General features: G+C 38.5%; 221 protein-coding genes, 2 tRNA genes and 1 riboswitch (2 of these 224 cut by a window edge). Of the genes, 70 read left to right on the top strand and 153 right to left on the bottom strand.

From position 1 onward, the window contains the following. The 3 genes in view from AC5SLP_RS03470 to AC5SLP_RS03460 are tightly spaced (each overlapping or abutting the next) and all read right to left on the bottom strand, a layout consistent with a single transcriptional unit that may run on beyond the window. Positions 1-48, bottom strand: partial view of a (Fe-S)-binding protein gene (locus tag AC5SLP_RS03470; protein WP_495253732.1) — the 5' end (the start) only. Its footprint begins 1,068 nt before the window's first position; the window shows 48 of its 1,116 coding nt (coding positions 1-48); the start codon lies at positions 46-48; its stop codon lies beyond the left edge, outside the window. Further along, on the bottom strand, positions 38-709 hold the full coding sequence (locus tag AC5SLP_RS03465; protein WP_495253731.1) for a TVP38/TMEM64 family protein: 672 nt from the start codon (positions 707-709) through the stop codon (positions 38-40). The genes AC5SLP_RS03470 and AC5SLP_RS03465 overlap by 11 nt, the downstream gene beginning before the upstream one ends. Then, entirely contained in the window at positions 709-1,155 is a 447-nt protein-coding gene (locus AC5SLP_RS03460; protein ID WP_495253730.1) for a rhodanese-like domain-containing protein, read from the bottom strand. The genes AC5SLP_RS03465 and AC5SLP_RS03460 overlap by 1 nt, the downstream gene beginning before the upstream one ends. Before the next feature lie 213 nt (positions 1,156-1,368). Here AC5SLP_RS03460 and AC5SLP_RS03455 point away from each other — a divergent pair, with 213 nt between their 5' ends. The 5 genes from AC5SLP_RS03455 to AC5SLP_RS03435 are packed head-to-tail and all read left to right on the top strand — an operon-like array spanning position 1,369 to position 5,468. Further along, positions 1,369-2,457 carry a phosphotransferase gene (locus tag AC5SLP_RS03455; RefSeq protein ID WP_495253729.1) on the top strand — a complete coding sequence of 363 codons (1,089 nt, stop codon included), beginning with the start codon at positions 1,369-1,371 and terminating at the stop codon, positions 2,455-2,457. Continuing rightward, positions 2,439-3,728, top strand: coding sequence for a TIGR04283 family arsenosugar biosynthesis glycosyltransferase (locus AC5SLP_RS03450; protein WP_495253728.1), 1,290 nt, complete (start codon positions 2,439-2,441; stop codon positions 3,726-3,728). The genes AC5SLP_RS03455 and AC5SLP_RS03450 overlap by 19 nt, the downstream gene beginning before the upstream one ends. 43 nt (positions 3,729-3,771) lie before the next feature. Further along, positions 3,772-4,119 (top strand): CidA/LrgA family protein, encoded by a 348-nt coding sequence (locus tag AC5SLP_RS03445; RefSeq protein WP_495253727.1) that lies wholly within the window; start codon positions 3,772-3,774, stop codon positions 4,117-4,119. Then, positions 4,116-4,826, top strand: coding sequence for an LrgB family protein (locus AC5SLP_RS03440; protein ID WP_495253726.1), 711 nt, complete (start codon positions 4,116-4,118; stop codon positions 4,824-4,826). Before AC5SLP_RS03445 ends, AC5SLP_RS03440 begins: the two co-directional genes overlap by 4 nt. A 12-nt stretch (positions 4,827-4,838) precedes the next feature. Beyond that, complete coding sequence (locus tag AC5SLP_RS03435) at positions 4,839-5,468, top strand: LysE family translocator (RefSeq protein ID WP_495253725.1); 630 nt, start codon at positions 4,839-4,841, stop codon at positions 5,466-5,468. Positions 5,469-5,475: 7 nt separating this feature from the next. Here the strand turns inward: AC5SLP_RS03435 and AC5SLP_RS03430 are convergent, their stop codons facing one another. The 9 genes from AC5SLP_RS03430 to AC5SLP_RS03390 all read right to left on the bottom strand — a co-directional run bounded on the left by AC5SLP_RS03430 (position 5,476) and on the right by AC5SLP_RS03390 (position 14,863). After that, positions 5,476-6,042, bottom strand: coding sequence for an RBBP9/YdeN family alpha/beta hydrolase (locus tag AC5SLP_RS03430; RefSeq protein WP_495253724.1), 567 nt, complete (start codon positions 6,040-6,042; stop codon positions 5,476-5,478). A 53-nt stretch (positions 6,043-6,095) separates the two neighbouring features. Beyond that, on the bottom strand, positions 6,096-7,472 hold the full coding sequence (locus tag AC5SLP_RS03425) for a type IV pili methyl-accepting chemotaxis transducer N-terminal domain-containing protein (protein WP_495253723.1): 1,377 nt from the start codon (positions 7,470-7,472) through the stop codon (positions 6,096-6,098). 6 nt (positions 7,473-7,478) lie between these two features. After that, positions 7,479-8,144, bottom strand: coding sequence for a Crp/Fnr family transcriptional regulator (locus AC5SLP_RS03420; protein WP_495253722.1), 666 nt, complete (start codon positions 8,142-8,144; stop codon positions 7,479-7,481). Between the two features lie 16 nt (positions 8,145-8,160). After that, positions 8,161-8,811 carry a hypothetical protein gene (locus AC5SLP_RS03415; RefSeq protein WP_495253721.1) on the bottom strand — a complete coding sequence of 217 codons (651 nt, stop codon included), beginning with the start codon at positions 8,809-8,811 and terminating at the stop codon, positions 8,161-8,163. Then, positions 8,808-11,189 carry a cytochrome c biogenesis protein gene (locus tag AC5SLP_RS03410; protein ID WP_495253720.1) on the bottom strand — a complete coding sequence of 794 codons (2,382 nt, stop codon included), beginning with the start codon at positions 11,187-11,189 and terminating at the stop codon, positions 8,808-8,810. The genes AC5SLP_RS03415 and AC5SLP_RS03410 overlap by 4 nt, the downstream gene beginning before the upstream one ends. A 109-nt stretch (positions 11,190-11,298) precedes the next feature. Beyond that, positions 11,299-12,822, bottom strand: a complete 1,524-nt coding sequence (gene nrfA / locus AC5SLP_RS03405; protein ID WP_495253719.1) for an ammonia-forming cytochrome c nitrite reductase — start codon at positions 12,820-12,822, stop codon at positions 11,299-11,301. A gap of 94 nt (positions 12,823-12,916) precedes the next feature. Next, positions 12,917-13,450: a cytochrome c nitrite reductase small subunit gene (nrfH, locus tag AC5SLP_RS03400; protein ID WP_495253718.1), complete on the bottom strand. Its 534-nt coding sequence runs from the start codon at positions 13,448-13,450 to the stop codon at positions 12,917-12,919. A 261-nt stretch (positions 13,451-13,711) separates the two neighbouring features. Next, positions 13,712-14,350, bottom strand: coding sequence for a Crp/Fnr family transcriptional regulator (locus AC5SLP_RS03395; protein ID WP_495253717.1), 639 nt, complete (start codon positions 14,348-14,350; stop codon positions 13,712-13,714). A 93-nt stretch (positions 14,351-14,443) separates the two neighbouring features. Then, on the bottom strand, positions 14,444-14,863 hold the full coding sequence (locus tag AC5SLP_RS03390) for a tetratricopeptide repeat protein (protein WP_495253716.1): 420 nt from the start codon (positions 14,861-14,863) through the stop codon (positions 14,444-14,446). Between the two features lie 257 nt (positions 14,864-15,120). Between AC5SLP_RS03390 and AC5SLP_RS03385 the strand changes: the two genes are divergently transcribed. The 6 genes from AC5SLP_RS03385 to AC5SLP_RS03360 all read left to right on the top strand — a co-directional run bounded on the left by AC5SLP_RS03385 (position 15,121) and on the right by AC5SLP_RS03360 (position 22,503). Continuing rightward, on the top strand, positions 15,121-16,278 hold the full coding sequence (locus AC5SLP_RS03385; protein ID WP_495253715.1) for a sensor histidine kinase: 1,158 nt from the start codon (positions 15,121-15,123) through the stop codon (positions 16,276-16,278). Then, entirely contained in the window at positions 16,271-16,954 is a 684-nt protein-coding gene (locus AC5SLP_RS03380) for a response regulator (RefSeq protein WP_495253714.1), read from the top strand. The genes AC5SLP_RS03385 and AC5SLP_RS03380 overlap by 8 nt, the downstream gene beginning before the upstream one ends. Before the next feature lie 165 nt (positions 16,955-17,119). Beyond that, a complete protein-coding gene (locus AC5SLP_RS03375) occupies positions 17,120-19,366 on the top strand; it encodes a glutamine--tRNA ligase/YqeY domain fusion protein (RefSeq protein WP_495253713.1) in 2,247 nt (748 codons plus the stop codon). Beyond that, positions 19,366-20,577 (top strand): glutamate--tRNA ligase, encoded by a 1,212-nt coding sequence (locus AC5SLP_RS03370; RefSeq protein ID WP_495253712.1) that lies wholly within the window; start codon positions 19,366-19,368, stop codon positions 20,575-20,577. The genes AC5SLP_RS03375 and AC5SLP_RS03370 overlap by 1 nt, the downstream gene beginning before the upstream one ends. Beyond that, complete coding sequence (locus AC5SLP_RS03365; protein WP_495253711.1) at positions 20,574-20,870, top strand: YggT family protein; 297 nt, start codon at positions 20,574-20,576, stop codon at positions 20,868-20,870. Before AC5SLP_RS03370 ends, AC5SLP_RS03365 begins: the two co-directional genes overlap by 4 nt. Positions 20,871-20,886: 16 nt before the next feature. Then, positions 20,887-22,503, top strand: a complete 1,617-nt coding sequence (locus AC5SLP_RS03360; protein ID WP_495253710.1) for a lytic transglycosylase domain-containing protein — start codon at positions 20,887-20,889, stop codon at positions 22,501-22,503. Here the strand turns inward: AC5SLP_RS03360 and AC5SLP_RS03355 are convergent. Continuing rightward, positions 22,445-22,939 carry a hypothetical protein gene (locus AC5SLP_RS03355; RefSeq protein WP_495253709.1) on the bottom strand — a complete coding sequence of 165 codons (495 nt, stop codon included), beginning with the start codon at positions 22,937-22,939 and terminating at the stop codon, positions 22,445-22,447. The two genes, AC5SLP_RS03360 and AC5SLP_RS03355, sit on opposite strands and share 59 nt — an antisense overlap. Before the next feature lie 101 nt (positions 22,940-23,040). Between AC5SLP_RS03355 and mobB the strand changes: the two genes are divergently transcribed. The 7 genes from mobB to AC5SLP_RS03320 all read left to right on the top strand — a co-directional run bounded on the left by mobB (position 23,041) and on the right by AC5SLP_RS03320 (position 28,654). Continuing rightward, on the top strand, positions 23,041-23,538 hold the full coding sequence (mobB, locus tag AC5SLP_RS03350) for a molybdopterin-guanine dinucleotide biosynthesis protein B (protein ID WP_495253708.1): 498 nt from the start codon (positions 23,041-23,043) through the stop codon (positions 23,536-23,538). A gap of 1 nt (position 23,539) precedes the next feature. After that, the gene (locus AC5SLP_RS03345) at positions 23,540-24,376 is read left to right on the top strand and encodes a class 1 fructose-bisphosphatase (RefSeq protein WP_495253707.1); all 837 of its coding nucleotides are present in this window, start codon (positions 23,540-23,542) and stop codon (positions 24,374-24,376) included. Further along, positions 24,369-24,566: a hypothetical protein gene (locus AC5SLP_RS03340; protein WP_495253706.1), complete on the top strand. Its 198-nt coding sequence runs from the start codon at positions 24,369-24,371 to the stop codon at positions 24,564-24,566. The genes AC5SLP_RS03345 and AC5SLP_RS03340 overlap by 8 nt, the downstream gene beginning before the upstream one ends. 136 nt (positions 24,567-24,702) lie before the next feature. Further along, a complete protein-coding gene (metG, locus tag AC5SLP_RS03335) occupies positions 24,703-26,637 on the top strand; it encodes a methionine--tRNA ligase (protein ID WP_495253705.1) in 1,935 nt (644 codons plus the stop codon). After that, positions 26,634-27,641, top strand: a complete 1,008-nt coding sequence (locus tag AC5SLP_RS03330) for a hypothetical protein (protein ID WP_495253704.1) — start codon at positions 26,634-26,636, stop codon at positions 27,639-27,641. Before metG ends, AC5SLP_RS03330 begins: the two co-directional genes overlap by 4 nt. A gap of 10 nt (positions 27,642-27,651) precedes the next feature. Continuing rightward, positions 27,652-28,074, top strand: coding sequence for an rRNA maturation RNase YbeY (ybeY, locus tag AC5SLP_RS03325; protein WP_495253703.1), 423 nt, complete (start codon positions 27,652-27,654; stop codon positions 28,072-28,074). 1 nt (position 28,075) lies between these two features. Beyond that, positions 28,076-28,654 carry a DJ-1/PfpI family protein gene (locus AC5SLP_RS03320; protein ID WP_495253702.1) on the top strand — a complete coding sequence of 193 codons (579 nt, stop codon included), beginning with the start codon at positions 28,076-28,078 and terminating at the stop codon, positions 28,652-28,654. Here the strand turns inward: AC5SLP_RS03320 and AC5SLP_RS03315 are convergent. The 16 genes from AC5SLP_RS03315 to AC5SLP_RS03240 all read right to left on the bottom strand — a co-directional run bounded on the left by AC5SLP_RS03315 (position 28,651) and on the right by AC5SLP_RS03240 (position 42,732). After that, positions 28,651-28,989: a cupin domain-containing protein gene (locus tag AC5SLP_RS03315; protein WP_495253701.1), complete on the bottom strand. Its 339-nt coding sequence runs from the start codon at positions 28,987-28,989 to the stop codon at positions 28,651-28,653. The two genes, AC5SLP_RS03320 and AC5SLP_RS03315, sit on opposite strands and share 4 nt — an antisense overlap. After that, entirely contained in the window at positions 28,989-30,803 is a 1,815-nt protein-coding gene (gene mrdA, locus AC5SLP_RS03310; protein ID WP_495253700.1) for a penicillin-binding protein 2, read from the bottom strand. The genes AC5SLP_RS03315 and mrdA overlap by 1 nt, the downstream gene beginning before the upstream one ends. Further along, complete coding sequence (locus tag AC5SLP_RS03305) at positions 30,800-31,198, bottom strand: hypothetical protein (RefSeq protein WP_495253699.1); 399 nt, start codon at positions 31,196-31,198, stop codon at positions 30,800-30,802. The genes mrdA and AC5SLP_RS03305 overlap by 4 nt, the downstream gene beginning before the upstream one ends. A gap of 41 nt (positions 31,199-31,239) precedes the next feature. Beyond that, positions 31,240-31,698, bottom strand: a complete 459-nt coding sequence (locus AC5SLP_RS03300; RefSeq protein ID WP_495253698.1) for an N-acetyltransferase — start codon at positions 31,696-31,698, stop codon at positions 31,240-31,242. After that, positions 31,695-32,297: a ribosome biogenesis GTP-binding protein YihA/YsxC gene (yihA, locus tag AC5SLP_RS03295; protein WP_495253697.1), complete on the bottom strand. Its 603-nt coding sequence runs from the start codon at positions 32,295-32,297 to the stop codon at positions 31,695-31,697. The genes AC5SLP_RS03300 and yihA overlap by 4 nt, the downstream gene beginning before the upstream one ends. Further along, positions 32,294-32,758, bottom strand: a complete 465-nt coding sequence (gene lptA / locus AC5SLP_RS03290) for a lipopolysaccharide transport periplasmic protein LptA (protein ID WP_495253696.1) — start codon at positions 32,756-32,758, stop codon at positions 32,294-32,296. Before lptA ends, yihA begins: the two co-directional genes overlap by 4 nt. Next, complete coding sequence (gene lptC / locus AC5SLP_RS03285; RefSeq protein ID WP_495253695.1) at positions 32,759-33,292, bottom strand: LPS export ABC transporter periplasmic protein LptC; 534 nt, start codon at positions 33,290-33,292, stop codon at positions 32,759-32,761. Continuing rightward, positions 33,283-33,780: a KdsC family phosphatase gene (locus AC5SLP_RS03280; RefSeq protein WP_495253694.1), complete on the bottom strand. Its 498-nt coding sequence runs from the start codon at positions 33,778-33,780 to the stop codon at positions 33,283-33,285. Before AC5SLP_RS03280 ends, lptC begins: the two co-directional genes overlap by 10 nt. Then, positions 33,780-34,352 (bottom strand): imidazoleglycerol-phosphate dehydratase HisB, encoded by a 573-nt coding sequence (gene hisB, locus AC5SLP_RS03275; RefSeq protein ID WP_495253693.1) that lies wholly within the window; start codon positions 34,350-34,352, stop codon positions 33,780-33,782. The genes AC5SLP_RS03280 and hisB overlap by 1 nt, the downstream gene beginning before the upstream one ends. A gap of 1 nt (position 34,353) precedes the next feature. After that, positions 34,354-35,142: a septal ring lytic transglycosylase RlpA family protein gene (locus AC5SLP_RS03270; RefSeq protein WP_495253692.1), complete on the bottom strand. Its 789-nt coding sequence runs from the start codon at positions 35,140-35,142 to the stop codon at positions 34,354-34,356. Then, positions 35,123-36,361 (bottom strand): lytic transglycosylase domain-containing protein, encoded by a 1,239-nt coding sequence (locus AC5SLP_RS03265; RefSeq protein ID WP_495253691.1) that lies wholly within the window; start codon positions 36,359-36,361, stop codon positions 35,123-35,125. The genes AC5SLP_RS03270 and AC5SLP_RS03265 overlap by 20 nt, the downstream gene beginning before the upstream one ends. A 27-nt stretch (positions 36,362-36,388) precedes the next feature. Then, entirely contained in the window at positions 36,389-37,189 is an 801-nt protein-coding gene (locus AC5SLP_RS03260) for a TatD family hydrolase (protein ID WP_495253875.1), read from the bottom strand. After that, positions 37,189-38,442 (bottom strand): diguanylate cyclase, encoded by a 1,254-nt coding sequence (locus AC5SLP_RS03255; RefSeq protein ID WP_495253690.1) that lies wholly within the window; start codon positions 38,440-38,442, stop codon positions 37,189-37,191. Before AC5SLP_RS03255 ends, AC5SLP_RS03260 begins: the two co-directional genes overlap by 1 nt. A gap of 125 nt (positions 38,443-38,567) precedes the next feature. Then, positions 38,568-40,217: a lactate permease LctP family transporter gene (locus AC5SLP_RS03250; RefSeq protein WP_495253689.1), complete on the bottom strand. Its 1,650-nt coding sequence runs from the start codon at positions 40,215-40,217 to the stop codon at positions 38,568-38,570. Between the two features lie 101 nt (positions 40,218-40,318). Further along, the gene (locus tag AC5SLP_RS03245) at positions 40,319-41,860 is read right to left on the bottom strand and encodes an AAA family ATPase (protein WP_495253688.1); all 1,542 of its coding nucleotides are present in this window, start codon (positions 41,858-41,860) and stop codon (positions 40,319-40,321) included. Beyond that, positions 41,857-42,732, bottom strand: coding sequence for an NAD(+) kinase (locus tag AC5SLP_RS03240; protein WP_495253687.1), 876 nt, complete (start codon positions 42,730-42,732; stop codon positions 41,857-41,859). Before AC5SLP_RS03240 ends, AC5SLP_RS03245 begins: the two co-directional genes overlap by 4 nt. Positions 42,733-42,808: 76 nt before the next feature. Between AC5SLP_RS03240 and AC5SLP_RS03235 the strand changes: the two genes are divergently transcribed. Then, positions 42,809-43,375 carry a YajG family lipoprotein gene (locus AC5SLP_RS03235; RefSeq protein WP_495253686.1) on the top strand — a complete coding sequence of 189 codons (567 nt, stop codon included), beginning with the start codon at positions 42,809-42,811 and terminating at the stop codon, positions 43,373-43,375. A 26-nt stretch (positions 43,376-43,401) separates the two neighbouring features. On the opposite strand, the gene AC5SLP_RS03230 is transcribed toward AC5SLP_RS03235, so the two are convergent. Then, positions 43,402-44,241 (bottom strand): GGDEF domain-containing protein, encoded by an 840-nt coding sequence (locus AC5SLP_RS03230; RefSeq protein WP_495253685.1) that lies wholly within the window; start codon positions 44,239-44,241, stop codon positions 43,402-43,404. A 147-nt stretch (positions 44,242-44,388) separates the two neighbouring features. On the opposite strand from AC5SLP_RS03230, the gene aspS reads away from it, so the two are divergent. The 3 genes from aspS to AC5SLP_RS03215 are packed head-to-tail and all read left to right on the top strand — an operon-like array spanning position 44,389 to position 47,461. Continuing rightward, a complete protein-coding gene (gene aspS / locus AC5SLP_RS03225; protein WP_495253684.1) occupies positions 44,389-46,137 on the top strand; it encodes an aspartate--tRNA ligase in 1,749 nt (582 codons plus the stop codon). 13 nt (positions 46,138-46,150) lie between these two features. Further along, positions 46,151-46,723 (top strand): adenylate kinase, encoded by a 573-nt coding sequence (locus AC5SLP_RS03220; RefSeq protein WP_495253683.1) that lies wholly within the window; start codon positions 46,151-46,153, stop codon positions 46,721-46,723. Beyond that, the gene (locus AC5SLP_RS03215; RefSeq protein ID WP_495253682.1) at positions 46,724-47,461 is read left to right on the top strand and encodes a competence/damage-inducible protein A; all 738 of its coding nucleotides are present in this window, start codon (positions 46,724-46,726) and stop codon (positions 47,459-47,461) included. On the opposite strand, the gene AC5SLP_RS03210 is transcribed toward AC5SLP_RS03215, so the two are convergent. From AC5SLP_RS03210 to AC5SLP_RS03155, 12 genes are all read right to left on the bottom strand, one after another. After that, on the bottom strand, positions 47,445-49,100 hold the full coding sequence (locus AC5SLP_RS03210; RefSeq protein ID WP_495253681.1) for an N-acetylmuramoyl-L-alanine amidase: 1,656 nt from the start codon (positions 49,098-49,100) through the stop codon (positions 47,445-47,447). The genes AC5SLP_RS03215 and AC5SLP_RS03210 overlap by 17 nt on opposite strands. Continuing rightward, entirely contained in the window at positions 49,084-50,181 is a 1,098-nt protein-coding gene (locus AC5SLP_RS03205; protein ID WP_495253680.1) for a nitronate monooxygenase, read from the bottom strand. Before AC5SLP_RS03205 ends, AC5SLP_RS03210 begins: the two co-directional genes overlap by 17 nt. Further along, complete coding sequence (tyrS, locus tag AC5SLP_RS03200) at positions 50,181-51,392, bottom strand: tyrosine--tRNA ligase (protein ID WP_495253679.1); 1,212 nt, start codon at positions 51,390-51,392, stop codon at positions 50,181-50,183. The genes AC5SLP_RS03205 and tyrS overlap by 1 nt, the downstream gene beginning before the upstream one ends. A gap of 20 nt (positions 51,393-51,412) precedes the next feature. Further along, the gene (locus AC5SLP_RS03195) at positions 51,413-53,569 is read right to left on the bottom strand and encodes a RelA/SpoT family protein (protein ID WP_495253678.1); all 2,157 of its coding nucleotides are present in this window, start codon (positions 53,567-53,569) and stop codon (positions 51,413-51,415) included. Between the two features lie 13 nt (positions 53,570-53,582). After that, complete coding sequence (locus AC5SLP_RS03190; protein WP_495253677.1) at positions 53,583-53,795, bottom strand: DNA-directed RNA polymerase subunit omega; 213 nt, start codon at positions 53,793-53,795, stop codon at positions 53,583-53,585. A 21-nt stretch (positions 53,796-53,816) separates the two neighbouring features. Further along, positions 53,817-54,533, bottom strand: a complete 717-nt coding sequence (gene pyrH / locus AC5SLP_RS03185; RefSeq protein ID WP_495253676.1) for a UMP kinase — start codon at positions 54,531-54,533, stop codon at positions 53,817-53,819. A 66-nt stretch (positions 54,534-54,599) separates the two neighbouring features. Further along, positions 54,600-55,820: a murein hydrolase activator EnvC family protein gene (locus tag AC5SLP_RS03180; protein ID WP_495253675.1), complete on the bottom strand. Its 1,221-nt coding sequence runs from the start codon at positions 55,818-55,820 to the stop codon at positions 54,600-54,602. Beyond that, positions 55,817-56,626 carry a cell division protein FtsX gene (locus AC5SLP_RS03175; protein ID WP_495253674.1) on the bottom strand — a complete coding sequence of 270 codons (810 nt, stop codon included), beginning with the start codon at positions 56,624-56,626 and terminating at the stop codon, positions 55,817-55,819. The genes AC5SLP_RS03180 and AC5SLP_RS03175 overlap by 4 nt, the downstream gene beginning before the upstream one ends. Continuing rightward, positions 56,613-57,284 (bottom strand): cell division ATP-binding protein FtsE, encoded by a 672-nt coding sequence (locus tag AC5SLP_RS03170; RefSeq protein WP_495253673.1) that lies wholly within the window; start codon positions 57,282-57,284, stop codon positions 56,613-56,615. The genes AC5SLP_RS03175 and AC5SLP_RS03170 overlap by 14 nt, the downstream gene beginning before the upstream one ends. Further along, a complete protein-coding gene (gene trmB / locus AC5SLP_RS03165) occupies positions 57,268-58,446 on the bottom strand; it encodes a tRNA (guanosine(46)-N7)-methyltransferase TrmB (protein WP_495253672.1) in 1,179 nt (392 codons plus the stop codon). The genes AC5SLP_RS03170 and trmB overlap by 17 nt, the downstream gene beginning before the upstream one ends. Positions 58,447-58,455: 9 nt before the next feature. After that, positions 58,456-59,688: a fibronectin type III domain-containing protein gene (locus tag AC5SLP_RS03160; RefSeq protein ID WP_495253671.1), complete on the bottom strand. Its 1,233-nt coding sequence runs from the start codon at positions 59,686-59,688 to the stop codon at positions 58,456-58,458. Continuing rightward, the gene (locus tag AC5SLP_RS03155; RefSeq protein WP_495253670.1) at positions 59,615-60,595 is read right to left on the bottom strand and encodes an RluA family pseudouridine synthase; all 981 of its coding nucleotides are present in this window, start codon (positions 60,593-60,595) and stop codon (positions 59,615-59,617) included. Before AC5SLP_RS03155 ends, AC5SLP_RS03160 begins: the two co-directional genes overlap by 74 nt. 57 nt (positions 60,596-60,652) lie before the next feature. Here AC5SLP_RS03155 and AC5SLP_RS03150 point away from each other — a divergent pair, with 57 nt between their 5' ends. From AC5SLP_RS03150 to AC5SLP_RS03130, 5 genes are all read left to right on the top strand, one after another. After that, a complete protein-coding gene (locus AC5SLP_RS03150) occupies positions 60,653-61,759 on the top strand; it encodes an FtsW/RodA/SpoVE family cell cycle protein (RefSeq protein ID WP_495253669.1) in 1,107 nt (368 codons plus the stop codon). Between the two features lie 80 nt (positions 61,760-61,839). After that, positions 61,840-61,916, top strand: a tRNA-Ile gene (locus tag AC5SLP_RS03145). A 50-nt stretch (positions 61,917-61,966) separates the two neighbouring features. After that, positions 61,967-62,437: a hypothetical protein gene (locus AC5SLP_RS03140; RefSeq protein ID WP_495253668.1), complete on the top strand. Its 471-nt coding sequence runs from the start codon at positions 61,967-61,969 to the stop codon at positions 62,435-62,437. Positions 62,438-62,583: 146 nt separating this feature from the next. Continuing rightward, positions 62,584-63,921 carry an NAD-binding protein gene (locus AC5SLP_RS03135; RefSeq protein WP_495253667.1) on the top strand — a complete coding sequence of 446 codons (1,338 nt, stop codon included), beginning with the start codon at positions 62,584-62,586 and terminating at the stop codon, positions 63,919-63,921. A gap of 12 nt (positions 63,922-63,933) precedes the next feature. After that, positions 63,934-65,373 (top strand): TrkH family potassium uptake protein, encoded by a 1,440-nt coding sequence (locus AC5SLP_RS03130; protein WP_495253666.1) that lies wholly within the window; start codon positions 63,934-63,936, stop codon positions 65,371-65,373. Between the two features lie 30 nt (positions 65,374-65,403). Here AC5SLP_RS03130 and AC5SLP_RS03125 read toward each other — a convergent pair whose 3' ends face one another. Then, a complete protein-coding gene (locus tag AC5SLP_RS03125) occupies positions 65,404-66,669 on the bottom strand; it encodes an aminotransferase class V-fold PLP-dependent enzyme (RefSeq protein WP_495253665.1) in 1,266 nt (421 codons plus the stop codon). A 69-nt stretch (positions 66,670-66,738) separates the two neighbouring features. On the opposite strand from AC5SLP_RS03125, the gene AC5SLP_RS03120 reads away from it, so the two are divergent. Beyond that, positions 66,739-67,758, top strand: coding sequence for a sensor histidine kinase (locus AC5SLP_RS03120; RefSeq protein WP_495253664.1), 1,020 nt, complete (start codon positions 66,739-66,741; stop codon positions 67,756-67,758). Between the two features lie 15 nt (positions 67,759-67,773). On the opposite strand, the gene dnaE is transcribed toward AC5SLP_RS03120, so the two are convergent. From dnaE to AC5SLP_RS03100, 4 genes are all read right to left on the bottom strand, one after another. After that, on the bottom strand, positions 67,774-71,319 hold the full coding sequence (gene dnaE, locus AC5SLP_RS03115) for a DNA polymerase III subunit alpha (protein ID WP_495253663.1): 3,546 nt from the start codon (positions 71,317-71,319) through the stop codon (positions 67,774-67,776). A 130-nt stretch (positions 71,320-71,449) separates the two neighbouring features. Beyond that, a complete protein-coding gene (locus tag AC5SLP_RS03110; protein ID WP_495253662.1) occupies positions 71,450-71,953 on the bottom strand; it encodes a hypothetical protein in 504 nt (167 codons plus the stop codon). Between the two features lie 113 nt (positions 71,954-72,066). Next, entirely contained in the window at positions 72,067-73,770 is a 1,704-nt protein-coding gene (locus tag AC5SLP_RS03105) for a cache domain-containing protein (protein ID WP_495253661.1), read from the bottom strand. Further along, positions 73,767-74,165 (bottom strand): PAS domain-containing protein, encoded by a 399-nt coding sequence (locus AC5SLP_RS03100; protein WP_495253660.1) that lies wholly within the window; start codon positions 74,163-74,165, stop codon positions 73,767-73,769. The genes AC5SLP_RS03105 and AC5SLP_RS03100 overlap by 4 nt, the downstream gene beginning before the upstream one ends. Positions 74,166-74,314: 149 nt before the next feature. On the opposite strand from AC5SLP_RS03100, the gene AC5SLP_RS03095 reads away from it, so the two are divergent. From AC5SLP_RS03095 to hemJ, 7 genes are all read left to right on the top strand, one after another. Further along, on the top strand, positions 74,315-75,469 hold the full coding sequence (locus AC5SLP_RS03095; RefSeq protein ID WP_495253659.1) for an efflux RND transporter periplasmic adaptor subunit: 1,155 nt from the start codon (positions 74,315-74,317) through the stop codon (positions 75,467-75,469). Continuing rightward, the gene (locus AC5SLP_RS03090; RefSeq protein ID WP_495253658.1) at positions 75,469-78,594 is read left to right on the top strand and encodes an efflux RND transporter permease subunit; all 3,126 of its coding nucleotides are present in this window, start codon (positions 75,469-75,471) and stop codon (positions 78,592-78,594) included. Before AC5SLP_RS03095 ends, AC5SLP_RS03090 begins: the two co-directional genes overlap by 1 nt. Next, on the top strand, positions 78,584-79,978 hold the full coding sequence (locus tag AC5SLP_RS03085; protein ID WP_495253657.1) for an efflux transporter outer membrane subunit: 1,395 nt from the start codon (positions 78,584-78,586) through the stop codon (positions 79,976-79,978). The genes AC5SLP_RS03090 and AC5SLP_RS03085 overlap by 11 nt, the downstream gene beginning before the upstream one ends. A gap of 10 nt (positions 79,979-79,988) precedes the next feature. Further along, on the top strand, positions 79,989-81,017 hold the full coding sequence (locus AC5SLP_RS03080) for an NADH:flavin oxidoreductase/NADH oxidase (protein ID WP_495253656.1): 1,029 nt from the start codon (positions 79,989-79,991) through the stop codon (positions 81,015-81,017). A gap of 77 nt (positions 81,018-81,094) precedes the next feature. Next, positions 81,095-81,991, top strand: coding sequence for an alpha/beta hydrolase (locus AC5SLP_RS03075; RefSeq protein WP_495253655.1), 897 nt, complete (start codon positions 81,095-81,097; stop codon positions 81,989-81,991). 128 nt (positions 81,992-82,119) lie between these two features. Continuing rightward, positions 82,120-82,422, top strand: a complete 303-nt coding sequence (gene cowN / locus AC5SLP_RS03070) for a N(2)-fixation sustaining protein CowN (RefSeq protein WP_495253654.1) — start codon at positions 82,120-82,122, stop codon at positions 82,420-82,422. A 60-nt stretch (positions 82,423-82,482) separates the two neighbouring features. Continuing rightward, positions 82,483-82,998, top strand: coding sequence for a protoporphyrinogen oxidase HemJ (hemJ, locus tag AC5SLP_RS03065; protein ID WP_495253653.1), 516 nt, complete (start codon positions 82,483-82,485; stop codon positions 82,996-82,998). A gap of 72 nt (positions 82,999-83,070) precedes the next feature. On the opposite strand, the gene AC5SLP_RS03060 is transcribed toward hemJ, so the two are convergent. The 4 genes from AC5SLP_RS03060 to AC5SLP_RS03045 form a co-directional block, all read right to left on the bottom strand. Further along, the gene (locus AC5SLP_RS03060; protein ID WP_495253652.1) at positions 83,071-84,684 is read right to left on the bottom strand and encodes a cache domain-containing protein; all 1,614 of its coding nucleotides are present in this window, start codon (positions 84,682-84,684) and stop codon (positions 83,071-83,073) included. A 174-nt stretch (positions 84,685-84,858) separates the two neighbouring features. Next, positions 84,859-86,073: a BaiN/RdsA family NAD(P)/FAD-dependent oxidoreductase gene (locus AC5SLP_RS03055; RefSeq protein WP_495253651.1), complete on the bottom strand. Its 1,215-nt coding sequence runs from the start codon at positions 86,071-86,073 to the stop codon at positions 84,859-84,861. Further along, positions 86,070-86,909, bottom strand: a complete 840-nt coding sequence (locus AC5SLP_RS03050; protein ID WP_495253650.1) for a CvfB family protein — start codon at positions 86,907-86,909, stop codon at positions 86,070-86,072. The genes AC5SLP_RS03055 and AC5SLP_RS03050 overlap by 4 nt, the downstream gene beginning before the upstream one ends. After that, positions 86,902-87,318 (bottom strand): DUF2721 domain-containing protein, encoded by a 417-nt coding sequence (locus AC5SLP_RS03045; protein ID WP_495253649.1) that lies wholly within the window; start codon positions 87,316-87,318, stop codon positions 86,902-86,904. Before AC5SLP_RS03045 ends, AC5SLP_RS03050 begins: the two co-directional genes overlap by 8 nt. Positions 87,319-87,418: 100 nt before the next feature. On the opposite strand from AC5SLP_RS03045, the gene AC5SLP_RS03040 reads away from it, so the two are divergent. Beyond that, positions 87,419-90,367: a MutS-related protein gene (locus AC5SLP_RS03040; RefSeq protein ID WP_495253648.1), complete on the top strand. Its 2,949-nt coding sequence runs from the start codon at positions 87,419-87,421 to the stop codon at positions 90,365-90,367. A 43-nt stretch (positions 90,368-90,410) separates the two neighbouring features. On the opposite strand, the gene AC5SLP_RS03035 is transcribed toward AC5SLP_RS03040, so the two are convergent. From AC5SLP_RS03035 to efp, 5 genes are all read right to left on the bottom strand, one after another. Next, the gene (locus tag AC5SLP_RS03035) at positions 90,411-92,024 is read right to left on the bottom strand and encodes a methyl-accepting chemotaxis protein (protein ID WP_495253647.1); all 1,614 of its coding nucleotides are present in this window, start codon (positions 92,022-92,024) and stop codon (positions 90,411-90,413) included. 142 nt (positions 92,025-92,166) lie between these two features. Next, complete coding sequence (locus AC5SLP_RS03030; protein WP_495253646.1) at positions 92,167-93,738, bottom strand: methyl-accepting chemotaxis protein; 1,572 nt, start codon at positions 93,736-93,738, stop codon at positions 92,167-92,169. Between the two features lie 39 nt (positions 93,739-93,777). Beyond that, entirely contained in the window at positions 93,778-94,326 is a 549-nt protein-coding gene (locus tag AC5SLP_RS03025; RefSeq protein ID WP_495253645.1) for a DJ-1 family glyoxalase III, read from the bottom strand. Between the two features lie 8 nt (positions 94,327-94,334). Then, positions 94,335-96,191 (bottom strand): methyl-accepting chemotaxis protein, encoded by a 1,857-nt coding sequence (locus AC5SLP_RS03020; protein ID WP_495253644.1) that lies wholly within the window; start codon positions 96,189-96,191, stop codon positions 94,335-94,337. Positions 96,192-96,287: 96 nt separating this feature from the next. Next, on the bottom strand, positions 96,288-96,851 hold the full coding sequence (efp, locus tag AC5SLP_RS03015) for an elongation factor P (RefSeq protein WP_495253643.1): 564 nt from the start codon (positions 96,849-96,851) through the stop codon (positions 96,288-96,290). A 219-nt stretch (positions 96,852-97,070) separates the two neighbouring features. Between efp and AC5SLP_RS03010 the strand changes: the two genes are divergently transcribed. Both AC5SLP_RS03010 and AC5SLP_RS03005 read left to right on the top strand, forming a co-directional pair. Then, positions 97,071-97,319, top strand: a complete 249-nt coding sequence (locus tag AC5SLP_RS03010; RefSeq protein WP_495253642.1) for an XRE family transcriptional regulator — start codon at positions 97,071-97,073, stop codon at positions 97,317-97,319. After that, the gene (locus AC5SLP_RS03005) at positions 97,316-97,483 is read left to right on the top strand and encodes a hypothetical protein (protein ID WP_495253641.1); all 168 of its coding nucleotides are present in this window, start codon (positions 97,316-97,318) and stop codon (positions 97,481-97,483) included. The genes AC5SLP_RS03010 and AC5SLP_RS03005 overlap by 4 nt, the downstream gene beginning before the upstream one ends. 35 nt (positions 97,484-97,518) lie before the next feature. Here the strand turns inward: AC5SLP_RS03005 and AC5SLP_RS03000 are convergent, their stop codons facing one another. The 11 genes from AC5SLP_RS03000 to pheS all read right to left on the bottom strand — a co-directional run bounded on the left by AC5SLP_RS03000 (position 97,519) and on the right by pheS (position 112,399). Beyond that, positions 97,519-99,177 carry an efflux RND transporter permease subunit gene (locus AC5SLP_RS03000; protein WP_495253640.1) on the bottom strand — a complete coding sequence of 553 codons (1,659 nt, stop codon included), beginning with the start codon at positions 99,175-99,177 and terminating at the stop codon, positions 97,519-97,521. Next, positions 99,161-100,759 carry an efflux RND transporter permease subunit gene (locus tag AC5SLP_RS02995; protein ID WP_495253639.1) on the bottom strand — a complete coding sequence of 533 codons (1,599 nt, stop codon included), beginning with the start codon at positions 100,757-100,759 and terminating at the stop codon, positions 99,161-99,163. Before AC5SLP_RS02995 ends, AC5SLP_RS03000 begins: the two co-directional genes overlap by 17 nt. Beyond that, complete coding sequence (locus AC5SLP_RS02990) at positions 100,759-101,568, bottom strand: efflux RND transporter periplasmic adaptor subunit (protein ID WP_495253638.1); 810 nt, start codon at positions 101,566-101,568, stop codon at positions 100,759-100,761. Before AC5SLP_RS02990 ends, AC5SLP_RS02995 begins: the two co-directional genes overlap by 1 nt. After that, positions 101,565-102,908 (bottom strand): TolC family protein, encoded by a 1,344-nt coding sequence (locus AC5SLP_RS02985; RefSeq protein WP_495253637.1) that lies wholly within the window; start codon positions 102,906-102,908, stop codon positions 101,565-101,567. The genes AC5SLP_RS02990 and AC5SLP_RS02985 overlap by 4 nt, the downstream gene beginning before the upstream one ends. Positions 102,909-103,149: 241 nt before the next feature. Next, on the bottom strand, positions 103,150-104,736 hold the full coding sequence (serA, locus tag AC5SLP_RS02980; protein WP_495253636.1) for a phosphoglycerate dehydrogenase: 1,587 nt from the start codon (positions 104,734-104,736) through the stop codon (positions 103,150-103,152). Continuing rightward, positions 104,733-105,221, bottom strand: a complete 489-nt coding sequence (locus tag AC5SLP_RS02975; RefSeq protein WP_495253635.1) for a hypothetical protein — start codon at positions 105,219-105,221, stop codon at positions 104,733-104,735. The genes serA and AC5SLP_RS02975 overlap by 4 nt, the downstream gene beginning before the upstream one ends. Positions 105,222-105,224: 3 nt before the next feature. Continuing rightward, positions 105,225-106,901, bottom strand: coding sequence for a 30S ribosomal protein S1 (locus AC5SLP_RS02970; protein WP_495253634.1), 1,677 nt, complete (start codon positions 106,899-106,901; stop codon positions 105,225-105,227). 63 nt (positions 106,902-106,964) lie between these two features. Continuing rightward, positions 106,965-107,798, bottom strand: a complete 834-nt coding sequence (locus AC5SLP_RS02965; RefSeq protein WP_495253633.1) for a 4-hydroxy-3-methylbut-2-enyl diphosphate reductase — start codon at positions 107,796-107,798, stop codon at positions 106,965-106,967. Further along, the gene (aroA, locus tag AC5SLP_RS02960; RefSeq protein ID WP_495253632.1) at positions 107,788-109,077 is read right to left on the bottom strand and encodes a 3-phosphoshikimate 1-carboxyvinyltransferase; all 1,290 of its coding nucleotides are present in this window, start codon (positions 109,075-109,077) and stop codon (positions 107,788-107,790) included. The genes AC5SLP_RS02965 and aroA overlap by 11 nt, the downstream gene beginning before the upstream one ends. Then, complete coding sequence (gene pheT, locus AC5SLP_RS02955; RefSeq protein ID WP_495253631.1) at positions 109,074-111,410, bottom strand: phenylalanine--tRNA ligase subunit beta; 2,337 nt, start codon at positions 111,408-111,410, stop codon at positions 109,074-109,076. Before pheT ends, aroA begins: the two co-directional genes overlap by 4 nt. Further along, on the bottom strand, positions 111,407-112,399 hold the full coding sequence (pheS, locus tag AC5SLP_RS02950) for a phenylalanine--tRNA ligase subunit alpha (protein ID WP_495253630.1): 993 nt from the start codon (positions 112,397-112,399) through the stop codon (positions 111,407-111,409). Before pheS ends, pheT begins: the two co-directional genes overlap by 4 nt. Positions 112,400-112,492: 93 nt before the next feature. On the opposite strand from pheS, the gene AC5SLP_RS02945 reads away from it, so the two are divergent. Continuing rightward, on the top strand, positions 112,493-112,849 hold the full coding sequence (locus AC5SLP_RS02945) for a histidine triad nucleotide-binding protein (RefSeq protein WP_495253629.1): 357 nt from the start codon (positions 112,493-112,495) through the stop codon (positions 112,847-112,849). A gap of 37 nt (positions 112,850-112,886) precedes the next feature. Here the strand turns inward: AC5SLP_RS02945 and argH are convergent, their stop codons facing one another. From argH to nadB, 22 genes are all read right to left on the bottom strand, one after another. Then, entirely contained in the window at positions 112,887-114,272 is a 1,386-nt protein-coding gene (argH, locus tag AC5SLP_RS02940; protein ID WP_495253628.1) for an argininosuccinate lyase, read from the bottom strand. A 62-nt stretch (positions 114,273-114,334) separates the two neighbouring features. Then, on the bottom strand, positions 114,335-115,903 hold the full coding sequence (gene pckA / locus AC5SLP_RS02935) for a phosphoenolpyruvate carboxykinase (ATP) (RefSeq protein WP_495253874.1): 1,569 nt from the start codon (positions 115,901-115,903) through the stop codon (positions 114,335-114,337). Between the two features lie 31 nt (positions 115,904-115,934). Next, positions 115,935-117,245 carry a sodium ion-translocating decarboxylase subunit beta gene (locus tag AC5SLP_RS02930; RefSeq protein ID WP_495253627.1) on the bottom strand — a complete coding sequence of 437 codons (1,311 nt, stop codon included), beginning with the start codon at positions 117,243-117,245 and terminating at the stop codon, positions 115,935-115,937. Positions 117,246-117,256: 11 nt separating this feature from the next. Next, entirely contained in the window at positions 117,257-119,077 is a 1,821-nt protein-coding gene (locus AC5SLP_RS02925; RefSeq protein WP_495253626.1) for a biotin/lipoyl-containing protein, read from the bottom strand. 18 nt (positions 119,078-119,095) lie between these two features. Next, the gene (locus AC5SLP_RS02920; protein ID WP_495253625.1) at positions 119,096-119,344 is read right to left on the bottom strand and encodes an OadG family protein; all 249 of its coding nucleotides are present in this window, start codon (positions 119,342-119,344) and stop codon (positions 119,096-119,098) included. Positions 119,345-119,522: 178 nt separating this feature from the next. Then, positions 119,523-122,348: an FAD-binding and (Fe-S)-binding domain-containing protein gene (locus AC5SLP_RS02915; RefSeq protein ID WP_495253624.1), complete on the bottom strand. Its 2,826-nt coding sequence runs from the start codon at positions 122,346-122,348 to the stop codon at positions 119,523-119,525. 142 nt (positions 122,349-122,490) lie between these two features. Then, complete coding sequence (locus tag AC5SLP_RS02910; RefSeq protein ID WP_495253623.1) at positions 122,491-123,843, bottom strand: TRAP transporter large permease; 1,353 nt, start codon at positions 123,841-123,843, stop codon at positions 122,491-122,493. Then, positions 123,840-124,373, bottom strand: coding sequence for a TRAP transporter small permease subunit (locus AC5SLP_RS02905; RefSeq protein ID WP_495253622.1), 534 nt, complete (start codon positions 124,371-124,373; stop codon positions 123,840-123,842). Before AC5SLP_RS02905 ends, AC5SLP_RS02910 begins: the two co-directional genes overlap by 4 nt. A gap of 114 nt (positions 124,374-124,487) precedes the next feature. Further along, positions 124,488-125,555: a TRAP transporter substrate-binding protein gene (locus AC5SLP_RS02900; RefSeq protein ID WP_495253621.1), complete on the bottom strand. Its 1,068-nt coding sequence runs from the start codon at positions 125,553-125,555 to the stop codon at positions 124,488-124,490. Positions 125,556-125,693: 138 nt separating this feature from the next. Further along, positions 125,694-126,335, bottom strand: a complete 642-nt coding sequence (locus tag AC5SLP_RS02895) for a response regulator transcription factor (protein WP_495253620.1) — start codon at positions 126,333-126,335, stop codon at positions 125,694-125,696. Positions 126,336-126,345: 10 nt separating this feature from the next. Then, positions 126,346-128,496: a sensor histidine kinase gene (locus AC5SLP_RS02890; RefSeq protein ID WP_495253619.1), complete on the bottom strand. Its 2,151-nt coding sequence runs from the start codon at positions 128,494-128,496 to the stop codon at positions 126,346-126,348. Positions 128,497-128,551: 55 nt separating this feature from the next. Continuing rightward, positions 128,552-128,812, bottom strand: a complete 261-nt coding sequence (locus AC5SLP_RS02885; RefSeq protein WP_495253618.1) for a hypothetical protein — start codon at positions 128,810-128,812, stop codon at positions 128,552-128,554. Between the two features lie 103 nt (positions 128,813-128,915). Continuing rightward, positions 128,916-129,000, bottom strand: a tRNA-Leu gene (locus tag AC5SLP_RS02880). Between the two features lie 52 nt (positions 129,001-129,052). Next, positions 129,053-129,355 carry a F0F1 ATP synthase subunit C gene (locus AC5SLP_RS02875; RefSeq protein ID WP_041956852.1) on the bottom strand — a complete coding sequence of 101 codons (303 nt, stop codon included), beginning with the start codon at positions 129,353-129,355 and terminating at the stop codon, positions 129,053-129,055. Positions 129,356-129,457: 102 nt separating this feature from the next. Then, entirely contained in the window at positions 129,458-131,701 is a 2,244-nt protein-coding gene (locus AC5SLP_RS02870; RefSeq protein WP_495253617.1) for a polyribonucleotide nucleotidyltransferase, read from the bottom strand. A gap of 47 nt (positions 131,702-131,748) precedes the next feature. Further along, on the bottom strand, positions 131,749-133,851 hold the full coding sequence (locus tag AC5SLP_RS02865; RefSeq protein ID WP_495253616.1) for an LPS-assembly protein LptD: 2,103 nt from the start codon (positions 133,849-133,851) through the stop codon (positions 131,749-131,751). Further along, positions 133,841-134,296, bottom strand: coding sequence for an RDD family protein (locus tag AC5SLP_RS02860; RefSeq protein ID WP_495253615.1), 456 nt, complete (start codon positions 134,294-134,296; stop codon positions 133,841-133,843). The genes AC5SLP_RS02865 and AC5SLP_RS02860 overlap by 11 nt, the downstream gene beginning before the upstream one ends. Then, the gene (purD, locus tag AC5SLP_RS02855) at positions 134,293-135,561 is read right to left on the bottom strand and encodes a phosphoribosylamine--glycine ligase (RefSeq protein ID WP_495253614.1); all 1,269 of its coding nucleotides are present in this window, start codon (positions 135,559-135,561) and stop codon (positions 134,293-134,295) included. Before purD ends, AC5SLP_RS02860 begins: the two co-directional genes overlap by 4 nt. A 255-nt stretch (positions 135,562-135,816) precedes the next feature. Beyond that, on the bottom strand, positions 135,817-136,443 hold the full coding sequence (locus AC5SLP_RS02850) for a uroporphyrinogen-III synthase (protein WP_495253613.1): 627 nt from the start codon (positions 136,441-136,443) through the stop codon (positions 135,817-135,819). 6 nt (positions 136,444-136,449) lie between these two features. Beyond that, positions 136,450-137,985 carry a glutamine-hydrolyzing GMP synthase gene (guaA, locus tag AC5SLP_RS02845; RefSeq protein WP_495253612.1) on the bottom strand — a complete coding sequence of 512 codons (1,536 nt, stop codon included), beginning with the start codon at positions 137,983-137,985 and terminating at the stop codon, positions 136,450-136,452. Positions 137,986-137,997: 12 nt separating this feature from the next. Continuing rightward, positions 137,998-139,347 carry a sodium:proton antiporter NhaD gene (gene nhaD / locus AC5SLP_RS02840; RefSeq protein WP_495253611.1) on the bottom strand — a complete coding sequence of 450 codons (1,350 nt, stop codon included), beginning with the start codon at positions 139,345-139,347 and terminating at the stop codon, positions 137,998-138,000. Continuing rightward, complete coding sequence (gene nadB / locus AC5SLP_RS02835; protein ID WP_495253610.1) at positions 139,344-140,804, bottom strand: L-aspartate oxidase; 1,461 nt, start codon at positions 140,802-140,804, stop codon at positions 139,344-139,346. Before nadB ends, nhaD begins: the two co-directional genes overlap by 4 nt. A 242-nt stretch (positions 140,805-141,046) precedes the next feature. Between nadB and AC5SLP_RS02830 the strand changes: the two genes are divergently transcribed. The 6 genes from AC5SLP_RS02830 (at position 141,047) to AC5SLP_RS02805 (ending at position 148,448) form a co-directional block, all read left to right on the top strand. Further along, positions 141,047-141,388, top strand: coding sequence for a hypothetical protein (locus AC5SLP_RS02830; RefSeq protein ID WP_495253609.1), 342 nt, complete (start codon positions 141,047-141,049; stop codon positions 141,386-141,388). After that, the gene (uvrC, locus tag AC5SLP_RS02825; RefSeq protein ID WP_495253608.1) at positions 141,382-143,181 is read left to right on the top strand and encodes an excinuclease ABC subunit UvrC; all 1,800 of its coding nucleotides are present in this window, start codon (positions 141,382-141,384) and stop codon (positions 143,179-143,181) included. The genes AC5SLP_RS02830 and uvrC overlap by 7 nt, the downstream gene beginning before the upstream one ends. Positions 143,182-143,242: 61 nt before the next feature. Further along, positions 143,243-144,418, top strand: coding sequence for a hypothetical protein (locus AC5SLP_RS02820; protein ID WP_495253607.1), 1,176 nt, complete (start codon positions 143,243-143,245; stop codon positions 144,416-144,418). Next, positions 144,415-144,813, top strand: a complete 399-nt coding sequence (locus AC5SLP_RS02815; protein WP_495253606.1) for a tetratricopeptide repeat protein — start codon at positions 144,415-144,417, stop codon at positions 144,811-144,813. The genes AC5SLP_RS02820 and AC5SLP_RS02815 overlap by 4 nt, the downstream gene beginning before the upstream one ends. A 16-nt stretch (positions 144,814-144,829) precedes the next feature. Then, positions 144,830-148,057, top strand: coding sequence for an ATP-binding protein (locus AC5SLP_RS02810; protein ID WP_495253605.1), 3,228 nt, complete (start codon positions 144,830-144,832; stop codon positions 148,055-148,057). Between the two features lie 10 nt (positions 148,058-148,067). Further along, positions 148,068-148,448 carry a response regulator gene (locus AC5SLP_RS02805; protein ID WP_495253604.1) on the top strand — a complete coding sequence of 127 codons (381 nt, stop codon included), beginning with the start codon at positions 148,068-148,070 and terminating at the stop codon, positions 148,446-148,448. 14 nt (positions 148,449-148,462) lie between these two features. Here AC5SLP_RS02805 and hisG read toward each other — a convergent pair whose 3' ends face one another. Genes hisG through AC5SLP_RS02780 form a run of 5 tightly spaced genes read right to left on the bottom strand, consistent with a single transcriptional unit; the run spans position 148,463 to position 151,650 of the window. Beyond that, positions 148,463-149,077: an ATP phosphoribosyltransferase gene (hisG, locus tag AC5SLP_RS02800; protein WP_495253603.1), complete on the bottom strand. Its 615-nt coding sequence runs from the start codon at positions 149,075-149,077 to the stop codon at positions 148,463-148,465. 12 nt (positions 149,078-149,089) lie between these two features. Further along, positions 149,090-149,713, bottom strand: coding sequence for a type III pantothenate kinase (locus AC5SLP_RS02795; protein ID WP_495253602.1), 624 nt, complete (start codon positions 149,711-149,713; stop codon positions 149,090-149,092). After that, the gene (locus tag AC5SLP_RS02790) at positions 149,700-150,032 is read right to left on the bottom strand and encodes a hypothetical protein (RefSeq protein WP_495253601.1); all 333 of its coding nucleotides are present in this window, start codon (positions 150,030-150,032) and stop codon (positions 149,700-149,702) included. Before AC5SLP_RS02790 ends, AC5SLP_RS02795 begins: the two co-directional genes overlap by 14 nt. A 23-nt stretch (positions 150,033-150,055) precedes the next feature. Beyond that, positions 150,056-151,066: an outer membrane protein assembly factor BamB family protein gene (locus AC5SLP_RS02785; protein WP_495253600.1), complete on the bottom strand. Its 1,011-nt coding sequence runs from the start codon at positions 151,064-151,066 to the stop codon at positions 150,056-150,058. Further along, positions 151,066-151,650 carry a YfgM family protein gene (locus tag AC5SLP_RS02780; RefSeq protein WP_495253599.1) on the bottom strand — a complete coding sequence of 195 codons (585 nt, stop codon included), beginning with the start codon at positions 151,648-151,650 and terminating at the stop codon, positions 151,066-151,068. The genes AC5SLP_RS02785 and AC5SLP_RS02780 overlap by 1 nt, the downstream gene beginning before the upstream one ends. Positions 151,651-151,794: 144 nt before the next feature. Here AC5SLP_RS02780 and gatC point away from each other — a divergent pair, with 144 nt between their 5' ends. From gatC to AC5SLP_RS02720, 12 genes are all read left to right on the top strand, one after another. Continuing rightward, entirely contained in the window at positions 151,795-152,085 is a 291-nt protein-coding gene (gene gatC / locus AC5SLP_RS02775) for an Asp-tRNA(Asn)/Glu-tRNA(Gln) amidotransferase subunit GatC (protein WP_495253598.1), read from the top strand. A gap of 24 nt (positions 152,086-152,109) precedes the next feature. Then, positions 152,110-153,177: a type IV pilus twitching motility protein PilT gene (locus AC5SLP_RS02770; protein ID WP_495253597.1), complete on the top strand. Its 1,068-nt coding sequence runs from the start codon at positions 152,110-152,112 to the stop codon at positions 153,175-153,177. 94 nt (positions 153,178-153,271) lie between these two features. Continuing rightward, complete coding sequence (locus AC5SLP_RS02765) at positions 153,272-154,219, top strand: GGDEF domain-containing protein (RefSeq protein ID WP_495253596.1); 948 nt, start codon at positions 153,272-153,274, stop codon at positions 154,217-154,219. Beyond that, complete coding sequence (locus AC5SLP_RS02760; RefSeq protein WP_495253595.1) at positions 154,219-154,752, top strand: CvpA family protein; 534 nt, start codon at positions 154,219-154,221, stop codon at positions 154,750-154,752. The genes AC5SLP_RS02765 and AC5SLP_RS02760 overlap by 1 nt, the downstream gene beginning before the upstream one ends. Before the next feature lie 13 nt (positions 154,753-154,765). Continuing rightward, positions 154,766-155,227, top strand: a complete 462-nt coding sequence (locus AC5SLP_RS02755) for a Fur family transcriptional regulator (RefSeq protein WP_495253594.1) — start codon at positions 154,766-154,768, stop codon at positions 155,225-155,227. Positions 155,228-155,251: 24 nt separating this feature from the next. Continuing rightward, positions 155,252-156,775, top strand: a complete 1,524-nt coding sequence (gene lysS / locus AC5SLP_RS02750; protein ID WP_495253873.1) for a lysine--tRNA ligase — start codon at positions 155,252-155,254, stop codon at positions 156,773-156,775. Between the two features lie 2 nt (positions 156,776-156,777). Further along, a complete protein-coding gene (locus AC5SLP_RS02745; RefSeq protein WP_495253593.1) occupies positions 156,778-158,025 on the top strand; it encodes a serine hydroxymethyltransferase in 1,248 nt (415 codons plus the stop codon). 8 nt (positions 158,026-158,033) lie between these two features. After that, the gene (locus tag AC5SLP_RS02740) at positions 158,034-158,576 is read left to right on the top strand and encodes a DUF1882 domain-containing protein (RefSeq protein WP_495253592.1); all 543 of its coding nucleotides are present in this window, start codon (positions 158,034-158,036) and stop codon (positions 158,574-158,576) included. A 77-nt stretch (positions 158,577-158,653) separates the two neighbouring features. Next, positions 158,654-159,403: an SPOR domain-containing protein gene (locus AC5SLP_RS02735; protein ID WP_495253591.1), complete on the top strand. Its 750-nt coding sequence runs from the start codon at positions 158,654-158,656 to the stop codon at positions 159,401-159,403. Between the two features lies 1 nt (position 159,404). Continuing rightward, on the top strand, positions 159,405-160,817 hold the full coding sequence (locus tag AC5SLP_RS02730; protein WP_495253590.1) for an anthranilate synthase component I family protein: 1,413 nt from the start codon (positions 159,405-159,407) through the stop codon (positions 160,815-160,817). A gap of 3 nt (positions 160,818-160,820) precedes the next feature. Continuing rightward, a complete protein-coding gene (locus tag AC5SLP_RS02725; RefSeq protein ID WP_495253589.1) occupies positions 160,821-161,612 on the top strand; it encodes a shikimate dehydrogenase in 792 nt (263 codons plus the stop codon). Between the two features lie 17 nt (positions 161,613-161,629). Next, complete coding sequence (locus AC5SLP_RS02720) at positions 161,630-163,267, top strand: fatty acid--CoA ligase (RefSeq protein WP_495253588.1); 1,638 nt, start codon at positions 161,630-161,632, stop codon at positions 163,265-163,267. A 10-nt stretch (positions 163,268-163,277) separates the two neighbouring features. Here AC5SLP_RS02720 and AC5SLP_RS02715 read toward each other — a convergent pair whose 3' ends face one another. The 6 genes from AC5SLP_RS02715 to AC5SLP_RS02690 form a co-directional block, all read right to left on the bottom strand. Continuing rightward, positions 163,278-165,050 (bottom strand): putative bifunctional diguanylate cyclase/phosphodiesterase, encoded by a 1,773-nt coding sequence (locus AC5SLP_RS02715; protein ID WP_495253587.1) that lies wholly within the window; start codon positions 165,048-165,050, stop codon positions 163,278-163,280. Then, positions 165,040-166,194, bottom strand: a complete 1,155-nt coding sequence (ercA, locus tag AC5SLP_RS02710) for an alcohol dehydrogenase-like regulatory protein ErcA (RefSeq protein WP_495253586.1) — start codon at positions 166,192-166,194, stop codon at positions 165,040-165,042. Before ercA ends, AC5SLP_RS02715 begins: the two co-directional genes overlap by 11 nt. Positions 166,195-166,315: 121 nt before the next feature. Then, positions 166,316-166,885 carry a recombination mediator RecR gene (gene recR / locus AC5SLP_RS02705; protein WP_495253585.1) on the bottom strand — a complete coding sequence of 190 codons (570 nt, stop codon included), beginning with the start codon at positions 166,883-166,885 and terminating at the stop codon, positions 166,316-166,318. Continuing rightward, the gene (locus tag AC5SLP_RS02700) at positions 166,882-168,129 is read right to left on the bottom strand and encodes an ArsS family sensor histidine kinase (protein WP_495253584.1); all 1,248 of its coding nucleotides are present in this window, start codon (positions 168,127-168,129) and stop codon (positions 166,882-166,884) included. Before AC5SLP_RS02700 ends, recR begins: the two co-directional genes overlap by 4 nt. Continuing rightward, complete coding sequence (locus AC5SLP_RS02695) at positions 168,126-168,797, bottom strand: response regulator transcription factor (RefSeq protein ID WP_495253583.1); 672 nt, start codon at positions 168,795-168,797, stop codon at positions 168,126-168,128. The genes AC5SLP_RS02700 and AC5SLP_RS02695 overlap by 4 nt, the downstream gene beginning before the upstream one ends. A gap of 105 nt (positions 168,798-168,902) precedes the next feature. Further along, complete coding sequence (locus AC5SLP_RS02690) at positions 168,903-169,409, bottom strand: Spy/CpxP family protein refolding chaperone (RefSeq protein WP_495253582.1); 507 nt, start codon at positions 169,407-169,409, stop codon at positions 168,903-168,905. Positions 169,410-169,560: 151 nt separating this feature from the next. Here AC5SLP_RS02690 and dnaJ point away from each other — a divergent pair, with 151 nt between their 5' ends. The 3 genes from dnaJ (at position 169,561) to AC5SLP_RS02675 (ending at position 172,036) form a co-directional block, all read left to right on the top strand. Next, on the top strand, positions 169,561-170,694 hold the full coding sequence (dnaJ, locus tag AC5SLP_RS02685; protein WP_495253581.1) for a molecular chaperone DnaJ: 1,134 nt from the start codon (positions 169,561-169,563) through the stop codon (positions 170,692-170,694). 3 nt (positions 170,695-170,697) lie between these two features. Continuing rightward, complete coding sequence (locus AC5SLP_RS02680; protein WP_495253580.1) at positions 170,698-171,312, top strand: M48 family metallopeptidase; 615 nt, start codon at positions 170,698-170,700, stop codon at positions 171,310-171,312. 118 nt (positions 171,313-171,430) lie between these two features. Continuing rightward, a complete protein-coding gene (locus AC5SLP_RS02675; protein WP_495253579.1) occupies positions 171,431-172,036 on the top strand; it encodes an opacity family porin in 606 nt (201 codons plus the stop codon). A 26-nt stretch (positions 172,037-172,062) separates the two neighbouring features. On the opposite strand, the gene AC5SLP_RS02670 is transcribed toward AC5SLP_RS02675, so the two are convergent. The 6 genes from AC5SLP_RS02670 to AC5SLP_RS02645 form a co-directional block, all read right to left on the bottom strand. Then, the gene (locus AC5SLP_RS02670) at positions 172,063-172,602 is read right to left on the bottom strand and encodes a manganese efflux pump MntP (RefSeq protein ID WP_495253578.1); all 540 of its coding nucleotides are present in this window, start codon (positions 172,600-172,602) and stop codon (positions 172,063-172,065) included. Further along, positions 172,599-175,256 (bottom strand): DNA polymerase I, encoded by a 2,658-nt coding sequence (gene polA, locus AC5SLP_RS02665; protein WP_495253577.1) that lies wholly within the window; start codon positions 175,254-175,256, stop codon positions 172,599-172,601. The genes AC5SLP_RS02670 and polA overlap by 4 nt, the downstream gene beginning before the upstream one ends. A gap of 26 nt (positions 175,257-175,282) precedes the next feature. Beyond that, positions 175,283-176,092, bottom strand: a complete 810-nt coding sequence (locus tag AC5SLP_RS02660; RefSeq protein WP_495253576.1) for an HDOD domain-containing protein — start codon at positions 176,090-176,092, stop codon at positions 175,283-175,285. 88 nt (positions 176,093-176,180) lie between these two features. Then, a complete protein-coding gene (locus tag AC5SLP_RS02655; RefSeq protein WP_495253872.1) occupies positions 176,181-177,485 on the bottom strand; it encodes a cation:dicarboxylate symporter family transporter in 1,305 nt (434 codons plus the stop codon). Positions 177,486-177,648: 163 nt separating this feature from the next. Next, the gene (gene uvrA / locus AC5SLP_RS02650; RefSeq protein ID WP_495253575.1) at positions 177,649-180,474 is read right to left on the bottom strand and encodes an excinuclease ABC subunit UvrA; all 2,826 of its coding nucleotides are present in this window, start codon (positions 180,472-180,474) and stop codon (positions 177,649-177,651) included. 6 nt (positions 180,475-180,480) lie between these two features. After that, positions 180,481-181,218: a sulfite exporter TauE/SafE family protein gene (locus AC5SLP_RS02645; protein WP_495253574.1), complete on the bottom strand. Its 738-nt coding sequence runs from the start codon at positions 181,216-181,218 to the stop codon at positions 180,481-180,483. 221 nt (positions 181,219-181,439) lie between these two features. Beyond that, a riboswitch (TPP riboswitch) is annotated at positions 181,440-181,553 on the top strand. Here AC5SLP_RS02645 and thiC point away from each other — a divergent pair. Further along, complete coding sequence (gene thiC / locus AC5SLP_RS02640) at positions 181,553-183,421, top strand: phosphomethylpyrimidine synthase ThiC (protein ID WP_495253573.1); 1,869 nt, start codon at positions 181,553-181,555, stop codon at positions 183,419-183,421. It overlaps the preceding riboswitch by 1 nt. Positions 183,422-183,458: 37 nt before the next feature. Here thiC and AC5SLP_RS02635 read toward each other — a convergent pair whose 3' ends face one another. After that, positions 183,459-183,842 (bottom strand): hypothetical protein, encoded by a 384-nt coding sequence (locus AC5SLP_RS02635; protein ID WP_495253572.1) that lies wholly within the window; start codon positions 183,840-183,842, stop codon positions 183,459-183,461. Positions 183,843-184,054: 212 nt separating this feature from the next. Further along, positions 184,055-184,537: a HugZ family pyridoxamine 5'-phosphate oxidase gene (locus AC5SLP_RS02630; protein WP_495253571.1), complete on the bottom strand. Its 483-nt coding sequence runs from the start codon at positions 184,535-184,537 to the stop codon at positions 184,055-184,057. A gap of 196 nt (positions 184,538-184,733) precedes the next feature. On the opposite strand from AC5SLP_RS02630, the gene AC5SLP_RS02625 reads away from it, so the two are divergent. Beyond that, positions 184,734-185,660 carry an AEC family transporter gene (locus AC5SLP_RS02625; RefSeq protein WP_495253570.1) on the top strand — a complete coding sequence of 309 codons (927 nt, stop codon included), beginning with the start codon at positions 184,734-184,736 and terminating at the stop codon, positions 185,658-185,660. On the opposite strand, the gene AC5SLP_RS02620 is transcribed toward AC5SLP_RS02625, so the two are convergent. Then, entirely contained in the window at positions 185,657-185,950 is a 294-nt protein-coding gene (locus AC5SLP_RS02620; RefSeq protein ID WP_495253569.1) for a hypothetical protein, read from the bottom strand. The genes AC5SLP_RS02625 and AC5SLP_RS02620 overlap by 4 nt on opposite strands. After that, positions 185,935-186,360, bottom strand: coding sequence for an ArsC/Spx/MgsR family protein (locus tag AC5SLP_RS02615; protein WP_495253568.1), 426 nt, complete (start codon positions 186,358-186,360; stop codon positions 185,935-185,937). Before AC5SLP_RS02615 ends, AC5SLP_RS02620 begins: the two co-directional genes overlap by 16 nt. A gap of 142 nt (positions 186,361-186,502) precedes the next feature. Here AC5SLP_RS02615 and AC5SLP_RS02610 point away from each other — a divergent pair, with 142 nt between their 5' ends. From AC5SLP_RS02610 to AC5SLP_RS02590, 5 genes are all read left to right on the top strand, one after another. Next, positions 186,503-187,096: an NAD(P)H-dependent oxidoreductase gene (locus tag AC5SLP_RS02610; RefSeq protein WP_495253567.1), complete on the top strand. Its 594-nt coding sequence runs from the start codon at positions 186,503-186,505 to the stop codon at positions 187,094-187,096. 257 nt (positions 187,097-187,353) lie between these two features. Further along, positions 187,354-187,665, top strand: a complete 312-nt coding sequence (gene fliN / locus AC5SLP_RS02605; RefSeq protein WP_495253566.1) for a flagellar motor switch protein FliN — start codon at positions 187,354-187,356, stop codon at positions 187,663-187,665. Beyond that, positions 187,662-188,531: a hypothetical protein gene (locus AC5SLP_RS02600; RefSeq protein WP_495253565.1), complete on the top strand. Its 870-nt coding sequence runs from the start codon at positions 187,662-187,664 to the stop codon at positions 188,529-188,531. The genes fliN and AC5SLP_RS02600 overlap by 4 nt, the downstream gene beginning before the upstream one ends. Continuing rightward, positions 188,532-189,458 (top strand): AEC family transporter, encoded by a 927-nt coding sequence (locus AC5SLP_RS02595; protein ID WP_495253564.1) that lies wholly within the window; start codon positions 188,532-188,534, stop codon positions 189,456-189,458. It begins immediately after the preceding gene. Next, a complete protein-coding gene (locus AC5SLP_RS02590) occupies positions 189,455-189,814 on the top strand; it encodes a hypothetical protein (protein ID WP_495253563.1) in 360 nt (119 codons plus the stop codon). Before AC5SLP_RS02595 ends, AC5SLP_RS02590 begins: the two co-directional genes overlap by 4 nt. Here the strand turns inward: AC5SLP_RS02590 and AC5SLP_RS02585 are convergent. The 8 genes from AC5SLP_RS02585 to gltB are packed head-to-tail and all read right to left on the bottom strand — an operon-like array spanning position 189,811 to position 200,070. Then, positions 189,811-190,746 carry a tRNA dihydrouridine synthase gene (locus tag AC5SLP_RS02585; protein WP_495253562.1) on the bottom strand — a complete coding sequence of 312 codons (936 nt, stop codon included), beginning with the start codon at positions 190,744-190,746 and terminating at the stop codon, positions 189,811-189,813. The genes AC5SLP_RS02590 and AC5SLP_RS02585 overlap by 4 nt on opposite strands. After that, positions 190,743-191,753 (bottom strand): fatty-acid--CoA ligase, encoded by a 1,011-nt coding sequence (locus tag AC5SLP_RS02580; protein WP_495253561.1) that lies wholly within the window; start codon positions 191,751-191,753, stop codon positions 190,743-190,745. The genes AC5SLP_RS02585 and AC5SLP_RS02580 overlap by 4 nt, the downstream gene beginning before the upstream one ends. 17 nt (positions 191,754-191,770) lie before the next feature. Beyond that, positions 191,771-192,130: an RNA polymerase-binding protein DksA gene (gene dksA / locus AC5SLP_RS02575; protein ID WP_495253560.1), complete on the bottom strand. Its 360-nt coding sequence runs from the start codon at positions 192,128-192,130 to the stop codon at positions 191,771-191,773. A gap of 42 nt (positions 192,131-192,172) precedes the next feature. Continuing rightward, positions 192,173-192,628 carry a 23S rRNA (pseudouridine(1915)-N(3))-methyltransferase RlmH gene (locus tag AC5SLP_RS02570; RefSeq protein ID WP_495253559.1) on the bottom strand — a complete coding sequence of 152 codons (456 nt, stop codon included), beginning with the start codon at positions 192,626-192,628 and terminating at the stop codon, positions 192,173-192,175. Next, positions 192,625-193,503, bottom strand: a complete 879-nt coding sequence (gene accD / locus AC5SLP_RS02565; RefSeq protein ID WP_495253558.1) for an acetyl-CoA carboxylase, carboxyltransferase subunit beta — start codon at positions 193,501-193,503, stop codon at positions 192,625-192,627. Before accD ends, AC5SLP_RS02570 begins: the two co-directional genes overlap by 4 nt. A 22-nt stretch (positions 193,504-193,525) precedes the next feature. Beyond that, entirely contained in the window at positions 193,526-194,251 is a 726-nt protein-coding gene (locus AC5SLP_RS02560; RefSeq protein ID WP_495253557.1) for an inositol monophosphatase family protein, read from the bottom strand. 10 nt (positions 194,252-194,261) lie between these two features. Further along, positions 194,262-195,644, bottom strand: coding sequence for a glutamate synthase subunit beta (locus AC5SLP_RS02555; RefSeq protein WP_495253556.1), 1,383 nt, complete (start codon positions 195,642-195,644; stop codon positions 194,262-194,264). A 1-nt stretch (position 195,645) separates the two neighbouring features. Then, positions 195,646-200,070 (bottom strand): glutamate synthase large subunit, encoded by a 4,425-nt coding sequence (gltB, locus tag AC5SLP_RS02550; RefSeq protein WP_495253555.1) that lies wholly within the window; start codon positions 200,068-200,070, stop codon positions 195,646-195,648. Between the two features lie 228 nt (positions 200,071-200,298). Between gltB and recO the strand changes: the two genes are divergently transcribed. Continuing rightward, the gene (recO, locus tag AC5SLP_RS02545) at positions 200,299-200,916 is read left to right on the top strand and encodes a recombination protein RecO (RefSeq protein WP_495253871.1); all 618 of its coding nucleotides are present in this window, start codon (positions 200,299-200,301) and stop codon (positions 200,914-200,916) included. 70 nt (positions 200,917-200,986) lie between these two features. Here the strand turns inward: recO and AC5SLP_RS02540 are convergent, their stop codons facing one another. From AC5SLP_RS02540 to AC5SLP_RS02405, 28 genes are all read right to left on the bottom strand, one after another. Further along, entirely contained in the window at positions 200,987-201,742 is a 756-nt protein-coding gene (locus tag AC5SLP_RS02540; RefSeq protein WP_495253554.1) for a PP-loop family protein, read from the bottom strand. Continuing rightward, the gene (locus AC5SLP_RS02535; RefSeq protein WP_495253553.1) at positions 201,735-202,430 is read right to left on the bottom strand and encodes a 5'-methylthioadenosine/adenosylhomocysteine nucleosidase; all 696 of its coding nucleotides are present in this window, start codon (positions 202,428-202,430) and stop codon (positions 201,735-201,737) included. Before AC5SLP_RS02535 ends, AC5SLP_RS02540 begins: the two co-directional genes overlap by 8 nt. Positions 202,431-202,439: 9 nt before the next feature. Beyond that, positions 202,440-203,363 (bottom strand): ACP S-malonyltransferase, encoded by a 924-nt coding sequence (gene fabD / locus AC5SLP_RS02530; RefSeq protein WP_495253552.1) that lies wholly within the window; start codon positions 203,361-203,363, stop codon positions 202,440-202,442. Positions 203,364-203,419: 56 nt separating this feature from the next. After that, positions 203,420-204,289 carry a sigma 54-interacting transcriptional regulator gene (locus AC5SLP_RS02525; RefSeq protein ID WP_495253551.1) on the bottom strand — a complete coding sequence of 290 codons (870 nt, stop codon included), beginning with the start codon at positions 204,287-204,289 and terminating at the stop codon, positions 203,420-203,422. Next, on the bottom strand, positions 204,171-204,797 hold the full coding sequence (locus AC5SLP_RS02520; RefSeq protein ID WP_495253550.1) for an FKBP-type peptidyl-prolyl cis-trans isomerase: 627 nt from the start codon (positions 204,795-204,797) through the stop codon (positions 204,171-204,173). The genes AC5SLP_RS02525 and AC5SLP_RS02520 overlap by 119 nt, the downstream gene beginning before the upstream one ends. A gap of 109 nt (positions 204,798-204,906) precedes the next feature. After that, the gene (locus AC5SLP_RS02515) at positions 204,907-205,806 is read right to left on the bottom strand and encodes a tetratricopeptide repeat protein (RefSeq protein ID WP_495253549.1); all 900 of its coding nucleotides are present in this window, start codon (positions 205,804-205,806) and stop codon (positions 204,907-204,909) included. 11 nt (positions 205,807-205,817) lie between these two features. Beyond that, the gene (gene pal / locus AC5SLP_RS02510) at positions 205,818-206,324 is read right to left on the bottom strand and encodes a peptidoglycan-associated lipoprotein Pal (RefSeq protein WP_495253548.1); all 507 of its coding nucleotides are present in this window, start codon (positions 206,322-206,324) and stop codon (positions 205,818-205,820) included. Positions 206,325-206,390: 66 nt separating this feature from the next. Then, positions 206,391-207,659, bottom strand: coding sequence for a Tol-Pal system protein TolB (gene tolB / locus AC5SLP_RS02505; protein WP_495253547.1), 1,269 nt, complete (start codon positions 207,657-207,659; stop codon positions 206,391-206,393). Between the two features lie 3 nt (positions 207,660-207,662). Further along, entirely contained in the window at positions 207,663-208,304 is a 642-nt protein-coding gene (locus AC5SLP_RS02500; protein ID WP_495253546.1) for a TonB C-terminal domain-containing protein, read from the bottom strand. Between the two features lie 142 nt (positions 208,305-208,446). Then, the gene (locus AC5SLP_RS02495; protein WP_428733795.1) at positions 208,447-208,839 is read right to left on the bottom strand and encodes an ExbD/TolR family protein; all 393 of its coding nucleotides are present in this window, start codon (positions 208,837-208,839) and stop codon (positions 208,447-208,449) included. Then, positions 208,839-209,426: a MotA/TolQ/ExbB proton channel family protein gene (locus AC5SLP_RS02490; protein ID WP_495253545.1), complete on the bottom strand. Its 588-nt coding sequence runs from the start codon at positions 209,424-209,426 to the stop codon at positions 208,839-208,841. Before AC5SLP_RS02490 ends, AC5SLP_RS02495 begins: the two co-directional genes overlap by 1 nt. A 5-nt stretch (positions 209,427-209,431) precedes the next feature. Next, positions 209,432-209,827, bottom strand: a complete 396-nt coding sequence (gene atpC, locus AC5SLP_RS02485) for an ATP synthase F1 subunit epsilon (RefSeq protein ID WP_495253544.1) — start codon at positions 209,825-209,827, stop codon at positions 209,432-209,434. A gap of 19 nt (positions 209,828-209,846) precedes the next feature. Next, a complete protein-coding gene (gene atpD / locus AC5SLP_RS02480; RefSeq protein WP_495253543.1) occupies positions 209,847-211,244 on the bottom strand; it encodes a F0F1 ATP synthase subunit beta in 1,398 nt (465 codons plus the stop codon). Positions 211,245-211,277: 33 nt separating this feature from the next. After that, complete coding sequence (atpG, locus tag AC5SLP_RS02475) at positions 211,278-212,162, bottom strand: ATP synthase F1 subunit gamma (protein WP_495253542.1); 885 nt, start codon at positions 212,160-212,162, stop codon at positions 211,278-211,280. A gap of 9 nt (positions 212,163-212,171) precedes the next feature. Next, positions 212,172-213,677, bottom strand: a complete 1,506-nt coding sequence (atpA, locus tag AC5SLP_RS02470; protein ID WP_495253870.1) for a F0F1 ATP synthase subunit alpha — start codon at positions 213,675-213,677, stop codon at positions 212,172-212,174. Positions 213,678-213,722: 45 nt separating this feature from the next. Continuing rightward, positions 213,723-214,253 (bottom strand): F0F1 ATP synthase subunit delta, encoded by a 531-nt coding sequence (locus tag AC5SLP_RS02465; protein WP_495253541.1) that lies wholly within the window; start codon positions 214,251-214,253, stop codon positions 213,723-213,725. Next, the gene (locus AC5SLP_RS02460; protein ID WP_495253540.1) at positions 214,253-214,768 is read right to left on the bottom strand and encodes a F0F1 ATP synthase subunit B; all 516 of its coding nucleotides are present in this window, start codon (positions 214,766-214,768) and stop codon (positions 214,253-214,255) included. Before AC5SLP_RS02460 ends, AC5SLP_RS02465 begins: the two co-directional genes overlap by 1 nt. A 9-nt stretch (positions 214,769-214,777) precedes the next feature. Beyond that, positions 214,778-215,200, bottom strand: coding sequence for a FoF1 ATP synthase subunit B' (locus AC5SLP_RS02455; protein ID WP_495253539.1), 423 nt, complete (start codon positions 215,198-215,200; stop codon positions 214,778-214,780). A gap of 143 nt (positions 215,201-215,343) precedes the next feature. Next, on the bottom strand, positions 215,344-216,198 hold the full coding sequence (locus AC5SLP_RS02450) for a ParB/RepB/Spo0J family partition protein (protein ID WP_495253538.1): 855 nt from the start codon (positions 216,196-216,198) through the stop codon (positions 215,344-215,346). Between the two features lie 3 nt (positions 216,199-216,201). Beyond that, entirely contained in the window at positions 216,202-216,987 is a 786-nt protein-coding gene (locus AC5SLP_RS02445; protein WP_495253537.1) for a ParA family protein, read from the bottom strand. Continuing rightward, complete coding sequence (locus AC5SLP_RS02440; RefSeq protein WP_495253536.1) at positions 216,984-217,637, bottom strand: biotin--[acetyl-CoA-carboxylase] ligase; 654 nt, start codon at positions 217,635-217,637, stop codon at positions 216,984-216,986. The genes AC5SLP_RS02445 and AC5SLP_RS02440 overlap by 4 nt, the downstream gene beginning before the upstream one ends. Further along, positions 217,600-218,520 (bottom strand): methionyl-tRNA formyltransferase, encoded by a 921-nt coding sequence (fmt, locus tag AC5SLP_RS02435; RefSeq protein WP_495253535.1) that lies wholly within the window; start codon positions 218,518-218,520, stop codon positions 217,600-217,602. Before fmt ends, AC5SLP_RS02440 begins: the two co-directional genes overlap by 38 nt. 1 nt (position 218,521) lies before the next feature. Next, positions 218,522-219,286 carry a glutamate 5-kinase gene (gene proB, locus AC5SLP_RS02430; protein ID WP_495253534.1) on the bottom strand — a complete coding sequence of 255 codons (765 nt, stop codon included), beginning with the start codon at positions 219,284-219,286 and terminating at the stop codon, positions 218,522-218,524. After that, the gene (gene obgE, locus AC5SLP_RS02425) at positions 219,267-220,373 is read right to left on the bottom strand and encodes a GTPase ObgE (RefSeq protein ID WP_495253533.1); all 1,107 of its coding nucleotides are present in this window, start codon (positions 220,371-220,373) and stop codon (positions 219,267-219,269) included. Before obgE ends, proB begins: the two co-directional genes overlap by 20 nt. A gap of 144 nt (positions 220,374-220,517) precedes the next feature. Continuing rightward, positions 220,518-220,778, bottom strand: coding sequence for a 50S ribosomal protein L27 (gene rpmA / locus AC5SLP_RS02420; protein WP_495253532.1), 261 nt, complete (start codon positions 220,776-220,778; stop codon positions 220,518-220,520). A 144-nt stretch (positions 220,779-220,922) separates the two neighbouring features. Continuing rightward, positions 220,923-221,231 carry a 50S ribosomal protein L21 gene (gene rplU, locus AC5SLP_RS02415; RefSeq protein WP_495253531.1) on the bottom strand — a complete coding sequence of 103 codons (309 nt, stop codon included), beginning with the start codon at positions 221,229-221,231 and terminating at the stop codon, positions 220,923-220,925. An 86-nt stretch (positions 221,232-221,317) separates the two neighbouring features. After that, positions 221,318-222,763, bottom strand: a complete 1,446-nt coding sequence (gene pyk, locus AC5SLP_RS02410; protein WP_495253530.1) for a pyruvate kinase — start codon at positions 222,761-222,763, stop codon at positions 221,318-221,320. Between the two features lie 101 nt (positions 222,764-222,864). Further along, on the bottom strand, positions 222,865-223,302 hold the full coding sequence (locus tag AC5SLP_RS02405) for a hypothetical protein (RefSeq protein ID WP_495253529.1): 438 nt from the start codon (positions 223,300-223,302) through the stop codon (positions 222,865-222,867). Between the two features lie 135 nt (positions 223,303-223,437). Between AC5SLP_RS02405 and AC5SLP_RS02400 the strand changes: the two genes are divergently transcribed. Then, positions 223,438-224,490 carry a chemotaxis protein CheX gene (locus tag AC5SLP_RS02400; protein WP_495253528.1) on the top strand — a complete coding sequence of 351 codons (1,053 nt, stop codon included), beginning with the start codon at positions 223,438-223,440 and terminating at the stop codon, positions 224,488-224,490. Between the two features lie 8 nt (positions 224,491-224,498). On the opposite strand, the gene AC5SLP_RS02395 is transcribed toward AC5SLP_RS02400, so the two are convergent. Together AC5SLP_RS02395 and AC5SLP_RS02390 are read right to left on the bottom strand one after the other, a co-directional pair. Then, entirely contained in the window at positions 224,499-225,677 is a 1,179-nt protein-coding gene (locus AC5SLP_RS02395) for a S41 family peptidase (protein ID WP_495253527.1), read from the bottom strand. Positions 225,678-225,739: 62 nt separating this feature from the next. Then, positions 225,740-226,189, bottom strand: coding sequence for a GNAT family N-acetyltransferase (locus AC5SLP_RS02390; protein WP_495253526.1), 450 nt, complete (start codon positions 226,187-226,189; stop codon positions 225,740-225,742). A gap of 80 nt (positions 226,190-226,269) precedes the next feature. Here AC5SLP_RS02390 and AC5SLP_RS02385 point away from each other — a divergent pair, with 80 nt between their 5' ends. After that, on the top strand, positions 226,270-226,755 hold the full coding sequence (locus tag AC5SLP_RS02385) for a hypothetical protein (protein ID WP_495253525.1): 486 nt from the start codon (positions 226,270-226,272) through the stop codon (positions 226,753-226,755). Here the strand turns inward: AC5SLP_RS02385 and AC5SLP_RS02380 are convergent, their stop codons facing one another. The 5 genes from AC5SLP_RS02380 to AC5SLP_RS02360 form a co-directional block, all read right to left on the bottom strand. Beyond that, a complete protein-coding gene (locus AC5SLP_RS02380) occupies positions 226,756-227,445 on the bottom strand; it encodes a class I SAM-dependent DNA methyltransferase (RefSeq protein WP_495253524.1) in 690 nt (229 codons plus the stop codon). 47 nt (positions 227,446-227,492) lie between these two features. Then, on the bottom strand, positions 227,493-228,833 hold the full coding sequence (locus AC5SLP_RS02375; protein WP_495253523.1) for an FAD-dependent oxidoreductase: 1,341 nt from the start codon (positions 228,831-228,833) through the stop codon (positions 227,493-227,495). A 91-nt stretch (positions 228,834-228,924) separates the two neighbouring features. After that, a complete protein-coding gene (locus AC5SLP_RS02370; protein ID WP_495253522.1) occupies positions 228,925-229,296 on the bottom strand; it encodes a RidA family protein in 372 nt (123 codons plus the stop codon). Continuing rightward, positions 229,293-230,405 carry a succinyl-diaminopimelate desuccinylase gene (gene dapE / locus AC5SLP_RS02365; protein ID WP_495253521.1) on the bottom strand — a complete coding sequence of 371 codons (1,113 nt, stop codon included), beginning with the start codon at positions 230,403-230,405 and terminating at the stop codon, positions 229,293-229,295. The genes AC5SLP_RS02370 and dapE overlap by 4 nt, the downstream gene beginning before the upstream one ends. 75 nt (positions 230,406-230,480) lie before the next feature. Beyond that, positions 230,481-230,686: the final stretch of an endonuclease MutS2 gene (locus AC5SLP_RS02360; RefSeq protein ID WP_495253520.1), read on the bottom strand. 2,002 nt of this gene lie beyond the right edge of the window; the window shows 206 of its 2,208 coding nt (coding positions 2,003-2,208); its start codon lies beyond the right edge, outside the window; its stop codon occupies positions 230,481-230,483.

Here is a 230,686-nt window from a genome sequence, read left to right as displayed (position 1 = left end):
TTTGCAGTCAATACACGCTTCGTGGAACTGTGCTATTTTAGCGTTCACGATACACCTGCTTGATGAGGTAAACTAAAATAGAAACGGCAAAGAGGATAAACAAGCCAAAAACAAACGTCTTTGCTCCACCGGTGAGCATCTCACCTGCATACGAATAGACCAGTGTGGCGGGCAGTTGTCCTATGCCTGTTGCGATTAGAAACGAGCGAAGGCTCATAGACGTAAGTCCTGCGGCGTAACTCACCACATCAAACGAGATAAATGGCAATAATCGAGCGATGAGAATAGCATAAACTCCATGCTTTTTAAAAAAAGCGTCCACGCTTTCAAGGGCAATTTTACTGGTGAGTTTTTCCACCACATCACGCCCTAAAAACTTAGCGATATAAAAGCACAACAACGCTCCTACCATCGCACTTAACCATGAAAGTGCCGCGCCCCAAACCCAACCAAACAGTGCTGCATTGGCGAAGGTGATAAGAAATGCGGGTAAAGGAGCCACAACGGCTTGAAACACCATCAAGAAAAACGAAATCAGTGGCGCTAACATACCAAATGAAAGGATATACGCTTTAATTTTTTCAATGTCAAGACTTTGAAACAAGTCAATAATGCCACCAAAAAAATGACGTAATTCAGGGCAGACAAAGATGATGGTGAGCGCGATACCGCTTAAAAGCAGTACCGCGATTTTGAAGGGTTTTAGCATTATTTACTAACAGCCAAGACGTCTTTGACTTTATCTCTTGGCCAACCGTATTGACCGTCTTTTAGAGTGAGAAGTTGATCTTTTTTAAGACCTTTGGAAAGGTAAAAATCATAAGCACGATCTGCTCCTCCACCGCCTCTTGGGCACACGATAATCACTTTTTGATCTGGTTTGATTTCCGGTAACAGTGCTTCTAAGCGTGCTCTTTCATCATCGGTTTTTACTGGATAGGCATAAGTAGAAATCGCACCTTTTAGGTGTTCTTCCTCAAAATCTGGCTTTTCTTGAATATCAACTAAAACGATTTTTGAAGGCTCATTTCGAATCAATTTCGCCGTCTCATCCGCCGTAATGTAGTTGTATTTTGGATTTTCTTTCACTTTACCGCCGCAACCAAGCACCAACAATGCGGCAACAGGTAAAACAAACCACTGCATGAATTTCATGGATTTCTCCTTAGGAATTTTTACATGTAAAAGGGGTTGGAAGTATCAAAAGAAGCAGGTTCATGTCTTTTTTGATGTACGCTTAATCCATAAGCCAATTACACGATGTGGCAAAATCATAATCTCTCGTCGCTTACAAAGAGGTTAATAGGGTCAAAGAACATTGACTGTTTTGCTATAATACCCCATTTACAAAGGATGCTTGATACCCACATGACACCAGATGAAATAGTCCACTACATTCGTTCAACTCCCAAGCTCAAGGCTTTTTTTACTTCTGACGCGTTGGTCGTTGAAGAAATTGGCGATGGTAATTTAAATTTTATTTTTCGTATCACGGATGGAAAAGGAAAATCGCTCATCCTCAAATACGCCGCACCTTATCTGAGGCTTTTGGGCAAAGCGTTTTTGTTGCCGCAACAGCGCATTTGCGTTGAGATGCACACATTAAGCTATTTTAAGCGCATTGCTCCCGCGCTCATTCCCACGTTGTATCATTGCGATGAAGCGGCGTTTTGTTTTGCGATGCAAGACCTCATCGGCTATAAACTACTGCAAACGATGCAACTAGAGCAGTTTATTTCCCTAACACTTTACGCAAAACTCGGCTCTTTTTTAGCAACGCTCTACGCCAAATCACCTTCAAACCATGACGCGTCTTACTACGAAAATGCGACGCTGAAACGTATCAGCGAAGAGTACATTTTCATCTTTCCTTACCATGAAAACCACCCTGCTCTTCGCACCCCCGAGTACTTTTCTCCGAGCGCTAAAAGTGCCCTATTTATGGAAAATATCGCTTATTTGCTCCAACACTTTCAAGAAGAAAAAGAGTGTTTGATTCACGGCGATTTGCACACGGGCTCCATTATGGTGAAACACGAAAGTTTGGCGATTATCGACGCGGAATTTTCTCTGTTTGGACCGCTAGGCTTTGACATCGGCACGCTCTTAGCGCACATTCTTTTTGGTGAAATTTACAATGTTTTTGAAAAAAAACCGCTTCACTTTAAGCCCGTCATTCTCGCTCTTTGGCGTGCCTTTGAAAACGATGTCGGCAATACGCCATTGCATATTTTACAACACAGCGTAGGCTATTGCGGAGCGGAACTTTCACGCCGTTTGGTCGTTCCTGCCAAAGCCAAACCGCTTGAAGCGATAAGCGATTTGGACGCTAAAACCAAAGCGTACGCACTGTGCGAAAAACTCAGTATTGAGCTTATCGAATCGTTTTTACATGTAAAAACCATTGAAGCATTTATTATGATTGTGGAGTCTCATCTATGTCCCAAAACGCACTGATTTATTTTATCAAAGAGCCCGTTTTAGGCAAAGTTAAAACGCGTTTGGCAAAAAGCATTGGCGATGAGCTAACGTTAGCGCTTTACGAACATTTCGTGAGGCAACTGCTTCAACACCATCCCAAAAACTGCGATATTTTCATCGCGTACGATGATGTTGGCACTTCGTCTAAACTCCCGACGTATCTGGAAAACCAAACACTTTTTTTACAAGCCAAAGGGGATTTGGGACATAAAATGTACGAAGCTTTTTTGCATGTGTTTAATCTAGGCTACGCCCAGGCCTTGCTCGTAGGCTCTGACATTCCCGAAGTCGATGAAAGCGTTTTGGAAGAGGCATGTGAGCTTTTAAACTCCAGTGATGCCGTGCTTTCTCCTACGCTTGATGGCGGGTATTATCTCATCGGGTTTCATGCGACAAGCCTTAAAAAAGAGGCGTTTGAAGGCATTGTCTATGGAAAAGATGACGTGTTTGAGCGCACCCAAGAGCGCCTCCAACCTTTGCAAGTAGCGCAAGGCAAAAAACTACGAGACATCGATACGCTTGCCGACGTAAAAGCCTATGCCTCACATCTGTTGCCAAAACTGCCGCACATTAGTGTGATTATTCCCGTGTACTATGAAGATGAGACGCTTTTACGCACCATCGAAACCTTACGCCGCAATGCGACGCATGCTGATTTTGAAATCATTATTGTCGATACGTTGGAGAAAACAACCGTAGAAAGACTGCCTTTACAGCACGTTCGCATCGGCTTTTCGCCCAAAGGAAGAGCTTCGCAAATGAATGAAGGCGCACGCATGGCACAAGGCGACATCCTCGTCTTTTTACACGCCGATACGCATCTTCCAAAGGCGTGGGATGCGTTAATCAAAAAAGCTTTACATGTAAAAAAAGCGGGGGCTTTTTCACTCGGAATCGACGATGCGCATTATGCCCTTCGCTTCATCGAAACGATGGCAAATTTTCGCACCAAAACAACTAAAATTCCCTACGGTGACCAAGCCCATTTTTTTACTGCGCCCTTCTTTACGGAACTGGGCGGCTACGCAGAAATTCCGCTTATGGAAGATATTAGGATGATGAAACGCATCAAAAAACGAGGCGAAAAAATCACGCTTTTACACGCCAAAGTTTTAACTTCCGCAAGAAGGTGGCATAAAGAGGGGATTGTTTACACCACCCTTCGCAACCGCATGTTAAGCTTTTTGTATTGGTGCGGTGTTTCGCCCAAACATTTAACCACGCGCTATAAGTCGCACCGAAACTAAATTTTGTATAATTTAACATTTCATTTTAAAGCCTAGGAACGCCATGTTACACGGTATTTTAACCCTTTTACTCTTCCAATTTACAGGAGAGTGCATCAGCAAACTTTTTGAGCTTAAAATCCCAGGCCCTATCATCGGTATGGTTTTACTCTTACTTTTCTTAGTCATACGAAAGGGAAGCTTTCATGCGTTAGACAATGCCGTTTTTTGGCTGTTGCGCTATTTGCCGCTGTTTATTATCCCTGCGGCGGCGGGCATTATCACACAGGTTGAGACGATTTCAAACGAGCTGTTTGCCATTCTGGCTTCCTTGATTGTGGGAACCTTTTTGTCGCTCGCGTTTAGTGTAAAACTGATGGATATTTTAATTTCAAAAAAGGAAGAGCGATGAATGTCGATGCACTCATTGCGTATATCACCAGCACCCCTTTAACGTGGATTATCATCACGATGAGCGCTTATAAAGTGGGCATTCTCATTTACGAAAAAACGGGCAAACACGCGTTATTACAGCCTATTGTTATCGCGTATGTTATCATGCTTCCCATTCTCATTATCGCGCAAATTCCTTATAAACAGTATTTTGAATCGGTAAGCATTTTGCATTTTTTTCTAGGACCGGCTACGGTAGCACTTGCCCTTCCCTTGTACAAAAACCTCAAACTGATTCGCGCGTACTTTCTGCCCATTCTCATCACTCTTTTTGCCGGTGGAATTTTTACCATTTTAAGTGCGTTGGGTATTTTATGGCTTTTGGGTGCTTCAAAAATTACGATGCTCTCGATGACCACCAAGTCAGTCACTGCGCCCATTACGCTGATTACCGCGCATGACATTGGAGCCAATGCCGCTTTAGCCATAGGGTTTGTTGTTATCACAGGACTTTTGGGCGCACTCTTTGGCACGTACGTGTTTAAACTGCTTCGCATCAAACACGATGCCGCCAAAGGCTTTGCACTCGGACTCATCTCGCACGCCGTAGGAACAGCAAGAGCCTTTGAAATCAGCGAAAATGCCGCAGCGTTTTCCGCGTTAGCGATGGGTTTGGTGGGCATGTGTATCGCTGTCTTACTGCCCATTGTGATTGGACTTTTATAAAAAGGAGTCATCATGTTAGGGACACATGACCTTTGGCTTTTTATACTTTCAGGCTTACTTTTAAACATCACACCGGGCGTTGATACGCTTTATATTGTTGGAAAGTCAAGTACACAAGGCTTTCGCGCGGGATTTTTTGCGGCGCTTGGTATTGGAGCTGGCTGTTTGGTGCATATCTTTGCGACAACGATTGGACTTTCAGCTCTGCTCGCAACCTCGGCAATGGCATTTAGCATCATTAAAAGCATAGGTGCATGTTATTTGATTTACATCGGTATGACGATACTTCGCTCGACGCAAACCCCTTTACATGTAAAAACAAAAACTACCCATCAAACACTCAAAGCTATTTTTTGGCAAGGGTTTTTGACCAATGTTCTAAACCCAAAAGTAGCACTTTTTTTCCTCGCTTTTTTACCGCAGTTTGTCGATACCACCGCTGCGAATAAAGCACTCAGCATGCTCTTTTTAGGCATTGTATTTGACATCAATGGCACTATCTGGAATATCATCGTTGCATGGATGTCTATGGCATTGATTTCAAAATTACAAACGCATCATACCTTCACATGTTGGTTCAACAGAAGTATTGGCGCACTCTTTTTAATGCTTGGTATCAAACTTTTATACGAAGAAGTATGATGTTCTGCTACTTTTTTGCGAGCATTGTTTTTAGAATTTCGTACAGTTCTGGGAACATTTCAAACCCCTCAATGCCTAAAAAATGACCGCCGTGAGGAATTTCAAGTAAGACAGCATCTAATTTTGCGCACAACGCTTTACTGACAAAAGGCGGGACATACATGTCGTTATCGGAGAGGATGACATGCTTTTGAAGGATATTGCGAGAAAGTCTTGCGTAAGAGAGCGAAACATCGACAAAAGCATCAAGATTTGGAAAGACTTCGAGGGGTTTATCAAAAGGGGAAACTAAAATCATTCCGCCCAAAGAGAAGCTCTCTTTGATGCTATCTAAGTGACGCAAAAGTGCGATACAACCTAAGCTATGCGCGATGACAAACGTCTCTTTATCGGGGACGCCTATCTCTTTTTGAATGAGAGCGAGCCATGCATCAACACTCGGAGTTTCCGGTGTCGGCATAGGAAGAATCTCTATATTCATACCATGAACAATGCTCATTTTATCGTGAAGCCACGGAAACCAATGGTCGTGTACAGAAGCAAAATAACCATGAATAATATAAATCTTTTTCATATACGCCTCTTTATTCTTTCAAGGCATGATACACTAAGAGTTTAAATAAATTGTTACGCTTCTTTCTTCTCATTTGTCTGTGCACTCTCAACCATACCGTTCAAACTTTTTTTGAGTTTTTGAAGCATTTTATTGACATGAATAAGGTTTTCAGCCGACTGTATCGCGATATCTTCGGTGGCATTGACGTTTTTGTCAAACTGTTTTTTTGCCGTTTCATCAATGCCCATATCTTCGATGGCATCTTCGACTTCTTCAGCGATTTGTTGCAATTGGGAAATGGCATTTTCCGCTTTTTTGAGCGCATCTTCGGAGTCTTTCATCGCATTATTGACCTTATGGACAAACTGCGAAATATGCGAAGAGGCCTCTTTAAGTTCGTCTTCACTGCCATCGGCTAAGATAACAGGTTGCCGTGTCATCGCGCTAATGTCACCGTGTGCTAACTCTTTGGCTTTTTGCACAAAATTTTCAAGGTGTTCGATAATCTCTTTGCTCATCACAAACGCATACAAGATGATGACAAGACCGATGATAAGCGCGATGTATTGAAATTTGAGAAACATATCGTTTTTATGTTCGCTGTGGTCGGTATAGAGCCAAACGGCTTCATCCATTGCATTGAGAAGTTGAATATTTTTCTCGTAGATAAACGCCATGTGCTTGTTGATTTCGCCTTCCATCGCCAATAATCTATCAAGATACAGCGTATAATCTTCCCAATACGTATTGGTCTCTTTGACAATCGCGTACACTTCGGGTGAATTTTTGACCGCTGGGTCGCTTAAAAACCCTTTGAGTGTTTTGTCATAGAGCGCTTTTGCATCGTTGTAAACGAGCAAATCTTGCCCGCTTGCCGTACGTAAATAACGGCTAATGTACAGCCCCATACGTTGTGAAAGCATGCGTTGGCGACCTGAAAGGTCGATGTGGACATTGCTGAGATTGGCTTTGACCATACGTTGCACGATGGTATCGGAGAGAACGAGCAATTTTTCAATGCGCCCTGTTAAAACTTCCATATCGGGGCGCACCACTTCGATGCCCTCTTTGAGCTGTTCGATTTCACTTTTAAACGGCTTCCAATAGCCCATGACCTCTTCAAGTTTAGCTTGAATTTTTTCATTTTGAGGTGCGTAGATACCTTTGGCATCATTGCCATACAGTAAATCATTGAGGCTGTTTTCAAACAAACTTACAGCACTGTTGAGCTCACGAAAATCATCGGTATGGCGATGCACAATGAAAAAGACCTCTTTACTCATTTTTTGAGAGAGCATCCGCTGTTTACCGGCGATATTGATAATATACGAATCTTTTTTACTCATCTGGTTCATCATTACGGTCAAAGAGATAATAAAAATAATGACAAACGAGAGCAATCCCCCTGCCAGTTTCATTTTGGTGCTAATAGCGGTTGGTTTAATCATAACTTCCTACTCATAAATATCTTTTAATTCTTGGACATTCAAGACGACAACGCTGTTCTTGTCAATTTCAATCGTTCCATTACGGGTGAGCTTGTTCAAAATACGAGAAAGGGTTTCAGGTTGAATGTGCAACATATAGGCAATTTCATGCTTTTTGAGATTATTAAACGTCTCAAGTTCATTGACCAACATATGCGCCACTTTTGCCGTACCATCAAACACAACATCACGGCTGATGATACACTGCATCTGCTGAATCATTTTAAAGGACTCTTGTAAAATCATCGTCATCAAACGATGGTTCGTGTAAATCATCTTGCGAAAAGGTTCGCTTTGGATGGATAAAACCGTACTGTCTTCTAAAAATTCGGCATTGGCATAACAACTAATGAAAAAACTATCGACCAGTTTGGAGACATTAAAGATGAGTGAGCTTGAGTAGAGTTTATACAAGAAGATTTCGTTATCAAAACGATCAACTTTATAAAATTTAACCGAACCGTTGATGATATAATAAATCGCATCTTTGGTGTCTTTCTCGTAAAAAAGCACGTCACCTCGTTTGTGATATTTCACACTGCTAAACGAGGCAATCGTCTCAATATCCGTTTCCTCTAGGGATTCAAATAAAGGCAATGAGGAGACTAAAGCACGATGCTCATTATAAGCCATAGACACTCTTTAAGATTTATTTTGCAAACGTTGTATTCTCAACAATGATTGCGTAAATATACCCCGAACCGAAATTTTTGTCAATGCTCACAACACCTGTTGCGGTGACGATATCTCCGACCTTTGGGAGTTCCGTAGAAGTAAAGACAATACGTCCAACTTCGTTACCCTCCCCTGTACCATCTTGCAAGTGTATCCAGTTGCGTTTCATGATATTGGAAGAAGCTTTAACGACTTTTGCGCGAATCGTAATCGTTTTGCCATTGAGGGAGGTTCGTTTATCAAGTACTTCTTTGATGCTCATTGTACCTGCTTGTTGATAAGGCGATTTTTCTACATGCTCAGTAATAAATGCCAATTTTCCTTTTTCGCTGACGTTGGTGCGGTATTGTAAATTAGATGCAAAAACAAGCTCATCAAATGTGCGGTTGAGCGCTTTACTCTCAAAGTTTTTCGCACGCAACTCTTCGGTAAAACGCACTTGTGTCCCCTTTTCAAGAGAGACGCTTTCAACAGCTATCCAATATTTTTTCTTAGCATCTTCGATTTGCAAATACGAATAACCGCCTCCTTGTAAAGTATCGACGACAACTCCTTCGTAGATGTCGCCTGCATGCAGTGAAAGACTGCACAGTAATGTGGCTAAAAAAGCTAAAATTTTTCTCATTTTTCTTCCTTTAAATGTTTATTGCGATAGGAAACAACGATAAGGGCGCTCACGATAAACGTGCAAACATACACCCACGTTGGGATAGGCACAGGGTCACCCGTAGCGTAGGAGTGCTTGCCTGCTAAATAAAAATTGACTCCAAAATAGGTCATGAGGATGGAGGCAAAGCCTAACAAGGAAAGCACGGCAAAAAGATAGTGCGAGTAGAGCTTTGGCAAAAGCCTTACATGTAAAACAATGGTGTACACAATGATGGAGATATACGCCCAAGTCTCTTTAGGGTCCCATCCCCAATACCTTCCCCACGATTCGTTCGCCCATACGCCACCTAAAAAGTTTCCAATGACCAAAAGACACAGACCGATTATCAGCGTGATTTCGTTAATGATGGTAAGATGTTTGATGGTGGCTACGATGCGCGGTGAGGTTTTACATGTAAAAAGAATAAGCGTAAAAAACCCTAGCGCACAGCCGAGGGCTAAAAAGCCATAACTTGCCGTGATGATAGAAACATGCACCGAAAGCCAAAACGATTTTAACACAGGCACAAGATTGGTAATCTCTGGGTCAATGTGCCCTAGATGTGCTGTGAACATAAAAATGCCCGCCATCATCACCGAACCTGCAAGCGCAAAGAGAGAACGTCTTAAAAAGAGCATGCTAAAGAGCAAACACGACCACGCGATGTAGATGATGGACTCATACGTATCGCTTAAAGGAGCGTGTGCGCTGACATACCACCTAAGCGCAAGCCCAAACGTATGCACGATAAAAAGGGCTGTCACCATAAAAAAGAGTACACGCTCCATCGTGCGAGATGAAGTGTAAGGTGCTTTAAAAACGCGTCCAAAAGCAACCATCAACAGGACCCCACCCAAAAGCATGTATACCACCGTCAAGCGCTCAAAAATCATCGCTTTGTTGTACCAAATTTCTACATTGATATGCGTAGAAGAAGGCATGACATCGCTTCCATATTTGCTTTGAAAATCGCTAAATGTTTTTACATGTAAAAGGGCTTTGGTGTAGTCTCTTGCGAATAAAGCGTCCATAAACGCTGTTGCACTTTCTTGTAACGTTTCTGATTCTGGCACATGAATGGATGAGAACATCTGCTCAAAGGCAACCCACGTATGGTGGGTATCTTCTGGTAAAGGGAAAATTTTAAACAACACCCCTTGATAAAGCATAAACGCGATGCTCAGACGCTCATCGACTTTAATGAGGTCATTTTCAAAAGTACCTCTGAGTGCAGGTCTGGTTGCTAACGCTTTTTGCAGGTCTGCTTCTAATTTATAGCGATGTCCCTCAAAAAAATCATCGAACGATGCTAGTTTTTGCGTGCTTTCTATTCCGATTAGCGTTCTTAGTCTTGGGGTTTTTGTTTGAATCATCGGCAATTTTTTCCACAAAGTCGGATGTGAAAGCATGCCTAGCGCAATTTGAGTGGGAGTCATCTCATACAAAGTGCTTTTTCCGCTGAGTTTATACAGCACTTCTTGACTTAACGTATCAAAAGGTTTCATGCGCCCCATACGTGATTGAACCACCAAATGCCCAAAGGCATCAGCAACCTCAACGCTTTTGGTTTGATGCTCATGCAGATACTCTTTGACATACGTACTCGCACTCCATAAAGGAGCTTGTGTAAAGAGTAATACCAAAAGGACTAACGTGCTGTTTCGTGCGTGATGAATCAGTTTTCTAAAGCGTGATTTTGGGTCAAACAAATTTAAAATAAGTCCCAAAAACAGTAAGGCATACCCCACATAAGTCACCTCAACGCCGGGGTCTTTGGTTACGGAGAGAATGGTTCCTTTTTCATCAGGGTCATAAAATGTTTGAAAAAATTTATACCCTTTATACACGAGCGTATGGTTCATCGAAATCACATAATGCGTATTTTTGTCACCATCTAGTACCGTCACATCGCTTTCATAAGCAGATGGGGCATGCGAGCCGTAATAGCGTTGCATTTCAAAATGGTTGAGTTTTACAGCAAAAGGAAGTTTAATCTCTTCGTTTTTATCATTCGAAAAAATGGAGCTGCTTATCGCATTTTCTCTGATTTTCATCACCCCTTCAATGCCAAAGTATCGTGTAAGTCCTGAGCCAATTAAGATGAGTATCAAAGCGCCATGAAACGTAAATTTGCTGATATGTGTGAGATACATGCGGGTTTTATAAAGGACGAATGCGATATTTAAAGCGCCCAAGCATAAAAGAAGTTCATACCACCATGTGTTATACACATACGCCCTTGCGGTTGCTGTGCCAAAGTCATTTTCAACAAATGTTGCAACAGCCGCACCTAAAGCTAAGGCCATTAAAAGAAAGAGCATCGTTTTATAGGAGCTAAAAATCTTGAATAACACGTCTTTCCTTTGTGAAGTCATATGCCATACTAAAGATGCTAGTCATTTAGAGTATTTAGTATAACATAGATGAGATGACAAGGAAGATGACTCTTCCTTGTCATAAGCATTACTTTTTAAAGTATGAAGATTTGCTATCAACAGAAGGATCAAGGGATACAGAGTTTACAGAAATTCTGCCTTTAGCAGCTGCCTCTTTTTTCCACTCTTTCTCTAGGGTTTCTTTAAATTTCAACTTCTCGGCAACCAATGCTTGAAGATTGACTTTTGCAAGACCTTGTGCTTTGACTTTGGTATCAAAATCTGGAGCCATATAATCCATAACACCGTGTTTTGCAAGTACGCTTACAAGCTTAATACGTGCTTGTTGTGCTTGGTCATTTGCAGAACCTAAGATACGTAATGTCTCTTCTGGCGCATGGAAGAAGTTACCATGTGATGCAATCGCCATATCGCCTCTCCATTGTGCATGACGAATGAAGGTACGAATCTCTTTAAGTTCAGCATCACTTGCACCCGCTTCCATCGCACGACCCGTTTCAATGTGCGCTTTTGCGATGTTATCAAACGCGATGTCCATCAAGAAATCTTTACGTACCATTTTTTGATGTACGATGTCTTTGAGTTTTTGCTCACTCTCTCTATGGCAGTTCATACAGCTTTTATCCATTGTTTTAAGAGGACTTTGAACTTGGTGGTCAGAGTACTTAACAGAACCTTCTTGGGTATAAGGCATGTGACAATCCGCACATGAAACACCTTTTTGACCGTGAATACCTGTTCTAAAGAACTCATATCCTGGATGTTGCGCTTTGAGCATTGGCGTTTTAGAGATGCTGTTGGTCCAATCTGAGAAGTTAATATCATCATAATATTTTTCCATGCCCTCAACCGTCAAACCATTTGCCCATGGAAGGGTTACAACACCTGCTGTTTTTTTATTGCCTTGTGCATCGGTCCACTCTGTCTTTTTGAAATAGTACTCAACGTGACATTGTGCACAAACAAGGGAGCGTTTCTCTTGGTGTGTTGATTCTTCAAATGTTTTAAGACCTGCTGCTTTAAGTGCACGGTCTAAATGAGGAACACGAACTTGAAGTTGCGCTGTTTTGTCATCATGACAGTTCGCACAGCCGATAGGATTAACGATTTGTGAACCGTATTTTGCCCATTTGCCTGTAAAAAATTCCAATTCGCCGTCTTCTTCAATCAAACGAGGAACATCAGGAGATTTACATGTCCAACATGCTGTTGGCATAGGTCCGCTTTTCGCATCGGTTGGCGCACCGGTACGAAGAGAGTTGATATTGTCTTGTAATGCATAGTAGTGTCCGCGTGGCGCGTTGTAATCTTTAGCAAAACCGTAACCTGCCCAAGCAATGACTAAATACGGTTTTTTATCTAACATATCAACGATTGCGTCGCTCTCTTTGGTTTTTTTCCAAGAGTCATACTGGCGTGGATAATACTTTGCCCACTCCTCATTTTTTGCTTTTCCCTCAATACCCGCTTGGCTTGGAGCTTTCGCTAATTCAACGCGTTCTTTTTCTTTTTCAGAAATGTTATTCGCTAATAATGCCATTGCACCGATAGCTATCAATGAACCAGCAAGTAGCAATTTGAACTTCATCATTATTTCTCCTTTTCTATATTTTACACGCTTCAAAAGCAAAGCTCTTGAAACTACGCTGCGCTATGCGCTAAAGCTTGCCTTAATAAGGCAGAATTTACTTCACTTCTTTAACGCCTAGGTTATTTGGAGTGGTGGTCAAACCTCTCACTTTACCATGGGGCACACCTTTATGACATTCCCAGCATCGTCTTCCCGTTGCTACACTCGGATCGTCATATTTATGATTAGCGTCGGCATTTTTAACCATTTGAGAGGTTAAACTCGCATGACACGAAATACAATTCTCCTGTACTCTCCTTGCACCATCGTCACTGATTTTAATCGCATTTTTATACGTATTGAACGTAAACGCAACCGTATGGTTAAAACCATCTTTTGCTTTTGCGATGTATTTATTTACCATGTTATCCCGTGGTAAGTGACAATCGACACATCCAACATCTCTGGCATGAGAACTGTGTTGCCATGTTGCATATTGCGTATTCATGACGTGACAGTTGATACAGGCCTTTGGATCATGGGAGAGATACGACAGCGCTTTTGAGATATGCACCATATAGGCAAAAAACCCTATGGCTATCACAAAAACTGTGAGCGCACCGTATTTTAGGAATTTACTATTTTTCACATTCCCTCCTTCATAGAGTTTTCATGAGACAACTCATGAGCGCTCTTATGTTCTTCATCGTTTTACATGTAAAACAACAACGCCGCATTATGACCGCAAGAACACGATAAATGGTATCGTGAACCTAAAGACGCTCAACCTCCTATTATTAATTTAGCTTTAATCCAATAAAATAATAAAAGTTAATAGGAATTGTATAAAGAAAGGCGAAAAAAAACCTTGACTTATGTCAATAAAAAGTAAATGATGTATCGAAAAAAGTTATAACATCTCTTCGAGTTTGCTCTTATCTAAAACTTTGATATGATGATTTTCATCAAGTTCGATAAATCCTGAAGACTTGAATTTGCTGAGGGTGCGGGAAAGTGTTTCGGGTGTCAGATTTAAAATAGACGCAACTTGCGTATTTTTAAGTGTTCGAAAAAGGTCTGCATTTTCTAAAATAAATTTAGCGACTTTAGCATCTGCGGTTAAAATAACCTCTTTTTGAATCACGTCAATGAGGATTTTGTGTTTGGCAATGAGGCTTTTGATAATCTCAAAGGAGATTTCGGGGTTTTTGAAAAAATCGTGTTCCAATGCTTGATAATCTATGCGCAACACTTCACTGTCGCTCATAAACTCAGCCGTTGCAGGATAAGGGATATTTTCAAAATTGGCAAGTTCTGCAACCAAACCACCCGGATAGAACTGATGCAAAAAGATTTGCTGTCCTTTATGGTTGGTTTTATACACTTTGAGTGTACCTTGGAGAAGCACATAAAGATAGACAGGCTCATCACCTTCATAAAAAAGAATCTCTTTGGCTTTGAACTTTTTAATGACCGAAATTTTTTTAAGTTTTTCAAGCTGTTCATCCGTCAGTTTTGAAAAACAAGAAACATTTCTAATTCTATCCATGAACTCATCCTTACGTTACAGTTACGCCTATCGTAACCAAATAAGAATTAGAGATTCTTTAGAAGCGGCAAGAAAGAGTTGTCATTAAAGATACTACGCTGGGCACATCGCTTTTTTTGCCATCTTCATCCATGCGATGGCTTTATAAGGGCTGTGCATATGAAGCAAGATAGTACTACCGTTACGCCACGTTTCATAATCGGTAGGCTCAATCGTCACAACCATCGCAAACCATTTAAGGGCCTCGTGTAGCCGTTCACTCTGCATATACAATTCCCCCAACTCGCGCATGCTTTTGACATGCTCTTGATTGATCAAAAGCGCATTTTTAAAACGCTCTTCGGCATAGTGATACATATTGAGTTTTTTCTCAATTCTACCCCATTGATAAAAAACTTCACATTCTAAACAAAACAAAGACTGGTTTTCTAAAATTTTATTGCGCATCAAAACCAAGGTATCATGATTTGACGCTTCAATATTCAAGTCTAAAATTTCAGCCACTGTCATCATCTTTAAATCCTTACATGTAAACGTTAAGCGTTAATCAACTAAACCTATTTATAAAAAGTACTCTCTAGCACATATTTTCCCTTGAACGATAGGAAAGCGTGAAGCATAGTCACAGTGTTAAAAGTAGGTAGTGTGCATCCGTTTTTTCATTAATCTAAATTTTTTCTTGCGGTCAGTATATAAATCAAAAACCACGTTCTGGTCACAGAGTAAGAAAATTTTAGGAGTTTAAGTGAAAACGTGCTACATTTATTTTCATGAAAAAAACATCACCATTGCCGTTAGATACGGACATTCAGAGGGCAACAAAAGGGAGACGAAAAAAAATTATTTGGATCATCCATATCGTATGCTTTTGTATCTTTTGTTTTCATCTTGGTTTGGATCTATCTAATCATGATTATCAAATCATGCCATTGACATCCGTGATGCTTTTGACGATTGTTCTCTCTTTTTTCCTCTTATATCGAAAAGGAAAATACAACTACGCTTCATACACCATGGGGTTTGTTCTGTGCATTGAAACAGTATCGGCGATCTTTATCTATCGCTTTGATGATTACATACCTGCATTTTTATTTCCATTAATATTAGGCATTTTTTCTCTTTTTAGCTGGAAAAAAGGAATCGTATTTAGCGTCATTATGATTGCGGTGATAGGACTTTTGCTTCTGTATTATCAAGACGCGTTGCAAACCAGCGTTTTTTTGCATACGCCTGCTGCTATTATCAATTTTATATCGGTTTTTGTGATTGTCATCATTTTTGCTTTATATTATGAAATTACGCGCATTGATACCTATAGAGAATTGATTAACGCCAACTATCAAAAAGACTTACTTTATTATGAAGTACAGCACCGTGTCAAAAACAACCTCAACATCGTCTCTTCTATGCTCGCTATCCAAGCGGAAAAAGAGGATCAGAAAGTACGGGATATTATTGAAGTTAGCAAAAGCAGAATCGATGCGATGGCGATGGTACATTCGATGCTCTACGTTTCACACAATCTTGAAAAAATCAACGCCAAACAGTTTATTGAAAAGCTGTATCGAAACCTTCAAAACACACTGAGCGAACACATCAAAATTTGCTTTAAAGCCGATGCGATAGAACTCTCTTTAAATGAAATCATCCCGATTGGGTTAATTATCAATGAGCTTGTCGTCAATAGCTTCAAATACGCATTTACAAATGAAAAAAATCCAAAAATTATCATTGTTTTAAAAAATCGCGGCAATACTGTTTTACTGACCTATTTTGACAATGGTCGAGGCTATGATGCGACGATGAAACGAAACTTCGGTTTGCAATTGATTGACTTGAACATCAAACAGCTCAAAGGAACTTTGAAAGTTTTTTACAACTGTGGATTATGCTATCACATCACTTACAAAAGAGATGCCCATGTATAAAATTTTGATTGTAGAAGATGAATATATTGCGGCGGAATACCTCAAATTAATCGTTGAAAAACAAGGGTGGGAGGTGATTCAAAGTGTTGATAACGGTATCGATGCTTTGGAGAGTGTTCGCCTGTATGACCCTGATTTAGTTTTACTCGATATTATGATTAAAGGGTCCATGAGCGGTTGTGAAGTTGCTATGCATCTTCGTACACTCAGTGACTGCGCCATTATTTTTACCACTGCGTATGCGGATGATGAGATGATAGGGTATGCGATGGATGCCAAAGCAGACGGATATATCATCAAACCCTATAATGAACGTGAAATCATTGCTGCTATCTCACTTTTAAATGCAAAAAGAAGCCCTCTTCCCAATACAAAAATCAGTAAAATTATCGGTGGATTTTGTTTTAATCATGAAACCCATTTACTCCACAAATACGGTGAAATTATTAAGATGAGCCCCAATGCGTTAAAGCTCATTCAAATGCTTTGCGAACATAGGCATCATTGTGTCAGCTACGAACAACTCTACACAGCACTTTGGGACGATGAACGCCTCAATCTGAAAAAATTACAAATGGTTATCTACCGTATCAGGGAAATCTGTGGCATTGATTTTTTTGAAAATATTAACGGTGTGGGGTACAAAATCAAAATGGATTATACCGCGTCACGCTAACCAAACTGCTACACCAACTTTTACATGTAAAAACAAAATAACGCACACTGCTCCATTTTATCACAACAATTTAATGCGCTTTTCTTCATCCTTTTGGGTTAATTAATGCAGAGCATGGTAAAATACAGACATACAAGAGTTATCAATCAAAAAGGTTTTAAGAAAATGAGTGAGAGCAAAGATTTTTTACGCACCATTGTAGAAGAGGACTTACAGTCTGGAAAGTACCACGAAATTATAACCAGGTTTCCTCCAGAGCCCAATGGCTTTCCACACATTGGACACGCGAAGTCTATCTGTATCAATTTTGGTATTGCTCGTGATTATAAAGGGCATTGTAACCTCAGAATGGATGACACCAATCCAACCACCGAAGACATGAAATACGTCGAAGCTCTGAAAGATGCTGTAACATGGCTTGGTTTTACATGGGCGGATAAAGTCTATTTTGCTTCTGATTATTTTCCTAAAATTTACGCCTATGCAGTCAAGCTTGTGGAGATGGGTAAAGCGTATGTCGATAGCCTAAACGAAGAAGAGATTCGAGAATACAGAGGCACCATTACCGAGCCTGGTCGTCGCAGTGTTTATGCCAATCGCAGTATCGAAGAAAATTTAGACCTTTTGGAACGCATGAGAAAAGGCGAGTTTAAAGATGGCGAACACGTCTTACGCGCCAAAATTGATATGAGTGCGGCGAATATGAAAATGCGCGACCCTCTTTTATACCGTATTCGTCATGCGCACCATTTTAGAACGGGTGATGAGTGGTGCATCTACCCGATGTACGACTTTGCACACTGCTTGTCTGACTATATCGAAGGCGTGACGCACTCTATTTGTACACTCGAATTTGAAAACAACCGCGACATTTACGACTGGGTGTTAGATGCGCTTGAACTTACCCCTCCTCGTCCTTATCAACATGAATTTGCCCGCCTTGGCATGAACTACACGGTCATGAGTAAACGAAAACTCTTAGAGCTTGTCAATGGTCATTATGTACAAGGATGGGATGACCCTCGCCTTCCGACCATTGCAGGCTATAAACGAAGAGGCTACACGCCAGAAGCTATCCTCAATTTTTGCGACCAAATCGGTATTGCGAAAGCAAACTCTATGGTCGATGTCGCACAGCTTGAATTTTGTATAAGAGATGATTTAAACCAAAAAGTGCCGCGCGTCATGTGCGTCATTGACCCACTGAAAATCACCATTGAAAATTATGAGGGGGAAGAGGAGATTGATGCATCCTACTACCCACACGATGTTCCCAAAGAGGGCTCACGCAAACTTCCGTTTTCAAGGGAAATTTATATTGAACGCGATGACTTTATGGAAAATCCTCCAGCAGGCTATTACCGTCTCACACCAGAACAACCTGTCCGTCTTAAACATGCGTATATCATTACATGTAAAGAGGTCATCAAAGACGCCCATGGTAACATCGTAGAGATAAAAGCAGCGCATCATCCTGACTCAAAAAGCGGTGCCGATACCAGCGGCATCAAAACCAAAAGTGCGATTCATTGGGTCAGCGCCAAACACGCAAAACAAGTGGAAGTAAGGCTTTATGAGCGACTCTACAAAGTCGATGCGCCGGATGGATTGGAAGATTTGAACCCTGATTCTTTGCACATTATCAAAAATGCGTTTATAGAGCCTGTGGTCATCAGCGAAAAACCTGATGTAAGATTCCAATTTGAACGACAAGGGTATTTTTACGCAGACCCCATTGATTACACCGATGCAAAACCTGTTTTTAATAAAATCGTCGGACTCAAAGACTCTTGGGCTAAAAAAGCCGAAGTCATCGAAAGCGCTAAGCCAGACACTCATGTCAAAAAAGCACATATCGAAGGTGAAGTTTCACCAATGAGTGAAGAAGAGCTTGCACGGTTTACGAAATACACGCAAGAGCTTGGACTCAATCATGAAATCGCCAATACGCTTGCAAGAGATAAAGCACTCAGTACTTTTTATACTGAAACGCTCTCTTACTTTAATAGCCCTATTAGTTTAGCAAACCTTGTTGCCAATGAAGTGGCACGCGAACTCAAACAAGAGATGAAACTAAAATTTAGCGCCAAAGAGGTTGCAGAACTCATTAAAATGATGGATGAAGGCACAATTTCCAATAAAATCGCTAAACAAGTCTTTGAAGAGATGACACAAACAGGCGAAAACCCAGCAAAAATCGTTGAAGCAAAAGGACTCACACAAATCAGCGACCCTGAAAAACTCAAACCAATCATTGATGAAATAATTGCCAAAAATCCAGACAATGTAGCAAAATATAAAGCAGGCAACACTAACCTTTTTGGCTTTTTTGTAGGTCAAGTCCTCAAAGCGACGGGTGGCAAAGCCAATCCAAGCGTGGTCAATGACCTTGTGGCGGAGAAATTAAAATAATGTACCGATTTTCTGTTTCACCTTCTAGCGATTTAACCCTTAGCGACTTAAGAGTTGCTTTGATAAATTTTATCTGCGCCATTCAAGCCAAAAAACAACTGATTGTACGTATTGAAGGTCATGCTCAGGAAAAAGACCAAGAGATGTTAGAGATGCTCTCACTTTTTGGCATCTCCTATTCGCAGCTTTATTACCAAAGCGACAATTTCAAATACCATCTTCAGTTTGCATCCACGCTGTTGGATAGGAAAAAAGCCTTTATCTGTTTTTGTCCTGAAGATAATACCTCTTCATATGATGGACGATGCGAAAATTTAAGCAGTGAAGCGATTTTAAATAATCCCAACTCGTTTGTCATTCGCTTCAAAAAACCAGCTTATGCGCTACAGCTTCATGACGCACTACAAGGTGACATAGGCTTTCCACCCGATACGATAGATTCTTTTATTATCATGAAAACAAACAAATACCCTACATCTGTTTTTGCAACGGCATGTGATGATATGCTCCAAGGCATTAGCTGTGTTATTAGAAGCGATGAATTGCTTTTAGATGCGCCAAGAGAGGAGCTGATTCGCTCAACCATAGGCTATGATCAAAAAATTGAGTATGCGCATGTACCAATGCTTCAAAAAGGAGAAGAGTCTGTTAAGTCACTGCTAGACCAAGGCTTTTTACCTGAAGCGATTGTCAATTATCTGCTCTTAGGAAACACTACCCCCTGTGAGATTTTTACCCTGCAAGAAGCTCTTGAATGGTTTGATATGACAACGATTGCCACATCGCCCACACATTTTGAAATTGAAAAACTTCAGGCTATTAACCGTGAGCATATCAAACGTCTAAGCGATATGGAACTCTCAAAACGTTTAGGTTATGCCTGTGAAAACATCGGAAAATTAGCCAAAGTTTACACCGAAGAAGCAAATACGACGTATGATATTAAACAAAACATTGATGCTATATTTGCCAAAAAAGAGCCATATATTGCGTTTGAAGCACAGAGCAAAGCACTTCAAACGATTCTTTTAGAAGCACCCTATTTTGAAACATTTGATGCCTTTAAAACATACCTTCTCACCCAAAGCGATTTGACAGAAGATTTGTTGTGCAAATTGCTTCGTTTTTGGCTTACAGGTGCAAACCATGGCCCAGAATTAACGCATGTTTATCCCTTGATTAAAAACTATTTGAAGGAGATCGTTCGATGATCGTTTTATCAACATTGATTGAAGCTTTAGCCACCTTGTTGCATACAGTGATTAATATCTATATTTGGGTTATCATTATCTCAGCACTGCTCTCATTTGTGCGCCCAGACCCGTATAATCCTATCGTGCAAATTTTGTATCGCTTAACCAACCCGGTCTATGCTTTCATTCGCAAATACGTTCCAACACTGATTGGCGGCGTTGATTTAGCGCCACTGATTGTCATTTTAGCCTTGCAATTTTTAGACCTGTTTGCCATCAAACTACTCTTTGCCCTTGCCAATGCACTCTAAATTTTTTTTCGGGCTATTGAGTAGTTTATGCCTTTGTTGTCAGCTTTTTGCAAGCGAACCGATTACCCTCAAATTTTTTGAGGATAAACCAAGAAGCCTCGCAAAAGATTTTTATATCTACGAATATCTGCAACGCGATGAAACAACGCCCAAAGAAGCCAAAGCGCTCTTTGGGCAAGTTCATACAATGAACATGCGTTTTTTTCATCTTTTTGCTAAAAAAATGGACAATCCTGATTATAAAAAAATCTCTAAATGTGTAGATTTAGATGTGAATTCGCTTTTAAAAGAGGATGATGTATGTTTAAACATCGGCCTTACTCTGCCTAAAATCACTTCCTTGCCCAAAAGCCAACTTAAACTCATTAAACCACGCATTCATGGCAATAAAGAGTTTGTAAAGTTGATTACGATTATGGAGAGCGAAAATGTTTATGAGAGCGCGCTACACAGTGATAGCAATACGTTTTTAACGCTCTTTAACGGCAGTATTTCCGCCTATAAAATAGCCAATTTCAATACAGAACCTCTCGCAAAAGTATTTTTAGACACGCTCTCTAATAATGTCAAATTCAACCAATTTGCAATGAGCATTGTCTCCAATGACAAGCTGGATACACTTCAAAAATCACTTTTACATGTAACACCTTCTTTACATGTAAAATCAAAAACGCTCTTTTATTTAGGTCTCAATGCCCTTAAATATGACGAAATTGATAAAGCAAATACTTTTTTTACCCTTTCAGGTGAACGCGCCACTAAAGAAGAAGAAAAAGACAAAGCCCTCTTCTGGCAATATTTAGCGACACACAATCAAACCTATTTGGAACATTTATCCAAAAGCGATACCATCAATATCTATTCGCTCTATGCAAGAGAGAAGCTTGACCTGCCCTTTACAAATATTATCTCTCCGGTCTTAGAAGGGGAACATCCTACGTTTAATATTTCAGACCCGTTTGCATGGCCGCGTGTTTTAAACCGTGTTTACAAAATGAATGCGCAAGAAGTTGAAGCTTTGGCGAATAGTTTTAAATACGCCAACACCCTGCCCCATTACATCTATTTGATGGAACGTGTGACGCATTATCAGCACAATTACTATCCGATTCCTTACCATGAAGAGATTAGTCACTACTCGATTCATCGCCAAGCCCTTATGTTGGCAATCGCACGTCAAGAGAGCCGTTTTATTCCCTCGGTTGTCTCAACGTCGTATGCGCTTGGGATGATGCAGTTTATGCCTTTTGTGGCACGCGATATTGCAAAAAAGAGTAAATTAGAGAATTTTGATGTGAGTGCCATGTTTGATCCCAGAATCGCTTATCTATTTGGCAATATCCATCTTGATTTCTTAGAAAAGAGTCTCTTTCACCCGCTTTTTGTTGCGTATGCGTACAATGGCGGCATTGGATTTACGAAAAGACATCTCTTAGGCGGTGCTTTTAGTGAAGGAAAGTATGAACCGTTTTGGAGCATGGAAACGATGAGCAATGAAGAGAGTCGCGAATATGGCAAAAAAGTGTTAGCCAATTACGTTGTGTATCGCTATCTCTTAGGGGAAGAAGTATCGATTAGTAGTCTTTTTCAAACGTTGCTGATACCCTCTGTGACTGATCGCTTTCGAAACTAATTTCCATCTTGATTTTCTCTGTCTTTGGGCTTTCTACTAAAACGTAGCTGGCCCAGGCATTGGAAGAAGAAACCAGGCGTAACAGTGGATTATCATGTTCCAATGGCGTCACTTTAACATCTTCGTACGTACCATTCACACTAAAGCCTGAAAGTCTAATTTTATCGTAAGTACCATCTCCCGTTGCCATGTACGTACCCACGATGAATTTTTCCGTATCTTGTGTAATCGCTTCATGCTGAATGGGGTTAAGATACGTAATCGTAACAAATGTTTTGGATGTCGGAGAATTAATAATCTCTATTTTTTTGGAGTTTGTCATTCCATAATCGAGGACTTTTTCGCCTTCAGCGTCAGCAAGTTTTGACGCACAACCTGTGATAACCAATGCACTTAATGCCACTAAGGCGTATTTGAACCAGCGTGAGTTAGTCATTTCTTAAATCTTTTTTTGCTATAATTTTTTATATTTGTATCTTTACATCATTACATGTAAAAACTTTGTCAGTAAGATAATAACATAAAAAGTAGGAAAAAATGAAATCTTTAGCAGTTGCCTTCACTGGTCCCTCGGATAGCGGAAAAACAACGCTCATCCTAAAAATTGCCACCATTCTGAAAAAAAAATACGCCCTTGCCATTGTTAAAAATGACCCTAGCGATAAAGCCGTATTTGACGTTGAAGGCAAAGATAGTTGGAAATTTTCGCAAACAGGGGCAGAGGTCGTTGTCACATCACCCACCCGTACGACACTCTTTTCCAAACGCCATCAAGAGATTGATGAAATTATCGAACTGTTAAGTGATTTTGATTACTTGTTGGTGGAAGGGCTTAAAACATTGCCTCTTCCGCGAATTGCAATTTTTAGAAACAAAATAGACGAAAGTTATTTTGAATGTTCCGATGCCATTGCTATTGATGAGAGTATCAATATTAGCGATTATGCGGTACCTTCTTCTATTACGATTTTAAACCTCAACGATCCAGAAGCGATTATTGCTTGGATTGAAAAAAATGCTAAAAAAGTGAAATAACATGCAAGAAATATACGAAGCGATCAAACGCTCTGCCATACGTATTCGAGAAGCGATTGAGTTTGATGACACGGGTTATTCTGAGAACATCAATTCCACAGGCGACACCCAACTGAAACTCGACATTAAAAGCGACCTCATTATTGAAGAAGAGTTTGCCAAAGTACCCTCTATCAAAGAGATTGTCAGTGAAGAAAAAGAGAATAAAACGCCTTTGCATGACAAAGGTACATACTGCGTAGGATACGACCCATTGGACGGCTCAAGCCTCATTGATGTAAATCTGAGCGTAGGTTCTATCTTTGGGATTTATGAAGGTGGCTATGCGGGCAAAAACTTAAAAGCGGCGGTGTATGTCGTTTACGGTCCACGCGTTGAGCTTGTCATTGCAGAAGAAGATGTCAAACTCTATCGCCTCAATAAAAAAGGTAAGTTTGTTTTTATTAAAGAGATTCAGCTCAAAGAAAAAGGCAAACTAAACGCCCCAGGTGCAACACAAATGGGTTGGGAACCTCGCCATAAAGCGATGATTGATGCGATTTTTCAAGACGGGTATCGATTGCGTTATTCAGGCGGTATGGTGCCAGACTTACACCAGATATTGCTCAAAGGCGGCGGCTTGTTTTCATACCCCTCTACGAGCGATGTTCCAAACGGCAAACTTAGAATGATTTTTGAAGTCTTCCCTTTTGCGTTTGTGTATGAAAAAGCAGGCGGTGCAGCGATTACGGGGACCCAAAGAGTATTGGATTTAGCCCCATCGCATCCTCACGATACGACACCATGCTTTTTTGGCTCACGCAATGAAATAGAACGGGTTAAGAAGTGTTATGAGTAGTGAAGTAACCGATATTTACGAACAAGATTTGCAAGAGAAAAAAAAGTCACTGCAAGCATGTCAGCACGATAAAAATCTTGCAACATGTAGCGACTGTGAAAAGATGTTTGAGTGTGAAACTCGCAAAGCCTATGTCAAAGCTGTTTATGAAAGTATGGCTAAAGGACAAGGCGGCGGATTTGAGTTTTGAGTTTATATTTAGTCACGTCTTTAAAGCAAAGCTCTAAAGACTACGTTACCACTGAGGTTTGCTCGGCGCAATGCCCACGCACCTTTGGTGCTTTAAGTTTAATTAGTATACTTATCAACATTAACTAGGAAAAACAATGTCCCAAAAAGCCTACATTACCACCCCAATCTATTATGTCAATGATGTCCCTCATATTGGACATGCATACACAACGATTATTGCCGATACTATGGCACGCTATTACCGCTTAAAAGGGTATGAGACATTCTTTCTTACCGGAACAGATGAACACGGTCAAAAAATTGAAGAAGCCGCTAAATCACGCAATAAAACACCTCAAGCCTATGCCGATGAGATTAGCGGTAAATTTCGTGCTCTTTGGGACGAATTTGAAATCAGTTATGACAAATTTATCCGAACGACTGATCTAGAACACAAAACGGGTGTTCAAAAAGCGTTTCAAGTTATGTTTGATAACGGCGACATCTACAAAGGCGAATACGAAGGTCATTACTGTGTAAGTTGTGAAACCTTCTTTACCGACACACAACTTGTGGATGAAGACAAATGCCCAGATTGTGGGAAACCAACACGATTGGTTAAAGAAGAAAGTTACTTTTTTAAACTCTCCAAATACCAAGAAGACCTTTTAAAATGGTACAGCAGTGATGAAAAATGCGTTCTTCCTAAAGGTAAGAAAAATGAAGTCATTAGTTTTGTAAAACAAGGCTTACGAGATTTATCCATTACCCGTACCAGTTTTGATTGGGGTATCAAATTGCCTGAAACCATGCACGATGGCAAACATGTCATGTATGTATGGCTTGATGCTTTGCTAAACTATATCACCGCATTAGGTTACGGACAAGATGAAGCCAATATGCGTTTTTGGCCCGCGACCATCCAACTCGTTGGTAAAGATATTTTACGCTTCCATGCAATCTATTGGCCAGCCTTTTTAATGAGCCTTGGACTGCCTTTACCCAAACATGTCGCAGCACACGGTTGGTGGACGAGAAATGGTGAGAAAATGAGTAAAAGTAAAGGCAACGTTGTCAATCCTAAAGAGGTAGCAGATGCGTATGGCTTAGAAAATTTTCGATACTTTATGCTCCGTGAAGTGCCTTTTGGACAAGATGGTGACTTTAGCCAAAAAGCATTGATGGATCGCATCAATTCAGACCTTGGCAATGAACTGGGCAATCTTCTCAATCGTATCATCGGTATGAGTGGCAAATACAGTCAGGGCGTGGTTAATTCCAAAGATGTCAAAACATTTCATGCCAGTGAACTTAAAAGTGTCGATGATATTTTAAATAACGTTGAGAACAATTTATTAGAGATGCAAACCAACCGCTATTTAGAAGAGCTTTGGAAAGCCCTCAGTATTGCCAATCAATCCATTACGGTACACGAACCATGGGTCAAAATCAAAGAGGGGCATGTGGATCAAGCACTAGCACTTGTGGCGCTTGTATCTAACATCTTGGCACGTGTGGCTATTCTTTTACATCCTATCATGCCAAAAACAACGCAAACGATTGCAAAAACATTGGGCTTTGAAATCAATACGAAAACATATGAAACATTGGTTGTTCAAAAAACATTGTTAGAAGAATTTACCATCGAAAAAATCCCACCTCTTTTCCCACGTATTGAAGAAGAGTTGATGGTTCAGCCCTCTTCGATGCCTGTTGAGCCAACACCTGCTAAAAATGTTCATAAAAAAGAGGCAAAAGTAGAATCTATTATTAGCATTGACCAATTTTTTGAAACATCGTTAAAAGTTGGCACTATTATTGAAGCGAGTATTTTAGAAGGAAGTGACAGACTGCTCAAACTCAAAGTGGATTTAGGAGAAGCGGAACCTAGACAAATTGTCGCGGGCATTCGTGAATACTACACGCCTGAAGAACTTATCAATACGCAAGTATGCGTCGTAGCCAACCTCAAACCTGCTACGATTAAAGGGTTACTCAGCCAAGGAATGCTTTTAGCGGCAAAAGATAAAGAGGGGCTATGCCTTGTTCGCCCAGAACGCCCTCGACAAAGTGGCGCTTCTATTGGATGAAAATAGAAAACTTTGTTCGCATCATTGATGGAGAGTTACGTACTTCTCCTCCCATTGATGCGTTTGCGACGATTCACTTAGAAGCTTCGCGTGTCACGCACGGCGATCTTTTTATTGATGTCAATAACGCACGAGAACAGGTACACGAAGCACTTTCGCGCGGTGCTTATGCGATTGTGACCTCTTTGCATTTTCACGATGAAGATGAAGAGTGTGCATGGATTGAGGTGACGTCCATCGAACAAGCGCTTATCAAACTTTTGCGTTACAGCATTACTCAAAAATCTATACAGTTGATTGTCCTTTCAGAGATACAAGAAGCTTTGTTTGAGATGATTCAAACACCTCCAAAACAGTATAAACGTCTTCGCGGTGATCTTTATAGCATGAGTAAAGTTCTCCTCAACGCGAAAGAAAATGAGTGCTTTTATATCAGTAATCACTTCCTTGCTAACAAGATTGCGCCCAGTGCTAAGAGTGTTACTTCGGTTTTACATGTAAAACCGATTGTGGCAAAAGGTCTTTTTCTCAGCTCATTTTGGCATCAAGACGCCTACTATTCTGACCAGAAAATCCCCTCATTTTTTGTTGAAGAGCTGCTTGACCTTTTGCGCTTTTGCGATGAAGAAAAGATAGCCTATACGTTAGAACATCTGATGTTTTGTGAGCATTTTCACCCTCAGTTTGTCACGCATGCCTTATGCAAAAAAGAGTTTGGAACCAGCGATAAAGTACTCATTTTTGAGCCTTCTGCTTCTCTTTTTACCCGTGCTCTCTCATATATGAAGCGCCATTTAGACGGACAAAAGCTACTTGTCTGCATTCCACAATCCAACCGTAATCTTTTTAACAACCATGAATATGAGATATTTTTCTTTCAAGATGCCAATGAATTGATTGGTTTAAATACGATGGTCTTCCATTATGCTTTAATTTTAGGTGACAAAGAGTCTTTTGAAGTGATATACTCTAAGTTGTTTACAACCCAACCCACTCTTTTTTAAAGGAGATTACATGCTACTAATCGACAACGAGTCCAATACCCCCATCAATACTTCTCTCTTAGAGACGATTGTTCGCGAGCATACAAACAAAGAGGTTGAATTAGTCATTATGGATGCACAAGAGATGCATAAACTCAATCTTGAACATCGACAGGTCGATAAAACAACCGATGTCCTGAGCTTTCCCATCGACGACTTCCCCCATGCGCCTCTTGGTGCCATCGTTATTAATTATGAACTCGCACAGGAAAAAGCCGATGAATTTGAACACAGCATTGAAGCGGAAATTACACTCTTATTTATTCACGGATTATTACATTTATTAGGCTATGACCATGAAACCGATAGTGGAGAGATGCGTCAAGAAGAAGAAGCATGGATTACGCATTATCATTTACCAGCCAGCCTAATTGTTCGTACAGAGGAGGAATAAGATGATTACCATTGGCATTGTTATTTTTCCAGAGGTAGAAGAGTTAGATTTTATTGCGCCTTTTGAAGTGCTTAGTTACATTAATAAACTTCAACCACAGAGTACACAGGTGCTTTTAATCGCGCCATCCTTAGAAACGGTACATGCATTTAATGGACTAAAAGTCGTGCCTGATGCTTCTTTTGAAACGGCTCCACAATGCGATATTTTGATTTTTCCAGGAGGCAAAGGACGCATTAGATGGATGAAAGAGCCTTTAGTTCATACCTTTTTACAGCAACAAAAAGAGCATTTACGTTTTGTAACTTCAGTCTGTACGGGTGCTTTTTTCTTGGCAGAAGCAGGCATTCTTAAAGGTAAAGAGGCTACAACCTACCACAGTGCATTTGATGAACTGGCCAATTATGGCGTCAATGTCGTCTCATCAAAAGTCGTCAAAGATGGCAATGTGATTACCGCAGGAGGCGTTAGTTCAGGCTTGGAGTTGGGCTTTTTTCTCTTAAGAGAACTCTTTGGTATTGCACTCGCGCAAGAGGTCGCATCAAAAATCGAATATACAATTAATGTTGATTCACTCTAACGATTTTGTTTTTTCATTAATGAGATGCCTAGCACTCTGGAAGTTTTTTCGCACCCATTCCAGACGGAATGTAAGGATGTTCCTTTAACACGATACGACATTCCTTCATTTAAGAGAATAATCTCTTCATCGCTGTGTATGGTAACACAGCCTTCTAAGACAGTAAAAAGATGGTCATGTTCATGCGTATGCGCCGGTGTTGGACCGCCACCATTAGTTTCAATGTACGCAATAGCACAATCTATTAATTCATCGTCTTGATTGTTAATCAAAGGCTGTGCTTTAAAATGAATGTGATTTTTAGGGATGACAAACGTTGGCTCAATGGGTGTCATTATTTTCCTTTAGGCGTATCAACGGTAATATAGCCGAGTTCATACAATTTATCAAAAATTTTAGAAACGATAGGGCCACCTTCACTACCACCATGGCTACCATGCTCAATTAAAACAGTCACAACATACTGAGGATTATCATACGGTCCATACGTTGTGAGCCATGCATGAGAACGTTGGTAGTATTCCATATCTTCTTCACGCATACGTTTTTTCTCTGTTTGTGAGATACTGACAACTTGCGCGGTTCCCGTTTTTGCGGCTATCTTAAAAGGTGCAGAGACGTTAATATGTCGTAATGCCGTTCCACCTGGGACATTGGCAACTTCATACATTCCTTCGCGACTGACTTTTAAAAAACGTTTTTCGCTCTCACTCACGATATGCGGATCAACGGGAAAGTCAATTTCAACGTCATTGATTTTTTTTAGAAAATGAGGCGTTACGCCGTTACCCGTGGCCAAAAAAGCGGTATATTTAGCAACTTGCAGAGGTGTCACCAAGAAATACCCTTGACCGATAGAGCTAATCAACGTCTCACCTTGTGACCAGCCTCTTCCAAAGCGCTCTTTTTTCCATTCGCGACTGGGAACGGTTCCCACAAATTCACGTGGTAAATCAACGCCTGTTTTAGCAGCAAAGCCTATCTTTGATAAAAAGGGAGCTATATTGTCAATACCGGTTTTGAGGCTGGCTTTATAAAAATAATCATCGCAACTTTCACGAATGGCTCGCACGTAAGAGATCATACCATGCCCCTCTTTTTTCCAGTCGCGAAAGACACGTCCGCCAAGTTCCATCGAACCCGTCGATTCAAACGTTGTTTGTGGTGTAATGATGCCTGAATTTAACATAGCCATACCAACTCCCATCTTGACAACAGAACCGGGAGGATAAAGTCCATTCACCAATTTATTGGTGAATGGATGGTTAAAGTCATTGGCAAGAAGGGACCATTCCTCTTGGGATATGCCATTAACAAACTTATTTAAATCGTATTCAGGAAAACTAGCTGCGGCTAGGATTTCACCATTTTTAACATTTAAAACCACAACGGCGCCACTATCATCTCCAAAAAGAGTAGCAATGTATCGTTCCAATTCTAGGTCTAAGCTTAAGACCAAATCATTGCTCACGGGGAGTGTTTTACTGATTTGCTCAATCTCTTGATTAAAGGCAGTGACTTTTGTCTTTTTTTCACCTTTAACGCCCTGTAAAACAGCGTTGTAATATTTTTCGATACCCGTTTTACCTGAAAAACCAACCAATTTAGCGATAGGGTCTTCCGCTACGTCTTGCGTGTTAGACCTTCCGACATACCCAATCACATGTGATGCCAAACTGCCATAAGGGTAGTGACGCTTTGAAGCAATTTCAATTTTGAGATTGTCGTGTTGTGAGATACGAGCAAATTGCGGTGTCAAAACATCGTAAGGCACAAACGCGATGACGTCCACAAAATCATGGTTATAAGGCGAATCCGCCTTGAGATACTCTTTGGTCATTTCTTTCACGGTGAACTCAGGTAAAAGGGAAGCTAAAAAAGCAATCTCTTCATCCAAAATTGCACGATTCGATTTTAAGCTCAGACGAGGTTTAATGCCAATAGAAAAGCCTAAGCGGTTCACCGAAAGAGGCTTCATGTTACGATCTAAAATCACACCTCTTAAAGGCGCTAATTCATCAACTTTGATAGCATTTTGTTTTGCGATTTCTTCATAATATGCGTTGGATTTGATACTAATATAATAGACGCGAACGAGTAGAGCAAACCAAACAAAAAAAAAGAAACCAAGAATAATTTTAATTCTCACCGAGCTATCCTAAAAAGCATGAACGCCAATATCGAATCAATGGCGATGTAATAAAAATAGTAATTTGAAAAATACGGAAATGGTTCGTTATCCAAATAAGCAAAAAAAACATTTAGCAAAAAATGCCCTAAATAGGCGATAATGACATAACTGGCTAAAATACAGTTATTACATGTAATAAAATTTTGAAGCCTATAAATGGCAAAGCGATACACTAAAGCAAAGAGAATAATGTACGAAAAGAGGTAAAATCCCTTATTAATATCGTACAAACTTAAATACACGAATGCCAAAATAATAGGAGCGGCTTGCTCTTCACGGCGATTAAAATGAAGGATGACGTAACAAAAAACCACACCAACAAATGATGGAATCCATGGGTATAATGAGGACATCACCTGCCCTAGAAATAGCCCTATACTGATCCAAAAGAGTTTTAGATAGTTTTGATCAACGCTACTTCGTCGCATATCGGAAAATGTTTGCATTTAATGCAGTCTGCCCAAATTTTATGAGAAGGAAGTGTCTCTTTGGATATTTCGGTAAATCCAGTCGATTCAAAAAACGCTTTTTGATATGTCAATGTAAAAATTTTCTTTACGCCTAATTGAGTTCCTTCGACAATAAGATTTTGAATAATCCCTTTACCAATACCACGTCCTCTAAAACCCTCTTTAACAACAAGACTACGAATTTCAGCTAAGTCATCTGCATGAAAATGCAATGCGCCAAAGCCAACAATGACATCATCTTCTTTTGCTAGGATGTAGGATCTAATATTGGTTGCCATCTCATCGGAGCTTCTAAATAAAATTATTCCTTTTTCAACTTCAGATTTGACCACTTCTTGCATCGGAGCGATATCGCTGAGTTTTGCTTTTGTATACTGTATCATAGTGTTTCTCCAAAAAGCATCGTAAAGATAAGCGTTAAAGCTTTATCAATTCCCTTTTTACTGCTACTTGAAACCAACAACGCTTCTGGATAATGTTTTTTAATCACACTCACATCGCTTTGCTTGAGTTTATCGGCTTTCGTAAAAATACGTATTATTTTTTGATCGGGACGAACAATCTCTTCTAAATATTGGTGTACTTCCGCATCACTTTCCAAAAAAGGATGACGCGAATCAATTAAATGGACAAAAACACGGATAGAAACACGTTTTTGAATGTAATTGGTGAGATTCCTTTGCCACTCATCTTTCATACTGTGTGAAACGCGAGCATATCCAAAACCTGGTAAATCAACTAACTGTGCATTGTAGCTTTTTTCATCCTGTACCAGCGTTATATGAAAAAAGTTAATCAAACGCGTTTTACCAGGGGTCGAAGAGCTTTTAGCCAATCCTTTTTTATTGGTTAGCGCGTTAATAATAGAACTTTTTCCGACATTGCTTCTACCAATAAAAGCGACCTCGCTGATACCCTCTGGTGTTGTCTCTTCTAATTTAGAAGCGGACTTAACAAAAAAGGCCTCTTTAACATAAATCACTGTTTTTTATCCTCAACCTTGAAGATAAATTTGACAGGTCCCGTACCTTTTCCATCGACTTCATAATGACCGCTGATTTGATCAACGCGAATAAAATCGCCATAGACTTTTTTATCGGTATCAAGTTCATGTAGAAACGCTTTTTTTTCTAACGTATAAAGACTTTTATTGGGCTCATATGTCATCTTTTCAGCCTCACCATAATACTTCTTTTGGTTCATCGTTAGATTGGCTTTTGCATCACCGGTAGCAACATAGCGAATCGGTTGTTTTTTATCATCAAAATCAATCGTAATTTTTTTAGCGGTAATTTTATCGCCCTCTTTCACGACTTTAACGTTACCTTCAAAAATACTAATTTTTTTCTTCTCATCCGCAAAGAATTTATCGGCCGTAATTTCGACTTCAGCAGCAATGAGTGCGCATGAAGCACAGCATAAAAGAGCAATGAACTGTTTCATCTATTTTTTTCCTACTTGTTGAATGAATGAGTGAATATTAGTAGCAGCAATTGTGCCCTCTTTCATCTGATAAACAAATGAAAGCCCATGAGTACGGCTCTGTTTTTGAGAAAAAATAAAGGGTTTATCGCTGTATAAAATCTCTTTTTGCATATCGTAAAAAATGTCTTCACCATCGAGGGCAACACCGTCATCTCTAAAATAGTGTGAATTGGTCATAAAATGAATAATCTTATCTTGCAAAGTTGCTTCATCGGAATTGAGCACACCTTTTAATCCCTCTTTGGTTCTATGCCCAGCATGAATGACATAGAGTTTATCGTAATCTTTAAAACGGGCAACTTTGTCTGAACGCACGATACTATCAATCGTACCTTCTTTAATCTGATAATTTTGAGCATTAAAAAGCTCAATTTCAGGAATCAAATTACCGTCTTGGTCAATCGTATGAATCGTGTACGGTTCTTTGACAATTAAAAAAATCATCATGCCAAAAAAAAGCAATGTGGAATAAAAAAGTAATCTTACAGCCAAAGGTTTACAAATGCCTCACTTAAGTTCTCTGACTCAACCACAGAGTCAATCATCTCTCTAACGGCCCCTTTGCCACCATATTTGCTTAAGAGGACATCCACTTCTTGTTGCACAATCGGAAGCGCATCACAAGGTGCAAAAGAGCGACCAACGGCACGTAAAAGCGCTAAATCATTCAAATCATCCCCAATCGCAGCGACATTTTCAAAATGAAGCCCCTCTTTGTGCAGTATTTCTTGAAGTGCCGCTTTTTTATCTTTTACATCTTGATATAGATATGTAATGCCAAGTTCTTTAGCCCGTCTTTCAACCACACGCGATTTACGTCCTGTGATAATTGCACTCTTGCGACCCAATTTCATCCAGGAGACGATACCAAAACCATCTTTGACATTAAATGTTTTAAACTCTTCCTCATCACTATTTCCATACATAATGCCCCCATCCGTGAGGCATCCATCGACATCAAAAACCAATAATTCAATCATTACAATACACCCTTGGTGCTAGGAATTCCTGCTCGCTCATTTTTCACTAATGAACGACGCAATGCAACGGCAAAGGCTTTAAAAGCAGCCTCAAGTAAATGGTGCTTGTTCTTTCCACGTCGTGCCACAATATGTGCGCTAATGCCTGCATTTTGCATTAATGCTCTAAAAAATTCTTCGGCAAGTTCAACATCAAATTCACCGACTTTACCGTCCATAGCGATTTCATAGACTAAATACGCACGGTTACTTAAATCTAAAGCACACTCAACAGCCGCCTCATCCATCACAACAACGGCATTTCCATAGCGTTCAACTTGTGCAATCGGATAGATAGACGCACGTAAGGCTTGTCCTAAAACGATACCCACATCTTCTACGCTATGGTGAAAATCGATATGCGTATCACCTTTACATGTAAGATTTAAATCGATTAAAGAATGTTTGGCAAATGCTTCTAACATATGGTCAAAAAAGCCAATTCCTGTCGAAATACGACTTTGTCCTGTTCCATATACATCAAGTTCAATGCTAATATCTGTCTCTTTCGTTACTCGTTGCACTGTTTTCATTTTATTCCCTTACGATAAATGAGCCTTTAAACTGCCCTTTTGCAATAAAATCAGAGGCTTCAGCTTCACTACCAAATCCTTTAAGCCATACACGGTATATCGGCTGATTGTCATATGTTCCCTCTTTAATAATCGCATTGTAGCGATTATTTACATTAGCATTGCTTTGAGCAAAACGGGTCGCACCATCTTTTTTACGGAATGCTCCAATTTGAATGAAATAATCACTCTCTACAACACTCTCTTTTGGTGCACCACTTGGGGTAATGACACCCGCAAAACCAATCACTTCAAGACCTACAGGACCGGTACCATTTGCAACGAGTCCAAGTCGTGTTGCCGCAGTGTATGATAAATCAATAATACGCGTTCCCACAAAAGGTCCGCGATCATTTACCCGAACAACAATACTTTGATTATTTTTAAGGTTAGTCACTTTAAGCATCGTATTCATAGGGAGTGTTTTATGTGCCGCTGTCATATCGTACATATTGTATGTTTCGCCATTGGATGTCTTTTTCCCATGAAAATCTTTTCCATACCAACTGGCAATACCGCTAAAATAATCTCCAACACTCACCATCGTTGGATAATACGTTTTACCATCAATCGTATAAGGACGCATTGTAGCTTTATACATCGAAGGGGAAGTATTAACCGGTGTCAATCCTTCAGAAGGAGATGCAGAAGACCGAGGAGAGGTAAAAAAATCACCTTTAGAAGAACAACCATCTAAGACAACTAAAACGATAAAACAAAAGCAAATATTTCTAATTATTTGGAATAACAAGGCTCTCCCCCACTTTTACCCATGTGTCTTTTTTCTTGTTCGCTCTAAGCAATTGATCGACAGAAACGGCATGCATCTTTGAAACGGTTTCAATCGTATCGCCCGCTTTGATAACGTACAATTTTTCACTATGAGATATTTGCGTTGGAGAAGGGGGTGGACCATAAGGTACGATAAGTTCTGTTTTAGGTTTTAGTGCCGCACTTTTAAGGCTATTGAGCTCCATGAGCGTATGGAAGCTTGTGCCATACTGTTTAGCAATTTTTTGGAGTGAATCGCCTTTTTTGGCAATATAAACAGCATATTTTTGAGGCTCTTTGGTTTGATCAAAATTTTGGGTAAAAGCAACTTGACGGTCTTGAGGAATATAGAGGTAACTTTGTTTATCTAAAGGCGAGGTAAAACCGTGCTTCAGATGAGGGTTATATGATTTCAACTCATTAATAGAAACCCCAATACTCTCTGCAACATCTTTTAAAGATGTTCCACTTTTCACATTGACTTTAACAAACGTTGCGTTATTGGCACGATTGAGTAAATATTCTGATTCATTGTCTAACATAAAATCTGTGCTATTTGAGATAAAACTCATCATTAAAATTTTGCGAATATAAAGACGGCTCTCTTTGGGTAAGTACTTTTTCGTCTCATCAAGCAATACGCTAATATCATCGGTTCCTGCTTTATCAATGGCTTTAAGCACGGTACCTTCGCCACAATTATAAGCAAGGGCTGCTAAATACCATTTACCAAATAAGGTATGAAGATGTTTTAAATACAAAATGGCAGCTTGTGTTGATTTAATAGGCTCTCGTCGGTCATCAACATAACTGTTATTCTCTAAATGATACAACTTTGCCGTCGCAGGAATGAATTGCCAAATCCCAGACGCGCGGGCAGAAGAAGAAGAATAAGGGTTAAAACTGGATTCGGTCATAGCAAGGTATAAAAATTCAGCAGGAACACCGGCTTCTTGCATCATTTTTTGAAGAATGGGGACAAATTTATCTCCATTTTCAAGCGTTTTCAAAAAGTGTTTTGTTTTATAAACTTCAACATCTTCTTTCATCGAAATAAAGATGGAATCTTTTAAAAAAGTATTGGGTAAATCGAAATTTTTAAGGGCGGTAAGTTGTTGTTCGTAATCGTTATTGTCAGTATTCAAAAAAGCATGAAGACTTTGAAAAAATAAAAAAAGGGTTACGATAACCTTAAGCATGCCTCTCCTTCTCTTTATGTAGTATCGTTAGATTGTACCTAACTTTATCTTTTCTAAAGCTTTAAAGAGTAAAAAAGCATTTTTTGAGGTCATTTTGTGAATTTCTGTGACATCTTCACCTAACAATTCTGCCATTTTGTCGGCCACAAGTTTAGTGTATGAAGGCTCATTTCTTTGCCCACGAAAGGGCATTGGCGTCAAATATGGGGCGTCCGTTTCGAGTAAAAGCTTATCTTTTGGTATTAGTGGTAAAACATCAACTAAATTTTTGGCATTCTTAAATGTCAAGACACCCCCTATGCCAAAATAGAAACCTTTTTGCGCTAAATCAAGCAGATGCTTTGATGCATTGTAACAATGTAAAACACCTCCAACGTCACCGGCACCTTCTTCCAATAAGATTTTTCGGCTATCTTCATTGGCATCACGTATATGTACAATCAATGGTTTTTTGAGCTCTTTTGCTAATTGGATTTGCTTTCTAAACACATGCTGTTGCTGCTCTTTTTCGTAGTGCTTTGCGTCCTCTGTTTCTGGCAATCGAAAATAATCTAAACCACATTCACCCACCGCAATACATTTTTCATCGCTTAAAAAGTCTCTTAAAATTGTTTCATCGTACTGGTCATGATGATACGGATGAATACCTGCAGCAAAAAAGATATGCGTATAACGATGAGAGAGCGCTTGCGCACGTGAAAGATCATTGATATTAGCCCCAGGAATAATAATCCCTTTGATGCCATCCTCCCATGCTCGTTGTATCACAGCATCGCAATCGTTTTGAAATTGCTCGTCATCTAAGTGACAATGGGTATCAATAATCATCACACGACCTCCACGCGATTGCGGCCATTCTTTTTCGCTAAATAGAGCGCCTTATCCGCTTGATTGACCATCTCTTCTAAACTGCCGACATCATTGAAGGTAACACCGATAGAAACCGTTACATGTAAAGGCTTTGGCGTTACCGATGCAATTGGTAAATGGGCTATGGTATTCGTGAGTTTAATAAAATATTCCAAGGCTTTTTTTTGGTCACATTTTTTGAGCACCACGCAAAATTCATCGCCTCCGAACCGCGCAATAAAAGCATCATGCGCACAGTGTTTTTTTAAAAGCTCCGATAAGGCCACAATCACATCATCCCCTACTTTGTGTCCTAACGTATCATTAATCTGTTTAAATTGGTCAATATCAATTAATCCTAGAGCGAAGGGCTCATTGTTTGTTTTGGCTTCGTGAAAATACTCGCGCATCATTTCAAAGAAATGTCGTCTATTGGCGAGTCCACTTAAAAAATCATTTTCCGCCATCGCTTTAATTTGGGCAATGTATTCTAAAGAATCCAATGAATTATTGATACGGCATGCAATTTCTTCTTTACTGAACGGTTTATTGATAAAATCATTCGCACCAATTTTTAGAAATTTAGCAGATATTAACTCCGCATTGGCAGCTGTCATCGCGATAATAGAGAGGTCATTCTTGCTGTAATGTTTTCTGACTTCTTTTGTCAAATCTATGCCATCAATCACAGGCATAAGATAATCGGTTAAAATAAGTTTAATATCAGGATTATCCTTTAAAAAGACCAACGCTTCTTCCCCGTGTGCAGCAACAAGAACATGAAACATTTGGTGTTGCAATAAAGATTTAATCTGCGCTCTAGTTGCCATGGAATCATCCACAACCAAAACTTTAATACCTCTATTTTTATGCAGTCGCTCAATCAGGGAAAAAATATAATTCACATCATCGATATTGCCTTTATAGACATAATCAATGACCTCTTTTTTCAGAATTTTTTCGCGCACTTCTTTATCCATGGAACCGGTTAAAACGATGGAAGGAATTTTGTGTTTTAAAATCATATCTACCACTTCACCATCAGGCGCATCAGGCAAATTTAAATCCAAAAGAGCGACAAAATAGTCACTGTCTTTTTCAACCAAGCTCAAGGCTTCTTCAAAGCTATACGCGGCATCCACATCAAAGTCAAGGCTTGCTTCCATTTTTTTAACAATCAATCTGGAGAGTGCTTTATTGTCTTCTACAATTAAAATTTTTTCGCGTGACATTCATCATCCTAGGCTTTACATGTAAATTCATTGGTAAGTAAGACTTTGATTGTAACATAAAAGATTTGGGAGTTTTCTAAAAAAGGCGGTGAAGAGAACCTTCACCGCATAACAAAGAAGTTAGATTATGGAATCATCCATGTGAAAATATACGCTTGTGCCATTGTCATTGCACTCATAATGAGGACAAGAACAATACTATGTTTGACGGTCATTCTAAAGAGGTCTGATTCTTGTCCAACAAGTCCTGCTGAAGCACACGCAACAGAGATAGACTGTGGAGAAATCATCTTACCACATACACCACCCGTTGTATTGGCTGCAACTGTAAGCGTTTCATGTAAACCAAGCTGACCTGCTGTTGCTTTTTGCATACCGCAAAAAAGTGCATTGGATGACGTATCTGAACCGGTCAAGAATACGCCTAACCATCCTAAAATTGGAGAGAAGAATGGGAACATAAAGCCTGTTCCAGCAAGAACTAACGCCATCGTAGTTGCCATACCAGAGAAGTTCATAATATAGGCAAACCCTAAAACCATACCAATCGTCACAATTGGCCAACGAAGTTCAAACAACGTTTCACCAAAAGTTTTAATAGCCATGCCCGGTTTGATTTTTAAAATAAACATAGAAATCAATGCAGCTACTAAAATCGCTGTACCCGTTGCAGAGATGCTGTTGAAGGTGTAAACAACTTTAAAGTTTGTAGGTTGCGTAACCACTGGAGCCATTTTATAAATCATATCACTAATAGAAGTAAATTCAAATGAGAAATTGGTACCTGCAAGTGCTGCACCTTTAGCAAAAAGAGCTTTAAAAGGTTTGAGTGTCCAAATGGTAACCATTACAGTTAAGATAAGGAACGGTGACCATGCTTTAAAAATTTCGCCTCGTGTGTGTACTTTTGACGTCTCTTTTTCCAATTCAGCAGAAACATGACCTTTTTTAATGTTTTTTGGCTGCCAAAATTTCAAGAAAAGATAGAGTGCGATAATAGAAACGATAGCAGATGTAACGTCTGGTAACTCTGGTCCGATAAAGTTTGATGTGAAAAATTGAGTCAAAGCAAAACTACCACCGGCAACCAATGCTGCTGGCCATACTTCTTTAACACCTTTCCAACCATCCATAATCGCAACAATCCAAAGAGGAATAAGCACGGAAAGGAATGGTAATTGACGACCTGCCATTGCACCAACGGTCATAGGATCGATACCTGTTACTTTACCCGCAACCAAGATAGGAATACCTAAAGCACCAAACGCAACAGGCGCAGTATTTGCAATCAAACAAAGTGCCGCTGCATAGAGAGGATTAAAACCAAGACCGACTAAAATACCTGCGGTAATTGCAACCGGAGCACCAAAACCAGCGGCACCTTCTAGGAACGCACCAAAGGAGAATGCAATCAATAAAACTTGGATACGTTGGTCTTCTGTGATGGTAATAATAGAATTTCTAATAATACCAAACTGCCCGCTTTTCACAGTCAGTTTATAAAGAAAAACGGAAGCGACGATAATCCAAGCGATTGGCCATAAACCAAACAAAAAGCCATACCCAACAGATGCCAAAGCCATATTAGCTGGCATATTAAATGCAAAAATTGCAATGGCAGTAGCGAGCGCTAACGTAATGGCACCAGCGATATGCCCTTTCATTCTAAATACAGCGAGTGCTGCGAAGAAGAAAACAATTGGAATGACTGCGATGAGTGCAGATAATCCTATACTCCCACCAATGGGTGCGTAAACTTGTTGCCAAGCTTGCATACAAACCTCCTCTTAAATGTAAACTCTACACGCAGAGTAAAGAAAAGGTATGATATTCGTATGATTTTTTGGCGTGAAAAAAAAAGAGGAGGAAAAAACTGTTACAAATCTGCACTTTCCAACAAGGTTTTGGCAAAAACGATTGCCTCATCGGTAACATGTTCACCACTGATCATTCGGGCTAATTCATGAATACGTTCGGCATCCGTCAAAGCACGTACAAAGCTGCTATTTTCAGGGTTTTTTGTCACTAAAAAATGTTGGTCGGCACGGGAAGAGAGTTGGGGTTGGTGGGAAATAGCAAAAATTTGATATTTGTCCGAAAGCAGTTTTAGAACATTCGCGACGCTCATGGACTCTTTGCCACTCAAATTGGCATCGATTTCATCCAAAACAAGCACACCTCCATTGGAGAGTAAGAACTCATTATGTGTCGCAAGAAATGCTAATCGTAAACGATTATATTCGCCTGAGCTAATTTTTTTCAAATCGACTTTGCCAAGATTTACATGTAAAAGGTCTATCCCTTGCGCGTGGATGTCACTTTCCTCAATAAAAAGCTCCACATTTGGCATATATAATTGCTCTAAATAATCATTTAAGCGCTCGTGTAAAATTGGCAAATAGCGCACTCTTATCTCATGAATATGCCTACTTTCTTCTTGAATCAAAAGCGTTGCTTGATGCAATTTTTTTTCTAATTGTGTTTTTTCAAACGCAATATTTTCATAATAATCAAGCTCTTCTTGACGTTTCTTTTTATGTTCTAGTGCTTCTTCAATCGAGCCATAGCGCTTTTTAAGTTGTGCAATTTTCTCAATGCGATCCAAAAGCGATTCCACGTCTATCTCTTCTAAAGCGTCTAAGTTTTCCTGCTGCTTTTCAAAAGTAAGACGGAGTTCATTCATACACGCATCAAAAAAAGCACTATCGGCTTCGACAAGGTTCAACACTTCATAAACACTGGATTCGAGATTAAAAATTTCGGATGCTTTTTGCATGGCTTGTTCAATTTTCTCTTTTTTTGACAGTGATTTTTTGAACATAACCAACTCTTCGTCTTCTCCGACTTTGGGGGCGACTTCTTCAATTTTTGCAATTTCAAAACGCGCAAATTCTTTTAAGTCTTCGATTTTTTTCTCTTCATTTTCAATACGCGTCAGTTCATCTTTAAATTTTTGATAGGTTTCAAACGCCGCTTCAAATGCTACGACTGCTTTAAGATGCCCGGCATGATACTTTTCGCAAACGCCGTCTAATAGACCCAACAGACGTCTATTTTCAAATTCACTGTTATCTTTATGGGAAAGGTAATTGAGAAACGTTCGTGAAATATCCATCATCCCTTTTTTTGAAACGCTTTGTGTATTAATAAAATAACGTCCACTTTTTGCTTTTAAAAATTTGATGGTATTGGGCGTCTCCTCTTCAAAACCAAAGGCATCCAGTCCTAGGTGTTGAGCTATGCTTATTTCCATGACATCGGCATGAGCTTCTCCATAACCAAACAACGACAATAATCCTTGCATCAAAACAGATTTTCCAGCGCCACTAGGTCCGGTAAAGACGATTAACCCTTTGGAAAACTCAATATCGCACTCTTCAAATGAAAGATGGTTTTTTAACAGTAACCTCTCTATCACATATGCCCCCAACGTAATTTTTTCTTTAAAACATCAAAATAGTCACGATCCAAACTGTGAATAAGTTGTGCCCCTTGTTTGGCAATTTTGACACTGATGCGATCAATTTCACTCATATTGTAAGTATCTTGCCCGTCAATGACAACTACCGTATCATCACTGCTTTCTAGCGAAATTTCAAAATCAACCGGTAAAACAAGAGGGCGTTGTGAGAGCGAATGAGGACAAATCGGTGTCAAAATAAGTGCTTCCGTCAGTGGATACACAAGCGGACCACCCGCTGAAAGATTGTACGCCGTTGAACCTGTTGGCGTTGAAACAATAATTCCATCCCCATAATAGGAGTTAAACAAATGACCATCTACATAAGCATGAATCGTACTCATATGCGATATTTTAGAGCGTGAGAGGACAACATCATTGAACGCAACCAATTTTTCAAACGTATCATTCGTATGCAAAGTAACATCTAACATCATACGTGTATCAATGCGATAATTACCTTTAAAAAGTTCTTCAATAAATGCGCTAATCTCTTCGGTTTGAATATCGGTTAAAAAGCCTAATTGCCCGGCATGAATTCCAAGGACAGGCTTATGATGCCTAAAACTTCTACGACACAAAGAGATCAGCGTGCCATCTCCGCCTAAGGAAATGAGAAAATCACACGCTTCACATAACGTATTAAACGCTACCCCTTGATAACCCAGCAAAGCGGCACTTTTCTCTTCGATAAGAAGTTGTACACCGTGCTTGTCAAGAGCCATGCGAATCTCTTCGACATAAGGCGATAGTGTTGCGTCATTGGGCTTGGTGACAAGTCCTACACAATGGAGTTGATTTAATTTTTCATTATAATTCGTTATCTTCATAGTGGCTTATTCTACCTTGTATTTCATTAATCATGGATTATGCTATAATTCGCGCGATATTATATTGGAGAAAAGAATGAAAACTCTGCTTTTTTTGGTAACAGCACTCTTGCTGTTAGGTGGTTGTACTTATAAAAATGAAGCTCTCTCTTTAGATTCTTACAAAGCTGAATATGCAGGTCCTCGCTCAAAAGATCAAAAGACGATTTATCTAAGAATTGTCAAAGACCTTAGAGCAGATAAACGCACTATTGGCTATGTCGAGCAAAAAGGCGGTGCACTGACAAAATTTTACAGCGATGTTAATTTCGAAGACAAGTATAAAGAAGGACTTGGTTATGCACTTAACCTTGCAGGATTCAATACCAATGCCGCTGCACAAGCTGCTAGCTTAGTGGTCGAAGTTTACATTAAAGACATTGAACTAGTGTATAATGACAAAAATTTTGATGCTAACTTAAATGGTGAGATTGAAATCGAAGTGATTGTAAGACGGGGAGATGAAGTTATCACACAAAACTTCAAACAAAAAGGCAGCAAATGGATTGCACCTTCTTACAATTCTAAAGACTTAGAACCGTTTTTATATTCACTGTTTGCCGATAGTATCGACCAAGTCGTTACGCGTCTTACACGTTTATAGTTAAAAAAAGAGGAGATTTTCTCCTCTTACCAATTACTCACTACCACTTTATTTCTTCCAAATTTTTTGGCCGAATACAACGCTTGGTCAGTCTCCTCCAAAAGTGCATCTTTATCAGTAATGACAGGGCTTAGAGAACAAATACCAAGACTTACCGTCACTTGAACAACTTCTTGGGTTGTGCCGACCATTGCAACCGTTGTTTTTTCAACTTCACTTCTCAAACGCTCCGCCAAAAGTTCTGCTTCTTGTTTAGTCGTATTGGGGGTAATAATAGCAATTTCTTCTCCACCATAGCGAGCTACGATATCGCTATCTCTTACCATTTCAGAAATAATATGTGAAAGATTTTTAAGAACTTCATCCCCTACTTTATGACCATAGGTATCATTAATTTTTTTAAAATGATCCACATCCAAAAGAATCAGGGTTAAAGGAAGTTTATAGCGTTTAGAAAGGGCTACTTCTTCGCAAATTCGTTGATCAAAATAACGTCTATTGCGAAGCCCTGTCAAAGCATCTGTAATACTTTCGTGTTGTAGTATTGCAAGATTTTTTACATCACTTGCGGTATGCAAGGCTAATTGCCCCACCAAAAAAGCAAAAATACCGCCTAAAAAAAGAACAACGGCAATCACAATGGAGATGAAAGAGGTTGTCTCTCGTCTCATCCAAAGGTCATATCCTAAAATGAAATAACCTAGTAAAAAAGAGAGAATTAGAATACTCAACACTTTCCAACGCTTGGTAAGATTTCCTTCGGGTAATTCTAAAATTAAGTATTTAATCGGTGTGAGTGAACGAATAAGAAAAAAAGCCCCAGTAACCAGTAATGCCAGTTCTATCATGAATATAAATGGATGCATGTAACCCCAAGATAATACGATTTGTGAAACTACGAGCAGAAGGATTGTAGCACAAAAACCGACAATCTTTTCTAAAATAAACTAAAGGCAAGCTACTTTTGGCTATACTAAGAGCTTTAAAAAAACGACCTTTATTAGGAAAGAAAATTGAGAAGTCATTATTGTACAGATTTAGATGTCGCTAACATTGGCGAGATTGTTGAAGTGTGTGGCTGGGCGAATAGTAATAGAGACCATGGTGGAGTTATTTTTATTGACCTACGTGACAAATCAGGGCTCGTTCAACTCGTTTGCGATCCAGCCGATAGCATCACAGCGCACGATGTTGCCTCTCGTGTGAGAGACGAGTATGTTCTAAAAGCCAAAGGCAGAGTAAGAGCACGCGGTGAAGGATTGGAAAATCCTCGTCTTAAAACAGGTAAAATTGAAATCGTTGTCGATGATCTTATCATTGAAAACGTGAGTGAGACTGTTCCTTTCGTCATTGGTGACAACAGTGTTGGCGAAGAGACACGCTTAAAATACCGATATTTAGATTTACGTAACCCAAGAGCGTATGAAATTTTCAAACTTCGTTCTAAAGCAACCATTGCAGTTCGTAACTCTTTGGATAGCCAAGGCTTTTTGGAAGTTGAAACACCGATTTTAACCAAAGCCACACCTGAAGGTGCACGAGATTATCTTGTGCCAAGTCGTGTACATAACGGGGAATTTTATGCACTTCCTCAATCTCCTCAATTATTCAAACAACTTTTGATGTGTGCAGGCTTTGACCGCTACTTCCAAGTCGCAAAGTGCTTTAGAGATGAAGATTTACGCGCAGACCGTCAGCCAGAATTTACTCAAATTGATATTGAGATGAGCTTTTGTAACCAAGAAGACGTTATGAAAGTCACTGAAAATCTTTTAAAAGATGTCTTTAAAGCATGTGGTTATGAAATCGCCACTCCTTTTAACCGCATTCGCTATAAAGAAGCGATGGAAAAATACGGTTCAGACAAACCAGACCTTCGTTACGACCTTTCGATGATTGATGTTATCGATATTTTTGCAAATTGTAAAAATGAAATCTTTAGCAACATTGCAAAAGATTCAAAGAAAAACCGTATTAAAGCACTGAAAGTTCCAAACGGTGACAATATCTTTTCAAAACGTCAAATGCAAAGCTTTGAAGAGTACGTCAGAAAATTTGGAGCCCAAGGCTTAGGTTACTTTCAAATGAAAGAAGATGGACTCAAAGGTCCTCTTACAAAATTCTTTGACGAAGCAGACCTACAAAAGATTATTGAACGTGCAGATTTAAAAGTCGGCGATGCTATTTTCTTTGGCGCGGGTACTAAAAAAATTGTTTTGGACTATATGGGACGTTTCCGTATTTTCTTAGCAGAGCAAATGGATATTATTCCAAAAGACACATTTGAGTTTGTATGGGTCGTTGATTTTGAAATGTTCGAAGTTGAAGATGGTAAAGTCAAAGCGATGCACCATCCATTTACCATGCCAAAAGACGTTGATAATACACCTGTTGATGAGATGGAATCCATTGCTTATGATGTTGTTTTAAACGGTGTAGAACTTGGCGGCGGTAGTATCAGAATTCATAAAAAAGAGATTCAAGAAAAAGTCTTTAAATTGATTGGCATTTCAGAAGAAGAAGCGCATGAAAAATTTGAATTTTTGATGGATGCACTCAAGTTTGGCGCGCCACCACACGGTGGTCTAGCTATCGGTTTGGATAGAATGATGATGCTGATTACCAAAAGTGAAAGTATTCGTGATGTTATTGCCTTCCCTAAAACCCAAAAAGCACAATGCCTTCTTACACGCGCACCAAGCGCCGTAGAGAACGAACAATTGCGTGACCTTGGTATTAGACTTAGAGAAAAAACCAAATAAAAGGAATTTGTTGATGAAGAAACTATTTTTGATTATTGGCGCCCCAGGCAGTGGCAAAACGACGGACGCGAGTTTAATCGCTGAAAAAAATAGCGATGTAATCGCACACTATTCAACAGGTGAATTACTGAGAGATGAAGTTGCCAGTGGTAGTGAACTTGGTAAAACAATTGATTCGTTTGTCAGTGCTGGCAATCTTGTTCCGCTTGATATTGTTATCAACACTATTGTCAGTGCCATCAAAAATAGCCCTAAAAATGTTGTCTTAATTGATGGTTTCCCACGCTCTGACGAGCAGATGAAAGCACTGGATGCTATTCTTGCAAAAGAGATATCTGTGAAGCTTGTTTCTGTGATTGAAGTCGAAGTGAGCGAACAAGTCGCATGTGATCGTGTATTAGGTCGTGCACGTGGCGCAGACGACAACGTCCAAGTCTTTAAAAATCGTATGAAAGTTTATACGGAACCATTAGCGGGTATTCAAGCATTTTATGGCGCTAAAAATTTACTTCACAAAATCAATGGTGAGCGTACCATCGAAGCTATTGTAGATGAGATGGAAGCTTTCGTAAAAAGTAATATCTAAATGCACCACTTCTACTCTGTGATTATTGGGACGGAGCTTCTCAATGGTCGCAGAGTCGATAAACACTTCACTTTTTTAAATCAAACGCTTCGTAAACGCAATCTTTTACATGTTGGTAATTTTGTTATTCAAGATGATAAAGAGCAAATAGAAGCCTGCTTTAAAATGATTCTCAATGACCCTAAAAGCGTTATGTTCTGCTTTGGAGGTCTTGGCGCAACCCCTGATGATTTAACGCGCGCCATTGCAAGTGACGTATTTACAGCGCGGCCACTTGTTTTACATGTAAAAGCAAAAGAGCTTATTATCGCACAATTTGGCAAAGAGGCTTACCCGCATCGTATCTCTATGGCAATGCTTCCACCGCAGGCACAGCTCTTGCATAATGTCGTTAATCAAGTACCTGGGTTTTCATTGGAGAATCGTTTCTTTTTTACACCTGGCTTTCCCTCGATGGCATGGCCAATGGTCATAGAAGCTTTGGATAGGTATTTTTCGGATGAAGTTCCCTCTTTTAATGATGCCTTCATTGTAGAATCCTCTGAAAATGATTTAATAGAAATCATGGAAGCTATTCCAAAGGAGCTTCATTTTTCCTCTTTACCACGATTTGTCGGAGAAAAACGTATAGTAGAAATTTACTTTGAACATACAAACAAAGAGCTTGTTGAAACGTGGTCACACTTTTTTAGGGATGCATGTATCGCAAAAGGAAAAGCAATTAAGGATTGTTTGTAAAATACTGATCAATACCATCGCTAATACCCTCTATCAATATTTTTTGATAATGGGGATTAAATAAACGATCTGACTCATCAGGGTTCGTGATATAACCAACTTCAATCAAAATAGAAGGCATTGTTGCCCCTACTAAAACCCAAAAAGGAGCTTCTCTAACTCCGCCATCATCGACATCATATTTTCGCTTAACATTTTTAAGCATATTGGACTGTATATCAATCGCTGCTTTGTTAGAGAGTACAATTTTTTCACGGTTAAACACGTTTAAAAATGTCTCTTTGGAGTAATAATCCATCTCTTCCATATCAGATTGGTTTTCAAGGGCAGCGACATTTTTTGAACGCTCAGACCGATCAGGAGAGAGGAAGAATGTTTCTAGTCCTTTCATCGAAAGCTTTTTTGCATCATTCGGTGCAGCATTGGCATGCAAAGAGATAAAAATATCAGCATTTTTGTCATTGGCTAATTTCGTACGATCTCTTAAATTAATAAAGACATCTTTTTGTCTTGTATAATAGACTTTGTATCCACGCTCTTTTAACTCTTTTCCAAGTTCCAATGCCATTTCAAGAACGAGATGCTTCTCCATGCGCTGTTTGTACCCAATGGCTCCTGCATCTTTACCACCATGTCCGGCATCAATGACTATGGTTTTGTTGCGTTTAGAACTCTTAGAAAGTGGTTTGCTATTAGAGGCGGTATTTTTCGATACAGCGCTATTTTTAGTTGTGGGAAGCGGTGTTAAAACACTTTTATTCTCTTTTTCCACAACGGGAGCATTGGCGGCAGAAGAAGGAGTGGGTGGAACAAGTTTCTTTTGTGTTAAAATAGGCTGTTTATCAAGCGAAATAATCACTTTATTGCTTAACACACTGACATAGGTTTCAAATGATTGCGCGGCATCAAGAACTATACGAATTGTATCCTCATTGTATTGGCTGACTTTAAAATTCTGCAATTTAGAAGGGGTTTTAATTGCAAGAGGAGCATTTAATATAATTGCTGGAAGGTCAATAACCTTTTTATAGCTTCCTGAGCTTTTGAGCACAAATACTTTAATACCTTTATCAGGGACATCGGTACCAAATTCAAGGACAATTTCTTCATTGTTAGCATCTATTGTTTGTAAAACGTTCTTACCACGATATGTTTTTGGTAATGATGAAACATGTGTAGATACTTTTGGAGCAATAGGTGTACGTGTGGCTGTTTCAGCCGGAGCGTAAACCGATGGTGTTGATGTGGCTGGTGTATTGATTGTTTTAGAAGGTTCACTAAAACTCTCTTCACTCGCAGGTGGGGGCACAAAAGGTTTTGCGGTTTTTGTAGTGCTACGCTTTGATTCTTTATTCATAGTAGCTAATTCAGACTCATATTTTGAAGCATCAAGCTTTAATATTTTCGCTGTTTTAATCAAACGCTCTAACGTCTCTTTTTTAAGATCCTGATCGCCTGAAATAATAGCTTGAATATAGATAGACTTTAGGCCATGAAAAACCTTTAACGTCTCATCACTACTCGTCTGATGATTAATTTTAGCATCGTATTGCTCAAGTTGTTGCATGTAGTTCGGGGCACCGTAAAGAACGATACATGCAACGACTAAAAGACAAAAAGCTCTAATACTCTTCCCCATGTACCAACTTTGACATTAATTCTTTTACACTGATAATTTCATTAAGTTTATATCCATTGGCACCGGTAAAGAAGAGTCCTGTCTCAACACGGCCATTATACGCATCAAATAAGCGATCTGCAATACAGTATCCTACTGCTTTTGCCTCTTGTCCACGATGACATGGACTGACGCAATTACTCACACAGCGAATAGCAGGACCTTCTCTTTTTTCGACCATTTGGATTAAATTCGTTCGAACACCACGGGCAGGATAGCCCACAGGAGATTTAAACAGTTGTATATCTTCTTGTTTAGCATTCAAAAGCACATCTTTAAAATTTTGGTCAGCATCGCACTCATGGGTTCCAATAAAACGTGTTCCCATTTGAACACCGCTTGCACCTAAATCCATCATCTTCAGAATATCGTTATGATCCCAGATTCCACCGGCTGCAATTAAGGGGAAGTCTCCCCAGGCTTTAATTTCTTCTAAAATAGGTGCGATTAAATTTTCTAATTGATACTCTTCTTGTCCGCATTGTTCATACGTAAAACCTTGGTGGCCTCCACTTAGAGGACCTTCAACGACGATAGCATCGGGTAAGCGATTATAACGCTGAGTCCAACGCTTACAAATAATCTTCAAAGCTTTTGCGGAAGAGACGATAGGTACTAAGGCAACATCAGGATGCTCAGCCGTAAATTCTGGCATATTGGTCGGTAAGCCCGCACCTGTAATAATGACATCAGCACCAGCTTCACAGGCATCTTTAATAACACGATCATATTCATTAATAGCATACAAAATATTGACCGCCAAAGGTTTATCACCGCAAATTTTACGTGCATTTCTAATAATAGCGCTCAAACTCTCTTTAGAATAAAAATTTTCTGCTTCAAAAGGACGTGAATTAATATTTTTTTTGCTGTAATGTGTGTTTTCATAATAGCCTGTTCCAACAGAACTAATAACACCTAATCCACCTTCCAAACTTACAGTACCCGCCAGTTTATCCCAACTAATACCAAGCCCCATACCACCTTGAATAATAGGATATTCAAGTGTATATTTACCAATTTTTAGAGGTTTAAATGCCATTACTGCACCTTTAGTCTTGCAAATTTTCGCTTGCCTACTTGTAAAATATAGTCACCTTGTGTGAGTTGCAGCTGTTCATCATCTATTTTTGCTTGATCCAGTTTGACAGCACCTTGTTTAATATCGCGTCTTGCTTGAGACGTGGAAGATTCTAAACCACAATCAACCAATGCTTTGGCTATCCAAAGAGGTGATTCATTACATGTAAATTCTTCAATATCGCTTGGAACCTCATTTTGTGCATGGACACGATTAAACTCATCTAAAGCCATGAGGGAAGCATCTTTTCCATGATATCGCTCAACAATTTCTAAAGCAATCATCTCTTTGGCGTGTTTAGGATGAACCACGCCATTGCTGACATCGTGTTTGAGAGCTTCAATTTCCGATAAAGTCTTCATACTCAGAAGTTCATAATAGCGCCACATTAAATCATCGGAAATACTCAACATTTTACCAAACATATCGCAAGGCTCATCGGTTACGCCAATATAATTACCAAGTGATTTACTCATCTTATTCACACCATCTAAGCCTTCAAGTAAAGGCATCATGATGACGGCTTGTTCTTTTCCAATGTTATAGGCACGTTGTAAATGTCGTCCCATTAAAAGATTGAATTTTTGATCGGTTCCACCCATCTCAATATCACATTTCATCGCAACACTATCATATCCTTGAAGCAATGGATATAAAAATTCACTAATCGAAATAGGCGTTTGTGATTTATAGCGTTTTTCAAAATCTTCACGCTCTAACATACGAGCAACATTGAATGTTGTCGTAAGCTCAACCAAACCTGCCGCACCAAGAGCCTCAATCCACTCAGAGTTAAACATAACAACTGTTTTTTCAGGGTCTAAAATTTTAAAAACTTGCTCTTTATAACTTTGTGCATTGGCTAAAACAACTTCACGCGTTAATTTTTTACGTGTTTCATTTTTACCGGTAGGATCGCCTATCATGCCTGTAAAATCACCAATTAAAAATTGAACAATCGCACCAAATTTTTGAAGCATTGCCATTTTTTGGAGAAGAACGGTATGACCTAAATGCAAATCAGGCGCTGTTGGATCAAATCCTGCTTTGACTAAAAAAGTTTCACCTTTTTCAAAATAATTTTTTAATAATGTTACAATGCGCTCTTCGTCAATAATCTCGCTAATTCCTCGTTTAATCTCTTTAAGCGCATTTTGAATCCGACTATCCATACGTTTCTATCCTTATTTTCTTATTTATAAGCGTCATTGACTGAGACAAACTCAATAACGCGATACTTGCCCTTTAAGTTATCGCGTACGGCACTTACGTTTTTATCAGGTAATTCCAATATCATTTCAAAATAATCTGCATGACCTTCATCTTCACCTTTTCCAAGTTCAATGGTCACGAGATTAATCTGCATTTTAGCCAAATAAGCCAAAAACGAGGCTAAAGAGCCTTTCTTATTCTCTAAACTCACAATCAGTTTATACCGATCCGGTGCTTCTCTTGTCCATTTGACAAAGACCATTGGCTCATTTTCTTCCATCAGTGTCGCGGCACGCTCGCACAACTTATGGTGGACAAAAACATCATTCCCCTTTTTGAAACCAACGATATCATCGCCTCGTTTCGGATGGCAGCAATAATCAAAATAAACATTTGAAATATGATGATTTGAATAAATAACAATATTTTCAAACTTCTGTTTGCGGACATGGTAACGGTCTTTTTTTAAGAGAGGGAACAGTAATGTGTCTTGCATCGCATAGAGTTTTAATGTATTTGCAACATCTTGTAAATAGATAGAATCGGTTGCAATTTTAAAAATCTTCTTCATAGCATGTTCTTGTTCGACCCATGCTTCAACCTTACTTTCCGTCACACTAAACACATTGGATAAAATTTTAATAGCCACTTTATGGTTAATTTCACGAATTTTTTGACGACAATTGGACTGTATAGTACTTTTTGCTTTACCTGTTTTAACGCTATTAATCCAGCTGCAGCGGTATTTTGGTTCTTTTGAAGTCACAATACGAACAATATCACCATTTTTGAGTTCACTCAGAAGCGGTACTTTTTGTTTATTGACATACGCTTCATCTGCATAACTTCCAACTTCAGTATGCACTTCATACGCAAAATCCAAAACCGTAGCACCTCTAGGAAGCGTAAAAATATCGCCTTTAGGTGAAAAAACAGCGATGTCTTCACTGTAGAGATTATCTTTTGCAATCGCATAAAAATCTTCGATGTTATCAATCTCTTCATTTTGATTGTTAAGTTCGTTAAGCCAATCCAGTTTGGGATTAAGCCCCCCTGATTTATATTTCCAGTGTGCGGCCACGCCATACTCAGCTGTTTTGTTCATATCATACGTTCTAATTTGTGACTCAACAATCGATTTATCGTCAAAGACGGTGGTGTGAATGGTCTGATACCCATTTTCTTTGGGAATGGCAATATAATCTTTAAAGCGAGAAATAAGTGGCTTAAAGTGTTGGTGAACAATCCCCAGTGCGCGATAGCAATCAATCGGTGTTCGAACAATAATACGAATGGCTAAAAGGTCCAATACCTCTTCAATCGTCACACCCTTTCGCTGCATTTTAAGATAGATAGAGTAGTAGTGCTTGACCCGTTTTTGAATCGTAAAATCACTCTCTATAAAACCCTCTTTAAGCATATGGTTTTTGATTTTTGAGATAAAGTGGTTGAGGCGAAGTTGAAGTTGTTGCCCATGCTCTTTAATATAACCGTCAATTTTATTGTATTCATTGGGCATCACATAATAGAAGCTAAAATCTTCCAATAAATTTTTTATGGACGAAATACCTAAACGATGCGCAATAGGAGCATAAACAACCAATGTCTCTTCTGCAATTCGGCGTTGTTTGAGGGAATCCAATGCTTCTAATGTCAGCATGTTGTGTAAGCGGTCACACAATTTCACAACCAAAACCCGCACATCGCGAATAGAGGCAATCAGCATTTTACGAAACGTTAATGCAGATGCAACGAGTTTATCATTGGAAGAAGATGGAATGAGTTCTACATCACGAATTTCAACAATTTTAGTGAGTCCATCGACAAGATGTCCAACTTCTTCACCAAACATTGCTTTGATATCTTCGTTAGAGCATGCGGTATCTTCAACAACATCATGCAAAAGCCCCGCAATAATCATAGACTCATCACCACCTAAATAGGCCACAAAGACACAAACCAAAATAGGATGAATGACATATTCTTCACCGCTTTTACGGTATTGACCCTTGTGTTTCTCTATCGTAAACGCAACAGCTTTTTCAATAATGGGTGTTGGCTTAATGTATTTGTACAAGAGCTCAACAGCCTTATCAGACTGTTTGCACTCTTTTACAATTTCAAGTAATTCTTCCAAGAGGATAACTTGCTTAAATATCGGTAATGGATTCTAATTTGATTTTGCCTTCTGCAATTTCCAAAAGAGCAATATCCGTAAATTTCTGCTTGTTTTTATCGGCTTTGACAAGAGGTTCAGCGCCATTAGATAACTGATCGGCTCTTTTTGATACAAGCATCACCAATCGATAGCGATCTTGGCCTACAAGTGCTAATGCTTTTGCTGTAATTTCTTCTGTTCTCATTGTTTTTTTCCTTGCGTTTATTTATTTTCGAACGATAGAGCAACTCTCTAAATTGCCCTCAATAATTTTTAAAAGATTCCCTTTAGCAAACATATTGCACACAACAATAGGAAGGTTGTTGTCTTTTGCCAATGCAATAGATGTATCATCCATCACTTTAATCGCATCGTCCATTGCTCTGTCATATGTCAATTCCGCCAGTTTTTGTGCATCTAAAAATTTATTAGGATCTTTATCGTAAACACCATCTACTTTGGTTGCTTTAATAATCATATCAGCCCCTATTTCGATAGCACGAAGTGTCGCAGCTGTATCGGTTGTAAAAAAAGGATTTCCTGTTCCTGCTGCAAAAATGACAATTCGCTCTTTTTCAAAATGGCGTTGTGCGCGTCTGACAATAAATGTTTCACAAATAGCTTCCATTTTAATAGCACTTTGAACGCGGACTTCCATACCGACATGCTCCAATGCTTCTTGCATAGCAATGCTATTAATAACCGTTGCCATCATTCCCATATAATCACCGCTTGTGCGTTTAATGATTCCATCTTTTGCGGCACTGACACCACGAATGATATTCCCACCACCGATGACAATACCGACTTCAATACCGTGAACAACAAGCGACTTAATTTCATCTGCAATAAATTTTAAGATTGATGTATCAATACCAAATCCATTTTCTCCAGCAAGTGCTTCGCCAGAGAATTTCACTAAAACCCTTTTTCTCTTCTCCATCGTGTGTAAACCTTTCTTTTCTAGGCATAGAAAACGTCTCTATTGTACCCTAAGAGACCTAAAAAGTTACTTTGCAATCAGTTCTAGTGGATCAATGTGAAAATTCTTTTGTGTCACTTCAAACGTTAAGTCATTATCAACCCGCCCGATAATGTAGCCTTTTTTGATTTTTTGCCCTACTTGAATCGTTGGCGCAATTTTTGAAAGGTGTGCGTAAATGGTATGAATCTCATCGCCATTTTCAATAATGACAACTTTTTCCATAGAGGCAGTGTCTTTTGCAAAAATAACTTTTCCATTTAAAACACTCTTAACCGTTGCATCAGGAACATTCGACGCAAGCACTACCGATTCATTAAAAATTTTAATTTTATAAATAGGGTCAATATAATCTCCAAATCGTCTCTTCACAGAATAGCTATCTAGTGGAGAGATGGTTCGTTCTCCCACATATTTTTTAACATTACTGTTTTGATACGATGAGCCTATTTGTCTGATGCCAGATTCACCAACATTCCCTGGTGATTTGTCACGTTTAGCATTCTTCTCCGCTAAAACTTTATTATCTTCTTGAACTTTAATAATTTTGAGTTTTTCAAGGGTCACTCTTAATTCATCTCGCTCTTTTTGAATATCATCAAGCTGCTTTTTATAATCTTCTTTTTTTGCATTCAAAGCGATAATGGAGCTCTCACGCTTTTTTTCTAAAGAGACCAACTCATCTTTTTTATTTTTAGCACTTTGTATTTCACTATGAATACTCTTAATCTCTTGGCTTTGAGAGTAGATTTGTTCATTGACTTGTTTATAATCCGTGGCAAGCTTTCCGAACTCTTTACGCATAATCGTATCCATTTTTTGGAGGACTTCATCCACAAGAATACCATCTTCGTTATCAAGATAATCGCTGTCTGAAACGAGATAAAACGAAAAATCTTCAGCAATAATTTTAATAATTTTCTGTTCTAAATCTTTTTTTTGAGAAGAGAGAAGCTGTGTATCTTTGGTAAGTTTATCGAGGTATTCATATTTACGTTGTACGACTTCTTGTGAATCATTAATATTTTTACTTAAATCATCAATTTTGTCTTTTATTTTTTCGATATTCTTTTCTTCATTGACAATATCATTAGCAATATCTTGTAATTTACCGTGTATTTTCTTTTCGGTCTGCAACTTCTCTTCAAGTGTTTTTGATTTTTCGGTAATCTTCTGGACTGTATTGGAAGCTGAGAACGCCAATAAGGGCAGAAGAAGTGAAGCGACTCCTAAAAGCCTATAAATCATACACGTCCAATCTTGCGAGCAACAATTGTCACTGCAACCAAAGCAAAAAGAATCGATGCGCCTATCAATGTGCCGCCTTCATATAAAAAATCAAACGGAGGAATCACAATATCCAGTTCATTAGCAAAAGACTGTACAATGCTAAGTCTTGGTGCAATAGAATAAATCAGGCACACACACAAAGCACTGGCTAAAGTATCGACGATAGTCATGCGATATAACATTGCGCTTTTCATAAAAAAAGATGCGCCAAAGAGTGTCATAATCGACATACGTCTATTGTGTTCATAAATCCAAATGCGAATTTGCTTAAAGATAAGAAGTATCGCAACCAATGCGACAAATAAAGCAAAAATATAGACCATTGATTGCAGTAACAAAAACATTTTAAACATTTTTTCATGGGTTTTTGCAAACGTTTCTATTCGCGTAATAGTGTTAATTTCCAATAATTTTTGCTTAATCGCTTCAATACGTTTTTTATTAGGTAAAGACTCTAATTTGAGGGAATAAAATTTAGGAAGAGCTACTTGTAACAGTGCCAAATTTTTAGAAGACATATCATTTTTAAGACGATCAAGAATCTTTTTACTGCTAATTTCAGAAACAGATTCAATCTCTGGCACATGTTTTCGTAATTCGTCTTCTTTGAGTTCAGCTGATGAAACAACTACGATAGAGTATTCATTGACTATTTTTGAAGCATAATCATTGACAATACTTTTAATCACGGTTGTAAACTGAAAAGAAAACAGTAAAACAAAGCCTGAAATAAAAATGGAAAAATGGCTACTAATTGACCTCATGTAAGACGCCACCTTCTAGAAAATAGTGTTTATAATCAATTCCCAATGTTGAAGGAATATTATGCGTTACGACAACCACCGTTGTGCCTAGATGCTCTTTGGCACCTTTGAGTAAATTCCAAATCACTTCACTGGAATAACTGTCTAAATTTCCGGTTGGCTCATCCGCTAAAATGAGGACGGGATTATGCGCTAACGCTCGCGCCATAGCCACACGTTGCTGTTCACCACCACTCAGCTCGTAAGGATACTTATTAATTTTATGCAACAATTTAACGTGCTTTAAAAGCTTATGGGCTTGCTTGACACACACACTTTTAGAAAATCCACCGATAATAAGCGGCAACATCACATTTTGTTCCACACTCCACTCATCGATGAGTTTATAATCTTGAAAAACAACACCCAAATAGCGACGTAAAAGGTTGAGTTTGGAGCTGCTAATATTCTTCAAATCCACACCACACACATTGAGCTCACCATGATTAGGCAGTAACTCACCGTAAAGCGATTTAATGATCGTTGATTTGCCACTCCCACTCTTTCCCGTAATAAAAACAAAATCTTGTGCTTTAATAGCAATACTAGCATCCGTTATGACAGGCTCATCGCGTTCATAACTGATATTCAAGCCATTGGCTTTAATCACATATTCCATGAAACCACTTTTCTATTAAGATATGAGCAGCACTGTTGCTTTTCGTTGCTAAAATCGCATCAGGCAGATACGACACCTTCGTTTTATCTATCAAAATATAACACTTTTCATTCCGCTCATTTGCTCCAAAAGAGAGGCGAATGAGTCCAGAAGTATCGTCAATCTTGAATATCTCTTCAAAATGCACGAAAAAATCCTCTCCACGTAAAAGTTCATCGTGAAAAGCGGCATACACTTTTGCAAAATTCACACTTTGTGAAAAATGAAGCGTTGAGATACCGGAGATTGCCTCTGAAATACTCTCATTGGTTAGAGTAACATCATAAATATTCTTATGCATTTTTCGCCATCGATCTTCATACTTACTCGTAATCTCAAGATCGGCATTCTTTTTCACATGCACATTTGCGCGTGAGAGTTGCATCATTTGTGAAAATGAAAATTCAAAATAAAGCTCACTATCTGTTCGAAGTTCTAGTGTACCATTTACATGTAAAGTACGCAATGCTTCTTCAATAAATCCAGCTGAAAAAACACGTCTGTGTGGTTTTTTATCCCAAGGTACAGGAAAATGCACAAAAATGCGCCCCACACAATTAGAAGGCAAAAACTCCATAAAGAGTCTCGCATCGTAATCAATCACCAAAATATTTTCAATGGATTGCAATTCACACTGCTTTAAAACTTGCTCAATGGAGGGTTTATGAATTTCTAAACCGATGAATTGAATCTGAGGATTTTTTTTTGCTTGATGCAACAGATGCCTGCCGCTACCAAAGCCTATTTCTACCCAAATTTCACGCTTCGTATCAAACGAATGTGCAAAAAAATCAATCTCTTTAAGGTACGGCGAATGTTTTACATGTAAAAACTTTTTAGGTTCAATATTGGAGTGCGTAACCTCTGCTTCATGCATATCACGAAAATCCATCAAGACTTTTTGTAAAAAAGAGGCTTGCGTCGGACGAGTGACTTTATCGCCTTTTACGAGGAAACCACCTTCTGGTTTGGGCGTGATTCGAATTAATAACTCTTCTTCTTGATGTGAAGCCATCACCAAGGTATTTCCTCTTGGTGAAGAAGCTTCAAAATGAAACGTCGTTTCATTGTAAGAACAAGGATAGGTTAGCTTTTTGAGTGTCGTTGTATGAAAATTTGGCATAACCTACTTTTATTCCTTTGGAATCGTAATCAATACACTATCAGAAGGATTGGATGCGATACCAAATTTATCAATAGCAATAATATTATATTTGTACTCTACCCCTGGAACGGTATCCATGTCTTGGTAATTGTTCTCAAAGATACCTGTAAAATTTTGCTTTTTAGTGCTACCACCACTTTGGAATTCTTTGGTAATAGTATATTTAACGGTATTTTGGTCACCGCTCCATGAAAGATAGATAGACCTGCCATCGTGCTTCACAGCGTTTACCACAGGCGCAGCAAGTGCAGCAAGGGTTGTTCCCATAATGGCAGCATCGGGTTGTTGTGATTCTAAGCCATCGGCATCAACCGCAACAACTTTGTAGTAATACGTTTTACCATTTTCATTGACTAAATCTTCAAATTCTGTATTTTTTGTTCTTCCATGGTAACTGTAAAACAAAGATGACGTGGGAGAGCGATAAATTTTATAATGCGAAAAATCACTTTCACTCGCAGGATTCCATGTCAAAACGATTTTTTTAGGCAAATCCGTTGTTGCTTTGACACCGGTTATCTGTTTTGGCAGAGGTTTGGTGTGTGCTTCTACAATTTCGCTTGGTTTAGAAATAATATCGTCGTATGTTTTCACTTTAATGCGATAACGATAAACGTAGTTATCTTTTAAGTCTTTGTCAATATACTCCGCATTTAATCGACCATTCACACGCCCTACTTCTTCCCATTTCGTCGATTTGAACTCATTACGCTCAATAATATACGCCTCAACGCGATCCATCGGATGTGGTCTCCACACCAATTTGACACGATTAGGCAATCCTGTAATTGCTTTAACAAACGAAACAGATTCAATCTTACCGGTTGTCGTAACAGTGATAATAGGGCTTGGTTCAGACTCGCGTTTCTCTGCGCTAAATGTTGTCATTCGATAACTGTATTGTGTATCGGGTGTTAATTTTGTATCAACATAATGGGAAGTGTATTTATCGTGAATGGTTGCAATTTTTTTCATTTTATTGCCGTCCATACGGTACAAATAATACCCTTCAACCCGCTCACCATAAACAGGCGTCCATTCAAATCCAATTTCCGTAATGTCAGGTAGCGTTCGAATCGTTTCTATACGTGGAAGCGAGGAATCAATCACAGGCTCTTTAGGTGTTTCAAGAGTCTTTTCGCAACCATTTATCATCAAACTTAAAGCCACTAACGATGCTATCCAAAGTGATCTTTTCATCTATTTCTTCCTTCTTAAAATGGTGTGTCAAATAAGTATTAAAATCGTCCCATAACGGTGCGTGTACTTGTAAAAGCTTGCCAGTTTTGGGATGGTTTAAATACAAAATATACGCATGTAACATAACTCTTGGTATTGTACCATTTTGGCTCTTAAAGCCGTATAAACTATCGCCAATAATATGGCGTGAAAGGGCATTGAGGTGCACGCGAATCTGATGCGTACGCCCTGTAAAAAGTTTTGCCGCAATCAACTCTTTTTTCCCATCATTGGAGAGTGCCAATTTAGTAAACGCACTTTTTGCATTGCGCCCTTCTTTAACCACCGCCATTTTTAAACGATGATTGGGATTACGCCCGATAGGAAGTTCTACAATCAAATTCTCCTTTAAGGGCACGTCAATAATGGCTAAATAGTATCTTCCCATGCTCTTATCTTCTAATTGTTCTGCTAATTTAACATGAGCTTCATTGTTTTTGGCAATGACTAACGCACCGCTCGTTTCTTTATCGATACGGTGGACGATGCCATGACGCTCTTCTCCACTAATGGTTGAAAGTGAGATGCCTTTATGCTGTAGCCAATCCACCAAAGTGGCTTCTTTGACACTTGGGGCGCCATGTACGGTCAGAAAAGGCGGTTTATTGATAATTAAAAGATCATCATCTTCATACAAAATAGGCACATCAAATTCGATACGATATGCTGATTGGCTTTTAGGAGCTTCAACAAACTCATACGTAATGACATCACCGTGTTGTACTTTGTAGCTGCTTTTATAACTTTGTGTGCCATTAATTAAAACACCTACGTTTTTTACGAGTTTTTCGACTTGATTGCGAGGAAGATTCAGCGCTTCACTCATAGCAACATCAAGGCGGCTGGACTCTTTACATGTAAACTCCATCCGTCTACTTTCCTATCATTTTTTGATATACTTTTGAAAACTTTCCAAAGGAACTTTGTGTTTCAAATTGATAGGCGCATCTTAACACATTTTGATTTTTTAATTCCTATATTGGTCTTACCTATCATTGCACTTTCGTACTTTCTTATCGACGAAGCTAATGTTGCACTCTCGAATAAACAAATTGTCTACTATGCCGTAGGCTGTTTGGCATTTGTTATTTTTTTTATTATCCCGATTAAAAAGATTGAATGGGTCATCCCTTTTTTTTATTGGGTCACGGTTGTACTGCTCCTGAGTGTTGATTTTTTTGGAATAGCAAAACTCGGGGCAAGGCGTTGGCTAGAGATTCCGTTTGTACACTTTACCATTCAACCCTCTGAAATTTTCAAACCTGCATTTATCCTGATGCTCGCCTATCTTATCAAATACAATCCGCCCGATGAAGAGGGCTATGGGTGGAAGTCTTTTTTCAAACTCAGCTTTTATATCCTTTTACCATTTGCACTTATCGCCAAAGAACCCGATCTTGGAACGGCTATGATTTTGCTGCTCTTAGGCTATGGTACGCTTTTTGTTATTGGCGTCAATAAGAAAATATGGATTACGTTAGCCATTATCGTTGGACTGAGCAGTCCTATTCTCTACAATAGTTTACATGATTATCAAAAACAACGTATTTCAGATTTTCTCTCCGACCAACCAAGCTATCACGTCAAACAATCGATTATTGCCATTGGCTCAGGAGGACTAACGGGAAAAGAGCGCAGTGAAGCAACTCAAACACATTATAAATTCTTACCGATTGCAACCAGTGACTTCATTTTTGCGTACACCGTTGAGAGACTTGGTTTTTGGGGAGCACTCGGACTCATTGTCTGTTACGCTCTTTTGGTGATTCACCTTATTACGCTCAATTTTAAACTCAAAGAAGACTATTTTGCACAAGTGATTACCAGTGCTATTTCATTGCTCATTTTCTTTTATATGAGCATTAATATCGCCATGACCATTGGCTTGGCACCCGTGGTAGGTGTGCCGCTTCCGTTTTACAGTTATGGCGGTAGTAGTTTTATTACTTTTTTTGCACTTTTTGGTATTTTAGAAAATCTATTAGCATTTCGTTTTGACCCAACCTACCGTTCAATTAAGTATTCCTTGTAGCGCCCTATTTAAGGCTATTTTTTGGAAGTTTTTTATATTTATTTAACAATAAAAAGGGTACAATTTCACTCTTTAAATTTGGGTCCTTAGCTCAGTTGGTTAGAGCACCCCGCTCATAACGGGGTGGTCGAGTGTTCGAGCCACTCAGGACCCACCACTTATGCCTGAATTTTGGATTACTGAAAATTATAGATAAAGGTAAACACGATGAAAAAAATAACTTTTTTTCTTGCATTACTCACACACATGACACTTTTTGCCGGTTTTTTAGATGATTTGATTGGGAAAGACAAAGCGTTTCTTGAAGCAAATGGATTTAAATGTACTGATTTTTCTTGTGTGACAAAAGATCAAAATTATTTCAATATCAAACTTTTAGACAATGCTGTTGAGTATGTTGAAGTATATAGCAATGACAAAGATGAAGTGTATAAGATTGCTATTTATCTTTATCAAAACGATAAACTGAAAAATAAAGAGCTTGATGAAGCGTTTTATAAAGCACTCACAAAAGTCAATGAGAAATCTAAACTTGCGTATGATTTAAGCAAAATCAGCGATAAATTCGGTAATGAAGCGCTCATTACCATCACAGACACAAAACGAGCCAATGCATTTATGAATGTTATGCGTGAAGCATATATTGAAAATATGAAACAATTTAATGAAACAAGGTAGTCTTTTTTAAGACTTCTTGTTTTTCCTTCGTAAGACTTTTTTCTTCTTTGCTTTTCTTTGAGTGACGCTCTCTTGTTTTTTATCAGAATGTGATACAATACTTTTTTAACGTTCATTACAATTACTAATATGAGAGACAGATTTTTATGCAAGTGATTATAGCAGGAGCAGGAAGAGTTGGCTACAATATCGCCAAACATCTTATGCACAACAACAGCGTTACCGTTATCGACCAGAATGAATATGCCATCCAAAATATACAGGAAAACCTTGATGTTTTAGGCATATGTGGCAATATTGAAAACCCTCACACGTATCTTGGAATTAACCAACAAGTTGATCTTTTTATCGCCGTGACCGATTCCGATGAAGTGAATCTTCTGTCGTCACTGATTATTGATAATATTGCAACGGTTAAACGTAAAATTATTCGTTTAAAAAACACCTTCTTTGCCAGCGATCAAGTCAAAGCAAAACTGAACATCAATGAGACAATCGTACCCTCCTTTGAAGCGGCACAACCTTTTAAATACTTGGTTGATTTTTCTCACGCACACAATGCTAAATCATTCAATGATACCAAAGCCCTTTTAATTTCAATTCGTCTTAAAGAAGATTTTACACCCCGTATGATTTCTACCTTTATAGGAGAAATTAGTGGTGAAGTGGCCGTTGCGGGTATTGAGAGAAAAAAAGAGTTTTTTGTTCCAAAGCCTGTTGAGACTATACTGCCGGGTGATCTTATCTACTTTTTTGCTTTTCCAAATGCCATTTTATCGCTTCGCACCACCGTATGTGAATTTAATGAACCTTCCACGCCGATTAAAAACTGTGTCATTTTTGGAGCAGATGCATTGGGTGTTGAGATAGCAAAAGTCCTTCTTAAAAAAGGGATTGACGTTCAAATTATGGATAAAAATATCGAATTGTGCCGTAAAGCCAATATCGAACTGAAAAACAAAGCAACCGTTTTAAAAACAACCTATGATGCCGACCATATCAACACAACACGTTTTGATACCGATATGTTCATTGCCGCGACCAAAAACGATGAATATAACATCACAAAGTGCATTGAAGCGAAGCAAAAAGGCATTAAAAAAATCATTGGAATTAATAACGACATTGCCTACTCTTCTTTGATGCGTAATCTCAACATTGAAGTCGTACGAGGGGAAAAAATCAATGCCTACTACTCTATTTTAGAGCGTATCCAGTCCAATAATATCTTCACACAAAAGAAATTCTGTGGTGGCGAAGGTGCTATTTTATTACGAAAAATTGACTCAAATTCACCTCTTCTAGGTGAGAAGCTTCCCCTTCCCGATAAAGTCGATGATAAAGGGCATTTTATTGTCCTAAGAGACAATGACATATACGAGTATAGACTCATCAATGAATTTCAACGCGATGATGTTATTGTTGCCTTTACAAAAGAGCTTGATTTTGACCTTGTAGCAAAATGGCTACAGCAGAACCCTTAATTAAAGTATCCCATGAGTATTAAAAGCATTCTAAAGTTTGTATCCGCTGTTGGACTTGTTGTTTTTTTCCTTTTTCTCATACCGCCACTTATAGGCTTTTTTTATAACGAAGATGTCTTCATCTACGCTGTTTCAATGTTTGCATTGTTTGTCATTAACCTCTCTATCTTTTTAATTTTAAAAAATGATGCCATGCATCTTGGTATCAAAGAGAGTATTATCTCTGTAAATTTTATTTGGATACTCCTTGGTATCGGGGGAGCTATTCCATTGGTTCTCTACACGAAAATCGACTTAGCAGGTGCCTTTTTTGAAGCCATCAGTGGTTTTACGACCACGGGAGCCAGTGTTTATACCAACGTAGAAATCCTACCAAAATCCATTCTTTTTCATCGAAGTTTAATGCATTGGATTGGGGGTATTGGTATCATTGTGCTAGGGGTTGGTCTTTTACCTCTCATCAATCCAAGCGGCTCACTAAGTCTCTTTAAAGCAGAATCCACTGGTATTTCGATGGATAAAATTACACCGAAAATCAAAGATACCGCCAATCGTATTTGGGCGGTGTATATTTTGTTTACCTTGCTTGATTTTGCGCTTTTAATGCTCTTTGGTATGAACTGGTTTGATGCAATCAATCATGCTTTTGCAACGATTTCAACAGGAGGTTTTTCGACACGAAATGCTTCTATTGGTGCATTTAGTGATGGTGTTATCTGGACAACAACCTTTTTCATGGTTATCTCAGGTATCAACTTTTTAGCACATATTCGTCTGTTTAAAGGCGAAAAAAATTGTTATAACACAGAAGAAACCAAATGGTATATAGGGCTTATTATTGCCCTTTCTATGATTTTATCACTTATTCATGTCAATACCAGTGGCGACTCTTTTTACACGTCGCTGATGCACTCATTTTTTACCGTTTCAACCCTGGCGACAACCACAGGATTTGCCTCAACGGATTATGAGTTATGGGGTCAAACGGCAATGATGATTGCTATTTTTGCGATGATGATGAGTGCCAATACCGGCTCAACGGCTGGTGGTATCAAGATGATTCGTTATATTCTCTTCTTTAAAAATATAGCATTAGAAATAAAACGCTCGATTCAGCCCGATGTTATCACCTCTATTTTTGTGGATGGAAAGCAAATCAGAAGCTCTATTATCAACTCTATTTTTGGCTTTTTTGCGCTCTTCATCTTGACAACATTTTTAGTGATGATGTACTTATATGCAAGAGGCTATGATTTTATGACCGCATTTAGTACTGCAATCGCTACGATAGGCAATATTGGTCCGGGTCTTGGGCTCACAGGCCCTTCGCAAAATTATGCTTTCTTTTCATGGTACGATAAATTGATTCTCTCTTTGGCAATGATTATCGGAAGACTTGAGTGTTATACTGTTTTTATGATGTTAAGCCGTAGCTTTTGGAAGAAGTTTTAACCTCTTCCAAACGTTTACATGTAAAAAATCTTAGTGATTTTTGCGTAAAGCTTTTACTGTAGTTTCAATCGCTTTTAACAAGCGGTCAATCTCTTTTTTCGTGTGGGTAAAATGGATACTGATGCGAAGCCAACCGGGCTTTTCATCAAAAGACTGTCCATCTTCTAAAGCCAATAAGTCGTGTCCATAAGGCCCTGCACAACTGCATCCCGCTCTGGTTTGAATACCAAAATGCTCCGATAAATACTGAGAAATGGTGTAAGGATTAATCCCTTCAAAATTGAGTGAAAAAATCGGCAATTTTTCTTGAGAATATTTACAATAGAGTTTCACACCCTCAATCAAACGTAAACGAGAACCAAAGTAAAATTTGAGTTCTTCTTCAGCCGCATAGATTTTATCAAGCCCGATGGCATTACGTAAGTTATACGCTAAAGAGGCTTTGATAAATTGTAAAATTGCAGGTGTTCCCGCATCTTCAATGCATTCAATATCACTTAAAAAGTTATGAGATATCCGTGAAACATAGGCCACGGTTCCACCCCCTGCGAAAGTTGGCTTGGTATCGGTGCATAACTCTTTTTTCATCACCAAAAGCCCGCAAGAACCTACACCGCCTAATAGTTTATGCGGAGAGAGAAACAAGGCGTCATAATAATTGCAATCGACATTAATGTAAGGTGACGCCGCTGCCGCGTCAAGGCATAAAATTCCCTTATAGCGCTTAACCAGCGTATAAATACTTTTATAATCACTCACAATGCCCGTCACATTAGAAGCCACAGAGAACGAAGCAATAATCTCACGATTTTTATAGGCCTCTAGTTTCGTTTCCAAAACACTAATATCAATTTTTTCATCCAAATCAAGTGGAATGCGCACTACTTCGCATAGTCCCTCGCGGAAGCTCAATTCATTGGAATGGTGTTCATACGGACCAATAAATACAACAGGAAGATTTTCAGGTTTATGCCCATAACGCTTAAGTGTACGCGGTGGTATATAAAGTCCCATCAATTCTTGAAACTTTTTAATTGCTCCTGTCGCCCCTGTACCACAGGGAAAAAGGTAAAAGCGTTCATCCACAGCCAATGCTTTTTTCAAATCGCTGCGTGCCTTTGCATAGTATTGACTTGTTTTTATGGCACTTGAAGCGACTTCAGAGTGGGTATTGGCATACGTTTTTAAGATTTCTAACATCTGTTTTTCGATAGGTTTATACCCCTGCCCTGAGGCAGTATAATCAAAATAGAGAATATTTTTATCTTTAATAATATTTCTTCGTATCTCTTTCACTACGTTTCCCAAAACTTTTTTGGGTATTATACCTTTAATAAACATTTAAAAAGATGATGGGAATCAAAAATGATTGATGAAAATTTGCTCAATAGTCTTAGTGCCAAAGAAAAAGAGCTTTTTAAACAAGGTCTTGAGGACCTCATTAACCAAACGTATGTTATTGAAGATGAGTATAAAAAACTGGGTGTTTCGTACAATGCGCTTCAAGATATTATCCGTCAAATCATTGAAGTACAACCCAATGCACTTTGGGTATTTGATAAAGAAGGAACCATTTTTCTGCAAAACAGCGAAGCTAAAAATATCGGTGCTCTTTTGGACAATGTGCATCTCCAAGAAGAGACTCAAGAGATTGATTTTGAGGGAAAATCTTATTTGTTAAAAAGCGTGCAACAGGGCGATAAAAAGATTATTACCGCCACTGACATCACCGAAGGAAAGCGCCAAGAGCGTCTCGTTTCCATGGGGCAAGTGGCGGCACATCTTTCACATGAGATTCGAAACCCCATAGGTTCAGTCTCTTTGCTCGCCTCAACCCTACTCAAAAAAGTTGATCCAAGCGTCAAACCCTTGGTCACGGAGATAAAAAAAGCGATTTGGAGGGTTGAGCGTATCATTAAAGCAACGTTGCTTTTCACTAAGAGCGTGCAAATCAATCCCAACACGTTCTCCTTAGCCCACTTTACCAAAGAGTGCGAGCAAGCCATCGCGCTTTACTCGTATACGAAAGAAATCTCATTTCAATTTGATTTGCCAAACACAGAAATCAGAGGTGATTTTGAGCTTTTAAATGTGGTTTTGCAAAACTTCATCTTTAATGCCATTGATGCTATCGAAGAGTCAGACAATGAAACAGGAACCATCACTCTTACGTTTCAAGAAGATGACCAATATATGATTTTACATGTAAAAGATGATGGTAAAGCCATTGAGAATAAAAACATCCTGTTTGAACCGTTTAAAACAACGAAAACAAAAGGCAATGGATTAGGGCTTGCGCTTTCATTGCAGATTATTCAAGCCCATGGAGGTAAAATTGACCTTCTTGAAAACCCTAAAGGCTTTGCCATTAAGATTCCGAAATAGTTTTACATGTAAAGGCTAAACAACCTTTACATGTTCCATAGCCGCAATTTTTTCATCCAAACTGTCATCCACGCCAAAAGCGGTTTCGATGAGCACATCTTGCAATTTAGAAGTGATAATAAGATGCAAAGGTCTTCTACCAGGACTTTCTCTTACAACCTGATACAATCGTTCCAACAGCGCCACATCATCGCTTAAGTCACAGACCAAGACTTTAGGATCAAGTGGAATTTCAATAACTTTGGTGTCAATCTTCTCTTTTTTTGCTTCATCCAAATCCATAATTTTAAGCACGCGCATTTTAACGCCCTGCTCATCATTACTGACTTCTACTTTAAAACAAAGTGGTTTTTCGATATCCAGTTTATTGAGATTTTCCAGTTGTTTTTCAAAAACTGTCAGTTCCATGCTGCCGTGAAAGTCCATTAAAGTGATGATGCCAAACTTATTGCCTTTTTTACTGATTTTTTCGCTAATCGCTTCTACTTTACCAATAAACAGCGCTTTGGAGCCATCTTCTATTTGTTCTTTTTCACTGGAGAGGGTATAGCTCATCTGGTCAATTTCAGCTCTAAACGCATCCAAAGGATGACCTGAGATATAAAAACCTATGGTCTCTTTTTCCAAATCCAGCATGGCTTTATTGTCAAATTCAGGGATGTCTTCGATTTTCACTTGAACGGTCACCATCTCTTCATCGTCACCAAAGAGAGAGTACTCTGCCATCTTCTTTGCACGATTACACTCAGCACTGGCTTCAATAATCACATCAATGCTTTCAAGCAATGCGCGTCTGCTATGCCCAAAGTCATCAAAGCTTCCCGATTTGATAAACGATTCAAGGACTTTTTTATTGACTTTTGAGCTGTCGATACGTGAGATAAAATCACTCATATCGGCAAAGGGTCCTTCTTCTCTGGCTTCTAAGATTTTACTAATCGCAGCATTTCCAACACCTTTAATCGCACCCATACCAAACAAAATCGCCTCTTGCCCATCGGTATCGGTAATCGCACTAAATTCAACCAAAGAGTGTTGGATAGACGGTGGTAAGAGTTTAAGCCCTAGACGTTTTACCTCATCAATATATTTGACAATTTTGTCTGTATTATCTTGTTCTGATGTTAAAAGTGCCGCCATAAATTCTTGCGGATAATAGCATTTTAAATAGGCTGTCTCAAAGGTTACCATCGCATATGCAGCGGAGTGTGATTTGTTAAAACCGTACCCTGCAAATTTTTCAATCAATCCAAAAAGCTCAATGGCATGGTCACGATTTAGCCCTTGTCTTACAGCGCCATCGGCAAACTCTTCGGCTTTTTGTTTCATATAATCAATTTTTTTCTTACCCATCGCACGACGAATCAAATCCGCTTCGCCAAGGCTAAATCCGCCAATGGCTTGAACGATTTGCATAACCTGTTCTTGGTAAACGATAACGCCGTATGTCGGCTCTAAAATAGGCTTAAGGGGTTTGGTGAATTCATCAAAAAAGTATTCAATCTCTTTTTTACCATTTTTACGGTCAATAAAATCATCTAACATCCCTGATTCCATCGGACCTGGGCGATAGAGTGCCAAAACCGCAATTAAATCTTCAAATAAACTTGGCTTCAAGCGTTCATTTAAAGACTGCATACCGCTGGATTCAATCTGGAAAAGCCCTACCGTATCACCACTTTGAATCAACTCATACACTTTAGGGTCATTCATATCAATGGCATTAAAGTTAATCTCTTTGTTATAACGCGCCTTAATCAGTTTGAGCGCATTATCAATCACCGTTAGGGTCTTAAGACCCAAGAAGTCGAATTTAATTAAGTCCACATCTTCAAGGTAATTCAGTGAATATTGTGTCACCAAATGGTCTTCACCCGAAGGCTGATACAATGGCGTTTTATGCCATAACTCTTCATCACTGATGACAACACCCGCAGCATGCATTCCCGAGTTTCGGTTCAATCCTTCGAGTGCTAAGGCAAACTTCCAAACACGTTGCATTTTAGGATTACTTTCGATAAGTTCACGCAATTTTGGCTCTTTTTGATACGCGCCTGGCTTATACCCCTCTTCGCCCTCAACACCGATACCATTAAGCGTAATGCCGAGTTCATCGGGAATGAGCTTTGCCATAGCATCCGCTTCGGCATAAGGAATTGCCAGAACACGCGCAACGTCACGAATAACACCTTTGGCTAAAAGCTTACCAAACGTGATGACTTGCGCCACATTGTAGCGTCCATATTTTTCAACCACATAATCAATAATTTCGCCCCGTCTGCTTTGACAAAAGTCAATATCAATATCGGGCATACTAATACGTTCTGGGTTTAGAAACCTCTCAAACAGAAGGTTATAGGGCATCGGGTCGATGTCGGTAATGAAGAGTGAATAAGCAACCAAACTACCAGCTGCCGAACCACGTCCCGGACCTACAGGAACGCCTCTGCTTTTTGCTTCACGAATAAAATCCCAAACGATAAGCATGTAGCCTGGAAACTTCATTTTACAGATAATATCAATCTCGCGCTCCAGCCTGGCTTTATACTCTTCGTGCTTACTCTCATCTACGAGTTCAAGGCGCTTTTTCAAACCCTCTCTACAATGATACGCAAAGAAATCATCATCGCTTTCAAAACTAAGCCCCTCTTTTGCCGCATACTCTTTCATAAACTTAAATTTAGGCGGTGTTGGGTCGCCCAGCTTTATCTCTAAATTACATTTATCCACAATCTCTTGCGTATTGGAAATCGCTTCAGGGATGTCCGCAAATAAATCACTCATCTGCGTAGGCGATTTCACATAAAACTCATGGACAGAGTGGCGCAAACGATTGGGGTCATCAAACTCTTTGTTCATCGCGATACACATAAACGCCTCATGCGCTTCGGCATTGTCTTGCTCTAAATAGTGCGTGTCATTGGTTGCAATAACTTTAATGCCTGCTTCTTTAGCCAAACGTAAAATATCATCGTCGATAAAATGTTGGTCGGAAATTCCATGACGCATGATTTCCAAGTAAAAATCTTCACCGAAAATATCTTTGTATTCAAGGGCTATCTCTTTGGCTCTCTCATATCCTCGCGCACCGAATTGAACATTTCGCTTATTATTGAGGTTTAGGTGCCAGTTCACTTCCCCTTGCAAACATGCCCCCGAACAGACTAAACCTTCAGAGTGTTCTATCAGCATTTTTTTGTTGATACGAGGATAGTAATAAAAGCCTTGAATGTAGCTCATCGAAGAGAGGTACATGAGATTTTTATAGCCAATTTCGTTTTTAGCATATAAGCAAAGGTGAAAACGCTGTTTGGTTGTTTTATCGCCAATATCATCTTGATTATGGATATACGCTTCCATACCAATAATCGGTTTGATGCCTTCTTTACGCATTGTCTTATAAAAATCAATTGCTCCAAACATGTTGCCATGGTCTGTTATGGCAACCGATGTAACACCTTGTGATTTGAGTTTTTTTGCTAACTTGCCTATTTTATTGGCGCCGTCAAGCAAGGAGTATTCAGTATGTAAATGTAAATGGGTATAAGGAATTTCGCTCATAAGTTCTCTGTTAAATATAGTTTTTTTAATTGTACCCAAAGAGGACTTAAGAGGGTGTAAGAGGTGCCTTTAAAAGCTTTACATGTCATTTTACATGTAAAGCTTTTACCCAAGCCAAACAGGGATTTTTTTAGGCAGATGTTGATGTAGACTCGGATTCTAATGCAGCGATTTGTGCTTGATAGGATGCAATAAGGGCTTCTTTGATTTGAATATCTTTATTGCCTTGCGCATCGCCTTTAGAATCTTTTTGTGCCGCAGCAATCTCTTTTTCAAGCGCAGCGATTTTTTTCTCTAACGCTTCAATTTGATCTTCTACACTGCTGCTCGAACTTGACGCACTACTGGTTCCTGAAGTGGCACTTGCGCCCCCGCTTTGTGTGCTGCTGGATGAACCTGTCGTTGAACTTTCGCTTGATGAGCCATCGCTTGTTGTGCTTGAGCTACTACTCTCGCTACTTGCCGCTAATGCTTTTGCTTCGTCCGAAATTTCAACGGTATCGACAGGAATACTGCTTGAAGTCGCACTCGCTTCTTCTGTGTTGGCACTACTCGTTGAAGATACAGTATTGTTACTGGTACTATTTTGATTGACCAGAACTTGGGTTGCATTTAATGGGTTGATGGTACTCATGTCCATCTCCTTATACTTTATTTGCCCCAAAGCTATATCGGAAAATTATTCAAAAAGTGAAGGGAAAAGAGCGTTACATGTAAAGTAAACCTTTTTACATGTAACGCATTTGATTAGTTTAAGCGGCTCATAATATGCAAGATATCATCTGTCTTTTCTTGAATTTCTTCCACATCCGCCGTGAGTGTAGTCATCTCTTTTGCATTGGTACTCATCTTGGCTGAACTATCCACAATACCGCCCACGATGACACTAATCGTAGCTTGAATTTGTGTTAGGGAATGATTGGTCTTGTCTGCAAGTTCGCGAATATTATCCGCAACAACCGCAAATCCACGCCCATGTTCACCCGCTCGCGCTGCTTCAATCGCGGCATTGAGCGCTAAAAGGTTGGTTTGATCTGCGATATCGCCTATCATGTTTAAAATATCATTGACCTCTTTAGCGTTTTGAGAAAGAGTACTGAGCGTATCGGCTAGATGTTGTTGAACAGAACCCATCTGTTGCATGGAGGACGTTGTTTTTTTCACAATGCGATTCAGTTCACTCAGTGGCTCATTTTTAATGGTCGTCACAGAATCGCTGAGCTGTTGAGCATTGGCTTGTATTTGAGAACTTTGTTCGGCATTTTCATGAATCATTTTGGCTAAAGCACTGCCGAGCGCATTGACACCATCGACCAACTCTTTTAATTCACCGTTGGTTTCAATTTGAATCGGTTTACTAAAATCACCCTTTTGGAAGTCATGCAATGAAAAGAGTGTCGCATTCATCACTTCATTGACCTTGGCAATCATTCTATCAATTTCAAAGGAGAGGCGATTGGTTAAAAAGTTCGAAGAGATATACGATGTTTTATTGTTCATAAACCCATTAGACATTTTTGAACAAATAATGAGAACTTCACCTACCACGCGAACATCATCCAAACGAAGTTTTTCAAAATCTTTAAACGTCTTATCAATCACACTCACCGTCGAGCCAATTTCATCGTCGGCATGGTCATCTAACGTGGTATCAATAAGATTTTTCTTATTGGTCACATACAATCCAAAATCTTCAACATAGTGTTTGAGATTTTGCATACGACTTCCAATTAATTTTTGACTCAAATAACGGGATAACAAAGAGAAAAGAAGCACGACCACCAACAAAATAATGCTATTGCGAATCACTAATGCCATCAAAGCATCATCCAATGTTTGTTTCTCTTTGGCAACCAATGCGTCGATATCATCGGCATAAACACCCGTACCGATAATCCATCCCCATGGTTTAAACGCTTCTACATAAGAGATTTTTGCTTGTGGGGTGCTAAATCCTGGTTTTTCCCACATATAATGCACAACCCCTTTGCCCTCTGTGGTCGCAACCTTGACCATTTCATTGAATAAAAATTTACCGTTAGGGTCTTTGGATTGACTCAAATTTGCGCCATCAAGGGAAGGCTTAATGGGATGCATAATCATCACAGGCGTAAAATCATTAATCCAAAAATACCCGTCTTTTCCAAAACGAAGCTCCTTGATAGCCATTTTCGCTTTATCTTGGTAACGTTTTATGACTTCAGGCTGGCTCTTATCAGGCTCTTTTTGAAGGGCTACATACGAAGCGTTGAGTACTTTTAGCGCAATTCCCACTTTATCGGAAAGTGCCTCCACTTTTTCATGGGTCATCACTGAACGAATCCCCTCTAATCGTGCAGTTTCATCCTGTTTCATCAAAACAACCACTACAATGGTTGAGACAACTGCTGTCAAAATCAAAGAGATAATTACGAGCATTGTGACTTTAAATTGAATACTAAGGTGCTTCATACTCTCCCCTCGCTTGCACGCATATCGCGATAGATTTTAGTATAACGTTCAATTTCTTCCCTGCTTGCCATCTTTCGTACAGAGAGATAATGATCTTTTCCAAAAGGAAAAATAGTTGCATACACCCAATAAAATTGATTGTTTTTTGTACGATTTTTAACAAACCCTTGCCAAACGTCGCCTTTTTGAATGGTTTGCCACATTTGCTTAAAAGCAGCCTTTGGCATGTCGGGATGACGAATAATATTATGCGATTTACCAATCAGTTCTTCTAAGCCATATCCTGAGACAGAAACAAAGGCATCGTCGGCGTAAACAATAACCCCTTTTGCATCGGTTTCAGATACCAAAATGGTTGTTTCTTCCAACACAATTTCATCGCCAATTGTCTGCATCTTTGATCCTCCATTTGCGGTCTTTTAACGATTATAGGGTGTGTTAGTTTAAAATATATTAATTCCGTATTTCAAAATGACATAATATAGATATTATTAACAACGATATGCTAAAATCGACACATATATTATAATTCTAAGGAATGCGGATGTTTTTACTTAACAAAAAGATTTTTCTCTTAGTAACATGTCTAGCGGCACTTGGCACACAAAGCTATGCCGAAGAAGCCAAAAAAGAACCCAAAGCGGCTGCAACAACAGCACCGTTGCCAGCTGTTGATGTCTATAAAGTCTCAGAAGCAAAAGAAGAAGCACTGGTACTTCAGTACCCAGGAAAAACCATTAGCTCACAAAATGTTGTGATTAAAGCAAGAGCCAACGGTATTTTGCTCAAAAAATTTTTTAACGAAGGGGATTTTGTTAAAGAAGGGGATATTTTGTATAAAATTGAACCGGATAGCTACGAAGCCGCTTTTAATTTAGCCAAAGCCAATGTTGCAAGCCTTGATGTCCAGCTTCAAAAGACACAAAAAGATTGGGAAAGAATTAAAGCCCTTTATGACAGTGGCGCTTCCAGTGAACAAGAAAAAGATACCGCATACTGGGCTTATGAAGGGGCAAAAGCCAATTTAGCCAGTGCAAAAGCATCTTTACAGACAGCTTCTATCAACCTTGATAGAACCACCATCAAAGCGACCATGAGCGGTATGACAGGGCTCAAACAAGTGGATGTCGGTGCACTGGTCAGCGACGGAACGCCTTTGGTTGAAATCACACAAATCAGCCCTTTAAATGTTGAGTTTTCCATTCCAGATATTGATATTATGAAACAAAAATACAATATCAAAAATGGCAAATGGAGCCATCCAAGCGAAGGCAAGCTCAAAGCCACCTTGCTTGTTGGCAATACCCCATACAAAGAGGTGGGTGTTGTGGACTTTTTTGATAGCGCACTCAATGCAAAAACAGGCTCTCTCAAAGCCAGAGCAACCTTCAAAAATACCAACAAAGACCTTTTGCCAAACCAATTTGTTAAAGTCAATCTTATGGGTTTAACCCGTAATAATGTCATTAAAATTCCTCAAAAAGCGGTGCTTCAAAATCCTTTGGGAACCGTTGTGTTTGTGGTACAAGAGGGGAAAGCAGTTGCGCGTCCTGTCAAAGTGGGAGAAGCCAGTGAAAATGATTATGTGATTGAAAGTGGATTGAAAGCTAATGATGAAGTTATTTTGAACAATTTCTTTAGAATTAAAAATGGTGCACCTGTCAAAATTGATAAAGTAGTGAATGACGGTGCGAAATAATGTTCTCTAAATTTTTTATCAATCGTCCTATTTTTGCGACTGTTGTATCAATCGTTATTGTCCTTGCGGGTATTATTGCGATTCGCTCTTTACCTGTCCAAGAATACCCGAGTATTGCACCGCCTCAAATCATTGTCTCAGCGACCTATCCAGGAGCCGATGCACAAACCCTTGCAACAACGGTTGCAGCACCTCTTGAAGAAGAGATTAACGGTGTAAAAAACATGATTTACATGACCACAACCGCTTCGCCGAGTGGTAGTGTAAACATCAATGTCTATTTCCAAATCGGTACCGATGTCGCCCAAGCGAAGGTTGATGTGAATAACCGTGTGCAAATTGCGACCAACAAACTTCCCGAAGCCGTTAAACGACAAGGTGTTTCAACCAGAGAGCGTTCCCCTGACATCTTAAAAGTTTTGGCGCTCACATCAAAAGACAATGTCCATGATACAACCTTCATTTCCAACTATGCCTTGGTCAATATCGTTGATGATTTAAAACGGATTCCCGGTATTGGCGATGTTACCATCTTTGGCAACAAAAACTACGCGATTCGCGTCTGGTTACGCCCTGATAAATTGGCATTGTATGATATGACAACCGCAGAAGTGATCAATGCGATTAAAAGCCAAAATGAGCAGTACGCGGCAGGTCAAATTGGACAAGAGCCGATGAGTAAAGAGCCAACTTATACCTATACGGTAAAAACCGAAGGTAGGCTAAAAACGGCAGCGGAATTTGAAAATATTATCCTTAAATCAAATAACGATGGCTCATCTCTTAAACTCAAAGACGTGGCACGTATTGAATTGGGTGTGGAAGCGTACTATTTTGGAGGCATTTACAATAACAATCCGATGATTCCTATTGGTATTTTCCTATCCTCTGGTGCAAATGCTCTTGAAGTCTCAGACCTGTTAGATAAAAAATTGGCAGAAATTTCGGAAAATTTTCCTAAAGACCTTCAAATAAATACCGCGTATGATCCTACTACGTTTGTACGTGAATCCATCCATGAAGTTATCTTTACGCTGCTTTTATCCATTGCCTTAGTTGTCGGCATTATTTACCTTTTCTTAGGCAATGTGAGAGCCACTATTATTCCCGTTCTTGCTATTCCTGTCTCTATCGTAGGAACTTTTGCAGGCTTTTATGCTGCGGGTTTTTCCATCAACCTTCTCACTCTTTTTGGGCTTACGCTTGCCATTGGACTTGTTGTCGATGACGCGATTGTTGTTATCGAAAACGTGGAACGTATCTTACGCGATGAAGATTTAGACGTTAAAGATGCAACGATTAAAGCAATGAGAGAAATCACCAATCCGGTGGTTGCCATCGTAATGGTTTTATGTGCGGTATTTGTTCCTGCGGCATTTTTAGGTGGTTTCAGCGGCATGCTCTATAAACAATTTGCGATGACGGTCATTATCTCGGTAACTATTTCCGGTATCGTGGCATTGACATTAACACCGGCATTGTGCGCATTGCTACTACGCAAACATGAAAGTGAGCCTATTTGGTTTATCAAAAAATTTAATAACCTTTTTGATGTTGCCACCAGTGCTTTTTCTTCGGGTGTTCGTAAAACTATTCGTTTAGGATTTTTCAATGTTGCCATTTTTGGCGTGATGATTGCAGCGATTTACTTCATTACAGCACGTATCCCAACAGGCTTGGTTCCTAATGAAGACAAAGGCATGATTCTTGTCATCAACAATCTCATGCCAGGTGCGTCTTTGGGTCGTACGCAAGAGGTCAGCAAGCAAGTCAGCGATTATGCCTTTACCAATCCAAACATTCAACGAGTGGGTGCTATGTCAGGACTTGATTTTATTACCAGTGCTTATAAAACCGATGCGGGAATTAGTTTTATTCGTCTAAAAGACTGGAGTGAGAGACCTCGAGCAGATCAAACGTCACAAGCCATTGCGGCTAAAATGATGCGTGATCTTTCTTCCAATAAAGAAGCGATGCTTTTTCCTGTCACACCGCCACCGATTATGGGTATGAGTACGACAGGTGGATTTGAGATGTATATCCAAGATCGTACGGGAAGCGACATTCAGGTGTTAGACAATTATGTCAAAGAGATTGTCGTACGCGCGAATGCCAATCCAGCACTCGCAGCGGTGCGAACAACACTCAACACCAATGTACCGCAATTTTTAATCTCAGTCGATACCGAAAAAGCAAAATCATTGGGTGTGGATACCGCTGATATATATGCAACAATCCAAGCGACATTTGGAAACACTTATACTAATGACTTTAATCTTTTTGGCAGAACCTATCATGTCAATGTTCAATCCGATGATCATTTTAGAGAAGGGGTTGAAAACTACAATGATGTTTTTGTCAAATCCAGTGCAGGAATGCTCGTTCCCATTAGCTCTCTTGCTACGATTAAACGCGTTGTGGGCCCTTCTGTCGTGCAAAAGTTTAACATGTTTCAAGCCGCGCAAATTTCAGGACAACCAAGCCCAGGACATAGCTCTGGTGAAGCTTTAAAACTCATTGAAAGCATTGCAAAAGAGGTTCTTCCCAACGGTTACACAATAGCATGGGCAGGAACATCGTACCAAGAAAAACAACTTGAGAAAAGTGGCAATACCGCTTTTATCTATGCCATTATTTTTGTTTTCTTGATTCTAGCGGCACTGTATGAGAGTTGGAGTATTCCATTTGCGATTGTGTTGGCTGTTCCTTTTTCATTTTTAGGAGCAACCCTTTTCGTACTCTTTCGAGACTTACAAAACGATATCTACTTTCAGGTCGGACTCGTTACACTCGTAGGACTTTCCGCTAAAAATGCGATTTTGATGGTCGAGTTTGCGATGCATAAACTCAAAGAAGGCTACTCCTTAGTCGATGCGACTATTGAAGGGGCAAAAATTCGCTTTAGACCGATTGTGATGACCTCATTTGCTTTTATCGCAGGAACGTTGCCATTGGCGCTGAGTTCTGGTGCAGGTGCAAATAGCCGTCATATTATTGGTACGACTGTCGTTGGCGGTATGATTACGCTAACGGCTATTGGTACATTTTTTGTACCGCTTTTTTTCTATCTTATTATGAAAACAAAAGAAAAATGGACTAAAAAAGGAGTCAAAAATGCCGCGTAACATCGCCCTTTTATCCCTTGCAACCATCTTGTTCTTGGGTGGATGTTCGCTCTCTCCCGAACTGAATGTTCCCAAAGTTGAGCTTCCAGCACCTTCCAAAGATGCTTTACATGTCAATAAAGAGTGGTGGAAACAGTTTAATGATCCTTCGCTCAATACCCTCGTTGATGAGGCTCTTAAAGGAAGTGATGATCTTAAACTCTCAGCCCTAAAAGTCCTCAAAGCACGTCAAGCATTTGGACTTAGTGAATCCAACGAATACCCAATTCTCAATGCAACGGCGAGTTCAACTCGCCAAAGAACGAGTGATGAAACCTATCAGCACAATCGCGCTAAATATACCGATAATGCCATGGGACTTGGACTCTCTTACGAAATTGATTTTTGGAACCGACTCTCCAATCAAAGTGAATCCAATTGGTCACTTTATTTAGCATCGCAAGCGGCGCAAGAAACGATTCGCAATAGTCTCATTCATGATGTTATAAGTGCTTATTTCAACCTCGCCTCACTCAAAGAACGTATGGCTATTTTAGAAGAGAGTGCCAAAGCTTACCAAGCCAGTTACGAATTTAGAGCTAAACAACAAAAAGTCGGAACCATCAGCGATGTCCTTGCCAATCAAGCGTTGGCACAATACAACAACGTCAAAGCATCTCAAAATAGCTTGATGGAGAGTTATAAGCTTCAACAAAGCGCTCTTGCAATTCTTTTAGGAAAAACACCCCAATCTCTTTTTGAGACGAACAACGAACACGCTTCTTTACCACATGCACTCATCATCCCAGCGGGTGTACCTTCGACGTTGATGGAAAACCGCCCTGATATTAAAGAGGCTTTGGAAAATTTGAAAAGTAAAAACGCTCTCATCGGCGTTGAAAAAGCTGCTTATTTTCCAACGATTAGCCTCACGGGAAATTTAGGACAGCAAAGTTCTGACTTAGATAACATTCTAAAATCCAGTGCCAATAGATGGAGCTTTGGACCTAGTTTAAGTGTGCCGATTTTTGATTTCGGGCGTATTAAACAGCGCGTTGCTATTTCAGAAACAGACTTAAAAAGTTCGCTGGTGAGTTATGAACAAAGCGTAAAAAAGGCCTATAAAGAAGTACACGATGCTTTAGCAAAAACAACGCTAGAGACCAGTAGATTAGCCTTTCAAGAAGAAGAGTTAAAAGCTTATCAGAAAGTGCTCGATTTAAATACCAAACGTTTCAATCTCGGTGTTGCCAACCAATTAGAAGTGTTAGATGCGCAAAAAAATGTTCTCTCCGCATCCTTAAATGTCGTCTCGACCAAACAAGTGCTCCTAACTTCCCAAGCAGAACTTTTTAAAGCAATGGGTGGAGGATGGAAGGAATCAGAACTTTTACATGTAAAATAAAGGAATAACCATGAGCCTTTTGCTAAGCCCCTATTCATATCACGAAATTGAGCTGAAAAACAGAGTGGTTATGCCACCCATGTGTATGTATAAAGCTCTAGAAGATGGCTGTATAACAGACTTTCATAGGGTTCATTATGCCGCGCGAGCCATTGGTGGCGTGGGACTCATTATCACAGAAGCAACCGCCGTAGAAGCGCGAGGTCGCATCAGTGATAATGATCTTGGATTGTGGTGTGATGAGCAAATAATAGGGCATCAACAATTGGTGGCATTGTGTCACCAATTTGGAGCAAAAATGGGTGTTCAACTAGCACATGCAGGACGAAAAAGTCTTTGTAAGGCTTCCACCCCGGTTGCACCTTCCGCGCTTTTATTCAGCGAAACAAACGGCTATAAACTTCCCCAAGCACTCACGCTCGATGACATTAAAAGTGTTAAAAATCATTTTGTACAAGCAGCCTTTCGAGCAGCTAAAGCAGGCTATGACATGCTAGAACTTCATGCGGCACACGGTTATTTACTCTATGAATTTTTATCGCCACTGACAAATCAACGCACGGATATGTATGGAGGTAGTCTGGAAAACCGCTGTGCTTTAGTCATTGAAATATGCCATGCCATTATACAAACCACGGGACTGCCACTTATCGTCAGACTCTCGGCGGATGAATGGGTTGATAAGGGTTGGAATATCCATGATAGCATCTACTTAAGCGATGCGTTGCATAAAATTGGCGTGCGCATGATGCACCTCTCAGCAGGAGGCAATCATGAAAAACAACCCTTGATGCCGCCACTTCTTCCATGCTACCAAGCAGACTATGCCCAGATAATTAAACAAGAAGTAGGTATTCCAACCATTGCTGTTGGTCTTATTACATCGCCTCAAATGGCAAATGAGTTGCTTGAAAAAGATGTTTGCGACCTTGTAGCCTTTGGCAGAGAACTTTTACGTAATCCTAATTTAGTACAATTTGCCGCAAAAGAAGCAAATGAACGAGCGTTGCTAGAAGTCTCGTACGCACGAGCTTTTTAGTATTTTACATCGGGTTCTTACACGAATGCTTCCATTCAACGAAGAAATCCGATGTTATCTTCTCACAAGGATTTTTTATGACATTCATTAAACATTGCGCCGCCGTTTTAATAGGTATTGGATTTCTAACACAGATGCTTCATGCAGGTATTTTGCGGGAACGTTTCACTGAGAATGAGAACGAAAAAGAGGCCATCATCGCTCAAGATATTCGCTTAATTGCAAATCTTTCGTATGGCTCGGAGGCTAAAGAGAAATTTGATGTTTATATGCCAACCCATACGATCATGAATGCGCCTATTATCTTCATGGTTCACGGTGGAGCATGGATGATTGGCGACAAAAAAAATCAAAGTGTTGTTGAAAATAAAATCACGTATTGGGTCAAGCAAAGAGGCTATATCCTGATTTCAATCAACTATCCGATGCTCCCTTCTACGCCAGTAAATCTTCAACTCAAAGAAGTGGCAAAAGCGTTGGGAGCTATTCAAGCAAAATGTGCTACATGGGGTGGAGATAAAAATAAAGTGATTCTTATGGGACACTCTGCGGGAGCGCATCTGATTGCCATGCTTGCTTCTTCTTCATCGCTCTATACCCGTTATGGTATCACACCACCTGTTGCAGCCCTCTTTTTAGACAGTGCCGTGATGGATACGCCGTTGCTCATGAGCGGGAAGCATCTTCGTTTGTATGACCGTGCATTTGGAGACAATCCAACATACTGGCAAAGTCTTTCACCATATCATCAACTTTCAGACAAACGTATGCCTCTATTAGCCGTTTGCTCAACACAACGAGACGACTCATGCCCACAAGCGAAGCGTTTCTTAGAAAAAGCGGCTGGTTTTGGGACGCAAACACAGTTGATTCCAGAAGCATTAAGCCATAAAGATATTAATTTATTGCTCGGAAAAGAGCTAACATACACCAAAATGGTAGATGATTTTCTAAACAGCGTTCTCGCACGCTAACACCACAATAAAGCTATTTGCTTTTTACATGTAAAAGGCAAATAGCACTTCTGATACAAACACCAAACTTTCCTACATAAAAAATTAAGGAACAAAAGATGCATAGCTGTGCCTAAAAAGGCTTTTTTATGCAAGAAGTACGTGACCGTTATGTCAGTTTTCACAATATCGACTGCTATGAAAACGCCACGGAAGTATTAGACGCGATGTATGAGCTCTTTGACGCGCATCCTGAAGCAAAAGATGATTTGTGGATTCGCTTTGAAACATTGATTCCAAAGGATTATAAAGCCGTTTTTGCGAAACATGATTCTAAAGATATTTTGTACCATATTTGCTCACATGTTTTTTATCTCTCTGCCCTCTTTGAAGAATACGATTTCGAAAAAGGCATAGAATTGATGGAAAAAGCCGAACTGGAATGTTGTTAAAGCCCTAGAAATAACATGTTTTCTTGCTATAATGTACCCCATCTTTTCAAGGAGAAGGCTATGGAATACTATAGTTGGATTTTAACATTTCATGTGATGTCATTCATGTCATGGATGGCGATGCTTTTTTATCTGCCTCGTCTTTATGTTTATCACGTAGAGCACTCACATAAAAGTGAATTTGTTGAAGTTGTCAAAATTCAAGAATATAAAGTCTATAAGTATATTGGGTTACCAGCTTTTTGGGCGACGCTCATCAGTGGTGTAGCCATGTTAATTGTAAATCCTATTTTATTTGAAACAGGCGCTTGGCTTTATGCTAAATTAGTGGTTGTCGCTCTTATGACTGCTTATTCATTTTCACTCGAATATTACCGTGTCCAACTGGAAAAAGGCGAATGCACACGCAGTGGAAATTTCTTTCGCGCGTACAATGAAGTTCCAACACTGCTTTCCATTTTAATCGTTGCTTATGTCGTTGTTAAAACGTTTTCTCTCCTTTTTACCTCCATTACAGTTGCATTTTTTGCATTTGTAATTTACATGGTTTTTCAACAACCGGAGCATAAAGAGTAAGCTTTCGCTTTCTCGCTCACTTTTTTATATGCTATTTCATAAAGGAAGAAGTGATTTTTCCTTTGTGAAAACCTAAAAAAGCGTTGTTCTATTTTTAGTTTGGTACATCTTCGTATCCGCTTCGACCATCAAGTCATCAATCAAGCTCTCCTTATTTCCCATAGCCAAACCTATGGATACCCCTAAATATTTTGTTTGCCCTTTAAGAATCAATGGCTCTTTTAATGCTTCCATGCATCGAGTGGCAATCAAATGAGCCGTATGTGTGGCACGCGCGCGATCACTGTCGAGGTCACTGAGTAAAATCACAAATTCATCACCGCCCATCCTCGCTAATGTATCATTCTCACGTATTAAGGTCGAAAAACGCTTCGCAACTTCAATCAGTGCATCATCTCCAGCCTTATGCCCCAACGAATCATTGATAGATTTAAACCCGTTTAAGTCCATAAAAAGTAGTGCCAATCGTGTATTGTTGCGTGCACACCGCACTAAAGCCTGCTCCAATTTATCGACCATCAAAAAGCGGTTTGGAAGTTTGGTAAGATAGTCATAATGTGCTATCTCTTTCAACTCTTTTTGACTTTCTAATAACATAGCCATCAACCGATTAAAGGCTGCTGTTAAATACCCTACCTCATCCATTTTCTTTATCGGTAACGGTGTAAGGGGTACTTCCCCAAGAGACATTTTATTCGCCAATGAAGCAGAGGTTCTAAGCGGTTTAAAAAATAAAAATAAAAAAGAGAAAAGTATTGAAGGGACAATAATTAAACTGATGGCATGTGCTTTGATAAGTGTTGTTTTAAGGTACCTTTCCATATCGAAAGCTTCATCCGTAAGGATGCGAGAGACAACAAACCAATGCGTATTTGGTACAGAAGCGATGGCAGAGAGTTCTTCTATACCATTGGCATTGATCGTAATGCCGCTGCCTCTAAAACCTGCTATGGCTTTGTCATGCAAAAGATTTTTTCCATGTTCGGGTGTGGGTTTAAGAATCCACTCTTTTTTGGCTGCTGCAATAAAAATCTGTTTTTGTGCATCAATGAGCAAGAAATCACCTGTTTTACCAATGCGCCCGTTAATAATGCGTCCAAAGAGGTCTGAAGTATATAAATTAGTCATGCCCACCACGATAGCGCGTGTATGCCCTAAGTCATCTTTAATGACCGCAGTCATGGGAAGGATAGGCTCGTTTGAAATTTTGCTTAAGAATGGAGTTCCAATGACAAACTTTTGCATCAAGGCTTGTGTGAAAAATGCGTCATTGGCATACGCTTTTTCACGCCCTTGTATTTCAGTACCTGCCCCTGAAATCAGCGTGCCATCGGTGGTTAAAACAAATAAAGCTTCCGAAAAAATCGGGTCTAATTCATAGCGTTCTGTGAGCCATTTTTGTAATGCATTTGGATTTTCTAAGAGTGGTAAAGGAAGCAAAGAGGCCATTTTTGTGAGAAATCTTTTTCGAACGTCTAAATCATGAGCAATATCTTGAGCGACCTCATTGGCAAGGGCTTCTTGATGCACAGAGACGATTTTGAAAAGATTACTGTGAATCATTTCAACAGAAAGATAATAGCGTATCAATCCTCCCACAAAAACCATCATAAAAGCAAATAATACCACACGGGTAAGAATGCTATTTTTAATTTTGTTAAAACTATCGTGTTTCAATGCAAACAAAAGTACCTCTTTTTCATCCCGTGCGAGATGATGAACTTTAATGACAATGAAAATGTCATTTTAAAGTTTCTATTGTACTTTCCCATTCCTTAATTCGTCAGGAAAAATAGAAGCTACTTTTGTCTTTATGGGGACATTCGTATCTGGTTCAACAAAACCTGATAACACGAACGATTACAAGCTATGTCCTACAAGATAACCTGATGCCCAAGCGAAGTGAAGATTAAACCCTCCACAATCGCCATCGACATCGAGAACTTCACCGCAAAAATAAAGGTTGTTGATTTTATGAGACATGAGCGTTTTGGCATCAATCTCGCGAACATCTACACCACCCGCACAGACTTCCGCACTTTCAAACCCTTTCGTTCCCTCTATGCTCACTTTCAGACTTTTGAGTGCGAAAACAAGCTTTTTAATCTCTTTGGGTGAGCAGTCCGATGCAGTTTTAAGATGTGTTAAGTGTGTGTGCAAAACGATAAAATGTGCCAGTTTTTTAGGAATCAGCCCTTCTAACCATAACGCAAGCGATTTACCCGAAGCGATACTTAGACGCTTTTGCAAAAGTGTCTGTAAGGCTTCTTGTGAAAAGGCAGGCATGAGGTCAAGGAGAACATGGATGCTATCTCCATTTAGGCTTGCTTTGGAGACAATACGACTTACATCTAAGATAGCACTTCCAGAAAGTCCATAGTTGGTAAAAAGCACATCGCCCAAAACGCTTTGCACCTTTTGGTTATTGCGAAAAAGTGTTACACCAGCGTCTATTTTAACGCCACTCACCTCTTTGAGATGCGCTTCATTACTCGTAAGTTGGACCAGCGACGCACACGGTTCGATGATGGCATGACCTAATTTTTTAGCGAACATGTAGCCACTGCCAGAACTTCCCAGTGTCGGCATCGCAAGGCTTCCTGTTGCAATGACACAAGCATCAAAAAAGTGTGTTTGTTCTTTTACATGTAAAACTAAACGTCCCTCGTTACATGTAATATCTTGCACTTCTGCATCCAGATGAAACACAACGTTTAACGAACGTGCTTCATGCACCAAGAGGTCTACCACAGAAGAGGCTTGATGACTCATAGGATACAATCTCCCCTCTTCTCCTTCTCGCATTTCAAGCCCAAGGCTTCTAAAAAATGTTTTACAGGTTGTTGTGTCAAAGCGTTTAAACACATCTTTTAAAAGATGTATGGACTCACCATGATAACGTGAAAGGGAGACGTTCTGATTGGTGATATTGCAACGGCCATTGCCTGTTGCTAAAATTTTGCGACCCACTTTACTGTTCTTTTCAAAAAGAGTTACAGAATGCCCTTTACGAGCCGCTATAATGGCACATACGAGCCCAGAAGCACCTGCACCGATAATCGCTACGTGCTTCATAAAAGCGTCATACCTTCTTCATTGACTGTGATTTTTTTCATTTCAATTAATTTCGTAAGCGCCTTTTTAAACGTCTTACGGCTTAAGCCTACTTCATCTTGAATTTGTTCTGGTGCGCTTTTATACGTTAATGAACTCACCCCTCCCTTGGCTTGTAAAAATTCCAATACTTTTTCTACGGCAAGCGCTTCATTTTTATCGCCTTTAGGTTGAAGGGTCAAATCCAGTTTGCCGTCTTTACGGATGGTTTTGATGTAGCCTATTTTTTCATCGCCTACGTCAATATTTTCAAAAATCTCCGTATGGAAAATCATGCCATCGTACAGATTGTTGGCAATGACTTTAAACCCAAGAGGCGTACGTTCTCGCACCAAAAGCTTCATGGCTTGTCCCTCTTTAAGGCTCTGTGTCTCTTTCGATAAAAATTCATTGTACTTTTGACTGCCAATAATGCGTCCTGTCTCATCATCCAAACACACACGGACAATCACCTTCATTCCCACATGAAACGCAAATTTTTGGAGTGCTTTAGGCACAAGCAAATCTTTAGGCAACCCCCAATCCAAAAAAGCGCCAAAAGGTGTGACATCAACCACTTCAAAACAACCAAATTCATCTAACATCGCTTTAGGAAAAGTGGTACTAGACACAATGCGGTCTTCAGAATCAAAATAGACAAACGCATCAATCTCATCGCCCTCTTTCATGGCATACGTGACGTATTGGTTTGGGAGTAAAACCTCATCCTTGTCTTCACAGATTAAATACACGCCATTGTCCGTATAGCGATTGATTTTGAGACGATTTTTTTCGCCCACAAGGAGATACTTATTCATGGTTTACTTTCGTTTTCATTTTGTCACCCATATCGCTTAACTCTAGATTGAGTGCTTTGGTGGAGATGATGACCTCCCAAAGAGAGATAAATAACGATGCGCACATCGCGATTAGACTGAGTCCAAAGACTTTTTTACCCATTTCAAGATACTGCAAAAAGAGTGCGAACATCGAAAAAGTGCAGAGTAAAATCGAAAGAACTCCAAAAAATTGCATCCATTTGGTCAATTCCAAACGATGTTTGAGGCTTTGAATCTGTTTATATTCTTCAAAATTATCCCGTTCATTGGATTGGCGGTGTAACATCCGAATCAATTGCGCCACTGCCAAAAAACGGTTGGTATAGGCTAGCAAAAGAAGAGAAACGGCGGGAAATAAAAGTGCGGGCGTTGAAATTTCAATGTCCATGGTTATCCTTTACATTAAGTGCTTTTATTGTATCTTAAAACGGCTTTTATCAAACCAAACTTTATGCTTTCATGCGCTATAATCTAGCTATTATAAAGAGGTGGAAACAGATTATATGCTTGAAAATATTGCTCAAATGCTCAATTCCAAAGAGAAACTTCTCACTGAAATTTACTTTGACCTTCAGCTTTTTTTTGAAGCAAAATATGGCAAAAACACTATTGTTTTTATGGAAATCGGCTCTTTTTTTGAAACCTATGAAGTCAATAATGAAACACACCAAATTGGCAAAGCCAAAGAGGTCAGTGAACTTTTAAACATCCAACTCACACGCAAAAACAAATCTATTTTAGATAACTCTTTGCAAAATCCATTGCTTGCAGGCATTCCTTCCGTATCGCTTGATCGTTATCTTAGCCGTTTGGTTCAAAGTAAAAAATATACCATCGTTTTGGTGCGCCAAAAAGGTGAACCACCGCATGTCAAACGCTATATCTCCAATATCATCAGCCCGGGAACCAATTTTGATTATCTGATGGAGTCCAGTGAAAACTATCTGGTATCCTTACTCATCGACTGCAATCACGCTATCTATTCTGTCGGATACAGCGCCATTGATGTAACAACGGGGAAAACGATTATCAATGAAGTGCATGGGACGCGAGAAGATAAAACTTATGCGTTAGATGAGATTTTCAATCTCTTACAAACCTATAAAACCAGCGAAATCGTCCTTACGTTCAATAGTGAAAATATTGATAAAGAGTGGGTACAAAACTACCTTGAAATCACGCCGAGTGTGGCACATAGCCTCAATAAAGAGCGTCTTAAAGTGGCGTATCAAAATGAACTTTTTGCTCGTATCTATGCCATTCGCTCTTTACTCTCCCCCATTGAATACTTAGACATAGAGCGTTACCCTTATGCGAGTGAGTCATTAGCAATTTTATGCGATTTTATCATCGAACACGATGCCAATATTATTGAAAAAATGAGCCGACCTATTGTGCTGGGCAATAGTCGATACCTCTACATCGGCAATAACGCCTTAGAACAACTTGACATTATCTCTAAAAATCCTACGGAGATGACGCTATTAACGCTCATTGACCAAACCTCAACCGCCATTGGGAAACGACTCTTAAAAGAACGCTTACTCAATCCTATTTGCGATATTAAAACCCTCAATGAACGCTTTGATTTGAGTAGCCAACTGCTTAAAGATTATAAAAAATTCGATATTGCCCTCAAACAAGTCTATGATTTGGAGCGTATCTTAAGACGCATCGCACTGAAAAAACTGCACCCACTAGAACTGGATTATCTTAGCACCTCACTTGAAGCGATTTTAGGCATTCTCAAAGAGGCGCAGTTTAAGAAAATCCCCACGCCCAAAGATTTGTACGATGAGAGTGAAGCATTAAGCCTGATGCTTAAAAACACGTTTCTTCTTGATGTCTGTGCAAAATTTCGTAAAGACCAGATTCATGAAAATCTTTTTGTCAAAGGCATCTTTCCTCAAATTGATAAAATCGAACAAAGCAAGCAAGAACGCTATAGTGCTTTAGAAAAAATTGCACAAGAGATTGAGAGCTTTTTTGAAGAGAACAACCGCTCAACCATCAGTATTGAGTGGCTAGAGAGCGAAGGGCATTACATCGCCATCAGTAAGAACCGTTTCGCACTGATTGAAGAGAAGCTTATGCAAAGTTTTATCACGATTGGCGATAAACACTACTTTTTCAAAGATTTTACATTTAGACACCTTAAAAATAGCGTCAAAATTTCCGCATCGCTCATCGAAGAGATTTCCCAAGAAATCACACTCAGCAACCTTCAGATGATAGCGCTTGTCAAACAACGCTACGATGAAATTTTAGAAAAAATCGAAACCCATTATGCGCTTGTTTTAGAGCATCTTATCGCTTTTATTGGTACACTGGATGTGGCACTGAGCAATGCAAAATGTGCCGTACTTTATAATTATGTTCGACCTGAACTTTTACCAATGCAAGAGGAAGAGCGTTTTGTCGAAGCCATTGGACTTCGTCATCCTCTCATCGAATCGCGCGAAGAAAATGGCATCTACATTCCCAACGACCTCTTCTTAGGCAACATAACACCACGGATTACGCATGACCATGTGACCATTGAAGCCGCACGCGATAAAGAAGTCCAAGGCATTCTTCTTTACGGCATTAACTCCAGTGGTAAATCATCCCTGATGAAGAGCCTTGGCATGGCAGTCATCATGGCGCAATCGGGCTTTTTTGTTCCATGTGCGGCAATGCGTTTTCATGTCTTCGATAAAATCTTTACACGCATTATCAGCCATGACAACCTCTATAAAGGACTTTCAACCTTCACCGTTGAGATGTTAGAACTCAAAAATATTTTTAACCGTGCAACCCAACACTCTTTAGTGCTTGGCGATGAGATAAGCCATGGAACCGAGACAGAATCTGCGCTCGCCATTGTTGCGAGTAGTGTCTCTAAGATGCACCAACTTGGCTCACTTTTTGTGTTTGCAACCCACTTACACCAATTGGGCAATCTTACATTTATGACAGAACTCAAAACAATTATCTATCTGCATTTAGGTGTGAGTTACGATGAGGAGAGTGACAGACTTGTCTATAACCGTAAACTAGAGATGGGCAGTGGAAGCTCTTTGTATGGACTTGAATTTGCTAAATCTCTTCATATGGATAAAGAGTTCATCAAAATGGCATACGACATCAGACGCTCTTTAGCAGGAGAGTTAGGGGAAGTAGAACTGTTAAAACAGAAAAAACGCAGTAAATACAACAAAAATCTTTATCTCTCCAAGTGCGCACTGTGTGATGAATATGTCGAAGAAGTGCATCACATTAAAGCGCAAGAGAGTGCCGATGTCAATGGCAATATCGAGCATTTTCATCAAAATCACCGCTACAATCTTATACCCCTGTGCGCCAAACATCATAAGATGGTGCATGAAGGTAAAATTACCATTAGCGGCTTTGTAATGAGCAGTGAAGGCTTAAAATTACACTACGAAGAGAAGTAAAAAAGAAGTAAAGAGCCACGGTGGACTCTTTACATGTAAAAGGCTACGCCGTCTTGAACTGTGCGAGCGTTACGCTTAAATTTTCAGACAGTTTGGAAAGATGTTTTGCCGCAGAAGCAATCTCTTCAACGCTTCTGGCGTTGGAGCTGGAAAAGCCATTGATGGACTCGATTTTTTGAATCACTGTTTCTTGCAAATATGCTTGATTCTCTTCTGCATCCCGCGCCACATCTTCGATAGAAGCAACCGTTTGATTGAGTAATCCTACGGCGTTGTTGGTATGCGTTGCTACGGTTTGAGAGAGTTCGCTGACATCAGAAATGCGTTTTGCATTCTCATTCATCTGCGCACTGATGTTGGTAATAGACTCAACAATCACATTAATCGTTGCATTGGTTTCTACCAAGCTTTTTTGTGTTCGCTCCGCTAGTTTGCGTACTTCATCAGCCACAACCGCAAAACCTCTGCCATGTTCGCCTGCTCGTGCCGCTTCGATGGCAGCATTGAGGGCTAAAAGATTGGTCTGATCGGCAATGTCACCAATCACATTTAAAACGCCTCGAACATCCCCAGCTTCATTGGCAAGATGCGTCAGCTGTTCGTTAATTTGTACTTCAATCTGCGCTGTTTCACTCAAATGCGTTACCGTCTCTTTTAATGAAGCATATGCCAAGCCAAGACCTTGTTGCGCCTCAAACGTAATTCCTTTAACACGTTGCGTTTTTTGAACCGAAGATTGAATATGATCCACCACATTTTTTGTCTCATGTGTTGTTTGAAGAACGACACTAGACTCCTCTTCTGCTCGCAAACCTATCTGATAACTTGTTTGGGAGAGCTCTTCTGAGACAGAAGCATTTTCAAGCGCATTGTCTTTTGCATGAGAGATAGCATCGCATAATTCGGATAAAAGCATATTAACGGATTCTATCGTCTCATTGATTTCATCTTGGCTGTCTGTTTCAATTCGCTGGTGCAATGTTTTTGTTTGACGCATCCATAAACACCCCTCTTTTGCTTTTTTTACGGAATTGCCTATCGAACGCATGACAATAAGAGCAATCGCTAAAACGATCATAAAAATAACCGTGTAGGCTATTGTTGATAAAGTTTCATCCAACGCTATTTTTTCTAAATTATCATTTTTAAAAGATGCTTCAAGTGCTTTGGCGTGTTCAAAAATCACCTGATACGTTGAATTGCTTTTTTCCATGAGTCCAATCAATTGTTCATAGACATCAGGATTTTTTGTTGCAAATGAATCTTGTAAAATGGCTTTTTTAAAGCGTGTTATAATCTCAATACGGGGTTGATTTAACGCATCCCACTGTTGAATATGTTGTTCCAACTCTGTAAATTTTTGACGATTTTCAGGTTTGGTTATCATGGGTTTGAGCTGTTCAATATCATTGATAAGCGCTTTATAGGCACTTTGAAATTTACTTAAAGAGGCTGCATCCCCCAATAAATGATACCCTCTAATTTCCATACCGCATATGGCAAGGTTGGATTCAATTTGACCGGAAAGCCAAATCTTCGTTGCTGCTTCTTTTGCATCTTCACTGGATCGATGTGCCTGAAATCCTGCAAACAAAAAACCCATTCCTACAATAATTAAAAGTAACCAAAGTTTACTTTTAATAGTTTTTAACATCATTTTTTTCCTTACAAACAAAATTTGGACGTAATTATACTCCTTGGGGTTTAAACAAAATGTAACAACAGTGTGAGGATGATAAGCAATTAAGAGGAAAACAGAAGATAAAGAGCGTTATTCAACGCTCTTTACATGTAAAATATTATGCCGTTTGAAATTGGGCTAAGGTATGACTTAAACTCTCCGATAATTTCGCTAAATGTTCCGCCGCAGAGGCAATCTCTTCGACACTTCTCGCATTCGAGCTGGAGAGATGATTGATCGTTTCAATACGATGAATGATCGCTTCATTGATGCGTTTGACATTATGCGATGCTTTTAAAACAACCTCATCTGTGGCACTCACTGAGTTGTCCAACAGACTTACGGCATCACGGGTTTGCACGCTGACTTTTGTCGAAAATTCACTTAAATCGTGAATGCGTGTGGCATTATGGCTCATCTCGCCACAAATATCTTGAATGGCTTGAACAATCACGTTGATAGTGGCATTCGTCTCAATCAAACTCTTTTGTGTCCTCTCCGCCAATTTTCGAACCTCATCTGCAACGACGGCAAATCCACGGCCATGTTCTCCTGCACGCGCTGCTTCAATCGCGGCATTTAACGCTAAGAGATTGGTTTGTTCAGCAATATCGCTGATAACATCTAACACGTTTTTCACTTGGTCGGCATCGTTGGATAATTGAATCAGCCTATCATTCATGTGCGATTCTGTATGCGTCGTCTCTTCTAACTGCTCTATCGTTTCATGCAGTAAATCTTGTGCCAATAAAAGGCTCTTTTGCGCATGATGAATGGTCTCTTTTACTTTAGACACATCTTCACTCGTATGCTCAATTTCTTGCGCTACTTTAGCAGCTTCACTGGTTGTTTCTTTGACCACATCGGATTCTTCTTCTGCACGCTTTCCAATTTGCAAACTCGTACTTGAAAGCTCTTCCGCAACGGACGCATTTTCTGCGGCATTATCTTTTGCTTGTGCAATAGCGTGGGCTATCTCTTGCAACAGGGCATTGACCGTTTTCATCGTTTCACTTACTTCATCGTGATTGCTGATATTCAAAGACATATTTAATGCTTTGGTCTGACGCATCTGTTCGCACTTGCTTTGCGCTTCACTGACCGATTGATTGATGGAGCGTGCAACGAAAAAGACTAAGATCAATGTTCCAAGAGAGACCACCCCAAGAACGACCTGAGAGATGATACGCGTACGATCCAACCGCGCAAAATTTGTCTTCCTGACATTCGATGAAAGAAGATGAATATTTTCGACAATAGACTCAAAAGCGTTCGCATTTTTCTTTGTCTTATCACTCCCCACCTGATAGTCTTCATAAGAGCCACCATCGACAGTTTTCTTAGGTTCATTCGCTTCATACCAAATTGCCAGTGATTTTTGAATCTCTCTGATAGTATCTTGGTTAATTTTAGAACGAAATAAAGAGAGCAAAATATCTATCTCAGGTAATAGCGCTTTGTAATGATTATGGTAAGCTTCTACCGCATCTTCTCGGTAATAGTTCTGGTAGTTACGCTGTTCAATACGCATTTGCAAAAAACGAGATTCTAATGACTGAATCGCCGCAAATCGATCCGCAACGCCTTTTGCATTGTTACTCACTTCAACGATAAAATAACCCAAGGTAGCAAATCCAATAATAAGCAGAATTAAAAGTAGCGTTAGCTTTCCTTTAATGGTTTTAAACATCATAACTCCTTTGCGCAATATAAACGTATTAAGAGAACTCTAAACCAATAATAAATCCTTTGCTAGAGTGTCCGAAGCGTCTTTTGAATACAGTTTTTCTACTAAAGCCAATGCAAAAATCATCGCCGTACTCGGTCCTTGTGAGGTGATAATATTGCCATCTTGCACAACTTTATGTGTAGGGTCATAGCCTTTTGTTCCTATTTTCTGTTCAAAAGAGGGGTAACATGTGTACTTTTCTTTGAGTACACCCGCGGTATACAAGGCATAGGGTGCTGCACAAATAGCGGCAATGGGTTTGCCTGCTTTATCCAAAGCTTTTAAAATCGTTTGCACTGTTGTATCTGCCGCCAAATTTGTAGCGCCAGGAAGTCCACCCGGAAGGGCTATCATATCAAATACAGACGCATCGACATCGTGAATCAGGGTATCGGCAACGACAACAATGCCATGCGCACCTTTTACATGTAAATCTTCCAACGCCGCCATCACAACCGTCGCTCCTGCTCGGCGTAATACATCAACAATACTGAGGGCTTCTATCTCTTCAAATCCTGTAGCTAAAGGAACAAGTACTTTTTTTGACATCATTTCTCCTAAACTTTAAAATAATGCAATTGATCATTGAGCTTTTGGGTAACCGAGTGCAAATGCTCTGCGGCTGCGGCAATCTCTTCAATATCTCTCGCATTGGTCGTGGTTATTTCATTGATATGCTCAATCTCATCCATGGCCTTTTTAATACCATCGCCTGATTTTTCAGTGGTATCGGTTGCTGTTTCTACCACTTTTAAAGAGGTATTCATTAATGAGACTGACGTATCAATTTTTGAGGAAACCTCTTCAGATTGCTTTACCAATTCATGAAACAGTTTTGCATTTTCATCCATTTGGGCTCCTGAGTCCAAAATAGATTGGACGATAATGCTCACCGTCGCATTAATTTCGACCAAGCTTCGTTGTGTTCGCTCGGCGAGTTGTCGCACTTCATCCGCAACGACGGCAAATCCACGGCCATGCTCTCCGGCACGTGCCGCTTCAATCGCGGCATTAAGCGCTAAAAGGTTGGTTTGATCGGCAATATCATTGATAACCGTTAAAACATCTTTTACTTTATCGGCGTCATGCGATAGCGCTTCCATTTTGTGCTGTAAATCACTTTCAACACGTGCCGTTTGCTCGATTTTTGCAATTAAAAGTTCAAAAATTTTGTTCGCTTCTTGTAACGATTGATTGGTCTCTTCAATCTCTTTTTTAGCCTGTTTTGAACTTAAAACCGATTCATCAATTTGAGCTTTTGCTTTTAAGCCTGTTTGCGTTGTTTTGACGACAATGGCACTCTCTTTTTCAGCACGCTCTCCGATATTATTCGATGTGGTAGAAAGCTCATGAGCGACTGCGGCATTTTCATCGCTCGCGTGAATGGCACCTTGAACAATTTTTCGCAATCTCTCCATAAAATCATTCAGCGAAGTTGCAATTTCTTTCAGTTCGTCATTGTAAGGGGTATGATAACGCATCGTCAAATCGCGTTCGTTGGAGACGATGGCATTGGTTAAACTGCGAAGTGGCATCAAAACACTGCGTATAATAATGACGATGAGGCTAAAAAGAATGGTAACAACACTGCCTCCAACGATCCAATAAATCAAGACAGTTTTTTGTATATGCGCATGAATGGTATCGTCTAAAGTGTGACTCATTTGAGCCACTAATTCTTCTGTTTGATGTACCGTATCGCGTAATTTGCCATTCAGACCACTTTTTTCATTCAAGCCTAAAACTTCATACGCCGAAACATAAGCAACAAAACTTTCTCGGTATTTTTGCATCAAGGGCAGTGTTGAAGCGAGCTCTTCATGCATTTTAATGTATTGAATGGCCTTTTCATAGTTAGCGGTGTGTTCATTGGCATATTTTAAAGAGAGTCTTAACATAAAGTCTTTTTCGTTGCGACGCAACATCAGCATCAATGACTGCATCTGATAATCTTTGAGCTCTTTAAAAGCACTCTCAGCTTGATGAATCGCTTGACGCATCACACCTTCTAAGCCTTCTTCAGGCGTAAGCCCTATTTTCTTTTTTTGCGCGACAACAGCATCAAATTCATTGCCATAATTTTTAAGAATTGCCTCTAATTGCGTAAGGTTTTTGGTATCAATTCCCAGCTTTTGTGCTGTTGTTTGTATGGATTGCACATTGGATAAAAGCTTTGCTGCATTCTCATGAAACAGTGTTTCATAATTAAGAGTATGCCGCGCAAGAAAATCCTTTTCATGTTTGCGTAGTATTAAAATCTCTTCTTTGATAGAGGCTACTTGCATCTTTAGTGACAATAATGCTTTTTCTTTATCATTAAAAATTTTTGCGGTTGTATGAATCGCTAATAAACCAAGAAGCACAACACACGCCAATAAAATATTGCGCGCTTTAATAGAAAGGTGGGTTAGCATAGGGGAACCTCCTTAAACTTCTAATACAGGACAATTATAGCAGTAAAAAGAGGAAAAATAGGGTAAGAAATTACCCTATTTTGAAGATATATTACGTTATTTTACTTTTTCTAAATATTCGCCACGTACGGTATCGACTTTAATGACATCGCCCTCAACAACATGGAAAGGTACTTGTACAACTGCACCACTTTCAAGAGTAGCTGGTTTTTTACCGCCTTGTGTATCACCCTTAAAGTTAGGAGGTGTTTCAACAATTTTAAGTTCAACAAATTGAGGAGCCTCAACGCTGATAGGTTTGCCGTTATGATAAAGCATATCGACGTTCATACCGTCAATAATCCAATCTGCCGCATCACCTACTTGGTCGTGAGTTAAAGCGATTTGCTCATAGGTAACACTGTCCATAAATTGAAGAAATTCGCCATCATCATACAAAAATTGCATAATTTTGTCTTCCAAATGAGGCGTTTCGCATTTATCCCCAGCGTGAAATGTTTTTTCAATTACTTTACCATCAATAAATGATTTGATTTTGCAGCGTACAAATGCAGCACCCTTACCAGGTTTAACATGTTGATACTCTACGATTTTATAAGGGATTCCATTCAATTCAATTTTCAACCCTTTTTTTAAGTCGCCCATTCCAATAGAGGCCATAATTTCTCCTAAATTTAATTTTTATCATTATAGCGAAAATTTTAACGACTACAAAATGACTTATTTTTATACATAATATTGTATATTTTTACTTTAAAATTGTATTTTATATTCTATATTATGATTATAAAATTCCATATATTGTTTTTTATATTATTTATTTAGTATGTTTTATTCATTTTAATTTATATTTAATACGTTTTTACATACAATATCACGATGAAAACAAACGATATCATTAATCTTTTGCATAATGCTATTGAAGCTGAACATCTTGGGAAAAAAATTTCTCAAAAAAAGATGGCAGAGACCTGTGGCATTTCCATGCGCACCTATCAAGAGTGGAGGCTTGGTAGCAGTGCTCCCATGGCAATTCCAGTGGTGTTTAATATGCTTGGTATGTTAAAAGATGAAGACATTGTGAGATTAGTGCGTAAAATCAACGACGGGCAGGGAGATAAGGCATGACAAATCTGACAGTAGGTGAAAAGTTGGCTCTTGAGGAAGTGTTTGAATGTTTACAGCATAAACATTATCGCAAGATTGGATTTATAAATAAACGTCTTTTTTTCTATCGCTGTATGCGTCTCATGATTTCTACGCGTCGAAGAATTTTACATGTAAAACGATAAAAAGATTTACCGTTTACATGTAAACTAACTACAAATTAAAGTGCTTTGGTATTGTCCATCAATACAGGTACGACAATCAAAGAAACAATCACCGCAGCAATGGTTCCAAAAATTAACGCAACACCCAATCCCCCAAAAATAGGGTCAGATGCCAATAATGTACTGGCCAAAATAATCGCTGCTGCTGTTAGGAAAATCGGTTTTGCCCGCGTTGCGCTGGCTTGGGCTATCGCATCATGCTTACTCTCCCCTTGAGCAATACGTGTTTTGGCAAAATCAATCAGGAGCAAGGAGTTACGAGAACTAATGCCCATCAACGAAATAAATCCGATAAGAGATGTTGCCGTGAGGAAAAAGGTTCCGTGTGAGAAAAGGTCCATAATCCAATGCCCCACAATCACCCCAATAATAGAAAGAAAGCTTCCAAGCAAAACAATGCCTGCGATAGCAAAACTTTTATAATACACGACCATCAATAAAAAGATAAGCACTAATGCCGCAATAAAAGCCGCTCCTAAATCCCTAAAAGTATCCATCGTCACTTTCATCTCGCCATCCCACACCACGTTAAACACTTCGCCAGTGTGTTTATCACGCAATTGAAGGTCAAAGAGATGGGTATTGCTGATGTCATAACGATCTTTGAGTTTTTCTTTAATCGCACTTCTCGCATCCAGTAAAGGATAGACTTGTGAAACCAGGTCAGCCTCAGCAACGATGCTCACCATTTTTTGCAGATTTTTAGACATGATGGTCGGGGTTGAAGCAACTTCTTCCACGCGAACGACCTCACTGAGCGGTACCATCATTCCTTGAGCATTCAAAAGTGTTACGGAAGAGAGTTTCGCTAAAAGCTCATTTTTTGAAAAATGCCCTAATTTTTTTGAATCCTCACTAAAGACCACAAAAAGAGGAATTTGCGTTGGAGAGGTTGCACTATTTTTATACGTAACAGCCATACCTTCAAATCCCAAATAGAGCATTTTATGAATCTGTTCAATCCCAAGCCCTGCCCGAAGTGCTTTTTCATGATCAATCGTTAAAGAGAGTTTTGGATAGATATCATCATTCATAATATCCACATCGGTCAAATCTTTAGTAGAAGCTAAAATACCTTTAATCTCCTCGGAGAGTCGCATCAAATGTGCCGTATTTTCACCGTATAGTTCAATCACAATTGCCGCCATCGTAGGAGGACCCGCTGGTTGTTCAACCATTTTAATGGATGTTTTATCCACCAAAGGCTCACAACTTTTTTGAATCACAGGACGCAAGCGGTGAACCATGGAATAAGAACGTTCGTCTCGCTCATGAATCCCTGTTAAATTCACAACGATTTCGCTGATATTTTCACCATTTTTCAGACCTGAACCTTTAACAAGCCCTGCATAATCAAGAGGAGAGCCCATGCCGTTAAACACTTCAATATCTTTAATCTCTTTTTCTTTTTGCAAAATTGAAACAACACAGTTATCCACCGTTTGTGTCTGCACGTAAGAACTCCCGCTTGGCAAATCAATATACACAGAAAAGGTATTGGTACTTTTGCCCGGAAGCATCTTTGCCAAAACAATTTTTGTAGGGAACATCATGACGGCGAGAATAAAGGCAAAAAGGGTCAGTAATAGCACCAAACGTTTTTTACGTTTATCAAGCAAAATGGCATGAATAAACTGCTCAAAGCGTTGCATCATGTTTTTCTCCTTGATCGTGTTTTGGTTTCTTTAAAAATTTACTTGCTAAAAACGGCGTAAAAATATACGCTATCAACAGTGATGCAGTCATGGCAACAGGAACATTCAGAGGAATAGGCTTCATAAATTCGCCCATCATCTGCCCCACAAATGCCATAGGAACCATCGTTAAGATAATAGCGATGGTCGCTAGATTGGTAGGTGCACCAATCTCATCGGTTGCCTCAATTAACAGTTCGTCCATCGGTTTATCTTTTGATAATTTATCATGTAAATGGCGATGAATATTTTCAATAACAACAATAACGTCATCAACTAAAAGCCCTAGACTCAACAGAAAAGCAAACAACGTAATACGATTAATCGTTTGTCCGCTGATGTAGGCAATGAAAATGGTTATGGATAGAATCGCAGGAACGGTTAATGTCACAATCAACCCTTCTCTCCAACCCAAAATGAAAATCAGTAATAAGGCGATAATCACGATAGAGATAAAAAGGTGAAACACGAGTTCATTCACCGCTTCGTTTGCCCTCTCGCCATAATTTCGTGTCACGATATATCCGATGCCTTCTTTATCCAATTCTGATTGATACGCTTCAAGGCGTTTGAGAACATCTTCTGCAATGACAACGGCATTTGAGCCTTTAATTTTAGAGACACTGAGTGTAACTTGTTCTTGCAAAGGCGTAAAGCTACCGTCAGGATTTTTATGGCTGATTTGCGCACTTTTAACATTTTGCATGTCATAGCCCAAATAGACATGTGCCACATCTTTGAGATAAATAGCCGAACCACCGTAATGCGCAATGATGAGATTTTGAATATCTTCAACATTTTCAAGAACATTTTTGATACCAAACACAACGAGTTTTCCATCTTTGGCACGATTATTGACTTCAGGTAAACGCGTGGTAAGCGACGTTAATGCACCCACAATTTGCTCTAAACTGAGATGATAACCTGCAAGCTTAGAGATATCGACATCAATATTAAATTGCTCTTTATGCCCACCCTTTATCTCTGTTTTAGCCAGATTTGGTACATTTCCCAAGGAGTTACGAATAGCTTCCACTTTTTTATACAAAGCAACCGAATCACTTTTGGATGCATCTTTAGCATAAAAGGCAACCGATAAAACAGGAATATCGATGTCGATATCAAAAGGACGTACCAGTGGAGTAGAAGCACCTTGCGGCATTTGGTCCATGTTTTGCATGACTTTGTCATACAATTTAAGATTGGATGCTTCTCTGTTTTCGCCAATGTAATACATAACATTCACGATACCCACGTTATCGCTTGCAACACCATAAATATGCTCAACGCCTTTTATCTCGCGAATACGACGCTCTAGCGGTCTTACAATCACTTGTTCCACTTCAGCAGCACTCGCTCCAGGTAATGAAACCATGACAACGCCACCGCTGATAGAAATTTGGGGGTCTTCTTCTCTAGGCATCATGGAAAGTGCAATCACACCCAAAAGAATGAGCGTCACACCTAATATCATCGTCAAGGGGTTGCGTAAAAAACGACGGGCTAAAAAGCCCGCAAGGTATTTTTCTTTATAGGTACGCATTAGGGTTGCCCTATTTTAAGCGTTGCATACATGCCAGGATATGCTTGAGCATTTTTACATGTAAACGTTGTTTTGAGTTTAAAAGAGTGGGTCATTGGATTGGAACTAGGCACAATCGCTTCAATTTTTCCTTCACTTTGACATCCAATTGATGGGATTTCCACAGCAACACTATCGCCTATTTTAATCGTTTTGAGATAGCTCTCAGCAATTTCAGCCGTAATTTTTAAATGCGTAATATCAGACAATACCAATGCAGGAACACCGGCTAATGCCATTTCGCCCGCTTCAATATGTTTTGCAGTCACAACGCTATCATTAGGCGCTTGAATTTTTAAGTAATGGTACTGATTTTGAACTTCTTGTCGTTTTTGTTTGGCTTGAGCAATCTGTTTTTGTGCAATATCCATCATCGCTTTAAGGTTTTTGGTTGAAAGTTCCAAATTTTCTACATCATATTTTGAAACCATATCTTTTGCCAAAAGTCTTTCATAACGTTCTTGATTCAGTTTGGCGTTTAAATATTGGTTTTGATACATCTCATAGGAAAGCTCTGCTTGAGCTATGGCTAAATCTGTTTGCGCTAAAGCCGTATCAATCTCTTTTGAATCTATGCTGTAAAGCAAATCACCTTTTTTAACAATATCGCCCTCTTTGACACGCACTTCTTTAACATACCCCATATAACGGCTTGTAATGCTTTTTTCATTGTCCGAAATGACACTACCGCTTAAGGTTAATTCCGCTGCGTTTAGCATTAAACTACTCGCGCATAAGGCAATGGCTATTTTTACATGTAATGTCTTCACTTGGTTTCCTTCGCTGCTATTTTTTCTAATTCAAAAATAATGTCATTACGTGCATTTTGTACTTCTTTGAGTTTTAAAACAATACGTAATTCTTCAGACTGTTTCATCATAACATCATTAATTGAAACAAGTTTTTGCTCATACCTTCCCGCATAATTTTCGTAAATCAAATGAGCCACTTCCACCTCTTTTTTGAGACTTGCGATTTCATATTCGTGGCTTTGCATCTGTGTTTGCAACTGTTTTACATGTAAAGCCATACTCTTTTGCGCTAGTTGCAACTCTTGCGCTGCTTTTAGATTTTCAACGCGCGCTTTTTCATAACCTGCTTTGTCGCTTCCACCGTTGAAAAAATTCCACTTAATTTGAACACCCGCAGTATAAGCATCGTGTTTAGCAAAGTCATTCATGAGTTTGTCATCACTACTGCCATACTGAGCAAAAGCGCCTACTTGAGGAAGAAATGCGCTCTCTTGCAACGCTATCTTCATTTTTGAAATCTCTACGCCTTGCTCTGCTTTTTTGATATCGAGGTTGTTGGTTAAAATAGCATCGCTATTCATATTCATATCAGGTGCTGCTTCATACGTTCCCTTAATCTCTGTGACAGGTTCATTAATGAGAAATGAGAGGTAATGATAGACCAGTGTCTGATTGGCTTTGGTTTGTGAAATCTGTCGTTCAACATCGGAAAGCCTTGCTTGCACTTCCAGCAAATCTACTCTTTTGGCATACCCTTCTTCCATCATCGCTTGCGTTGTTTTTTCCAATCGTGCAATATTTGAGGCAATAATATTCAAATTATACAAATAGGTTTTCAATAAAGAGAGTGTGTAGAAATTCTTTTTAACCTCTGAGACTTTTTGCAACGTGAGCTCTTCACGACTTAGAGTACTTAGGTAGTGTAAAGCCTGTGTTATTTTGCCATACTGCTCCAATTTGCCACCCGTATAAATTGGAAGGTTATAAGAAAGTGTGGTTTGAAACAGATTGCGGTCTTTTGGATAATTAAGATCACTAGGTTGTGTATAAAAATCTGGACTTGACATATTCAACTGTTTAAATCCAAAATCAGCAAAGGTTGCTTCGCGTGATTGCAATTTAAAGCCAAATACGCTTAAAGCATCGTTACTGCGTAGAGCCAATTGCGTCAAATCTAAACTACCGTACGATTGTCCTACTGCTATTTGATGTTCTAGGTCTTTAATCTCTTCATCAAATTTAGCAATAGTGATCTCTTGATTATTTTCTTTGACTTTTTGTATAGCACGCTCTAAGGTTAATGGCTCTGCACCAAAGCACACACCGAAGAGGATTAAACTCACCAAAACAATTTTCATGCACTATCCCTCTGTCAATTTTAATTCTGTTATAGTATAACAATATTATCAAAACTATAATATTTATTTATTTATTGAAAAGAATTAAGCGCATGGTTTTAGCTAAAGATAATAAAATTTTACTTTTATAAGCCTAAAAACCATTTTTTCAGGGGAAAATAGAAGAAAATAAAGTTAATTAAATTTTACAAAAGTTAATCCAGAGGGAGAAATTACTCCTCTGAATTAACCAAATCGCTTCTTATAAAACGGCGTATTCAACCCATACACATGTTTCAATTTTATTAAGTTCAGCGATCATTTTTTTATCAATATCCGTATCAACTAAGATAACAGCCATCGCAAATTGATGAGCCCCTCGTCCTAATCTAAAGTCAGCGATGTTAATACCCTCTTTTGCTAAGATAGATGCAATATTGGCAATAACACCAGGGACGTCATTATTTTTGAAAATAATCATTTTGCCTTTTGGTTTGAAGTCAAATTTAAACCCATTGATACCTACAATGCGTTGTTCATCTTCACCAAAGACGGTTCCACTAATACTCACAACATCTTTTTCTGTCGTCAATGTTAGGGTTACTTTATTTTTATAACCGCTAGTGCTACTGACCGCCTCAAATTTACTTTCAATGTTTTTTTCTTTTGCGACAAATTCAGCATTGACATAATTAATTTTGTTGTCATTTGCTTCTTTGAGAGAGCCTACAATGCCAAATGTCAATAAAGATTTGCCATAGGCTCCAATATCGCCTTCAAGTTCAAGTTTAATGGATTTAATAGCTGAACGATTCAATTGTGCCGCTAAAAATCCCATTTTCTGAACAAGCTCTAAATATGGCTCAACTGAAGCAGGTAGGTCTTCGGCTTTAATCGGAAGGTTGAGTGCATTCGGGTAACTAACACCACGCGCTGCACTAATAGCATTTTCGGCAGCTTGCATCGCAATTTTTTCTTGAGATTCTAATGTATTGGCACCAAGGTGAGGTGTCACACAAATATTTTCAAGGTCCAAAAGAGGATGACTGGTTGCGGGTTCTTTTGAAAATACATCTATGCCCGCGAAAGCAATTTTACCGCTTTTAAGATTATCAAAAAGAGCTTGTTCATTGTATAGACCACCACGCGCACAGTTAATTAAACGCACACTATCTTTCATTTTAGCGATTTCATCGTAAGAGATAATATTAATCGTTTCTTTATTTTTTGGCGTATGAATGGTAATGAAATCACATTTTAAAATATCATCAAAATTCTCAGTGTATGTCATACCAAGGTCTGTTACTTTTGATGCTGAGATATAAGGGTCATAAGCAATAACATCCATGCCAAACGCTTTAGCGCGGATAGCAACACGGCTACCAATATTACCAAAACCAATCACACCTAAACGTTTTTCGCATAACTCAATGCCATACCATTTTTCACGGTTCCATACACGTTCAATTTTTAAGTGGTTATTTGCATTAACAAAGCTTCTTGCCGTTCCTAAAAGATGTGCCATTGTAAGCTCTACGGCAGCAATGGTATTAGCCGTTGGAACATTCATTGCGATGATACCACGTCGGCTACAACCATCTTGATCGACGTTATCCACACCAACGCCTGCTCGCACAATTGCTTTTAAATTCGTAGCCGCATTCAAAAACTTCTCATCAACATCCGTAGAACTACGGGTAATGGCGACATCACAGTCTCCGATAATTTTAAGGAGTTCATCTTTAGGTATTTTAACAGCATCGACGACTTCAATATCTTTTTCAGCATGTAAAATCTGAAAACCTTTTTCATGAATTGCATCACATACAATGATTTTTTTCTTTTTCATAACCAAACCTCGACAATTTTTGATTTAATATCATATTTTTCAAGTTCCAAAACAACTCTCTCTAATTGTTTGTCACTTTTTTCTTCGATGTAAATAATTGGGATTTTGCCCTCTTTGATAACCATATAAGGTAGATGCAAAGCGGTCAGTGTTTGTACAATACAAAAAAGTGAATATCGATCCGCTCGATCAATCATCAAACGAAACGATTTTGCTTTTTTACCGTTACTATCTTTTGCGCCGTACTGATCAATTTGCATAAAGAGTTCATTGACTGGAAACACAAACTCTCTAGCATCCTTTTGTGCCATCTCTTTAATCCAAATGCGTTCTTGAGTATCTGGTTTGATTGTTGGTTTTCGAGGAGATTCGTACAAGGCGGTGTCATCTTTTATCTCAACTTTTTGGTCCAGAAGTTTATATAAAAAAAATCCTAAACCTATAAAGAGGAGTAAAAAAACACCACCCAGTACTTTTTTTTGCATAGTCTATTTCAATTGATCTTTTAAGATGTCTCCAAGCGTCATTTTTTCTTCTTTATTGATCTCTTTTAACGCTTCTCTTTCTTTAAGTTTTGAAAGACGTCTTACAGAAAGGCGAATGCGATTTTTCTTATCATCAATAAATGTAATTGCCGCTTCAATTTCATCACCTACTTTAAGATCAGCTTCGTTCACTTGTCCTAAATCTTCTTTGCGGATAAGCGCATCAACATTTTCTTCCAATTCAACAAAAATACCAAACTCTTTAATATCTCTGATTTTACCATGAACAATGTCACCGTTTTCATGAGATTTTGCATATTTTTGGATTGGGCTGTCTTCAAGCTCTTTTTTGCTGAGTGAAATTTTTTCATTTTCAACATCAATTTTAACGATTTTTACTTCGACTTCAGTACCTACGTTGAAAAGTTCTTTACATTTATTGTTACGATCCCAAGAAGCATCTTCATTGTGAAGTAACCCTTCGATTCCGCCAATTTTGACAAATGCACCAAAGTTTGTAATCGTTGTAATTTCACCTTTAACGATATCGCCAACTTTATATTTTTTCATAAATTCATCAAATGGTTTTGGAAGAACGTTTTTCAAAGATACACGTAATCGTCTCTCTTTTGCATCAATTTCAATGACTTCAACATCAACCACTTGTCCTTCTTCGATGTAATCACGTGGGTGTTTGATGTTTTTATCCCATGAAATCTCAGAAATGTGAAGGAAACCTTCGATGTCATTGCCAAGATCAACAAACGCGCCGTATGGTTCAATGTTGCTGATGGTTACTTGGATTGAATCACCTGTTTCTAACTCATCTTTGATTTCATCCCAAGGATCAGGCATCGCTGCTTTGACAGAGAGAGAAAGATGTCGTTTGTCTTTATCGTATTTGATTGCTTTAACAGGAATAACTTCGCCTTCTTGATACAATGTTCCAGGATTGACAGGTCCTTTGTAGCTGATTTCACTGTAATGCACTAAACCATCAATGCCGCCAACATCTACAAACATACCGTATGTTGTAATCTTTTTAATTGTTCCTTCAACCACTTCATCACGGTCAATAAGTTCTTGAACGATTTCTTTGCGTTTTTTGCGTTCATCGTCTAGGAATTTTTTACGAGAGATAATAATAGATTCTGTTTCATTATCGATTTTAATGACTTTTACTTTTAAACTTTTTCCAACAAGGCTGTTCATATCTTTCACAGCAGCTTGTGAGCGAGGAAGGAAAAATTCAATACCATCTTTGTTTTCAGCGATAAAACCACCTTTGTTTTTTCCAGTGATTTTGACATCAACAACCACGTCATCTTCTTCTTTAAAATCAGCGATAAATGATTTAATTCTATCTTTACGAAGGGCCTTTTTGTGCGAAACCACTGGTCTTTCGTTTCTGAATCCTGTAATCACTACAGGGATTACATCACCTACTTTGCATGTTATGTTACCACTCTCATCTGTCACTTCTGATGCATTAAGACGTCCTTCTGACTTCTTACCCACATCCACTAAAATAACATCTTCTTTGATTGCTACCACAACACCATTGATCAGTGCGTCTCTCTCAGAATCTTTGAAAGACTCTTCCAACATCGCCGCAAAATCCATCTCCTCATGTTCGTCTACGGCGTCAGTATGAACAGCTTTGTTCGCCTCATTTACCATTTGCTACCCTTTTTATTGATTTTTGACACATTTAGCTACATGTAAACATGTAAAAGTTGCCTATTATACTTTAATTTCGCTTATTTTGCCAACTATTTTTTCAATAATCCAATCTGGCGTAGATGCACCCGCTGTCACACCGCAAAGTTTTTTTCCACTAAACCATGAAGGATCAAGATCTTTTTCACTTTCCACTAAAAAACTATCTTCACAATACTCTTTACAAATGCTGTGCAGCTGTTTGGTATTGGAAGAATTTTTTCCGCCAATCACAATGACGACATCTGATTCTTTTGCCAATTCGCGTGCAGCATCTTGATTCTCAAACGTTGCATTGCAAATCGTATTAAAAACGCGTACTTCTTTATAGCGTGTCTCTAAATAGTTGGTGATATCTAAAAACTCATTGATTTTACGGGTTGTTTGAGAAACCACGGCAATTTTATTGCCTTTAAATTTAATTTTTTCTAATTCAGCAACACTTTGGACAACATAAGCGCCATGAATCGCATAACTCTCTACCCCTTTGACTTCCGGATGATCCGCATCGCCAAAAATGACAATTTCATACCCTTCCATGCTCATTTTCTCACAAATTTCTTGTGGCTTAGTGACATAAGGGCATGTTGCATTAATGACTTGAACATCGCTGGCAAGCAATGTTTCTAAATCTTTTTTTGGGATACCATGTGTTCTAATAATCGCGCGTTCGACACCGTTTGCTTCAGAGATGTCATGCAGTGTTTTCACGTTAAAGTTTTCTTTTAAACGATTAATCTCTTCATTATTGTGAATCAATGGCCCAATCGTCGATGCATTTTGCGTATTCTCAGCAATTTTGATTGCACGTTTTACGCCAAAACAAAAGCCATAACTTGTTGCTAATTTAATCTGCATACGTAATAGTTCCTATCGCTGAGAGCAATTCAACGAAATTGGGGAAAGAGGTATTAATACACTCAGTATCTTCAATTTTCATCGTCGTTTTAGTGCCAGCAATCGCAAAACTCATCGCAATTCTATGGTCACCAAAACTATTAATGGTGGCACTTTTAAGTGTCCCCCCATTGACTTCATAGCCATCCTCAAACTCGTTTACTTCAATGCCGCATAAGCGGAGATTTTTCACCACGCTCGCGATGCGGTCGCTCTCTTTAACGCGCAATTCACTGGCGTTTTTAACCAAACTCTTACCTTTTGCACAAGCAAAAGCAATCGAGAGAGCGGGAAGCTCATCGATAAGCCAGGAGATATTTTCAGAAACTTCAACCCCCTGTAATGCTTTGCCGATAATCACAATATCACCGACACTTTCATACAGGCTTTCTTTCTCAATAAACTGAACCAAAGCTCCCATACGCTCAAGTACTTTATAAGCTTCAATACGCGTAGGATTTAAAAGCATATTATGTAATGTGACTTTACTTCCTTCATTAATTGCGGCAGCAACAGCAAAGAAAAAGCCGCTGGATGGATCACTTGGCACTGTTATATGAAGAGGATTAAGCGGTTTTGTTTGAGGATGAATCGTTACATGTAATCCTTCAGAGACAACATTAGCACCCATTCCACGAAGCATTCGTTCGCTATGATCGCGACTGAGTTCTGGCTCACGAAAAGTTGAAATGCCCTCTGCCTGAAGTGCTGCTAAAATAAGGGCACTTTTCACTTGTGCAGAGGCTATTTTACTCTCATAATGAAACGCATTGAGCTTTTCTCCTCGAATACTAAGAGGCGCATAATTGCCATGATTCCTGCCATCAATCTTTGCGCCTATTTCGCGTAAAGGGTCTGCAACACGGCGCATTGGACGCGAACACAAATATTTATCTCCGTAAAGAACAAAAAACCCTTGGCAGCTTGAGAGAAAGCCCATTAAAAGACGTATAGCCGTACCTGAATTGCCACAATCAAGAATCAATGGAGGCTCAACAATATGCTCAGGCGGGGTGATGGTTAATGTACCATCGTCGGCTTTTTCAACATGTGCGCCTAATGACTGCACAATGTTCAGCGTGCAAAGCGTATCTTCTGCTGGCAGATAATTTTTCACAATAGAAGGTTGATTGCTTAGAAGGGAAAAAATCGCACAGCGATGAGAAATTGACTTATCGCTGGCGATTTTATCAGTTGTAAACTCGAAAGAGGCTTTTGGGTTTACATGTAAAGTTTTCATCGGATGCTAATTCCAAATCTTTCATGAAGTTTTGCAAGCAAATCTTCGATCATACTTGCTATTTCAGCCTCTTCAAATGTCTTATCCATGGATTGAAATTGTAAATTTAATGTCAAACTGACTTTGTCGCCCAAACTTTCATGAACATAACGGTCAATCACTGAAAACTTGACTAAGCTTTGAGGCGCAATGGACTTGATAAAAGCTTCCAAGGTTGAATACGACATAGAACCATCGACCAACAAACTTAAATCGCGTGAAGTCGAAGGAAGTTTTGAATACTCTTTTGCATACTTGTGACGATACGATAATGCATCAAAATTAAGTTCACAAATATACGTTCGTGCCAAATCTAACTCTTTTTCAACTTGAATATTAACACGAGCCATATACCCAGCCTCTACACCTTCAATCATCACACATGCTACTTCATAAGGGCTGCATAGGACATTTGGCGTTGTAAGGGGGACTAATGTAAAGTTTCCTAAAACACTTTGGACTTTACTGGCAAAAGCAAAAAAATCAATTTCACTTGGTTTTCCATGATTTGCAATCTCTGCGATACCATTTTCACCACTAAAAACAAAAGCGATTTTGCGGGCCTCGTTACGTTCCTGATCAAACACACTTCCTATTTCAAAAAGAGGAACACGTTTTTTACCAATTTTTAAATTATTCGATACCGCCGTTAAAATGTTCGGCACCAACGAACTACGCAATGTGTTAAGCTCACTGGTAATCGGATTGGCAACATCAAGTGCTTCATTTAAAAGAGGTAGCCCAAATTTTTGAACCTTGTTGCTATCATCGAAAACAAAGTGCAATGTTTCAAAAAAGCCAGCTGCAACGGCGCGGTGTCGATACATTTGACGCTTTTTAAAATCAACATACGGCTTATTAATACGAAGTTGCTCTGCCAAAACATATGGCTTTGATGTAATATTATCAATACCAACAATACGAACAATCTCTTCACAAATATCTTGCGTATTGAGAATATCGGGTCTAAATTGTGGAATTTTAACGTTAATAACATCTTGTTCAAAGGCAAAATTAACGCCAAATCCAAGCTTTTTAAGGATTTTTATAACAACGTTTTTAGCAATCTCTTCACCAATCATTTCGGTCAAATCATTTTGGTGAATATTAATAATTTTTTCTTCAAAATCTTGTGTAATTTGTTGCGCATCTGCATAAGGCATAATGGATGAACGCTTGGAGAGAATTTTCAGAAAATAACCCAACCCAAACGCCAAATTTGGCTCACTGCCTCGTGAAGAACGGTACAGATGTTTATCGGCTCCCAATTTTTTATTGGCACTTTTTTCTGCAATAATGCCAGGATGTGTATAATTGGCCTCGATGATAATACGCTCATCCATAGCGCTTGCTCTGCATTCTGGCATTTGTGCAATACCGGCAATTGCTATTTTCTGACCTTGTGCAAAAATGGCATCAAGCCCATTTTCATCTTTAGCTATCGTAATTTTTGCTTTTTCATCTTTGGCACCAAAACATGTCTGATTATAAGCACGAAGTAAAACGCCTGTCACATACGTTGAATATTCCAAAAGCTTCGCTAAAAAGCACGTTGTTTCAATTTCTGCAAACCCCAAACGGAGCTCTACTAAAAGCGGTACTTGAATCTCTTTATTATCAAAGACTTTATACATATAGGAGCCATCTAAAGCTTCACTGCCATGAACTTGAAGCACTCTTCCAACACCGGGTTGATTTTCTTCTTCCTCTTTATGTGGAATACTTTTGACTTCAAGATCAAAATAGACGCTTAAATCACGTGCAACGCCATAAACGCTTTGACAATCACCTCTATTTGGTGTGAGTCCTATTTCGATAATATCATCATTGATTAAAGGGTATTCGCTTAAAGGTTTACCAAGACTTAATGTGCCAATGCTTTCATCTAAAATCATAATGCCGTCATTGATTTTGGGCAGGCCTAGTTCTGTAGAAGAGCAGATCATACCGCACGATTCAACATCACGAAGTTTTGCTTTTTTAATTTTAAGACCGCCAGGAAGTTCAGCACCAATAAGCGCTACGGCTACCATCTGACCTGCAGCGACATTTTTAGCACCACAAACGATTTGTTGAACACTCTCTCCTACATTGACCTGACAAACATTGAGTTTATCCGCATTAGGATGCTTTTCACACGAAACAACCTGTCCAACAACCACATGTGCAGGAATACGAATTTGATGTATGCCATCTACTTCTAAGCCAATGGCATTCAGTGCTATCGAAATTTTATCAGTCTCAACGGCATTAATATCAATCCATTCATTTAACCATTGCTTTGTTACTATCATCTAAATTGCTCCAATAATCTCAAGTCGCCCTCAAATAATGAGCGCAAATCTGGTATTTGATGTAAAAGCATGGCAAAACGCTCAACACCGAGTCCAAATGCATAGCCACTCACGTCTTTATACCCAACGGCTTTAAAAACATTCGGATCAACTACGCCGCATCCCAATACTTCAAGCCATCCTGTATGTGAACAGACACGGCATCCTTTCCCTTTACAGAAAATACAACTAATATCTGCTTCTGCACTAGGCTCCGTAAATGGAAAGAAGCTAGGACGAAATCGTACTTTAACATCCCCAAACATATATTTTAAAAAATCTTCTAATATAAATTTTAAATTTGCGAAGGAAACTTTTCCTGCTTTATCAACCACTAAACCTTCAACTTGATGAAACATCGGTGTATGAGTAATATCAAAATCACGTCTAAACACTGCACCAGGGCAAATCATACGAATCGGTGCACTTTGTTTTAGCATCGTTCTGATTTGAACGGGAGAGGTGTGGGTTCTAAGCAACATCGAATCTTTAAAATAAAATGTATCTTGCATATCACGTGCAGGGTGATATTTAGGAAGATTCAGTGCTTCAAAATTGTGAAAATCATCTTCAACCAATGGACCTTCTTCGATAGAAAAATTCATGCTTACAAAATATTCAATAATTTTGTCCATTGTCTCCATAACAGGATGCAAAGCACCTGCTGGGCTCTCTTGATTGAACAGGGTTACATCAACGCTGCTTTTTTTCATCTCTGCTTCAATCATCACTGCTTCAAGGGCACTTTTTTTGTTATTTAAGAGCTCTAAAAATTGTTCTTTATTATTGTTTAGATTTTGAGCAAACTCTTTTTTTGCATCACCATCAAGCTTTTTTAGCGCTTCAAACTGTGCAGCAAAATATCCTTTCTTGCCAAAAAGAGAAACCCTCAATTTATCTAATTCAATAAGCGAATTGCAAGATGCAATCGCATTTTCCATCTCTTTCAAAGGTATACCTTTCATCAAAGTCTATTAGGACGTCTATTTTAGTGAAACTTTAATTATAAAAGGTTAAAATCCTCTAAAAACAAGGAGAAGGCGATGACAATCTTCAGCAAAATCGTAAGTGGTGAGATCCCTTGCAACAAAGTTTTAGAAAATGAGGATTTTTTAGCGTTTCACGACATTAACCCTAAAGCGCCCATTCATATCTTGATTATTCCCAAAGTTGAATACACCTGCTTTCAAGAAGTCGATCCTGCTATTATGGTAGGTTTAACGCAGTTTGTACAAAGTGTTGCGAAGCTTTTAGGGCTGGATGCTAGCGGTTATCGTTTGATTACAAATAATGGTGTCGATGGGGGTCAAGAAGTCTTTCATTTACACTTCCACCTTTTAGGCGGTGCCAAACTTTCATGGGATCATCTTGCGGATAGTGATACTCGCAAATTTCTATAAAATCATTTTAAGAGGGATGAGCATCCCTCTTCTTACGCTACTTTCTCTCGCTCATCCATGCTTCAAAAATTTTAATCTGCTGGCAGGTAGAAGCTGTTGATGTCCCACCTTGCGAAGTTCTTGCGTTCATCGAATGCGTCAAGTTGAGATATTCACCCACATCTTCACCAATTCTGTCATCTACTTTTTGAAGTTCTTTTGCACTAAGAACGCTTAAATCCATCCCTAAGCTCTCAGCATGTGCTACGGCACGACCCGTAATAAAATGTGCTTCTCGGAAAGGAACATTGCACTTTTGTACCAAATAATCTGCCAAATCCGTTGCACTTAAATGACCAACTTCACACGCTTGACGCATTTTATTGGTGTTAATTGTCATCGTGCGCACCGCTTCTTTAAGAATATTCAGTGACATAAAGACTGTCTCAACACTATCAAAAACACCCTCTTTATCCTCTTGCATATCTTTGTTATAGGCTAAAGGAAGGCCTTTAAGTACAGTAAGCAAGGAGATGAGATTCCCATTTACGCGTCCTGTTTTTCCACGTAAAAGTTCAGGAACGTCAGGGTTTTTCTTTTGAGGCATAATAGAGCTTCCTGTAGAATACTCATCGCTTAATGTCACAAATTTAAATTCATAGCTTGACCATAAGATTAACTCTTCTGCAAAACGTGAGACATGCATCATAATCGTTGAGATATTAAATAAAATTTCCAGCGCAAAATCACGATCACTCACGGTATCTAAACAATTAACACTCACGCTTTCAAACCCAAGGAGTTTTGCAACGTATTCCCGGTCAATATTATGTGGTGTTCCGGCAAGTGCCGCACAGCCTAGTGGTAACACATTATTGCGTTGATAGGAACTCTCAAGTCGTTCAATATCACGTTTAAACATCGAAACATATGCGAGAAGATGAAAGGCTAAATTGATGGGTTGCGCGTGTTGTAGATGCGTCATACCAGGCAAAAGTGTCGTCGTATGCTCTTTGGCAATGCTCATTAAAACCGTGATAACGTCTTCTAAAACATGGACAATGACTTTTGTCTGTTTTTGAACGTACAATCTAAAATCAACCGCCACTTGATCGTTTCGGCTACGTGCTGTATGTAACCGCTTTCCTGCCTCACCAATTAAGTCAATTAACCGTGTTTCTACGGACATATGAATATCTTCATGTGCAATATCGAAAACAAAATTGCCTTCATCTATTTCATGTTTAATTTGCAATAACCCCGTTGCAATTTGATCGGCTTCGTCTTGAGTGAGTATCCCTTGTTTTGCGAGCATCGTCGCATGAGCCATTGAGCCTTTGATATCTTCTTCATACAGTTTTCGATCAAAAGGCAATGAAGCATTAAATTCATCTAACAGTTGTGCACCACTCTTGGCAAATCTGCCAGACCATAGCTTTGACATAAAGTCTCTCCTTGAAAAAAAGCGTAAAGAGGCTCAACGCCTCTTTACATGTAAAGTTAAAATTAGAGTTTTGGACCAGCGTTTGAGAAATCAGAATCTGGTGTAATGTATTTTTTGAAGTTTTCGATGAACATCTCTGCCAATTCATCGCGCGTAGCATCATACAAGCTTTTATCAACCCATGTATTGACTGGATTTAAAATTTCTGTTGGAACACCTGCTAGGCATTTAGGGACTTCGATATTAAAGACAGGGATTTTTTCAAAATCGCAATCATTAATACTACCATCCAAAATAGCGTTAATACACGCGCGAGTTGCTTTAATACTCATACGTTTACCCACACCATAGCTTCCGCCACTCCAGCCAGTATTGACTAAATAAACATCCACATTGTGTTTTGCAATTTTTTCACCCAAAAGCTTAGCATACACAGTTGGATGAAGGGGTAAGAATGCCTCACCAAAACATGCACTAAAGGTTGCAACAGGTTCGGTAATCCCACGTTCTGTTCCCGCAACTTTTGCCGTATAACCACTCAAGAAATAATACATTGCTTGTTCTTTTGTGAGTTTTGAAACAGGAGGTAAAACACCAAAAGCATCCGCGCTTAGGAAAATAATCTTTTTTGGATGTCCAGCTTGAAGTGAAGTTTCATGGTTGTCAATATGGTAAATAGGGTAAGAGACACGCGTGTTCTCTGTTTTAGAAGCGTCAGCATAATCAACAACACCTTTTTCGTCAATGACAACGTTTTCTAAAAGAGCGTCTTTTTTAATAGCCCCAAAAATTTCTGGTTCGCTACTTGGATCAAGATTGATACATTTGGCATAACATCCACCTTCAAAATTGAAGATACCTTCATCGTCCCAACCGTGTTCATCATCGCCAATTAATTTTCGTTTTGGATCGGTTGAAAGTGTTGTTTTTCCTGTACCGGAAAGACCAAAGAATAGAGCTGTATCTCCTTTTGCACCCACGTTAGCAGAACAATGCATGGAGAGTTTACCCTCTAATGGTAACCAGTAATTCATCATAGAGAAAATACCTTTTTTAATCTCGCCACCGTACCATGTACCACCAATAATAGCGATATTCTCTTCGACATTAAACACAACAAAAACATCGGAATGAAGCTCATGCTTTTTATAATCGTCATTGACAATTTTACACGCATTGTAGAGGACAAAATCAGGTTTAAAAGAGGCAAGTTCTTCGTCGCTTGGGCGAATAAACATGTTTTTTACGAAATGGGCTTGCCATGCAATCTCCGTTACAACACGAATACTTTTACGGCTTTCTAAACTTCCACCACTGTACGCATCTTGAATATAAATATCTTTACCAGAGAGTTGCTTTTTGACTTTGTCGAAAAGTTCGTTAAATACTTCTTTACTGACCTTATGGTTCATTTTGCCCCAAGAAATGTACTTATTAGAAGGTTCTTGATCGACAAAATATTTATCTTTTGGGCTACGACCTGTAAAAATACCTGTATCTACACTGAAAGTACCATTATGGGTGAGGCGGCCTTCATTATTTTTCACTTCATGTTCCAATAATTCATCATAGCCTAAATTGTAGTAAATCTTGCCCATATTGGTTAATCCCAACTTTTCTACTTCATTAATCTTCGACATAACTTTTGTATCCTCAAAACGTTTATTTAAAAATGGAGAGCAACACACCTGCTGCAACCGCAGAGCCAATGACACCTGCAACATTTGGACCCATCGCATGCATTAAGAGCATATTGGTAGGGTCTTCTTTCATACCTTCTTTATTTGAAACCCTCGCTGCCATTGGTACAGCACTTACGCCTGCTGATCCAATCAACGGATTCACTTTATGTTTACTAAATTTATTCATAATTTTTGCCATAATCACACCGCCAGCAGTACCCGTAGCAAAAGCGGCCAAACCAAGCACCAAAATTCCTAACGTTTCAGGAACTAAAAATTTTTCTGCGGCTAATTTTGAGCCAACAGAAAGACCAAGAAAGATGGTGACAATATTAATTAAAGCATTTTCCATTGTGTCAGAAAGTCTTTTAACAACACCTGATTCACGCGCTAAATTACCAAAGGAGAGTGCGCCAATCAGCGGCGTTGCATCCGGTAAAATTAAAATACATAACACCATAATAGAAATAGGAAAAATAATTTTTTCGAGTTTTGAAACTTCACGAAGCTGTTCCATTTTAATTTGGCGCTCAGCTTTTGTTGTGAGTGCACGCATAATAGGTGGTTGAATAATAGGAACAAGGGCCATATAAGAATAAGCTGCCACAGCAATGGCACCCAATAAATCAGGTGCGAGTCTTGTTGCCACGAAAATCGATGTAGGGCCATCCGCACCACCAATAATACCGATAGCACATGCATCTTTCAATGAAAAATTAATAATACCCGTATATTCGGTCAAAATAGCCGCACCGACGATGGTTCCAAAAATACCAAGTTGAGCTGCGCCACCAAGAAGAGCCGTTTTGGGATTGGCCAAAAGAGGTCCAAAATCCGTCATCGCTCCAACACCCATAAAAATGAGTAATGGGAAGAGTCCTGAGCTAATTCCCATATTAAATAATATTCCTAAAAACCCTTCAGGTCCTGCAATGTCTGCCACAGGAATATTGGCTAAGAATCCACCAAAAGCGATAGGAATCAGCAATAGTGGTTCAAATCCTTTAGAAATAGCCAGATAAAAAAGTAAAAAACAGATGGCCATCATAATAACGCGACCCGCACCTTGGTTGAATTTAGAAACAGGAATACCGTGCGACATTAATCCCTCTTGGGGGTTGATCATCGCATTGATACCTGTTGATTCGTACAATGAACCAAAAAGCTCTGCTACACTTTTAGATTTATAATCTTGATTTAAATTTTCCTTAGCGACATCACTGGCATTCAGCGTTGTTGCAAATGCCACGAGACCCAAGAAAAACATGATAGATAAAATATATTTCTTCATGCGGCTCCTTCTCAAAGAATGACAAGGACTTGGCCATTAACTACCGTATCACCTTGTTTCACTTTAACCATACTCACGATACCATCTTGTGGTGCCGCAACTTCAATTTCCATCTTCATCGCTTCAATCACGATGACCGGCTGACCTTTCGCAACACGGTCACCCGCATTGACAAGCACTTTAAAAATAGAACCTGGTAATCCAGCTTTAACTTCTAATCCATTTGAAGATGATGCCGTTGTAGCAGTCGTTGAGGAGGTTTCTGCAAAACCTTCTTCACAACCCTCTTGCACCTCAATATCATAAATTTCACCATTGACCAAAAGAACACTGCTGTTTTCTTCTGATTTGACGTGATATTTTTGACCATTGACCGTCACGGTATATTCGTTTCCGCCAAGAGCGACCACTTCTTCTTTAGCCGGGCTAATTTTTCTTACATTAATTTTTGCTTCGCCTTTTAAGAACGCAACACCTTTTTCTTTACATGCGGCTGCAATAAAGAGGTTTTCATCGGTTACAGGAATGTTTTCTTTTTCAAGAGTTTGTTTTACATGTAAAAGTGATTTTGCGTCATCTTCGTCTGCAAGGTCCATTGCATTGCGTGTTGTTGGTGCTAATTTAAGCTGTGCGCTTGCGAGGGCAACAACATCGCTATCAGGTGTAACGGGTGTTTTACCAAAATAGCCCAAGACCATTTTGCCATAACCATCCGCAATTTTTTTCCATGGTCCAAACATAACGTTGTTAAATGCTTGTTGAAAATAAAATTGTGAAACAGGTGTAACGCTGGTACCGTAACCACCTTTTTCAACTACTTCACGCATTGCTTTAATGACTTCTGGAAATTTATGAAGGATATTGTTATCACGTAACATTTGAGTATTTGCAGTTAAAGCACCGCCTGGCATTGGGGAGAAAGGAATAAGAGGAGAAACTTGTACCGCTTCTGGCGGCATGAAATAATCTTTTAAACAATCTTGAAGCACTTCCTCATACGTTAGAATCTTCTCAAGGTCTAATCCGCCAAGATCAAACGCTTTACCTTTTGTCGCATGAAGCATCGTTAAAATGTCAGGTTGAGAAGTACCGCCACTTACAGGTGATGCCGCAAGGTCAATACCATCAATACCTGCTTCAAGTGCTGCTAAATAACAGGCGACACTTACACCCGCTGTCTCATGCGTATGCAGACGTAAATGCGTTCCTTCTGGAACAAGTTTACGTGCCATTTTAATCGTTTCGTACACTTTTTGAGGACTTGAAGTACCGCTGGCATCTTTAAAACAAATACTATGATACGGAATACCCGAATCCAAAATAGCACGCAATGTTTTCTCATAAAACGCTACATCATGCGCACCCACACAATGCGGTGGTAAATCCATCATTGTGACAACAATTTCATGTTTTAAACCATGATGGACAATGCGCTCTCCACTGTATTTAAGATTTTCGACATCGTTGAGTGCATCAAAGTTACGGATAGTTGTTGTACCGTGTTTTTTAAACATTTTGGCATGCAAGTCAATCAAATCACGATTGCCGGTATCGAGCATGACGGTATTTACGCCACGCGCCAATGTTTGAAGATTTGCATCAGGACCTGCAATTTCGCGAAATTTATCCATCATGGTAAAAGCATCTTCATTCAAATAAAAATACAAACTTTGAAAACGTGCTCCTCCACCAAATTCAAAATGACTAATGCCTGCCTCACGTGCTGCGGCCACTGCGGGAAGAAAATCATCCATTAAAACGCGTCCGCCAAAAACTGATTGAAACCCATCTCTAAACGTCGTATCCATCACATCGATGTATTTTTTAGCCATTTTACTTTGCCCTTTTTTCTATTTTGATTGATTGTGTGATTTAAGAGATGCAGCAATTGCTGCAACAACTGAGAAGTTATTCTTTTTTGATACTTCCTGACTGGCATAGCCAGTTGCTGTTAGTGTTTCCTCTTTTGGAGGAAAGTACTTCATAATGATTTTAGCCTGAATGCTAAGAACAACCACCATCAATGCTAAAAACATGAATACTGTGGACATACCAAGAACCAAGAATTTCAAGGCCTCCACTATCAAGTTAACTTCCATAGACGCAACCCTTTAAGTTTAAATTTAACTAAAAACAATAGCCCAAATTTTTGTATTTTATCATTTCTTTTATTAAATCAAACTCAGAGAAGGAAGAGAGAAGAGAGGAAAAATCCAGAGTACATCCACCTATAAAATAGAGATGGATGTACTGAGATCATAAGTTGTTTTTATAATGTTACGAGATGCAGCGTTCGACTAAATAAAAGATAGAGCGGTAATCTAACCCACTCTCTTCACTCAAGCCGATTTCACAGGTTTTACTGGTTGAAAATGCCAATTTTGTATCGGAGGGGATAGAAGATTTGAGATGGCGAAGGGCTGATTTGTTCAGTTCTGGAAACGTGAAGCCACGATCTCCTGCAAATCCACAGCACGTAATATCCGCAGGGATTGTTACTTTTGAACTACACATACGCGCTATTTTTTCAAACTTCTCAGCAAGCCCTGTTTTTCGCGTACTACATGTCGTATGAATTACAATGGGCTCATCAATTTGTTTAAACGTTACACGACCCACTAAATACTCTAAGATGAATTCAACGGTATCATGAACTTTCAGTTCATCTCCAAAATTCTGTGCCATCGTCTTGCTACAAGGACTCATATCGCATAAAATGGGGTATTTTCCATTTTCACTAGCACGTTTAAGCGCCTCTTTGAGCTCATCTGATTTTTGCTTACCTTCTGTAACATACCCTTTACTTGAAAAAGGCATACCGCAACAAAGATTATCAATCTTTTGTGGGATAATGACATCGTAACCCGCTTTTTCTAAAATATCGATAATAACAACATCGAGTGTTCTCTCACCATTTTTCTCTTTTGGGTTCGCCATTGTTCTATTGATACAAGACGAGAAATAGACGACTTTATCTTGTGAATTTTTATTTTTCAAAACAGGCTTAAATGCTCTACCAGAAGGCAAACTCGCCGACCACAAGGGGAGTTTATTGGCGGTAATACTTCGAAGCCCTAGACTCATGCCTTTCATCACGCTATCAGGTATCAGCGCGTTCACACCTTTAACGGCACTCAAGGCAACACGTCCTGTACTTAAAACACCTTCGTAGTGATTGGCGATAAAACCTGCAACACTGTGGCCTAAAGCACCTATTTGTTTAGAGCGCAATTTTTTTGTAAGTGAGCCTGTATCAATTCCAACAGGACACAATAAAGAACAAAGTGAACAGGTTGCGCACGTTTCTACACCATCGTATTGATACAAGGCTTTGAGTTCATTCAGTGCTTCAACATCATTTTGTAGCTCGAGTGTCTTCATATAGCGATTTGCAACAATGCGTTGGCGAGGAGTCAATGTTAAAAAATTGGATGGACAAGCAGGTTCACAAAAACCACATTCGATACATTTATCGATATACGCATCTGTTGCTGGCATTGATTTAAAATTTTTCAAATGCGCTTTAGGGTCTGCATTGATGATGACGCCAGGGTTAATAAGCCCTTTTGGATCAAAAATCGCTTTAATCTCTTGCATAAGACTATACGCTTCTTGACCCCATTCTAACTCAACAAATGGAGCCATATTGCGCCCTGTTCCATGCTCTGCTTTCAAGCTTCCTTGATATTTTGTCGCAACTTGTTCTGCCACTTCTTGCATAAATGCTTCATAACGTTTGACCTCAGCCTCATCATCGAAAGCTTGCGTAAAGACAAAGTGTAAGTTGCCATCAAGGGCATGTCCAAAAATAATCGCTTCGTTATATCCATATTTGACAAATAACGCTTGTAACTCTAATGTTGCATCTGCAAGCGATTCAATGGGATAAGCCACATCTTCAATAATAACCGTTGTACCACTTTCGCGCACGGCACCTACGGCAGGGAAAAGTCCTTTACGAATTTTCCAATATTTGGTGTATTCATACACATCTTTCGTAAAATGCAATGGGAGCTCAGGTTCGATATGTGCTAGTTTTTCAAGAATGATTGTAATATTGTTCTCTAAAAGTTCATCATTAGCGGCCCTACTCTCAACTAATACCGCTGTGGCCGTAGGACTTAGCGTCTTAAGAAACGTTGGCATACCCTCTTGGTCTTCAACGCTTTTAAGTCCCGCTCTATCCATCATTTCAGCGGCAGCGACATTCTCTTTGCATTGTGTTTTTAAAACGATGACAGCATCACAGGCATCTTTGATGGTTTTAAAAATCATCAAAGCGCTGGCTTTATCTTTATATTCTGGAACGGTTTTAAAAGTGATTTCTTTGATAAAACCAAGGGTTCCTTCACTACCAATCATTAAATGTGAAATAACATCAATAGGGTCTTCAAAATCAACTAATGCGTTCAAACTATACCCACAGGTATTTTTAATTTTGAATTTGCGAACAATTTTTTCATAAAGTTCAGGCGTATTTTTTGCACGTTTAGCCAAAGCATCAATGCGTTCAATTAAAGATGCATGCGATGCTTGGAATGCTGCAATGCTCTCTTTCGAAGCAGTATCCAGCTCGCTACCATCGTGAAAAATGATTTTCATAGACTCTAAGGTTTTATAGGAGTTATCGGTTGTTCCACAGCACATACCACTCGCATTATTGGCTGCAATTCCACCAATCATCGCTGAACCGATACTTGCAGGGTCTGGACCTATTTTTTTACCATACGGAAGCAAATAAGCGTTCGCATCCGCTCCCACAACAGAAGGTTGCAATGTGATGTGACTGATGTCGGCATTAACGTTGATTTTTTTCCAATCGCGAGAGGTGACAAGTAAAATCGAATCCGTAATGGCTTGTCCCGACAAGCTTGTACCTGCAGCTCTGAAAACAACGGGTAAGTTCAAAGAAGAGGACGTTTTTAAAATGCGACTGACTTCATCAGCATTATTAACCCAAACGACAACCTTTGGAATTAAGCGATAAAATGAAGCATCCGTACCATAAGCAATCGTATGCAATGGATCCGTAAAAATACGTGATTCTGGAATAAAATTGATGATTTCCTTATAGAAATCAAGATAGTTACCACTCAGTGTCATCGAGTATCCTTCTGTGAATTTTCTTTAGTCTAACAAGAAGGCATAAAAAACATATGATATTTTAAGAAAATCTTTTTTACATGTAAAAAAAAAGTAAAAAAGTTACACGTTTTACATGTAACTTTTTTTGAAGGAAAAATCGCTATTTTAGCATCATCTCCACACCATAAAATTCTGGATAAATGGCAAACATGGCTAAGACTAAAATTTGTAAAAGAATAAAAGGTACAACCCCTTTATAAATGTGCAAAGTCGTTACATTTGGAGGGGCAACACCTCTTAAATAAAAGAGACTAAATCCAAAAGGAGGCGTTAAAAACGATGTTTGCAGATTGAGTGCAATGAGCAATGCATACCACACAGGATTGAAGCCTAACCCTTCAGCAATCGGTGCTAGAATAGGGACAATAATATAGGAAATTTCCACAAAATCAATAAAAAATCCTAATGTCATAATCGCAAGCATCGACACAACAATAAATCCCCATTTATCCCCAGGTAAGTTACGCATAATTTCTTCAATGATTTCATCGCCGCCGGTATAAGAAAAGACCATTGAAAAAGCGGTTGCACCAATTAAAATTGCAAAAACCATCGCCGTCGCGCGCACTGTTTCCAAAGAAGCTTCATGAATCATTTTAAACGAAAACGATTTGTATATCCATGCTAAAAGCATAGCACCGATACACCCTACCGCAGAAGATTCTGTAGGTGTAGCAATTCCTTCAAAGATAGAACCCAACACCAGCATAATTAAAATAAGAGGCGGTAAAATTGCTTTCAGGGCAATCCAAATTTGGTGTAATTTACTTGCCGTTATTTCATTTTTTGGAATCGCAGGTGCCATGTCTTTTTTAAGATATGACGCAATAGCAATATAGATAATATAGAGTGCCACGAGTGTTAGTCCAGGCCAAAAAGCACCTTCAAAAAGATCACCCACAGGCTGCTGAAACACATCGCCTAAAATAATTAAAACAACCGATGGCGGAATAATTTGACCTAAAGTCCCTGATGCACAAATCGTGCCGCATGCCAATGATTTTGAATAATTGTATTTCATCATTACTGGTAATGAAATAACACCCATTGCGACAACACTTGCGCCTACAACACCTGTTGAAGCAGCCAAAAGTGCACCAACTAAAACCGTACTGATAGCAAGTCCTCCACGAATTTCGCCAAACAAAAATCCCATAGCTTCGAGCAATCTCTCTGCTAATCTTGATTTTTGCAAAATAATACCCATTAAAATAAACATCGGTACAGCGATAAGAATCGTATTGTTCATAATGGCCCAAATACGATGCGGCATAAACGCAAACATATTGGAACCAATTTCCAAACCTTCTATTAAGGTACCACCATCACCTAAAGATTCAACGACACCTGCTATCAAACCAAAAATAACCGAAACTGCGCCAAACGTAAAAGCGACAGGAAATCCAATCAGTAGCATGAGCATACCGACGAAGAACATAATGATTCCGATCATATGATATTCTCCTTATGCTCTTCACTCTTATGAATACCACGATAAACATTGACATTTTTAATGACAAATCCTGTAGCAATGAAAATAAGCAACCAAAAGGACAAAGGAATAAACGCTTTAAGAATCCAACGATGGGTTAATCCACCTGGATCGCCACTGATTTCATGCGTATTAAATGACTCCATAACAAATCCAACAGAGCCCAAGGCAACCAATAAGGCAATCGGTGTGATGAAAAGAAATGCTCCGATGATATTGACCAATGCTTTCTTTTTATCACTCCATTTGGCATATAACACATCAACGCGAACATGTGAATCTTCTTTGAGGGCATAAGACATACCGAGTAAAATAATGACAGAAAAAAGATGCCACTCCATCTCTTGCAATGCAATAGAGCCACTTTTAAAAAGATAACGCATAAAAACATCGTAAAAGATATTAAGCATCATCGCAATCATCAAAAATGAACAGAGATGACCAATGGCATCGCTGATCATATCAAACCATTTTTCGAGCTTAACAAGCATAAAAATCCTTTGTATATAAATGCGAAAAGACAACTAAATACGCTAGACGTACTTAATTGTCTTTTAGAATTATAGTGTATTGCCCTTTAAAAAAAGGACAATACACTATTGTGTCTATTGATTATCTCGGATATAAGCATACTCACCAATCAGCGTCCATGCTCGCGCTTTTTTCATATACGCTTGTTGTGACTCAACAATCTCTTTAAACTCAGGACTCTTCTCGGATTCTTCCTTGACAAGTTCCGCATTGGCTTGACGCATCGCATCCATTACAGGTTTTGGAAACGTCTTAATCTTGATATTGGGATATTCGGTTTGAATTTTTGACCAAGCCGTTGCACTCATATCAATATTTTGAATCAACATATCGTATGCAGCTAACCGCATTGCCGTTCGTAGAATTTCCTTATTCTTGTGGGAAAGGCTATCGAATTTCGTTTTATTAACGATAAATTGCAATTCTGTCGCGGGTTCATGCCATCCTGTATAGTAATAAGGTGCTATTTTATGGAAACCCATACTAATATCCATACCAGGTCCAACCCACTCTAGTGCATCAATCGTTCCACGCTCTAATGCCGTATAAAGCTCACCAGGAGCAATATTTGTCACAGCACATCCAAGTTTTGCCATAATTTCACCCGCAAAACCAGGAATTCTCATCTTAAGTCCCTTAAGATCGTCCACGGTATTGATCTCTTTGCGGAACCATCCACCCATTTGAACACCGGTGTTACCACCAGGGAAGGAGTAAACACCATGTTTTTCATAAGCTTTTTGCATCAAGTCCATGCCACCACCGTAATAGAACCATGCATATTGTTCTAATGCATTCATACCAAATGGCATTGTCGTAAAAAGGAGTAACACAGGGTCTTTACCTTTCCAATAGTACGAAGCAGAATGTGCCATATCGTACTGTCCTAACTTGACCATATCTAAGACACCAAATGCAGACTTATGCTTATTAACAGCATCAACTTTGATCTTAAAATCACCTCCACTCATCTCTTCGACCATTTTCGCCATGTTTTCAACAGCGTTCGTAAACGGTGGAAATGTAGCATTCCAAGAAGTTGCCAACTTCCATGTTACTTTATCACTTGCTGCATTTGCAGATACCATCAACAAACAGATAAGCGCTAAATGACCCAGAACTTTTTTAGCAGAAAGCTTCATTCGAACTCCTTTAAAATGTTAAACTCGACCAAATCATAGGATAGTGTGTATAAATTTTTCATTTATACAAACAACGAGTTTTTACATGTAAGAACGTTCTAATAATAAGACAAAATTTGTGTTACTTATGGTAACTGATTAGAAGCGTAAAATATAGCCGACATCCACAACGGTTTCTATACATTCAAAGGGGATTTTTTTTCGAAGTCTTCGCATTAGGGAACGAATGGAGTCAAGACTCGCAAAATTGCCTTCCCATACCATGGCTTGAATTTTATCAAATGAGACAACTTTTCCTTTTTCGCTGATTAAAATATTGAGTAAAAGTTTCTCTTTTCTCGAAAGATGTTCTTCATAATCTCCAATTTTTAAGAGACTGGTTTGGAAATCGAAGTGACAATTTTCACCAAGACTGACAATATCATGGCGAATATTACACAATTTTTCAATTTTTATTTCTAATTCATCAATGAAAAAAGGCTTTTTGATAAAATCGTTACACCCATAATTATAAGCATCTTTAATCACTTCAAGTTCGACACTTGAGCTAATAATAATCACCGGTGTTTCGTGATAAAAATCACGAATTTTTTTGAGGATTTCAATACCATCAACGGTAGGGACATTAATATCTAAAATAAAACAGGCATACCCATTATCAAGTGATTCGTCTGCCATTTTGCCATCAATAAAAGCATCAACATCGTATCCTTTGGCTTCAAGTCTCTTGACGATTGTCGCATTGAGCCTTGCATTGTCTTCTAAAAGCAAAATTTTCATTTCAAGCCTTTCATTGTATAGCATTTGGTACTAATATTGTAAATTCTACTTTGTTAATACCACTGTTTTGAACACGTATTGTTCCGCCCATTTTATCTTCAATAATCATTTTTGCCATATAAAGACCTAGCCCCGTTCCATTTTTGCTGGTCGTAAAATAGGGATCAAAAATAAAGCCGATAATCTTCTCTGGAATGATGCCACCATCATCGCTAATCACAATTTTTGTACGCGTTATTTCTTTGTCTAACTCAATCATGATCCGCTCACCTTTGCGGGTCTTTGTCAATTTATTTTTAGCATTATTGATAACATTGAGTAAAACTTGTTTAAACTCATTTTCATACCCATAAACCGGAAAACTATCAACATCTTTTAAATATACCACACTCAGGTCAATATGTGCATAAAAAATTTGTCTGCCAATAATTTCTAATACCTCTAATAAAGCTTTCTTTGCGCAGAAAAGTGTTTTTCGTGTCGAAGGCTTTAAAAAATTCCTGAAATCTTTGAGCGTTTGGGACATATACTGAATCTGGATAATAGCATCCCGCACAAACTCTTTCATTTTAGGTCCGTCCATTTCTCCGCTATTAAAACAAAATTCCATATCTTGCATAATAGCAGACAATTCAACCAAAGGTTCATTCCATTGGTGCGCCACACCGGCTATCATCTCTCCCATCTCTGTTAATTTTGACTGTTGAATTAAAAATTGTTGATGTTGCATACGCTCCGTTATATCATCCATAATACAAACGATACCACCGACACTGCCATCAATGTTCGTATACACAGCCTTGTTTAGCGCAAATAATCTTGCACGTTTTTGAGGAAAATGGAGCATTAATTCAAATGTTCCTGAGCTTTTATTGGCCAATAAATCCAAATCATTTTTACGTCGCTCTTCCGCCCACTCTTTTGGAAAAAAATCAAATGCCGTTTTGCCTATCATCTCTTCCTTGCTGTGATCATACAGCTTTGCAAAAGAGACATTACTCCCTATATATTCGCCTGCAACATTGGTATAATAAATTGGATTGGGAATGGTATCGAGAAGGACTTTATTAAACTCAAGCTGGTTTTTTAATGCTAACTCACTCTGTTTTCGAATACGAACATTTTGCATTAAGAAAACAACCACCATACAAATAGCGCTTAAAATGGCTATCACAAGCCAAACGTAATGTTTATACTCTTCATAAAAAGAGAACGGTTTATTGATTATTTCATAAGATTTAATGGATGGAGAGATATCAATTCGATGAGACTTCAACTCTTTATAATCAAAAATATAACGATTAGGGCTGGTTTCGACGATGGGAATATTGTGAGGGTCTTTACCGGCAAGTATTTGATTCACTATTTTTGAAGCAGCCTCTGCTTGCGATATGGCACTGGTTAGAAAGCCACCAACTATTCCATAGTCTAAATAAAAATCCCACAGTCCATAAATTGGAATATTTGTAATTTTCCTAATCTGTTGTAAATTGTCTTTATACGTAAAAAACTTGCCTGTTTTATCTTTAAAGAGAAGAACCCATAAAATAGCACTATGATTGCTCAGTTCTTTCGTTTTTGCGGCAATTTCATCCATATCCATACTATTAACATACTCTATAGCCGTCTTGTTTTTGTATTTTGGCATAATCGCATCGATTTGGTGCCTAATAGCATCACCGGTAATGGACTGTTCGTTAATGATTAAAATTTTATCGAGCTGTGGGTCTAATGACAGAATCAAATCAATATTTTTTTCGATATCAACATTTTCCACGACACCACTAACATTTTTTATCCCTTCAATCATGCTAGGTTCAAAGTTATTAATTCCTAAGAAAACAATAGGTGAATGGGAAAAGAGCTCTTCGTAGTGTAATTTTACAAAGTCTAATGCACTATTATCGGCAACAATAACAACATCAAATTTATAATGTTTAAATCGCTCTTTATAGTAGAGATAAAAGGAATTTAAGTATTCTGGGGTATCTACTCTTTTCGTATCCATATAGACGGTTGATAAAAACATATTATCATGTTCTGAAAAATTTTTTTCAATAACTTTTGATATATCATCGCTCCATTTATACCCTTTATGATACGATTGAATCAATAATATATCTTTAGGAGATTGTTGCGCTTGTTGCGTTGCAAATAGCAAAGTAACACTCACTCCTAGTAAAAAAAGAAGTTTTTTCATCTATAAAATGGAGTAATTAAATAATAAAGAAGTTTTTTGGATTCTTGATAATGGCGCTATGTTCCGCAATCGCTTCATCAGCCATATTATAGCGTTCATTGAAAATGGGGTGGTGAAATTGAACTTCATCGTTTAATATTTCAAATACCATTGTTTCATACACTACTTTTTGAGTATCACCTTCAAAAAATGAGTGTCGAACATGCATACTGATAGTTGAAATTAAAAACTCTCGATTATCAATTTTTAAAATATTTTTTAACTCTAATTCTCTCATTGATTTCCTTTTGCATAGAATTGAAAAATAAAAAGTGATACTAACATAATTCAACATTAGATTTAATAAAAGTTAAGAAATGAAAAAAAGTGAAAGAATAAAATGGTGCGGACGGGGGGATTTGAACCCCCACACACGTAGTGCGCTACCACCTCAAGGTAGTGTGTCTACCGTTCCACCACGTCCGCATAGATAAAGAGAGAAGAGGTCAAAAGACCTCTTTATTTTTTGTGTTAGTAATTAACCAAGAAATGGATTTTTGTAAAGAAGGATTAATGAAATTACAAGTGCGTAAATAACTTGTGCTTCAATCATCGCAAGAGCAATAAACATCGTTGTTACAAGTTTACCACCAAGACCTGGATTTCTAGCTGTTCCAGAAATTGCAGAAGATGCAGTATTTCCCATACCGATTGCACCACCAAGTGCAGCAAGACCTAATACGATACCTACAGCTAGTGCTGAATATGCTTTAACTGTTTCGCCCTCACCTGCAAACGCTAACGTTGCAAATGCTACCATTAAAAAAAGAATCTTTTTCACAGATTTCTCCTGATTGTTTTTCAAAGTCTGTTCGGATATAATCCCTACTTTCCACTTTGTGAGCGAGATTATACCCATCTAATTGTTAAAAAGCCTTTAAAATTATCTTACAAGTTCCAGTTCGATTTTATTGCCCGCTTGTTTTAAAATTTTGACACGTACTTTTTGCTCCAAAGCAAGATAATCACTGACTTTATCGACACGATGATCTGCAATTTTAGATACATGTAAAAGGCCATCAATACCGCCTGGTAGTTCTATAAAAGCACCAAAATCTACAATTCGTTTTACAGTTCCATCGACAACTTCATCTTGCACAAACGTTGGAATTGGCTTCTCTTCTCTAGGTGCACTGTGCTTGTCACCACGATCTCTGCCATGTCCACCACGTCCACCAAAGGAAGGTTTATTAGTGATTTGAATAATATGTTCTTTCGCAGCATCAACTTTTTCTTTATTTTCACCAGCGATTTTAACTTCACCTTTTTCACGATCTAAATCAATCGAAACTTCAAATTTTTCAATAATTTCTTTGATGGTTTTACCCGCTTGACCAATAATATCTACAATTTTAGAAGGATCAACACTAAAAAGTTCCAGTTTAGGTAAAACAGCATTATTGACAACAATTTCTTTCTCAGCTTCTTCCATAATACCTAGGATATGAGCACGCCCTTCTTTGGCTTGATACAAGGCTTCTTTCAGGACATCTCGAGAGATACCACCTAATTTGATATCCATTTGTAATGCAGTGATACCTTCACGTGTTCCTGCAACTTTAAAATCCATATCGCCATCATGGTCTTCTAATCCCATAATATCACTTAAAACAGCATGTTTATCGCCTTCAAAAACCAATCCCATCGCAATACCAGCAACAAGTTTTTCTGTTGTCACACCCGCTGCTCGTAAAGCCAATGCACCACCACAAATGGTTGCCATAGAAGATGAACCATTAGATTCTAAAATTTCAGAAACAAGGCGAATGGTTTGAAGTTTGTTGATATCCACAACAGGCTCTAATGCGCGACGTGCAAGGTTACCATGTCCTAATTCTCTTCTGCCTGGTGCACGAAGGGGTCCAGCTTCTCCCACCGAAAAACCTGGAAAGTTATAATTCACCATAAAAGAATCGCTCACACTTCCTTTTTCAGTCAAAAGGTCATACATCTGAGCATCTTTATCGCCTCCAAGTGTTGCAATAACCAACGCTTGAGTTTGCCCTCTCGTAAAAAGACAAGAACCGTGTGCAAGAGGAAGAATATTTGTTTCAATACTAATAGGTCGTACTTCATTGAGTTTTCGACCATCCGCACGTACTCTTTTTTCAACAATCATTTCACGGACAATTTTCTTTTTATACGCACCTAATACACTATCCACTAACTCTTTACTCCAGCCTTCTAGTGTTGCTACATCATCTTTTAAAACTTTGCCTGCAATTTTACTGAGTTCATTAGCGCGTTCGCTTTTTGCCATTTGGCTAATCGCATTGTAAACTTCTTCTTTATAAAATTCATCAATATAGGCGAAAATTGAATCGCTGGCTAAATCTTCTTTATAATCTAAAACAGCATCTTCTTTTTTCAGTGGTTTAAATACATTTTCATACGCGGTTGTAGCTTCTGTAATGGCACTTTGCGCTTTATCAATAGCTGCGACAATCGCATCTTCATCGAACTCATTGACGGATTGCTTAGCAATAACACTTTCAGCAAGAGTTGGGTCAAGCATTGGATCAATCGCCATAACAGGTAAACTGAGTGTTTCCATAGAGGCAATTGAGCGCATTTCTATCATAAGAAGCTCTTCTTTTGTACCGGCAACATATAAATCAAGTTTACTGGTTTTAAGCTCAGAATTTGTTGGATTAACAACATATTCACCATTAATATAACCTACACGCACACCTGCAACAGCTTTATTCACAGGAATATCAGAGAGGTAAAGAGCTGCACTAGCAGCATTGAGCGCTGCCACTTGTAAATCTACTTCAGAATCACAGCTCAGCACAAATACCGTAATTTGTGTTGGGTAAGCATACCCTTTTGGGAATAATGGTCTAAGGCTTCTATCAATGATTCGAGATGTCAAAGTCTCAAAATCACCAGGCTTTGTTTCACGTTTAATATATCCACCTGGAATTTTTCCAACAGCATAACTCTTTTCAACATATTGAACAGTTAGAGGGACAAAATTCTCGGCGACTTGATTGTCATCACGTGCAACGGTTGCCAAAATAACTGTATTTTTAATTTTTAATAATGCAGCACCTGCTGCTTGCTTAGCAACTTTCCCAAGATCATACGTCTCTTCTTGATTATTGACGCTTATTTTATATTCCACTCTTTTGCTCCTTATTGATAGTCCTAGCTATCATGTTTACATGTAATTTATTGTTTTTGATCTGTTGTCTCTTTGGAAAAATTATAACTTAAACTGCCCATAGGATAAAGATTAAACATCAACATAATACCCTTTTTATTGACGGAATCAATCGTTGAGCTTGTTAATTTAGGCAAAGTTGAGTCTTTATAGACCAAAGAGTAATCCCAGCATTTTTTCACTTTTTTAATACCGATACTCCACGATTTAAAAACATCATCTTGAATATCATAATTTACGGCACTAAACAGTGTAATATTTTCCCAATAGTTCGTTTCTGCAGATAATGTCATATAGCTATAACTTTTATTGGCAAGATTGTACTCATAGCTACTGTCTATATATGTGTGTCTTAGTGATACTTTGTACATTGGTTCTTGATAATTGATTGAAATCTGATTGCGAGAAAGCTGGCTGTATTGATTTGAATAGTTGGTAATATCTCCTATATAGAGATGATCGTCAATATAGTATTTGATATCATTCTCCAAATCGCCATATTTATAACTTCGATCATTGTAATAAACTTGTTTGAGTGAATGGCTAAGCACTTTATCACCGTCCATATTATAAAAAAACTGTTTGAACTTTAATGCTGTGCTTTTTTCTTCTAACTCTAAAGGAATCAAATCTTCATTGGTGATAGCACTATTAAATTTATACCACGTACCTTCCGTTTTATGATAACTTGGCAAAATATAGTCTACTCCAAAATACATAGTATGTAAAAAATTATCATATGCTTTTGCAATATCCGTATATGCGCTAAATTGATGGTAATTACTAAAGTGTTGTCCGTAACCACCCTCTTCTTCGCTACCATAAGAGATATGAGTCATATAGATATTTTCTGACGCACTAAGATGCAAGTAATCTTCCAATGCAGAGTAATACAGCGTTAATGGTGTGCGCACTTCATTTTGGAATGCTGTGGTTCCTTCTTGCCTCGTATAATTTTTTGCTTTATAATCAACAGAATAGAGTAAATTATTAAATAACAGTGGCGATAAGAAATGGTGATAATGAAGTGTTGGTAACTCTTGCAAAGTATCAGCATTAGACGTTTTTGAGGTATCAATATAATATTTTGCATATAAACCGAAATAGTCTTGATCACGTTTAACATAATAATTAAGTTTTGAAATTGCAAGCTTATCATAAGCAATAGATTCATTATCCAGAGTATTATAATAGTCTATGTCATTAAGATAGTTGATATCTAACCAAAGACCGTCTTCTATTTGATCATATTTTTGGCTTAAAAGTGCGCTACGATCATATTGAGCGTGCAATCCATAATGTGAACTATTTTTTAAATTTTCATCCTGAGCATAGCCACTTTGTTCTTTAAAATATCCAGCAGTAATCTCACCTTTGGAGTAAGGAGAATCCACAAAACGATACGTTTCATGTAAACCTTCTCCTCGATTAGTGCGAATCTGTGGACGCAATTCCAAATCCCAATCAACGGCAGGTGCAAAGTAGATCGGCTGCATATAATAAAATCCCTCAGAGCCACTCATCCCAAAATCAGGTCTTAAAAGACCTGTGCGTCTTGTTCTATCCGTCGAAAATGCAAAATAAGGTAGATAAAAAACAGGAATATCATCCGCATAGAAAACAGGATTATAAAGATGTAACCATTTACTCTCTTTATTAAATTCTCCCGTCGTAAAAGCTATTTTCCAATCAGGGTCTTGCGTATTACAACTTGAAACAATAGATTTTTGAGCAATATAAGACTCAGGATTTAAAATTGCATTTTCACATTTTAGCCATATTTTTGAATCCTCATCAAAGAAAAACATTGGATCGGAAGCACCTTTGTTTGTCTTTAAATTCAGCTTTGTATGACCACTGCGTGAAGCATAATTAACACCCTCAAGTATTGTAATATTGCCAAACAACTCTAAATCACCTGTTACATAGTCATAAAAGGCTTCATCGGCGGTAATAAGGTATTGAGGACTGTATAAAACAACATTGCCAACAGCATGAGCCACATTACCATCTTTGGTAACGGTTTTAGCTAATACTTCAACATCTTGAGGAGATTGTGCAAACAAACTCCCAACAAATAATAAACTCAGTAGCAGTTGTTTAACGCGCATTGACAACCAATGTATTGGCAACTCGATCATGCCATGTCTCTCGTTTTGGATTTAAAAAAGCCCATAGGAAACCTAAATAAAAAAGTGATTCACTGATAATTCTAAAAGCAGAACGTGTTAAAGCAACAACAAAATTCGGATTTTCTAAATCTGAGGTAGCAATGACACGAATTTTCATAGCAATACGGCCAATCGTTGCACCGTACATCCATATAAAAAAAGTTTGATACAACACTTTAATCACGACTAAATACCCAAATAAACTATTGACAATACCAATTAATTCTTCCGTACTCACATTTGCAGGCATTTGGTCAAGATAAATTAAGGAGAAAAGAACAGAGATTAGAATCTCATCAATCATATAGGCCATCCCTCTTTTCTGCAAAGAGGCTAACGTCAAATTTTCATTTTCAAACTTTTCAATTAACTCTTCATTCGTCATTGTTTCAGTGCCTGATATGCAATATCACTTCTAAATTGTTTGCCAGCAAAATGGACTTGCCCGCAAAGCAGATAAGCACGATCACGAGCTTCTTTGATACTATCGCCCACGCCAACGCATAGAAGCACGCGCCCACCTGTTGCAAACAATTTGCCATCTTCAAGGCTGACACCGGCATAAGAAATATGTGTATTTTCAAGTTCTAAATGTGCCGTTTTATCCACGATAATTTCAGCAGGCTTTGAATTACCATACGGATAATTCTCACTTGCCATCACAACAGCAATCGCGTATTTATCATAAAACTCTATCGTTAAATTTTTAAGGCTTTTTGTTGCTGCTTTATAAAAAAGTTCACTCGCAGGCGTTTTGAGTAACGGCATTAAAATTTCACACTCAGGGTCACCAAAACGAACATTGTATTCTAAAACAATGGGCTCACCTTTAACAATCATTAACCCAATAAATAAAACACCCTCAAACGGAGCATTTTCATTTTGCATTCCAAGCAATGTAGGCTTAACAACGCGTTCCTCAACTTTTTTATAAAGCGTATCATCAATCAATGGCGTTGGAGCGTATGCGCCCATACCACCTGTATTGGGTCCAATATCATTATCTTTCAGACGTTTATGATCTTGTGCTGCGGGAAGAATTTTATAATCCACACCATCACAAACCACAAATAAAGAGAGTTCATACCCATCTAAAAATTCTTCAACAACGACACCTAATCCCGCATCGCCAAAACTTTTTCCACTGAGCATATCAGCAACGGCTTCTTTGGCTTCTTCTTTACTTCCAGCGATAATGACACCTTTACCTGCACATAAACCATCGGCTTTCACGACGATAGGAAGGTCTAAAGTATCAATAAAATCATAAGCTTTTTGCGCATCGCTGGTTTCAATAAACTTCGCGGTTGGAATGTGATAACGAGAGAGGAAATTTTTCATAAAGATTTTTGAGCCTTCAAGTCTTGCCGCTGCTTTTGAAGCACCAAAAATGACAAGTCCTTTAGCTTTAAAAATATCGACAATGCCATCCACAAGAGCAGTTTCCGGTCCTACAACGGTTAAATCAATACCATTCTCTTTAGCAAAATCTGCCAATGCTTCATAATCTTTATAGGTAACATTGTGTCCAAGTTGTGGCGTTGCACCATTTCCCGGTGCGAAAAAAAGTTCTGTAACTTTTGGGTCTCTTTTGAGTGCTAAACCTATAGAATATTCTCTGCCGCCACTACCAACAACCATTACCTTCATTCATTATCTCCAAAAATTTACATGTAAAACCCAAGTGAGCGTTCCGTGATTGAAGCGGCCCTAATAAGCCAACTTCTGGGAATTGACCTTTTCTTTAGGCTGCAATTTCTCGCTTTGTGAAAAGCTCAAATGAAACCACAGACACACCAAAAATGTACAAAATTCCGCTTCTACTAATTGTTGGACCCTCATGAAAACGGTTATCGCTTCACCCAGGCACTCGAAACTATATATCATTATAAATAAATTTAGCTTCTAAATACCTTTTGCTAAGGCAATGCAAGACGCTATTGACTGCTCAGGAGCAAGAAAATATTTTACATGTAAAGGCAGAGCGGCGGCTGTTTTTTCACCAATCACAATGGCACGATAACTCTCGTCCCACGGAAAATTTTTAAAAAAACAGTGAACGGTTGAAGGCGATGTAAAAATCAGCTTAGACTCTTTTAAAGGCGCTTTTTCAATCGGGTAAGTTTTACACACTGTTTCATAAACAATACGTTCTTCAATAGTAACATGATGTTTCAATAAGATAGAAAACAATGACGATGAAACCTCTTTTGCTCTGGGAAACAATACGCGTTTATGCTGAAGTAACGGAGCGATAGTTTGAGCAAAGATGTCGCCATATGACTCTTTACATGTAAATACCACATTGCCGCCAACATGATTGATGAAAGAGGCTGTTCCTTCACCAATGGCATACGCATCTTTATTTTTCCAGTCCGCATGCATACGTTCCAACGCCTTGACGCTGTTTTTAGAGGTAAAGACAATTGCATCATACGATGACGTATCTAGGGGTGTTAAATCATAGCAGATTTCGAACAAGGGCAGATGCTCTACCCCCTCATACGCTTTATCGCTGAAGAGGTAGATCATCTTCTTTTATTCCCATTCAATCGTTGCAGGTGGTTTAGAAGAGATGTCATATACGACACGGTTAATGCCATTGACTTCGTTGATAATACGTCTAGAAATATTTTCCAAAATGGTATGAGGGATATGTGCAAATGTTGCTGTCATACCATCTGTTGCATCAACAATCCTGACACAAATTGTATTGTCATAGGTTCTATTGTCGCCCATAACACCCACACTTTTGACATTTAAAAGTACGGTAAAAGCTTGCCATGTTTTTTCATAATAGCCGCTTGAACGCAATTCTTGTAGCATAATAACATCCGCAGCTCTTAAAAGCGTTAAATCTTCTTTCGTCACTGCTCCCATAATGCGTATTGCAAGACCGGGACCTGGGAAAGGATGGCGAGAAAGCATATCTTTTGGAAGGCCTAATTCAGCACCCAACGCTCTAACTTCATCTTTAAAAATTTCGCGAAGCGGTTCGATGAGTTCAAACGTCATCCAATCAGGTAAACCACCCACATTGTGGTGTGATTTAATTGTTTTTGAAGGCCCTTTAACCGAAACAGACTCAATTACATCGGTATAGAGAGTGCCTTGTGCTAAAAATTCAATGCCGTTATGTTTTTTTGCTTCTTCATCAAACACTTCAATAAATGTTTCACCAATAATTTTACGTTTTTTTTCAGGGTCACTCACGCCTGCTAAACGGCCTAAAAATTTCTCACTGGCATCTACGGTAATCAGCGGTACATTACGGCTTTTAAACATGGCTTCGACTTGCTCTCGCTCATGTGCTCGAAGCAACCCATTATCCACAAAAACGGAAACCAATTGATCGCCAATCGCTTCAGCCAAAAGTGTTGCGACAACGGAGCTATCAACACCGCCGCTGACACCACATAACACTTTTTTAGAACCCACTTTTTGTTGAATTTTGGCAATTTGTTCTTTCGCAAATGAACCCATATTCCATGTACTTTCACAGCCACAAATGTATTTCGCGAAATTTTTCAGTAGTTTTGAACCTTGCTCAGAGTGAAAAACCTCTGGATGAAATTGGAAAGCATACATGTTTCTTGTTTCATCGGCAATGGCAGCATACGGTGAATTTTCACTAAAGCCAATTTTTTCAAAACCACTTGGTAACGTCTCAACTCTATCACCATGACTCATCCAAACAATTTGACCGCAGGGCGTATCTTTAAAAATCTTATGATCACTTTCAAATTTAAGTTCAGCTTTTCCATACTCTTGATGCGTTGCAGGGATCACACTCCCGCCAAAATATTGCGTGAGCAGCTGCATACCATAACAAATACCTAAGATGGGTAAGCCAAGTTCATATACTTTTGTATCAGGATGGTATGAATCTTTGGCATACACGGAAGCTGGTCCACCGCTTAAGATAATACCTTTGGGATTTCTCTTTTGTATATCTTCGATTTTTTCATTGTAGGGTACAATTTCACAATACACACCGTTTTCTCTTAACTTTCGTGCAATCAACTGCGTGTACTGCGATCCAAAATCTAAGACTAAAATAGGGACTTCTTTCATCTATTTCCTTTACTAAAATATGCCAATAATTTCAAACTGAATATACCAAATAACAAGGGAGAGAATATATCCAGCCAACACGGTCCATGCATATTTCATATGCGTTCCAAATGTGTAGATACCTCTTAATTTTCCCATGACACCCACACCAGCGGCAGAGCCAAAGCTAATCAAACTACCACCGATACCTGCTGTCATTGTGACGAGTAACCACTGATCATCACTCATGGCAGGATTTGCTTTTAACACAGCGCTCATGACAGGAACATTATCGACAATGGCGGATAAAAAGCCTACACCGATATTGACCGTGGTTGCACCTGCGCTATCATACAATTTTGCAGCTAAATCTAAGAAACCTAAAAAGTGAAGTCCGCCAACAGCGGCTAAAATACCAAAGAAAAAGAGAAGTGTATCGTGTTCAATTTTGCTAATCGATTTAAAAACACTGATGTACTCATTTGAACGTCGTTTCAATTGATAGGTGTACAGTTTGAGCAAGGACAGACCAAATACCATTCCCCACATTGGCGGTATATGAAAAAGTTGTTGGCACAAAACAGCAGACGCAATCGTAATCACGCCTAAACCCATTACGACTTTACCCCCTTTTAAAATAACCACTCTTTGCTCAACGCTGGCATCAAAATGCGGTTTGGTATTAGGCACAGATAAAGAGAGCAACCATCCTGTTAGCAACCACCCTAAAAAAGCAGCAGGGAAAAGTCCAAAAAACTCAACAAAGCTTGCCTTATCCGCCATCCATGACATCAATGTGGTAATATCGCCAAAAGGACTCCATGCACCGCCTGCATTTGCACCAACTACAATGTTGATGGCACCTGGCACTAAAAATGATTTATCTTCTTTTTCAATTGTAATCAAAACCGTTGATAAAATTAACGCCGTTGTTAAGTTGTCAGCAACGGGGCTAATAAAAAACGCCAAAGTTCCCGTAAGCCAAAAGAGTTTTTTGTACGAATAGCCTTTTGAAACTAAATTGTATTTAAGTGCATCAAAAACACGTCTTTCAATCATCATCTCAATATACGTCATTGCCACCATCAAGAAGAAAAAGATTTCTGCAATTTCTAAAATCAAAGCATCCACTTCATGAGTCAGAGGTGCTGTATCAAGACCGTGAATAGTAAAATATGCACCGATTAAAATAAAGATGAATGTTCCCATGAACAAAGCAGGTTTTGATTTATTGATGTGGAATTTCTCTTCGGCTGCCACAATATAATAGCCCAAAAGAAAAATAATCAATGAGACGATTCCAACCCAAGACGTTGTTAAATCTTGACCACTTGAAGCCCAGATAGTATTTACCAGTGCTAACAAAAACAATACAATTTTCATATGCCATTCCCTTGCTGTATGTAGTGAGCGCCCAGCGAATCTTTTCGCTTGAGCGCACTTGTTATTATCTCTTTTGAGACCATTAATCGCAATCTCAAAAGCTTACCAATCGGTAATTTCAACATCGCTTCAACCCGTTGTTTCGCGCTCTTTAAACTCTCCTCTTCACGAAGTATACCCGCATAACACCACATTAAGTGGCGCAACTCATTTTTTAACTCTTTATCACCCTCTTCCATTAATGAACTCTCATGCTCGCTAAACTGTTTAAATTCCTTTGGTCTTGAAATGCTTTGACACATATCTTCTGCCACTCTGCGCGAAAAGACCAACCCTTCAAGCAATGAGTTACTAGCGAGTCTATTGGCACCATGCACTCCTGTATAGGCGCATTCACCTACTGCGTATAAATCTTTGACCTGTCCCACATGTCCATTTAAATCCGTTTTAATGCCTCCCATTGAATAATGAAATGCCGGAGAGATGGGAATTCTTTGCGTTGGGACGTTATAGCCTATATTTTTCATATTAAAATAGATACTCGGAAAACGTTGTTTAAAATGTTCGGGTTCAAATGAACTCAAATCCAAATAGACCTCTTTCCCGTTTTTTTGTTTGTATTTAAAGATAGCACGACTGACCACATCCCGTGGTGCAAGTTCTCCTCTTGGATCATAATCAAACACAAAACGCCTGCCCTCTTCATCCACAACTTTAGCGCCTTCGCCTCTAAGAGACTCACTAAGAAGCTGCTTGCGAACGGTATTGCTTAATACAAATACCGTTGGGTGAAATTGCATCATTTCCATATCTGCAAGCTCAATATCGTGGCTGAGGCAGATGCCTTGCATATCGGCACTGATGGTTCTTGCATTGGTATGGTATTCATACAACGAACCAACCCCACCGCTTGCTATCACGACTTTTTTGGCATAAAGATTGAAAACGGTATCGGCATGAAAAACGCGTACGCCATAGCACACATTATTGTCGATTAAAAGGTCTGTTACTTGAGTATTGTAAAGAATGGGAAAAGGAAGTTGTTGCATTAAAAAAAGATGAATATAGCGCCCTGTCGCATCGCCACCCGCATGTAAAATACGATTGGTACTATGCGCCGCCTCTTTGGTGTAGAGAAGATTGCCTTGTGCGTCCTTGTCAAAAGAGAAACCTTGCTCAATCAATCTTTTGATAGCCATCGGCCCTTCAGAACACAAAACATTGACGGCATCTTCATTGCAATGCCCAGCACCAGCGGCGAGCGTATCTTTTACATGTAAAGCAATATCACTTGCATCTTTAGCAACGGCAACGCCGCCTTGCGCATAAAACGTATTACATTCCCATGCATAATCTTTGGAGATCACAAGCACACTCAGTGATTTAGGAAGCGACAAGGCGGTATTCAGCCCTGCAATGCCTGTGCCAATAATCAAGACATCATAAGACGTTTTCATTTTGACATAAATTCGTTGTGTTTAGATGATTTTGACGGTTTTGTAGTATTGGCATCTTTGTAAACAGGGTCCGCTTTGTAACCACAGCCCAATAAGCTAAAGCCCAAACATGTTATAATTAAAACATGAAAGATTCTAAAAGTATAATTTCTCATTTAGTTCAACAACCTTCTTTGAAAAAATTTGAGCAGATGCGCTGTTATGAAAGATTGCTTGCTTTGCTACCTCAAAGCTTCACTTCCATGATACGGTTCGTCTATACAAAAAATGACACGCTCTTTTTTGTGCTCAATCATCCCTGCGCAAAAATGGAATTTAATTATAAACGTAATTTAATAAAGAGTCTATTAAAAGAGTTCAATGCACATTTTCCAGACTGTGCTTGTTTACATGTAAAAGATGTTCAAGCGTTCATTTCTAATAAACAAGACCATGAAGAAGACGCTTTAATACCCGCCTCATCGGAAATATTTTACCCAGAACAAGCGAATGGAACGTTTGAAAACACATGTGAAGACCCTAAACTTAACGCGCTCTTTGAAACGATTAAAGAAACCATCAAGAAACACCACCATTCATGCTAAGTCAAAAACTTAAAGACGCTCCTGAACAAGCAGGAATTTATCAATTTTTTGATGCATCGGGCATGCTGCTTTACGTCGGTAAAGCTAAAAACATTAAAAATCGTGTCAAAAGTTATTTTCGTTTTTCAGGTGCATTATCGCCTTCACCGACACTTTCACTGCGCATTACAAAAATGATACACGAAGTTGTGAATGTCGAATTTATCATTGTGCAGAGCGAACATGATGCTTTGATTTTAGAAAATTCTTTGATTAAGCAACTCAAGCCCAAGTACAATATTTTATTGCGCGACGATAAAACATATCCGTATATTGCGATTAATCTCGCAGAACCGTTTCCTCGCTTTGAGATTACTCGAAAAATTATCAATGACAAGCATATGAAATATTTCGGCCCACTATCGGGTTCGGCTAAAGCGCTGCTTGATGCACTTTATTTGGTATTTCAGTTGGTACAGAAGAAAGGGTGTCTTAAAGGAAAGAAAGCCTGTCTTTTTCATCAAATTCATCGCTGCCTTGCCCCGTGTGAACATAAAATCGATGTGCAAACGTATGGCAAAATTGTTCAAGAAGCACTGGACGCTTTGAATGATCAAAAAAAGCTGATGCACCTTTTACATGTAAAAATGGAAGAGGCGTCTATGAAGCTAAATTTTGAAGAAGCTGCCAAACTTCGAGACACGATTAACGCCATCAAAGATGCATTACATGTAACGCATGTGGAACTTTCAAAACTCGAAGATTATGACGTCTTCGCCATTGAGATGATTGAAAAAACCGCTGTAATTATGCGCCTTTTTGTACGCGGCGGCAAAATTGTTTCAACATCGCACACACTCATGCACAACGCGTATGGATTTGAAAAAGACGAATTGTATCAACGAACTCTTTTTGAATTCTATCATCCTATGAATCAAACGTTTGCAAAGCATATTTTAATTGCAGAACCTTTTAGTGAAGAAGCGTCTATGGTTCAATTCTTGAGTGAAAAATTCAATCAAAAAATCACCATAACAACACCGCAAAGAGGTGAAAAACTGCATCTTGTTTCTATGGCACGCGAAAATGCAAAAGCAATTTTATTGCAAAGTTTTACTAAAAATCATAGCTCCCTAGAAGAGCAATTGCAAAAACTTTTCGACTTAGAATCTCTTCCAAAACGCATCGAAATTTTTGATAATTCACACTTAGGAGGTGTTGCGCCTGTTGGAGCGATGGTGGTTTGGGATGATGGATTTGCCAAGAACAGTTACCGACGTTATGCGCTAGAACACAAAGATGAGTATGCACAAATGAAAGAGATGTTAGAGCGCCGCATCAATGATTTTGATAAAGAGCCTGCTCCTGATTTGTGGGTACTTGATGGAGGAGAAACGCTCTTAAAATTAGCGCAAACGTTGCTCAAAGAACGCCATGTTTCTGTTGATCTTTTAGCGATTGCAAAAGAGAAAAGAGATGCCAAAGCACACCGCGCTAAAGGAAGTGCCCACGATACTATCCACTCAAAAAATCAGTCCTTCAATCTTCCTCCACACGATAAACGCTTGCAATTTATTCAACGCCTTCGAGATGAGGCACACCGCTTTGCTATTACGTATCATCAACGTAAAAAACGCTCTAAAGATATGAGTCTAGAGCTTCTTGAAATTGAAGGCGTGGGTCAAGCAACTCTTAAAAAACTTCTCAGTTATTTTGGTACTTTTGACGCCATTTACAACGCAAGTGAAGAAGAACTTGAGGTCACAGTTGGTAAACGCATTGGCGCTAACATAGTACATTTCTTAAAAAAATAGCTTAGTTTTAAGTATAAGTGAGTTAAAATTGACTTTTTAACGTTCATTAAAGGATCTTCATTTGATACTTTACGATAAGAATGGTCTATTTCTGGGTATGGGCAACCAAGAGTTGTACCTTTTAGGGTATGAAGACATGGAAGAGTTTCGTAATTATCACAATGATTTTGCGGATCTGTTTGTGAACAAACCCGGCTTCATTTTTAAATTTAAAAATTTTTCGTGGATTGATTATGCACAGCACAGTGGCACGCCCAATAAACGCGTACTGATCCGAACAAAAAATGGTAAAGAAATCGAATCTGCCTTAAATATTACAGAGATTTTTCTGCCAAAAGAGATTAACGGATCATCCATCTTTTTTAGCGTCGAGTTGAGTAATGCTCCTTTTAAACACGACATACCAGCCACCTCTTTAACCACAGCAGACACCCGTGAAGAAACACCTATTCAAGTCCCTCAAATCAATGAAGAAGAACCCTCCTTAGCAGAAGACATGCCTATTTTCCCTTCACTCGATAGCACATTAACCTCTTTTGAGACTTCCACAATTTCACAGGATTATGAACCAGCGCTTATTACAATTGACGATGATGAACCTTTGATAAAATCCGAAACAGAAGATGCCATTTTTAAACCTTCTCTTTCGCCATCTGCAATTGACGATGGTTTTGATTTTAAACTTAAATTTGATCATACCATTCTAGAGACACCATCCAAAGAAGAGGAAGAAGAGCCCTCTGCGCCGATGCCCTTAGAGTATGATTCTATTGACCAAATCCAACCGACTGATTTAAAATTTGATGACATCTCCCTTGAGAGTTATCCTGAAGACCAACATGAAGATCTTTTAAGCGATCAAACACTGTTTGTTGAAGAACTCAGGGAAGAACAACCACTACCAACAATCCAAGAGGAACCGTTTGATTTATCCGAATGTGCCGATGAGTTAGGATTAGACATTAGCACGTTGGCTCAAATTATTGAAGAATACGTGGAAACACTCACTTCAACCATGCCATTACTTTTACAAGCCATCCAAGACAATAACCGTCATGAGGCGAAAGAAGAGATAGCAAAGCTCAAAAGTATTGCGCTACATTTGCATATCAATGCGCTTTATAACCATTTTGAGCATCTTGAAACCAGCCTTGATTTTGATACCAAAGAAGAAATTCTTCAGACGCTACACCATCTTCAAAACTCAGTTGCGTCATTTAAGGAAACCGTTTTATGAAAAAAATGTTCGTGTGCCTTTTAATTGTTTTTTCACCGCTTTTGGCCGACCATTTTAGAGACGCGATGCTTTCGTATAAAGCAGGCAATTATGCACAGGCTAAAGAGCTTTTTGAACTGGCTATCAAAAAAGAAAACTCCATACAAGGCTATTTTTATCTTGGAAAGATTTATCTTTATGGCGAGGGTGTGGAAGCAAATCCATCGCTTGCAATCCCTTATCTAGAACAAGCCGTTATGAAAGGAAATCTTAAAGCCAAATGTTATCTTGCAGATGCGTATCTTAAAAGTCATATTAAACATGATGAAGCTCTTGTCTTGTTAAAACAAGGGGCTAAAGACAGCGTTACATGTAAAGAGATTGCTTCAACTTACAATATCGTAATAAACAGTTAATATAAGGACGTAGACCATGAAATTAACGACCCAGCATACTTTGAGACTTATTAGTCAATATCCATTGATGATTCTTTTTCTTTTCTCTAGCTATTTTCTTTTTGTATCTTACACACAATTTGACACTACCTTGACACTGAAGAACAAAATTGAAAGTACAAAAGTTTTAAGTTCACTTTCGATTGAACTCGCTAAAGAGAGGGGATTGAGTGCATCGTATCTTTCCAGTCAGGGAAGTATTGCAAAAGAAGCACTTCAAGAACAACGCATCAATGTTAATAAATCCATTAAAGAGTTTCACGAATTTTATAAAACACATGAGATGTCGGCGCAAATTAAAACAGTGGTCACCTATTTAACGAAAATTGTCGAAATGCGTCAAGTTGTCGATAGCTTCTCTATTGATTTTAATAAGATGTTTTTTGATTACTATAGCCAAATTAACACACATATTTTAAAAGAACTTGAGTCCTTAGGAACCATTAACACCAATTCAAATATTTCAAACCTCACCTACTCGTTAGTTTCCGTCTATAAAAATATTGAATACTTAGGTCAAGAGCGTGGCTTTGTTGCCAAAATTTTGAGCCAATATGTTCCTTTTAGTCCGAAAGACCTTGAAATTTGGATCAATATTTTTAGCGTTTCCAATATTTTTGACCATAGAACCATTAACGATACCACAACACGTACACAAATTGAGAACTTATATAATCTCCCTGCTAACCAAAAACTAGAAGAAGAAATTACGCAGGTTAAAGCCGAGCTTATTACGGCGGCACAAAGCGGTGAATACCTTATCGATCCGACCCTTTGGTTTGCCCTTTTAACGAAAAAAATTGATATTTTAGATAAATCAGCACAAATTATTAAACTATCGCTCAGTGCGGAAGAAAAAAGTTACGATAATCAAAACATAGGCCAACTTATTGGAGCAGGTGCAACATGGATTATTTCAATCGTTTTGATGTTTTTAGGACTTGGATTATCAGGACAATTTAGAAAGAATGTTCAAGGATTGGAAAATATCTTTACCCGTGTTGAGGAACTTGCTGAAACAAAAGAAAAAGTTGATTTCAATACCACAGAAGGTATGAACGTAGCCTATGCCATTATTGATAAAGCGATTGAAAATATCGCAAAAGAGAAGAAAAATGCTGAAGAAGCCAGTGCCGCAAAAAGTATTTTCCTCGCAAATATGTCGCATGAAATTCGTACGCCTCTTAATGGAATTATCGGATTCACAGAGCTTCTTAAGAACTCTGACCTTGATGAAGAAAAACGTGAATTTGTGGATGTTATTGAAAAAAGTTCTGAAAACCTACTCGCTATTATTAATAATATTCTAGACCTTTCAAAAGTTGAAAGCAATAAAATCGAAATAGACGAAATTCTCTTCTCCCCTATTGATGAATTTGAAAATGCCGTTGAAGTCTATGGCCCTAAAGCGGCGGAAAAAAATATTCAACTCTCTTTATATATAGACCCTAGCTTGCATAATTATCTCAAAGGTGATGCTGTTAAAATCAAAGAAGTTTTAATTAACCTTATGAGTAATGCGGTCAAATTCACACCAAACAATGGTCAAATTACCGTTGAAATTAAACGCCTAGAAAATGCACCTTTGGATAAAGCGCGTGTTCTCTTTAGTGTTCACGACTCTGGTATCGGTATTAACCAAGATAAAATCGAAGGTATTTTTGATGCCTTTAATCAAGCAGATTCAACCATTACTCGTAAATTTGGTGGAACAGGTCTAGGTCTTACAATTTCTTCAAAATACATAGCACTTATGGGCGGACGTTTAGAGGTAGAGAGCGAAGAAGGCAAAGGTAGCCGTTTCTTCTTTGCACTTGATCTTGTCGAATCCACAGCAAGCGGCACAGATTATAAAGATCATTTTAGTGACTTTAATTGTGCTATTTTCTCACCACTGAACAGCACAAAAGCCCATACAGAATTCATGTATGATTACTTTAATTATTTTGGTGCACACACCAAGTATTACACCGATTTCCCTTCTCTTAAAAATCTTATCTTTAAATCAGGAAGCAATATCATTGTTGCGGATTACAACAACTTGACAAAAGAAGAACTTGATGAGTATAAGAAGATCAAATTACCTATTATCCTTATTTTTAAATCGTCTCAACAAGCCAAATTTAACGAATTTAGTACCAAATATATCACACCAATTTATGAGCCAATCAATCTTTCAAAACTTGTAAAAGTATTGGAGTCCAAGCGAGAGTTTCTACCGACAAAAGAGAATAAAGTTGAACCACAACCTGTACATAAAGCAACGTTTGGCAAAAAATTTAAAGCCAATGTTCTCGTAGCAGAAGACAATGAGATTAATCAAAAATTGATTCGAAGGACATTGGAAGATTTGGGGCTCATGATTACGATAGTTCCCAATGGTCTTCAAGCCTTAGAGCGCCGTCGTTCAGAGTCTTTTGATATGATTTTTATGGACATTGCGATGCCAATTATGGATGGTATTGAAGCAACCCATAAAATCCTAGAATATGAAGAAAAAAATCATCTTCCCCATATTCCAATTGTTGCTATCACGGCCAATGCGCTCAAAGGTGATCGTGAGCGTTTTATGAAAGAAGGGTTGGATGAGTATATTACAAAACCTATTAAAAAAGACAGTATTATTAGCATCTTAAACCTTTTTATCCAAGACAAAATTGATTATTCCTATGAGGAACCAATAGAGTCCTCACCGAATCCAAAAGAGACACTAAGAGATCACGCGCCACATGTTGAAAGCACCGATGTCATACAGGAAGAAGCTCCTATTAGTCCTGAAGATAACATGCATGAAGAACTTGTTTCATCATCTTCGTCCGAAGATTTTGAGACAGGAATAGAGCCATCACAAGATATTTTGGTCTTGAAAAAAAGTCCTATTGAAACGAAAATTTTCACCAGTGTACTCACAAAAATGTGTGATAATGTCACTGCCGCTACATCTTTTAAAGATTTTAAACAAAAAGTTGAATCTAATGCTTATAAGATTCTTCTTTTCGATAAAGAAATGCTCTTAGAAGATGCACAAACATTCATAACATGGGTTGAGTCGATGCAATCAAAACACCATTCAAAACATATGAATACCATCATGTTCATTGACCCCAAAGATAAGATAGAGGATAATACAGTTGCCTTTGATGCTATTTTGCCAAATCAAATTAGCAAAAAAGATTTAGAAGCACTCATTCATAAGTTTATTTAAAGGCTAAATCATGGAAAAACAATTAAAAATTCTAGCAGTCGATGATGATTTTATTAACCTAAAACTCATCAGTTCCATGTTACGCAAAAATACACAAGTGGGTGCGATTATTGAAGCAACCAATGGCTTAGATGCCATCAACCTTCTGAAAACGCAAGGAGATATTGATCTCGTATTGCTTGATATTAAAATGCCCGTGATGGATGGTATTGAGTTTCTCACCAATGTACAATCTATGGTTGAGTTTAAAAAGCTACCTATCATAGTCTTGACAACGGATGAGACACGAAAGCATGAAGCATTTGATCACGGTGCTTTTGATTTTCTTGTTAAACCTATCAGAGAGCATGAACTCAGTAGTAAAATTGCTAAAGTTGCTGATCTTTTTTGAACAGCAACTTTTATCTAGCTATGAATGACTTTATTGATTTGATTGTATAGCGAGGTAATTTCTTCTTTTTTAGCGATAAAGCTATTTTTATTGGCAATCAGATAAGCGGATGAATCTAAAATCGTCTCGACGACTTTCAAACCATTTTGCTTCATGGTACTTCCTGTTTCTACGATATCTACAATCACATCAGACAGTCCTACCAATGGTGCTAGTTCGATAGAGCCATACAGCTTAATAATATCAACAGCCATTGCTTTTTTTGAAAAATATTTTTGTGCGATATTGGTCATTTTGGTTGCCACTTTAAGTTCAGGCACAGAATAATCAATCTCTTTACCTTCTTGAATTCCAACGCATACTTTGCATTTTCCAATTCCAAGGTCCAATAAACGCAATAAATCTTCATCTTTCTCTTCTAAAACATCCAATCCAACAACACCAATATCTGCTGACTGATGCAATACATATGCTGGAACATCTTGGTTACGAACTAATAAAAAACGAAAATCATCCACTTCTAAAATTAATTTTCGATCATCAAAACAGAACGATTTTCCAAATATCTTTTCAAAAATCGCTAACGTCTCTTCTGCAATTCTACCCTTTGGTAATGCAACGGTTAACATTCTATTTTCCCTTTATTCTAAATGTGCTTCTTTGATAGTTTTGAGCATACCACGGAAGATAAGTGCTCTGTCAAAAATGGAATTCGTGAAAAATTTTGAGAAAAATTTTCCATCGCCTCCTGTGAAAAATATTTTTTTATCTTTACACGTTGTTTCTAATAATAATAAAATGGACTTTACAACGCCATAAGCGATGGCATCACTTGTCTTCTGAGGTAGGGCATCCAGTGAAACATTGGGATTAATAGGACTATTCAAACGAGATGAAATAGAACTATACGCACGCTCATACGCACTAAGCCCTGGTAAGATAAATCCGCCTAAATGCATACCTCCTGACATAATATCTACGGTGATGGCACTTCCTGCATCCACAATCATCCCATCTGTAATAGTGGAACATGCCGCTATACGATCAATTCCCATACCTTGGTATATTGTGTCAAAATCAAAATAAGGTTCAAGATCAACATACTGATCTTTTGTACTTAAATAATGGCTCATCGCTTCATTCACACAGATATAATAAATTGTCTCTTTCGTACTATACTCTTTAAATTGCTTATGAGACATACTCCATATTTTACCGTCTTGATAAAAATCGGCATTTGAATTACCAATATCACAAAGTATCATTATATACCTTCCATCCATTCTGATGTAATAGTGCTGCTGCTTTTGAACACAACGGTGCTTTAAGAATCAAATGTTTAAAACGATAACGGTGTGCTTGTTGTGATTCTAATGCTAATGTTAAAGCTAAAATTTCCTCGGCGTGTTTTAGGACAAAACGACTTTTTTGTTCTATCCTAAAAATCAAATGATAAAATGATTTGAGATCAACTCCGCTAAAAATAGCAATTTTTTTACGCGTACCAAGAAGTTTTGGATCAATAGTTGAAAGAGATGCAAAAACGATTTGTTTTTTACAAATACGTTCTAACACCTCTTTCATCGTTTAGTTTTTTCCAACAATCACTATTTTGTACGATTGAGTTTGAAGAAACGATTTTTATAGTAAAGGGTATCACCTGTTGTAAAAATATGCGTTTCAATCTCATCAGGCAATTTATAAATATTCGTTGAGATTAAATCTAAATCCGTTGCAATAATATAGCCACCTTTTTCGATCATGTAAACGTATGTACCATGAATTGTTCCGGCAAAAGTTGCAAATGGAAATTTACGCTCTTTTAAAACTTTCAGATCTGCGTCAGTTAAAATGACACGTCCGTCTTTTGTGAAAACAAAAATACGATTTTCAAGAACGATCACATCTTTAACATCATTTTCTAAGAAGCTAATAGACTTTGGACTGATTGAAACAACTTTACTTTTGGTTGCAGCAACCAAACGATCACCTAATACTTGCAAGTAGATAATATTCCCAAAAAACTTATCATTACTAACGACAACGTCACGAATAGGTTTTTTTGTTTGCGCATCGACAATGACTAATTTACCATCAAGCGTAGGGAAAACAATTAAATCACCTAAGAAATAAGGCGAAGCAATACGAGAATCTAAAACATAGACATTGTCTTGTTTAAGATGCATCATCTCTTTTCCATCAACAATATCAATTAAAACAAGCTCATTTGAACCAAGAACGAGTGCTAAGACATTGCCTTTCAATGCCGCAGAAGCAACAGAGACACTGCACTCTTTAGAAAACAATATTTTTTTATTGGCATCTACAATTTGTAGTGCGCCACATTTAGATGTAGCCACATAACGGCCTTGATCTTCTGCAAGATAGACAAACCCCGATGGCAATGTTACATTGGACAAGCCTTGCTTGGTAATAATTTGGCCATTATCTAAAGTTGCACCATCTCTTACCGCATCAATAATGGTTGCCGGCAATGAACCGTCATAACTGATTTTACCAGAAAGTGCTTCTGGTTCAAAGTATTGTCGCTTAGTGCCACAGCCGCTTATAACCAATAATAACGTCATGAGTGAAAAAACAATTTTTGCGTATTTCATTATTTTATGCCTTGATAATGTTCTAGATTTTTTGCAATCTGTTTTAGAGGAGAACCAACATCTATTTGAGCAAATTTAAGTCTGGCTTCTTCAATCTTATTTTCTTTAAGCAGGTTGTATCCTTCTTCTAGGAGTGCCATCCCTGCCAATAATTCACTACTCTTAATCGTTGCATTCGTGTCAATTTGAGCAAGCTGATAGGCTGCAATTTCTGCTAAAATAGGATTGTCAGTGGATAAAGAAACCGATTTAAGTGCCTCGACATCGCCCTTTGCCATGGCTGTTTCAAACATAAACATCGCATACAGTTTAGGGCTTTTTTGTTTGAGAGTATCTAATGCAGCTTGATTATTAGCATCTTTTAGAAGTAGTTGATATGCTTCATTAGAAGCTTTTAAACGCTGTTGTGTTAACACATCATTGACAGCATAGGTTGCTGCACCAAGCACAATAAGTACTAATCCAGAGATAATGTATTTTTTATTGCGTTTAAAGAAGCGTTCACCTTTAATCATTCCCTCTAAGAACTGCTCTTCGGTGCTAAACTCTTCTTGGACCGCCTTAATATTTTCCTTAAGTCCCAAACACTATCCTTAATAAACGATTTTTGAAAAATATAACACAGTTTATCACAAGAAATATAAAAAGGGACTAATGCCATTTCAGTATAGCGACAAAGAGAATATGTTATAATAATCTTTCAAAAATATTTAAGGATTTTGAAGCCTATGAAAATTGATAACGCACTTTTACAAAAATTAGAAAAACTCTCTTCGTTACAAATCAGCGATGAAAAACGTGAAGGAGTTATCGCTCAATTAAGTGAAATTGTCTCTTTTGTAGAAAACCTTAACGAATTAAATCTCGAAAGTGAAGAAGCAACCTTTACGACACTGCAAGGTGGAACTCCTTTTAGAGAAGATATCCCTAGTGTGGATAATACTATTGTTAAAACAATTCTTGAACATGCTCCTCAAAGTGAAAATGGCTTTTTTGTCGTACCAAAAATCATTGAATAAACAATTTTTATATAAGGTGTAATTATGAGTTCACCCAACATCAAGGCTCTTTTAAAAAATGTTGTTGCTTATAAAGCTTCTGATTTACACTTAGTAGGTCGAAGTGAGCCTCAAATAAGAATTGATGGAAAGTTGGTTCCACTTGATATGGAACAACTCAACGGCAATGCCATTGAGGAGATGTGTTACACCTTAATTACGGATAAGCAAAAGAAAAAGCTTGAAGAAGAAAAAGAGCTTGATTTTGCAATTATGTTCCCCGATATTGGGCGTTTTCGTGCCAATTATTATTATACAATCAACGGCGAATTAGCAGCTGCTTTTAGAATTATTCCTATTGATATTCCTTCCTTAGATGACCTCAATTCTCCCATTGTTTTTAAAGATGTTATCAAGCGTGAGAAAGGGCTTATCTTAGTAACAGGACCTACGGGAAGTGGTAAATCAACAACACTGGCTGCCTTGCTGAATGAAATCAACCTTTATGAACATCGTCATATTATTACCATCGAAGACCCTGTTGAATTTATTCATACCAATAAAAAAGCTCTTTTCTCTCACCGTAACGTAGGCGATGATACCAAAAGCTTTGCGAGAGCACTTAAATTTTCACTTCGTCAAGACCCCGATATTATCTTGGTTGGGGAGATGAGAGACCAAGAAACGATTAGTACCGCTATTACCGCGGCAGAAACCGGACACTTAGTCTTAGGAACGCTTCACACGAACTCAGCGGTTCAAACGATTAATAGAATTGTCGATAGCTTTGATGGTGCGGAACAAGTGCAAGTGCGCAATATGCTTGCAACCTCTTTGCATGCAGTTATTTCACAAAGTCTCTTACCTAAAATCGGAGGAGGAAGGGTCGCTATACATGAAATTATGATTAATAATGCGGCCATTGCTAATCTGATTCGAGAAAATAAGATTCATCAAATCTACTCACAAATGCAACTCAACCAACAAAAAACGGGTATGGTCACGCAAACACAAGCAATGATGAAATATTTAAGAGCCAATTTTATCAGCAAAGAAGATGCTATTCGCTACTCAACCCAACCTCAAGAGCTCCTTAATAACATGGGAGTTTGACCATTAAAAGCAACGTTTTACGAATATTACAGCTTAAGCAAGCTATACTAAAGCAAATGAAATTCTAAAACAATGGGTAAAGGCGCTTCATAGTATGAACAATGGTAATAATATTTCTGACATTATTTTTCAAATAGCCGATGAAACATTTGAAAAACTTAAACACCTCAATATCCCACCTTATCCAAAATACTATCATGATACTTTTGTAGAAACACTTCAAAAAAATAGTGATCCTGAGGTTTTGGACCTTGCCAAAAAGCATAGTTATCTCTTCTCCAATGCGGGACAAGAAGAGATGGTCAGTGAGACGTGTTTTGGGCTTATGAAAAAAGGCATAGAAGCGTTTGTTAAAACCAATGATAATTTAAAATTCATCTCAGATGAAACAGCGATTAATATTGATAATATCAAAAAAGATTATGCCAGTGTCGATACGCATCAAGTCCTTCAAGCCTTTGATAATTTTCAAGGTAAAATTCTTGAAGAACTTCAAACAGCCGATGAAACAATCGCAAAATTAAAGTTGGAAGTTGAGCGACTAGAGCGTGAATCCAATATTGACCCTTTAACCAAGGCACACAACCGAAGAGTTTTAATTAAAGACCTTGAAGAAGTCCTTAGCTTTGGTAAAGACAAAGACATGGATATGCATCTTGTCATGTTCGATGCCGATGATTTTAAACAAATCAATGATTCGTTTGGTCACATTGCCGGCGATAAAACACTCATCTTTTTATCAAAACTGATTCAAAACTCATTACGTCGCGGAACACGTATTTATCGCTATGGCGGTGAAGAATTTGTTGTGATTCTCAATCGTACTTCATCAGAAGAAGCAACAAAAATTGTAGACCGCATTATCCGTGAGACCAGCGATAGTAAATTACTCTATAAAAGCCACGACATTCATTTAACGCTGAGTGCTGGCATTTGTTCACATCAGCAAAACATTTCAGCAGAAGAGCTTTTAGACAGAGCCGATAAAGCATTGTACGAAGCAAAACTTGATGGTAAAAACTGTTTTAGGAGTGCTCACTAATGGCAAATATTGTACTTTTTGATCTTATTACGCTCGCACTGGTACTCATTTTAGGTATCAAAGGCATTATCAACGGTTTTGTAAAAGAATTTTTTGGTCTTTTGGGTATTATTGGCGGTATTTACTTTGCATCACGTTACGCAGCCGTCGCAGGAGATCTCATTCATAAGCATATTTATGCTTTTGGCAACCAAGCTTCTTTATATCTTTTTGGTTTTATTGCCGTATTAATCGTTTTTTGGATTGCATGTATTTTCATTGGGTATTTACTTGCGCAAGCATTGAGCCTTAGCGGTTTAAGTATGATTGATAAATTAGCAGGATTTATTATGGGAAGTGCTAAAATATTTTTAGTATTTTCTGTTTTAGCCGTTACTTTGACCAATATCGAATTTATTAAATCTCGAATAGAACCTTATGTCGCGAATAGTATGATGTTTCCTCTCTTTTTAGAGACAGGTCGCTACATTGTTAAGTTAGACACAAAAGATGTCTTAGATAGCCTCCCCACTCAAGATAAACCCAACCCGTAAATAGAGGTTACGCATGAGTACATTTGAAAATTTAGAATACAATTCACTCCTTGCTTCTTTTAAGGAGTTGTTAAAAACCAACAGTCTTAAATTCACCAAACAGCGTGAGGTGGTTTTAAAAACATTGTATGAAAGAAATGATCACTTTACCCCAGAAGATTTATACATTTTTTTAAAAGGCAATTACCCTGAACTCAACATCGGAATTGCAACAGTCTATCGAACACTCAATCTTCTTGAAGAATCTCAGATGGTCACATCCATCTCCTTTGGTGTTGCAGGGAAAAAATTTGAACTTGCAAACAAACCCCATCATGATCATATGATTTGTAAAAGCTGTGGACTGATTATTGAATTCCAAAATGAAAAAATTGAACAATTACAGCTTGAAATTGCTAAAGCAAATCACTTTAAAATTACAAGCCATTTAATGCAACTACGTGGTCTTTGCGAAGATTGCGCTAAAGAAAAGTAAACACTGAAAAGAGGAAAAGATTTGATATTTGATGACCAATACCAACAACAACGTATCGAAAAAGGAAAAGCACTCCAAGCACTTGGACGCAATCCATACAGACATAATATTATTAAAGATACGAGTACCAAAGAGTTTTTAGAATGCTACGCTTATGTTATTGATAGTGAATTAAAGCGTGATGAAAACAAAACCAATACCGTTGTAGGACGTATTAAATTTTTACGCCATATGGGTAAAGCAGCTTTTGCAAAAGTTGAAGATGAACATGGCCTTTTACAAATCTATTTTAGCCGTGAATCTATCGGCGATGATTGGTTTGATAACGTTAAAAAGTTAGTCGAAGTCGGTGATATTATCAGTGTAACAGGCTTTCCTTTTGTTACAAAAACGGGTGAACTTTCTTTACATGTAAAAGTGCTTGACGTAGCGACAAAGTCGATTGTTCCCTTGCCTGAAAAGTTTCACGGCTTACAAGATAAAGAGCTACGTTATCGCAAGCGCTATTTGGATATGATTATGAACAGTGATGTTCGTAAAACCTTTAAAATTAGAAGCAGAATTGTCAGTGAAATTCGTCACTTTTTTGAGGAGAGAGACTTCCTAGAAGTCGAAACACCGATGATGCATCCTATCGCAGGGGGTGCTAATGCAAAGCCTTTTATCACACGTCATAATGCACTCGGTGTAGATCGTTACCTAAGAATTGCTCCTGAACTCTATCTCAAACGCCTTGTTGTTGGTGGATTTGAGGCTGTTTTTGAAATCAACCGTAACTTTAGAAATGAAGGAATGGATCAAACACATAACCCTGAATTTACAATGATTGAGTTTTACTGGGCCTATCATAACTACCACGACTTGATGCGCTTAACGGAAGAGATGTTCGATGTCCTTCTTAAAAAACTAAAACTCCCTAAAAAACTGCCGTATGGCGACATCGAAATTGATTTTTCTAAGCCATTTCGTAAAATTGCGTTTCGGGATGCTTTGGTTGAAATTGGTAATATTCCCAATGAAATTTTAGACGATGCTGAGCAAATTAGAGCGTATATCACCGCCAAAGGGTTCAGTGTTGAGCCAAATCTCAGCCTTGGTAAATTGTTTGAAGAGTTGTTTGACCTCTTTGTGGAAGAAAAGCTCATCGACCCAACATTTCTGATAGACTACCCTATCGAGATCAGTCCATTAGCACGTCGTAGCGAAACAAATCCTAATATTGCAGAGCGTTTCGAGCTCTTTATTGCTGGGCGAGAAATCGCCAATGGATTTAATGAGCTCAATGATCCACTGGATCAATACACACGATTTGCAAAACAGTTGCAAGCTAAAAATGCAGGCGATGATGAAGCACACGAAATGGATGAAGATTACGTCTACGCGCTAGGATACGGCTTACCGCCAACGGCAGGACAAGGATTGGGAATTGATCGATTGACGATGCTTTTAACCAATGAGCAATCTATCAAAGATGTTATTCTTTTCCCCGCAATGAAGCCGTTAAACGAACTTGATGAATTAACAACACCAACAGACAATAAGGAATAGTAATGAGTATTTTAAAAAACATTGACCCAGAAGTTTACGATCTGGTTGAAAAAGAGTTACACAGACAATGCGATCATTTAGAGATGATTGCTAGCGAAAACTTTACCTATCCAGCGGTTATGGAAGCAATGGGCAGTGTCTTTACCAACAAATATGCGGAAGGTTATCCTAATAAACGATACTACGGTGGCTGTGAATTTGCAGACTTAGTAGAGCAACTGGCAATTGATAGAGTTTGTAAACTGTTTGGCTGTGCCTACGCCAATGTTCAACCTAATTCGGGTAGCCAAGCGAATCAAGGTGTCTATCAAGCACTTTTAAATCCTTTTGACAAAATCCTTGGTATGGATTTAAGCCACGGTGGTCACTTAACACATGGCGCGAAAGTAAGTAGTTCAGGTAAAACCTATTCAAGCTTCTTCTATGGTGTTGAGTTAGATGGTCGTATTAACTATGATAAAGTAAGAGAAATTGCCCATATTGTTAAACCTAAAATGATTATTTGTGGTGCAAGTGCGTATCCTAGAGAGCTTGATTTTGCTAAGTTTAGAGAGATTGCAGATGAAGTAGGCGCATACCTTTTTGCCGACATCGCACATATTGCTGGTCTTGTAGCAGCTGGTGAGCATCCAAGTCCTTTTCCTCATTGTCATGTTGTTGCCTCTACAACCCATAAAACACTTCGTGGACCACGTGGTGGTATCATCTTAACCAATGATGAAGAGATTGCAAAAAAAGTGAATAGTGCTATTTTCCCAGGAATTCAAGGTGGTCCTTTGGTACATGTCATTGCTGCTAAAGCCGTTGGTTTTGCAGAAAACTTAAAACCTGAATGGACAACCTATGCCAAACAAGTACGTGCGAATGCCAAAGTCCTCGCTGACGTTTTAATTAAACGTGGCTACGACATTGTCAGTGGCGGCACCGACAACCACTTGGTACTTGTTTCATTCCTTAATAAAGCGTTCAGCGGTAAAGAAGCAGATTTAGCGCTAGGCGATGCAGGTATTACCGTCAATAAAAACACTGTTCCAGGTGAAACACGCAGTCCATTTGTGACCAGTGGCGTTCGCATAGGCTCACCTGCACTGACCGCACGCGGTATGAAAGAAAAAGAATTTGAGATTATTGCCAATAAAATTGCTGATGTCCTTGATAACATCAACGATGAAGCATTACATGTAAAAATTAAAGCTGAGATGAAAGCATTGGCAAGTCAGTTTATTATTTACGATAGACCAACGTACTAAGGGATTTTATGTACAATATTGATGTCTCTCTCATTAAAATGATTACCGATCATTATTGGATTAAACGCGATACTATCGTCCAAAAGCTCGATTTTAACGGGAGAGTCTTTTTTGATAAATATGAGCGTATTAATCAGCCTTTGAATAACAGTATCATCAAAGATCATCTGGATGGAAAAATCACGGTTGCTCATTCGCTAATTAATCGCTTTGATAAAGTTGAAAATATCGTTTTTGACTATAACGGTAGAAATACGGAGCGCTTTTGGCATAGGGCACAACTTTTGCTTAGAGAAGAAGGATTTATCAATTTTACGGCGTATAAGAGCCAAACAGAGGGCCATTTACATTTGTATGTTCATAAAGGACACACAACGTTGCAAGAGGGTTACCAAATCGCCAAAATGCTCTCTATGAAACTTTCTCAAAAACTTCCACGTGAATGGAGAATGTTTCCAAATCAAGAATTACCAAGAGAATTTAATATCTTGGCATTACCATATGATTTATACCAAAAAGAACGTGGAGCTTCTTGGTCAAAACATATGTAAACTGTTTTTTAAACAGTAGAGTATCTATTTTTGTTAATGCATGTCGTGTAATTTATCATCATTCTTAAGGAGAACCGATGGAAAATAGAAATGAACTCAGTGATATCGTATTAGAAAAAGGGGATAGCAAAACCCTGAAAATGAAACGTATCTTGATTTTAGTTGCTTTTTTGATTCTTGTATTTCTGATTGCACTTGCGAGTATGAAACTCATGAACAAAGACCAAAGTAAGGATGCTTCAAAATTAATCTTGCCTCCAGAACCAACACAAGAGACGCAAATCCCTAAAGATGACCAACTCTTTAAGCAAGTGCCAATTATTGAAGAGAACCCTAAAAAAGAGAGTTTTGAAGATATGATCAAAACCCTTAAAGAGAAAGAAGCACAAAAACAAGAAGACGCAAAAGGTGATGCCAAAGCAAATGATACAACAAGTGCTCCTGCAACGACACAAACTCCCGCAACGGCACCTGTTTCAAATGTGACACCACCGCCTGTAGCAAAACCAAAAGTAGAAGCGAAGAAAGAAGTAGTAAAACCTGCAACTACAGCCAAAAGTGCATCTGAAGCACCAACCCATAGTGGCACAGCAGAGGCTGGTATTTACGTACAAGTCGGTGCAGTTGCAACAGCTCCTGAACAACGCGTCTTAAATGACATTAAAGCAAAAGGTTTTGAATACAGACTCTATTCGACTATCGTCAATGGCAACAAAGTCACTAAGATTCTTATAGGACCGTATGCAAAATCCAGTGATGCAGAAAGTGCTTTAGTACTGATTCGCTCAAGTATCAACAAAAATGCATTTATCTATCGGGTGAAATAAGGTGCTAACTTCTCGAAAAATTTTATTTGATCAACTCACCCCTATTACGATTTATGCAAAATTGCAGGCGTATTTTAAGGGTGAGCTCTGCTTTTTATTGGAAAGTGCTATTCATAATAATGATGGTAATTTTAGTTTTTTTTTCATAGGCGCAAGAGAGCGTGTCATTCACCAGCACGCTAAAAGCACCCATATTGATGAAAAAGGCGTGACGCACTCTTTAGGAACATCTCCTTTTCCTTTTTTAAAAGAGCGCTACGCTACCGTTGATCAAGAGCTCTATAAAACCTATTCGAAAGAACTTGGTGTTGGTTTTATCGATGGATTTATTGGCTATATAGGCTATGATGCCGTTAAGCTTTTTGAACCGCGTTTATGTGCACATATGGACCCGCTCAAAGACGAACTCGACATTCCAGATATTGATCTCATGCGTCCGAAGCTTGTTTGTACGTTTTCACACAAATCCAATACCCTTATCTTAACAACGTTTATGCCAAGCATTGCCGAACAAATGGATAAAATCGAAGCAACACTGAAAGAGCCTCATTATTATATTCCTATCCAAACGGCACAAGTCGATAAATCAAAAGGGTCTTTTTCGCTTTCAAAAGAGCATTTCTTTGAGATGGTTGAAAAATCCAAAGAGATGATTCGCAGTGGCGATGTCTTTCAGATTTTAATGTCCAATCGCTTTACACACTATACCCATATTGACCGACTGAGTTTTTATCGTATTTTACGACAAAAAAATCCATCACCTTATATGTTTTATCTCTCTTATCCTAACTTTGCTATTATTGGTAGCTCGCCTGAAGTCATGGTCGGGCTTAAAGACGGACGCATTATGCTTCGCCCCATTGCGGGTACACGCAAACGTGGTTCGACCTATGAAAAAGACCAAGCGTATGAGAAAGAGATGCTTAATGATGAAAAAGAGAGAGCTGAACATTTAATGCTCATTGATTTAGGACGAAACGATTTAGGACGTGTTGCTAAAGTGGGTTCAGTTCAAGTCAAAGAGATGATGCGCGTAGAGCGCTATTCACATGTCATGCATATGGTAAGCGATATCGAGGCAACGCTGGATTCCAAATACGATATGTTTGATCTATTTGCAGCAACGTTTACCGCAGGAACAATGACCGGAACACCTAAAATTCGTGCGATGGAACTCATTAGCGATTTTGAAGGCTTAAAACGTAGTTTCTATAGCGGTGCGGCAGGGTATTTTGGTTTTGATGGGAATATGGACAGCTGTATTATGATACGAACAGCTTACTTAGATGATGAAAAAATTATTTTTCAAGCGGGCGCCGGTATTGTTGCAGACAGTAAACCTGAACTTGAATATTTAGAAGTCACCAATAAATTAGGGGCAATGACCAGCTCCCTTGATGATCTTAAAGAGTAGTGCATGCTACTCTTTAGCCTCTTTGGCAACCCTGTTGCCCACTCTATTTCGCCGCGTTTACATAACAGCGTTTTGCAAGCACTCAACCTGGATGGCTGTTACATTCGCAAAGCCATTGTAGAGCCTTCTTTACTACTTTCAACCTTTAGAGATATGGGACTTCACGGAGCAAACGTGACGGTTCCCCATAAAGAAGTTGCGTTTGCACAATGCGATGAAGTACGAGGGATAGCGCAAGAAATTGGGGCAGTCAATACGTTGGTAAAAGAAGGGACACGCGTCATCGGATACAATACCGACGCCGAAGGATTTTATGAAGCGATTCAGAGCTTTGGAACCATTCGCAATGCCCTTATTTTAGGTGCGGGCGGTACGGCTAAAGCCATTGCTATCATCTTGAAAGAACATCATATCGACGTAACAATTCTAAATCGTTCCGCTTCAAGACTCTCTTTTTTTGAAGCAAAAGGTTTTACATGTAAAACGTGGGAGAGCTTCGAAATCAGCGCATATGACCTCATCATTAACACGACATCCGCAGGCTTAAAAGACGATGCCCTTCCTTGTGAATTGTCTGTTTTAGAAGCGCTGTTTCAAAAAGCGCGTTGTGCTTTTGACGTCATTTACAATCAATCAACCCCTTTTTTAACCTTGGCACAAAAACATCACCTCTTATATAAAGACGGGAAAGAGATGCTTCTCTTTCAAGGCGTCTTAGCCTTTAACCTCTTTTTTTCGAAGCGTTATGAATTCAAAACAATTGAATCATTGATGCGCCCTGCTTTTGAACTTTAATTTTATAAAGGAACACCGTGCAACGAGAAGAAACACTCAACAATCCTTATGCACATGACTACCAGCTGCTCATAAAAAATATTTTAAATGCACCTATTTATTGCGACCCTAACCAAGAAATCGTCTATAAAGGGGATAAACGTTTCACCTATACCGAGTTTAAAAAACGGGTTCATAGGCTTGCCAATCTTTTAACCTCATTGGGTGTCAAAGCAGGAGATACCGTTGCCGTCATGGATTATGACTCGCATCGTTATTTAGAGTGCTACTTTGCGATTCCGATGATTGGTGCTATTTTGCACATGATTAACATTCGTCTCTCCAGCGAGCAAATTCTCTATACAATTGACCATGCAGAAGATGATGTCATTCTTGCTAATAATGATTTTTTACCTATTTTGGAACAAATAAAAGGACGTCTTGATATAGAAACGTATATCGTACTGTCTGATGATGAGACGATTAGCCCTACATCTTTACATGTAAAAGGGGAATACGAGACGTTATTAAGGGAACAAAGCGATTTTTTTGCGTTTCCCGATTTTAGTGAAAATACCCGTGCAACCACATTTTACACGACAGGAACTACAGGACTTCCTAAAGGCGTTTACTTTACACATCGCCAGCTTGTCTTGCACACACTAGGGACATTATCGACCCTTGGCAGTGCACCACAACAAGGCAGTTTTAGGCAATACGACGTGTATATGCCTATTACGCCTATGTTTCATGTTCATGCATGGGGACTACCATATGTTGCAACGATGCTTGGGGTTAAGCAGGTGTATCCCGGACGCTATATGCCAGACATGCTCCTTGAGTTAATCGATAAGGAAAAAGTAACGTTTTCACACTGTGTGCCGACCATCATGCATATGCTTTTTAACTCACCCAAAATCGACCAGATCAATCTTAACGGTTGGAAAGTTATGATTGGGGGCGCATCGCTACCAAAAGCAATGTGTCAAGAGGCTTTAAAACGAGGTATTGATATGTTTACAGGGTATGGAATGAGTGAAACCTGCCCTATTTTGAGTGTTGCTCAATTAACACCCGAAATGTTAGAACTGGATGATAGCGAACAAAGTGATATTCGCATCAAGACAGGTCGTCCTATGGGGCTTGTTGATATGAAAGTTGTTGATGAGCAGATGCAATCCCTACCACGTGATGGTATGAGTACGGGTGAAATTGTCGTACGAGCACCTTGGCTCACGCAAGGCTACTTTAAAGACCAAAAGAATTCTGAGATTCTCTGGCATGGTGGGTATTTGCACACGGGCGACATGGCAAATGTGGACGCACAAGGGTATATTAAAATTACAGACCGAATGAAAGACATCATCAAAGTGGGCGGTGAATGGGTTTCATCTTTAGAATTGGAAGATATTATTCACCAACACCCTAGCGTCAAAGAGGTTGCCGTCATTGGAATAGAAGATGATAAATGGGGTGAAAGACCGTTGGCACTTGTCGTTCTTGATGCCACCAAACCCACCAACGAAAAAGAGCTCTTAATCCATGCGAAAGAGTTTATTAAAAAAGGCATTATGGCACGAGAAGGAATGTTACTTAAAATCAAATTTGTTGAGGGCATTGATAAGACCAGTGTGGGAAAAGTCAATAAAAAAGAGCTACGAAAGCTCTATAGCTAAAACATTTTACCTATAAAGAGTGCTGAAATAGTCGCTCAATTTCTGCGGCAGGCATTGGCTTACCGAACAAGTACCCTTGAAAAAGGGTACATCCATTTTCAAGAAGAAATTTACTCTGTTCTTCATCTTCCACCCCTTCTGCTATCACATCCAAATCAAAATTATGCGCCATTTCTATGATGGTCTTCACAATCATTGCATCATTATTATCCACCGTAATATCGCGAACAAATGATTGATCAATTTTGAGTTCATCCAATGGTAAACGCTTAAGGTAAGACAAAGAAGAGTACCCTGTTCCAAAATCATCAAGTGAAAAGCTAATGCCAAGAGAGCGTAAGGCTTCTATTTTTGCTATCGTCTCAACAATATTTTCCACAATTAAACTCTCTGTGAGCTCTAATTTAACACGGCGGGCAGGAACACCCGTTTGTTGAAGTACGGTTGCAACGGTGTCATAAAAATGAATTTCTTGGAACTGTTTGACACTCACATTAATCGACATATGTAATGAATGATGCGTATAAAGCTTTGACCATGTGAGCAGTTGCTCACATGCCGCATGCAAAACCCACGTTCCAAGAGGAATAATAAGTCCCGTCTCTTCCGCTAAAGGAATAAAATCGTTTGGCGGAATCAGCCCTTTTTGAGGATGATTCCATCGAATCAAGGCTTCAACACCTACGATATCTCCTTTTAAATTGACTTGAGGTTGATAAAAAAGAACAAGCTCTTCTTTCGTAATGGCAAGGCGTAATTCTTGCTCCATGGTTGTCTTGTGCTCAATTTTTTCTTGCATCATAGGATCATAAAAACTGATACGATTACGCCCTAATTTTTTAGACTGATACATCGCGATATCTGCTTGTTTGAGTAATGTCTCTTTATCGTATGTATTGCCGACAAAAAGAGCAACTCCAATACTTGGTGAACAGGTATGCTCGTACCCTAAAAGAAGATACGGTTGGTTAATAATATTTTTAATCCGTTTTGCAAAATGTTCAGACTCCATAGCGGCATCGGATTCTTTTAAACTAAGCCCTTCAAGCAATACAACAAATTCATCACCTCCAACACGACCTAAAGTATCACCTGAACGCAATACTTCTTGTACTCTTGTCGCAACTTGTTTGAGAAGCTCATCGCCAATATGATGTCCTTTCGTATCATTGAGTGCTTTAAAATTATCCAAATCAATCATCATTAAAGCGCCATATTTTTGATGTCTCTGACTTTTGGCAATGGCTTGGGAAATACGGTCATGTAAGAGCTGTCGATTGGGTAAATGGGTTAAAGAATCATAAAAAGCGAGCGTATGAATTTGAAGTTCAGCTGCCTTACGCTCAGAAATATCTTTTCCTAAAATCACATAATAATCTTGTTCACTAAAACGTATGCACTGGAGTACAAACTCCATAAAAAACTGACCTTGTGAATTTTTCAGTATAGCTTCAATCATACTACAATCTTTAATAGGCTCTCGTTGCGCTAATAAATATAGCTCTTCCGTAACCAAAGGAGGCAGCCATTGGCTAACGTTGCTTTCTAAAAGGCTCTCTCTTGAAGTTTCAAGTGCCGCGCACGCAGAGGCATTAAAATCAACAATCAGATGGGTCTTTGCATCTATTAACAAAATTAATTCATTAGAGCGGTCCAAAAGTGCATGAAAACGCTCCAGCTGGAGTATTCGCTCTTGCAACTGAGGGTAATAACTTTTGCGGACAGAACTCTCCCCTAACCCAATAATCTTTTGACGAAGTTCTTCATGTGTATCAGAGGGCATGGCTCAATATCTCCTCGACATTCTGTTGCGTCGGCATAACAGGGTTGGTGATAATACACGCATCTTGTAATGCCATTTCAGCAAGATGAGGAATGATATCCTGACTGACGCCTAGAGCACTTAAATGCTGCGTGAGTCCTAGTGATAGTTTAAAATCATGGAGTTTTTTTAAAAAATCATGACGAGATATATTGCCTTTCATGCCCATTTGTTCCGCTATCGCTTGATAGCGCTCTTTCGTATATTCAAAATTATATGCGACAGCATGATCCAGTAAAATAGCATTGCACAAACCATGAGGCAAGTCAAGCCATCCACCTAGAGAGTGTGCCATCGCATGAATAACACCTAAAGAAGCATTGGAAAAAGCAAGGCCTGCTAATAAGCTTGCCATAACAACAGAGGCACGCGCTTCTATATCATCAGGATGAGCAACAACCTTCGGTAAAGCATTTGAAACCAGAGAGATAGCCTCAAGGGCATATAAATCGGTTATGTTGGAATGCGCATTGGAGACATAAGCTTCAAAAGCGTGTGTTAGCGCATCTAAACCCGTATGAATACTCAATGCGGCATCCATACTCAGTGTTGTTTCAGGGTCAATCAGTGACACATCAGGAACAATAGATTTGCTAATAATAGCTATTTTAACATGTCTGTGAGAATCATTAATAATTGCAAATTGCGAGACATCTGCCGAGGTTCCAGCAGTTGTAGGGACACAAATGAGTGGAGGAAGGGGATAGAGAATTTTATCAACACCTTCATAATCTAAAATGCTTCCCATATTGGCAACCACGATACCAATGCCCTTTGCACAATCCATCGGGCTACCACCCCCAACAGCTATGATGCCATCGCATCTGTGTTCACGATACAGCTTAACGCCATCATGAACATTGGTATCTCTTGGATTTGGGACTACATTGTCAAAAATAATATAATTGATTTTTTCTTGCTCAAGCGCATCGGTAACATCTTTCACCCAACCCACTTGTTGGACACCTATATCGGTGACCACAAGCACTTTTTTAGCGCCTAAGTTTTTTGCATACTGACTTGCCATTTTTCTTGCACCGACGCCAAAAACAAACTCTGGTGATACACATTTTCGGAGTGATAATTCCATTTGTTTAATAATCATTATCGCCACCTTTTAGAGCAGGTTTCTTGATGCTAACACAACAAAACTTAAGAAAAACCATCCTTTTTTAAATAGAGAAAAGAGTATGCTTGTTTGTAGTATAACAGAAACAAAATGTTGATTAGATTTTTGTGCGAGATTCCAAAGCTTTAGATAAAGAGAGCATATCGACATTTTCAAGATGCACGCCAGTAGGTACACCTTGTGCAATTTTCGTAAAATGTAACGCGTAAGCTTTGAGCTTATCTTCAATAAATAAAATAAGCGCATCGCTTGCCAAAGAAGGGGTAAGTGCAAAAATGACTTCCTTCGTTCCATCCGCCACAACTGCATCAAGTTTGCTCAACGTCTCTTCTTCAATATCATTTAATACAAAATATTTTCCATCGAAGAGTTTATGCTCTTCCAGAACAAAAATATCTTTAGCACTCTCCACGATACAGAGTTTTTGAGCATCACGCCTCTCATCCAAACAGATATCGCAAATCTCATGTTCGCTAAGCGCTCCACATCGCTCACATTTACGAATACTCTTAATCGCACTTTCAATGGCATTGGAGAGTTTCATAGCCGCAAACGTATCGTTTAATACCATATGATACGCAAATCGAAGTGCCGATTTTTTACCAACGGTAGGTAAGCTTTCAAACGCTTCAACCAATTTATTGAATTTCTCCAAACCTCGCATCATTGAACAATCCCTTTTGAAAAATCAATACTAAATTGATGATAGCCTTCTTCATAGCTATAACACACTTCAAGGCCATGTTGCTGCAAGATATTTTGAACAATATACAACCCTAGTCCTAACCCACTACCGCATGCTTTTGAACCAGAAACGAATGGTTGGAAATATTCATCTACCGCCATTTTCAACGCTTCGCCTTCATTGGCAACAATGAGAGTATACTCTTTTGATTTGACATACACTTTGCGGCTAGCACTGTGTTTAATGGCATTGTCCATCAAGTTTTTAATCGCTAAAGCAATCAAGTCAAAATCGACTTTGACCACAAAATCAAAGTTACCCTCAATATGCAGTTGCTCTTCACGTTTTTTATCATCTAACATTAATAGATCAATCGCTTGGTCTAAAATATTAGAAAGTGTAGTCTCTTGCAGATGTAATTCATACCGTTTTGAAGCAAGCTGTTCAATTTTTGAAAACTCGGCAATCAATAAATCAAGCCTACCAAAGATACTTACTAAACGCTTTTTAGCCGTCTCATCTTCAAGCATTTCTGACACAATCCGGCCTTTACCAATCGGTGTTTTTAATTCATGCATAATGGTACGTAAAAAGAGCTGCCTGGCATTGATAAGATCGCGAATTTTCTTGACCGCCCTATCAAACTCGTTGGCTACTTCGCCGATTTCATCATTAGATTCACTATGACATTCAATGCTCAAATCACCACTGGCAAATTTCCGAATCTGTCCACTGAGTGTTTTAAGCGGTGCTATGCTTTTAAAAATAGAGATATACATGTAAAGTAAAATTAAAAGAGCAATCACAAAAACAATCCACAAACTCTCATTAAAATTTTTATAATCTTGGCTTTCTAGCAAAACACTTGATTCAAAATTATCAATGAAGAGATAGTAACGGTCGTTGTAAACAATCGAAGAAAAACGACTAATGGGAGAGAGTTTTTGAAAAATCACGACACCGCGTTCCAAAACAGAAGCACGCAGGTGTTTGCTGGTCACTTTTTTGAGTCCAAAATTATTGAAATACTCTTCAATATCGCCTGGCTGAACATTATTGCGGTACATGACTAGCAAATAATTAACCGATTGGATTTGGCGTTGTTTCATATTTTCCAAATTTTTATCGCTTTGATGTTCTAGCAAAAGTGCAAAAAACATCGCCAACAAAAACAGTGAAAGAAAAAAGATCGCACTGATCTTATTTAAAATTGAGTTTCTTATCATCCGACGAGCTTATAGCCGATGCCTCTCACAGAATGAATATATTCAGGGCTTTTCGAATCATCACCAATCTTCGCACGTAACCTACCAATAATAACATCCAAACTTTTAGAACCTTTATCTTTCAACGATTTGCAGTTATACACTAATTGTTCCCTAGAAATTGAAAAACCATTTTGCTTAATCATATAAGAGAGTATTTCATATTCAGCGGGAGTGAGGTTGAGAATTTCCGTTTTAAAAGAGATTTCATGACGTTTTTCATCGACAGCAAATACACTGTGGCTTTGTTGCTCTTCTTGAACAGAGCTTTTTTTATAACGGCGAATCAAGCTCTGAATGCGCGCATACATCTCTTTAGGATCATACGGTTTGGGTAAATAATCATCTGCTCCGATTTGAAGACCGATGACTTTATCGCTGATGTCACTACGTGCGGAAGAGATAATAATCGGAATATCATACTTAGCGACAATCTCTTTACAAACCTCTAAACCGTCCATCCCTGGTAGTGTTAAATCTAATATCAACAAATCGTATTTTTTAATACCTGCGCTCAGTCCCAAGTACGGGTCTTCGTAATTAGTGATTTTAATGTTGTATTTTGCAAGGTATTCACTTAAGATTTCTGCAAACTCTGCATCATCTTCTATCATTAAGACGTTAATCATAGGCTGCCTCAATTAAGCTTTTTTAGCATTATACAAAAATTGTGTTTTTTTCAAAATGAAGACCTTTTTCAAGGCCTTCTGAAAGAAAAAGAATTAGAGAACTCTTTATTTTGTTTCGGGGGCAGGAGCAGGTTGCATTGGCATTGCCATTGGGCGTTGTGGGCGTTGAGCCATCAGTTTTTTAAGCTCTGCACGTTGTTCTTTGGTTAAAAGATTGAACACTTTTTCCATATGGTCTGCTTGGAGCGCTAGCATTTTTTCATGCATTTCATTGTGCAATTTAATGAACTCTTTTTTATTAAAGGTATCGCCGCTGATAATGTCTTGCATTTTTGCCATCATTTTAGGATCGCGTAATTTTGCCATTTCCAATTTAAATTCACCTTGCAAAATGCCTAATTTATAGCGTTGGTCATCGCTAAGGTTGAGTTGTTGCAACATAGGAAAGCCCATGCCCCCTCTTCCACCTTGCATCATCATTCCGCCAGCCATAGGTGAGCCTTGCATCATCCCCATACCAGGTTGCATATTGCCACAATTGGTTCCATTAAATGCATATACGCTCGTTCCAAGCGCAACAAGGGCTACGATACTTAAAAGTGTCTTTTTCATCTTCTACTCCTTCGAAAGTTTTATGATGAAATCTTATCCTGCTCATTTTAACGACCTCTTAACGATTTGTTAATGTACCTTAACAACCAAAGTTTAATCTTGAATTTGGTAAAATCTTGTTCTTCAAAAACTTACATGTAAAGAGAAAACAGTGGAGATAGATTATTACGAAATATTGGAAATTACCAGAGATGCGGATTCTGGTGAAATCAAAAAAGCGTATCGCAAATTAGCTTTACAATATCATCCAGATCGCAATCAAGGCGATAAAGAGGCTGAGGAAAAATTCAAAGCAATCAACGAAGCGTATCAAGTTTTAAGCGATGAGCAAAAACGCGCAACCTATGACCGTTATGGTAAAGCAGGACTTGATAGCCAAGGATTTAGTCACTTTTCAGATATGCGCTATGAAGATATTATGGGTGACCTTGGCTCCATTTTTGAGTCTGTTTTTGGTGGAGGCTTTGGAAGTGGCAGTTTTGGCGGTGGGAGTTCAAAACAGAGCAGAAAATACAATCTAGATTTGGAAGCAGAAGTCACACTTGCCTTTAATGAAGCTATATTTGGAAGCAAAAAAGAGGTGAGTTTTTCATATAAAAAACCGTGTGATACTTGCGATGGCACTGGTAGCAAAGATAAATCCAAAGCAACATGTAAAGAGTGTAAAGGTAAAGGTCAAGTTTTTTACCGACAAGGCTTTATGACGTTTTCACAAACCTGCCCTGCGTGTAATGGCAAAGGAAGCGTTGTCACAAACCCTTGTCCTACCTGTAACGCAAAAGGCTTTACAAACGTTGAGGATAAAGTCACGATTGATATTCCAGAAGGCATCGACAATAATAACCGAATCCGTGTAGCAGGACGCGGCAATATTGACGAACGTGGAGCTCGAGGAGACTTGTACATCTTAGTACGCGTTAGAGAAGATGAGCATTTTGTACGTCATAACGATGATATTTATATCGAAGTTCCTGTGTTTTTTACACAAGTAGCCTTAGGCGAAACGATTAAAATTCCTACGATTCGTGGTGAAACAGAACTAGAACTTCCTTTGGGTGCAAAAGATAAACAACAGTTTATTTTCAAAAAAGAGGGTGTGAAAAATGTCCATACTCACCAACTAGGAAGTATGATTGCCCAAATTTCAATTCGTTATCCTAAAAAAATCTCGAAAGAACAACGAGAACTTCTTGAAAAACTTCAAGCAGATTTTGGTGTGGAGACAAAACACAAAGATGAAAAGTATGATGGCGTGTTTGATAAAATCAAAAGTTGGTTCAACTAAACAATGGCATCATTTATAGAGTATCAAGGCACTACGCTTTGTTACTCTATCATCACCAACCCTCGTCTCAAACACCTCTACATTCAAATTCACCCCGAAAAAGGTGTTATTGTCAAAAATCCTTCTTTTTCCAAAGAGCGCGTCCATACACTGGTACAAGAAAAAGCTTCATGGATTTTTGCAAAAATGCACGATTTGAAAAAACGTGTTAGCATTGCTGAACTCTTCTGCAATGAAGGGAAAGTACTCTACTTAGGTGAAGCGATTCTTTTACACGTCAATCAAACACCAGAAACCTTCTACAAAGAAAAGACCATTCCACTTGTAACGCGTTTAGTAGAAGAGTGGAGTTTTTTAATGAGTGTTCAGCCAACTAAAATTAGCTTTCGGAAAGCAAAAAAACGCTGGGGAAGTTGCAGTCATACGAATGAGCTTAGCTTTAACCTCAGCCTTGCTCAACTACCGCTAGAGTGCGTTACGTACATCGTCATCCACGAACTTGCTCACATTAACCATAAGCACCATCAAGCCTCTTTTTGGAGATGTGTGGCTGAATTCATGCCTGAATATAAACAGTGCGAAAAGCTCCTCAAAAATTTTACGCCATCATTTTCTTAAATAACAAAGTAATTATTTTTTTATAATTTAAGAGTATTATTAAATTATATCCGATACTATTTCGTGTTTTTTATTATTAATTATTATTCAAATAGGGGGCTCTATGAAAAAAAGTTTAGTGGTTGTATCATTTTTGATGCTAAGTGGACCTGCAATTTTTGCAGATTCTAATTCGTGGTTTGTAGGTGGTGAATTTGGCGGTATGAACATTCATGGGAAAAGTACTGGTTCAGCAGATGTTCATCTTTCTAATGGAGATATTATCGGAGAAGGTTCAACTTCTGATACAGTCAAAGCAACCTATGAAGCACTCAAAGTGGGTAAGTATTTTGATTTTGGAAGAATCTATGGAAGTATTGCTTATCAAAATAAAAAATACGAAATGACATCCTATACATACGGACTTGGCTATGATTATCTCTTCAAAAACAAATCAGACTTCACACCTTTTATCGGAATCAACGCCTCATACTCTATAGGTAAAGTTGATGGTGACCTTTCTAAAGAACTTGATCTTCAAGACCCAAAAGGATTTAATTACGGAGCAGAGACGGGTTTTATTTATGCAATTACAAAAAATACAGAACTTGAAATAGGTGTTCGCTATGTGATTAGTGATGTAGATGATAAATCTACAATCAACGACAGTGGTACAAATGTTAATCTCACACTTGAGAATGACCGCTTTATTCAATATTATCTTGGCTTAAACTATAAATTTTAACTTATAGAGGGGCTCACATGAGTCCCTTAAAAAAACAAAATTCTAAATCCTATTGCAACTAAAACAACGCCACCGAAAATTTCAGCTTTACTCTCCAACCACGTACCAGTGAATTTTCCAATAAAAATACCTATAACACTAATGATAAATGTTGTTACACCTATAATAGCACAAGAGAGTAAAGGGTTGAGTTCTAAAAGCATGAGACTAAAACCTGCTGCCATCGCATCAATACTGGTTGCAATGGCTAACATCAATAAAACTTTATTGGTGATGCGGGAAATCTCTTCACCAACACCTTCATTGATGCCTTCATAAATCATCTTAGCACCAATCAGTAAGAGCAACCCAAAGGCAATATAACGGGTATAGTGTTCAAAAAAGCCTAATAACCCCATACCGCCTAAATAACCAAGTAACGGCATCAATGCTTGAAACAAGCCAAAGAAAAGACCTACTTTAAGGGCAAGGTGTTTGTACTCGCTGCCTTGCTTTGCGCTAAGTCCAATAGACACAGCAAAAGCGTCCATACTCAATGCAAATGCGAGCAATAATACTTCAATCATTTCAGTTCCCCCCAATTATTGCCTATTGCTATTGAGACTTTTAATGGCACACGAAGTTGATATATTTCAACCATGATTTTTTGGGCTTCTTTAGCAAATACTTCTGCTCTCTCCTCTTTGACCTCAAAAATCAGTTCATCGTGGATTTGTAACAGTAATTTTGCCTCGTCATCCACCAAGGTTTTCATGATTTTATTCATCGAAAGTTTGATTAAATCCGCTGCACTGCCTTGAAAAACCGTATTAACCGCTTCGCGTAAATAACCGGCATATTGCATCCCATTGGCATGTTCAAAATCAAAATAGCGTTTCCGCCCTAAGAGCGTTTGCACAAATCCTTCTTTTTTGGCATCTTCTGCAATGGAGGCTAAATAATTTTTGATGGTAGGAAAGGTTGCAAAATAGCTATCGATATAGCTTTTTGCCTCTTTTGTGGAGATGCCAATCGTTTCAGAAAGACGTTTCGGTCCCATACCGTATAAAAGACCAAAGTTAATGCTTTTTGCGATGCTTCGCTTCGCATCAGCCTCTTCCTCTCCAAAGAGTTTGAGTGCGGTTTCTTTGTGAATATCTTTGCCCGACTGAAATGCATTCACCATCGCTTCATCATTGCTAAAATGCGCCAATAATCTTAATTCAATTTGCGAATAATCAATACCAATAAGCTTATAACCCTCTTTTGCGACAAAGCCGCCACGGACTTCGCGTCCTAGTTCTGTTTTAACAGGGATATTTTGCAAATTTGGGTCTTTTGAACTGAGTCTTCCGGTGGAAGTTCCGGTATGAATAAACGAAGTATGTACCCTACTTTGCGCAGACTCTTTGGAAAGTTTTAAGAGCGGTTCAATATACGTAGAACGCAATTTATACAACTCTCGATACTCTAGAATCTTCGCGATGCTTGGGTGTTTATCGACCAATTCATTTAAAACATTTTCATCGGTACTGTACCCCGTTTTTGTTTTTTTAATCGTTGGTAAGCCTAACTGTTCAAATAAAACAGCGCCCAATTGTTGTGTTGAATTGAGGTTAAAATTCGCATCGCACAACGTAAAAATTTCTGTTTTGAGCGCTTCAATCGCACTGTCTGTTCGTTTGAGAAGCGTTTCAAAATAAGCACCGTCAATTTGAATGCCCTCTTTTTCCATTTTCATGAGTGTCTTAATAAATGGAAATTCCACCTCTTTAGCAAGCTCTAACAAATTAGGTTCAAGCATTTCATGGAGTTTGTGAAAAAGCATCAGTGTCATCCAAGCATCTTCACTCGCATATTCACATGCTTTCTCAAGCGCAACGGAGCTGAAATTTTCACCTTTAGCAACCACGTCTTTAAATTTCACCATGTCATAATTGAAAAAGCGTTTGGCAAGGGTATCAAGACCGACGTTGGTTTCAGGATTTAAAAGCCATGCTAAAATCATCGTATCGGCGTATATAGCGACATCTTTCAAGCCAAAATTATTTTCGATAACCGCTAAATCGTATTTGAGATTTTGTCCAATAATTTTATGGTTCAACAACACTTCTAATGCTTTTTTTGCATCTTCAAGGCTAATCTGCTCTCCAACACCTAAATAGTGATGAGAGATAGGTACGTAATACGCTTCACGTGCATTGACGCAAAACGAGAAGCCAACGATTTTGGCATGATAAGCATCCAAAGCATTTGTTTCAGTATCAAATGCCACCAAATCGTCCTCATCAATGCCTTCAACAATGTTAAAAAGCAATCTTGCATCATCGACAAGTATTGGGTTAAACGTCTGTTTCTTGACTTCAGGGACTTTTACATGTAAAACTTCACTTTTAACACGTGAGAGCATTTGACGCAGTTCATACTTCTCCAATTCATCCACGATAGTTGCCAATGGATTATCGCTTGGAAAGTGAAACGACTCAAATTTATCGGCAATATTTAAAGAGTTATCAAGGCGTACTAATTGCTTGCTCATAAACGCACTCTCTTTGCCCTCTTCAAGCATACTTTGAACTCTTGGATTGCCTATCTTGTCTAAATTATTGTAGATATTTTCAATAGAGCCAAAATCATCTAAGAGTTTTTTAGCACCTTTAGGGCCAATGCCTTTTACACCAGGAATATTATCGGCGACATCACCGACTAAAGAGAGATATTCGTTAATTTGATTGGGATAAACACCAAATTTTTCATAACACTTTTCCGTGTCAATTTCACTTTTTTTCATCGGGTCATAAATAACCACTCTGCCATCGTCAATGAGTTGGTATAAATCTTTATCGTGCGTGACAATACGAACTTTAATATCGTGATGCAACGCAAATCTTACCGCTGAGGCTATGACATCATCGGCCTCAAACCCTTCTTCGCGGTAACATTTAAATCCCATTTTTTCAATCCATGAAATAGCAACAGGGAGCTGTCGTTTCAAATCTTCGGGTGCTTCAGGTCGATTGGCTTTATAATTGGGGTCTATTTCGTGTCGAAAGTTTTTACCTTTGCTATCTAACGCAAAAAGTACATAGTCCGTATCGTGTTCATTTTTAATAGCATGAATAAAATGGGCAAAGCCGGTTAAAAGTCCTGTAGGAAAACCTTGGGAATTACGAAGTGCGGGAAGCGCGTAATAGTTTCGGAAAAAAAAACCAAATGTATCAATAATAGTGAGTGTTTTCACACGAATGCCTTTACATGTAAATTATGCTAGTAGCATGCTTTAAGTTGTTCTACAACCTCTAAGAAAGGCGTACTTTCCAGTCCTTCTTTTTCTAAAATTCCAAGCGCAAGATTAATACTTCGCTCTGCAAGCGGTGCATTAATAGGAATAGCAGTTTTAACAACTTTAAGAGCAGCCGAATAAGCTCGAATAGCCTCAGGTGCTTCATCTAAGTTTTCAGTGTATTGAATTGATTGAATCATCTTCTCATCAAATTTCCAATGAGTAAAAATGAGTGCGGTAATTTCGCTACTGTTTACACCCACGAACATTTTTTCAACCATGGCTACGTTAGGGTTATTATCAAGTTCGGCTTTAAACTGATAGGTTTCATTGCTTTTTACAATTTCATCGGCAATCAAAATTTTACCCGTCTCTTGTAAGAGTGCAGCTAAGAACAGAAAATCAACTTTGCTCGTATCGACTTTTTTGTACCAGCGACTGACCAATATGCTTTGAAGATGTGAAAGTTGGGCAAATTCATCGGGCGAAATATTATAAGGCAAAAGATCAACGTTTAAAAGTTTTTTGATAGACATGTCTATCACCAATGAGCGCGTTGTAGACATACCAAAAAGACCAACCGCTTGCAAAACACTCTTGATTTCTCGACGAAAACTATACAAAGGAGAGTTTGCTACTTTGAGCAAGTTTGCAACCAACATCGGGTCTTCTTCAATGAGTTTAGCCAAATCAGCAATACTTGCATGTTCATTGCGAAAAAGCTCATTGATTTGTAGAAATGTTTTTGGTAAGGGAGGTAATGCACGAATACGTTCGGCGATTTCTGCTAGCATGCCATCTCTTTATTGAATTTTGAGAAGATTATAGCTTTCTTTTGTTGAAATCCCAATGAGACGTTATGCCTCATTGGGACGAAAAAGATTAACCTGGAATAGCGTCTTCAACACTTTCTGGATGATCAAGCGCATAACGGAATTTATCCATATCAATTTGTTTATCCCAAGCACCGACGACAACAGCGGCAACTGCATTACCACAAAGGTTACCCACGGCTCTCATCTCACTCATAAATTTATCAACACCTAACAGAACGGAAACGGTAGCCACAGGAATAGCACCACCCATAGCAGACAAAGTTCCTGCAAGAACAATAAAGCCTGAACCTGTAACGCCCACAGCACCTTTGGACGTGACCATCAAGATAAAAATAATGCTCAGCTCTTCGCCAAGCGTTAGAGGAATATTAAACGCTTGGGAAAGGAAGATGATGGAGAGTGAAAGATAGATATTGGTACAATCAAGGTTAAATGAATATCCCGTTGGAATAACAAGACCCGTTGTTCCTCTGCTCACACCTGCTGATTCAAGACGACGCATCAATGGAGCCAATGCAGATTCACTCGATGATGTTGCAAAAACAATCAGAACTTCTTTCGCGATAAAGCGCATAAATTTAAAAATATTAATTTTAAAAATCGCCATGATGATGCCAAGCACACCAAAAATAAACACAAGCACAGACACTAGCATAACACCTAGCAAACTTGCCATATTAATCAGTGAAGCCACACCGAATTTACCAATTAAGAAAGACATCGCACTAAACGTTGCAATAGGGCTGAACCACATTAAAAGGGTTAAGATTTTAAAGAAAAAAGTTTGTGCAATTTCGATAGGTCTTAAAATAGAAGGTTTATATTTTCCACCAAACGCAGAAATTAAAATCGCAAGACAAAGTGCCATAAAAAGCACTTGTAACGTATTGCCATGAAGAAAAGGGCTGATAGGGTCACTCGGAACGGCACCTTTTAAAATATGCCATACAGAGCCAACATCTTGTGTACCATGGGTAAATTTTTCAACACTTTTAGCATCCATAGAAGCAACCGATAAGTTCATCCCTTTACCAGCACCAAGGACATTGCCTAATAGAACACCGATAGCAAGTGCAAACGTGCTTACTATCTCGAAGTAAATCAAGGCCTTAAGACCGATAGAACCTACTTCTTTTAAACTCTCCAAGCCTACGATTCCCGAGATAATCGTCAAGAAAATAATCGGTCCTACAAGCCATTTTAACACTTGAATAAACCAGTCAATTCCTGGTTTTGCTTTTACTGCAAGTTGAGGATCAACGATACCGAAAACGATACCTGCTATGATGCCTACAACAACCCAGAAGGCTAAACTTTTGATGGTATAGCCTTTCCAATCTCTATGCTTAATTTTTTCATTATCAGTAACGACTGAACCTGCAACTGCTTCCAAAAAAAATCCTTTTTTGTTTTTAATTCAGTCGATTATAATGAAAAATTATGTCTATATTATGTCCCTACTCATGCAATGCAGAAAGTGACATTCTTTTGTAACAACATGTTACAAAATGAAACTATTTTTTTTCTTCGTTTTTTATTCCCAGTTCTAACGCTAAAAATTTTCCGGTATAACTTCCCGTTTTTTCAGCAGTATTTGCAACCTCAAACGGCGTTCCCATCGCAATTATACGCCCACCATAGCTTCCGCCTTCAGGTCCCATATCGATAATATAATCTGCATTTTTTATCACATCCATATTGTGTTCAATGACCAGTACGCTATTACCCATATCTGTGAGATGGTGTAACACTTTTACCAATCTGTCCACATCCGCGAAGTGTAAACCGGTAGTTGGTTCATCTAAAACATAAAGGGTATTGCCCGTATCTTTTTTACTCAGTTCTTTAGACAGCTTGATACGTTGCGCTTCACCGCCGCTGAGTGTGACAGCATTTTGACCTAGGGTAATATACCCTAGCCCAACATCCACAAGGGTCTGTACTTTTTGGTGAATTTTAGGAATCGCTTTGAAAAACTCATACGCTTCATCCACGCTCATATTTAAAACATCGGAGATGGATTTGCCTTTATATTTAATCTCAAGCGTTTGAGCGTTGTAACGATGTCCCTTACAGCTGTCACATTTGACCATGATGTCAGGTAAGAAGTGCATTTCAATTTTAATTTCACCATCGCCTTGGCACTTCTCGCAACGACCACCTTTGACGTTAAATGAAAATCGTCCGACACTGTAACCTCTGATTTGCGCTTCTTTGGTCTTAGCAAACAAGGCTCGTATTTCATCCATCACGCCTGTATACGTGGCTGGATTACTGCGTGGAGTTCTTCCGATAGGACTTTGATCTAGATAAATAACTTTATCGAGTTGGTCAAGCCCAATACACTCAACACCTGCGACTTTATTGACCTTTTTAGCACGGTTAAGATACTCTTTGGCTACGGGAAGCAAGGTTTGTAAAATGAGTGAACTTTTACCGCTACCGCTCACACCTGTAATCGCCACGAGATTGCCTAAAGGAATTTTAACATCAAGGTTTTGGATATTGTTGATGCTGACATTACTCAGTTCTATCCAACGACTTTGTTCACGATTTTCTTTATAATTAATATCTTTTGTACCATTGATGTATTGCGCGGTTAGACTATTGCTTTTTAAAAGTTCTTCATTGGTACCTGCAAAAACGATTTCTCCACCGAATTTTCCAGCCCCTGGTCCAATATCTACGACAAAATCTGCTGTTTTAATGGTCTCTTTATCGTGTTCCACAACAATGACCGAATTACCTTTTTTTTGCAAGTTGCGCAAGGTTCGAATTAGTTTTAACGTATCTCTTTCATGCAATCCGATACTTGGCTCATCTAAAACATACATAACACCCGTTAAACCACTTCCGATTTGCGAAGCAATACGAATACGCTGTGCTTCACCACCGCTAATGGTTCGTGCGTCTCTTCCCAAACTGATGTACCCAAGTCCCACATCAAATAAGAAGAAAAGGCGCTCTTTAATCTCTTTTAAAATAGGCTCAGCGATCATCTTGTGCTGTGGTTTCATGGAAGCAAAATTTTTCTCATCTTGGAAAAATGCTAAACACTGATCAATCGGAAATTCAAGAATATCGGCGATGTTTTTCTTTGCCAAGCGAACCGCCAAACTCTCTTTTTTGAGACGGTATCCACCACAGGTGTCACACGTCTTTTCGCTCATATAATCGCCCAACTCTTTTTCATCTTTGAGCATATCGTAAGCGATTTTAATGACACCTTCCCATTTACGTGTGAGCTTATGTTTTTTCCAAAAGAAGGTTGCTTCTTCAACGCCGCCATGAAGGATAGAACGTTGCTGATACTCTTCAAGCTCTTCATAAGGGATACGCGTACTAATGCCTGCCGCTTCACAATACGCCGCTAAAAACTTGGCATAAAAACCTTTATTAAACCCGTAAAAAATACGAATAGCGCCCTCATCAATACTCACATTTTCATTGATGATTTTTTTCAAATCAAGCGTATAACGAATGCCAAGACCATCGCAGGTCGGACAAGCGCCTTTGGGTGAGTTAAATGAAAATGAGAGTGGTTCTAGCGGTTCAAAGCTGATTTTACAGTCAAAACATGCCAGATGCTCACTGTAATGAATATGCGATGTTGCAAGCCCTACTTCTTCAGCATTGGCGATATCAAGCTCTACTTCACCATAACTCTCTAACAATGCTTTTTCAATATCGGTTGCGATTCTGTCTCTGTTTTCTTCACGAATCACCACACGGTCAATAATGACTTTAATCGTATGTTTTTTTGTTTTTGAAAGCTCAATTTCTTCATCAAGGCGCACCATAACGCCATCCACCAAAGCTCTGACATAGCCTTTATGGCGTAAGGATTCAATCATGTCGGCAAAACTACCCTTTTTTTCTCGAACCAAAGGCGCTAAAATAGAAAGCTTTGTCTCTTCTGGAAGTTTTAACACTTGCTCAATGATATCGGCGACTGACATTTGCGAAATCTCTTTTCCACAAATATGGCAGTGCTGTTTTCCAACCCGTGCATATAAAAGACGCAGATAATCGTAAATCTCCGTAATCGTTCCAACGGTTGAGCGAGGATTTTTACTGGTCGTCTTTTGGTCAATCGCAATGGCAGGAGTCAAACCTTCTATCTTTTCGACATCAGGTTTTCCCACACGGTCCAAAAACTGTCTTGCGTATGAGGAGAGTGACTCGATATAACGGCGTTGTCCCTCGGCATAAAGCGTGTCAAACGCCAAGGTACTTTTACCGCTACCACTGAGTCCCGTAAAAACAACGAGCTTATTTTTAGGGATTTCTAAATTAATATTTTTAAGATTATTTTCTTTTGCACCATATATTTTTATCATAAAAGCCTAACTTTGAAAAATTTTATTAATGGTAAGCGCAAGTAACACACAGTATAAAATGAGCAAAAGTTTCTTTTGAACCTTTTTATCCACCGTGTGTGACTTTTTTACTCCAAAATAGACGCCAACCAATGAGCCGACGCCAACGATAAATCCATCCGTATAGTCCACTAACCCGTGTGCTGAAAGACTAATAAACCCTGAAATAGAACCAAATATCACAAAAAAGAGTGATGTTGAAACCGCCTGTTTAATCTCCCAATTTAAAAAGCCCACTAAAATAGGCGTGAGAAAAACGGCTCCACCTGTTCCAACGCTAATGGCAATCAACCCGATACCAAGTCCCACACAAAACAGTAAAATGCGTGAACGATTGGGTTCGGCTTTTGGTTCAATGGGGGCTGTAAAAAATTTATAAATAGACATCGCTAAAATGAGAGAAAAAATAATCAAAAGAGCAACACGCGGTAAAGCAGTGACAATCGCCCCGCTAAAAGATGCACCTGCTAATGCGCCAAGTCCCAAATAAAGACCATGCCCTAGCTCTAGCTTGCCATTTTTGTGATTAATGTATGAGCCAAAAAGTGAGCCCATAACCATTTGCATTACCGATATACCAATAGCAACTTTGATGTCGTAGCCTGCATAAATCAGTGCCGGAACTAAAACCGTTCCACCACCAATACCAAAAAAACCTGAACAAAATCCAACAATAATTCCAAACAGACCCAGTCCTAATAACATCGATGCCAACTTTGCGTTTTAAGATATTTCATTCTACTTTAACCCCTCTTAATAAACAATTTAAAAAATAAAGTGATACGGATATCGCTTTTACATATAAATGTTTTTACATGTAAATAAATGAAACGTATTCTAAAAAAATAATGCCTATTTTTGCATCAACTCTGTGGCTTAAGTCCGTTTTTTGATGGAGTAAGTATAATCACTTTCTAACTGTTTACTATTGTCTGTGGGGGTGCTGTAAAAAGCTGAGATTATACCCCAAGAAGTCATTAATGTGGCTTCACGAACCTGATCTGGGTAATGCCAGCGTAGGAAATAAGGAGATACACTTATGAGTAAAGTCCTCGATAATCTTGAAAAAATAGATTCATCTTACATTCAAAACTTCCCAAGTTCTCGTAAAATTTACATTCAAGGCTCAAGAGCTGACATTCAAGTACCAATGCGTGAAATAGAGCTTAGTCCCACCGCAAAAAGTGACGGCACCGTCGAAGAAAATCCGCCTTTGCATGTGTACGACACTTCAGGCGTTTACACCGACCCAAACGTCAAAATCGACCTTCATCAAGGGCTTAAACCCCTTCGTGCGAAATGGATAGAAGAGCGTGCCGATACCGAGCAGTTGAGTGATTTTAGTTCGGCATACTTTCACAAACGCTTTGAAGACGAAGAGCTTAAAACCCTTCGCTTCCCCAACCTTAAAAAACCACGCCGTGCGATGAAGGGCAAAAACATCACCCAAATGCACTACGCCCGCCAAGGCATCATCACGCCAGAGATGGAGTATGTCGCCATTCGTGAAAACTGCAATTTGGAAGTAGCGCGCCAAAACAAACTCTTAGGCGCTCAACACAAAGGGGAACATTTTGGTGCAAATCTTCCCGATGTTTATACCCCTGAATTTGTCCGCCAAGAGATTGCCGCAGGTCGCGCCGTTCTTCCTCTCAACGTGAACCATCCCGAAGCCGAGCCGATGATTATCGGGCGTAACTTCATGGTTAAAATTAACGCCAACATTGGCAACTCCGCAACCACCTCATCCATCGAGGAAGAGGTCGAAAAGATGCTTTGGTCTACGCGTTGGGGCGGCGATACGGTCATGGATCTTTCTACTGGCAAAAACATCCATGAAACAAGAGAATGGATACTTCGTAACTCCGCTGTGCCTATCGGTACGGTACCCATCTACCAAGCCTTAGAGAAAGTCAATGGCATCGCCGAAGACTTGACATGGGAAGTGTTCCGAGACACTTTAATCGAGCAAGCCGAGCAAGGTGTGGACTACTTCACTATTCACGCAGGCGTTCGCTTAGCATACGTACCTATGACCGCTAAACGTCTCACAGGCATCGTTTCTCGTGGCGGGTCTATTATGGCAAAATGGTGTTTGCATCATCATAAAGAGAACTTCCTCTACACCCATTTTGAAGAGATTTGTGACATTATGAAAGCGTACGATGTCGCCTTTTCGCTTGGGGATGGCTTACGCCCCGGTTCCCTTTACGATGCCAACGACGAAGCACAGTTTGCCGAGTTAGAGACCTTGGGAGAACTGACCAAAATTGCATGGAAGCACGATGTGCAAGTGATGATTGAAGGACCGGGACACGTGCCGATGCAAAAGATCAAAGAGAACATGACCAAAGAGTTAGAGGACTGTTTTGAAGCGCCTTTCTACACGCTTGGACCGCTCGTGACCGATGTCGCTCCTGGCTACGACCACATCACCTCAGCCATTGGTGCCGCACAAATCGGCTGGTACGGTACGGCGATGCTCTGCTACGTCACGCCAAAAGAGCACTTAGGCTTACCAAACAGAGAAGATGTCAAAGAAGGCATCATCGCCTACAAAATCGCCGCCCATGCCGCCGACCTTGCCAAAGGTTTCCCCGGTGCGCAAATCCGCGACAACGCTATGAGTAAAGCACGCTTTGAGTTTCGCTGGTACGACCAGTTCAACATCGGCTTCGACCCTGACCGAGCACGTGAATACCACGACAAAACCTTACCCGTCGAAAGTGCCAAAGTCGCCCACTTCTGCTCCATGTGCGGCCCAAAATTCTGCTCCATGAAAATCTCACAAGACGTGAGAGATTACGCCGCCAAAATCGGCACAGAAGATGTGAATGTTGCGTTAGAAAAGGGCATGGAAGAGCAAGCCGAACATTTTAAAGAGAGCGGCGGACAGATTTACATGTAAAGCATTTTAGCCCTTGTTTTTCAAGGGCTAAAGCTTATTAGAAATCGCCATCATCAATTTGTCCACAGTTCATACATCTATTACCATTCCAATGTGAAGAACTACCACAAGTTTGGCATCTCATTAAAGATGAAGTATCAAGATGCACATTGTACTTTTGATTTATTAAATTTGCTTCTCGTATTACACTTTTACTAATTTTAGAATTTTCGTCTAATATTTTTTGTGAATCTTGTTGTGGAGATACTAAAGATTCTAATAAATTATCTTTTTCTCCAATTTTTTGAATCAACAAGTTTGTAAACTTTTCTAATCCTTGATTACTTATTTTTGTATAGTGAGCAGTAACAAACCAGCTCACGAGTCCTCCCCCTACAATTCCAACAAATGTAAACAGTATTGTTGTCCATATTGCTTCCATCTAAAATCCTTATATGTCTTTTTCAGAGTATTATATAATTTAAGAAAAGCAGAGAAAAGGGCTAAACTTTTGACTTTTCTTCTGCCAATCACACTTCCAACTTAAGAAAATAGGGGTCAGGGTTAAACTTTTAACTTTTGTCCATTAGCCCTCTATTTTCTAAATTCAATTTTAGCTAAACAATCAGATAAAACGCTTTACATGTAAAAGCTTTACTTCACCCCGCGATGTGGGTTACTCTCGCCCCTAGCAATGAGTTCGTCCATATGTTCCCCGCCGATAAAATAGGCCTTACCAAAGCCAAAGGTTGCTTCGCCGTAAGTCGTCTGGAGCTCGTAGAGGTTGAAGTCAGTCATCTTTTTGAGGGTTTCGACCATCTTGGCATCAAACTTTTGCGCAAACAAGTCCAAGACCGTTTCAAAACGTTCACTTCCTCGTTCAATTTTTTGACTATCGCATTGCAAGGAGACACGTTTTCTTGCAAATAGATTCTCTGTTTTACTTTCGTCTTCTGCAAAAAAGAGAGATGCTTTAGGATTTCTTTGGATGTTTTTCGCATGGGTGGCAATGTCTGAGATATAGACGTAAAAACGGTGATTGTCATAGACGTAGGGTGCGTACGAGCTAAACGGATGGTTATTGGCATCGAGCGTACCGATGATAGCGGTTTGAATGTTTTGAATAAATGTTTTCATGACTCAACTCTTTTCTATTTTTTTGATGCGTAGTGAGAGCAAAGCTTCAAATGCTACGCTAAGGGTGAATTTTCTTTGGCAAAAAGCCTATGGCCTTTGTGCTTTAGACTTTTTATTGTAGCACGAAAGAGTAAACCTTTTGACGCTATTTTCGTTACAATACTCTTTCAAAACTTTTACATGTAAAGCTACATTCATGAATATTACGATTTCGATTCTCTCCATTTATGTTTTTATTCTCTTTGGATTTATCGCTAAAAAGATTTTCAAAGATGAGTTGCAAGAAAAAGGGCTGAGCATTCTCTCGGTCTATTTTTTACACCCTATTTTTTCGTTTTGGGGACTTTCCACCAAACACATCACGTTTGAGCTTTTACAAGTACCGCTGTATTACATTCTCATTTCTATCATCACGATTGGCATTGGTTACATTTTTTCCAAACTCTTTTTTACCGATGCAAAAGAGCGCTCCATCATGACCATTTGCGTCGCTCTTGGCAATACAGGCAACCTTGGCATCCCCGTAGGCATCGCGCTTTTTGGAGCAGACTCTATCATTTACACCAGTATGATTAGTGTAGCAAATACCTTTTTGACCTATACGCTGGGCGTCTTTTTTTACTCCAGTGGAACATCCAGTTTTAAAGCCTCCATCCTCAACATTTTCAGACTTCCCGTGATTTGGGCGGCAGGATTGGCGCTTGTGTTAAACATCTCAAACATCACGATTCATCCAGCGCTTTTTAAGTCTTTGGAGATGGGCGCTTATTGTATGATCGTCATTCAACTCATCGCGTTTGGCATGTACATGTACAACATTCGTCTGTGCATGCTCAACTTCAAACTGCTTTTACATGTAAATCTTGTGAAATTCATTGTAGCACCGCTCATTACGGTGTGGATTTTATTTTATTTTCTTCCCTTAGAGCCTATGGTTGCGGCGATATTATTTGTTGAACTCATCATGCCACTAGCACTTACCAATGTCAATGTCGCGGCAATTTATGACTGTAAGCCACTCGATGTTGCCACACTCATCTTCTTTACGTCGTTTTTGTTTATCCCTTATCTTATCTTGGTGAGTTATCTTTTAGGCTATTTTGGCATTGTGCAGGTTCATTAACGGTACAAATGCGTTATCTTCACATAGTCATAAAAGTCGCTGAGCAAAAGGTAGCGCATCCCGATGTCTTCAAAACGCTTGAGCATGACAACATCGCCTGCATTGTAGAGATTGGCACTCTCTAAAAACTCTTTGGGGTAGCGCTTTTTTTCAAAAGGATACTGCGCAAAACACTTCATAAAATTGGCAAATAAATTGTCGATGATGCGCTCTTTTGCAGGGCTTGGAGCATTTAAGTAGTCTTTGACTTTTTCAAACTCCCTGCAAATGTACTCTAAACATTGTTGCATGCATCACTGCTTAAACAGGCGTTGATATTGGAAGGCGTTGGCATGTTTACATGTAAAAGGGTGTTGAGCTTTTCGATGTCAAATCCGCAGAGTTTTACGGTGCCAATTTCGAGTAATGGGCGGCGAATTAAAAGTGGCTCTTGCACCATTTTTTCGATAAGACTCTCTTTCGTGTAATCTTCTAGTTTAAAACTGCCATCTTTAAGTTGTGGGGCGAAAGGATTGAGCATCTCTTTGGGGCTAAGTCCTTCAAAAAAAACTTCTAGCGTTGGTTTGTTCCATGGCGTATCTAAGAGACTTCGCACCTCAAAAGCAATTCCATGTTCACGCAAAAGTGTTTTTTGACGTGCATTGCCACTGCATCCTGTTTTCTCATAAAAGATGACCTTTGGGGTAGTAGTAAAAAACATCATGACTCCTTTGCTTTTCTCCTCCTATGCAATTGTCATGCCAAACTGAAGATAAATCAAAGCACATTACTTACATAAAGTAAAGTAATAAACTTTTAAGAATATAACAGTTATTATTTTCTAAAAATTACTAGGAGCGGACATGCAAAATGTACTCATCATCAACGGACATCAGTATTATGAAAATGTAGCGGAGGGGAAATTAACGCAGATTTACATTGACACAGCCAATAAAGTTTTAAGCGAAGCAGGATTTAATGTTAAAAACAGCGTGGTAGAAAGTAACTATGACATCAAAGAAGAACTTGAAAAATTTGCATGGGCAGATGTTATTTTATTTCAATACCCTGTTTATTGGATGGGCGTGCCTTGGCTGACTAAAAAATACATTGATGAGATTTTCTCAGCGGGTGTTGGCACCGTAACATATGCGAATGACGGCAGAAGCAGACACGATGCATCAAAAACATACGGAAGCGGCGGTTTAATGAAAGGCAAATACTATATGCTCTCTCTCACATACAACTGCCCTACTTCAGAATTTAGCAATCCTAAAGGCTTTTTTGATGGACTAAGCCTTGATGAAGCCAACGTTGCGACCCATAAAACATTTCAATTTTGCGGCTTACAAAAGCTTCCAACATTTTCCGTGCATGACATCTTCAAAGGCGATTTAAATATCGAAGAAGAAATCGCACGTTTTAGTGCGCACCTTAAACAAAACATCACGCACTAATCGTTAAAAGAGATGTTCACAAAGGACATCTCTTAAACACTCTTTTATGTCCATTTTACCTCGCTAAATATCTCTTTTACTTTTTACATGTAATTCTAAAATTAAATGAAAAACTGACGCTGTTACCTCGCCTAAGCTTAAATGAATTTGATTGATTAATAAACAATTTAAACTAAATAAACTATAATAAGACGTGTTTAACAAGGTTTGGAAGAGTTTTTGCTTAATTTTCACAACACAACTTCAAAGGAAATACATTGGACGCAGCCGATCAAGAGTATGTCGCACGAAAACTCCTCTCAGGATTCGAAAATCTTTTAGATATTAGCGTGGATTTCGTCGCAGAACTTGGCACGACCAGTATTACCATACAAAGACTTCTTAAACTTGAAAAAGGCTCTGTTATTGACCTCGAAAAACCAGCAGGTGAAAGTGTGGAACTCTATATTAACGGTAAAATTTTTGGAAAAGGTGAAGTAATGGTTTATGAAAAAAATCTTGCGATTCGTATCAATGAAATTTTAGATTCTAAAACCGTTATTCAATACTTTAAAAAAGAGAACCTATGATGAGACTGATACTTGTACTGTTCGCTCTTCTTTCATGGTTAAATGCTTCGAATTTATTGACGTACAACGTGTATGAAAGAAGTGACCGTGTTGATGTGATGCTCTCATTTGACGCACCGCATGAAGGCAGTATCCTACAAAAAAGCGATGCGACATCCATTACGCTTATTATCAGTGATTTAAGTTATGACAAGATGATTGAAAAGAGCATCAACTCTGCGATTATCCAAGAACTTTCTATCGTTCCAGAAAAAAATAATGCACTTAAAATCGTCCTCAAAAGCGATAAACGTATCAGCGTCATTGCGTCAAAAACCGTTGATGGATTTGGACTACGCATTCGCAGTAGCATTCTTCAAGCACCATCCCAAAGCGCTAATGCCGATGCAAAAGTGTCTCCTCTTACCACAGGCTCTTCTTCCATGGGCGATTTGGTAGATACACGCTATATCATCGTTATTGTTGTTTTACTGCTTTTAGTCGTCTTTATGCTTTGGATTAAACGTCGTTTGGGCGTTCGAAGTATGCACCCTTCAGCCAATAGCGGCAAATCATGGCTCTTTAACCCAAAAACTGGCTCCAATCAAGAAGTCACACTGTTGCATAAAAAACCTATCGACAACCAAAACAGTGTGGTTCTCTTCGAATACGGCAATATCAAATACCTCGTCATGACCGGCAATAGCAATGTTTTGTTGGAAAAATTTGAAAATGGCGAAGTCAAAAACGACAGCGAATTTGAAAAAGTGTTTGAAGAAAACCGTCGTCGTTTGGATGATTATTTAAAGCTTCAAGATTCCAAGCTCAATACGTATAAAAATAAAGCTTCCGCGGATTATCCACCTTTTGAAGACACCAAAGCTTAGATGACCATCGCCATTTCTATCTTGTCTATCTACGCCTTCATTTTGCTTGGCTTCATGGCAAAACGAACCCTCAAAGAGGAGATGAATGAAAAGGGAATGATTCTTCTTTCCATCTACTTTTTACAGCCCATGCTCTCTTTTTGGGGATTATCCAGCCGCCCTATCGATTTTTCACTGTTACAAATCCCTTTTTTGTATATTGCCATTTCGCTGATTTGCGTCGTCATTAGCTCCGTTATTGCACGATTTTTCTTTGAAGATATTAAAGAGAAATCGATTATTACGATTTGCGTTATTATCGGCAACACGGGAAATTTAGGCATTCCTTTAGGCATAGCGCTTTTTGGTGATGCTTCTATTTTATACATGAGTATGATTAATATCACGAATGTCTTTATCGTTTATACTTTAGGCGTCTTCTTTTACTCAAGAGGCAATTTTAGCATCAAACAATCTCTCTTTAACATCATCAAACTGCCTGTGATTTGGTTTGCTGCCATTGCGCTTCTTATGAATATTTTTGATATCAAACTCCACCCAGCAATGCAAAAACCTTTGGAGATGGGTGCATACTGCACGATGGTCATTCAGTTGGTTATTTTTGGAATGTATCTTTACAATATCAAACTGCGCAATATCAACACCAAATTGCTTTTACATGTCAGCTTCATTAAATTTATTATCACGCCTTTGATTGCGGGTTTTATCCTTTATGGATGGCTCAATTTAGACCCGATGATAGCCACGTTGATTTTTATTGAGTTAATCGTCCCGTTAGCTGTGACCAATGTCAATTTAGCGGCACTGTATGAGTGCAGACCTTTAGATGTCACCGTGTTGGTCTTTTTTACATCGCTTTTTTTTATACCCTTTTTTATTCTTATTAGCAATCTCTTGCATTATCTTACAATCGTGAGCTTACCATGAACATCAATGACAAAGATGCCAGAGTCAAATACATACGAGCATTAGAGCGCTTTTTAAGCAGCTGTGTGAGTGCATTAAAGAATGAACAGTTTGATTATGAACTCTTTGTTAAGCGTGCGCAAAAGGGTCTTAAAACGTTGCAAAAAGTAGAGGTAGTGCGATTGGATTCAACGTACACGAATGCTTTACAAAATTACGTCAATTTAGTGGTATCCCTCATTGCGTCGGATGAAGGAGAACAGGGTGAAAAACATAAGCGACTTCTCAAAGAAGCCAATCTACTGGAAAAAGAGAAATATCGCGGAAGTTATAAAAAAGAGAAACACAAAGCACGTGGCTTTGATGATGGATACTAAGAGAAAAAGCTCACAATAGCCTCGCGCATCAAGGCAGGCTCTTCGATACGGTTTATACGGTCTCTAAACTCTGAGGCCTCACGAAAACCTTTGGAATAGGTATGTAAATGTTTACGGAAAATAGACGCACCTTTCTCTCCATAAAAATTGACCATCGCATCAAAATGCTCAACCACGATTTCTAGGATTTTTGTCTTTTCAACCTGGTTGAGTTCATTGTGAATCTGATAAAAAATCCACGGATTTCCAACGGCTCCTCGCCCAATCATTAAGCTGTTACATCCGGTTATCTCTTTTACATGTAATGCTTTTTCATAACTGGTAATGTCACCATTAGCAATAACAGGAATCTTAACCGCTGCATTGGCTCGTGCAATCGCTTGATAATCTACCTCCGCCTTATACGCACCCGCACGTGTGCGTCCGTGCATGCTCATAAAATCAACCCCAGCGCTTTCACACGCTTTAGCAATCTCTTCTGGAATTTTGGTGGTAAAGCCAAGGCGAACTTTCGCACTGGTATAGCGTTTATTAGAGTGTGTCTTAATCGTCTCTAGAATCTTTTGCATTTTTGGAAGATTGAGCAATAAAGATGAACCTGCTTCTTGTGAGATGATTTTTGGCACGGGACAACCGCAATTAAGATCAATCCCATCAATGCCTTCTATGTCATTTAGAACAAGCACCGCTTCTTTGATGGCATCTATCTCGGAACCGGCAATTTGAACGATATAAGGAACTTCAAGTGGAGATTTTGTCAGCATTTTAAAGGTCTTTTCAGAACCATAGCGCAGTGCATTCGCACTAATCATTTCAGAAAAAGTGACATCCGCCCCAAATTTTTTAACAACAGAACGAAACGGGAGGTCAGTAAAACCAGCAAGAGGAGCAAGGGCTAAAATGCCCTTCTCAAAGTCTATCTCAGGAGTCATACGCGCAAGAATTTATCGATATCGATGCTTTTACCATTGTCTCTTAAGAAAAGAACGGTCTTAAATTTCACAAATTCATCTTTATCTGAATTTGCTAAAATATCACGAATTTTATCAATCATTTGCAAATCATATAAAACATACAAATAAGCATCTGCCGCGACAGAGCCTTTGGTGTTATAAAGTTTTTCAAACAATGCAATTAAGGCATCCGGCGTTAGTTTAATTTTGATTTCACGGGCAAGCTCTAAATAATCTGCACGGTCTGCATTAAATTGATCTAGCATATCTTCAATGGATTTCAAATCCATATCGAAACTATCATCTGCGTCTAAATAACGCTCCATCATACGACGGAATATACGTTTATCCGTAGGAAAATCATAACGTTTAATTTCATTAAAGCTGGCAAAATTAATCAATGCATCATACGCTTTTTGACATAACTCACTGTCGGTATCTTTGCAATTTTTAAGAACCTCAAGTGAAAATTTCGGTTCAACCACTAAGCGATTAATCATATTTTTAATCACCAATGGATTGGTCTTGGCAAGACGGTATTTTTTTAAATCTTCATAATTGCCATTGGTAATGCTGATAGCAACGGCGCATGCTTTTGCAATCTCTTCTTCAATAAAGGAGGCAGGAACGGATGGATCAAACTGCATGCTTTGGAGCACTTTGCCTGCAAACTTAAAACCATCTGTTTTATAACTGACGTTTACTTCTTCGCCCAATATTCTATTTTTTGCAGATTCTTGATACATCTCAAAATCTTTTTTAAGAGCACGCTTGTAGAGAAAATCTTTAAAATTATAAAATACCAAATGCGCGATAGAGCCAAGAACCAGAATAAACACAGGAACAATCACCCACAATGCCACTGGAAGATTTAACGAGAGACCAAAAAGTACTAAGGTATAACTCTCCCCATAAAAGCTATAAACATAAAGCCCTATGGCAACCATATAGATCAGTGATAAAAGGATATAACGTTTAATTCCCATGTGTTGTCCTATTTTACTTATTTATTTTTTGCTGACTTCTCAATAATCTCTCGACATACAATACAATATCTTGCATGTGGTTTTACTTTAAGGCGCTGAAAACCTATCTCTTCCTCACACATTTCGCAAATACCGTATGTACCATTACGGATTTTGTTGAGTGCAAACTCAATCTCATTCAGCTCTTTCATTTGCTGCGTACTGATAGCTTGTTCGATCATACGATCTGTACTGACAGAAGCATGATCCGCTTCATCGCCAACCTCACTGTCTTTGAGATCATCGATCTCACGCATTGAATCTTCAATGTTTTTTTTGATTTGAACTCTTCTTTCTTTAAGAAGGTCTTCAAAATGCTTTAACTCGTGCTCTCTCATCCTTTGTTTCCTTTAGAAAAAATTGCCCTGCATTATAATCAACTATTTATGATAGGGATGGTTGTTTTTTATACACAATCCCCGATAAATTTGTTCAAATAAAACCACTTTCGCGATTTTGTGCGCATATGTTAATCTACTTAAACTTATAATCTTTTGAGTTTGCCCTAAAAATACCTCGTCAAACCCAAATGCGCCACCAATAAAAAAGTTAATCGTAATATCTTGGTCGAAAATCAAGCTAAACTCTTCACTGCTAAGCGCTTTACCCTCTACATCCAAAGCAACATTGTACCCTTTTAAATAAGGTTCATACGCTTTGGTATAAGACGCTTTCGCTTCTCGTGATCCGATCATTTGTGCCGAGGCTATTTGTTTATTAAATATCTTAATCTCTTCCGCTTTGGCAAAGCGAGAGATCATTTTTATATAATCATTTGCGATAGAATCAAGCGCTTTATCACTACTCTTTTCAATCGTAAAGACGTTTACATTCATGCTTTGAGTCTTAACTCAAAATCATCACTTTTACAATGCTCGCCTAAAAGTTTGAGCAAATCTGCTATTACTTTTTTCATCTCTTCACGGGTCACAATCATGTCGATGAGACCATGATCCAATAAAAACTCAGCTCTTTGGAAACCTTCAGGTAAATCGGCACCAATGGTCTGTTTAATTACCCTTTGTCCCGCAAAACCCACTAATGCACCGGGTTCTGCCATAATAATATCGCCTAAAAAAGCAAAGGATGCACTAACACCGCCCATTGTTGGGTCTGTTAAAACAGAGATGTATGGTAATTTTGCCTCAGCAAGCTTCGCAAGTGCAGCAGACGTTTTTGACATCTGAAGTAAAGAGAACGTACTCTCTTGCATACGCGCACCACCACTTGCACTGATGATAATCAAACCTTCTTTATTAGCAATTGCACGATTAATTGCACGTACAATCTTTTCACCTTCCACCGAACCCAAACTTCCGCCCATAAAGGCAAAATCGAAAACAACAAGTTGTGCTTTAATCCCATCAATACTGCAAGAACCGCAAATAACGGAAGAGCTTTTACCGGTTTTTTCTTCGGCTTCTTCGATACGCTTTTTATAAGACTTTTTATCGACAAATTTTAAAGGGTCCACAGGTGCTAGATTGGCATCAAATTCTATAAAGCTTCCTTCATCGCATAGCTGTTCGATGCGCTTAGAAGCTGAAATACGCATGTGAAATCCACATTTTGGGCAGACACTAAAACGTTGTTCTACCTCTTTATAATACATTAATGATTGACAAGCACTACACTTAATCCAATGACTTGGAGCCTCACTGGGTGCAGACTGTGTCTTTCTAATTTTACTAAAGATTTCGGCAAATCGCATCGGTTATTATCCTCTTTTAAAGCTAATTGCTTATAAATAAGTCTACTATTTTATCGAAAATTTCCTTATCTTTGCTTACGAGGAAAATATCCTCTGCTTTATAGGTCAATAATCCTTCACACATAAAGAGTCCTGCTTCGATATCGTAGGTGCGCATTTTGCCTTCATAAACAACAAAAGCAACCTCTCTAGCATACGCTAAAGAGAGTGCAAATGCTCCTGGTGAACGGTATTTGATATGAGCAGATTGAAGCAGTGGGTGAATTTTTTTTGAACAATAAGAGCGCTCAAAAATACCTACTTTGCTGTAGGCATTACATGTCACTTCCCGTAAAGATTTTGAGCCCAATGTGCCTTGTCTTAGACCGTCTTCATCTTTGATAAAAAGGTCTTTATTGGCAAGATTTACGATAACCGCTTTGGTACACTTTTCTTCATCAAAATAAGCAACAGAAGTACCATAGTACGGTAAATGTGATAGTAAATTATCGCTTCCATCAATGGGGTCAATCACAATACGAACAGACGTATTTGAACCTTCAATCACCCCACTCTCTTCTGAAACAATGGTTCCAAAGGGCAAGAGATATTTGATAAAGATTCTTTCGGCTTCTAAATCAATGCCTGAACTAATATCGCCTCCCGCACCTACATGAAAAGAGTGGTGGTCTTTTGCCTCCAACCCTTTTACATGTAAATGGTGATAAATCTCTTCGTTGGCTTTAAGAACTGCCGCTATAAAATCCACGCGATTCTCATTATCCCAGCAGTTTTTTAATCATATGAACTGCCGCTTCTTTGCCTTCTTTTGCAGCGGTTACCACAAGGTCAGAACCTCGTTTACAATCGCCTCCGGCATAAACGCCTGCTTTGGTTGTTTGGTACTCGTTATTGACAACAATGCCACCCCATTTATTCACTTCAATTCCATTTTCTGCTAAAAAAGTCGGAACAGCTGGCGCAAACCCAAGTGCAAAAATAATCACATCCGCGTCCACTCTAAAATCGCCACCTTTGACAATTTCAACGCACTGACGGCAACTCGCATCTTTAGCGCCTAAAATGGTTTTATGCATATCAATGCCGATAACTTGTCCTTCGGAATTGACCAAAATTTCTTTAGGAGAGACGTTATAAACAAACTCTGCACCCTCTTCGATGGCATTTTTAAACTCTTTTTTAGAGCCTGGCATATTGTACTTGTCGCGTCGGTATAGACACGTTACGCTCTTAGCACCTTCACGAATGGAAGTACGTAAACAATCCATCGCAGTATCGCCACCACCGATGACGACAACATGTTTACTTTTGACGTCAAATTTTTTATCGTATGGCTCATTAAACAGTTTTTTCTGAATGCCGCGTAAAAAATCAATCGCCATAAAAACACCATTGGCATTTTCATTCGCGATATTTGCTTTGCGTGGACTTTCCGCACCGATACTTAAGAAAATAGCATCATGACTGTGAGCGATATCATCAAAACTGATATCTTTACCCACATTGGTATTTACATGTAATTGCATACCGGCTTCTTGAAGCCAGCGTACACGACGTGCTACGACCTCTTTATCCAGTTTAAAACCAGGAATTCCATACGTTAAAAGTCCACCTGCTTTATTTTGTCTGTCATACATACTCACGCTAATCCCAGCGCGAAGCAAATAGGTCGCACAAGCAAGCCCCGCAGGTCCAGCGCCAATAACTGCCACTTTTTTAGTCGTTGTGATACCCGGAAAACTTGGCTTTAAGCCTTTTTTGAAACCCTCTTCTGAGATAAACGTTTCAATCGCGCCAATGGTAATTGCACCGTGACCGTCATTGAGCGTACAATCGCCTTCACACAAACGATCTTGTGGACAAATACGCCCTGTAATTTCAGGGTAAGGATTGCTTTCATTTGAAAGATTAAAAGCAAGCTCACGCTTCATCCCACTGGTTGCTTTGAGCCAAAAAGGGATGTAATTGTGCAAAGGACATTTGCTATGGCAAAAGGGGTCACCACATTGGATACAACGATCCGCTTGGATAGAAGCATCTTCCTTGCTCAAAATTTCATAAATCTCTTTAAAATCTTTAACTCTATCACCGCTCGAGCGCTTTCTAGGCTCAATTCTTTCTTCATTGATAAAATTTTGCATCTTAGTCTCCTTGCTCAGGATTGAGTGGCACTTTGGTCATATCCTTAGGTCGTACAATCCAAAAATCTCTTACCGCGTGGCGGAAATTCTCTAAAATTTGTGTGGCTCTAAAACTTGCCGTCTCATTAATATGGGTACGAAGCAGTCGTTTAAGGAAGTGTCGCGCTTCATCCATGTCATCCGTATCAATGCGTTCTGCAATCACAAGCTCTTGATTGAGCTTATCAATAAAATCACGTGTTTCATCATAAACAAATGCCACGCCACCCGTCATACCTGCACCGAAATTGACGCCGGTATCTCCTAAAATAGCAACTACACCACCGGTCATATATTCACACGCATGATCACCCGTTCCTTCAACAACGGCAACGGCACCAGAGTTTCTTACGCAAAAACGCTCCCCAACATTACCAGCGATATAGAGTTTACCACCTGTTGCTCCGTATAAACAGGTATTTCCTGCACACGCATAACCACGACCTTGGTATTTAGGTGCAATGACGATTTTACCGCCATTCATACCTTTACCAACATAATCGTTTGCCGTACCTTTAAGATTAATGCTGACGCCATTGGCAAGAAAAGCACCTAAAGATTGACCTGCAACACCATTGAGTCTAAAGACGATACTGTCATCTTTTAAACCCTTGTTGCCATAAAATTTTGCAATCTCACCGCTAATCAGTGTTCCAAAACTTCGGTTTGTATTGCAAATAGCCTTATGTAAAACAATCTTCTCGTCAGTATTTTCAATGACTTTATAGATATCTTTGAGTATCTCTTTTTCAAACTCATTTTTATCAAACGGATCATTTGATTTGCCATTATGTGTATTTGGTCCTTCTAAGCGCATCAAAATAGAAGAAAAATCAAATTTCTTCGCAAAGTTATCATCAATAACACTTAAAAGGTCACTTCTACCGATAATATCTTCCAAACGCTCATACCCAAGATGCGCTAGAATTTCTCTCACGTCTTCTGCTAAAAGGGTAAAGAAATTAATCAATTTATCTACCGTACCCACAAAATGCTCTCTTAGTTTTTCATCTTGCGTTGCGACACCCACTGAACAGCGATTGAGATGACAGACACGAAGGACTTTACATCCAATAATCGTTAAAGAAAGCGTTCCAAATGCATAGCTTTCTGCACCCAAGAGGGCTGCTTTAATGACATCGAGTCCTGTTTTTAAACCACCATCGGTTTGAAGATGTACGCTATCGCGTAAATGGTTTGCTTTGAGTGCATTATGCGCTTCACTTAAACCAATCTCCCAAGGGTTTCCAGCAAATTTGATGGAAGTAAGCGGTGCTGCGCCTGTACCACCATCACCACCTGAGATAATAATTTTATCTGCATACGCTTTGGCAACACCTGCGGCAATTGTGCCAACGCCAGCGGTTGAGACTAACTTAACGGTAATAATCGCTTCAGGATTAATTTGTTTCATATCAAAGATTAGTTGTGCTAAATCTTCAATAGAGTAAATATCATGATGCGGCGGCGGAGAGATCAGTGTCACCCCAGGAATGGTATAACGTAAACTTGCAATCAACGGCGTTACTTTATGCCCTGGAAGCTGTCCACCTTCACCTGGTTTTGCACCTTGCGCCACTTTGATTTGAATTTCTGTCGCGGAACGTAAATATTCTGGTGTAACACCAAAACGTCCCGATGCGATTTGTTTAATTTGAGAATTTTTATTGGATTTAAGACGCTCGGGTGCTTCACCGCCTTCACCGGAGTTACTCATACCGCCAATCTTATTCATCGCTTCGCCCAAAGCTTCGTGTGCTTCAGGAGAGATGGAACCCAGACTCATCGCAGCAGTGGAGAATCGTTTAAAAATAGCCTCTTTGGATTCAACTTTCTCCAGCGCAATTGGCTCACGATCTGATTTGAGCTCAAAAAAGTCACGTACCATTTTAAGTCCACGATTGTTAATCAATTTTGTGAACTCATGAAAATCTTTTTTATCGCCCGTGACGGTGGCACGATGAATAGCATGTATCGCTTGTGGTGCATAATCATGGTATTCTTGCCCATCAATGTATTTATAAAATCCACCTATTTCTAATGGAAAAAGTTTCTTAGTTAAGTCAATTTCGTGTGCTAATGCATGGTTTCGATTGATTCTTTCTTCAATATCTTCATAGCCAAGTCCGGGAAGCAACGAAATAGCACCATTAAAACATTCGTGAACGATTTCTGATGACAAACCAATAACATCAAACAGTGCTGAATTACGGTACGAAGCAATGGTCGCGATGCCCATTTTAGACATGACTTTTAAAAGACCTTGATTGATGGCATGATTAACATTTTTGAGTTGTGTTTTAATCTCATACGCACCCAACTCACTTTTTTTGCACTCATCTAAAATGGTAGCATAGAGTAAGTATGGGTAGATGGCACTTGCACCAAATCCTATCATTGAAGCACACGAGTGTGTATCAATCGCTTCACCCGATATTGCTACAATAGACGATAATGAACGTACACCTTCATCAAGCAAAACTTGATTGACCCTTCCAATAACCATCGCCATAGGTATTGGTTTAAGTTTTTTCGTAATACCGCGGTCATCTAAGAAAATAATGCGAACACCTTCATTTTTAACCGCTTGCGCAATATCGTAGGCTAAATCTTCAAGGCTACCTTTAAGATTGTCTTCGAAAAGGGTTGAGAAAAAACGATTTTTGTATTCTGCTTTATAACGTGCTTTACTAGGGTCACCAAATGAATCCAAGAGTTCAAATTTCTCTTGCATCATAATCGGAGAGATCGATTTAATTCGTATAGCATGTTCTTGGCTCTCTTCTAAAATATTGCGAATCTCGCCAAAGCTGGTATTTAAACTCATAACGACTTTTTCACGAATCGGGTCAATTGGAGGGTTCGTTACTTGTGCAAACTTTTGTTTAAAATAATCACTAAAGTTACGTTGTACTTTACTAAATGCAGCGATTGGCGTATCATCGCCCATAGAACCAACACCCTCTTTCCCATCTTTCATCATGGGTTCAATCACCATATTTTTCACTTCTTGCGTGATGTTAAAATAGCGTTGTTCCAATTCCAAATGTTCACGAACATAGTCTGTTGTTTTAGAAAAAGGAATATCCACAAATTCTTGTAAATAAACAAGCCCTTTATTGAGCCATTCGGTATAGGTATTTGAACTTTTAAGATAATCATTGATGTCATCGTTTTTCATGATCTTGCCAAATTTAAGATCAAGTCCGATCATCTGACCACTTTGCAAGCGACCACGTTCAATAATATTGTCTTCTTCGATATCTAAAACACCATATTCACTTGAAATAATGATGCGATCATCTTTGGTAATAATAAATTTGGCAGGACGAAGTCCATTTCTATCTAAAACACAAGCAATATGGCGACCATCGGTTAGAGAAATAGCGGCTGGTCCATCCCATGGTTCAAAATTGATACTTGAAAACTCATAAAAAGCTCTGAGTTCAGAGTCCATATGAGGCGCATTTTGCCAAGGTGCAGGAATGAGAGAGCGAACGGCTTTAAAAAAGTCAAACCCATTAATCAGCATAAATTCAAACATATTATCCAAGCTTGCACTATCACTGACATCGTTGGTCGTGATGGGGTACAATTTTTGAAGCTCTTCTTGGGTAAAGACGCCACTTTTCATGCACTCACTTTTGACTTGTGTATAAAAACGATTGGATGAAATAGAGTTAATCTCTCCATTGTGAGCAAGGGTGCGAAATGGTTGTGCGAGCTTCCACTTAGGTAGCGTATTGGTTGAAAAACGTTGATGGAACAATGCAAATGTTGCTTTAAAATCGGCATCGCTTAAATCTGGGAAAAACGTTTTAATATAGGTTGGCATGACCAACCCTTTGTAAGAAATCACTTTACTTGAAAAGGATGCGATGTAAAATTCAGACTCATTGGATAATTGCTTTTCTACCATTTTACGTGTTAAGTAGAGCAACGCTTCAAAACGTTTGGTTGCAACTAAAGAAGAAGATGTTACAAAAGCTTGAACAATTTGTGGCAGTGAATCTAGTGCTAATTTTCCAAGAGCTTTTGTTTTGACAGGAACATCTCTATAGAGTAAAACACGTAAATCATTTTGCTCACAGGTCTCTTCAAAAATTCTTTTATGCTCTTCTGTGTGTAGAAAAATCATTGCAACAGCAAATTGTTTTGGAAGATCAACCCCTAATTTGTGTGCTTCTTTTTTCATAAAATCGACAGGCATCGAGAAAAGAAGTCCACTGCCATCACCACTCTTCCCATCAGCGGCAATGGCGCCTCTGTGCATCATGCGCTCTAATGCCGTAATAGCATCTTCTACATTTTCATGGGTAGGAATGTTTTTAATATTCGCGATTAAACCAAAACCGCAATTGTCTTTAAATCCTCTTATAAGATCCATCGCACAAGCCTTTTGTGGAATTTTCATCAAAATATGATAAATTTTTAAGCTAAAAGCGAGGGATGATACACAAATATTTATTAATTTTCAATTAAACTGGTTTTTGTGGGATTTTAAGCAATTACATACATAAATAAAAATTAATTGTCAATTAAATTTTAAAAATAAATTAATTTAATTAGTTTTAAAATTTAATAATTAGAAATTATAGAGATGCTAAAATTCCCTATGCAAGGATATATTATTAACATCACACGCGTAAAAGATGAAGACTTAATTGTGACTATTTTAACGCAAAATAGCATTAAAACGGTTTATAGATTTTATGGAGCACGGCATTCGACGATTCATTTAGGGTATAAAATAGATTTTGAAGCGATTTCATCTTTAAAATCCTCTCTTCCGCAACTAAGATCGATTCTTCATTTGGGAAATACTTGGAATATGGATCGTGAAAGGATGCTGATATGGCAGCCCTTTATGAGACTCTTTTATCAACATCTCAAGGATATTGCCGTAATTGATTCTTTCTATTTTGATCTCTTAGAATCATGCGCCCTTATCTGGCATAAGCAAAATCCAAAGCGTATTGTCATCGAGGCTTATATTAAGTTATTAGCATATGAAGGCAGGTTACATGATGATTTCATCTGTTTTAACTGCGATGAAAGTATTGAAAGTGATTTAACGCTCGTTCGAGGTTTTTTACCAGCACATAAAACATGTGCTTGGAATCAGACATTTGATCTTTTACATGTAAAAAAACTTTTTGAAGAGCAAAGTACCATAGACTTAGATAATGAACAAATCGAAGTACTATGGAAAATTGTCTTGGAAGGGTTTTAAAGCGGTTAGGTAAAGCCTAATAACCTATTTCTGAAGCTTGTTTCTTTTAGAGCATTAATACCGTTATATACTAACGCTCTAAAAAGCGCTCATCGCTAAAGCTGGAGGTTTGAATGTTCTCAAACGCTTTTTTCAATGAAACAAATAAATCAGGATTTTCTTTTTCCATCTTTGAGAGCATCTCTTTCGTTTGCGCACGCATGACAGGCATTTTTACATCAAAACGCATGGCAGGACATGCTTCATCTCCAATAACAGGCATTTTTGCATCTTGGGCGCAATCACGCAATTGGCGTTCACGTACGTGAATCAATGGACGAATCACTAATAAGCCATTTTGAGCTCTATAAATAGGTGGCATCGAACGAAGTGCTCCATTGTGTGAAAAGTTCATAAAAAAGCTCTCTGCCGCATCATCAAGGTGATGTGCCAATGCTAATTTTTCATAGCCATTATTGAGCGCATAGGTATAAAGTGCACCTCGTCTCATACGTGAGAAAAAGCTACAAAAAGAGGAGTTTTCACGAATTTTATCTTGCGCTAAATCAAAAATCTTTGTATCGACAATCTCGTGGTCGATTTCGTGCTCCAAGCAGTGCTGATGCAGTGTTTGTAAATCTTCACCCATACCATACGCAATGGTAACGGCCTTAAATTCAAAATCAAAGGGAGCAACACGTTGCATATGTTTTAAAATATGTGCGAGGCTGAGTGAATCTTTGCCGCCACTCAGTCCTAACAAAATTTTATCACCTTCGCCTATCAAATGATAGTGTGCATTGGTACGTCCAGCGATTCGTAAAAGCCGTTTACTAATTTCAATCATGGCAGAGTTCATCCAACATAGCAATAATAAATTGTGCACTCTCTTTTGCCGAACTTACTAAAAATTCATCAAAACTAAAACCTGCATCCATATCAGCCGCATCACTGATGGCTCTTAGAACACAAAAAGGAATTTTCAGAGCATCACACACAACAGCGACAGAAGCACCTTCCATTTCTGTAGCATCAGCATTAAAGGTAGAATGAATCCACTCTTTTTTGACCGTGTCACAGATGAATTGATCACCCGTAGCGATAATACCCTCAAGTAATTTAATCTTCTGTGCTACAGCAACTTTCTTTGCTAGTGCAGTAAGCGTTGCATCTGTTTCAACATACACAGAACCTTCTGGCACATATCCATGAGGATGACCAAACGCTGTAATATCAAGATCGTGCTGAGCCAACTTGGTAGCAACAAGTAAATCGCCGACTTTTAGACGAGGATTCAGTGCTCCAGCAACACCGGAGAAAAGAAGTTTTTGTGCTCCAAATTTTTCAATGAGTGTTGATGCGGTAAGACTTGCATTTACTTTTCCAATCTTACTATACGCGATAACTAAATCTAACCCTTTGTATGTCGTTGTATAATAACGATTCTTAGCAAATTCTATCTTTTCATATTTTCCAAAAAATTCTAAAAGGGGTGTAATCTCTTCGACCATTGCACCCATAATTGCTATTTTCATTTTTTACCTTTACAAAAGTGCAAGCACTTCTTCTAGACTTTTCATGTCTGTAATGCTGTGTGTTGGTTTTTGTGTAATACGCTTGTTAAGTCCTTTTAAAACAGAGCCGCCAAATTCAATAAAAAAGTCTATAGAATCTTCTACATGTAAAATAGACTGTTTGTATTTTACAGGTGAAATAAGCTGTTCTGAAAGCAGCTTTTTCGCTTCTGCTTTACATTGGTATTCACTCGCAGTCACATTGGATATTACAGGCGCTGCAAAGCTCTCTTTGAGCCATTTTTCTAAGTAAATTTCTAAATGAGACTGTGCAGAACTTAAAAGGGGACAGTGGCTTGCAACTGACATTGGAAGAAGAACTGCTTTTTTGGCACCGGCTTCTTTAAAAAGTGGTTCAAGCGAAGCTAAATCATCTTTATTACCGGCAATAACGATTTGCCCATCACCATTATAATTGGCTGCCCAAACTTTTTTTCCTAACTCTCGCTCTTTACATGTAATCATCTCGACACTAGCATCATCCAGCCCTAAAAGAGCCATCATGCCTGCATTGATACCTTCACACGCTTCTTTCATAAAAAGACCTCGTTTGTGAACCAATTCAACAGCATCAAGATAATCCATTGCGCCAGCAGCGCTCAAAGCTGAAAACTCACCTAATGAATGTCCAAGAACCGCCTTGGGAGTTGTGTTAATATGTTCTGTAAAAAGACGATGTGCAATTAAACTGACAAGTAAAATGGCAGGCTGTGTAAATTCCGTCTGCTCAAGTTTATCATTTTCCTCAAACAGGAGGGCAGTAAAATCAAATCCAACACGCTCACTGGCCTGGGCCATCATCTCTTTAGCAATGGATGAATTATCATAAAAATCTTTACCCATGCCAATTTTTTGACTTCCTTGCCCAGGAAATATATAGATACTATTATTCATTGAGTAGCCTTTATCTTTTTACATGTAATTACTTATTCACCAATAAGTACAACACGTTAGTCTATTTTTAATCTATCTTTATAATCGTTGATTTTTTTACGAAGCGTATTTCGATTGAGTCCAAATTTTTCACTGATAGCAAGTTGTGAGCCAAATTTAGAATATCCACTTTTAATCATGGGAACATCAAATAAATACAGAAGATCACGATAGTCATTTCTACCACCAATACGATGTGATAAAAAACGCTCCATCATGGATAAAATTTCCTCTTCACCAAAGGAGTTCATCAAATAAGCATTATAGACTGAACGTCTAAGAGAATAACAATTTTTACTTAAATCAGGTATGATCTCATCAAGAGAGGGAATTTCACCAAATGCACCATCAAACATGATTTGTGCTTCCAGTGCAAATTTTTCCATTAACGGGAAGATATCTTCTTCGCGTTCTCTTAATGGAGGAATAACAACTTTTAAACTAAAAAATTCATCCACTAAGGGTTCACTGACAGGTAAATTGGACGTAGCAATAATTCTTGTTTTATGAACATCTAAAGCAACTTTGAGCTTTTTATAATTGGTAATTTTATGGAAATTTTTCACAATAAGGCTGTGGTTCGTTTCAATTAAAGCTAAGAGCTCATTAAACGAAGCCGCATCAACCACAGGTGCAGAGATAATATGTTTAGCAAGCGTTTGTTTGCCAACACCACTTTCGCCAAGAATCAGTGCATTAATCGTTACACTTTTAAGTAAATTGGCAGATTTAAGAGCCTCCATTGAGGCTCTTGATTTTGCTATAAAATTAGTGTGATCCACAGCATCCGCCACCATGTGAGTGACTCTCACCGCCGCAGCATCCACCTTCACCATGTTCATGGTCATGACCATGTCCGCCGCAGCATTCATCGTCATCGTGTTCATGTGAACCGCATCCACCTGCGCCGCATCCACATCCACCCTGTCCACCACCAACATAACCATTTAAGATTTCATCAGGTGTGGCATCTCTTACTTCATTCACGGTAATTGCAAACAATAAATCTTGACCAGCTAAAGGATGGTTAAAATCAATTTCAACGTTTTCATCATTAAAACTTTTAACGACAACTTGAACCGTTTCGCCATGCTCACCTTGACCATAAAGTGTCATACCAATTTGAAGCTCAAGTCCAGCAAATTGTTCTTTGGGTAATGTTTGCACAGCATTTTCATCATAAACACCATATGCATCAGCCGCTGCAACTTTAATGTCAGCGCTATCGCCAGCTTTAAGCTCTTTAATTTTTTCTTCTAGTCCTGGAATAATTTGACCTTTTCCAACAATAAAAGACAGAGGTGCACCATTAAGATTACTATCTAAAATCTCACCATTATCAACATTTTTTAGTTCATAATGGATAGATACTACTTGATTATCACTAATACTCATCTATTCTCCCTTCATTTATAAACGAAAGATTGTAGCATAAATTAGTTGTATATGCCCTTAGATAGAACTGTTAAGTCTATTTTTTGTGCAAAGAAGTGTATAAAAAAAGTTATTTAACTTTTTTCGCTTCAGGTGAATTAGGATAGTTCTCTTTTAAAGCCTTATAAAAAGCCTGTGCTTCTTTTGTCTTCCCGAGTTTTTCAAATGAAGAACCTGTATGATAGAGAAGTGTAGGTGTATAAGATGCTTTATCAAAAAGAGCAATACTGGTCTTATAATGCTCAATAGCAGATGCATACGACTTTTGAGCATAAGATATCTCACCCATCGTATAATTAACTTTTGCTGGTTTATAGTTTCTATTTAACAATTCAGTATACAAAGCATTTGCATCAGAGTATGATTTTTTTTCATATAAATCATCTGCCTCTTTTAACAGCGTTGCGCTATCTTGTTTACTTAAATCTTTAGATGAAACTGTTTTTTCTTTACTAGTATCTTTTTTAGTAGTATCGGATGCTGAAGCTTTTGAGGAGGTTTTACTACCATGTACTTCACTGGCTAATTGATCAAATTTGTCTTTAGGTACATAGTTTTTATTGATAGAGTCAATTAAAGAGCCAAGTTCACCAAGTACTGCTTTAATTTTTTCTTGATTGTCATTCTGGATTTTTCGATTCTCTTCCACATAATCTTTAAGTTTTTGATTCTCTTCTTCCATTTGTCGAATGCGTTCATCTTGCTTTGCAATTTTTGTTGCATAACTATCTACGACAGAGCGCATACCTTCGTATTGTTCAGAAACAGAGCTGAGTTCTGCTTTGACTGTACCAACACTTTCATTGAGATTGGAAACTTTTTGATTGTTTTGAAGAATTTTTTTCTCACTAGGACTTAAACCATAAGGAGTAGGACTATTGAGATCACCGGCACCGTAAGCTGAGGGTTCATCCGATAGCGCTACCAAAGGTAGGAGCGCTATCGAAAATAAAAGAATCTGTTTTTTCATAAAAGCAGAGATTATGGAAGAATTTTAAATTCTGCTCTTCTGTTTTTAGCCCAACACTCTTTATTGTGCTCATTACATGCAGGATTGCTTTCGCCATAACTTACAACTGTAAGTCTATCAGCACTGATACCTTTTGCAACTAAGCCATCTTTTACACTTTTAGCACGTTTCAAACCAAGTGCATAGTTGTATTCATCTGTACCGAATTCGTCACAGTTACCTTCAACTTTGATTGAAAAACCTTTTGCTTCTTGAGAGTTAAACAATGCAGCATCAGCATCAATGTTTGCTTGTTGATCTTTACGTACATTGTATTTGTCAAAATCAAAATAGATTTTTTTAGAGTTAGCTTCTAAAGAAGCAATTAATTTTTGAAGTGCACTCATACCATCGTTAACACTAGCACCTTTTGTGTCGCTAACGTTGCTTTTTGTCATATCGACTTCTGGACTTTTTTGGCTACAACCTGTTAGAACCAAAACCGCTACCGCTAAGCTTGTTAAAGCTAATTTACCCATTATTAGATCCTTTGTAAAAGTTCAAGATTAAAAACTTCGGAATTATATCATATTTTTTCAAAAAAATTACCAATCTAATGACTGTAATTTACCAGTTTTGAGTGGAAAATGATACGTTTTGTTAGCATTTAGGCGAATGATGCCTAAAGCACTCTGATGCTGAAACTGTTTTATAAACATAATTGTATCTGGATCTTTGGCAAATCGTGGAAAAAGATTCTCTCCTGTTGCTGTTAATTGTCTAAGATAATCTGTTTTTGTTGAAATCAAATAGAGGTTAAATGTATTTCTTCCAAACTCACTTTCTGCTTCACGGCTTGAATAAACAATATAATTGTCATAGGCAGATGCTGAGTTATTGTTTTTTCCATGATAGACCATTTGCTCAACATTTTTATCGTACAATCCTTGTGCAAAAACATTAGGATAGCCTAAACGATCTGAGATAAAAACAATTCTTTGATCATTATCAATAAAATTTCCATTAACATCAATACCGGAATACTCTGTTATTTTTGTGATTTTATGTGTTGCTATATCGTATAAGAAGATATCTGTTTGATCCTTGGGCGCCATTGTAAGCAGTAATTTTCTTCCATCATGTGAAACATCGGAACAGACAACCATACCAGGGCTCGATATAATACTGCGGCGACTTCCATCTTTTAAATCGAGTTTATAAACAGTTGGTTGCACTCCATTATACGATGTATAATAAAATGCACTTTGTTCTTTATTGGCCCATTTTGGGAAAATATTAAGACCGCCTGTTACCATTGTTTTCTGATACGTCAATGTATAGTCTGAAATGACAATTTCACTCTTTTTGGCTTCCGTATATTTTGCAAAAACAACAGACTGTTCCATCCATTGCACCGTAGGCGCACCTACTTGGTCATTAACATCAACAACGATTTTGTGAGATAAAAAAGGATAACGTTTTTTATCATTAAGCGTATACGCTTTTTCAAATGTTGTAGCACCTGTTTTTGCATTGATTAATTTTACATTAGCTGAAACATTATTGAAGTCTTGATTCATGCTAAAGCGTAAAATCATATCTACCTTTTTATCCGATAGAAAATTTTCAAGTGGTCCACCTTCATAGCTACTTTGTAGATACTCATCTAACACATTAAAATGACTACTTACGCGAAGGTCACCAGCAACTAACTTAAAAAAGCTTCTTCTTAATTCAAAGTCTGCATTTTTAGGACTTGCATCTTGAATAGCAATTTTGGGTAATACGTCAATTTTCTTAACAATCTCTACCGTTGCATCCGCAGCAAACGAAAAAATTGCAGTACAGATAAGTACAACTATTTTTTTTAGCATTTTTTACTCCAATATATCTTTAAATTCCACTTGCATCTCGAATAAAGGTCCTTTTTCATATTTTGGGAACTCTACTCCCTCCATTGCTTTTAGGAACTCTTTGAGTTTCGTGTTAAACTCATTATTATAAGACAATGAAACTATTTTATAACTAAAAACACCTCTATCACTTACTTTAATAACTACTTTAGCAACATTACCATTTTCAGTATCGACAGTTTTTTGCCAATTTTCTTCTAAAATTTCTTGTACTTTACCAATAAAAGGATCATATTCTCCTCCTTTTTTGGTATCAATCATATGCTTTTGTTCAGAGAAATTCAAAGAATTAGCAATTTTTGACGCTACGTTTTCACTCTTTTCTTTAGTCTCTTCAACTTTATTAGGTTTGATTCTCGTAGGCTGCTTTTGGTCTTTTTTCTGTTCTTTCGCATCAGGAGGTAATTTAGATGTGTTAATATCTTCGAATAGACCTCTTAGTGATTGGCTTTTTACCGTTTCTTTAGGAGAGGAAGCAACAACTTTCTTCTCTTCTGCAGGTTTTTCAAGAGGCTTTTCAACAGGTTTTTTGACTTCTTCTTTTTTACGCTCTTCTTTGAGTTTTTCAGAATCATTTTTTTTACGCTCAACCAATGCTACATTCATTGGGTCTTTATTTGATGTATAGTTTTTGATGACATCTTTTTGTTGAGTGATAATATAAGCAAAAAGAACAAGAAGAAAGATATATAAGAGGATGGACATTGCCCATCCTAAAGAGGCATATTTATTGACGCTTGACACGGGACTATCCGTTCGTTTCTAACGAGACATTAGTAAACCCTGCTTGTTTTATAGTTTTAAGAACGAACATAACATCTTTATACGATAAACCTTCATCTGCTTTAATATAAACAATACTTTTTAAAGGATATTTACTTTTTTGCATTGTAAAGCTATCAGGAAATTCTGCTAGTGAAAAACTATCATTTTTGAGATAAACTTTTTTATCTTTTGTGACGCGTATTTCAAGTTCGGGGAGTTTACTTACGACAGAGGATTTACTGCCATCTGGCAACTTAATAACTTCTTCATAGACCAATGCTGGTGTCGTCACCATTAAGATAGCCAGAAGAACCAGCATAATATCAACTAAAGGGGTGATATTTAACTCTGGTACTTCATCTAATTGACTCATCATTAGCTATCTCTTTTCAGTTCATTGGCAGAGAGTAAGATATCAACTTCTCTTTGAACATAAACAATCACTTCATAAGCTTTGCGTCTTAGAAAAAGATTGGCACTATATGCTGGAATTGCAACAAAAATTCCTGTTGCTGTTGCAACAAGTGCTTCACTAATTGCTGGGGCGATAACACCCAAAGATGCACTTCCTGATTGTCCTAAACCGCTAAATGTCTGTAAGATGGAAACGACGGTTCCAAAAAGACCAATAAAAGGTGCAGTAGAAGCAATAATAGAAAGCATCCAAAGACCACTGGTAGCATTTTTTTCAGCTACATTTTTACAAACATTTAATAATTTTTCTGATGCACCAGCAGGATGAGAACATTTTCTTAAAATAGAATCATCGCGCACATTTTTTGCACCCATTAACATTGACTCCAGAGAGCTTTTTTCAATCGAGAGCCAATGATTTAAATAAAGATGTCTGCTAAATAAAATTCCAAAGGTAATCACAAAATAAGTGGATAACCAAATCAAAATAACCCATGTAAAAAAACCACTTCTTGCGAAGTAATTCAAAAACAAATCAAAAGATGACATAAGATTTAAAACTTCCTCGTTTTTGCGATGGATTCAATTTTAGCTGTAGCAATGGCAATAGCAATATCTGAATCACTAATGCTTTCAAGAAGCTTCTTTGCTGCTTCAAGGGATTGGGCTACTTCACTTTCACTGCTTCCGCCAATGGAGACTGCACCATCAGCTAATACTTTTACAGAATTTTCATCAACTTTAACATGTCCCCAATTAATAGCAACCACATCATGATTTCCATCTTTAAGTTCAATGTCAATAACACCTGCTTGCAAAAGTGTTACTAAAGAAGCGTGGTTTGGTAAAACACCAAACTCACCCTCTTTTCCAGGAAGCGTAACACTCTTTACATCGTTGGCAAAAATTTGCCCCGTTGGGGTCACAATTTCCAATTTTAATGTATTCATTTTTTAACCTTATCGCTTCTTAGCTTTTTAGTTTTGCAGCTTTCTCAATAACTTCTTCAATGCTACCTACCATATAGAAAGCAGCTTCTGGTAAATCATCATATTTACCTTCTAGAATACCTTTGAAACCAGCGATAGACTCTTCTAATGTAACGTATTTTCCAGGGCTACCTGTAAATACTTCTGCAACGAAGAATGGTTGTGAAAGGAATCTTTCAATTTTACGAGCACGATCAACGGTTACTTTATCTTCTTCACTAAGTTCATCCATACCAAGAATTGCAATAATATCTTGTAAATCTTTGTATTTTTGAAGTACCGCTTGTACACCACGAGAAACGGTATAGTGCTCATTACCTAAAATTTCAGGGTTTAACATACGAGAACTTGAATCCAATGGATCAACCGCTGGGTAAATACCTTTTTCTGCAATCGCACGGTTAAGTACGGTTGTTGCATCTAAGTGCGCAAATACAGTCGCAGGTGCTGGATCGGTTAAGTCGTCTGCTGGTACATAAACAGCTTGAACAGAAGTAATAGAGCCTTTCTTTGTTGATGTAATTCTCTCTTGGAATTTACCCATTTCGCTTGCAAGCGTTGGTTGATAACCAACGGCTGAAGGAATACGTCCAAGAAGTGCAGACATTTCAGCACCCGATTGAGAGAAACGGAAAATGTTATCGATAAACATCAAAACGTCTAGTCCCATTTCATCACGGAAATACTCAGCCATTGTAAGACCAGTAAGGGCAATACGGTTACGTGCTCCTGGAGGCTCGCTCATTTGACCATAGCATAGGGCAACTTTATCCAAAACGTTCGAATCTTTCATCTCATGGTAAAGGTCATTTCCTTCACGAGTTCGCTCACCAACACCTGCAAATACAGAATAACCACTGTGTTTAAACGCAACGTTGTGAATAAGCTCCATAATAATAACGGTTTTACCAACACCCGCACCACCGAAAAGTCCTACTTTACCACCTTTCGCATAAGGAGCTAAAAGATCAACAACTTTAATACCGGTTTCAAAAATTTCAGATTTTGTACTTTGCTCTTCAAATTTTGGTGGTTCTCTATGGATTGACCATTGTGTTTTTCTAGAAACATCAGCGCCTTGGTCAATAACTTCTCCGACAACATTAAAGATACGTCCTAATACTTCTTCACCAACAGGAACTTGGATAGGATTACCTAATGCTTTAACTTCAATACCTCTTGTGAGACCTTCACTCATATCCATCGCAATTGTTCTTACACGGTTGTCGCCAAGATGTGCTGCTACTTCAAGAATTAACTTTTGTTTCTTGCCTTCTACTTCATAATTCACTTCAATCGCTTCATTGATTTTAGGAAGGTAGCCATTAAAATCGACGTCAACAACTGGACCCATAATCTGGCTAATTAATCCATTCATTGAATATTCTCCTTTTATTTTTTGCAAAACAGTTTATTTCATAGATTCTACACCACTGATAATCTCAATGAGCTCAGTAGTGATAGACTCTTGTCTGGCTTTATTATATGCCAATGTTAAGACACCAACACGTTCTTTTGCATTATTGGTTGCATTCTCCATCGCTTGCATTCTAGCGCTATGCTCAGCAGCCAATGAATCAATTAACGCATAATACATGTTATACTCAAAGTATTTTTGTAACAATGAGTCCAAAATTTCTTCGCCACTTTCATCCGGTTCCATCTCCATTAAAGAGTTGGTTTCACGTACATCAAGTGGTGATTGAACAGGTACGACATCTACAATTTTTAATTCTTGAGAAATCATATTTTTATATCCATTGTGTACAAGGATTACTTTATCAGTTTTACCTTCTACAAAGTCATTAATGGCACTTTGAATAATTTCTTGTGCTTTTTCATAACTTGGTGATGAACTTACTCCTGCATAAGATGCAAAAAGTTCATTGCCCTGAAAATTAAAAAATGCAATTCCTTTACGCCCGACTGCTCGTAATCGTACAGTTACATTTTGTTTTGTATAGTCATTTAAAAGTTTGCGAACGGCTTTAATTGTTTGAATATTAAAACCACCACATAACCCTTTGTCTGCTGTTACAAAAATAACATCAACAGTTTTTGGAGTTTCATTTTTATCAAAAAAACGACTTTCAACCGCTCCATTTTTGTACTGATTGATCTTATAAGCAATTTCAGAGAGTACTTCATTAATTTTAATAGCATACACTCGTGATTGCTTTGCTGCCATTTCCGCTCGTTTCAACTTAGCCGTTGAAACAAGCTTCATAGCTCGCGTCGTTTTTTGAGTATTCTGAACACTCTTAATTTTTCGTTTTATTTCTTTAAGGTTTGCCATAGCTTTTCCTTACTTGACTGCAAATGTCGCTTTGAACTCGCCTAATGCCTTATGTAATAGTTCTTCTAACTCTTTATCAATTGCTTTTTTAGCTTTGAGTTGTTCAAAAATTGCTGGATACTTTGCTTCAACATAAGAGTTAAGCTCAGATTCAAAACGGCTAACAGATTTAACATCAATACTGTCCAAATAACCTTTGGCACCTGCGAAGATAATTAAAATTTGTTTTTCAACAGCAATTGGAGCATATGGAGGTTGTTTTAGAAGTTCAACCATTCTTTGTCCACGCTCTAATTGTTTTCGACTTGATTCGTCAAGGTCACTTGCGAACTGTGCAAATGCTTGAAGTTCACGGTATTGAGCAAGATCAAGTCTCATTGTTCCCGCAACTTGTTTCGTTGCTTTAATTTGTGCAGCACCACCAACGCGGCTGACAGATAAACCAACGTTAATCGCAGGGCGGATACCTGAGTTAAAGAGGTCTGATTCCAAGAAAATTTGACCATCGGTAATAGAAATAACGTTCGTTGGAATATACGCTGATACGTCACCTGCTTGTGTTTCAATAATAGGAAGTGCTGTTAGTGAACCAGCGCCAAGTTCATCATTGACTTTTGCAGCACGCTCAAGAAGTCTTGAGTGTAGATAGAAAACGTCACCAGGATATGCTTCACGACCTGGAGGACGACGTAAAATCAATGACATTTCACGGTAAGCAACCGCATGTTTAGAAAGATCATCGTACACAATCAGTGCATGTTTACCGCTATCTCTAAAAAATTCACCCATTGAAACACCTGCATATGGCGCTAAGAATTGCATTGCTGCAGAATCACTAGCCCCTGCATTAACGATAATGGTATACTCCATCGCGCCATGCTCTTCAAGTTTTTTAACCACTTGTGCAACAGTGGATTGTTTTTGACCAATCGCTACATAAATACATGTAACGTTTTGACCTTTTTGGTTGATAATAGTATCGATTGCAATCGTTGTTTTACCGGTTTGTCTATCACCAATAATCAGCTCTCTTTGACCTCTACCAATTGGTACAAGAGCATCAATCGCTTTAATACCTGTTTGAAGCGGTTCATGGACTGATTTACGTGCCATAATACCATGAGCTTTCTCTTCAACGAAACGAGTTTCAGTTGCATTGATTGGACCTTTTGCATCAATTGGATCCCCTAATGAGTTTACAACACGACCCACAAGTGCTTCACCTACTGGTACACGAAGAAGTTTGCCCAATCGTTTAACAGAAGAGCCTTCTTTAATATCATTACAACTACCAAGAACAACGATACCTACACTTGATTCTTCAAGGTTAAGTGCCATTCCTCTCTCACCATTTTCAAATTCAACCATTTCACCAGCCATAACGTTTTTTAAACCATAAACGTTTGCTACACCATCTGCTACAGAAATAACTTTTCCTGTCTCTTCGATATCAACATTGAGTTCAAAGTTTTCAATACGCTCTTTAATGATTGAACTGATTTCATCAGCTTTCATTTTTGCTCCCACACATTACTCCTTAACTTTCTTTTATCTATATTATTAAATTGCTTTTAAAATATGCTCTGTCATTTGAGCTTTTAAGCGCTCTAATGAAAAGCTTACTTCGACACCAAGATCATCTAACTCGACTTTAATACCAGGATAAGTCTCTTTTTTGCTATGTAATTTAATTTTTGCATTAAATTTCTTGCTAAAATTCTCCTCCAACATTGCAATTTGCTCTTTACTGACAGTAAAATTGGTCAAGACCTCACCTTCATAAGTGTTGTTTTTCAAAGCAAGTTGGTATTTAAGTTCTTTAACCATAGTAGGTATCATTTTTAATCGATCATTTTGACTTAATAGTTTGATAAAATTTTGGAACTTACTATTGCTAGTTTCCAAAAAAGAGAGAACTAATTCCTCTTTTGCCTTTACAGAAACATCAGGAGAAAGAATAATGTTATTAAATTTCTCCAATGTAAAAGCATTGGCTAAATGAGCCAATAATGAAGTCACTTCTATTAACTCTTTATCGTTACAGCTACTCATAAGAGCATTAACGTATTTTTTTGCTATTGCTCCACTCATTATGCTACCTTCTTATTAACAATCTTGACGATTTCGTCATTATCTAAAGAGATAGAGCCTTCTTTAAATATTTCGTCTAAAATTTCACTCACAATAACACGTTGCATTTTACGTCTTTCAATAGTAACGCGATCTTGAAAGGCTTTTTCAAGATTTTCTATTTCAACATCTGCCTCTTGTGCAACTTTTTCAGTCAATAAAACAGCCTCTTTTTTTGCTGTTTCAACAAGGGCTCTTGCATTCGCTTTTGCTTCTTCTACTTTTTGTAATGCAATTTCTTTTTTAGTATGTGATTCTTTGAGTTTAACTTGAATCGAGTCAAGTTTACTTGCAATCTCATTTTTACGGCCAAAATACCATTGCTTAGCTGCATCTGCAACATAGTAATATAAAATGGCAGCAAAAATTAAAAAGTTGATCGTTCTGGGAATAATATCTGTAACGCCCGTACTCTCACTTGCATTTGCCAATAAAGCAACAGGAGCTAATAAGAGTAAAACATACTTTATTTTCATCTTAACTCCTTAAATATGGCTCAACTTAGCAGCAATACTCTCTTTAAAAAGAGGCATTTGTGCCAATAGACCATTTCTAAATTCATCTTTTTCTGCTTCTAAAGCTTTAAAGAAAACTGCACTTTGAGCTTCAAGATCACTCTTTTTTTGCTCGACCCGTTTTGCAGCCTTTTCTTTAGCTTCACTAAGTGCAGCTTCTCTAATTTTGCCCGCTTCAATTTTGCCCTCAGACAAAATTGTTTCTATTTCTTGATAGTGTGCGACAACATCACTGGCATTTTTCCCTGCATTTTCTAAATCGCGATTAATAGAGTTATTTCTATTGTCAATAAACTCCAGAAGGGGTTTATAAAGTGTTTTGTTGAGGATAACCAACAAAATTAAAAATACAGTTCCAGTCACCAGTAACAGTGCTGGGATAATATCCAACATTTTTCTTGCTCCTTTAGCTCGAGATCAGACTCATTTTAGATTTTTCGTAATATATATTTAGGATAGGTGTGTTAAAAAATTTCGCGAATTTTACCACATCAAAGGAAAATAGTTTATTAAATAAATGTCTAAGACTAATTAAATTACTTCAAATACTCTAAAAAAGTATAAATTGATTCACCATTCTTAAAATGAATGGTAATAGCATTGTTTTTCGGTATAGCGTCAAAACCAAGCTCTTTAAGCTTTGTTTTTAATGTTTGAAGTTCTTCTGGAACAGCGATAACGGTCTTAGATTGTTTACCAGATACTTCATCCATATTTTTTAATTTTTTAACCAATGCTTCGGTTTCTCTAACACTTAATTTTTGACCCAAAATAGTATTAACAATGGTTTCTTCATCTTTAGGTTCTAGCCCCACTAATACTTTTGCATGTCCTTGAGACAACGTTCCATCCGTTAAGTATTTTTTCGTTTGATCACTTAAGGTTAAAAGACGGATGGTATTTGTAATTTGAGTTCTACTTTTATGAATAATTTCAGAAAGTCCATCTTGCGTTATTTTATACTCTTCAATAAGTTCTTTATAGGCGATGGCAAGTTCTACTGGATTAAGATCTTCTCTTTGAATATTTTCAATTAAAGCTAATTCGCGTAGATTTTTAGACTCGATATCTGCAACAATCGCTTTAATTTTAGTGATTCCGGCCAGTTTGCTTGCACGTAAACGGCGTTCACCCGCAAGAAGCATGTACCCATCATCTTTTGCAACAACAATGATAGGTTGTAGTAATCCATGGCGTTTAATTGACTCACTTAATTCTTTGAGGGCAACTTCATTAAAATGGGTACGTGGCTGATAAGGATTGGGAGTGATACGCTCAACGTCAATTTCGCGTACTAAATCTTTTGCTTGTTCAATATCTTGCTTGTATGCCTCTTCAACGTCTTCTATAATGGCACTAAGCCCTCTTCCTAAAACTTTCTTGGCACTCATTCCTTAACTCACTAAAATCGAATTGGCAAGATTTTGATACGCTTTAGAACCCGGAGACTCTACATCGTATAAAATAATCGGTTTACCAAAGCTTGGAGATTCTGCAAGTTTAATATTGCGGGGAATGACAACATAAGAAGCGTTTTCTTTATCAACAAAAAGTTTATTTTTAAAGTGCTCTTTCAAATCAGCAAAAACTTGCTTAGAAAGATTATTCTGCGTACTGTACATGGTTGGTAAAAAGCCTTTAATTTCAAGCGTTGGGTTAATCGTTTTTTTAATCAGTTTTACGGTGTTGAGTAACTGTGCCAAACCCTCCAATGCAAAAAATTCGCATTGAATAGGAATAATAACTGAATTAGCTGCACTAAGTGCATTAATAGTAATGCTTCCTAATGCTGGAGGTGAATCAATGATAATATAATCATATTGATCCTTAATCTCTTCAATCTTATTCTTCAAAATGAGCTCTCTACCTTTGGTATTGTTATCATAAAACTCTTTTTCAACTCCCACAAGCCCAATATTCGATGGCGCTACATGTAAAGTCGAAAGTGACGTCTCAAGAATGACTTGTGAAAGACGTTTTCTGCCGATAAGAACGTGATAGATGTTGTACTCATAGTCACTTCTGTGAAAACCAAGGCCCGTAGTCGCATTGGCTTGAGGGTCAATATCGATCAATAACACGCGCTTTTCAGCAACTGCTAAGGAGGCAGCCAAATTAATAGCAGTCGTTGTTTTACCAACACCGCCTTTTTGATTTGCTATCGCTATAATCTCACTCATCGTAAACTATACACCTTTTTATTTTCTAGCTCTATAGAGCCATCATCACACAATATCGCATCACTTAACGAGACCAATTTGCCATCCAAATGGAAAGAGAACTTTCGATTTTTGTCAAATTCTATCTTATATTTACTAAAAACTTTCTTCCACGATATTTTCTTCTCTACCCATTGCATTAAAAGCTCGGCTAAAGTTTTCGGTGTGATAACAACGTCCAAAACCCCAAAATTTTCAGGTGCAGAACAAATATTTATCCCTATGGAACCAACAATATTTGTGCCTACTTTGGTGGTGATCATTCCTCCAATCTTCTTATCATTATAATAAAAATCATTTGGCCATTTAAGCCATACATGCGAGCCTTTTTCTTCTAATATTTCTTTCATTAATGAAGAAAAATAGATAGAAATAGATGCCAAAGGTAAATCGCTTGGAAGTTGTTTCTCTTCTACACAAAATGAGAAAAAGAAATTTCCTTCTTCTCCAACCCAACGATTGCCTCTGCTTCCTACACCGTTATTTTGATGCGTCGCTCCGATTCCACATGGTGCAAGAAGTGTACCTTCACGAAGTGCCGCAATCAAATACTGATGGGTTGAGTCTATCTCATCAAACCAATATATCGCCAATATTAAGCCTTTTTCCACGAATATAATCTAAGATGTTCATAACATTCTTAGATGCCGGTTGTACGCTCTGGACAAGCAAAGAACCCTGTTTACATGTAATAACTGCCCCTTCTTTATGAAGAGCGAGAATCGCACCAAATGTTTCATAGCATGTTGTTTCATCATAGATTTTCACACCGCTGAGCTTCAAACCCGATTCAAGATAAATACCAGGCCATGGGGTGAACGCTTTATAACGTGCTACGATATTCATGGCGTTGGTTTCAAAAGAGATAGCACCATCTTCTTTTTTAATTTTTTTACAATGGGTTGCATCTGCATCAACTTGGAGCCATGCTGTTATCTCTTTAAAATGCGTGAGGGTTGTTATTGTTAAATGTGCCGCCAAAGAAGCCAATGATTCAAATAAACTATAAGAGGTATCTTCTTGCAACACTTTTACGTAAGAAAATCCCAACATTGCTCCAGTATCAAGCCCCTCTTCCATTAACATCGATGTAACACCAGCATACGTTTCATTGGCAAGAAGCGTGGATTGAATTGGGCTTGCTCCTCGATACTGCGGTAATAAAGAAGCATGAAGATTAATGCATGGAGCGATCTCTAGAATTGCTTTTGGCAAAATTTGCCCATACGCGGCAACGACAATAAAATCAGGTTGATACGAAGCAATCTTTGTGTAAGCTTCTTCTGTACGCAATGTTTTAGGTTGATACATTTCCAAAGAAGGAGCATGGAGCATTGCCCATGCTTTTGTATCCGGAGGAGTTAAAATTTGTTTTCGTCCAACGGGTTTGTCTTCTTGCGTCACTAATAACACAACATCTATTTTACGCTCTTGCATCAATGCTTTTAAAATTTCTGTGGCGTAAGAAGGGGTTCCCATAAAAACAATGCGCATATTAATCCTTACATGTAAAAAGTGTACCACCCTTGTGTACGCCATCGAGCATAAAACTTTTGACATCGCTTAAGTCAAATCCACTAGCAATAAACATTGATTTGCCATGTTCTAATAAGAAATTGGCCGCTTTAAGTTTGGTGACAATTCCGCCCGTTGCAAATGCAAAATTAGCAGATTTTTCAACTTCAAGTTCAGCAGGCTCAATGTGACACACCACTTTACGCATCGTCGCATCATCGTGTTTATGAGGATCTTTATCGTAGTATCCATCAATATCCGAAAGCAAGATAAGCATATCTGCTCCAAAATAATAGGCTACTCGAGAGGAGAGTTGATCATTATCGCCAAAAACAAGTTCTTCCGTTGCCGTTGCATCGTTTTCGTTGATAATAGGCAAAATGCCATTTTCCAAGAGCGTATCAATGGTACATTTTGCATGATAACAACGTTTTCTAGAGTCAAAGTCATCTGCTGTTAAAAGGAGTTGTGCTCCATTTTTCCCAAATTTTTCTAGTTTTTTGTTATACGTTGCCATCAATTGAGGTTGCCCAACAGCAGCAATCGCTTGACGATTGTGTAGAAGTTTTTTATCAAGCTTTAAAAGGCAATACCCTGCCGCTACAGCACCCGAAGAGACAAGAATCACTTCATGGTTTTTCATAAGAGAGACTAAAAATTCGACTAAATTTAAAATTCGTTCTTTACATAAACGATTATTTTCACTCAGCACATGTGTGCCTACCTTAACAACGACTCTTTTCATCACGAACCTTTGTAATGACATCTGATAACGCATATTTCAGCGGATCAATGTTGATTTTAGAAACAGAAGAGATTGGCATGACAAAAAAAGGCAATGCATTCTCTCTTTCATACACATCTTGGGCATATGCGTGTAAATCTTCACGTGCTTTATACTTATCGGCACCCTTATTGGGGTTAAGGTCTAAAAGAGCTAAAAAGCCATCAACTTTTTCGTTGATGTCATCCGGACTTAACGTATCGCATCTCGTTAATGCAATCGCGAAGTCACGTTCTGAAAGCTCTTTTGAGAACTTTTTAAGTTCTTCTTTTAATGTAAAATATTGTTCTTTAAGATCACGATAATTGGCGATATCAATCATAAAAAGGAGAAATTGTGTTCGTTCAATATGGCGTAAAAAATCTATTCCTAAGCCTTTTCCTTCACTGGCCCCTTCAATAATTCCTGGGATATCCGCCATCACATACGAACGATAATCTTCTGTCACAACAACGCCGAGCTTTGGCGTCAATGTTGTAAATTCATAATTCGCTACTTCAGGCTGTGCATTAGAAACCACAGAAATGAGTGTGGATTTTCCTACATTCGGGAATCCTACCAAACCAACATCTGCAATCAGCTTCAATTCTAGCTTAATCATTTTAGTGATACCAGGTCGTCCAGGTTGTGCAAATTCAGGTCGTTGATTGGTTGAACTTTTAAAGTGTGTGTTTCCAAGCCCACCAATGCCGCCCTCTAAAAAGAGTTTTTTATCGGCATCATCCACAAGGTCTAAAAGAACTTCTCCCGTTTCTGCATCAATCACTTGAGTACCTGGAGGAACAATAACAATAAGATGTTCTCCTGATTTTCCATACATCTTACGCCCCATACCTTGTTCGCCATTTTTGGCTTTGAGGTGTTGGTTATTACGAAAATGAGACAGAGTATGGGTGTTTTTATCGACTTGAAAATAGACATTGCCGCCTTTTCCACCATCTCCACCATCGGGACCACCTTGGATAACATGTTTTTCCCTACGGAAAGAGACAGAACCAGGGCCACCTTTTCCTGAGCTGAGTGTCAGTGTTACATTATCTATAAACATCGTGAAAACCTTTTTTAATGTATAAAGTTCTAGTTTGTGTACCTCTGATCATTACATGTAAAAATAGATGACTATAATCATGAGAGGTAACGTGATTCATTGAGAAGAGAAAAAGAAGTGGAGTCTTAAAACTCCACTTTTAGATTACAAACTTGCGGGGATAACAGAAACTTTGTTTCGTGTTTTATCTTTACGTTGGAATTGTACAAAACCATCAATTAAAGCATAAATGGTATGGTCTACACCAATACCTACGTTATTTCCTACATGTACTTTTGTTCCGCGTTGGCGAATAATAATATTACCTGCGCGTACAAACTCGCCACCAAATTTTTTAACACCCAGTCTACGTCCAGCTGAGTCTCTATTATTCTGGGTACTTCCTTGACCTTTCTTGTGAGCCATTGGTTACTCCTAATCTTTGTGTATCTTAAGTGAAGTTTTAAAACTTCTCTAGACGCTTAAAAAGTTAGACTCTTTAAGCTACTCTTGCCATTACGGCACTAAAGCTAGCCAACCAAAGTTGGCAGAATTTTCTAGTGAATTAAATTAAGCTTTAATGCTTACAATTTTTACTCTAGTATATTGTCTTCTAAAACCACGTTTAACTTTTGAGTCTTTACGTCTACGTTTTTTGAAAGTAATAACTTTTTTATCTTTGCCTTCAGTAACAACTTCTAGTTCTACTGTAGCACCACTGACGAATGGAGCGCCCACTTTAAGTTCACCGTTATTCACAGCAAGAACTTCCGTCACTACGATTTTCTCTTTTGGCTGAGCGTCAAGTTTATCGACATTTAAGTAGTCGCCTTCTTGAACTTTATACTGCTTCCCGCCATTTTTAATAATTGCATACATGCGTATGTCCTTCTTGGGAGAGATTTTATTTTAAGGCTTGGATTTTACCTAAAAAATCTTTAAGCCAATATAAAAATCTCTTAAGCTTACAATACCATGTCTGTATAGTATTCAATTTGTTCGCGTTTTAAGATACGAATGAAGTTCGTACTTCCTTCAACGCCTGCGGGATAACCTGCTGTTACGATATACGTTTTATCTTTATTGATAAGACCTTTTTCAATCCCTTTTTGCAAAGTTTTACCCAACATCATGTTGAGATTACTTGCATCAATATTCATAATGGGTTTAATTCCCCAAGCAATCGTAAGTGAACGTGCTGTTCGTTCATCATGGGTTACCGCGTAAATATCTGCTTTAATACGGTAACGTGCTAATTTTTTAGCAGATTTACCTGAACTGGTCAATGAAATAATCGCTTCAACCCCTAAACGATCCGCAAGGCGTGCTGTTGAAGAAGAGATAATATCTGTCTCATCCAAGAAAGGATAGACTTCAAACTTACTGTATGGATAGATTGATTCCGTTTCACGAATAGTATTTGCCATAACCTCAACAACGTGTACAGGGTTTTTACCAATAGCACTCTCTTCAGAAAGCATCACAGCATCGGTTCCGTCCAAAACGGCATTCGCTACGTCGCTAATTTCTGCACGGGTTGCCATCTCTTTTTCTGCCATAGAAAGTAACATCTGCGTTGCGGTGATAACTGGCTTTGAAGCGGCATTTGCTTTTGCAATCAATCGTTTTTGAATGCTTGGAACTTTATAGTAAGGCACTTCAATACCAAGATCACCTCGTGCAACCATAATTCCATCACTGACTTCTAAAATTTCATCAATTTTTTCAACGGCATCGAATTTCTCGATTTTCGCAAAAATATGAGCTCGTGATTTGTGCTCTTTTAAAATATTTTTGGCACGTAAAACATCTTTAGCACTTTGAACAAAAGAAACGGCAACGAAATCAACACCATTTTGTGCGCCCCACAGAAGGTCTGCCTCATCTTTGGGTGTAATAACTTCAATATTAATGACGGTATTCGGGAAATTAACGCCTTTATTTGACGAGAGTTTACCGCTATTTTCTATTTCAGTCACCACATTGCTACCAATTTCGATAACCTTAGCTCGAATATTTCCATCATAAAGATAAATATATTCACCAACTTTAAGCATATCTAAAATTTGCGGTTGATTAATACAAAGTTCATAAGTGTTGTCTGTCAGTTTTTTACCAACAATTTGCTCTTTTGTAAAGTAGAGTTTGTCCCCCACTTCAAGAAAAAAATCATCTTCTAATTTACCAACACGAATTTTGGGTCCACAAATATCTTGTAAAACACCAACTTTTTTACCAACTCTTTCTTCGGCTTCTCTAATCTTTGCTAATGTGCTTGCATGGTATTCATGTGTACCATGGCTAAAATTTAAACGAAATACATTAACACCAGCTTTAATTAATCCTTCTAAAACTTCTACGCTATCACTTGCTGGGCCAACTGTTGCTAGGATTTTCGTCTTTTTATTCATAATATGTTCCTTAACTTTAAATGGAGTTCTATTTTATCACTTGATTGTTACAAAATTATATCATATCCATCGTTTGTAACACCTAAAGCCGTGGTGAAGTTTTATGCATGGCACACAGTGTTACCATCGTCAAATAATAGCTTGTAAATCTCTTCAGCTCGACTGTGTATATACTCTAAAGAATGCGCACGTTTACACAGTGTTTTAAAATGATGCATGACGGCTTCATTAATTTGAATTTGCGCTTTAAGGAGAGCATGCAGGAGATATTGATAGCGCTCACTTGATGTGTCGATGGATGAGAGGTTGTATCGTATAATGATGTTATGGGCATCAATCTGCCATACATGAGCTTTCAATGGCACATTTTGTCGTAACAGCTTTTTAAGTTTTTGTGTTGCTTTTTGAAAGACATTGAAATTAATTGTGTAACTAGAGAAGAAGACTAAATCTTCTATATCTTTCGTAATTTCGTATGCAATTTCATCATCAATGTACTGTTTTATGGCATCATCGATATCCGGAAAATAGGCTTGCATAACGTTTAACCACCTCTTAATCATTCATATAAACTTGATTATATCGTCATAATATTTCAATAAATTTAAAAGCTTTGTATGCTATTATCGCGGAACTAATAATCCTAAGCAAAACGTTATGCGTGAAATAAGGCTATGACACATATTATTCAACACTCTATTTTAATTTTTTATTATAACGAAACTGTATTAGAAAGTCGTAATACGGTCTTATATAATACCATTGTTGGACAAAGTGCTTCTCTTAAAGAAAGAGGTGTTAAAGGCATTTATGTCTCATTAAAGAATTCTCCTTATTCACCTATGGAAAAAGAGACCCCTCATCTTGGGAATCTCGTCAAACAATTAGAAAAGTTGAGCCAAGCGCTAAACTTGCCTGTTTCGCTAGGTGATTATAAAAAAGATATGTTTAATTATCTAAAAGGTATTAGCGCCGATACATCCGTTAAGCTCTTTCAAAATTTCAATATTGCTATTTTATTTTTTAATCCTGCTGCTTGTAAAAAAGAACTCTCTGTCCTTTTATATGATGAGGACCAAACGAATGTTGATAAAATTTCTTCTGAATTAGCAAAACTGGGCTATTCTATTGTTCTTGCACAAGATGCAGAAGATTTTAAACTCAAAGCTTCTGCTAAAAAATACGATATGACGATCACGCATACAGCCATCAACCAAACGAAAAGTAATTCATCTGCTCCAAAAAGTTTAGGACTTTCTAGAGAGCTGATCATCAACCTTCCTGTTTTTATTGATACTGCCGTGAATTCGCTTGTCACAATTACAGGGCTCGAAGCTCAAAAAATAAAACATGAAATCAGACCTTTTAATGAAAAAATCCCCTCTCAAGTTATTATTGCAGCTATGAAATTTAAGGGTGATATTTCAGGCATCTTTTTTCTCGTTTTCCCACGAGAACTCGCTTTAGTTGCACTTGAAGCGATGCTGGGAGAAAGTGTAGAGGCTGATGATACCGCCGCGATTGTAGATGGTGTCGCAGAATTTTGTAATATTATTACCGGAGCGACAAAATCAATTTTTTCCAATAAAAAGCTAAAAGTCCTTTTTGAGCTTCCTAAAACATACCTTTCTCTTCAAGTAGCATTGAGCAATACCCTAGGTTCTAATGGCGTTTGGATTGATATGCAACTCGACGAAAAACCTTTTTATATGTTTATCACCAAATAAAACACTTCTTATTTGTGCTTCAAAAAGCGTAAAGCTTCTTGAAGCACACTGTCTTCTTCATCACTTTGTGCCTTCATCTCCACATTTGGCACAACACCATTTGGCCAGACACTCTTACCTTTGGGCGTCGTCCATCGTGCCGTTGCAAATTTGACTGCCGAAACTTTAGTTTGTAATGGAAAGAGTGTCGCAAAAGTATCTTTGCCAAACGTCGGCGTACCAATAACTGTTGCTCGGTTATACTCTTGTAACACCGAGGCCACAATTTCTGCACTTCCTGAAGAATCTCTGTTTACAAGAATCACTAAAGGAATGGTTTTTAAAAAAGAGAGGGCATCTATTTTGCTCGAATAATCGCTACCATCAAAATCTTCAGGTCGATTGCGGTATATTTTTTTATCTTCTTTATGGCGACTTTTGACATTAATCAGAGGTTTGTCTTTATCTAAAAAAAGTGATGTAACCGCTAAGCCACTGTTTAATACACCGCCTGGATTATCACGTAAATCCAAAATCATTCCATTCATGGTATGGTTTTGCGAATCATAAAGATATCGAATATCTTCAAGCATCTCTTGCAGGCTATCTTGGACAAAAGAGCTAATTTTAATATATGCAATATTACCATCAAACATCAAGGAAGTAATCAAATCAAGTGTAACCATTTTACGAGTCAATTGTACTTCTGTCATCTTAGTGCTATTTGCTTTTAGAATGCCCAACTTCACTTTGGTATTAGGCGCACCTCTTAGTTCAGCAACGACTTCTTCAAAACTTAAATCGCGAACCAAAATACCGTCTATCTGAACAATTTCATCATTTTTTTGTAAATTGGCTTTTTGAGCAGGAGAATGATCCACAATAGATTTAATATAGATATGGTGTCGTCGTTGTTTCAAAAAAAGACCAATGCCAGCAACAGGGCTTGTGCTTAAATAGAGTGTTTCGTACTCTTCTTCATTAAAATAGCGCCCATTTTTATCAACACTATTGACCATGCCTTCAATGCAATTATCCAAAAGACGCTTTTCATCAATGGGTATAATCGACTCATTCTTGAGTTTTTGCACCACTTCTTGATACAAGGTAGATGCTGTATCATTATTTGGGGTAGGAGGGGTACTTATCTCTGATTGAGCAAAGGCAACTGAAAAAGTTACTAAAAAATATACGATGAGAAGTTTCAAATCTTATCCTTTTATTTTGCAGAGTATATAGTACCTTTTTTCCAAAGATTTATACAAGTTTTTTACACAAAAACCAGGCGCATGGGAACCATAGAAGAGTGTTTAAAGCCAAATCGCTCATAGAAACGATGTGCATCCGTATTGTCATTATCACTCAAAAGGGTCACTCTTTTGCAGCCTTGCTCTTTTGCGTAAGTCATTGCATATTCTAATAAATGGCTTCCAAGTCCTTGTCCATGAAAGGAAGAGTGAACGACCATATCTTCTAAAAAGGCTACCTTGCCTCCAAGGGCTGTACTGATGCTCCATAAAAGACTGACCATCCCCACAATAGTATGGTTATCTTTTATAACAAGAATTTTCCCAATATCTTCATGAGCAAGGATTGCTTCAAGCCCTGCTCTTTGCAACGTGCGATTCGGAATAAATTCAGCCTCTTTTGAGAAAAGTTGTGTCAGAAGATCAATTAAATGTTCAATATCTGTAGATTTTGCTTCTTCAACGCGCCACATAGGTTCCCTTTATCGTTTTTATAATTGTAACATAGGAACCTTTTTTGCTTGTTAGAAGAAACGTTATAAAAGGAGCTATTATGACTATTGATGACAGTAAAAAAAACATCAGTCAATCCATTCTTAGCACATTCACAAAAGGTACCACAAAAAGTTCAGATGCAGCAAATCCATTTGCAGATATCTTAGAAGATCATCTTAAAACCAAAATAGATCTCACAGGAAATTCAACAACGTCCTCGACAGAGACTACCGAACAAGATGCCGCCATAGCAGCATTTAAAGAAGCACTTTCCTCAAAAGGCGCACTTCAATTTTATCAAGATTATAATAATGAAAAGATTGAAAAAATGATTGAGGCAAAAAAGGCCGAACTGACTGAGAAATTAGGGCTAGGAGATGATGCACAACCACCACTCGTGGGGGAAGATCGTGAAAATGCATTGGCAAGTCTCGATCAAATGATTAGTGATTATCGCAAAGAATTGATGGAAAAGTTAAGCGCCAATAATGAACAGAGTAAAACCAATGAGATACTCAGTACCTTTTTACAAGAGCTCTCTTAATTAACGCTTTTGAAAAATTAAAAGCATTTTATCGGCTTCATCGCCAAATAAAAAAATAGGATAGCTCGAGTGCAATCTCAGTGTGTCAAGCTTTTTAAGAACGGAGAGTGAATGAAAAAATTGCAGGATCTCTCCTGTTTCTTTACGATACACTTCGCCCTCTTTTTCAAAAAGTGTTATTTTCGTTAAAAGTTCTTTGTTTTTATATGCGGCTTCAACACATAAAAACTGCTCATCTGTCTCTTTATTCATTACGCCATCTGCTACGGATTCAAAGCCATACAAGGTATTAACATCACATATAAAATAACCTTTAGGAGAGAGAACACGCGCAACTGCCTCAAAAAATTGAGTTAAATCATATGGAGGAATATAATTTAAAACATCCGCCACAGCAACGACACAATCAAAACGCTTTGCTTCTAGAGTATCTAATTCTTGTGTACTTGCATTTACACCAAGACTTAAAGCCCTTTCAATCATTGCACTGCTTCTATCGATGCCAAATGCATCAATCGCATTATTTTGAAGGTGCTTCAAAAACTTACCATTGCCACAACCAACGTCTAAAACATGGTTTACATGTAAAGATTTTAAATGTGTCAAGTAGAGTGCGTAGAGTTTTTCATACTGCTCATAAAAGCCGATAAGTGGCTCTATTTTGGCATAAAGGTCAAGAGGATGTATCATGAATTTACTTTGGTGAGGGCTTTAAAACCAAAGCCCTCGTAGATTTTTTAATCAATAAGCTCTTTTTTGAAAAGTGCTTCGTCAAACGTTTTACCAAGGAATTCACACACGATTTTAACATCGCGGCGTGCATTACCAAGACAACTTGTTGCACCTGGGCTTGGCGTCATGTTGAAAATAATACCATTGCCTGGGTTGATACTTGCTTCGCCAAGCATCAATTTTTTCTCTGTTTTATTAATAACTTGTGGTCTAACACCACCGAAGTTATGTGCATATTCAATTTCATCAATTTGTAAGGATGGAACAATTTTGCGTGCATCTTTAATAAAAAGCTCTTTACCGTATTTTGGAACTTCAAAGAAGAAGTTTCTAAAGATATAATTACGGATATCGCTATCTTTCATTAAATCATAAAATACTTTAGCAACTTTTCCATCAAATTGGAGTGTTTGCCAGAAATCAAGATACGTACCACCAGTGTAGCGCTCTAGCTTTGGAAGAACCAATGCCGTTGGGCCAAAACGTGTACAGCCGCCTGCTAAAATATCAGGATCGCCATGCAATGCTGCAAATGGTAATTTTGGATGTTGCACCATATAGACTTTACCGTTAAGCATTTTTTGCTTTGTCATATAAAAGCTTCCAGCGACAGGTAAACATGCAAAGTCAAGACCATAACCCATTTCATGTGCGATATAAAGTGAGTGTGCGCCTGCATTTACAACAACAGCGTCAGCTGTAAAGGTTTGATCTTTTGTCATGACTACAAACATATCACCCAATTTTGTTATGTTTGTTACTTGTGAATTTAAGAAAACATCGGCTGTTTTATCTTCAATTTTTTGTGCTTCATTGACCAAACTCTCAGTCATTGCCCCAAAATCAACGGTACTGTATTGTCCACCCTCAACACCGACACCAACGATGTTTTCAGGACGCTCTTTTCCGTTTAAATCAAAAATAAGTTTAGGCTCTATCTTGGCAAGTTTTTCTTTATCGAAAACTTCCAAATACGGATAAAGCTCTTTAAACTCTTCATACCTTTTGAGCATATACGCTACTTCGGTATCCCCAACACCAATTGCCATCTTTTGATGTGCAAACATAAATTTGCCTTCGTGGCCGTATTGTAAACAATACTTAGAGATCATGCTCGCCGTCTCTTTAACCTTTTTGGCTTTTTCTAGAGTATAGTTCGTCTCTATATCACCGCAGTGAATCGTTTGTGAGTTAGAAGTTCCAGCGGAATTGAGTTTCGCCAACTTCTCATACTTTTCAACGAGCGCTATGCGCTTAATATCTGTATATCTTGCAAGCTCATAAAACAGAGCCGCACCTGAGATTCCTCCACCAACGACCAAGACGTCATAGTGATTTTTTGTCATGTTCAACAACTTCCTACTCTAAGATTTTAGGGTGCAACATTTTATTATAAAAAATCCTATAAAAACTTTAAAGATTTTTAAAATAAAATCATTACTTAACCGCGATTGCTTCAACCTCGACCAATGCATTTTTAGGTAAACATTTGACACCAACCGTACTACGTGCTGGTTTGTGATCTCCAAAGAATGAACCATAAATAGCGTTTACTTTTGCAAAATCATCCATATTGGCTAAAAAGATAGTCGTTTTAACCACATTTTGTAAACTGCTTCCTGCCGCTTGAAGGACATGTGAGAGATTTTGCATCACTTGTGTTGTTTGTGCTTCAACATCACCTTCAACAAAACTGCCATCAGCACGAAGCGCAATTTGCCCGGACGTAAAAATCATGTTGTTCACTTCAATCGCTTGGGAATAAGGCCCAATAGCTTGAGGCGCATGATCGGTAGAAATTATATTCATCTTTTTTCCTTTGAAAAATTTTCAATCACATAACGAAATGTTGATACCAAGGCTTCCACTTCATGAAGAGGACAGCACTCATTAGGGGCATGAATCGTATCATTCACCACACCGCACTCTATTGTTTCAATACCAAAACTGCCAAAAAAACGGGCATCACTTGTTCCACCAGCGGTGGAGAGTTTTGGTGATTTTTGAGTTACATGTAAAAGTGCATTAGAGACTAATGAAACGATATGAGCTTCTTTAGAGGTAACAAAAGGTTTTGCACTTTCACTCAAGCGTAACGTAAAATCTAGCCCTTCTAATACTTCTTGCACGTACGAACGAATTGTTTCAAGTGTTGTGTTGGTTGAGTTACGGACATTGAACATAATTTTGAGTTGGCCAGGAGTGACATTGGTCACTTCCATACCACCTCTTATATCCGTAATGACAAGTTGTGAAGGAGAAAATTGTGCATCGCCAGCGTCAAATTGGTGACCTGCTAGCTTATTTAAGCGTGGGGCTATTTGGTGTACGGGATTGATCGTCTTTTCAGGATACGCCGCATGCCCTTGTTTGCCTGCGATTTCGATAACACCGTTAATCGACCCTCTCCTACCAATTTTAATGGCATCGCCAAAATTTTTTTCAGATGTTGGTTCGGCGACCATAGCACAACCTGGCAAGAAATTGCGTCGTTCAAGCTCTTTGAGCATTTCGATAGTACCGTGTTTGGCATCGCCTTCTTCATCACTGGTTAAAAGCAGTGAAAGCGTACCATCAAATTGTTGGGTTTGGCGTAGTGCTTGTAAAGCAGCGGTAACGCCACTTTTCATATCTTGCGCACCTCTTGCATAAACAATGCCTTCGTGAATAACAGGTTCAAAAGGGTTGCTATCCCATCCATGACCCGGAGGAACGACATCGATATGACCCGCAAAACATAGGTGTGCGCCATCGCCAAAATGTTTGTAAAGGAAGAGATTTTTTGTTTGTTCAATATTCAGCTCTATGACTTCAAAGTCACTGAGATACTCTTTAACAAACGCAAATGCGCCATCCTCTTCAGGCGTAATAGAGATAAAACGTAGCAGTTTTAAGAAAAGTTCTTCTGTGTTTAACATATTGCCTCAATTATAAAAAAGTCTTCATTAGAATTGGTGTTCTTTTTTAGGTTATCCTTGTATCCAAAGATTGCCTTAAAGCTTAATCAATGTCGCACCAAAACCACCTAGATTTTGAGGTGCATCACCATAAGACATCAGTGATGGATACGTGCTTAAAAACGTTCTAACTGCATACGCCAGTTTACCCGTACCAATGCCATGATAGACCAAAACCTCATCAAAGCCATTAATCAGAGCATCGCTTAAAAACTTATCCAGTCTTTCAACAGCTTCATCGG

Source organism: Sulfurospirillum sp. E15m (assembly GCF_059415145.1).
Note: the sequence above shows the minus strand (reverse complement) of the source record. Positions and strands in the feature narration are given on the sequence as shown.

Bases quoted from the DNA above. Each gene is read 5' to 3' on its own strand.
- AC5SLP_RS03465 (WP_495253731.1), bottom strand. From the start codon at position 709: ATGCTAAAACCCTTCAAAATCGCGGTACTGCTTTTAAGCGGTATCGCG.
- AC5SLP_RS03460 (WP_495253730.1), bottom strand. From the start codon at position 1,155: ATGAAATTCATGCAGTGGTTTGTTTTACCTGTTGCCGCATTGTTGGTG.
- AC5SLP_RS03455 (WP_495253729.1), top strand. From the start codon at position 1,369: ATGACACCAGATGAAATAGTCCACTACATTCGTTCAACTCCCAAGCTC.
- AC5SLP_RS03450 (WP_495253728.1), top strand. From the start codon at position 2,439: ATGTCCCAAAACGCACTGATTTATTTTATCAAAGAGCCCGTTTTAGGC.
- AC5SLP_RS03445 (WP_495253727.1), top strand. From the start codon at position 3,772: ATGTTACACGGTATTTTAACCCTTTTACTCTTCCAATTTACAGGAGAG.
- AC5SLP_RS03440 (WP_495253726.1), top strand. From the start codon at position 4,116: ATGAATGTCGATGCACTCATTGCGTATATCACCAGCACCCCTTTAACG.
- AC5SLP_RS03435 (WP_495253725.1), top strand. From the start codon at position 4,839: ATGTTAGGGACACATGACCTTTGGCTTTTTATACTTTCAGGCTTACTT.
- AC5SLP_RS03430 (WP_495253724.1), bottom strand. From the start codon at position 6,042: ATGAAAAAGATTTATATTATTCATGGTTATTTTGCTTCTGTACACGAC.
- AC5SLP_RS03425 (WP_495253723.1), bottom strand. From the start codon at position 7,472: ATGATTAAACCAACCGCTATTAGCACCAAAATGAAACTGGCAGGGGGA.
- AC5SLP_RS03420 (WP_495253722.1), bottom strand. From the start codon at position 8,144: ATGGCTTATAATGAGCATCGTGCTTTAGTCTCCTCATTGCCTTTATTT.
- AC5SLP_RS03415 (WP_495253721.1), bottom strand. From the start codon at position 8,811: ATGAGAAAAATTTTAGCTTTTTTAGCCACATTACTGTGCAGTCTTTCA.
- nrfA (WP_495253719.1), bottom strand. From the start codon at position 12,822: ATGATGAAGTTCAAATTGCTACTTGCTGGTTCATTGATAGCTATCGGT.
- AC5SLP_RS03395 (WP_495253717.1), bottom strand. From the start codon at position 14,350: ATGGATAGAATTAGAAATGTTTCTTGTTTTTCAAAACTGACGGATGAA.
- AC5SLP_RS03390 (WP_495253716.1), bottom strand. From the start codon at position 14,863: ATGATGACAGTGGCTGAAATTTTAGACTTGAATATTGAAGCGTCAAAT.
- AC5SLP_RS03385 (WP_495253715.1), top strand. From the start codon at position 15,121: ATGAAAAAAACATCACCATTGCCGTTAGATACGGACATTCAGAGGGCA.
- AC5SLP_RS03380 (WP_495253714.1), top strand. From the start codon at position 16,271: ATGTATAAAATTTTGATTGTAGAAGATGAATATATTGCGGCGGAATAC.
- AC5SLP_RS03375 (WP_495253713.1), top strand. From the start codon at position 17,120: ATGAGTGAGAGCAAAGATTTTTTACGCACCATTGTAGAAGAGGACTTA.
- AC5SLP_RS03370 (WP_495253712.1), top strand. From the start codon at position 19,366: ATGTACCGATTTTCTGTTTCACCTTCTAGCGATTTAACCCTTAGCGAC.
- AC5SLP_RS03365 (WP_495253711.1), top strand. From the start codon at position 20,574: ATGATCGTTTTATCAACATTGATTGAAGCTTTAGCCACCTTGTTGCAT.
- AC5SLP_RS03355 (WP_495253709.1), bottom strand. From the start codon at position 22,939: ATGACTAACTCACGCTGGTTCAAATACGCCTTAGTGGCATTAAGTGCA.
- mobB (WP_495253708.1), top strand. From the start codon at position 23,041: ATGAAATCTTTAGCAGTTGCCTTCACTGGTCCCTCGGATAGCGGAAAA.
- AC5SLP_RS03345 (WP_495253707.1), top strand. From the start codon at position 23,540: ATGCAAGAAATATACGAAGCGATCAAACGCTCTGCCATACGTATTCGA.
- AC5SLP_RS03340 (WP_495253706.1), top strand. From the start codon at position 24,369: ATGAGTAGTGAAGTAACCGATATTTACGAACAAGATTTGCAAGAGAAA.
- metG (WP_495253705.1), top strand. From the start codon at position 24,703: ATGTCCCAAAAAGCCTACATTACCACCCCAATCTATTATGTCAATGAT.
- AC5SLP_RS03330 (WP_495253704.1), top strand. From the start codon at position 26,634: ATGAAAATAGAAAACTTTGTTCGCATCATTGATGGAGAGTTACGTACT.
- ybeY (WP_495253703.1), top strand. From the start codon at position 27,652: ATGCTACTAATCGACAACGAGTCCAATACCCCCATCAATACTTCTCTC.
- AC5SLP_RS03320 (WP_495253702.1), top strand. From the start codon at position 28,076: ATGATTACCATTGGCATTGTTATTTTTCCAGAGGTAGAAGAGTTAGAT.
- AC5SLP_RS03315 (WP_495253701.1), bottom strand. From the start codon at position 28,989: ATGACACCCATTGAGCCAACGTTTGTCATCCCTAAAAATCACATTCAT.
- AC5SLP_RS03305 (WP_495253699.1), bottom strand. From the start codon at position 31,198: ATGTCCTCATTATACCCATGGATTCCATCATTTGTTGGTGTGGTTTTT.
- AC5SLP_RS03300 (WP_495253698.1), bottom strand. From the start codon at position 31,698: ATGATACAGTATACAAAAGCAAAACTCAGCGATATCGCTCCGATGCAA.
- lptA (WP_495253696.1), bottom strand. From the start codon at position 32,758: ATGAAACAGTTCATTGCTCTTTTATGCTGTGCTTCATGCGCACTCATT.
- AC5SLP_RS03280 (WP_495253694.1), bottom strand. From the start codon at position 33,780: ATGATTGAATTATTGGTTTTTGATGTCGATGGATGCCTCACGGATGGG.
- hisB (WP_495253693.1), bottom strand. From the start codon at position 34,352: ATGAAAACAGTGCAACGAGTAACGAAAGAGACAGATATTAGCATTGAA.
- AC5SLP_RS03265 (WP_495253691.1), bottom strand. From the start codon at position 36,361: ATGCTTAAGGTTATCGTAACCCTTTTTTTATTTTTTCAAAGTCTTCAT.
- AC5SLP_RS03260 (WP_495253875.1), bottom strand. From the start codon at position 37,189: ATGATTATTGATACCCATTGTCACTTAGATGACGAGCAATTTCAAAAC.
- AC5SLP_RS03255 (WP_495253690.1), bottom strand. From the start codon at position 38,442: ATGTCACGCGAAAAAATTTTAATTGTAGAAGACAATAAAGCACTCTCC.
- AC5SLP_RS03250 (WP_495253689.1), bottom strand. From the start codon at position 40,217: ATGCAAGCTTGGCAACAAGTTTACGCACCCATTGGTGGGAGTATAGGA.
- AC5SLP_RS03240 (WP_495253687.1), bottom strand. From the start codon at position 42,732: ATGAAGATAACGAATTATAATGAAAAATTAAATCAACTCCATTGTGTA.
- AC5SLP_RS03235 (WP_495253686.1), top strand. From the start codon at position 42,809: ATGAAAACTCTGCTTTTTTTGGTAACAGCACTCTTGCTGTTAGGTGGT.
- AC5SLP_RS03230 (WP_495253685.1), bottom strand. From the start codon at position 44,241: ATGCATCCATTTATATTCATGATAGAACTGGCATTACTGGTTACTGGG.
- AC5SLP_RS03220 (WP_495253683.1), top strand. From the start codon at position 46,151: ATGAAGAAACTATTTTTGATTATTGGCGCCCCAGGCAGTGGCAAAACG.
- AC5SLP_RS03215 (WP_495253682.1), top strand. From the start codon at position 46,724: ATGCACCACTTCTACTCTGTGATTATTGGGACGGAGCTTCTCAATGGT.
- AC5SLP_RS03210 (WP_495253681.1), bottom strand. From the start codon at position 49,100: ATGGGGAAGAGTATTAGAGCTTTTTGTCTTTTAGTCGTTGCATGTATC.
- AC5SLP_RS03205 (WP_495253680.1), bottom strand. From the start codon at position 50,181: ATGGCATTTAAACCTCTAAAAATTGGTAAATATACACTTGAATATCCT.
- tyrS (WP_495253679.1), bottom strand. From the start codon at position 51,392: ATGGATAGTCGGATTCAAAATGCGCTTAAAGAGATTAAACGAGGAATT.
- AC5SLP_RS03190 (WP_495253677.1), bottom strand. From the start codon at position 53,795: ATGAGAACAGAAGAAATTACAGCAAAAGCATTAGCACTTGTAGGCCAA.
- pyrH (WP_495253676.1), bottom strand. From the start codon at position 54,533: ATGGAGAAGAGAAAAAGGGTTTTAGTGAAATTCTCTGGCGAAGCACTT.
- AC5SLP_RS03180 (WP_495253675.1), bottom strand. From the start codon at position 55,820: ATGATTTATAGGCTTTTAGGAGTCGCTTCACTTCTTCTGCCCTTATTG.
- AC5SLP_RS03175 (WP_495253674.1), bottom strand. From the start codon at position 56,626: ATGAGGTCAATTAGTAGCCATTTTTCCATTTTTATTTCAGGCTTTGTT.
- AC5SLP_RS03170 (WP_495253673.1), bottom strand. From the start codon at position 57,284: ATGGAATATGTGATTAAAGCCAATGGCTTGAATATCAGTTATGAACGC.
- trmB (WP_495253672.1), bottom strand. From the start codon at position 58,446: ATGCCAAATTTTCATACAACGACACTCAAAAAGCTAACCTATCCTTGT.
- AC5SLP_RS03160 (WP_495253671.1), bottom strand. From the start codon at position 59,688: ATGAAAAGATCACTTTGGATAGCATCGTTAGTGGCTTTAAGTTTGATG.
- AC5SLP_RS03155 (WP_495253670.1), bottom strand. From the start codon at position 60,595: ATGGAGTTTACATGTAAAGAGTCCAGCCGCCTTGATGTTGCTATGAGT.
- AC5SLP_RS03140 (WP_495253668.1), top strand. From the start codon at position 61,967: ATGAAAAAAATAACTTTTTTTCTTGCATTACTCACACACATGACACTT.
- AC5SLP_RS03135 (WP_495253667.1), top strand. From the start codon at position 62,584: ATGCAAGTGATTATAGCAGGAGCAGGAAGAGTTGGCTACAATATCGCC.
- AC5SLP_RS03130 (WP_495253666.1), top strand. From the start codon at position 63,934: ATGAGTATTAAAAGCATTCTAAAGTTTGTATCCGCTGTTGGACTTGTT.
- AC5SLP_RS03120 (WP_495253664.1), top strand. From the start codon at position 66,739: ATGATTGATGAAAATTTGCTCAATAGTCTTAGTGCCAAAGAAAAAGAG.
- dnaE (WP_495253663.1), bottom strand. From the start codon at position 71,319: ATGAGCGAAATTCCTTATACCCATTTACATTTACATACTGAATACTCC.
- AC5SLP_RS03110 (WP_495253662.1), bottom strand. From the start codon at position 71,953: ATGAGTACCATCAACCCATTAAATGCAACCCAAGTTCTGGTCAATCAA.
- AC5SLP_RS03105 (WP_495253661.1), bottom strand. From the start codon at position 73,770: ATGAAGCACCTTAGTATTCAATTTAAAGTCACAATGCTCGTAATTATC.
- AC5SLP_RS03100 (WP_495253660.1), bottom strand. From the start codon at position 74,165: ATGCAGACAATTGGCGATGAAATTGTGTTGGAAGAAACAACCATTTTG.
- AC5SLP_RS03095 (WP_495253659.1), top strand. From the start codon at position 74,315: ATGTTTTTACTTAACAAAAAGATTTTTCTCTTAGTAACATGTCTAGCG.
- AC5SLP_RS03090 (WP_495253658.1), top strand. From the start codon at position 75,469: ATGTTCTCTAAATTTTTTATCAATCGTCCTATTTTTGCGACTGTTGTA.
- AC5SLP_RS03085 (WP_495253657.1), top strand. From the start codon at position 78,584: ATGCCGCGTAACATCGCCCTTTTATCCCTTGCAACCATCTTGTTCTTG.
- AC5SLP_RS03080 (WP_495253656.1), top strand. From the start codon at position 79,989: ATGAGCCTTTTGCTAAGCCCCTATTCATATCACGAAATTGAGCTGAAA.
- AC5SLP_RS03075 (WP_495253655.1), top strand. From the start codon at position 81,095: ATGACATTCATTAAACATTGCGCCGCCGTTTTAATAGGTATTGGATTT.
- cowN (WP_495253654.1), top strand. From the start codon at position 82,120: ATGCAAGAAGTACGTGACCGTTATGTCAGTTTTCACAATATCGACTGC.
- hemJ (WP_495253653.1), top strand. From the start codon at position 82,483: ATGGAATACTATAGTTGGATTTTAACATTTCATGTGATGTCATTCATG.
- AC5SLP_RS03055 (WP_495253651.1), bottom strand. From the start codon at position 86,073: ATGAAGCACGTAGCGATTATCGGTGCAGGTGCTTCTGGGCTCGTATGT.
- AC5SLP_RS03050 (WP_495253650.1), bottom strand. From the start codon at position 86,909: ATGAATAAGTATCTCCTTGTGGGCGAAAAAAATCGTCTCAAAATCAAT.
- AC5SLP_RS03045 (WP_495253649.1), bottom strand. From the start codon at position 87,318: ATGGACATTGAAATTTCAACGCCCGCACTTTTATTTCCCGCCGTTTCT.
- AC5SLP_RS03035 (WP_495253647.1), bottom strand. From the start codon at position 92,024: ATGATGTTAAAAACTATTAAAAGTAAACTTTGGTTACTTTTAATTATT.
- AC5SLP_RS03030 (WP_495253646.1), bottom strand. From the start codon at position 93,738: ATGTTTAAAACCATTAAAGGAAAGCTAACGCTACTTTTAATTCTGCTT.
- AC5SLP_RS03025 (WP_495253645.1), bottom strand. From the start codon at position 94,326: ATGTCAAAAAAAGTACTTGTTCCTTTAGCTACAGGATTTGAAGAGATA.
- AC5SLP_RS03020 (WP_495253644.1), bottom strand. From the start codon at position 96,191: ATGCTAACCCACCTTTCTATTAAAGCGCGCAATATTTTATTGGCGTGT.
- efp (WP_495253643.1), bottom strand. From the start codon at position 96,851: ATGGCCTCTATTGGAATGGGCGACTTAAAAAAAGGGTTGAAAATTGAA.
- AC5SLP_RS03010 (WP_495253642.1), top strand. From the start codon at position 97,071: ATGAAAACAAACGATATCATTAATCTTTTGCATAATGCTATTGAAGCT.
- AC5SLP_RS03005 (WP_495253641.1), top strand. From the start codon at position 97,316: ATGACAAATCTGACAGTAGGTGAAAAGTTGGCTCTTGAGGAAGTGTTT.
- AC5SLP_RS03000 (WP_495253640.1), bottom strand. From the start codon at position 99,177: ATGATGCAACGCTTTGAGCAGTTTATTCATGCCATTTTGCTTGATAAA.
- AC5SLP_RS02995 (WP_495253639.1), bottom strand. From the start codon at position 100,759: ATGCGTACCTATAAAGAAAAATACCTTGCGGGCTTTTTAGCCCGTCGT.
- AC5SLP_RS02985 (WP_495253637.1), bottom strand. From the start codon at position 102,908: ATGAAAATTGTTTTGGTGAGTTTAATCCTCTTCGGTGTGTGCTTTGGT.
- serA (WP_495253636.1), bottom strand. From the start codon at position 104,736: ATGAAAAAGAAAAAAATCATTGTATGTGATGCAATTCATGAAAAAGGT.
- AC5SLP_RS02975 (WP_495253635.1), bottom strand. From the start codon at position 105,221: ATGCAAAAAAAAGTACTGGGTGGTGTTTTTTTACTCCTCTTTATAGGT.
- AC5SLP_RS02970 (WP_495253634.1), bottom strand. From the start codon at position 106,901: ATGGTAAATGAGGCGAACAAAGCTGTTCATACTGACGCCGTAGACGAA.
- AC5SLP_RS02965 (WP_495253633.1), bottom strand. From the start codon at position 107,798: ATGCAGATTAAATTAGCAACAAGTTATGGCTTTTGTTTTGGCGTAAAA.
- aroA (WP_495253632.1), bottom strand. From the start codon at position 109,077: ATGAAAACTTTACATGTAAACCCAAAAGCCTCTTTCGAGTTTACAACT.
- pheT (WP_495253631.1), bottom strand. From the start codon at position 111,410: ATGATAGTAACAAAGCAATGGTTAAATGAATGGATTGATATTAATGCC.
- AC5SLP_RS02945 (WP_495253629.1), top strand. From the start codon at position 112,493: ATGACAATCTTCAGCAAAATCGTAAGTGGTGAGATCCCTTGCAACAAA.
- argH (WP_495253628.1), bottom strand. From the start codon at position 114,272: ATGTCAAAGCTATGGTCTGGCAGATTTGCCAAGAGTGGTGCACAACTG.
- AC5SLP_RS02930 (WP_495253627.1), bottom strand. From the start codon at position 117,245: ATGAAGAAATATATTTTATCTATCATGTTTTTCTTGGGTCTCGTGGCA.
- AC5SLP_RS02925 (WP_495253626.1), bottom strand. From the start codon at position 119,077: ATGGCTAAAAAATACATCGATGTGATGGATACGACGTTTAGAGATGGG.
- AC5SLP_RS02920 (WP_495253625.1), bottom strand. From the start codon at position 119,344: ATGGAAGTTAACTTGATAGTGGAGGCCTTGAAATTCTTGGTTCTTGGT.
- AC5SLP_RS02915 (WP_495253624.1), bottom strand. From the start codon at position 122,348: ATGACACTGAGTGGTAACTATCTTGATTTCTATAAGGAAATCATCAAT.
- AC5SLP_RS02910 (WP_495253623.1), bottom strand. From the start codon at position 123,843: ATGATCGGAATCATTATGTTCTTCGTCGGTATGCTCATGCTACTGATT.
- AC5SLP_RS02905 (WP_495253622.1), bottom strand. From the start codon at position 124,373: ATGCTTGTTAAGCTCGAAAAATGGTTTGATATGATCAGCGATGCCATT.
- AC5SLP_RS02900 (WP_495253621.1), bottom strand. From the start codon at position 125,555: ATGAAGCTTTCTGCTAAAAAAGTTCTGGGTCATTTAGCGCTTATCTGT.
- AC5SLP_RS02895 (WP_495253620.1), bottom strand. From the start codon at position 126,335: ATGAAAATTTTGCTTTTAGAAGACAATGCAAGGCTCAATGCGACAATC.
- AC5SLP_RS02885 (WP_495253618.1), bottom strand. From the start codon at position 128,812: ATGAGAGAATTAGAGTTAAAAAATATTTTAAAAATTGATAATCGAGAG.
- AC5SLP_RS02865 (WP_495253616.1), bottom strand. From the start codon at position 133,851: ATGCGCGTTAAACAACTGCTACTGAGTTTATTATTTGTTGGGAGTTTG.
- AC5SLP_RS02860 (WP_495253615.1), bottom strand. From the start codon at position 134,296: ATGACGAATGAAGAGTTAATTGAAAAGTTTGAAAATGAAAATTTGACG.
- purD (WP_495253614.1), bottom strand. From the start codon at position 135,561: ATGAAGGTAATGGTTGTTGGTAGTGGCGGCAGAGAATATTCTATAGGT.
- AC5SLP_RS02850 (WP_495253613.1), bottom strand. From the start codon at position 136,443: ATGATCTACCTCTTCAGCGATAAAGCGTATGAGGGGGTAGAGCATCTG.
- guaA (WP_495253612.1), bottom strand. From the start codon at position 137,985: ATGAAAGAAGTCCCTATTTTAGTCTTAGATTTTGGATCGCAGTACACG.
- nhaD (WP_495253611.1), bottom strand. From the start codon at position 139,347: ATGAAAATTGTATTGTTTTTGTTAGCACTGGTAAATACTATCTGGGCT.
- nadB (WP_495253610.1), bottom strand. From the start codon at position 140,804: ATGAAAACGTCTTATGATGTCTTGATTATTGGCACAGGCATTGCAGGG.
- AC5SLP_RS02830 (WP_495253609.1), top strand. From the start codon at position 141,047: ATGATACGGTTCGTCTATACAAAAAATGACACGCTCTTTTTTGTGCTC.
- uvrC (WP_495253608.1), top strand. From the start codon at position 141,382: ATGCTAAGTCAAAAACTTAAAGACGCTCCTGAACAAGCAGGAATTTAT.
- AC5SLP_RS02815 (WP_495253606.1), top strand. From the start codon at position 144,415: ATGAAAAAAATGTTCGTGTGCCTTTTAATTGTTTTTTCACCGCTTTTG.
- AC5SLP_RS02810 (WP_495253605.1), top strand. From the start codon at position 144,830: ATGAAATTAACGACCCAGCATACTTTGAGACTTATTAGTCAATATCCA.
- AC5SLP_RS02805 (WP_495253604.1), top strand. From the start codon at position 148,068: ATGGAAAAACAATTAAAAATTCTAGCAGTCGATGATGATTTTATTAAC.
- hisG (WP_495253603.1), bottom strand. From the start codon at position 149,077: ATGTTAACCGTTGCATTACCAAAGGGTAGAATTGCAGAAGAGACGTTA.
- AC5SLP_RS02795 (WP_495253602.1), bottom strand. From the start codon at position 149,713: ATGATACTTTGTGATATTGGTAATTCAAATGCCGATTTTTATCAAGAC.
- AC5SLP_RS02790 (WP_495253601.1), bottom strand. From the start codon at position 150,032: ATGAAAGAGGTGTTAGAACGTATTTGTAAAAAACAAATCGTTTTTGCA.
- AC5SLP_RS02785 (WP_495253600.1), bottom strand. From the start codon at position 151,066: ATGAAATACGCAAAAATTGTTTTTTCACTCATGACGTTATTATTGGTT.
- gatC (WP_495253598.1), top strand. From the start codon at position 151,795: ATGAAAATTGATAACGCACTTTTACAAAAATTAGAAAAACTCTCTTCG.
- AC5SLP_RS02770 (WP_495253597.1), top strand. From the start codon at position 152,110: ATGAGTTCACCCAACATCAAGGCTCTTTTAAAAAATGTTGTTGCTTAT.
- AC5SLP_RS02765 (WP_495253596.1), top strand. From the start codon at position 153,272: ATGAACAATGGTAATAATATTTCTGACATTATTTTTCAAATAGCCGAT.
- AC5SLP_RS02760 (WP_495253595.1), top strand. From the start codon at position 154,219: ATGGCAAATATTGTACTTTTTGATCTTATTACGCTCGCACTGGTACTC.
- AC5SLP_RS02755 (WP_495253594.1), top strand. From the start codon at position 154,766: ATGAGTACATTTGAAAATTTAGAATACAATTCACTCCTTGCTTCTTTT.
- AC5SLP_RS02745 (WP_495253593.1), top strand. From the start codon at position 156,778: ATGAGTATTTTAAAAAACATTGACCCAGAAGTTTACGATCTGGTTGAA.
- AC5SLP_RS02740 (WP_495253592.1), top strand. From the start codon at position 158,034: ATGTACAATATTGATGTCTCTCTCATTAAAATGATTACCGATCATTAT.
- AC5SLP_RS02735 (WP_495253591.1), top strand. From the start codon at position 158,654: ATGGAAAATAGAAATGAACTCAGTGATATCGTATTAGAAAAAGGGGAT.
- AC5SLP_RS02725 (WP_495253589.1), top strand. From the start codon at position 160,821: ATGCTACTCTTTAGCCTCTTTGGCAACCCTGTTGCCCACTCTATTTCG.
- AC5SLP_RS02715 (WP_495253587.1), bottom strand. From the start codon at position 165,050: ATGCCCTCTGATACACATGAAGAACTTCGTCAAAAGATTATTGGGTTA.
- ercA (WP_495253586.1), bottom strand. From the start codon at position 166,194: ATGATTATTAAACAAATGGAATTATCACTCCGAAAATGTGTATCACCA.
- recR (WP_495253585.1), bottom strand. From the start codon at position 166,885: ATGATGCGAGGTTTGGAGAAATTCAATAAATTGGTTGAAGCGTTTGAA.
- AC5SLP_RS02700 (WP_495253584.1), bottom strand. From the start codon at position 168,129: ATGATAAGAAACTCAATTTTAAATAAGATCAGTGCGATCTTTTTTCTT.
- AC5SLP_RS02695 (WP_495253583.1), bottom strand. From the start codon at position 168,797: ATGATTAACGTCTTAATGATAGAAGATGATGCAGAGTTTGCAGAAATC.
- AC5SLP_RS02690 (WP_495253582.1), bottom strand. From the start codon at position 169,409: ATGAAAAAGACACTTTTAAGTATCGTAGCCCTTGTTGCGCTTGGAACG.
- AC5SLP_RS02680 (WP_495253580.1), top strand. From the start codon at position 170,698: ATGGCATCATTTATAGAGTATCAAGGCACTACGCTTTGTTACTCTATC.
- AC5SLP_RS02670 (WP_495253578.1), bottom strand. From the start codon at position 172,602: ATGATTGAAGTATTATTGCTCGCATTTGCATTGAGTATGGACGCTTTT.
- AC5SLP_RS02660 (WP_495253576.1), bottom strand. From the start codon at position 176,092: ATGCTAGCAGAAATCGCCGAACGTATTCGTGCATTACCTCCCTTACCA.
- uvrA (WP_495253575.1), bottom strand. From the start codon at position 180,474: ATGATAAAAATATATGGTGCAAAAGAAAATAATCTTAAAAATATTAAT.
- AC5SLP_RS02645 (WP_495253574.1), bottom strand. From the start codon at position 181,218: ATGTTATTAGGACTGGGTCTGTTTGGAATTATTGTTGGATTTTGTTCA.
- thiC (WP_495253573.1), top strand. From the start codon at position 181,553: ATGAGTAAAGTCCTCGATAATCTTGAAAAAATAGATTCATCTTACATT.
- AC5SLP_RS02635 (WP_495253572.1), bottom strand. From the start codon at position 183,842: ATGGAAGCAATATGGACAACAATACTGTTTACATTTGTTGGAATTGTA.
- AC5SLP_RS02630 (WP_495253571.1), bottom strand. From the start codon at position 184,537: ATGAAAACATTTATTCAAAACATTCAAACCGCTATCATCGGTACGCTC.
- AC5SLP_RS02625 (WP_495253570.1), top strand. From the start codon at position 184,734: ATGAATATTACGATTTCGATTCTCTCCATTTATGTTTTTATTCTCTTT.
- AC5SLP_RS02620 (WP_495253569.1), bottom strand. From the start codon at position 185,950: ATGCAACAATGTTTAGAGTACATTTGCAGGGAGTTTGAAAAAGTCAAA.
- AC5SLP_RS02615 (WP_495253568.1), bottom strand. From the start codon at position 186,360: ATGTTTTTTACTACTACCCCAAAGGTCATCTTTTATGAGAAAACAGGA.
- AC5SLP_RS02610 (WP_495253567.1), top strand. From the start codon at position 186,503: ATGCAAAATGTACTCATCATCAACGGACATCAGTATTATGAAAATGTA.
- AC5SLP_RS02600 (WP_495253565.1), top strand. From the start codon at position 187,662: ATGATGAGACTGATACTTGTACTGTTCGCTCTTCTTTCATGGTTAAAT.
- AC5SLP_RS02595 (WP_495253564.1), top strand. From the start codon at position 188,532: ATGACCATCGCCATTTCTATCTTGTCTATCTACGCCTTCATTTTGCTT.
- AC5SLP_RS02590 (WP_495253563.1), top strand. From the start codon at position 189,455: ATGAACATCAATGACAAAGATGCCAGAGTCAAATACATACGAGCATTA.
- AC5SLP_RS02585 (WP_495253562.1), bottom strand. From the start codon at position 190,746: ATGACTCCTGAGATAGACTTTGAGAAGGGCATTTTAGCCCTTGCTCCT.
- AC5SLP_RS02580 (WP_495253561.1), bottom strand. From the start codon at position 191,753: ATGGGAATTAAACGTTATATCCTTTTATCACTGATCTATATGGTTGCC.
- dksA (WP_495253560.1), bottom strand. From the start codon at position 192,130: ATGAGAGAGCACGAGTTAAAGCATTTTGAAGACCTTCTTAAAGAAAGA.
- AC5SLP_RS02570 (WP_495253559.1), bottom strand. From the start codon at position 192,628: ATGAATGTAAACGTCTTTACGATTGAAAAGAGTAGTGATAAAGCGCTT.
- accD (WP_495253558.1), bottom strand. From the start codon at position 193,503: ATGCGATTTGCCGAAATCTTTAGTAAAATTAGAAAGACACAGTCTGCA.
- AC5SLP_RS02555 (WP_495253556.1), bottom strand. From the start codon at position 195,644: ATGCAAAATTTTATCAATGAAGAAAGAATTGAGCCTAGAAAGCGCTCG.
- gltB (WP_495253555.1), bottom strand. From the start codon at position 200,070: ATGGATCTTATAAGAGGATTTAAAGACAATTGCGGTTTTGGTTTAATC.
- recO (WP_495253871.1), top strand. From the start codon at position 200,299: ATGCAAGGATATATTATTAACATCACACGCGTAAAAGATGAAGACTTA.
- AC5SLP_RS02540 (WP_495253554.1), bottom strand. From the start codon at position 201,742: ATGATTGAAATTAGTAAACGGCTTTTACGAATCGCTGGACGTACCAAT.
- AC5SLP_RS02535 (WP_495253553.1), bottom strand. From the start codon at position 202,430: ATGAAAATAGCAATTATGGGTGCAATGGTCGAAGAGATTACACCCCTT.
- fabD (WP_495253552.1), bottom strand. From the start codon at position 203,363: ATGAATAATAGTATCTATATATTTCCTGGGCAAGGAAGTCAAAAAATT.
- AC5SLP_RS02525 (WP_495253551.1), bottom strand. From the start codon at position 204,289: ATGAACACGATGACGATGAATGCTGCGGCGGACATGGTCATGACCATG.
- AC5SLP_RS02520 (WP_495253550.1), bottom strand. From the start codon at position 204,797: ATGAGTATTAGTGATAATCAAGTAGTATCTATCCATTATGAACTAAAA.
- AC5SLP_RS02515 (WP_495253549.1), bottom strand. From the start codon at position 205,806: ATGAAAAAACAGATTCTTTTATTTTCGATAGCGCTCCTACCTTTGGTA.
- pal (WP_495253548.1), bottom strand. From the start codon at position 206,324: ATGGGTAAATTAGCTTTAACAAGCTTAGCGGTAGCGGTTTTGGTTCTA.
- tolB (WP_495253547.1), bottom strand. From the start codon at position 207,659: ATGCTAAAAAAAATAGTTGTACTTATCTGTACTGCAATTTTTTCGTTT.
- AC5SLP_RS02500 (WP_495253546.1), bottom strand. From the start codon at position 208,304: ATGAATGTAGCATTGGTTGAGCGTAAAAAAAATGATTCTGAAAAACTC.
- AC5SLP_RS02495 (WP_428733795.1), bottom strand. From the start codon at position 208,839: ATGATGAGTCAATTAGATGAAGTACCAGAGTTAAATATCACCCCTTTA.
- AC5SLP_RS02490 (WP_495253545.1), bottom strand. From the start codon at position 209,426: ATGTCATCTTTTGATTTGTTTTTGAATTACTTCGCAAGAAGTGGTTTT.
- atpC (WP_495253544.1), bottom strand. From the start codon at position 209,827: ATGAATACATTAAAATTGGAAATTGTGACCCCAACGGGGCAAATTTTT.
- atpD (WP_495253543.1), bottom strand. From the start codon at position 211,244: ATGAATGGATTAATTAGCCAGATTATGGGTCCAGTTGTTGACGTCGAT.
- atpG (WP_495253542.1), bottom strand. From the start codon at position 212,162: ATGGCAAACCTTAAAGAAATAAAACGAAAAATTAAGAGTGTTCAGAAT.
- atpA (WP_495253870.1), bottom strand. From the start codon at position 213,677: ATGAAAGCTGATGAAATCAGTTCAATCATTAAAGAGCGTATTGAAAAC.
- AC5SLP_RS02465 (WP_495253541.1), bottom strand. From the start codon at position 214,253: ATGAGTGGAGCAATAGCAAAAAAATACGTTAATGCTCTTATGAGTAGC.
- AC5SLP_RS02460 (WP_495253540.1), bottom strand. From the start codon at position 214,768: ATGAAAATAAAGTATGTTTTACTCTTATTAGCTCCTGTTGCTTTATTG.
- AC5SLP_RS02455 (WP_495253539.1), bottom strand. From the start codon at position 215,200: ATGTTGGATATTATCCCAGCACTGTTACTGGTGACTGGAACTGTATTT.
- AC5SLP_RS02450 (WP_495253538.1), bottom strand. From the start codon at position 216,198: ATGAGTGCCAAGAAAGTTTTAGGAAGAGGGCTTAGTGCCATTATAGAA.
- AC5SLP_RS02445 (WP_495253537.1), bottom strand. From the start codon at position 216,987: ATGAGTGAGATTATAGCGATAGCAAATCAAAAAGGCGGTGTTGGTAAA.
- fmt (WP_495253535.1), bottom strand. From the start codon at position 218,520: ATGCGCATTGTTTTTATGGGAACCCCTTCTTACGCCACAGAAATTTTA.
- proB (WP_495253534.1), bottom strand. From the start codon at position 219,286: ATGAAAAGAGTCGTTGTTAAGGTAGGCACACATGTGCTGAGTGAAAAT.
- obgE (WP_495253533.1), bottom strand. From the start codon at position 220,373: ATGTTTATAGATAATGTAACACTGACACTCAGCTCAGGAAAAGGTGGC.
- rpmA (WP_495253532.1), bottom strand. From the start codon at position 220,778: ATGGCTCACAAGAAAGGTCAAGGAAGTACCCAGAATAATAGAGACTCA.
- rplU (WP_495253531.1), bottom strand. From the start codon at position 221,231: ATGTATGCAATTATTAAAAATGGCGGGAAGCAGTATAAAGTTCAAGAA.
- pyk (WP_495253530.1), bottom strand. From the start codon at position 222,763: ATGAATAAAAAGACGAAAATCCTAGCAACAGTTGGCCCAGCAAGTGAT.
- AC5SLP_RS02405 (WP_495253529.1), bottom strand. From the start codon at position 223,302: ATGCAAGCCTATTTTCCGGATATCGATGATGCCATAAAACAGTACATT.
- AC5SLP_RS02400 (WP_495253528.1), top strand. From the start codon at position 223,438: ATGACACATATTATTCAACACTCTATTTTAATTTTTTATTATAACGAA.
- AC5SLP_RS02390 (WP_495253526.1), bottom strand. From the start codon at position 226,189: ATGTGGCGCGTTGAAGAAGCAAAATCTACAGATATTGAACATTTAATT.
- AC5SLP_RS02385 (WP_495253525.1), top strand. From the start codon at position 226,270: ATGACTATTGATGACAGTAAAAAAAACATCAGTCAATCCATTCTTAGC.
- AC5SLP_RS02380 (WP_495253524.1), bottom strand. From the start codon at position 227,445: ATGATACATCCTCTTGACCTTTATGCCAAAATAGAGCCACTTATCGGC.
- AC5SLP_RS02375 (WP_495253523.1), bottom strand. From the start codon at position 228,833: ATGACAAAAAATCACTATGACGTCTTGGTCGTTGGTGGAGGAATCTCA.
- AC5SLP_RS02370 (WP_495253522.1), bottom strand. From the start codon at position 229,296: ATGAATATAATTTCTACCGATCATGCGCCTCAAGCTATTGGGCCTTAT.
- dapE (WP_495253521.1), bottom strand. From the start codon at position 230,405: ATGTTAAACACAGAAGAACTTTTCTTAAAACTGCTACGTTTTATCTCT.